This window comes from Bradyrhizobium erythrophlei, from assembly GCF_900129425.1.
Classification (GTDB): Bacteria; Pseudomonadota; Alphaproteobacteria; order Rhizobiales; family Xanthobacteraceae; genus Bradyrhizobium; species Bradyrhizobium erythrophlei_C.
Map to the genome: position 1 here is coordinate 230,018 of NZ_LT670817.1, position 225,746 is coordinate 455,763.

Sequence of the window (225,746 nt, forward strand, 5' to 3'; positions counted from 1 at the left end):
TCATCGGCGCCGCCGAGCACGCGGATCATCACGCCGCGGTTGTCGCGGCCCCAGATCGCGCGGTCCGGCGCCAGCGAATAGGAACGATAACGCTTGTAACCATTGATGGTCGGGGTCGTGAACACGGCCGCTGCGCGGGCATGTTTTAGCAGTCCGCCGAGATAGAAACGGCCGAACGGGCTCAGCACTTCGCCGGTGTCCTTGGCCATGAACGCGTTCTCGCCGCTGGCGCGCGAGACGATCGATTGATGCAGATGCCAGCCGGAGGCGACCACGTTCGGAAGCTTGGGGCGGCACATGAAGGTCGCGTGATAACCGTGGCGGCGGCAGATCTGCTTCACGGCGCTGCGCAGCAGGATCATGTTGTCGGCAGGCTCGAGCCCGACCGTCGGCTTGAAGGTGAACTCGCACTGGCTCGGGCCGTACTCGACTTCGATCGATCGCAGCGGCAAGCCGAGCACCACCAGGTCGCGCCTGACGATCTCCAGCACCGGCTCCATCTGGTCGTAGCGCTGTTCGGTCAGGTATTGATAGCCATGCGACAGCAGGCTGACATCAGGCGGCTGGCCCGGCTGGCCGGCATCCGCCGGCGACATCCTGGCGTCTTCGAGCTTGAAGATATGGCATTCGACCTCGAGCCCGGCGACGAAGTCGTAGCCGCGTTTTCCAAGGGTCGCGAGCACCGATTTATAAAGGTTGCGGGTCGCGAACGGCACCGGACGCCCGTCGGCGAAATGGACGTCGCATAATAGCCAGCCGGTGGCGGATGCCCATGGCAGCACGCGAAAGCTCAGGGGGTCCGGCACCATCAGCACATCGGCGGCGCCTTCCATCTCCCGCATCCCAAAACCGCCGCCGGAGGTGAACACCGGAAACACGGTCTTATGCGAGGTGTCCTTGGCGAACATCGTGGTGGTGATGGTGCATCCGCTTTCGAGCGAAGCCAGCGCCTCGCTCGCCACCAGCGTCTTGCCGCGCAAAATGCCATGCTGGTCGGGGAACGAGAATCTGATGACTTCGAGTTTTTGTTCCTCGACAATTTTCCGCAGCCGTGTCGCTGCTTCCTTCTGCTCGTTCGACCAAAGACCGTGACGCTCGACAAAACTCAACGCGTCACTCCCTCAGAGTCTAACTCAAAATGCGATTCGTATTGGTCGTCATTGCGAGGAGCGAAGCGACGAAGCAATCCACACTTTCCTTCGGCGGCTCGATGGATTGCTTCGCTCCGCTCGCAATGACGAAGAAAGGCCATCGCTAAACGACCTTCAGATGAGGAACCTTGTCGGCGATGTCAGCGGGCACCGGTGCGGCCCATGGCGCGCCGCGCCGCCGCTTGACGTCGGTCTCCATCCAGAAGGTTTCCCAGCCCCGCGTCGGTCCGATGCCGTCCATGGTGGCCGGGCCCTGAATGCTGCGCGCATGCGCGGCATCGAGGAACATGAAGGGCTTGACGCCGGACGCGGCCTTCTCGATTTCCTGCCGCAGCAGCCGGCGATACTGCACGATGGCCTTGTCGGCGGTGCCGAGATGTTCGCGGGTGCGGTCCTGGATCGGTCCCATCGATTCCACCGCCCACTGATCGTGCACGTTGATGTCGGCTCCCATGCCGGTGAAGGTCGCGGTCGCCTGCTCCCGCGGATCGAAGCCGTAATCGTTCGACTTGTTCTTGCGCGAGCGATAGTCGGGCAGCTCGTAGAGTTCGAGGCGCTGCTCACGCATCTTGTTCTTGTCGACCGGCGCCGCGTAGCTGGTGAAGATCGCGTACCAGTAGCAGTTCTCGTCATCGACCGGCACGTGCCACTGCGAGATCGTCATCTCGGTGCTCATGGGGATGACGAAGCCATGCGGGAACAGCTGGTTGGTGACGCGCACATGGGTGCGCTCCTCGTCGATCTCGCGCAGCGCGATCAGCCGCAAGCCGTATTCGGTATGCTCGACATTGATGATGGGCCGGTCATATTCGCGCAGTATTTTCGTCATCGGCATGTCGCTGCCGGCTGAGGCGCCGCGAAACTGCTTGCCGTAGGAAGCCGCGGGATCCTCGTCCTCGAAGAAGCGATGCAGGAACGAGGCGTGCGAGGGATCGATGCCGACTTCCAGCGCCTGCAGCCAGTTGCAGTTGATGTGACCCTTGAACGCGAACGTATAGGCGTCCGGCGCCACAAAGCAGTCGATCTCCGGAAATGCCGGCGGCTCACCCTCGCCTAAATAAGCCCAGAGAATGCCGCTCTTCTCGACCACGGGATACGCGCGTTGCGTGATGTTCCTGCACAGCACGGAATCCCTGGGCTCCGCCGGCGTCTCCAGGCACTGTCCTGACACGTCGAACAGCCAGCCATGGAACGCGCAGCGCAGGCCGCCGTTTTCCAGCCGGCCGAACGCAAGGTCGGCGCCGCGATGCGCGCAATGGCGCTCGATCAGGCCGTAGCGGCCCTCTTCGTCGCGAAACAGCACGAGGTTCTCGCCGAGTAGCTTGATGGCCTTGACCGGGCGCGGGCCCTGCATCTCGTCGACCAGCCCCGCCGGCTGCCAGTACATCCGCATCAGTTTCCCGCAGGCGTCTTTGGGACCGGTGCGGGTGATCAGGTCGTTCTGTTCCTGGCTCATCATGGCGGGGGTGTCCTACTGGAGCTGACAGCGCATCCACTCTAACCAAAGCCCATCGCCACGGCCAGCCATCGGTCTGCAGATGAGTTAATCACCCCCGCGCGAACATTTTCGCATCAGTCTGCAGCACCGGCGCCACCGCCTCGATCAACCGCGCGGCGGCCCCGTCGACGCTCAGCCCCGCGGTATCCACCACGGCGGAAGCCCGCGCATACAGCGGTTCGCGGCTCCGCAAAATGGTGCGCAATTCGGTCATCGCCGAGCGGTCGTCGGCCATCGGGCGCAGATCGCCTTGCCTGCGCACCCGCGCCATGTGTTCTTCCGGCTCGGCCTTCAGCCAGATCGTATAGAACGACGACAGGATCAGGTCGAAGGTCAACGGCTCGGAGACGATGCCGCCGCCGGTCGCCAGCACCATCAGCTCTTTTCGCGCCAGCAACTGCCCGAGGGCGGCCTGCTCCATGCGCCGAAAACCTTCCTGGCCGTAGAGCGCGATGATCTCGGCGACCGACAGGCCGTTCTGCGCCTCGATCTCCTTGTTGAGCTCGACGAAACTCCAGCCGATTTTCTTCGCCAGCAGTTTGCCGAGCGTGGATTTGCCGGCGCCGCGCAGGCCGATCAGCGCGATGCCGGCAAACGACATCCGCCGTTGCGCCGCGCCGCCGCCTTGGCCCGCGAGCACGTCCTTGGCCTGCGCGATCTGGTTCGGCGTCGCCTTGCGCAAGAGGTCGCGGATTACCGGCCAGTCCGGCGCGGGTTCGCCGGCGGGAATAAGATCTTCGAGATGCGCGCCCATCGCGTGCGACACCCGGCGCAGCAGCACGATCGAGACGTTGCCCTTGCCGCTTTCGAGCTGCGCGATATAGCGTTCGGAAATGCCGGAGACTTTGGCCAGCACCTTGCGCGACATGCCGCGCAGCGCGCGCATGGTGCGGACACGCTGGCCGAGTTGCTCGAGAAAGCCGGTTTCGGGATCGGAATTGTCGGTCATGTCCCCGGTTCGTTTCACTTCCCGGTCAGGCGAATTTCGCTGGCTTCCCACCGATTGAGATTCCCCGCCGCTTCCAGCCTCCCGGCTTTGACGAGTGCTTTAATCCGGTCGGCGATGAAGTCCACCTTGGTCCCGTTCATAACTCGGTCGACGTCACCGATGATGCGGATAACCTTTAAAAATTGCGGTTTGCAGGACGCCAGGATGGTTTGATCGACCAGTTCGGGGGACATCTTGCCACCAACGGTAAGAAGTGAGTGCATCGGAAACATAATGCCGTCGAGGATTGACAGCAAGCAGATGTAGTGCCTTTCTATGAATTATAATTCTTAAATACCTGGGAGGACGCGTCGTGACACGCTTGGCTGATTGGAGCGCGGCATGAGCGGGCCGTCCGGCTCCTACAATGCGGTGACCTGGCTGCTCGACCGCAATATCGACGAAGGGCGCGGCGCAAAGCTCGCCTTCACTGACACCGTTTCCGAACTGACTTATGGCGAATTGCAGCAGCAGAGCTGCCGGCTCGCCAATTTGCTGCGCCGGCTCGGCGTCCGCCGCGAAGAGCGGGTCGCCATGATCATGCTCGACACCGTCGATTTCCCCGCGGTGTTTTTGGGCGCGATCCGCGCCGGTATCGTGCCGGTGCCGCTCAACACGCTGCTGACATCAGAACAATACGCCTATGTGCTGGCGGATTGCCGGGCCCGGGTACTGTTCATTTCCGAAGCACTGCTGCCCGTGGTCAAGGACATTGTGGGGCGGATGTCCGATCTCGAGCACGTCGTCGTCGCCGGTAGCGATGCGCATGGTTACAAAAAATTATCGGATGAACTCGCCGGCGAAAGCGACGCCTTCGCGACCGCCGCCACCCATGCCGACGAGCCGGCGTTCTGGCTGTATTCGTCGGGCTCGACCGGCATGCCCAAGGGCGTGCGGCATCTGCATTCCAGTCTGGCGGCAACCGCGGACACCTACGCCAAACAGGTGCTCGGGATCCGCGAGGACGACGTCGGGCTGTCGGCTGCAAAACTGTTTTTCGCCTACGGCCTCGGCAACGCGATGACGTTTCCGATGTCGGTCGGCGCCACCACGGTGCTCAATTCGGAACGGCCGACGCCGGCGGCCATGTTCGCGCTGATGGGCAAATACCATCCGAGCATTTTCTTCGGGGTGCCGACGCTGTTTTCGGCGATGCTCAATGACGAGACGCTGAAGCACGAACGCGGCGGCTCGCGCCTGCGCGTCTGCACCTCCGCCGGCGAGGCGCTGCCGGAATCGGTCGGCAATGCCTGGAAGGCGCGCTTCGGCGTCGATATTCTCGACGGCGTCGGTTCGACCGAGCTTTTGCATATTTTTCTGTCGAATTCCCCCGGCGATATCAAATACGGCACGTCGGGCCGTCCGGTGCCGGGCTACAAGGTGCGGCTAGTCGATGAAGCCGGCGACGATGTGCCCGATGGCGAGCTCGGCGAACTCCTGGTCGATGCACCCTCGGCCGGAGAAGGCTACTGGAACCAGCGCAGCAAAAGCCGTCAGACCTTTGCCGGCCACTGGACCCGCACCGGCGACAAATACATCCGCGATGCCGACGGCCGCTATACATTTTGCGGCCGCAGCGACGACATGTTCAAGGTTTCCGGCATCTGGGTGTCGCCGTTCGAGGTCGAGAGCGCATTGATCACCCATCCCGCGGTGCTTGAAGCCGCGGTGGTGCCCGAAGCCGACCCGGAAGGATTGCTGAAGCCGAAAGCTTTCGTGGTGCTGCGCGCAGACGCCAAGACCGACGGCCTGCACGAGGCGCTGAAGGAACACGTCAAGCAGAAGATCGGGGTGTGGAAATATCCGCGCTGGATCGATGTCGTGGATAGCCTGCCGAAGACAGCAACCGGGAAGATTCAAAGGTTCAAGCTGCGGGACGGGGACAGCAAATGATGTTTCGTCATTCCGGGGCGCGCGTCAGCGCGAACCCGGAATCCCGAACGGCGAACAACCATCTCGGGATTCCGGATCAGTTCGCTTCGCGAACTGTCCGGAATGACGGCTCTTGGTTGACCGCAATTCGAGGTGTTACCACGACGCACGCTCTGCTCTCTCCCCGCTTGTGGCGAACAGCCCGCCCCCCGGCACCGGTCCGTTCCCTCCCCCCTTGTGGGAGGGGGGTAAGCCGCAAGCTCAGTGCCCGTGGCTACCCCCCTCTCCAACTCTCCCCCACAAGGGGGGAGAGGGCGCAGCGCGCGGTGTTGCGACGGGAGCGGTTACGATGACTGCTCTTACCCCCACCGGCACCTTGCGCATCGGCGCCTTCGATCTCGAATACCGCATGATCGGTCCGGCGCCTGAAGATGCGCCGACCATTGTCATGCTGCACGAAGGCCTGGGATCGGCCGGGCTGTGGGGGGATTTTCCTGAAAAACTTCAGGCCGCGACCGGGGCCGGCGTGTTCGCGTATTCGCGCGCCGGCTATGGCGCTTCGACGCCGGTGACATTGCCGCGCCCGCTCGATTACATGTCGATCGAAGCGCTCGATGTCTTGCCGAAAGTGCTCGACCGGATCGGCTTTCGCCGCGGCCTGCTGCTTGGGCATTCCGACGGCGCCTCGATCGCCGCGATCTATGCCGGCAGCGTTCAGGACCACCGCGTGCGCGCGGTTGCGATGATCGCGCCGCATTTTGTCGTGGAGGATATTTCGGTGCGGTCGATCGCCGCGATCAAGCAGGCCTACGAGACCTCGGACCTCCGCGCCAAACTCAAGCGCTGGCACCGCGATGTCGACAACGCCTTCTACGGCTGGAACGGCGCCTGGCTCGACCCGAAATTTCGCGGCTGGGACATCTCCGGCTGTCTCGCCTACATACGGGTCCCGATTGCCATCCTGCAGGGCGCCGACGACCAGTATGGGACTATTCGCCAGATAGAGATCGCCCGGGAAGAGTGCTATTGTCCGGTCGATGTGACGATCATTTCAGAGGCCGGACATTCGCCGCAGCGCGAAGCGCCGGCTGCGACGCTCGATACGATTTCAGAATTTGCGACGCGTATTTTGTATTTGCATGAAGGCTCGGAAGGCCGAGCCGCTTAAAACATTGGTCGTGGCGATGCCGAGATGAGCATCCCTCCCTCAACCGCCGTCAGCCTTCCGCTGCCGCGCTGGGCCTATGTCCCCGGCGAGACCGCGGACGCCGAGGCCGATCACGACACGCTATGGCAAGCCAAGGCGCTGGTGCCATCGCGGTTCCGCGGCTTTGTGCCGGCGCGGCATCCGGCGCTGCGCTACGGCATCGCGCTCAACGACAGCGGCTATTTCTGGGAATCGCAGGAGGTCCTGGAAGCGGTGTGGGCGGCGGCGCCGCAGGGCGGACGCGAGCGGATGTTGCTGCGGGCCTGCATCCAGATCGCCAACGCCAATCTCAGGCTGCGGATGCAGAAGCCGCGCGCCGCGGTACGGCTTCTGCGCGAGGCGCTGGGAGAACTCGCCGCTCTCGGCGCCCGCCAGACTTCCGCCGACGGGTTTGCCGATGGATTCCCGTCCGCCGCGCTGGCGGCGCTGCTTCGAGACAAACTGGCACTGCCGGCGTTGTCGATGTCGGATTGGGTGAAGATCGGCGTTGCTTGGCGAGCATGAAGAAAAATGCAGTTTTGACGCCTAAAAGCCCCTAGACCTCGCCCCAAACATGCATTATTGTGCATATGAAGCGTACGATCCGGAAAGTCGTACAATTCAATAATATTCCGGAAAAGCAGGTAAGGGTGGCCCATGGCCGGTGAAGATCGCGTCCTTGCGGGCGGCGCCAGACATATCGACTTCCAGACCGATCCGTCGCGATACCGGCATTGGAAGCTCGATGTCGAAGGCGATGTCGCGACCCTGACCATGGACGTCGATGAGAATGGCGGGCTGTTCGAGGGCTATCAGCTCAAGCTGAATTCCTACGATCTCGGCGTCGACATTGAGCTTGCCGATGCGGTGCAGCGGCTGCGCTTCGAGCATCCCGGCGTCAAAGTGGTGCTGCTGCGGTCGGCCAAGAACCGGGTGTTCTGCGCCGGCGCCAATATCCGCATGCTGGCGGGGGCGACCCACGCCCACAAGGTCAACTTCTGCAAATTCACCAACGAGACCCGCAACGGCCTCGAGGATTCCAGCGAGAATTCCGGCCAGCGCTTCGTCGCCGTCATCAACGGCACCGCGGCCGGCGGCGGCTATGAACTGGCGCTGGCGACCGACCACATCATGCTCGCCGACGATGGCGCCGCGGCGGTGGCGCTGCCTGAAGTGCCGCTGCTCGCGGTATTGCCGGGCACCGGCGGACTGACGCGCGTAGTTGACAAGCGCAAGGTGCGCCGCGATCACGCCGATTATTTCTGCACCATCGAGGAAGGCATCAAGGGCAAGCGCGCTGTCGCATGGCGTCTGGTCGACGAGATCGTGCCGAACAGCAAGCTGGAGGCCAGAGTCGCCGAGCGCGCACAGGAATTCGCCGCCGCCTCGAAGCGCAATGGCAATGGAAAGGGCATTTCACTTGCCCCCCTGACGCGCAGCATCGACGACAACGGCATTCGTTACGGCCTGGTCAGCGTCGATATCGACCGCGCCCGGCACATCGCGACCATTTCGATCGAGGCGCCCGAGGCCGCCCCACCGGCCGATATCGACGGCATGATCGCGCAGGGCGCGTCGTTCTGGCCGCTGCAGGTGGCGCGCGAACTCGACGACGCCATCCTGCATTTGCGCATCAACGAGTTGGAGACCGCGATGCTGGTGTTCAAGTCGCATGGCGAGCGCTCAGGCGTGCTCGCCTGCGACGCATTTCTGGAAGCGTATAAAGCGCACTGGCTGGTCAACGAAATCAGGCAATACTGGAAACGGGTGCTCAAGCGCATCGACGTCACCTCGCGCACGCTGGTGACGCTGGTCGAGCCCGGCTCCTGCTTCGTCGGCACGCTGGCCGAACTGGTGTTCGCCGCCGATCGCGCCTACATGCTGATCGGCCGGAAGCAGGGCGACAACCGCGCGCCGCCGACCATCGAACTCTCCGCGATGAATTTCGGCCCCTATCCGATGAGCCACGGACTGACGCGGCTGCAATCGCGCTTTCAGGCCGACCCAGGAGACCTTGAGCGCGCGCAAGGCAAAATCGGCGAGGCGATCGACGCCGAACAGGCCGAGCAGCTCGGGCTCGTGACCTTTGCGCTCGACGATATCGACTGGGATGACGAAATCAGGGTGTTCTTCGAGGAGCGCACCAGCTTCTCGCCCGACAGCCTGACCGGCATGGAAGCCAATTTGCGCTTCGTCGGGCCCGAAACCATGGAATCGAAAATCTTCTCGCGCCTGACGGCGTGGCAGAACTGGATCTTTCAGCGCCCCAACGCGGTCGGCGAAAACGGCGCGCTGCGGCGCTACGGCACCGGCCAAAAAGCGCAGTTCGATATGACGAGAGTATAGGGGCGAATAGCGAGTAGCGAATGGCGAGTAGTTATTCCTTTCCATTCGCTACTCGCCATTCGCCGCGCGACGAAGGAGCACGCCATGAACATCATGAACGTCGACTACTCGACCAAGATTCCCAACAACGTGAATCTCAGCGAAGACCGGCAGGTGCTCAAGGCGCTGGAAGGCTGGCATCCCGGCTATGTCGACTGGTGGAACGACATGGGGCCGGACGGCTTCCAGCAGTCGCTGGTTTACCTGCGCACCGCCTATTCGGTCGATCCGCGCGGCTGGGCCAAGTTCGATTATGTGAAGATGCCGGATTATCGCTGGGGCATTCTGCTGGCGCCCCAGGAAGAAAATCGCGTGATTCCGTTCGGCGAGAATTACGGCCAGCCGGCGTGGCAGGAAGTGCCGGGCGAGCACCGCGCCATGCTGCGCCGCCTGATCGTGATCCAGGGCGACACCGAGCCGGCCTCGGTCGAGCAGCAGCGCCATCTCGGCAAGACCGCGCCCTCGCTCTACGATTTGCGCAACCTGTTCCAGGTCAATGTCGAGGAAGGCCGCCATCTCTGGGCGATGGTTTATCTGCTGCAGAAATATTTCGGCCGCGACGGCCGCGAGGAGGCCGACGAATTGTTGCGCCGCCGCTCCGGCGACGCCGACAGCCCGCGCATGCTGGGCGCCTTCAACGAGGCGACGCCGGACTGGCTGTCGTTCTTCATGTTCACCTACTTCACCGACCGCGACGGCAAGATGCAGCTGCATAGCCTGGCGCAATCCGGGTTCGATCCCTTGTCGCGCACCTGCCGCTTCATGCTGACCGAGGAAGCGCACCACATGTTCGTCGGCGAGACCGGCATCAGCCGCGTGGTGCAGCGGACCTGCGAGGCGATGCGGGCCGCAGGGATCGGCGATCCCTCCGATGTCGCAAAAGTCCGCGCGCTCGGGGTGGTCAATCTGCCGACCATCCAGAAGAAGCTGAACCTGCACTACACGCTCTCGCTCGATTTGTTCGGCTCGGAGGTTTCGACCAACGCGGCGAACGCCTTCAATGCCGGCATCAAGGGCCGCTATCACGAGACCCAGATCAAGGACGATCACCGGCTGCAGAACGATACCTACCCGGTGCTCAAGCTGGTCAACGGACAGATCAAGCGCGTCGACGAGCCGGCGCTGACCGCGCTCAACATGCGGCTGCGCGACGACTACACGCAGGACTGCGCCAAGGGCCTGTTGCGCTGGAACAAGATCATTTCGCTTGCCGGCTACGACTTCAAGCTGACGCTGCCCAACGTCGCGTTCCATCGCCAGATCGGCGAGTTCAAGGATATCCACGCCACGCCGGACGGCGTGCTGATCGACGATGCGACCTGGAACAAGCGCAAGGGCGAATGGCTGCCTTCCTCAGATGACGGCGATTTCATCGGCTCGCTGATGATTCCGGTGACCGAGGCCGGCGGCTTCGCCTCGTGGATCTCGCCGCCCAAGGTCGGTATCGACAACAAGCCCGGCGATTTCGAGTATGTGAAGATCGAGACGTGATCTTTCTTACCTCGCCCCGCTTGCGGGGAGAGGTCGCCGCGCTCTTGCGCGGCGGGTGAGGGGGATTATCCGCGAGTCGAACTAGTTGAAGCAGCCCCTCACCCCAACCCTCTAAGAGCGAGCTTCGCTCGTCTCGACCCCGCAAGCGCGGGGAGAGGGAGATCACCTGCGAGTACGTGAAGATCGAGACGTGAGGGAAGAGAGCGAATGGTGAGTAGCGAATAGCGAATAGAAGTAAACTTCACTACTCGCCATTCGCCATTCGCTATTCGCTACTCCCTCTCAATCCCACCCATCGCCCTTGATGCCCGCATTGGCATAGACGATGCCGCCATCGACCGCGATGGTGGCACCGACCACGTAATCGCCGGCGCGGGAGGCGAGATAGATCGCGGCGCCCGCCATGTCCTCATCGGTGCCGATCCGGCCCGACGGCACCTGCTTTGCGACTTCGTCGGAATTATCGCGCGCGGCCTTGTTCATGTCGGACTTGAACGGCCCCGGCGCGATCGCCGACACCACGATGTGGTCCTGGATCAGTCTTACGGCCATCCGGCGGGTCAGATGGATCAGGCCCGACTTGCTCGCGGCGTAGGAATAGGTCTCCAGCGGGTTGACGAAGATGCCGTCGATCGAGGCGATGTTGATGACCTTGGCGGGCTTATCCGCGGTCGCCGCCGCTCGCAGCGGCCCCGCCAGCGCCTTGGTGAGAAAGAACGGCGTCTTGACATTGAGGTTCATCACCTTGTCCCAGCCGCTCTCGGGGAATTCGTCGAAATCCGCGCCCCAGGCGGCGCCGGCATTGTTGACCAGGATGTCCAGCTTCGGCTCGCGCTTCCTGATCTCGGCCGCCAGCATGTCGATTCCGGCCATGGTGGAAATATCGATCGGCAGCGCGATGCATTCGCCGCCATATTCGGCCGTCAATTGTTTCGCGGTCGCCTCGCAGGCAGCCGCCTTGCGCGCGGTGATGTAGACCTTCGCCGCACCGTGGCTGAGAAATCCCGCAGCGATCATCTTGCCGATGCCGCGCGATCCTCCGGTCACCAGTGCGACGCGGCCATCAAGCGAAAACAGATCCTTGAACATGTTGCCCTCCATCGGTTTTGCCAACGGTTCTGAGCGCGGCGATGGAGCGAGTCAAGGAAAGGGATGTCCAGCGGATGGATGGGAATCTTCCCCTCTCCCCTTGTGGGAGAGGGTGGCTGCGATGCGAAGCATCGCAGACGGGTGAGGGGTTCCGGTCCATCGATAGACCGTAACCCCTCATCCGGCGCTTCGCGCCACCTTCTCCCACAAGGGGAGAAACGGGTCCAGTCATGTCGCGCTATGTCCCGTCATAAAGCCCACTTAAACGATTGTATTTGCTTATCTTATTCCTATCAGCCTATATGCGGCTCCACGCCCAATTATTCCCATGTTGGGGACACTTTGAGGGACACCGCTAGAAGTCATGGCCCGCCGTACTCGTTCTGCATCACTTGAAAACCGCACCAATCGTCTGAAGCTCCCAATCCGCAAGAAGCCCTACACGGCGCTGATCGCCCCCGGCATCTTCCTCGCCTATCGCCGCAACGCTGGTCCCGGCACGTGGTCTGTGAAGTGCGGCTGGCTCCAGCGGTTCGGCCTTGCCGATGATCACGAGGACGCGAACGGCGAGAGCGTGATGTCGTATTGGCAAGCGCTGGAGAAGGCTAAAACCTTGGCGCGCGCTGACGAAGGCAATAGCGAAACGCCGATCAGCGTCAGCGACGCCGTGGACGCCTACGAAACCGATCTCGAAACGCGCGGAGGCCGCAAGTACAACGCGACCCAGCTCCGCCTGCATCTCACCGACGCCATAAAGAGCAAGGCGGTCGCGCTGCTCACCGAGCGCGAGCTGCGCGACTGGCGCGCTGGTCTGGTCAAGAAGGGACTGAAACCCTCCAGCGCCGACCGCATCGGACGCTCGTTCAAGGCGGCGCTGGCCTTGGCAGCGCGCAACGATAAACGCATCGCGAACAGCAGCGCGTGGAAGAACGGACTGCGGAAGCTGGCCGACAGCGAGGTCGCGCGCAACGTCATCCTGCCGGATCAAACGGTCGCCGCCTTGGTCGGCGGTTCATATGATGAAGATCAGGATTTCGGCGCGCTGATCGATGTTCTGGCCGAGACCGGCGCGCGCGAAAGCCAAGTGTTCAAGCTGACGCTGCACGATCTGCAGGACCATCATCCGACCGGGCCGCGCCTGATGATGCCGACGAGCAGGAAGGGCAAGAACCCCAAGATCGAATATCGACCCCTGCCGATTTCGCCGCGCTTGGCGAAGGTGCTGCGCCAGCAGGCCAAAGGTCGTCCTGCGCATGGGCCGCTGTTCGAGAAGATTTGGAACTTGGCGACGCACTTCCGGCCGGTGGTTGAACGTCTCGGCCTCGGGCCGGAGGTGACGCCCTATGCACTACGCCACAGCTCGATTGTCCGGCAACTATTGAAAGGTGTGCCGACCCGTGTGGTCGCTGCGCATCACGACACAAGCGTCGTGATGCTCGAAAAGCATTACAGCCGTTTCATCATTGGCGACCCGAGCGAGGCGCTTACGCGGGTGACGCTGCTTGATCTAGGGGCGTTGTCGGGCTCGGCAGAGGTCGTTCCGCTTGAGCGGCTGGCGTCGTGACGTTCAAGGCATTCACCGAGTCGCAACGCGGCTGGCGCTGCCACCAAATTAAATCCCGCTCCTAGGTGTGGCTCTGCAGGCGGTGCGGCGGGATCGGGCAGCGGAGCGCGTTGGGGCGGATGGTGGTGATCGATGCCGTCATCGCTCATCAACGATGATGTGGGCAACGATGGTTCGGCGTCCTATATGTTTTGCCGCCCGGGTTCGGTGCATACCGTCAAATAGCCGATATGGATAGCCGTGCAGCTTGGACGATTGCCGGATGACTGCCACTGGAGGGAATTCGTCCCCAGCCCGCATCATCGTCGCATATTCTCGCCATTTTGGCGTAGCGCAACGCCACGGTTGGATCAAACGTATTGGAATACGCACGCGCTTCGGTTGGTCGTGATGCTTTGTCATGATTGATGTCCGATTTGATCTCGCCGGGGTCGGCCTTGGACTGCTTACTGTCCCGCAGTCTCGCGCGCACGCCGCCACTCGGCAGCCGCCTCGATGGAGATCGTGACCTTGCGGAGCGTGCGCATCTCGCGCGGTCCAAGCCCGGCGGCGCGAAGTTTGTAATAGAAGGCTTCGCAGATGCTATGCGCCTCGCAGAATTCCCTGATGGTGAATACCATGCGCGGCACTTCCCGAGCCTTGCTGGTGCTGCTGGGTGTAGTGGTATGTTGCGGCATGGCCGTCGGAGTTTTGCGCTTCATCGGAAAGTCTGAAGCAGAACGCGCTGCGCCGCGCAATCCAGATACCAAACGAAAAGTGACGTGGTTTGTTACTGGTGTTGGATAACTTCGGCGCTACGATATCCAACACCAATTCCAAATAGCGTTTGGTATCCTTGTTCACAAAAGTACGAAACAGTCTATTTAGGACGGCACCCGACGCACGGGTGCACGACCAACGCGGTCGTGCCCACACTATGGGAGCACGACATGAAGAGCGCCAAATTCTTAGGATTTTCTGAGCTGCGCGGACGCGGCATTCCGCTCGGCCGCCGTCAGCTTGATCGGTTGGAAGCCGCAGGCAAATTCCCGCGTCGAGTGCATATCAGCGAGCGCCGTGTCGGCTGGGTGGCCGAGGAGATCGAAGCCCATGTCGCGGACAAGGTCGCCAATCGTTGCGCCCGCATCGGCTCGACCTGACACTCATCGCACGCGAAACCCGCCCCCGGTGCCGACCGGGAGCGGGCGAAGTCAGTGACCAACAAATCGAAAGGGCCGAAGGCCCAATGCGCAAATCACCAACACCATACTTCACGCCCCGCCGCAAGGCGGCTCGGTCATGAGCAGCAAGGCCAAGAGCAAGGGCAAGTTCGAGTTCATTCTGGCCGTGCTCGCCGACACCAGCTTGTCATCAACCGCCAAGTGCGTCGTCGTCGCGCTGCTGCTGAAGTGGCACAACAGCAGGACGGGTCAGTGCAATCCCGGTCTGACCGAGATCGCCAAGGCGGTTGGCCTCACCCGGCGCGCCGTAATCCCGGCCGTCGCAGCGCTGAAACGGTCCGGCTGGATCAACATCGACAGCACCAGCGGCGGATCACAGCGCAACACAAACCGTTATAAATTCGACCTTTCCCGGATCGCACCAGTGTCGTCCACTTCACCCCCAGCCGGTGAAGAGGACTGCACCGGTGAAGAAAACTTCACGGCAGGGGTGAAGCAAACGTCCGAAGGGGTGAAGTACACTGCCCACGAACCCTTTAAGAACCCCTCTCCCCTCTGGGGAGAGGGGGAGGGGGATGCCGCCGCGCGGCGCGCGCCTGACGGCGCGCCGCAGGAAGGGGAGGAACTTGCTTGGTCTGAATTCTCCCAGCGCTGGCAGCGCGGCCATGCCGACGATCCGGTGAAGGTCCGCAAGGCGTTCGACGGGGCAATCGCCGAGCATGGCGCGACGGCGATCTTGGAGAGCGCTCGGCGCTGGGCGGAGACAAAAGAGCCTCGCTTTCTGCCTGAGCCCGTGAAGTGGCTGGCCGGTGGATGGCGTACTGATCCTCCATCCGCGCGCTCTACTGGTGCTGGCGATGGCGGTGGGCACCGTGGGCGCGGCAAACCCAATCCAGTCGAGGAGATGTTGCGTGCCGGGGGGTTCGAAAAATCCGGGGGGCATTGGTCATGAGCGGTCAGCTTCCGCAAGATCAGCGTCGGCTGCCCGCGCCGCGATCCGGCAATGAGTGGCCTAATCAATTCGTCATCACAAAGGCCGCGAACAAGCTGGATCGGCTGGTCGCCGAGATGGCGCGCATGGTGCGGGCAATAAACTCGCTGGAAAAGCCAACTGCCCAACGCGTCGAGCTGGCGAAGGAGGCGGCAATAGACTGTGAGAGGCGCGTGCTGCCGTTGGTCGTCAGCAAGGACGATGAACGCAGCGAGGCCGATGAACTGTTGGATCGGTGCGAGCCGGACAACTGGCGCGATGAAAATGGCCGCCCGCTGAAATCGGAGATCGCGAAGATGCTGGCGATCCACATGGGGTCAATTCCGATGCCGTCGAACATCGGCGTTGCGGTGTTCACCCGCGTGCTGCTCGACGACGTGATGGCGCTGGAGCCGTCATTTTTTATATTGGAGAGCGCCTGTCGCGAGTTGCGGACCACCAAGGATTGGCACCCATCCATTGCCGAGGTCATCGCCGCAATCAAGAAGCAGCGTGGCGAATGGTGCGAGCGCCTCGACGCGGTGGAGTGCATTGAGGGGGTCTATGCCGAACTCGTCGAAGCGATTGCCGAGGCTGAAGCGCAACTCGCGACCGAGGAGGAACGGCGGATAAAGGCAGCCGCAGAACGCAGGAGGGCTGAGGAACGCAAGGCGGCCAAGTCACAGCCGCTCGTAGTCGGCGACCGTGTCCGTACTGTCGATCACGGCACCGGCACCGTTTTGGAGATTGTACCGATCCATCGCTTCTACGTCGAATACCTTGTGCGCTTCGATACCACAAGCCTCTGGCATCTTAGTGCGGCCTACTTCGAACGCCTGATCGCTGGCGACGAAGGCTATGAGCCTCCCGCCCTGCCCATGATCGAGCACAAGCCGTCCCTGCCGATGGAGCCAATCACACTGACGGATCACGAAACCTGTTGAAATCTCACAAACCAAAGGAAGGAAGACGCAACATGCCCTCCCACGTGAACACGGCGGCTGATCTCGAAAAATACTTCCTCGGCTTCGCTACGAAGCTGTTCCATGCGCCCGGCGCGCCCACCTTGGCGAACTGGCCGCCACGTCGAAGGCCATCCCAGCGCCATCGCTGGTCGATCTGACGGCCAAGCTGGCGCAGCTCGACCCGCGCGTCGTCGGCTGGGTCAAGAAATCGGCGGCCTAAGCATGCGCGCGCTCTCGCAAAAGGTTCTTCCCCACGGGGGGTGCTCCACGGGTAGCGTCCGCGGGCTGGGTATCCCTAGTCCCAGAATTTCATAAGGCCCACAACTGTTTTTTGAGGCAAACGATGCACGAATACACGATCAACAGGTGCGCTGAAATGCTCGAACGTGATCGGGCATCAGTTGCCCGCGCGCTGCGCAACGTGCCGCCCGATGCGGGAACGCCGAAGCGGCCGCTCTATCGGCTCGCAACGGTGACGAAGGCGCTGACGGCACATCACGCGAAGCCCGATGGTCGTCGTGGCAACGGTGATGAAGCCCGGCTCACTGCGGCCCGCGCCGAGCTGGCGCGCGAGCAGACGGTTGCGGTCGCGCTCAAGAATGCAGTCGCGCGCGGTGAATACGTCCGCCTCTCACTGATACAACGCAGCGCGGAGACGATCTTCGCTACGTTCAGGGAGCGGGTGTTGACGATCCCGGGCAAAACGGCCGCCCTTTGTGAGGGCCGGTCGCGCGCCGAGATCGAGGAGATCGTGCGCGGCGAGGTCTACGAGTGCCTCGACGAGCTTTCCGGTGTCAAAACCGTAGGCGAAAGTCCGGGCGATGACATCGGCGCGGCGGACGACGTTGCGGATGAGGCGGACTGATGGCCGATCCCGCCCGCATCACCGATCAGTCGCCGACGGCCGAGGCCGCCACCATCACCGATCAGTCGCCGATGGCTGATCCCGCCGCCAGCACCGATCAGTCGCTGCCGCCAGAGATCGCCGAGAAGATGACGGCCGCAGGGTTTTCGCCTCAGGTCGCGACGCTGGTTGAAATTATCGAAGATTTTGCGCGGGCGCAGGCTGAAGTCCGCGCAAAGGCCGCGCGAGTCGCCGAGCTGGAACGTGCGGCCGAGGAGATGTGGCCCCTGAAGCGGCTGTTGCCGCTCGGCGAGTCATACGAGTTAGCGCGCCGTGCGGCCGAACGCGGTGTGCTTGGAGCAACCCGCGTCGGTGGTCGTTGGTTCTGCACCAAGGCGGAGATGGAGCGCTGGGTTGCGGCAACCGGCCGCCGCTGATGCCTGCGGTGGATTTCGTAGTTTTAAAGCGCGAGACAATTGGCTCGCGATGCCTCATGCTTCATCCGTCTCCTCCAATGGCAGTAATCCTCCATGGCTCTTTTCCCGAAAGCATCCGATCCGCAGAAGAAAGCGCAGCGTGATCTCGACGCGGCGCGCGCAAGCCGCAACAGCCTGATCGAACGCCGCCAGATCGCTGAGACCAGCGCCGCCGAGCACCGTGACAAAGCGCGCAAGCTGGCGCGCGAAGGGGCCGATGACCAGACCCTTTCGGCCGCCGAACTTGACATGCGTCGCGAGCAGGACCGCACTGCGACGTTTACCGGCGCGATCAGCGATGTCGAGGCGACTATCGCCAGCCTTGAGGGCGAGATCGCGCAGATTATCGACCAGCGCTGCCGCAATGAGACGGCGACGGCCCTGACTACACTCGCGGACAAATTGGCGGCGGCGGCCACGGCCTTCGATGAACCTGTGGGGCAGCTTGCCGAGATGGCGCGCGAGAGCGCGCTGATCGTCCTCGACGGCCATCCCCTGCAAGTGTTCATGCATGCCGTCAGGGAGCAGGTGCCGCCTACAATCGCCGTGATCACCAACGGCCTGCGGGATCACGCCAAGGCGGTACTGGCTGGGACCCTTCCTCCGACGTTGCCGAAGCCAGCGGCGGAGCCCGTCAAACCTAAGGCTACCGAAATGCGCGAGGAGAAAGCGCCGCGTTCGCCGCATGCCGCTTTGGTCAACACCTCTGATCCGGTCATGGCAGCAGCAAACTTCCAGCCGCTTGATCGCGGACCCGCCCGCAAGCTGGAGATTGCGCCGTGAAAGCCGCACCTCCGGGCTGGGAGCCGCACAAGATCATGTCTCGCATTGATGGCTGGGTTGTCGATCCCGACGATGAGGATCGCATCCCGACCGTCGTCGCGGAGCTGATCGCCCGCGCAATGCCGCAGCTCGGCGACCACACCGTCGCCGATATTCGCGCGCGCATGTACGCCCGCCACAGAAAGGTGCTCGGTCATGACTGAAGGAATTCCGGCTGATGAGGTCCCCGAGCACCTTGCCGCCTCTCCGGCCGGAACGGTGACCGCTGCCTGCGTCGGAGTTGGCAACGCCGACAATGGCGGCGGTCACGAGGAGGCCGATGACTATGATGAATTGCTGGCCTCGCTCGGTCGCACGGAGGAGCACGACCAACGAGTGGCCGTCCATGAGCTGGGCCATGTTTTCGTTAATCGCTTGATCGGAAACTGCAGCATTTCTGAAGTTACGATCAATCCCGGCGACGGATTTGACGGGCTCTGTCGGGGCGCGGGGCGCGCGGCGTTTGGGTCTGGCGGGGCTATTGGTGTGGACGCGCGAGTCATTCGCGAGGTATTGCAGCCGCTGATGCCGCCCGAAGGCGAAGATCGCCGAGCCAAGGCCGATGTCTTCCAGTCCGTGCTCGATGCTGTCACCGAGTTGATGGCCGGTGAAGTTGCGGAGAAGATGCTACTGGACGGTGAGCCTACCTCTTCGGGCGATGATCGCCGTCAGGCGCGAGAGCTTGCGGCGTTGATCTGTAAGACAGGCCCGGCGACTGATCGCTTCATCTTGCTCTGCGAGCAGCAGGCTTACGATCTGCTCTCTCCATACGTGGGGGTGCTCATGTCGATGCAGATTGTGTTGCGAATTCACCGAGCCATGACTGGCGAGGAGATGGACCGGGCAATCGCTACCGTGGTTGCTGGTCAGGCGTTGGCGGTTGAGCGTCTTCGCCGCGCCGATTGGCGCAAGCGCGAGGTATCTGCCAACAGCTTTGAGGCAGCATGTGATCACGTTAATGGCGCATCAATGCCACATCTTGCGCCAGATCGGGTGCGGTAATCAGCGTTCCCAGATCGGAAGGCTCGGCGGATGTACCCGGCCCGATGATCTTGAAAGGCCCCGGCGTGCTCCATGACCGGGGCCTTTTTCTCGATAGCTGGCTCTCAGTTAGCGCTGATGGCCCAATCCAACGCCCAGCGTGCGAGCTTTCTGCCTCAACGAACCTTCGGACCTCTTCATCAGCTTTGTGAGTTTGGCGACAGGCGTGCGTGCTTTAGAATGTGCCTTGAGCAGCTTCACATCGTCCTTCGTATACTCTTTGCGCTTGCTCACCGTCTTCTTCGCCACTTCATGTTCTCCAGAATGGTTGTAAGGTCGCGTAGTAGCACGCCGAACTCGCCGGTCAAGCGAGCGGATGTGAATAAGATGTTCGGTGATGATCACTGCACGTGGTGGCGATCATCGAGGAGAACAAGCCAGTGGTGCTCGCGCTCGCGCGGGCCTTGATAGATCATCAGGAGCGCCCCCTCAACGCCGCCGAGATCGACGCGGTGATCTCGCAGACGTTGGCACGAGAAGCGCTGGCAGTCGAACAAGCCCGCCGCGCCGTATGGCGGCGCACCATCGAAAACAACGAAAACTTCGCCACGTCCTTGACAAAGCGAGCAGCGCCACGACTCTCATTTATTGGAACCTGAGCTGGGCAGGTAGGTCGCAGAGTCCCTCTGTCGTTGGAGGTACGGCAATGGCGATTTCCAAGTGGGTGCTTTTAATTCTCGTGGTGTCGATTGCAGCAGGCTTATCGGGCGTCGCTAACCGGTCCAGCGTATCTGCTGACGTTGCGGGAGCGCTGTTCGGCACACTCCTTATTATTTTCGTGGTCCTGCTTGTCTTGGGCTTTACAGTCTATCGACCGGAGTGACCCTTTAATTCCGGCACCTTCACGCTGTAGGCCGCCGCAGTCGCGGCCTCCTCGTTAACCTCATCCGTCCGAGGCTGGCTTGGTGGGTACCGGCGCGCAGGGTACCCTGCCAGCCGCTAAACGGTTCCGCCTGTTTTGGCGCGCGCCAGACGACCCCGCTCCACGGACCCCAAGGTACAGGGCGAGGTCGCTGGCGACGGTTGGAGGTTGAATGTCCGCCGCAGACAGCTAACGGACCCAAAGAAGCATCGTTGCAGTGGCCTAATCTGTACCACCGCATGCCGGACATCTAATCTCAGTCTGCTGCGTGGATGGCTTTTTCATCGTTGATCTCTTAGGCCGCCTCAGTTGGCGGCCTCATCGTACGAAAAGAATAGTTACAATTGCAGATTGTAGACTTTCCGTGCGCGATTGTCTGTATGATATGGAATATCACAAGTTGCGATGCGAGCCGGATTGATCCGTACATTGCGCCTCCCAGCTACACCGAAGTTCTGGTTGGTCTGTTCCCGTCGGCCTGTTGGTGCTGGCCTGTTTTAACCCCTTGTGGCCTAATTTGATTTTCGCCATGGCCTAATTTGAATTGTGGCCGGGAACCGAACGGCCCGCATCTGCATTTCAGGTTCGGAAGTGCAAACCCTACGGTTAGGACCCGTAAGCACGAGGTTATGTGTCATGAAGCGACTCCGACGTTTCAAAGAGATCACCCTTCGGGATCGGATTGTAGCTTGGGCTAAAAAAGTGCGAGCGCAAGCCGCAAGGCTTCCTCCCGGTCCAGATCGAGATGAGTTACTGAAGAAGGTTCGACGGGCCGAAACAGCGATGCACTTGGAGGACTGGGCCAATTCACCGGGATTGCAGCCGCCCAAGTAAGCTGCCTCAGTCGGCCACACGCGAGTACAAGATGAGCGGTGGCATCATGAACCGCGACACATTGCTCTACCGAGCTTCGCTGATCTGGCTGGCCGTCTTGACGGCCGGATTGGTCTACGTGCTGCTTACGTTGTAAGGCCGCCTCAGGTGGCGGCCTCTTTCATGACAGCCATGACGAGGGGCCGCGCGGCGCAGGGTCTTCCCCGCCCGTCAGATGATCTTCGATGTTATCGGCGATCTCGTCGCAGACCGATGCTAACGCAAGCAGTTCGGCTTTGACGAAAGGATCGTCGGCCTGCTCGACAAGTTTTCGATACTTGACCGCTTGATCCTGCAGATAGTTAAGCCAATCATGAATGCCGAACACAGTACCGTTGAGCTTGGAGTGGTGACACATAGTGGAGCTTTCACTAGAAGGCCGAATGCGTGAAGCTGATGTAGGTTCGCCATCTGCCGACACGGGCAGAGCCATCAGCGATTACCAAATCTCTCGCCCCGGCCTCATATGGCGACGCGGCTCCCAATCACTAATGGGAAATTTCGAAGGCAGTAATCGGAGCAGCCGATGGCACTGGCATCAGCCCAGAAAAGGACGCTGCTCCGATACCGATGACCATCTTTTAACTTGCCAGCAGGGATTTCTCGGCATTTTCTGCGCCGCATGGAAAAGCGAGATCGCCAAAAACCGACCTCTCCACGCTGCATAAAATGCGGCGAACAACCCCAGTTTACCGCGAGCATGCTTGACCCGCCGACCGGACGGACATTTCACATGTTCGAATGCAAGTGCGGCAATAGAACTTGGATTTCTGAGAAGATGTAAGGCCGCCCAGCCCGGCCTCTTTCATCTGCCTTGGCAACGGTGCACGCCTCCCAGCGTGGTCTTACCCCCCGCCCGTCAGATGATCTTCGATGTTATCGGCGATCTCGTCGCAGACCGACGCCAACTCAAGCGAGTTTTTTTTCAGGACAGGATCGTCCGTCTGCTCGGCAAGTTTCCGATATGTGGCCGCTTGGCCCCGTAGACATTCAAACCAATAATGCATTCCGAACACAGTATCGTTGGGCTTGGAGTGGGTGACAATCCGCTGTGGAGCTTTCACTAGAACGCCGAAGCGTGAAGCTGATGTAGGTTCGCAATCTGCCGACACCACTAAATTGAGTTTCAGAAGCCAACTGTTTTGAAATGGCGAGTGGGCTAATTCGGCCAGTACCGCGCGGTAAAGTACTGGCCCGTTTGACTCCTAGTGGCCTAATTTGAATTTCGCAGTGGCCTATTTGGATCTAGGGAGAAGTTTATCCCTGATGTAACGCGACGTCGGCGTCAGACGGATGCCGCGCGGTTTGCACCATGTCGCCTTATCGATTTCCTTTTTATCGCCGATTGTCAGGCGACCGGACGCTTTCAATGTCACAAAGATCGCGTCGCTCATTTTCCGGCCCGAACGACGGTTCTTGCCTTTAACTTCCCTCCAAAGCTTAACGCGTCCAAGTTTGAGTTTCGGAAGTTCTTCTTTGATCTCCCTGCGCAGGCAATCTTTATCGCTCTCCCGCGCGCGCTTGCGTCCTCCGGGAAACATCCAAAGCCCGTCGCGCTTTCGTCTTACGAGCAGCACCCGTCCGCGTTTCGCAGCCACGAGTTTCGAGGACTTCGCCATTTCCTAAAGCACCATATGCCTAATCACCTATAGTTTAAGCCGCGAGCCTAGGCCCGAAACCTTACAAATTTGCAACGTTGTTTCCAGAGTTGAAAACGAGGCCAACACCGCCGAGCGATCATATTCCGCTCAGTGTTGTGCTTTTGGTGCCCGCAATCGCGAAGACTGCCTCAGTTGGCGGCCTCCTGAATTATCGTGCCTATAGAAATGCGAGCGCCAGCACGACAAGCCATCCCACAATAACCAAGGGACACAGCTCCGGCTTGCTTAATGGCGAATTCGACTCAAAGGGCGCAGCTTGATCCAACGACGCATGGCGAAAGTTTAATTTAGTCGTGTGATATTTGAACATCGCACGTCTCTCACGCGGACGGTTACTGTCGTATATAACGCCTAAGGCAGGTCAACTCAAACGGACCAAGACAATGACCGATAACGTGACTTTAGTTCCCAATATCTTGCAGCCAACAGCTGCCTTGAAGGCCTTCGCGCCGATGGGCATCAAGTTCTGGGAGAACCAAGAAACCGCGCTCGCAGGCTTGAGGGAATTTGCGGACGGTTGGTTTGCCCGGCGTCACAAGAGCATGCAAGCGGCGCTTGAAGCGGCCAAACATATTGGCGATGCCCAGACGCCCTCCGATATACTCAGGGAATATCAAAACTGGCTCACACGAGAGGCGGAATTGATTGCTGAGGACGGGAAGGCTTATCAGCAAGAAGTGCTGGCGGCGGGAGCTCACCTGATCGCACGGTCGGAAGCGCAACAGACCGACTAGCTTGGACCGGCTAACACCCCTTTTCATAAAAGCGGACCGCCCCGCGCGGGCGGTCCCGGACCTCTGCCGATCTCAATATCCGCATCGTGCACATGCGCCAGCAGTTGGCCGAGGTCGTGCATGTCGAACCATTCTCCGCAGCCCGAGCAATTGCCGAAATGATCGGCCCTCGGTTTCAGCGATGCCGTCAACGTCAATGCCGGTGTTGCGGGCTAATCGCAATCATTCAATGACCTCATATCCAAAGACGACGCCTTCCGGGTCGTTCTCCTTGAACCACTCATCGGCGAGTTCTGGGTCTGCGAAAACCTTGAGATGATCGGGATGGCCGACATAGTGGTTGGTATCGACGTAAATCCAGACCATCTTCCTTGATCCGTCTGTCATCACAAATCCTCTCGGATGCCCTTGAAGAACGGGTGGCGCACTTTGCCTTCGGCCGATTTTGCCGACGCTGTTGTTCACTCGAACAGCTTTTCGGGTCGGACCGTAAGTCGGATGGCTACATAGGTTGAGCCATCGAAAACTTCGAGAACCTGATCACAGGATACGCAATGAAACTCACCCTTGCTGCCCTTTCGGGACACCAGCTCAATGCGGCGGTAACCGCTGTGGCATTTGAGACAGGTCACCTCAGACTCCCGCATTATCATTTGGTCTTCTCCTGCAATTCCATGGAGATCAAACGGTGACATTCATAGAACCAAGCCGATAGTCATCCCAAGGTGTTAGATGTTCGCTACGCCGCCCGATCTTCCTTGTCCGCCCCACGCGCGACGATCTTGAGTGCATCATCAGCCAACGGTCGCTGCAGTGCCCTCGCTTCATCCCACGGCGCGCGCATCCAGACATCGCGCTCTTCATCGGTCGTCAGGAACACCGGCATGGCCTTGGGATGGATCGGCTTCACGACGGCGTTGGGCGCTGTGGTCAGGAAGCCGTGGAGAGCGGATGGTGGGCTTCGACCGCGTTGCTACTCAAGCCGCCGCGCTGCCCTTACTGGTTCCGGCGCAGGAACCATCGTTGCCGTCACGCTTCTTCATCATGGGTTCATAACAGGGGGTCTAACATCCCGACTAGTCGCACTTGTCAAGAGGAATAACGACGCCCGTCGCAAGAGCACCACAGTCGCAGGTTCGCTAGGATGGGAGTTTCGCATGAACCAAGTACTAGAACCCTCCGATGAATGCCCGCATTGCCGTCTTCCGCTCGAAATCCTAAGCGTGAAAGTAGGGCTGAGAGGTACCGCGATGGTCTACGCTTGCACGAACTGTGCAATGACGCGGACACAGAACCCGAAACAGCCACCGCCTCGGCGTCTTTTAGGCGCGCTCAGCATGATCGGGGCAAAGTTCGGTCGGCATTCTTCCAGTGAAGTTTCCCACGAGCTAGCAATCGAGTGGGTGCACAAGAGAACGCGCATGATCGCTTCGAAGGACCCACAGGAACAATCGGGATCGTAGCTCAGGCCGAGGACGCCTAAATAAGAGCGCGGCGAAGATAGATCCGTTGAGAACGAGCCAACCGGTCAGTACGGCAGAGAGAACTGACATGGCAATTTCTCCTGTACGCGCCCCTACCGGCGTTCGTGCAGTTGGCTCAAGCGCTCATCGTGCCGGGTCAGCATCGTCGATCGCATCCTGCATTCGTTGACTTGAACTTCGGTAATGTTCTCCATTGCACACTGCTTGAGGATGCGTTCGGTATCGGGGGATTTGACGTTCCATGCCTCTTTAACGGCGACGCCTAGGATTAGAAAGCCGATCAGCGCAATAGTGGAACCTTTCATCGTTCCGCTCCCTTCTTTTTTCGCTTTGCCGGTTAACTCTCGGGGGCGCAAAGTGTTGCGCACGACAGGGGCGGATATCGGAAAATACGCCCGGCATCGGCGGCAGGCTACCAACGTACCGGTTGATCACGCGGAACAGCGCGATGATCGCGGCTTGGTTTGTGGTGACGCTGTAGAGATTGCACATGGTCAGGACAAATGCTGGCTTCCCGAATTCTCGCCATTTTTGCGCGTTTGTTCGAGATGCACGCGCAGACCCGCTTCGTAATTGAGAAACTTGCGGAAGAGGTTGCGAAGGTTTTGGGTAAGGTTTTCAAACTGAGATTTGAAATCGGGCTGGAGCGCCTTCCGCTTCGGGATGGCGGGGTGAGGTTGAACCTTCCGCGATGGCATGACGGTGATCCACATGGTGTGGGTTGCCGCATTTCTTTCTCCCGCCAAGGCCCCCAATTGACCGACGAGTGATGTGCCAAGCTGGCGCATGCCGTCATCCTCGGCGCGATCAAGGACGGCCAGCAACAAAGCAACAGTGATATCGCGTTGTGATTGATCGGACTTGAGTGCGAGAAACACGGATGTGGATTGGCCCCAGCTTGTGCCCGACAGCGTGTGAAAGATTTGCATAATCATCGACTGGCAGTCGTTCCAAGCCAGCGTGACGTGACCGAGCAGAGCGGCGTGCTCATTGTAAAAGCGATCTTCATCGTCCGTGTCGCCCATCATCTCTCTCCCGGCCACCACGTCGAGGGCGGATCACTCGCGCTGATCTTGGTCGCGCGCAGTGCTACCAGATGGCTCCGCGTGTAGGGGTAGCCTCTGACCTGCGAGCAGTCCTTGCACCGCATGTAGCGCTCCAACACGTGGACCGGCGTTGCCTTCGGTCGCCGCACGATGTCGAGGGCAACGGTCTGATGCGTGTTGCAGCCAAGGCATTTCACTTCGAGATAGCGGTATCCGGCGTTGAGCGCGTCGCCTAAGGCGGGTGACGGCTGTGCCGGTCCATTGAAGGCGAGCATGCGCCCGTTCCACGCCTCGACCGCGAGCTTGTCGGCTTCCTTGCGGGCCTCTGTCGCCCGCTCTGCCGCCGCCCGCACCGAAGCGCCGTAGATGGTCTCGCGTGATTTGCTCCCCATGGCGAGAGGATGCGCCGGGCCGCGCGGGACAGGCAAGCCGCTACAGATTGCGGTGGATGACGTGCCGGGCACAACGGAGGCGTCCGAGCACCTCCGCACCAGTTCACCCGCGCTATTGGTTGGCGACGGCGATGCCGAGCGGAAAGCGAAACGAGGACGGTCAAACGCTAAGGTTATCCCACGGGTGAGGCTTGCTTCTACGCTTTCTCAACGCGTCACTCATATCCTGAGGAACTTCTATGTCCAATTCCCCGAGGGCGCTTAGGAAGTCGCCAACAATCTCGCTATCGAGCTTGAACTTTAGGTAGCTGTCGACATCTTCGATGAAATTTGAAATCCCTGCAAACTCTTTTTCAAGCTCATTGCGCGTAAGCTGCATGAAGCCCGCCGCCTTAGCATGGGGGCCGTAGTAGCTCACCACACCGCACTCAACATTGCTTACAGGAGGGATCTTACATTTTTCGAAGATCTGATTGCTTTCGAGTTTGGCGGTATCGAGGCGGTTTTTAATACCTTTCTTTGCATCGCTATCATGCTTTCCAAGTCCGCGCTTCACCTCAAAAATTCTCAGAACCCTACCGTCGTAAAGTATGAGGTCAATCCGAAGTCCCTTTCGATATGATGCATTGGACAGTTCTACCTCATCCCATGCCTTCCAAGCAGGATCGGTATTGATGGCAATACCCAATGCCTTTTGAAGTATCGTCCCATGTCGCTTGTATATCGAGGATATCTTGCTTGTGGCGCTGGACGCGCTGCGTGTTACGAGGACATCGGCAGCGAACTTTCCGTTCTCAAGTGTCTTAACAGTCTGCCGAATTGCGGACGCCATTACGGCGCGTTCTTTATCGGTAATCAAGATGGGCATTTTGCTTTATCGTTAAACCATCGTCCGTCGCGCCGGAACGCTACTTAAGGAGATCGAGCCCTTTCGCTCTCCTGAAGTTGTTGATGTAAGTCTTGCACATTGCGAAAAGCCCTGTCGTCAAAACTTGTGAGGGCGGTAACGTCCAGCTATCCGGGTTCTGGGCGTAATAAGTCTCAACGAGCCGAACAAGCATCCCGCTATTCAACTTCGATTGCTGAGTACAAGAGCTGATGCCACGCATGTTCGCTTCGCTATAGAGATCGTTCTCTATCATCGTATTGAGCCCGAGGTCATATGCGCCCATCATATATCCCGACTTTTGTTCTGCACTGAGGTCTCGCCAATCCGCATAGCTGCCGATGTACCCGCCGAAGGCGGGTACGCTCAGGTCCACAATCAAAGCCACTGTCAGCGATGTCCGTCGCATTGCATGCCACTCCAGTTTATCTATCTCTTGGGCCGCGCCGAAGACCACCAAGCGCGGGCTTTAGGTCGCTCATAGAGCGATGTCCGGTGCCGGGGCATCTTTTTTGACGGTTATCCACTGGCAATGATTGGCAACGACCCCGCAGCCGGTCACACTTCTGGCCGCCCCGAAATCAGCGCGGACAATTATGACAGACCCATTGACGGCAGAAGCAATCTACCTGCGGGTCGGCAGCTTGATAGCCGACGCGCCCGACTTGAAGGCCGACCCGACACCCGAGACACACCGTTGGGTCGCACAGGTCTTGGCGCTGATAGAGGCGGGTGAGTTGGTGAATTCGGCGAGCATCGCTACGTTCAAAGTCGCGTCACAAAATATGGAAGGCCCGCTGCGAGATCTGAACGCGGGCACGATCTTGTCCATCGCGCATCAGGCCCTCGCGAAGGCGGAGCTTCACGCGCCCGCCGAGTTGCAGGGAGCGTTCATCGCTGCTGGACACGCCTTCGACGCATTCGCTGCGGTTGGCAAGGCGCTGGGCACGGCGACGGGCGACGTGTTCATCGTTGACCCGTATGCCGAGGCCAAGTTGCTGACCGACTATGCTGTGCTCGCGCCTGAGACTGTGTCGTTGCGGGTCTTGACCGAAGCAACGTATAGCAAGGCACTGAAGCCAGCGGCGGAGCACTGGCGGCAGCAGATGAAGCAAGCCCTTGAGGTGCGGCTCGGCGCACCGCGTACCCTGCATGATCGATTGATACTGATCGACGGCAAGACTGCCTTCGTGCTCGGGCAATCGTTCAAGGACTTGGCGACACGCGCCCACACGAGCCTCGTCCGCATGCCGCCAGACGCGGGGAAGCTCAAGATTGAAGCCTACGAACTGATGTGGTCGTCGGCGACATTGCTCTGACGCCCCGTCGCGCGCATCGGGATCGCGCAGGGGAAGGGACACTATTGGGACACCCCTTTTGATTTACCTCGATATTTCAATTAGTTACTTAGAGGCACCTTCTCCCACAAGGGGAGAAGGGAAGAGCCGTCTCCCAACATCACGCCGCATCGATGCGGCGAAAACCGTTCCACATCGCGGTGGCGGCGCCGGAGGTCAGCACCGGGAAAATCCGCGTGTCCTGATAATTGCCGTTGAGCGAGACCCGTGGCAGCGCGGTGAGGTGATCGGCGCTTTCGGGAAAGATCATGCCCGGCCGTGTCGTCACCGCGGTCTTGAATCCGGCGCTGCGGGCCAGCGCGAATTCGCGGGCGCCGGCCGCGATCTTGTCGCCGTAGGGATAGGCGAGATGGACGATCGGACGCTGCAACGCGTCCTCGATCCGCGCACGACTGACGGCCATCTCCTGGCCGGCGGTGGCCTCGGTCTGCCTGGCGAGATTGCAATGGGTAATGGTATGCGCGCCGATGCTGACCAGGGGATCTTCCGCGAACGGCTTCAACTCGTCCCAGGACATGCAGAGGTCGCTGCAAACCGAACTTTCATCGACACCGTGGCGCGCGCACAGCGCGGTGATCTCGCGCTGGATATCATGCTCGCCCGGCAAGCCGCGCAGCCAGTCATGCAGACGGTCGAACGCGGCCTGTTTGGCGGAAGGGGTCGAGGCATCGATGCGGGTCGATGCGCCGCCGATCATGGCTTCGATCGAAGCGGCCCTGGCGATCATCATTTCCAGCGCGATCCACCACAGCCTTCCCACTCCCTCCGCGAAATCGCTGGTGACGAAGACGGTGAAAGGCGCCTCGAATTCCCGCATTACCGGCAGCGCGAAATCCCGGTTGTCGCGATAACCATCGTCGAGGGTGAAGCAGGCAAAACGCCTCGAAAAGTTGCGTTCGACCAGCCGCTGATGCACTTCGTCCAGTGTGATGATATCGACATCGCGCGAACGCAGGTGCGACAACATGGCGCGCAGGAATTCCGGCTCGACCTCGAGGTGACGATTGGGCTGGAACTCGGCGTCACGGCGCGGGCGGACATGGTGCAGCATGAAAATCGCGCCGACGCCTGAGAAGATCGGCCGCAGCAGATAATGCGCCCCGCTGAAGTAAAGCGCTCCCAGTCCGGCCCGGATGACGTTATTGCGAAACTGCTTCATTCGGGAATGGCTGGCCGGTTGTGATGCGATTGCGAAACTAGCGGGAAACCGCTGAAGAAAAGGTTAGTCGGAGGGCTGCTCGCCGCCGGACTGTTCCGCGTTATTTCGGGTTTGACAGCCTCGCAAGGGTTTGTTTTCTCTCAGTTCCCAATGCCGCCGATTTGAAGTTCCTGCACGGCCTCCGCGGGTTCGCATCAGGAACGTCAAATCGAAAAGCGGCACTGGAATCATAGTATTATCAGTGCCCCCTTTGTTTCCGAAATTCGTGTCAGGGGATGCCGCGATCGCTCACGAATTTCGGAAACGGGGCACCGGGCCCCGCGGGACAGCGAATGCACGGACTTTTCAGGTGGAGCAGCAAATGGTGGCCGGGCGTGATTCCACTGGTCGTCTTTTGGGCTATCGCGGCCTGGATGAGCACCGCACCGCTGGAAGCCGATCTGGCCGCCCGCTCTACCTCGGCGCTGAAGGACACCGTGCTCGACAAGAGCAGGATCGCGGTCGCCGGCCGCGACGTCACCTTCGCCGCGGACGCATTCTCGGAAGATGGCCGTCGCAGCGCGCTGGCCGCCGTGGAAGCCGTGCCGGGCGTGCGGATCGTCAACGACGAAACCCGGCTTGTTCCCGAAGCCAGGCCGTTCGTATGGTCGGCTGAGCGGGACGTCGTCAGGGTGACGCTGGGCGGCAGTGCGCCGCTGCCGGCCAGCAAGGGAAAGTTGCTGGAGGCAGCCCGCGCCAGTCTCGGCGGCGTCGAGGTGGTCGATCAGATGAATTTGTCGCGCGGCGCGCCGCCGCAATTCGACAAAGCCGCATTGCTGCTGCTCGATCAGATCGCGAAATTGAAAGACGGCAAGATCACGATTTCCGATACCAAGGTCAGCCTCTCCGGCATGGCGCGCGATCTCGGCGGCCGGGAAGCGATCGCGGCGGCGCTGAAAAATCTCCCCGAGGGTTTTTCGGTCGCCAGCAATGAGGTCAAGGCGCCGCCTTATATCTTCCAGGCTTACAAGGATCCGGTGGCGGTGACGCTGACGCTGACGGGATATGTGCCCGACAACAATGTCCACGCCGCACTGGCAGCCGCGGCGGCGCGCAAGTTCTTCAGCGAAAAAGTAGTCGACAATCTCAAGGCGAGCGTCGGCGCGCCCTCCGGATTTGCAGCCGCCGTGGTGCCTGCGCTGGGCGCGCTGTCGAGGCTGTCGACCGGCACCCTGGTGGTGTCCGATCGGGAGGTGAAACTCTCGGGCGACGCCCTTTATGACGCGGCGGCGGCCCAGATTCGCGCCGGCCTGGCCAAGGATTTTCCCGCGGGCTGGCAGGTCAAGGCCGACATTTCGGTCAAGCCCGCGGCCGCGCCGGTCGATGCGACCGTGTGCCAGCAGCTGTTTTCGGATTTGCTGGCGAAGGGAAAAATCCGTTTCGATTCCAGGCGCACCACCATCGATCCGGATTCGGCCGGGTTGCTCGACCGGCTGATCGAAACCGCGCTGCGCTGTCCGACCGTCAATGTTGAAATCGCGGGGCACACCGACGGCGACGGCGAGGACGGCTTCAACCAGGCGCTGTCGGAAAAGCGCGCGCAGGCGGTGACCGATTATCTTGTCAAAGCCGGGTTGCCCGCCGATCGCTTCACGGCGACCGGCTACGGCAGCACCCAGCCGGTCGCTTCAAATGGCACCGACGAAGGCAAGGCGCAGAACCGGCGCATCGAGTTCGTGGTGAGGGAATAGCGATGGCCTATCTCGTGACATTTCATTGGGGCTGGCTGCTCGCCGCGCTGTTGCTGGGTCTGGCCATGGGCTGGATCGCGGTGGTTCATCGCGGCCAGGGCGTATCGAAGCGAACCACGCGGTGGCTCGCCGTGTTGGCGGCCGCGCTGGTCGCGGCGGCACTGGCGCGCGTGATCCCCGGCCGCCCGGGCTATTGGCTCGATCTCGGTCTGATCATGTTTGCCATGTATCTGGTCGGTTGCGCGGTGGGATCGTGGCTGCGCGACTGGGCGCTGTCGCGCCACGCGCCGGCGGCCTGAGGATTTCCAGGGGGGCGCGGGATGCAGCGGTTTACCGGCGAGGGCGACGCGCCGCTCGCGTGGTCGGCCACGTGCCGGAACTCGATCTCTTGATTTTTCAGCGGCTGTCGGCAAAACCCGCCGCCTGATATCATGAAAACTTGACCACTTGCCGCGCAGGGGTGCGGCCGGGACTTCGCTCTGCTGGCGCGAATGCAGCAAAACTGGGCATTTCGCAAGCATGAATTGCCCGTAATATGTTGAAGGAGCGCGTTTTATTCACGTTATGCGAATTCCACTCCGGCGCAAAACACGCTACCACATCGGGGCAGAGAACAAGCGTGGTGCCGGCAGCGGCGAAGTTCGCTCAGGTACCGGCGTCGCGGGATCGTAATTCGAGGTGGAGATGCTGGAAGCAATACGCAGGGCGGCCTCGTTTCTGCGCCAGAAGCAAATCCTGCATAAGCTAGGTGTTGCGGTCAGCGTCACGGTCATCGCGATCGCGTGCTACGTGCTTTACCATATGCTTCGCGGCATCGACGTCGACGAGGTCGTCGAGGCGCTCAAGCAGACCGAGCCCCGCCAGATTGCGCTGGCCGCGTTGTTCGTTGCCGCCGGCTATTTCACCCTGACCTTCTATGACCTGTTCGCGGTTCGCGCCATCGGCCGCGCCGATATTCCCTACCGCGTCAACGCGCTCGCGGCTTTCACCAGTTATTCGATCGGGCATAATGTCGGCGCCAGCGTGTTTACCGGCGGCGCGGTGCGCTATCGCATCTATTCCGCGTGGGGACTGAACGCGATCGACGTCGCCAAGATCTGCTTTCTGGCCGGCCTGACCTTCTGGCTCGGCAATGCCGCGGTGTTGGGGCTGGGTATCGCCTTTCATCCGGAAGCGGCGGCCGCGATCGATCAGCTGCCGATCTGGCTCAACCGTATCGTCGCGTTCGGGATCATCGTCGGGCTGGTCGCCTATGTGGTCTGGGTCTGGACCCAACCGAGAGCGGTCGGTCGCGGGCCCTGGACCGTGCAGTTGCCGGGCGGTCCGCTGACCCTGCTGCAGATCGTGATCGGCATTGTCGATCTCGGCTTTTGCGCGCTGGCGATGTACGTGCTGGTGCCGGACGAGCCCAACCTCGGCTTCGTGGTTGTCGCGGTTATCTTTGTCTCGGCGACGCTGCTCGGCTTTGCCAGCCATTCCCCCGGCGGGCTGGGCGTGTTCGACGCCGCCATGCTGGTCGGCCTGTGGCAGATGGACCGGGAAGACCTGCTCGCGGGGATGCTGCTGTTCCGCGTGCTCTATTATCTTGCGCCGTTCGTCATATCTGTAATCTTACTGACGTTTCGGGAGGTTATCCTCGGCGCGCGGCTGAAGCGCCTGCGTCGGGCGACGCCCGGCTCTGAGGCGGCGCCGAAACGCGAGGCCGTCTACGTAAGAGAGCGCGGGGACACCGGCGCCTGACGAGACGGACCCGAACGAAGAGAGCCGGTCCGATGGCACTACACGATACTTCCACTTCCTTCTTTTCGCCGTGGCCGGACCGGTTGCGGCATTCGGCCATCATTCTGCTTGCCGCCGGGCTGGCGCTGACCGTGCTGGTCGCGTTGGGCGAACTGCCGCTGGTCCGCGCCGCTGCGGTTTTCACCTGCATCGCCGCCGCCGCGCTGGTGCCGTGGCGATTGCACAATGCCACTGCCTCACGTGAGGATGTCCGCGGCGTCAACCCGGTCGAGACCGCGGCCGTCAGCGCCATCGTGTCCGGCATGCCGGATCCGGCGGTGCTGCTCGACCGCGCCGGCCGCGTCATTCACCTCAACGCCGCGGCGGCGCAGCTCGCGCCGGCGCTGCGCAAGAACGAACTGGCCCAGTTCGCGTTGCGCTCGCCCGAAATCATCACCGCGCTGCGCGAGGCCATCGCCACCACCGAAAGCCGGCGTGCGACCTATCTCGATCACGTGCCGGTCGATCGCTGGATGGAACTGATCGTCACGCCGGTGCCGGTGCCGACCCTGTTCGGCGGCACCGATAAATGCATGCTGATGACGTTCCACGACCAGACCCCGCTGCGCCGGGTCGAAGAGATGCGCGCCGACTTCGTCGCCAATGCCAGTCATGAATTGCGCACGCCGCTGGCGGCGCTGTCGGGCTTCATCGACACGCTGCAGGGGCCGGCCAAGGACGATGCCAAGGCGCGCGAGCGCTTTCTCGGCATCATGCACACCCAGGCGACGCGGATGGCGCGGCTGATCGACGACCTGCTGTCGCTGTCGCGGGTCGAACTGTCGGCCCATGTCCGCCCCGATACGCTGGTCGATATCGTCCCGATCATCCGCCAGGTCGCCGATGGGCTGGAGCCGCTGGCGCGGGAGCGCCAGGTCACGATCGATATCGACCTGCCCGAGGATCCAGTGGCGATCGCGGGCGATCGCGAGGAATTGCTGCGGCTGTTCGAGAACCTGATCGAGAACGCGCTGAAATACGGCGCCTCTGGCGGCAAGGTCATCGTCTCGCTGAGCCAGGCCATGTCGAACGAAGGCGTGCCGGAAGTTCGCGTCATGGTGCGCGATTTCGGTCCCGGCATCGCCCCGGAACATCTGCCGCGGCTCACCGAGCGGTTTTACCGGGTGGATGTCGGCGACAGCCGCGCGCAGGGCGGAACCGGACTCGGTTTATCGCTGGTGAAACATATCGTTAACCGGCATCGGGGCCGGCTTTTGATCGAAAGCGTGCCGAAAAACGGCGCCACCTTTACCGCCTGCTTTCCCCAGGCCAGGCCCGCGGTTTCGGCATAAAGACACGTAATATCAATTGCTTGTGTGCGTCATCCAGCTGTCATTAGACCGTCGTAAAAGCAGCATCGACCGCTCCTAAACGGACCGGCGTGAGCGCGATCGGGCGCATTCGGCGCTTCGCTCACCAGATGGAGACCAGCAATGCGTTTCATGAAAGCTATCGTCGCTGCCGGCCTGGTCGCCGCATCGACGTCAGCATATGCCGCCGACATCACAGGTGCCGGCTCGACCTTCATCTATCCGGTCCTTTCCAAATGGGCGGATGCCTACAAGAAGGAATCCGGCGACGGCGTGAACTACCAGTCGATCGGATCCGGCGCGGGGATCAAGCAGATCCAGGCCAAGACCGTGACGTTCGGCGCGACCGACATGCCGTTGAAGGTCGATCAGCTCGAGAAGGATGGCCTCGCCCAGTGGCCGATGATCATGGGCGCGATCGTCCCGGTGGTGAACATCGAGGGCGTGAAGGCCGGCGACATGACGCTGGACGGCGAAACCCTGGCCGGCATCTACAGCGGCAAAATCACCAAGTGGGATGATCCCGCGATCAAGAAGCTCAATCCGAAACTGAGCCTGCCGTCGACCGCGATCGCCGTCGTTCACCGCGCCGACGGTTCGGGTACCACCTTCAACTTCACCGACTACCTGTCGAAGGTCAGCGCGGACTGGAAGTCGAAGGTCGGCTCCGGCACGGCGGTCGAATGGCCGGTCGGCGTTGGCGCCAAGGGTAACGAAGGCGTCTCCGGCAACATCGGGCAGACCAAGGATTCGATCGGTTACGTCGAATACGCCTACGCCAAGCAGAACAAGCTGACCTACACCAAGCTGGTCAACAAGGCCGGCAAGACCGTGGATCCCACCATGGAGGCGTTCAAGGCCGCGGCCGCCAACGCCGACTGGACCCACGCCCCGGGCTATTACCTGATCCTCACCGACCAGCCGGGCGACAAGTCCTGGCCGATCGTGGCCTCGACCTTCGTGCTGATGCACAAGGAACCGGCCGACAAGGCTGCCTCCGCCGAAGCCGTCAAGTTCTTCAAATTCTCCTTCGAGAAGGGCACCAAGATGGCCGAGGAACTCGACTACATTCCGATGCCGGATTCGGTGATCAAGCTGATCGAGAAGACCTGGTCGGCCGACATCAAGAGCTGAGCTGAAAGTCTGGTGTCCCGGATGCGGTGCGGCGTCTCTTGCGCCGCTCCGCAGAGCCGGGACACAAACTCAGCTAAACAACATCGGTCCCGGATCGGCAGCGCACCGCTTTGCGCCGCATCGCATCCGGGACACGAGCGGATCGACTAAACAGGTTAGGGGATTGGCGTGGCAGACATGGCCGTTCAGAGCGATGTAATGGAAGCTGCCGGACCCTACGATCGCGCCAGGGCGCTCAACGCTTTCAAGCTCGGCGACGTTACTTTTTACTGGATCACCCGCGTCTGCGCGATTTCGGTGCTGCTTATTCTCGGCGGCATCATTTTGTCGCTGATCGCGGGCGCCTGGCCGGCGATGAGGGCCTTCGGATTTTCCTTCCTGTGGACGGCGCGGTGGGCGCCGTCGGCCGATCCGCCGGTGCTCGGCGCGCTCGGCCCGCTCTACGGCACGCTGGTGACCTCGGTGATCGCGATGATGATCGCGATTCCGGTCGGCCTCGGCATCGCGATCTTCCTCACCGAACTCTGTCCGCAATGGCTGCGGCGCCCGATCGGCATGGCCGTGGAATTGCTCGCAGGCATTCCCTCGATCATCTACGGCATGTGGGGCTTCTTCGTGCTGGGCCCGTTTCTGGCCAACTACTTTCAGCCTTTCCTGATCGATACCTTCGCGAATGTTCCGGTGCTCGGCACCATCTTCGCGGGGCCGCCGTCCTACCTGAGCCTGTTCAATGCCGCGCTGATCCTGGCCATCATGGTGCTGCCGTTCATCACCGCGATTTCGGTCGACGTCTTCAAGACCGTGCCGCCGGTGCTCAAGGAAGCGGCCTACGGGGTCGGCTGCACCACCTGGGAAGTGGTGCGCAACGTGGTGATCCCCTACACCCGGGTCGGCGTCATTGGCGGCATCATGCTGGCGCTGGGCCGTGCGCTCGGCGAAACCATGGCGGTCACCTTCATCATCGGCAACGCGTTCCGCATCTCGGGTTCGGTGTTCTCTCCGGGCACCACGATCTCGGCCGCGATCGCATCCGAATTCGCCGAAAGCGACGGCCTGCATCAGTCCGGCCTGATCCTGCTCGGCCTGTTGCTGTTCGTGCTGACCTTCTTCGTGCTGGCGACCGCCCGGTGGATGCTGATGCATCTGGAAAAGAAGGCGGGGAGCTGAAGACATGAACCCGATCTACATCCGCCGCCGCCGCCGCAATCTCATCGTCCGCGGGCTTTGCCTCGGCGCCGCGATCTTTGGCGTCACTTGGCTCGCCTTCATCCTGTTCACGTTGTTCTACAATGGCCTTGCCGGCATCAGCCTGCAGCTGTTCACCGAGAACACGCCGCCGCCGGGATCCACCGAGGGCGGCCTGCTCAACGCCATCGTCGGCTCGATCATCATGACCGTGATCGGCGTCGGCATCGGCGCGCCGCTCGGCCTGTTTGCCGGCACCTATCTCGCCGAATACGGCAGGAACGACCGCCTCACCTCGGTGATCCGCTTCATCAACGACATTCTCCTGAGCGCGCCGTCGATCATCATCGGCCTGTTCGTGTATGGCGCGGTGGTGGTGCCGATGGGCGGGTTCTCCGCTTTGGCGGGCGCGCTGGCGCTGGCCGTGATCGTCATTCCGGTCGTGGTCCGCACCACCGAGGATATGCTGCTGCTGGTGCCCAATCCGCTGCGCGAGGCGGCCTCCGCGCTCGGCCTGCCGCGCTCGCTCGTCATCAAGCGCATTGCCTACCGCGCGGCGCGCTCCGGCCTGATCACCGGCGTGCTGCTGGCGACCGCCCGGGTCGCCGGTGAAACCGCGCCGCTGCTGTTTACCGCGCTCAGCAACCAGTTCTTCAGCCTCGGTCTGACCAAGACGATGGCCAACCTGCCGGTCACCATCAACAACTTCGTGCAAAGCCCCTACGCCTACTGGAAGCAGCTGGCCTGGAGCGGGGCCTTGCTTATTACGCTGACCGTGCTTGCCCTGAATATTAGCGCGCGCATTCTCGGCGCCGAGAGGACCGCAAAATGAACGACCTTTCCGTTTCCGTGAGTGTTCCGGGCGCGCCGGCGCCGTCGGTGCCGCATCAGGCGGACGCGCCGGCCAAGGTGACCGCGCGAGGCCTGAATTTCTTTTACGGCGAGAACCACGCGCTGAAGAACATCAACCTGACGCTCGGCGCCAATCGCGTCACCGCCTTCATCGGGCCGTCCGGCTGCGGCAAATCGACCTTGCTGCGGATCTTCAACCGGATGTACGACCTCTATCCGGGGCAGCGCGCCACCGGCCAGCTGATGCTCGATTCCACCAACATCCTCGATCCCAAGCTCGATCTCAATCTGTTGCGCGCCCGGGTCGGCATGGTGTTCCAGAAGCCGACGCCGTTCCCGATGACGATCTACGAGAACATCGCGTTCGGGATCCGGCTGTATGAGAAAATCTCCAAGTCCGAGATGGATGGCCGTGTGGAAAAGGCGCTGCGCGGCGGCGCGCTGTGGAACGAAGTCAAGGACAAACTCGGCGCCAGTGGCTTGAGCCTGTCCGGCGGCCAGCAGCAGCGGCTCTGCATCGCGCGCACCGTGGCGGTGCGGCCCGAGGTGATCCTGTTCGACGAACCCTGTTCGGCGCTCGATCCGATTTCGACCGCCAAGATCGAGGAATTGATCCAGGAACTGGCGGAAGACTATACCATCGCCATCGTCACCCACAACATGCAGCAGGCCGCGCGCGTCTCGGACAAGACCGCCTTCATGTATCTCGGCGAGCTGATCGAATTCGACGAGACCGACAGGATATTCACCTCGCCGAGCGATCGACGGACCCAAGACTACATTACCGGCCGGTTCGGCTAAGGGAGAATTCAAGATGGCTTCAGAACACACCGCGAAAGCGTTCGACAGCGATCTGCAGGAACTGACCCGGCTGGTCGCGGAGATGGGCGGCCTTGCCGAACGCATGATCGTCGAAGCCGTCGACGCGCTGATCCGCAGGGATGTCGCGCTCGGCAAGCACGTGGTCGCCGCCGATGCCGAAATCGACGGCCTGCAGCGCATCATCGAGGAGCGCGCGGTACTCACCATCGCCAGGCGCCAGCCGATGGCGGTGGACCTGCGCGAAATCGTCGGCGCCATGCGGGTTGCCACCGACCTCGAGCGGATCGGCGATCTCGCCAAGAACATGGGCAAGCGGGTGTCGGCGCTGGAAAGCGATTTCCATCCGCTGAAGCTGATCCGCGGCCTCGAGCACATGACCGACCTCGTGCAGTCGCAGGTCAAATCCGTGCTCGATGCCTACGCGGCGCACGACCTGCCGGCGGCGATGACGGTGTGGAAAGGCGATGAGGAAGTCGACGCCATCTGCACCTCGCTGTTCCGCGAACTCCTGACCTACATGATGGAAGATCCGCGCAACATCTCGTTCTGCATCCATCTGATGTTCTGCGCCAAGAACATCGAACGGATCGGCGATCACGCCACCAACATCGCGGAAACCGTGTTCTACATGATCGAAGGCCAGCAAATCCTCGACAAGCGTCCGAAGGGCGACATGACGACGTTTGCGACCACGGTGCCTGGGAGCTGAGAAAGGGTTTTCGAGCGAAGTGGGGACCGGTTCGCGTGAGGAAAACGCGTCAACAAGAGAAGGCGTTTTCGAGCGAAGTGGAAGCCGGTTCGCATGAAGAAAAAACGTCAACAACAGAAGGCTAGCAGATGAGCGCACGGATATTGGTGGTGGAAGACGAGGAAGCGCTGACCACGCTGTTGCGCTACAACCTCGATGCAGAAGGCTACGACGTCGAAACCGTCGGCCGCGGCGATGACGCCGACACCCGGCTGAAGGAGCGCATTCCCGACCTGATCGTGCTGGACTGGATGCTGCCGGGACTGTCCGGGATCGAATTGTGCCGCCGCCTGCGGGCGCGGCCGGAGACGCGGTCGCTGCCGATCATCATGCTGACCGCGCGCGGCGAGGAAAGCGAACGGGTGCGGGGCCTTGCCACCGGCGCCGACGACTACATCGTCAAGCCGTTCTCGGTGCCGGAACTGCTGGCGCGGGTGAAGGGGCTGTTGCGCCGCGCCAGCCCCGAACGCCTCGCCATCGTGCTGGCTTACGGCGACATCGAACTCGACCGCGAGAAGCGCCGCGTCGCGCGCTCCGGCCGTCCGATCGACCTCGGGCCGACCGAATATCGGCTGCTGGAATTTTTCCTGGAACATCCGGGCCGGGTGTTCAGCCGCGAGCAACTGCTCGACAGCGTCTGGGGCCGCGACATCTATATCGACGAGCGTACCGTCGATGTGCACATCGGCCGCCTGCGCAAATTGCTCAACCCGGGCCGGGAGCAGGATCCGATCCGCACCGTCCGCGGCGCCGGCTACGCGCTGGATGACCGGTTCGCCAAGGTGGAGTAGGCGCCATTGACGTTCCCCGGACGCTGCGCAGCGCGTAAGCGGTGTGCAGCCGATCCGGGGTCCATCTTTTTTACAGCGCCGAACAGGTCCCCGGCTCTGCGGTGCATCGTGAAGGACGCTGCACCGCGTCCGGGACACGGGAGCCGGCGTTCGCCCGGACGACGTCAACTTGTGTAGCGTTCTCAGTGGATCGGTTGAAGCGATTGCTTCCACGCCGTCATTGCGAGCGTAGCGAAGCAATCCATGGTGCCGCGCATAGCAAAGCTGGATTGCTTCGTCGCTGACGCTCCTCGCAATGACGAGAAGTCTACCTTGTCTGCTTCGGCGGCTGGCGGCGGCGGTCGGAGGCCGGCTGATAGGCGATGCGCGAATGATGCGCGCAATAGGGCAGGCTGGTCAGCGCCTTGCCGCCGCAGAAGAAGAATTCCGAACTGGAGGGATCGCCGATCGGCCAGTGACAGGTGGCCTCGTTGAGTTCCAGCAGCGACAGCCGCTGGCTCATCGGCACCACGTTGTCGTAGGCGATCGGATCCGGCTCCATCTCGACATCGAAAGCATGCGCCAGCGCGGTGTTGCCGCGCGAGACCGGACGCGACACCCGCATCATCGGCTGGGCCGGGCGGGCCTTGCGCTGCCGCGGTGCGGCCGAGGAGGGGCTCTTGGCGCGGCCCGAAAGGCCTAGCCGGTGGACTTTGCCGATCACGGCATTTCGCGTCACATTTCCGAGTTCCGCGGCAATCTGGCTGGCCGAAAGCCCGGCCTCCCAGAATTTCTTCAATTGCTCGACGCGATCGTCAGACCAGGTCAATACAGTCATCGCACTCTTCCCTTCGCGTGGCGCCGGCCGATCAGGGACAGCGCAGCGATGCCAATTCTCTCAAAATCCCTGCGGGCAGAATCCCTTAGCCCTCGCCGGGCGCGGAAAGCGCGCCCGAACGTGTACGCCTGACACTGACGACTTAGAGGATCCGAACCGCCGCACGAGATGTCGTACCCGACGGCCCAGACGCTACAATATGGCGTGACTCTGGCGCAAGAGTCCGCGTGAGCGCGTCCACATGTTCCGTGAGTTAAGCACTGCAATTGGATTTTTCCACGGCTGCAAACCTGCAGGGAGCGCGCGCGGGGGCCCCCCGGGACCGGTTGACAGTTATGGCCGCGCGCATAGAATGCCTGCACGTGCCGCCCCGAAAAGGCGGCACGTTTGTTTTTCCGGGACTGGTTGCCGATGCGATCGCGCCAATGCGCGCATCGCGGCCGGGCCTAACCGTCAGTGATCGCCATGACCAACAGCGCGACGTCACATCTGCTTCCCGTATTCGCCAGGGTCGATCTCGGTTTCGAGCGCGGCGAAGGCGCATGGCTGATTGCGACCAACGGCGAACGCTATCTCGACTTCACTTCCGGCGTCGCGGTCAATGCGCTCGGCCATTGCCATCCGCATCTGGTCGCTGCATTGCAGGAGCAGGCCACAAAACTCTGGCACATGTCGAACCTGTTCAAGAGCCCGGACGGCGAGCGGCTGGCGGCGCGGCTGTGCGAACAAAGTTTTGCTGACTTCGTGTTCTTCGCCAATTCCGGCGCCGAGGCGATGGAATGCGCGATCAAGGTCACGCGCAAATACCACGCCGTCAAAGGTCATCCAGAACGCTATCGCATCATCACCTTCGACGGCGCGTTTCACGGACGAACGCTGGCGACGCTGGCGGCGACCGGCTCGGCCAAATATCTCGAAGGTTTCGGGCCGCCGATGGACGGCTTCGACCAGGTGCTGCTCGGCGATCTCGAAGCCGTCAGGAAGGCGATCGGCCCGCACACCGCGGGCATCCTGATCGAGCCGCTGCAGGGCGAAGGCGGCGTGCGCGCCGCACCGCACGCGTTCTTCAAGGCGTTGCGCCAGCTCTGCGACGACAACGGCCTGCTGCTGGTATTCGACGAGGTGCAGACCGGCATGGGCCGCACCGGCGACCTGTTCGCCTACCGGCGCCTCGGCGTGACGCCGGACGTGATGTCGCTGGCGAAAGCGCTCGGCGGCGGTTTTCCGATCGGCGCTTGTCTGGCGACGGCTGAAGCCGCCTCCGGCATGACGCCGGGCTCGCACGGTTCGACCTTCGGCGGCAATCCGCTCGCGGTCGCGGCCGCCAACGCGGTGCTGGACGTGATGCTGAAGCCCGGATTTTTCGAGCACGCGCAGAAGATGTCGCTGTTGCTGAAACAGAAGCTCGCCTCGGCGGTCGATCGCCATCCAAACGTGCTTGCGGAAGTGCGCGGCGAGGGACTGCTGATCGGCCTGAAGGCGGTGGTGCCGTCGGCCGATCTGGTGGCGGCGTTGCGCGAGCAAAAGCTGCTCACGGTCGGCGCCGGCGAAAACGTGGTGCGGTTTCTGCCGCCGTTGATCGTGAGCGAATCCGAGATCGAGGAATCTGTGGCGCGCCTCGAGCGCGCCTGCGTTGAGCTTTCCAGCGCACAGTTGAAACGGGCGGCGGGGCAATGAGTAAAGCCCTGCGCCATTTTCTCGACCTCAACGAGATTCCGACCAAGGAATTGCGCAACATTCTCGCAGCCAGCGTCGCCATGAAGGCGAAGCTGAAGGCGCAAAAGGAACAAGGTGCCAGGCTGGAAAGGCCGCTCGAGGGCAAGACGCTGGCGATGATCTTCGAAAAGCCCTCGACCCGCACAAGGGTGTCGTTCGACGTCGGCATGCGCCAGCTCGGCGGTGAATCGATCATGCTGACCGGGGCGGAAATGCAGCTCGGCCGCGGCGAGACCATCGCCGATACCGCGCGCGTGCTGTCGCGCTACGTCGACGCCATCATGATCCGTATTCTCAACCACGATGCGTTGCTGGAACTCGCCGCCCACGCCACCGTGCCCGTCATCAACGGGCTGACGCGGCGCTCGCATCCCTGCCAGGTGATGGCGGACCTGATGACGTTCGAGGAGCACCGCGGCCCGATCGAAGGCCGCACCGTCGCCTGGACCGGCGACGACAACAACGTGCTGGTGTCGTGGGCGCATGCCGCGGAGCGTTTTCAGTTCAATCTCCGCATCGCGACTCCACCGGAGCTGGCGCCGAACAAGTCGATGCGGGACTGGATCAAGGCGACGCAGGCGCCGATCGTGCTCGGCAACGATCCGGAGGCCGCCGTGCGCGGCGCCGATTGCGTGGTCACCGATACCTGGTTCTCGATGGGCGACAAGGACGGCGAGCATCGCCACAATCTGCTGAAACCGTATCAGGTCAACGCCAAGCTGATGGCGCTGGCGAAACCGGACGCGCTGTTCATGCACTGCCTTCCCGCCCATCGCGGCGACGAGGTCACCGACGAGGTGATCGACGGCCCGCAGTCGGTGGTGTTCGACGAAGCCGAAAATCGCCTGCACGCGCACAAGGGCATTCTGGCCTGGTGCTTCGAGGCGGTGGCGTGAAGGTCGCTTGAACAACTACATCGTTGTTCCGGCCAAGCGAAGCGCGAGTCGTCTCTTCCCCTTCTCCCCTTGTGGGAGAAGGTGATCCTCGCGAAGCGAGGATCGGATGAGGGGTCTCTCTCCGCGGATGCAGACCCCTCATCCGGCAGCCTTCGGCTGCCACCTTCTCCCACAAGGGGAGAAGGGAAGAAGGTCCCGACGTCCCGTGCGCAATTGCGGACCAGGCCGGGACGACTCGTGGGGAGATTTTCGCTCTTCACCGGCCCCCTTTCGATTTGCACCCGCCGACCCCAGATAAAGTGCCATGACATCACAATCCCCCGACATCAAAATTGCACTGGAAACCCCGATCCGCGCGCCGTCGGCGGTGCCGGTCGACGACGCGGTGCTGCCGTTCGAGGTCGCTTCGCTCGATCTGCGCGGACGGCTGACCCGGCTCGGCCCGGCGCTCGACGACGTTCTCACCAAGCACGATTATCCGGCACCGGTGGGCAAATTGCTCGGCGAGGCGATCGTGCTGACGACGCTGCTCGGCTCGTCCCTGAAATTCGAAGGCCGCTTCATCCTGCAGACCCAGACCGACGGCCCGGTATCGTTTCTGATCGTCGACTTCCAGGCGCCGGACCGCCTGCGTGCCTATGCGCGCTTCGATGCGAAGCGGCTCAGGGATGGCCAGGATTCCGGCGCGCTGCTGGGCAAAGGCCATCTCGCCATGACCATCGACCAGGGCCCGGATATGAGCCGCTACCAGGGACTGGTGGCGCTCGAAGGCGGCAGCCTCGAAGACGCCGCGCACGAATATTTTCTGCGTTCGGAACAGATTCCGACCAGGGTGCGGCTGGCGGTCGGCGAGGAATGGCGCGGCGGCGGCGAAGGCCCAAGACATCGCTGGCGCGCCGGCGGCATGCTGCTGCAGTTTTTGCCGAAGGCGCCGGAGCGGGCGCGGCAGCCCGATCTGCATCCCGGCGACGCGCCGGAAGGTGTCGTTGCGCATCTGATGGCGGAAGACGACGCCTGGGTGGAAGGCCAGTCGCTGATCTCGACCGTCGAAGACGTCGAGCTGATCGATCCGGATCTGTCGGGCGAGCGGCTATTGTATCGTTTGTTTCACGAGCGCGGCGTGCGGGTGTTTCCGCCGCTGCCGCTGCGCGCGCAATGTTCCTGCTCGCGCGACGCGGTGGCAGGCATGCTCGCGAGCTTCGCGCCGCGAGACCGCGCCGACATGGTCAAGGACGGCAAGGTGGTCGTGACCTGCGAGTTCTGCTCGTCGGTGTACGAGTTCACGCCGGACGAAACGGGCGTGGAGTAGGGCACACTCGACGTCATGCCCGGGCGGACGAGCCCGGCCGCTGCGTCACTTGAGCGTCGTTCCCGGGTTCATCATTTGCAATTGAGACTCCGTTATTCCGGGATGGTGCGTTAGCACCAGACCTCAGATGTGCCATTGCACATCGGGGAATCTCGAGATTCCGGGCTCGATGCTTCGCATCGCCCCGGAATGACGGCTTCATCGGGCGAAAAACTGGCCCCGACCTGTTTCTGATTTTCAGAAATTATTCTTGCCGCCCGACCCAAATCACTTCTATATTCACCGCCATCCAGTCCCACTCAGAGGGGCGTTGCGCAACGTCACCAGCGCGGGGCGGGGTGCGGTGGACGCGGATGGTGCTCCTGACGAGGGTGCTTGAGGCGGACGGCGAAGACGTGTGGTCCTGACACCCCGACGCTGGTGTCAAGTCGGTGGAGGCAACTCCGCCGGCGACGGTGGCAAGAAAGCCGATCACCGGGGAGAGCACGGTATAAGCCGTAAACCATTGCGCGGGGAATGCCGGGTGATTCCGGTGTGACCTGACTAACGCGTGTGCTTTCTACCACTACCCCTGCACGCGCGGCGGCGGGCGCATCGGGCGCCCGGCATTCCCTGCGCCCTCTGATTGCAGAGGGCGGAACGAGCAGGCCAAACCTCGCGCAACACATGCGGCGAGATCGCGGAGGTGTGTCGGAAAATGACGACGCTGTTTGCAAATTGAATTCGGTTCACCTCGCCCCGCTTGCGGGGAGAGGTCGGAGACGGAGCGCAGCGAAGTCTCCGGGTGAGGGGGACTCTCCGCGAGTCCGGGTCTGTCGAGAGTCCCCCTCACCCGCTCGCCACCGGACAGCGCAAGCGCGCTGCCGGGAGCTCGCGACCTCTCCCCCCGCAAGCGGGGCGAGGTAAGGAAGCGCCTAATTCAGCACCCGCTTCCCATCCGGGCTGTCGAGCGAGAACGTCGGCACGTCGATCTCGAAGCGTTCGCCGCTCTCGTTCACCATCTGGTAGCGGCCGGTCATGATGCCCGACGGGGTCGGCAGCGGCACGCCGCTGGTGTATTCGAAGCGCTCGCCCGGCGCGAGCACGGGCTGCTCGCCGATGACGCCCTTGCCACGGACTTCCTGCTTGCGGCCCGAGGCGTCGGTAATGATCCAGTGCCGGGTCTGCAACTGCACCGTCTCGTCGCCGGTATTGGTGATGACAATGGTGTAGGACCAGAAATATTCGGATTTTTCGACCGACGAGCGTCCCGGCATGAAGTTCGGCTCGACGGTGACTTCGATCTGGCGGGTGACGGCGCGGTACATGCGGGCGACTCTTTCCAATGGTGGAGGATCATATCGAAAAGATTCAGCGGAACCAACCGCCCTCGGCGGCATCCGTGCGCTCAACTCCCATCGTCGTTTCAACATAGTTCCGCTCTAAAGCGCGGCCGCGCAGCCCAACGTAACTTGCTTGCAAATCCGGGGCCGGTACTATCTGCCGGTGTTATGCTTTGTGCCGTGCGGATTCGTAAAGCAGAGCCGCTCAAACCCGGTGCCAGATGACGTCCATTGCCGATCGAATTGCCGGACCACCGCTTGCGGGCGCAGCGGATGCGATCGCGCAGGACGCGGCGCCCGTTGCCTCGGCACCGGCCATTTCGTTTCCCGCGGTCGGCGAGCGCGAACTGCGGCTCGATCTGTTCCGCGGACTGGCGCTGTGGCTGATCTTCATCGACCATCTGCCGCCCAATCTGTTGACCTGGTTCACGATCCGCAATTACGGTTTCAGCGACGCCACCGAAATCTTCATTTTCATCTCGGGCTACACCGCGGCGTTCGTTTACGGCCGCGCCATGCTGGAGTCCGGTTTCGTGATCGCGACCGCGCGCATCCTGCGCCGGGTCTGGCAGATTTATGTCGCGCACGTGTTCCTGTTCACGATCTTTCTGGCGGAGATTTCCTACGTCGCCACCAGCTTCGAGAACCCGCTATATTCGGAAGAAATGGGAATCATGGATTTCCTCAAGCAGCCCGACGTCACCATCGTCCAGGCGCTGCTCCTGAGATTTCGTCCCGTCAACATGGACGTGCTGCCGCTCTATATCGTGCTGATGCTGTTTCTGCCGCTGATCCTGTGGCTGATGAAATGGCGAGCCGACGTCACGCTGGCGCTGTCGGTCGTGCTCTATGCCCTCACCTGGCATTTCGATCTGTACCTGTCGGCCTATCCGAACGGCTACTGGGTCTTCAATCCGTTCGCCTGGCAACTGCTGTTCGTGTTCGGCGCCTGGTGCGCGCTGGGCGGCGCCCGGCGCATGTCGCGGATTCTTTCATCGCCGGTCACGCTGTGGATTTCGCTGGCCTACCTGTTCGCGGCGTTCTGCGTGACGCTGACCTGGTATCTCCCGCAATTGAGCCATCTGATGCCGCGCTGGCTCGAGCAGTGGATGTATCCGATCGACAAGACCGATCTCGACGTCCTCAGGTTCGCGCACTTCCTGGCGCTGGCGGCAATCACCGTCCGTTTCCTCCCGCGCGACTGGCCCGGCTTGAAGTCGCCGTGGCTGCGGCCGCTGATCCTGTGCGGGCAGCACTCGTTGGAAATTTTCTGCCTCGGCGTGTTCCTGGCGTTTGCCGGGCATTTCGTGCTGGCCGAGGTTTCCGGCGGGGCCGCGCTGCATTTCCTGGTCAGTATTTCCGGGATATTCATCATGTGCGCCGTGGCCTGGGTAATTTCGTGGTACAAGCATTCCGCCGACAAGAGCGCCTCGCAGAGAAAGGGCGCCATCGGCAATGCCGATATGGCGGGAGGGGGCTTATGACGTCCAACTCGGGAGCCATCCTGGGACTGCTCATGCTGACGGGCTTTTTTGCCGCAGTGCCCGCGCGCGCCGAGGATACTCCCCAGAGTTGCGAGGTGCCCGACTACCTGCTCAGCAGCGAAAGTGCGCTGCCCAAGGTCGCGGACGCGGTAAAAAATGGCCATCCACTGGATATTCTGGTGATCGGCAGCCGGTCGTCGACCCTCAACACGTCGGAAGGCGTGGCCTATCCCGGCCGGTTGCAGGCGATGCTGCGGGAGAAACTTCCATCGGTTCCCGTCAACGTTTCCGTGGAACTACAGACCAAGAAAACCGCCGAGGAAGTAGCCGCCGGAATGGTTAAGCTGATGGAAGGCAAAAAGCCTACTTTGGTGATCTGGCAGACCGGCACGGTCGATGCTGTGCGATCCGTCGATCCCGATGACTTTCGCACTGCCGTTGACGAGGGTGTTGCTGCGCTGCAAAATGCGGGAGCCGACGTGATCTTGATGAACTTGCAATACAGCCCGCGCACGGAAACGATGATTTCCGCGCCGCCCTATTTGGATAATATGCGCGTGGTGGCGCAGCAGCACGACGTTCCGCTGTTTGACCGCTTCGCCATCATGCGGCAATGGAACGACTCGGGAGACTTCGACCTGTTCAGCGCATTCCATGGCATCGAATTGGCAAAGCGTGTCCACGATTGTCTCGGCCGCGCGCTGTCGAAATTTGTGATCGACGCGGCGCACCTTGGCCCCGCTCAGCAAAACTGAGGATCTGGCGTTAATGAGTTTTCACCGCCCTTTTTACCGAAAAGCATCGCTGGCTGCGCCCGTGGTCGCCGCACTTGTGTTGCTGATGCCGCCGTCGGTCCCGGTCGCGCGCGCCCAGGCCGCCCAGCAGGCCGCGCTATCTGACAGCGCCAAATCCGACGCCCCCAAATCCGACGGTGCCAAACCGGCGGCCTCGCAGACCACCGGCGCCAGCGGTGCGGGCAATGTTGCCGCGGTCGACCAGGCCAATCCGCCGCAGCAAAAGAGCCTCACCACCAAGACGATCGAAAAGGTGAAGCAAGTCGCGAAATCGGCCGGCGACATTTTCAGCCGCGTTCCGTGCCTGCCGCCGAAGGGCGGCGCCAAGTCGATGGGGTCGCTGCCGCATGTGGCGAACAAGCTCGCCTCGGGCGAGCCGGTCGTCATCGTCGCGTTCGGATCGTCCTCGACCGCGGGATACGGCACGACGTCGCCCGAATTCACCTATCCCAATCGGCTGGCAGCGCAGCTGCGCCGGCATTATCCGGACGCCAACATCACCATCCTCAATCGCGGCCGGGGCGGCGAGGATGCGCCCGAAATGATGAAGCGGCTGCAGGCCGAAGTGATCGACGCCAAGCCGGATCTGGTGATCTGGCAGGTCGGCACCAACGCGGTGCTGCGCAACCTCGATCCCACCGAGACCGCAAAGCTGGTGGAGGAGGGCGTGGCCCGCATCCAGGCCGCCGGCGCCGATCTGGTGCTGGTCGATCCGCAATATTCTCCGAGGGTCACCGAGCGCGCCGAAAGCGCCAGCCTGATGGTGAAGCTGCTCGGCAAGGTCGCCCAACTGCGCCATGTCGGATTTTTCCCGCGCTTCGAGGTGATGCGCGAATGGCACGAGCAGCAGGCGCTGCCCATCGACAGCTTCGTGATAGCCGACGGCCTGCACATGAACGACTGGGGTTACGCCTGCTTCGCCCAGCTGCTCGGCGACGACATCATCAAGTCGGTCGGCCAGATCAAGCTCGGCGTCAACGTGCCGGGCAGCGTGCAGAAATATCGGCCGATGTGAGGTGAGGTGAGGCGAATGGGGAGTGGCGAATGGTGAAAGGCAATTCGCCATTCGCTACTCGCCACTCGCCCCTACCTCACGCCCTCTCCAGCGCCTGCTGCAGATCCTCGATCAGATCGTCGCGATGTTCGAGGCCGGCGGAAAATCTGATAAAACCTTCGCTGATGCCGAGTTCGGCGCGCGCGTCCGGGGTCAGGCGCTGATGCGTGGTGGTGGCGGGATGGGTGACGAGGCTCTTGGCGTCGCCGAGATTGTTCGAGATCCGCGAGATTTTCAGCGCGTTGAGACACCGGAACGCACCCGCCTTGCCGCCCTTGACCTCGAAGCCGACCAGCGTCGATCCGGCGTGCATCTGCTTCTTCACCAATGCGGCCTGTGGATGATCGGCGCGGCCGGGATAGATCAGCCGCGAGATTTTCTGATGCCGCGACAGCGCGTCGGCGACGGCGGCGGCGGTTTCGGTCTGCGCACGGACGCGGACGGCCAGCGTCTCCAGCCCCTTCAGCAGGATCCAGGCGTTGAACGGCGACATCGACGGGCCGGTCTGGCGCATGAAATTGTGGATGTGTTCGGCGATGAACGCTTCCGAGGACAGGATGATGCCGCCGAGACAGCGGCCCTGGCCGTCGATGTGCTTGGTCGCGGAATACACCACCACGTCGGCGCCCAGGGCGAGCGGGCTCTGCCAGATCGGCGTCGCGAACACATTGTCGACGATCAGCCGGGCGCCGCCCTGGTGCGCGATCTCGGCGATGGCGCCGATGTCGAGCACGTCGAGCGTCGGATTGGTCGGGCTCTCCAGGAAACAGCTTTTGGTGTTCGGCCGCATCGCCTTCTGCCACTGGTCGAGATCGAGGCCGTCGACCAGCGTGGACTGGATGCCGTAGCGCGGCAGCAGATCTTCCACGACGTAGCGGCACGAGCCGAACATCGCCTTAGAGGCGACCACGTGATCGCCGGCTTTCAGCGGCGCCAGAATCGCCGTGGTCACCGCGGCCATGCCTGTGGCGGTGGCGCGGGCGGCTTCGGCGCCTTCGAGCTCGATCATGCGGCGCTCGAACATCGCGATGTTCGGATTGGAAAAGCGCGAATAGAGAAAGCCGGGCTCCTCGCCCTTGAAGCGCGCCTCGCATTGTTCGGCGCTGTCATAGACAAAGCCCTGGGTCAGAAACAGCGCCTCGGATGTTTCGCCGAATTGCGAGCGCAAATTGCCCGAATGGACCAGCCGGGTCTCGGGACGGTAGCGGGCGGTGGGCGACGCGGGTGCGGTAGTATCAGACATGTGTCCTCCATCGTGACCATCTCGAAAAATGGTCACAAAAAAACCGGCCTGGAAAAATTCCACAGGCCGGGATCACACTGTCCCCGGCCTGTTTAGCGACTTATTTAACGTGGCTGCAAGCCGGCCGGCTCAAATCACCACGGGATAACTGATGCTGATATTCCCTCGCGCCCTTTCCGTCAAGGCGGTCATCGGATAACCGGTAAAAGTCCGTATTTTCAGCGTCTGGATGGGCTAACGAAGTCATCCCGAGGACCCCATTGTGTCGTTCACGCTTCAACCCGACGCCAACGGTATTTTGCCCGACCGCATGATCGCGGCGATGGCGGATGCCGGCCTGATTTTGCCCGCCTATCCCTTTGTCGAAAGCCAGATCCAGCCGGCCAGCCTCGATTTGCGTCTCGGCGATGTCGCCTATCGGGTGCGCGCGAGCTTTTTGCCGGGGCCGGGCGCGACGGTGGCGGAGCGGATCGATGAATTGAAGCTGCACGAAATCGATCTGACCGACGGCGCGGTGCTGGAGACCAACTGCGTCTACATCGTGCCGCTGCTGGAGAGTCTCGCATTGCCGCCGGAAATCGTCGCCGCCGCCAATCCGAAAAGCTCGACCGGACGGCTCGACGTGTTCACCCGTGTGATCGCGGACGGCACCCGGCGGTTCGACATGATCGGCGCGGGTTATCATGGCCCGCTCTATGCCGAGATCAGCCCGAAGACGTTCCCGGTGCTGCTGCGCGAGGGATCGCGACTGTCGCAGGTCCGCTTTCGCACCGGCGATGCCATCCTCAACGCCGACGAACTCGACGCGCTGCACGATCTGGAGCGGCTGGTCGATGCCGACGACGCCGATCTCGTCAACGGCGTGGCGCTCAGCGTCGATCTGTCCGGCGAGAATGCCAGTGGTTTCGTCGGCTACCGCGCCAAGCGCCATACCGGCGTGGTCGATATCGACCGCCGCGGCGGCTATGCCATCGGCGAATTCTGGGAACCGATATCGGCGCGGCCCGATGGCAGCCTCATTCTCGATCCCGGCGAGTTTTATATTCTCGCCTCGAAAGAGGCCGTTCAGGTGCCGCCGGACTACGCCGCCGAGATGGTGCCGTTCGATCCCCTGGTCGGCGAATTCCGCGTGCATTATGCCGGGTTCTTCGATCCAGGCTTCGGCTATGCCGGCGCCGGCGGGCAAGGCTCGCGCGCGGTGCTGGAGGTACGCTCGCGCGAAGTCCCGTTCATCCTGGAGCACGGCCAGATCGTCGGCCGGCTGGTGTACGAGAAAATGCTGGCGCGGCCCGACGCCATGTACGGCCAGCGCATCGGCTCCAACTATCAGGCGCAGGGCCTCAAGCTGAGCAAGCATTTTCGGGCGTAGCTTTGGCCCCTCATCCTGAGGAGCATCGCGAGGCGATGCGTCTCGAAGGATGGCGGCATCGGGACTGGATGGTTCGAGACGCGCCAACGGGTCCGCGCGAAGCGCAGCCCGATGATAAACTCCGACGCGCTCCTCACCATGAGGATCGAGTGCTCGCCTCGCCGCTTGCCGACGACGGCCTCCTGCGCCACGGTGACCAAAACAGAAACTGGGAGCGAGCATGACGACGGCGCAAAACGGCAGCGCGGACCAAGCAAAATGGCTGCGATGGCGCAGTGTCGCCGATCTCTATCATGCCTATTTTACAGGGCTCATCCTCACGGTGGTGACACGTCGCGGGACGCCGGATGCCGCGGAATTCGTGTTCCGGGTGTTCCGCCGTCAGCAGCAGGAACGCTTCCTGCCGGGCCTTGAGAAACTCGGCCTCAGCCACCTGCCGCCGGCGGTGGCGGCGGCGCAATATCATTATCTGTCTAACTGGATCGGCGGCGTGTCGGTCGAATACATGTACGAGTCCGATCGCAAGGCCTGGATCCGTTATCCGCCGCCGCGCTGGATATGGAAGGGTACCGCGATCTGCGGCGTGCCCGGCGAAGTGTCGCGCGCGATGCTGCGGGGATGGCACGCCAACAACGGCGTTTCGCTGGGCAATCCCAACCTCGGCTTCGTCTGTACCAAGCAGAGCGTCGACGGGCAGGACGGCCTTGAAGGCTACTATTGCGAATACGACCACGCGCTCGAGACCGATCAGCGCCTGGTGTTCGCGCGCCATCTCGAAGCCCCTATGTTCGATCCTGCAAATGCACCGGCTTTGCCGGTCGCGAGCTGGCCAAAGCCGCGGCTCGAAAAGGCCTATCGCAATTACGCGATGGAATATGTGCGGACCGCGGCACCGGTCCTGGTGCAATTGTTCGGCCCCGAAGATGCCGGCTACCTGCTGCACATGACCGGCAAGTTGATCGGCATGCAGTTCTTCGACGAGGTCGCGCGCGGCTTCGGCCTGGGCCACGGAACGGCCAAAGACTTCGCTGCATTCCTGCGCGCCTTGTTGCAGGCGCAGGACGACGACGTGGATGGCGACGATGACGATAGCGGCCACGAAATCAGGCAGACGACCTGGAGACTGATGGCCGATGTCGGGGATTGTCACCCGGCCTGCGCCAGGGTCCTGGAAGGACTGTTTGAAGGGCTCGCGGCCGGCTGCGGCCGCCACATCGCTGTGCGCATGACGCCCGCGTTGGGCGGTGCTCCGCCGTTCGTCTGGTCGATCGGGTAGCGGAAAACCCGGTTACCTTCATCTGCAATCCCGCACAGGGCCATTGCGCCCGATGCACGGGGAAGCGGACACGATCGTGCTAGGACACATTGCGGCGCGGCAATCAGATCGGGCCAAGGGAGAGAACCACGTTGCCCGATATCGCCGTCCCCGAAATACCTGTCGACGAACAGGAGCGTCCGCTTCCGACGCCTGACGCGCCGGCGAGAAACGCGCTGGTCGACGGTCCGATCCTGCGTACGCTGCTGTGGCTGGCGTGGCCGAACGTGATCGCGCTCAGCGCCGGCACCTGCGTGGTGATCGCCGAGACCTCCTATATCGGCCGGCTCGGTGTCGAGTCGCTGGCCGCGATGGCGCTGGTGTTTCCGTTCGTGATCCTGACCATGACGATGTCGGGCGGCGCGATGGGCGGCGGCGTGTCGTCGGCGATCGCGCGAGCGCTCGGCGCCGGCGACAGGGAGCGGGCCAGCGCGCTGGCGGTCCACGCGCTGATGATCGGTGGTTGCTTCGGGCTCACGATCACGCTGATCATGCTGGCCTTCGGCCAGGCGCTTCTGGAATTGCTCGGCAGCCGCGGCAACGTGCTGGCGCTCGCGACCGGCTACGCCCAGATTTTCTTCGGCGGCGCGGTGCTGCCATGGCTGATGAACACGCTTGGCGCCATCCTGCGCGGCACCGGCAACATGAAGCTGCCGTCGCTCATCATTCTCAACTCCGCCGTCTGTCAGATCGTGCTCGGCGGTATCCTCGGGCTGGGGCTCGGGCCGGTACCGCAATTCGGCATGCGCGGCGTGGCGGCGGGTCCGCTGACCGCTTATTCGATCGGCGGCGCGATCATGGCATGGTACATTTTTTCCGGCCGGGCGCGGGTCACGCCGGTGATCCGGGGACTTCGAATCCGGCGCGGCATGTTCTTCGACATTCTGAAAGTCGGTGCCGTGTCCTGTTTCTCGCCGCTGCAGTCGGTACTGACGATTACCATCCTCACCCACATGCTCGCGCAATTCGGAACCCAAGTCCTGGCCGGATACGGTATCGGCGCCCGGCTGGAATTCATGCTGACCTCGATCGCTTTCGCGGTCGGAATTGCGTCGGTGCCGATGGTCGGAATGGCGATCGGCGCGGAGCGCGTGGCGCGCGCGCGACGCATTGCGCTGATCGCAGGCTGCGTGTCGTTCGTCTCGGTCGGCCTCGTCGGCAGCGTGATTGCGATCTTCCCCGACCTCTGGGTGGATATTTTCACGCATGATCGCGGCGTGCGTGCCGCCAGCCGGCAGTATTTGTCGATCGCCGCGCCGATGTACGCGTTCCTGGGGCTGTCAATCTCGATGTATTTTTCCTCGCAAGGTGCTGCGAAAGTCCTGGGACCGGTGCTCGCGCAAACCGTTCGGCTGTTGTTCGTGGCTGGCGGCGGCTGGTGGCTGTCGATGAACGACGCGACCGCCGCGAAATTCTTCGCGCTGGCCGCAGCTTCGATGGCGGTGCTCGGCGTGTTGTCGGTCGCCAGCGTGGTTCTGACCCGCTGGGGACCGCGCCGCGGCGCCGTTGCGGAAGTCCGCCCAGCGTTGTCCTGACCGGGCGATCAGCGCCGCCGGCTGCTGATAGCGTTATGCGGCGTGACGCCCCAGCGCTTTCTGCATCGCCAGCGCCGCCTGCTCCATCTGGGCGTCGATATAGGCCGCGATTGCGTGGGGCAACACGTCGACGATCCAGATCAGCCGTGTGCGCCTGTCGCCATCGGCGGTCACCTGCACCGATGCGTTGTAATGTTTCACCCGCTCGCTGACCACGGCATACACCAGTCGCCGCCGAGGCTCGTCGCAATCGACCAGCAGTTCGCGCGCCACCGTGCCGTTGGCGAAGGTCACGATCCGCGCCTCACCGTCGATCCGCGCCTCGCGCACGAATCCCGGCGCCAGCCGTTGATGCACCGCGCCGAAATCGCGCACCGCGGCCCAGACGTCGTCGGGGTGGGCCTCGAGGAGGATGTCCTTGTGGATGGAAGCCATGATGATGATCTCTCTTGCTGGGCCGTCATTGCGAGGAGCGGTAGCGACGAAGCAATCCATTCCAGCCCGCGTCGGTGCACGTTGGATTGCTTCGCGGAGCCTGTCATCGGGCGCGCTTTCGCGCGACCCGTTGGCTCGCAATGATGGTGGTCAGAGCGGAGCGCTGGTACCTAAGTGCAAACCGCCTCGACATTGTTGCCGTCGGGATCGATCAGGAACGCGGCGAAATAGCTCGGGCTGTAGTCGGCGCGCGGGCCGGCGGCGCCGTTGTCGCGGCCTCCGGCCTCCAATCCGGCGCTGTGAAATTTCCGGATCGCGGCATGGTCGGGCGCGCGGAAGGCGATATGGGCACCGGCGCCGGCCGGCCCGTTGTGCAGATAAAGCCACAGCGCCGGCTCGCCCTTGGGGCCGAAACTCGCACCGGTCTCATCGCGCGAGTACAGGACGTATCCAAGTGGCGCCAATGCGGCCGTATAGAAACCTACGCTGGCGTCGAGATTCCTGACTTTCAATCCGATGTGGTCGTACATGGGTGATCTCCTGATCGAGGCGCGTGTGAGAGGCGCGGTACGGAGATGATCCTAGTCAGTGCAGGACGAGGCGTTCTTGGAAAATCTTGCGCATCCCGCGCGAGGCCTGTCGGAACCTGCGCGGCGAGACGCCGGCGGCGCGGCGGAAGGTGCGGACGAAGTTGGAGAGATCGGCGAAGCCGACATCATAGGCGACATCGGTGATGGACCGCTCCTCGTCGGCCAACAGCCGCGACGCATGGCGCAGCCGCGAGCGCACCAGGTATTGGTGCGGGGTGACGCCGAGCACGCCCGAGAACAGCCGCAGGAAATGGAACGGGCTGATGCCGGCTTGGCCGGCGGCGCGTTCCAGATCGATCTCGCCGCGCGAATGCGCATCGATCCACAGTGCGGTTTCCACCGCGCGGCGGCGATCCCGGCTGCTGGCCGGGGCGAGCCTCCTGGACCGCCCGGAAACCACCTCGACAAACCGGCCGGCGAACAACTGCCCGACCTCGTCTAGCCCGATATCGCTGCGGCCGTCGGCCGCGGCCTGCGCAAGCTCGCCGAGCACCATCAGTTCCGGCAGCGGCGGCGTGGCGCCGATCTGCCAGATGTCCGCAGCGTCGCCGAGCGCCTCCACCAGTTTCGGCCCCAAGAAAAACGATAGACACTCGTCGCCGCAGACATGGTCGTGGGTGCAGACATATTCGTCGCCGGGATGGCCGACCAGGACCGATCCCGCCACCAGGTCAAACGATCGCCCGCGGCTCTCGCAGCCGAAGCTGCCCTTGCGCACATAGGAGATTGAGTGGCAGCGATGCTGTTCGACGAACGGCGCGTCGCCCGGTTGGGCGCTGCAGCGAAAGTCGGACACGGTAATGGATTGGCGTTGCAGCAGGGTGGTAGCTGACATGCCGCGATTTTAGCCCTGCGGGCGCGGCGGAGCAACCGGAAGCAGTACGTCGAACAGGGTCTTGCTGCTGGTCGAACCCGCGACCTCGAGCGACAGCAGCCGGCGCTTGGAGATGGTGCCGCCGTTCGGGGAAATCCGGTCGGCATAGCTGCCGGCTTCGAGAACGCGATGGCAGGGAACGATGATCATGAAGGGATTGCGGGAAATTGCCTGCGCCACCGAGTGCGCGGCGCCGGAAGCCCTCAGGCTGGCGGCAACCTCGCCATAGGTCCGGGTCTCGCCGCGCGGAATCGTCCGGGTGAACGCGTAAACGCGCGCATTGAAGGCGTGGATGCCGCTCATATCGAGCGTGACGTCGGAGAGATCGGAAGGCTGACCGCGCAGCAGCGTGACAATGCCCTCGATCGCGATTTCGACATTGAGCGGCGGACGGAGTTCGCGGGCGTTGGGATACTGGCGCAGCATTCGGCCGCGGGTTTCGATCTCGCGGGCTTCAGGCAGTTGGACGCCCACAATACCGAAATCGCCCCATGCGATGCCGCATCGGCCGATCCCCGTGTCGAATATGGTGTATCCACGCCCCGCCATTACGCCAGCCACCCCAAAAGGATCATAGCACCGTCATAATCCGGCGCACCTGGAAAATTAAGGATTGGTTAAAGGCGGGGTGAGGGAGGGGGTACGTCGCCAACCCGCTTGGCGGGGCGCGCGGTCTCGGCTAATCAAGTGAGCCGAGCGATCGCGGGCGTAGTTCAATGGTAGAACGGCAGCTTCCCAAGATTAAAACGGTCTTTTAAGCACGTTTCAAGTTAGGCCCGAAAACACTGAGGAAGTCACTGCTATTCGGGCACTTCCTGCCATATTGTCCCCTCCGAAAACCAATGTTTCCGGGCATAACTTTTGCCCAAGTTGGCAGGGATTTGGCAGGGATCGACAGATGGCCACCATCACGCACAAACCTCGCGTTATCACCACGGAGCACATCGTCGCGTTGCGCGAGTTCGAAGAGCGCGGGCTCTTCCCGGATCGCACTGTCCAAGGGCTCTTCCTGCGGATCGGCGACAAGTCTACATCGTGGCTTTACAAGAAATGGCAGCGGACCAAAGGGCGCCGCAAATCGGTTGAGCGCACGCTCGGACACTGGCCGGTGATGCAGCCGCCAGCGGCCCGCGCGGAGGCCCTGAAGGCCGCTGGCGAGTTCGCCGATGGTGCGGCCATCGTCAGCAAGGCCGACGCGGTGATCTTCTCGGCGGCCTTCGCTCGATATGTGGAATACCTCAACGCCAAGGCCGCCAAAAAGGGGAAGCCCGCCCGCTGGGCCTACAACGTCGAGAAGCTGGGTAAGATCATGCTCCCGGAATGGGGCAGTTGGACGCTCGCCGATATGGCCAAGCGCCCCGACGCCGTCGCCGATTGGTATGACCGGCTGCACAAGACGACACCCGCCAGTGCTGGCCACTGTGGCAGGATCATTCGCGCGATCTATCGCCGTGAAGCCAAGAGGGACATCAATCTGCCCGCGCGGCTTCCGACATCGGCGATAGAATTTGATGGCTACAAGCCGTCGCAAGTCGCTCTAGACTTTGGCGACTATCCGGCATGGCGCGCGAAGTGGGATAAGATCGAAAGTCAGGTTGAACGCGGCTATCATCTGTTTTCGTTGCTCTCTGGAATGCGCCCGGGGGAAGTCGCGCGCATGACCGTCAACGATATCGATCTCTCCAAGAAAATGTTCGTGATCCGCAACTCGAAATCGGACCGCGATCTTCATATTCCAATCTCGCCGGAAATCGAGTACGCCATCAAGCTAGCAACCGGCGCCGAAGTGAAGCCGCACCATGAAGTCAAGGACAAGTCGCTTCTGTTTCCCGGATGCAAGCAAGTCAGTGCCCGCGCTGATCTGCCGATACGCGGCCAGAAGTTGCGGCACTCGTGGCGAGCGGTATGCGCCGATCTTGGCGTTGACGGGCTAATCAGCCATTTCCTTCTGGGCCATGCGCCGAAAGGGATCAGTCAAGAGTACATCCCAATCCTGATCCTCGCCAATGGGCCGGGCATGAAGACGGCTCAAGCCAAGATCAGCGCGCGGATATTCGAACTGCTAGGGCTCACACTCGGCAGCCATCACGACGCGCCGCTCGTGCCAGACGCACCGACAGCTAAGAAGAGCAAGGTCGCCGCTCCGGCCCGCATTGCTTGAGACGGGGCAGGCGAGGGGTTCCATTCCCCTAGGGAGCGCCGCCAGCTAGCGAAATCAATGGCTTATAAGACAGTTTAGCGGCATTAGCGGCAGTCCGGCCATCTTGTTGCGGTGAACGCCCCTCCACAAGTCATCGTGCAGAAGGGACTTCGCACCATCGCCGTTGATTGCGAGATATCTAGATCGGACTGTATCGCATTTCCGGTTGCCCCATCTGGTCTACTGCTTTGACGACTTGAGGCGGAGGTAGTGGCTAAGGGCTGCGTCCCGCAATTTCATTGACGGGTCTTTTGCACAGATCAGTGCAACCTCTGCCCAAATAGCTTCGGCATCCGCTTCATTCCCGACATCGTCACCCGCTTGGTCCATCGAAGACAGCCCAGACCAATATCCAAGTATCCAGATTTTCCCTTGGCTATCGTTACCTTTGGCTTGCCAGTGAGCGCAGCTACTCAAGCCGATGCCGAAGTACGCCGAATAAGCGGGCGCGCCACTCCAAAGAATTGTCGCCAGCAGACAGCCAACTAAGCGCAGCATCACGGCGATCATCGGACAGGTCCGGATGGTCCGGTCGGACCCGTCATGGACGATCCGGCAACAACTTGCGATGCCGGAAGCCCTCGCGGTCCATGGTTGGCAGGCTCGTCGCCGGATGGGATTGGGGGCGAAGCGCAAAGCTCGCGATCATTGCAAAGCCGCAGCCCATCTTCCGACTGCAACATCGGCATGATGCTAGCCACCGCAGCGAGTGTCTGGATCAATACTTTTTTCATATTCGTGTCCATCGAATTTGGTCACTCGATTGTATCGATCAAGGGCAAAGATTTCGTTTATTGATCCTTCGGCGCAAGCTGATGACGGCCCTTGGGGGCACGTTCGCGTTGTCTGGAACAGCGCGGGGTTTTCATGACAAACATTTTCGAATTTTGGCCGCGCATCAAGCGCGGACAGGGGACTTTGTTCGCCCTTGGCATTTAATCGGAGCGGTCACTTGCTCAAGTGCGCGCAGCGCCCCAATTCAATCAGATGCAGCGACCAAGCTCAGCCAATGCGCCGTCGAGAACTCCGGCCATTACGCGGTTCATCCGCGCAACGCGAGCCGCATTAGAGCCGGGAAGCGAGATGAGCTTCTTAGGACCGGGCGTATCGACGAGGGAGCCACCCATTCGAATGCAGTGCTCGGCATAACGCTCTAGGACGCCGTACGCCGTCATGATTTGCGCCACTGCATCGTGACCAAGTAATCCTAGCTTTGGCAACATCTCGGGCAGGATACGGATCGAGCTTATCATGTCTGGCATCTGAAAGTCGTTTTCAACTCCTCGCTCCAAATCATCAGCGTTTTCGATCAGGGTTTTTCTCGCGCCGGTTAGTTCCGCCTTCAATGCTATTGCGAGAGTTTGTGCCTCGATGCGCCTCAGACGGTCGTCCCTCCAACGGTTGAGAAACGCGTTGAACAATGCGCCAATGATTATCGCGAGCAAGCCAAACGCCGCGCCCGTCAGCGAGCCGACGAAGCTCGAACTGCTTGCCGGAAGACCGCCAAGCCAAGTCCAAAATTCTACCCACACACGAACCCCCTACATGGTTGTGATGCTCCCCGCTGGCAATCGTAGCGGAGCCTGTCAGCCGCGCAAGCGGCTCATGCAGGAAAGCCGCTAGTGTACGGAACGTAGACGGTCTATCGTCTTTCCCGGGCCGCTTAATGGGGATGAGCATGAGCGCGGACATTCTGGAAGCATCTTCGGATCAAGGCATAACGCGCGGACGCATTGCCTTCTTAGTCGTCTTCGTCATGGTTGTCTTGGTTGGGGGGTATTTCACCAACGAAATTTACGGCAACTCTCCAGACGGAATTGCCCACCTTTTTGGCGAACTTATCGGCTCATGGTTCATCTTGGGCGCGATAACGTGGAAATGGCGTCGGGCAGGCTACACCGCTGCAATTGTGCTGGCTGTCGCGGCAATCAGTGTGGGCCTCCGCAATGCGGGAAAGCTCCAAGAAGTTTGGGATGCTAAAGTCGCCTTGCATGCGATGGCCGATCCAACCCACTTGGGTGAGGCGGTTAGCTAAAACCCCGAGAACAAGCTGTTAAAACTGTTCGCCATGGCGAACAACTTAGGGGAGGAAACGGCTGCCGCCACAACAAAACTGTCAAATGAAATCGAGCCCGCCGCGCTGAGCAAAGACACTAATTATGCGACGGCGAGCCGCAGCGATCTTGAGGCACTTCTTCGCGATTTGAAAACGGCTGAAACTAACGCAACGGCTTTTAGCCCACGTCAGTTGGCTCTTGTCACGGCTGAGCGCGAAAAGATCGTAGCTTTTGCATCCTCTTTGAATTTGGACAAGGGGACCGTCAGCAGTTTTCTAGTTGGCTTCGATAACTCACGCGCAAAGAATGCGGCCTTCAACTCGAAAATGATGGTCGCGCGCTCTGAGTTTTATCGCGCCTATGAAAATCTTGTCGCTTTTCTGATTGGAGAATTTGGTAGCTACAAGGTAGCGGCAAATGGTCAATTGACGTTTCCGAAACAGCCTACAGCGGACCGTTACAATGTGGCCGCCAATGCAATGACGGCTGCCGCGCAACGCGTGAACGACTTAGACGTTGAACGAAAACAGCTAGAGGCTAGAGGCAAATGACTGCTTAGTGGCCAAAAAGCCACCGCCGGGTTGAGACATCGGCGACCGCTTTCCAGAAAGGCGGGCGTGATACGCAACCCGTGCACCAATGTCGCCGCATCCGGTGAAGAAAGCGTTAGGGACCCGCCAGCGCCGCCTAGCCTTTACTCCCGGTTGTACGAACCCTAATCTCCCCCTCCCGGCTGGGGGAGGGGTCGATGATGCCTGAGAATAAGATACCGTTCGAACCTGCGCGCTCTTACGTCTACAGAGCCGCCCGCTATGAACGCCGCTTATGAACAAACGCGAAGTCCTCTGTAGCTCTTGCAGCGCAATCAATCGGCTCCCGGCGTATTCCATCACTCGCAAACCGAAGTGCGGGAAGTGCGGAGCGGCACTGCCCGAGAGCGTGGCGATTAGAGTTGCGCGGGGACTTTTTCGGTTTCGCTCTTTAGCGCCCCTCGTGCTGCTCGCTGTCTTCGTATTTGCGTTTCCGACGATCCTTCGCTTGGTTGATGGTCCGAGTAAGGCGGAGCGCCTTGCTAACTTTTCGTGCCCCTCCGTCGCACCTCCGACGAATGGTCCCATAACGAAGTGGGGTTCAAACGAGCCGCGAGTTGCAAGCATGTCCATCCGAGCGGATGCGGGGATGAACTACGTTTTGATAGCGGAAGATGCCGACACACATTTGCAGTTGGTCAAGCTGTTTGTGAGCGGCGGCTCAGAGTTTCGAACCGAAATGCCCACTGGTCGGTTCATCCTGAAAATTGCGAGTGGAATTAATTGGTGCGGAAGAAGGGAGATGTTCGGACCCGATACCATCACTGGCTGTCTTACGCACAAGTCCGACGCAAGCGGGACATGCTCAGTTTACCCGTTCGAGCCCAACGGGACGTGGGAAATCGATTTGCATCCGCAGGTCGGCGGAAACCTTGTGACCTCGAATATCCCCCGTGAGAACTTCTAAAACTTATCCAGAGGCGGTTGAAATGGCGGCGAGTTCGGAAGCGAAATACGAAGTTTGCGAAATGAAGATCGGACCGGGATGCTTTATTCGCATCACTGTGTCCGGCGCTGTTCCAAAGCACGTCTACAGCTTTGCTGACGAGCCGGAAGCGCGAGCATGGATCAAACAGCAAGATCGGGACGCGCGCAATTCGACGAGGTAAGAAAACGAAAGCCGCCCGCCCGCCCCGCTACCTACCCCGCCCGGAACACTAGAGCGTTAAAAAAGTGGCCCAGCAGGCTATTTGCGCATCCGTTGTTTTTCGCGATTTACATCAGGCTTGCTTCGGCCTTTTCAGCGGCACGGAGGAAGGCTTTGCGGATCAGAATGGCGAGCATTTCCCGTGCTTCGCTTTGCGACACCGGAATTTCCGGTGGTGAATGTTTGCCGCCCCGCCTGTGGCGGTATGAATTGGCCGTCCGCTTTAATCGCTTTAGGTCGTCCTTCTCTATCCAATTCAGATCACGCAATCCCGCCTCCCCGCCCCCGACCCAATCCTCAAGGCACTCGACCGCCTTATAGATATCGAACCATTCAGCGCGAGCGAAATAGACCAAGGCATCTGCCAACGGCTCATGGGTTTCCGCCAAAGCTATCCAGTCTTGTGCGTTACTCGACTTGGGAGGAGGGGGCGGGATTATCGTTCCGTCCGCCCTAGTCACGACTGCTTCAGCGCTCACCCTAGCCCTCGCCTCGATTTTTCCGGTCGCGACCATCATCGTTGTGTTACGCGTTCCGTCGGGCTTGAAGTTGATAATGCCCTCAAATCTAACAGCCCGAGTTCCTCGATTTATCCACATCGCGCCGTTTAGCTGATCAACGACGAATGCCGCATGTTCTTGCACTTCGGACGCTGTCTCTAGATCGTCAAAGCCGGTCCATCGGAGCACAAACGCATCGTTGCTCCGCATCACCCATGGGTCGAATGGCTGCTGCAAGACTTCAGCCCAATCCGCTAGGTCAAAATCGTGCCCGATAAGTTGAACGCCCCAATTTGGCATTTTAATACAACCCGTCCTTTCCGCGTTAGCAGCCTCGCAAACCTCGGTGCAGGCATCCGCAAGTGCGTGTCGGGGGAGTTTCCTGCAATACATCGTAATGTAGATCCGCAATACGCCGTAATACGCCGTAATGCACACCGGCATGCCACGCTCGGAAATCTGTTCTGTCACCCTGTGAGACCGTGCAGGCGTCTGCACGGGAGCCATAATAGCTTTTCGCCAAGCACCGCGTACATCAGCTCAATCAGTGAGTAGCTATCCAGCAGGATATTTCGGGAATACTTTCCGGGCGTTCTCGTGCAAAATCACGGAATCAAAATGCTGCTCAGCCAACGGAATATCCGTTCCAATGCCGCAAAAAAGAACTGTGATGAAGTGATCGTGCGCCAAGAGCGTTTTTCGCACGCGGCGCTTGTCCCGATAGCAAGCCGCTCGCGGACGATAAGCCTCCGCTTGCCCAATCGACAGGCCCTCACCATCACGCTTCATTTCGATGTGCACGGCCAGTGTCTTCAGCTCGGCGTTCCGTAAAAAGAATATCGCGTCAATCTCCATGGAGACCGAGTCATCGATGCGACAATCGCAGTTCTGGCAAGGCTCATACCAATAGTTTGACCAGAAGGGGCACTTCATGGATTTTTTTGAATCCCGTTTCTTCCATTGCTCGATCCAAACCGGCTCGGCGCCTGCGTAGGCTTGCGCATATTCAGTTTTCTTCAATAGAAATGTACGTGCCGCTGCCCTGTCTCTTATCCCACGTGCAATTGCATCGAGATAGGGTTGGGCAGCCGGTTGATAGTCGCAGGTGCTTTGATCGTAGAACTCTGGCATCTGAGATCCCCCTCTATTCCTAACTAGTAACAGCGATGGGCTCCAAGCCGTGGAGCTATATTGTCGGTTCGTCGTACTCGGTCCGGTCCGCAATCTTTGACGCGGCCGAAGTCTAAATCAGAAAAAATAGATTTGCAGGAAGGCCGGATTGGTGGCTTGTTACGTTCAATGCAACCGACGTAGCAAACAATGTTTCGGAGGGGCACGGTGAACTCAAATCGCTATATCGCGTATTCCCGGATCAGCGCCTCGCCCTCGCGCCGCTTTTCCGCCGACCGCTCGGCGAAGATGCGCGTCATCGCCCGCGACTTCGAAAGCTCTTTCGTGAGGGCTTTGCGGTCGCCGCCGGACAAGCGCGTGTGATGGAATTTTGGAGACATGCCGCGCGACCCCCTCCGCGCGGTGCGCAGCGTATTCCAGCGGAGCGGTGACGCAAGCCACAAACTAATGGGGGATAAACGAAAGCCGCCGCGACGGGTTGAGATCGGCGCGACGGCTTTAGGCTGATACGCTGCCCGGGCGCAGTGTCGGCGCATCAGGTGAAGAAAAAGTTAGCGGGACGCTTCGATGGCCTGCGCGAGCGCGCGGGCTGTCTGATGACTAGGGGCGTCTTCGAAGTTCCCCCATGCTGTAGCCAAATCGCTCCAAAGTTCGTCTTGGGTCTTCATGTGTTTTGGTCCTTCAGTTTGTCGGTCCGGCGGACCGACGAACTATTGGGCGCTGGCACCGTTAAAAATTCCCTTGCGGCTTGACGATATCGCTTTGGCGGTTCGGCCGTCGCCGTGATATCGGCGGCCCATGCAAGCCATCATCTCACGCGACGCGGCCCGGGCTTTTTGGTTTCATCGCATCAAACCGTCCGCAACCATCTCCGCATGCGTGCGAGCGCGGCCCTTGCTCGCCTTGACGTGCTCACGCCATGCATAGTGCGGCAAGCCAGCGTAACCGCACGGGCATTTGACAAAGCCGCTCGGCTTGTCGGCGGCCTCGCACGTCCAAGCGCGAAAGCCATTGAGGCCGCAGGGCATGTCAACGGTATGCCGTACATGGTTGTGACAGAGTACGCGGCCCGGGCCGACAGACTTCGGCACGGCGAACACTCTAACGTATCGAGTAGTCGCGCGGAACGTGGCTTGCGCGCTCGCTTCCAATTGGAAGGCGTCGCGCTTGGGATCGGTCAACAGCTTGCGGGGCACCTGCATTGCGGCGCCAGCGATGGGGACGGCTTTGTCTACCGCGCCCGCGTGCGTAGCACGGCGCGCGGCGGCTTGCAGATTTTTGGACGGGTATTGTGACATGCTAGTCTCCTTGATGTGGTGTGGACCTCTGGCGTTATTGATAGTCAGGCCGCGATGCAGTAGCGGCTTTTGTTCATCGCGTTGCGAACTTGATCTTCCGACAACGTGCTGTGTTCGATCAGCGCCGCCGCGACCGCTTCAATCTCTTTCCAATTATTTTCGATGCAGGCGGTGGCGAGGACCTCGATATATTTGTAATGCGCGCGGGTCACCGGGCTGGCGTCGCATTGATGGATATCGCGGATGATCTCGCTAGCCGCGCCGATGTCGCCTCTGGCGTAGCCAAACCAATGAGCGTGCGGGTGCAGCTTCTTATGCGCTGCCGGTCCCGCCAAGATCATGATCAATCGACGATGCCAAAAATCCAGAGACGCGGGACTGTCTTTGAAACCGCCGTAATTATACCTCGCCGGGACTGGCTTGAGTTTGACGTGGCCATCGTACGGCCCACCGCTCGCATCGGCGGCGGTGGGTACAATGGTGACGTGCTTCAACGGGATATCATGCAGGATGGCTGCAACCGCGTGTCCGGCCTCATGAATGGCCACGGTGCGCTTTGTTCTTCGACGTGACATGACAAATCAACCTCCAATGCCATCTCTGGCGTTGGGGTTGCTCGATCACCGAAGCTTCCCAGATGATGTGGCCAGTTCTGCGGCTCCCATACCGCGATTGCTCGCGGCTGCCGGGTGACAACTAACTCCACGCCGCTTGATATGAGCACGCGCTCGGCAGGATCAATCAAGTTGCGAGCGACGATTGCTTCGTGGTGAACAGTCGGTTAACGGCTTCACCTAAATTTAGGGGTCGAGGGGTTTCCCGAACTTCTTCGGCTCATATAATTTTTCGGCAACTGCACTTCAAAACGAGGGACAGTGTATGACTTGAGGCACATAGCGTTTTATGGTTAATGACCCAAAATGGGACCTACCCCGTATGTCGCGGGGCCCCTACCAGTAGGCCTAGGACCCGCAGGAACTCCCGTTCGCTGTTCGATCTCGTTAAGGTTGCGTTAAGCACAAATACGCTCGAAAATTGCGCAACCTAAGCGAGTATGGTTAAACGGGTTCGCTTAACTCACATTATGGAATAAAAATTGTGCCCGGCAAGCCTCGTGCCAGCACGTTTGCTGTGCAATGGCATAGCTCGCCGAGATCAGCGCGAGCCATGTGCCCAGCGCATTAAGGGCTCCTTAACCATAGCCCTAGGCCGGGCTGCCCACCATGGTTAACGGCCTCGGGGCCTTTTCAGGCTATTAAGGTTAATAAGTAAGGTTAACGCGCCCCGATCTCGCCGATTGTGACAGCAATCTGCGCAAAAATCACCGGAATTTAGAGTTAATCGCCCCTCCCGCAACCATTAGCCGGGAGGCCTACGTGCCGGGTGTGACGGCCAGTTTCGGACCAGTCCCTAAAATAAAAGCCTCAAATAATTTGCAGCATATAGGGAAATAAGCCGTCACATGCGGCACACGCTCCGGCCCTTCAATCCGTGATCTACCGGACAAGGTCAATACAGGTCGCCGAGATCACGGCGAAGCTTCCGATTGTGATACTTGAGCCGCACGCATTCCACGCAACGGCGGCCCGCGCGTTCCAGCCCGTCGGGTGCTCATCGTGTTTTCGCCCTAGGCGTCAAAAGAACGAGCGTCAGCGCCGAGCGCGATTGGAAACCCGGCCGCATCATGGTGCAAGCTTTCATATTCGCCCGGTTCGAAGAGGCCGCCAAGACGCGGGTCTAGCTTGTAGACCACGGCCGCGCGCTCGTCCGATAGCCGCACGCCGCGATAGCAGGGGATTTGCCGCGAGCGTTGCCCGTCAATGCCCGGCCCGGTGCCGCGCTTTGACGGCGACACGGTCGGGAATAGCTCCGCGAGCTTTTCCGAAAAATCGGCCAGCGGCATGCAATGGGCGCCAACCTCTTCGCAGTATTCGGCGAAGTCGTCATACAGTACCGCCTTGTCAACCGCATAGGTCGCGCCGAGCGCGCAACGCTCGTCAACGAAGCCATGAACCGGCGATGAGCGATAAATCAGCCGCACCTTGGCAACCTTTGACGCGGCGGGCTCGCTGAAATCGCCCGCCTGTTGCAAGTCTTCCAACCCGTCAAGGGTCCAATTGAGTATACCGGCGAGCGCGGCCGGGTCTTTGAACTTGTCCGTTAGACTGCGGTCTTCCCGGTCGGCGAACGAAACATCGAACGGCACGATCAGAAGCCGCGTTGCAATCGCCATGGTATGGCTTCCGAAGTTCGGGAGCATGTTGGCGGCCATCAAAAACCGCGCGCCGAGATAGCCAGACCAAAAATCTTTGTTTTTCCTATTGATGCTCTGCATATCCTCGCCGGAAATGCCGTTGATGATTGACGCGGCGGCGCCGAGCTTGGATTTTTCGCCGCAATCCATATCGGTCACGGTCGCCAACGATTTGCCAATCAGGTCTTGGCGGCCGAATTCGCTGCCGAGCTGTGCAATCGTCGGCGAGGCCGTGTTGATCTTGCCGATTAGCTCCGTGACAATCCGCATAATCGTCCCCTTGCCGCTTCGCGGACGGCCGGAAAGGAAAAACACGCGTTGCAAGTTCGTTTCGCCGCTGATCAGATATCCCATCATCTCACGTAGCAAATCGACAAGCTCCGGCCGCTCTATGCCATCGGCTGACGAGGTGACTTCGGCGAGGAACGAAAGCCATCGCTCCGGCGCTTGCGCGGTCGCATCATAATCAAAAGGCAAAGCGTTGCGCGTGAAAAACTTCGCCGTTTGCGGATACAGTTTGCGCGTCGGATAGTGCAACAGCCCGTTGCGGCAAGAAATAATTTCCGCTGGCCTGAGCTTCGCGAGCCTCTTCGGCGTGCCGGGCAACCAAGCGGGCGGCGCGACTTCGTTCAGGGGCAGATGGCAGATATCCGCTAATGCGCCGACGACTTCGGACTTATCAACGTGCTTCGGCTTGAACTGGATCACGAACGAGCCAGCGCCCGCCGTCTCCTTTCGATACACTTGCGCGCCGAGCCATGCGGACACGCGGCTTTCAACGGTCGCGGCTTCAATGGGTTGATAGCTTGAACCATCCCACGCGAGCCATTGATCTTGGCTGTTAATCAGCGTCGGCATTTCGTCGGCGCGGAATTGTTCGGCGCTTAGGCGCTTGTCGGCGGGGACGAATTCACGGGGCAGGCTCACGTCATCGATATCGGTCATGATCAGGTCACCTTTTCCCAAATCTCTTTTCTCTCGCCCGCGATCTTCTTAAATCCGGTGCGCACGTATTTCACGCCATCAACATCAACGCATGTCGGCGCGTCGCGGAGCGAAAGGAAATATTGCCGACGCGCGAATTCGTGACGGCCTTCGGCGGCCTCTTCAGCCGCTTCGGCTTCCAGATATTCGCGTTGCGTATAGAACGGCAGCCCGGCGGAATTGAGCGACGCCAGCTTGCGCCGAGCGCGGTCCATCTCTTTCCGAAGCCGATCAAGTCGCGCTCTACTGGGGCGGCGGTTAAACGTCGCACCGTGCAACTCTTCAAGCTCGACTAGCCATGGCTGGCGCAGCGCGTCGAAATACTCGCGCTTGGCTGCGATGAGCCGTTCAACGATAGGCCCGGCGTAATCTATGGCAACGTTGGCCGCGTCTTCCGCGTCGTCAACAGCGGTCGCAAGTTCGTTTAGGTCAGCCATGTGCGGCCCTCCGGAGTTTTGCTCTTACCGGGGACACGATAGCGGCAGGTTTAGATTTCAGTTTGAGTTCAGCTCTTCGCTCGCGGCGCCTAGCGTTGATGGCGGCGATCTTCGTTTGCGGAACGCTCTCGCCTTCGGCCGCGCGCTCGCGAGCGCGCAAGACTTTGCGGTCCGCGATCATGAGCAATCGCAGAATTATTTCGTCCGTGGTCGTTGATTTCTCGGAAGGTCGGAGGTACATCACGATCACTCACAGTCGGTTCCCGTTGGGCGGGTATCGACATCGCGAACAATCCCTTGCCGGGGACGGTCGCAACGTCACGAAAACCGAGCCGTTGACCCTCCCGGGTTGGCGGCTCTTTTTCGTTTCTACGGTAGAATTTTCCTTTACCGCGCGTGCGGGGGATGGCTTAGGTTGATCATGTCGGCGAGGCGAAACTAACTTCCGGCCTAGGCCCACATGGTCTCGGCTGCCAATGGCGGCCGGAGTTCGCTTTTTAGCACGCCTGTTTGGCGGAACAACTGGCAACTACCGCAAGGCAAGCCAAGCTCCTGAACGTAGCGCGGTACACTTCCCGAATTCCAATTCCTACCATGGCTCTGACGCGTCCGCCAAAACGATATCGTACCGCCCTTCTAGGCCTCGCTGGTGCGTCCAAGTCCCGGCCCGCTGATCGGGCCATCCGAACGGTCCTAGCTCACGGGCGGGGCGGGCTGCGTCATGTACCACAGCGCCGCTTGCGCCCTTGCGTCGGCATTGGCCTTGAAGGCCATCACTTCGGCCACGGTCGGATCAACCGGCCAATTCATAATGCGCCTCCAGCGTTCGGCCTCTGTGACCTGCCCGGCGGACCTTTGACCCACGGCGTTGAGCGAAGTATCAAATCCCTCTTCGCCGGTCGCCTCATCGATCATCGTAAACATTACAAGCCCGCTTCCCGGGTAGTCCCGCGCGGCCTCTCGGAAGCACCGTTCTGCGATCAACAATTCCCGATCAGGCAATGGCTCGCCAACCATAAACGCGGGTCCGGGCGGCGGCTTCCCGTCGTCATCACGATCTAAATTTAGATCTTCGATCATTCGTCACGCCTTTCGATTGAGGGCGCTTGGCAGCCGCGACAGCAAGTCACGCTCCAAGTCAGACAACGGTCGGCGGCCATCGCGCGGCTGGATCAGCGGGTTAGGTCCTGCGACATATTCCGGCGGCGGCGCTGTCTGGATCATGATCGGCCCGGGCTCGGGCGCCGCAACCATCTCGGGCTCGGGTTCGGGCTCATCAACGGGATCATCACCGTTCCCGCCGTCGATATCGTCGGGCTCATCGCCGAGCAATTCCGCGAGCGCGACCGCGTCATCCGGATCGGGCAGGATTTCGAGTTGCGGCGGGGGAACGGGGGCAGGCGGAATTGCGGGCGGCCCTGTCATGGCTTTCACGACTTGCACGCCGACAATCCCCGAAACATTTTGCGTTACGTTGGTTTTTGTTTTTGGCGTGTACTCATCAAACGCGACTTCCAACACGCGAAGCACGGCGGCCACGGGCGGTTCGTGGTGTTCGGTCAGAGGAATGCAAGCGCCGTTCGCGTCACGGATAAGCCCGTCGCGTTCGAAGCCAAGCAACTCGCGCGTGTCCGGATCGAGGCCAACGGCGCGAGGCTCTTCCTGCCAGCAGACACGGCCGCCGAACGTCACGATCTGATCATGGCCCAGATAGCTCCGGCGTTCGAACCGCGAACGGGCTTCATGAAGCATAATTCTTCGCGCGGCCGTGACCGCTTTATAAAAAGGAACGCCGTCTTCGCCGAGAAACGGAATTATAAGGTCCTCGTCGCCTCGCTGCGAATTCTTGATCCATAGCCACATGGTGCGAGGCGCGACGCCAGCGGCAACCGCTGCGCCGCTGTACGACAAACCGGCCGCGAGATTATCGCATATCGCAAGCATCGTTTCGGGGGACTTTTTCATTGGAAGGCCTTCGGAATTTTGGTGCCGTAGCGAGCGGCCCGAGCGTGCCAGTTCGCTCGGACCGTCTCGAACATCGCAGCCATCTCCGCCGCTTCGCGTGCGTGCACCTTGGCCAGACGCTTGGCTCTCGCACGTTTAGCCTGCGTTGCGCGGCGTTCGCGGTCACGATCACAAGCCAAGCAATAGAGTTTGCGAGCGTTGCGCGGCGAAACATGGCCCTTCGCGCGGCACGGCACGCCCGGATCAAAAGTCTCGGCGTTCGCGGCGATTGCCGCAAGTCGAGCTGGATGGGTTCTGAGGGACATGATGGGCCTAACGTTTGACCGTCGCATTTCCGAAATACTGCGGGGCCCGTTTCGCTTTGACGGCGCGCGCGGCTTCAATGGGCCAAACGTGACCGGGCTTCGGCTCCGGCGGCGGAATGATCGTTCCGTTCGCAATCCCAACTCGCTCCGCGTCACCGCGCGCGATGTAGGCCCGCGTTACGCTTTCCGGCGTGATCGGCGCTTGGCATTTCATCCAGCGCCCGATGGCTTCCCCGCGAGCCCGCGACAACGTCTTGAATTCTGCCGTGGCGTTCTGGAGCGCGTCCCGGACCGTCGTCAATTCTTGCAGCGCCGTTACCAGTGCCGTCTTTATTTTCGGATTGATCGGACGGGGCTTTTTCGGCGCAGGATAGTGATCGGGATCATTGGCGGCGAGCGTCGCCAGCAACGCGGCCTGATGCGTTACTTTCGGCTGCGCCGCGTCGTGCGCTAGCACGGCGCGATCATAGGCGTGCATCGATTTATTGACGGCGATGCGCAATTCCGAAATTTTGGCTTCGCAGTCTTCCGCGTCGCGGCATGCGGTCAGCGTCGTCATGAGAATGGCGCGCTGATCATCGGGGAGCGCTTCCACGTCCGCCGGATTTATCGCGCGGGAGACGTGGCCATACTGATCAAAAATTGAAAGGGACATTTTGGACAATCCTTATGTTTACGGCGGGCCTGCGGCCCTGCCGGGAAGGGGCGGCGCTCGGCCGCATGATAAGCCGAGCGCCGCGCGTATCGGCCACGTGGCAGTCACGCTCGCGGCCAATCGGGCTGTTACTTTTTCCCGCGATCTATGGTGTGACCAATCTTGCCACCCTCCCCGGAGCGATTGCGCATCGATGGGTGGGTCGGCACCTTCTGCTCAGAAGTGACGGCCCTCGTTTGCCAGTCAGGCGTCGGCGAAACCCGTACAACGCCGCTCGCTGCTCGGATCGACTTGCTGATCGGCGAGCGTTTGATTGAAGCGAGCTTGTCGATGGGCAGGCTCGACGGCGTCTGATCTGCTTGGTCTCCGTACCCGATATGTGCGATCAAGTGGCTCGCAATTATTTCATCAGCCATGGTGGTCCCCTTTCAAAGGTTTGGTTAGATCAAGCTGAGCCGAGCGGTCCGCCCGTCGCGATGTAGGCGGGACCGTTTGCCCCGAGCGCGCTGTACGGGTCACACGTGGCCCTGGGTTTTCGTCGCAAGTCGAGCATCGTCCTGCGGGTCATGGGCTTGCGTGCGCGAAATGCCTGCAACCATCGTCCCCTTGTGCGAATGCATCATCCCGGAATGCACGGGAACGCCATGGCCCGCGCTCGCGTCCGGATGATGGCCGCGATGGCCGCCGATAACGCCCTTCGCGATATCGCTCGCGTGCACGCCATGATCACGGTTGGCGATTTGAAAATTTTTCGGCTTGCCATCCCGGGCGAGGCCCTTCGGTGCGCTGTTCGGGCGCGAGCCCGGAACTGCGATCTGGCCGTTTTGCATCGTCGCGCCGCCCTTTAGTTTGATCTTCATAGCGTTTTCGCCTTTCAATAATCTGGATCGTGTGCCCGTTGACGCGATTGAGCCCTTCGGCTTTTTATGCTTGCTCATTTTCGGCGGGGCTACGCCCTGCCGGGGATTGGCGTGCCGTCAATCCGACAGCCAGCGACCTTCGCGAGATTGGCCGCAAGCCGGGCATTGCTCTTGAGTAGCCCGATGATACGTTCCTGACGCTTGGCGGGATCGCCGCCGAGGGCATATGGATTGTTGCCCGGGCTGCGGTCGGCGGCTGCGGGCGCCGTGCCCGGCTTCACGCCAGCGCGCAAACTGTCATCGCAGCCATACTGTTCTTTGACGGCGTGATAATGGGCCTCGCCATATTTTTTGATGAAATCGCCAGCGTCGCGCAACGTGCGCTTTTTCCCGTCGCCGAGAAAAGTCACGTCGGCGTCATCGACGACATGCTCTTCATAGAGGTAGTGGGGTTTGTCTTTCAGAAGTTGGTCGTCATATTGAATGACAGTCTGCGCCGGTCGGCCATCAACCTTGAAAACCGGCACGCCCTCAATGTGAACCCACTTGCGGGCGATGATATCTTGCGAAACCTGTTGGCAGGCTTCGGCAACGGCGCTTGCCTTCACGCCACGTCGTGCAAGATCGTCGCCAACTGCTAGGACCGGATCAATATATTCAACCATGGGGAACACCTTTCATCTTTTTCGTGTAGCGAGGCCACGTGAGAAACCACTCTTGCAATCCGCCTTCGCCGAAAACTGCGATGCGGCGGCGCGGGCCGAGTGATCTGCAAACCAAGTCGCCATTTTCAAGCGCGGCCTGAATATGCTCGCTGCGAATTCCGAGCGCGCGGGCGCTGGCGCTGATTGAAAGCGCCAACGCGATTTCCGGTTTTGTAGAATTCCTTGGCACCGTCGTTTCTCCTAATGCATTGTGCGGCGAGATTGCCGCATCACGTCGGCGGCAATAATTGCGCGTTCGGTCACGTCGCGGGGATCAGTGCTCACGGCGAAAAGATACCCGTAGGCAACGGCCGCCATTTGATCGTCACTGCCGACAACGCGGTCGAGCATCGCGGCGTAATTTTCTTCGTCGGTCACGTCCTGCATGTCGGTCACGCATTGCGCCATCACGCGCCGAACGTCGGGGCTCGCTATGATGCGCTTGTCAACGTCGCTAAAATCGCGAATGCGTTCTGCGCCGCTCATCATCAACTCGAATTTTTAGAGGGGGAGCTTTTGATTTCTCGGCGGGGATCACCCCGGCGCAATGGCCCACGGCCCGCGCATGCTTTGAAAATCACCACAAGCATACGGCTGTCCGTCGTGACGAACAACTGGGATTTACTGCAACCCAAAATCACCCGGAACAAAACCAAAAAGTCCGGGCCCGGTAGCCCTACGGGCCGCCTAGGCACTAGAGCGAGATCGCCGGGCCAGCTCGGCGTCAACAGCCTCCAGAAGTGTTTGCATGTGCGCCAGCACCACTAATGTGGCCTTGGCGCGGACAAGCGCCTCATGATCCGGTCCCATGAGCGGCTAGCCGACGCGGATGACTGACGGACGCTTGCGGCGGCGGCGGCGGCGGTGGTATGCCCGCTGGCTTGCCGCATGGCGCTGGAGCGGTCTATAACGATGACCCCCGGGCTCGGAACGGTGCAAAGTTGGCAGGGATTTGGCAGGGGTCGAAAACCGATTTGAGATGAAAAAGTGAATTAGATCAAAATCTTGCGGGCGTAGTTCAATGGCAGAACGGCAGCTTCCCAAGCTGCATACGAGGGTTCGATTCCCTTCGCCCGCTCCAAGACTCAGTGTGTCCGGCCCGGACAGATAGGTAACACCGCGTACCTAAGACACGGGTGACAACCGCGTGCCGAACGGGTTGTCGAGGGGTTGCAGGGTTTCCTGCTCCAGGTCGAAGTATCCGAGATCATAGTGCATGAAGCTTGCGAGCCAAATGCCATCGTCGACTTCCTTGATGCCGAGTTTCTGGCCGGCGAGCACGGTCGAGACGTTGATGCGCTTGCGGTGCAGGCAGAGCCGTCCACAGGCGGTGACGAGAAGTTCGCGATCGTGGAATGGATAGCTCAGCTCGGGCAGGCCGGCGTAAGGGCGTGGTGAGGCCGCATAGAGTTCGGCGGGGCATTTCATCTCAAGCGCCTCACGCGGCCGTTCGACATTGAACTCACGCACGAAGGCATCGAAGCGTTCCTGCTGCTGCAGGCTGTTGGAGCCCGGCGGTCGGGTTGTTTCCTTTTTGAGGGTAAGGTGCATGCGCTCATGACGTCCGTTCTGCTGCGGGTGACCCGGCTTGATGCGTTCAATGGCGATACCGAGTCTCAGCCACCAGACCGAGAGTTTTGAGAGATTGAACAGGGCATTGGGACTGGCAAAGGGCACTCCATTGTCGGAGCGGATGGCGAACGGCAAGCCGCGCTCGCGAAACACCCGTTCAAAGGCCGTGCAAGCGGTGTCTTCGCGGGTCGACTCCAGCGCTTCGCACAACAGCAGGAAGCGCGAAGCGTGGTCGGTGACGGTCAGCGGGTAACAGTACCGCCCATTGCCGAGCTTGAACTCGCCCTTGAAGTCGGCGCACCACAGATCATTGGGCCCGGCGCCCGCGGATAGCGGCGTGCCGCGCACTCGAAATACTCGTTCCGCTGTCCGACGGCTTGACACTCGCCGCGAATGTTCTCATTATGTTCTCATTGCGAGGGCCTACTCAAAACGTCACAGGTGATCGGTCGGGATGGCAACGACAGCCACCATCCTCCACGCAGACTTGGATGCCTTCTATGCCTCGGTCGAGCAACTGCTCGACCCTTCGTTGCGCGGTAAACCCATCGCCGTCGGTGGTGGGGTTGTGCTTGCCGCGTCTTACGAAGCCAAGGTCTTCGGGGTCCGCGGCGGCATGCCGGGACGGCAGGCGCGCGAACTGTGTCCGCAACTCACCTTTGTTAGCGGCCATTTCAAGGACTACCAACGGCTCGGCGATGCCGCCATCAAGGTGATCGGCGATTTCACGCCCCTCGTCGAGCGGATTTCAATCGACGAGGCCTTTGCCGATGTTGCGGGCTGCACCCATCTCTTCGGTCCGCCTGCTGAAATTGCAACGGCAATCCGCGAACGTGTGCGGGCGGAGCTAGGTCTTCCGATCTCGGTTGGCGTAGCGCGCACCAAGCATCTGGCAAAAATTGCTTCACAAGTGGCCAAGCCCGACGGGCTGGTGGTTGTCGATCCTGAAACCGAGCTGGAATTCCTTCACCACCTGCCTGTCGAGCTGATGTGGGGAGTGGGCCCGGTCACGAAGGCGCGGCTGGCCGAGATCGGCGTGGTAACTATCGGACAGCTGGCAAAGACACCGGGATGGTCGCTCGAGCGGCTGCTTGGTCCCGCGGCAGGGGAGAAACTCGCGGCCCTGGCGTGGAATCGCGATCCACGAGAAATCAAGTCTCACCGGCGCGCCCGATCGGCAGGAGCGCAGTCTGCAATTGGCAGGAAGCCTGCCGAAGAGCGAGTTTTTCGACCCACCCTGCTTTACCTTGCGGACCGAGTCGGCACTCGGCTCCGGGCCAAATCCAGGCCTGGCCGAACCGTGACGGTCCGCGTTCGCTTCGCCAACCTGAACTCAGCCACTCGCTCGGTAACGCTCGACTCGCCAATCTCCGCGACCGTGATCCTCGCCGAGGTTGCCGAGGAGCTGGCGGGCGCGGTCCTCGCAGATCACCCAGACGAGAAGACCATCTCGCTCCTGGCGATCTCCGTGTCGCATCTTGAGGAGCATTGGGATCTGGAGCTGGAGCTCCCGCTTGGACTTGAAGATGAACCGCGCCGGCCCGGCACCAAACTGGGCATGGCACGTTGGTCGGCTGACTGTGCCGTCGATCGGATCCGCGATCGCTTCGGATGGGATGCTATCGGATACGGTTCGGTCGCGCTCGGAATTTCTCGTTCTGTTCCCGATGAGTTTCGCAAACTCGCCGAAAAAGACCTGTGACCGTCACCGGTCACGGGTTAAGCAACGGCGCACAAGGCAATGGTTGGCCGCGGCTCCCTACAACACAGGTCTTCTGACCGAGTGATCCTGAACGTTGTCCGAGTCGATTATTAACGCGCACTGGTGAAGGACAGCTTTCTGGCGCATAGCGGACGTTCGGCACGATGCCAGTCCGCGATACTTGTAAACCATCCAGCGCAATACTCCTCGTCACGCAATTGCGGGCATCCTACCGAATACGCAATCCAGCGCCGCGCGCAAGACTTCTAGAGGATTCGAAGCGCCTGAACGGCTGCGCCACGCGACATGGCCGTCCGGTCGAACCAGTACCGCGCCATCTGTGTCGACGCCGTAAGCTTCGTGCCAGGTGCCGTCGGGGTCGCCGAGATCCCCGTCCTTTCCGACCGTAAAGACAAAGAGTGGAGGCCACGACGGGCCGATCGCTTGCGCGGCCCGTCGCCATGCGTCGCCGTCGGAGCCGGCCAGCAGCACAAAGTGCGGGCCGAACAGGTCGATAGTCGAGATTTGCAAGTTGCCACGCTTGAGCCAGACATGGGGCGCGCGGCTTCCGGGCCGGGCGGAGGGCACATATTCGGTGACGGGATCGTCGATCGCGACGGCCGGCGTGCCGTCAGGCACGATCGCCATCGATCGATAGCAAGCCCCGAAGATCAAACCCTGTTCGTTGAGGAATTCCCGTCGCGGCAGCACATTGCTCCGCCGTGCGGTGCGTCCCATCGACAGCGCGTTGGCCAATGAGTTCTGGGTGATAATCTGGCCCAAAGGCTGGCGCTCGGCGTGGTAGCTGTCGAGCAGCGACGGGTCTGCTTTCCCGCGCAGCACGGCGGCGATCTTCCATGTCAGATTGTGAACGTCCTGCACCCCGGTGTTGAGGCCAAAGCCGCCGGTCGGCGGCATCTCGTGGGCCGCATCGCCGGCTAGGAAAACGTCGCCGACACCATAGCGGTCGGCAACGATGGCAGACGCCTCCCACGGGCTGATGGCAAGCACCGATACGTCAAGGTCGGCCACGCCGACGGCTTTGCGGATTAGCTCCGCGCAAAATTCCGGCACAAAATCCTGCGGCTGCCAGCCGTATTGTTTGGGACCGTGAATCAGGAAGCCCCAGCGATCGGTGCCGTTGATCGTAAGGAACGTGGCACGGAGGTCTTCTTGCTCGACAAAATAGAGCGCGGCAGGCCGATGCTGGACCCACTGGGTGAGGTCGGCGTGGAACAGAATATTGACGCTGTCGTAGACTTTCTCTGCTCCGACCATGTTCACAGCCAGTTGGCGGCGCACGCGGCTTTGCGCGCCCTCGGCGGCGATCAAATAGCGCGCGGTGAAAGGCGTCTCTTCCCCCGTCGTACGATCGGTCAATGTGCCGGTAACGGCACCGGCCTTTTGGCTGAACGAGGTCAGCTCGGTATTGAAGCGCAGCATTCCCGGTCCCGCCGATTCCGCAAATCGACGGATCACCGGTTCAAGGTCGTCCTGAGCGCAAAGACAATTCTTGACAGGCGTCGCCGCCATGCTCTTCGCGGTCGCGCGACCGGGCACGCGGCGCTCGATCTCCTTGCCGGCAAGGGTTTCGGTCCAGACGATCAGCCCTGTCCCGCCTTCCGCCAGTCCTGCGTCCCTGATCGCGGCGTCGATGCCGTACTGCCGGAAGACTTCCATGGTACGGGCATTGATGCCGCGCGCTTTTGGCGTGAGCGCGGTGCCCGGGTGACGCTCGACCAGCAGCGAGCGCACCCCGTGCCGGGAGAGCAGTAACGAGGCGGTAAGGCCGACCGGACCGCCGCCGGAAATAAGAACGGGGACGTCGAGCATCTTTTTTCCTTTTGATCCCGTGTGCCTAAATTATCCAATATCCATCGGCTTACCGTGGGGCTCCCGGCGATAGGCGAAGATCGCGATCAGCGCCGCAAATTCGCAAGTGGCCAGGAACAGGAAAGCGGGTGCGATCGCATCGGCGGTCGCTTTCGGCGAAACCACATCGTTGCTTCCTGCGATCAGCGCCAGACAAACGGGTCCCAGAATCTTGCCGACTCCGTTGGCGGCCTGGGCCAATCCAAACGCCCGGCCGCCGAGCGAGACTGGAAACACTTCAACAACATATGGCGACATGTTGGAGAACGAGCCGCTGTAAAACGCCGCGCCAAAGATCACGAGCAGCGCAAATACCGACCAGCCCGCGATGAACTCGTGATGGAAAGCGACAATCGCCAGCATGACCAGGACGGAGACGGACGTTCCGACCAGCGCTGCGCCGCGGCGTCCGATATAGAGCGGCAGGACCGAAAACAGCAGGCGGCCTAGAAAAGAGGCGATGCTCGCGTACACGAAGTAGTGCGCGGCCTCGTGCGCGGAAATCTTCAGAAGCTGGGACAGAATAGTAGGTCCCCACAGGATCACGCCATAGGTGCCGGTCGAAATTCCGGTCCAGATGACGACGACCCACCAGAAGCGCTTCTGGTCCTGGAATAGCTCGGACAACGACCCCGGCTTCCTGGTCGGCTCGATTGCTTTCGGCAATGTGACGCAGTTCTCGGGAACGCCGAGCAGCTTTGCGGCCTCGCGTCGCGCGTCGGCACTGCGGCCGCGTGACAGCAGCCAGCGCACCGATTCCGGAGCAATCCATGCGATCAACAGCGAAGTAACGATCGGTATCGCACCGGTGGCGGCGACGCCGCGCCAACCGATCACCGGCAGCAGGCTCGCCGAAATCATCGCGGCAAACATCGTGCCGAGCGCGACCGGCGCCACCATCATACTGGAAACGAATGTACGGTATCGGGTCGGGGTCATTTCGACGATCAGCGGATTCTGGGCGCTCACCGCGGCAATCGATCCAAAGCCTACGACGAAACGTAATATTGAAAACAGGATCCAGGCGCCGTCCGGTATCAGTGCGCATCCGGCGGCGCCAAGCGAAAAGATCAGGCCACCGCCCCAAACCATCATTTTGCGGCCGAAGGCGTCGGCGAGCATGCCACCGACGAGTGAGCCGACAATGGCGCCGACGCCGGATGATAGCAGCATCATCGCGCTCTGACCGTAAGTGAGGTGCCAACTTGGTGCGAGCACCGAGACCAGATATCCGACCAGGAAGAAATCGTAGAATTCGAACATCTCCTGCAGGACGAATAGCCCGATCGTCAGATAGTAGCGCGGCGTGAGATTGGACTTCTCGATTCCGCTAAGCCAGTCCTGTGCGTCACCCTTGGAATGGCCCGGAGCCGCCGTCTGCATTCCCCCTGCAACGCCGCCCTGAACGGCGCCTTGAGCGTCGAGCGAAATATCGGCCATTTCTCTCCCCGGACGCCGGACTGCCGCCGTCATGCGCAGCGGTTCAAGATGCCAAGTCGATCCTTGATAAAATTAGCACTCACACTTGAAAACACAATCGTGGATCGTGGGAGTTGCCTGCCGCACTGCACTCACAGTAACGGCTCTGATCACGGCAATGACGTCGACGACTTCGCTTCTGCGAGCGCCGGGGAGCCGATGACGCCGGAAACTGCGGCGCGTGCGGCCAACGTCTGAAACAGGTGGCGACGGTTCACCCCTTGTGCCTGTCGTAAATTAAATCCGGGCATATTGGTGATGCAGTCCGCCCAGGGTTGGGCGATGTGCCCGGCGCGATCGACGGCACGCGAGACCGGCGCATCTTTCGCCAGGGTAGATGCGTGCGGGCCCCATTGTAATATTCCATGTACGACAGCAATAGGTGATGGAGGTGGCGCTCGCTGAACACAACAACGTGGTCCACCGCCAGTACGATCTGAACCTGGCGCGGTGCCATTTAATCACGGTCTCCGGCTTCACGATCGCCAAGGCGCCGAGTACCTTCGGAGCCAAACGATACAAGCCGGCGAATATCAGACGGTCCAGCATCCCGAACGTCGGCCGTTTCGGCGATTGCCGCCGCAACACGTTAAGCCGATGACGCAAAATCGTGGCTTCAGCCTCAAGTGAGACCCGCGGCCGGAACGCTCCGACCAATGCCAACCAAATTAGGCTACAAACCTCTGGCATAAGGCAGGAGCATCGCCCGATTCGATATCAGTTGCCAGCAAGATTGAGTTTCCGACAGGGACACCATGTCCGGTTCGGGTCAAAAGCGCCGTTTTGACCCTCTGCCGCTGACTTCCGGCCTTACCAGATAAGCAGACGTTGTTAGGGTCCGTCCCAACCATAAGCAGCAGCCGCTTCGCTCGACCACACGACCGGCAGAGCTACGCGACCGTAGCGCGATAGAATACCTTGCTGCGGGAGAAACTTTTCCTTTAGATCGATGTTATCATTCCAGCAACGGAACCGGGCCGACTAGGCAGTTGCTCGAAAAGCCGCTCGGCGTAATGCCCGGGCGGCTTTTTCTTTTAATGCGGGAGGGTGACGTGCCGAATGATAAGCCCCTCAAGCCTGACGACTTTCCTGTTGAGGCTGAGGGTGAGGAATTAGTAACTGCAGACGGCAAGCCAATAGCCAAGGCGAAAACGCCAGCTATCGCAGAGGATATTGCGGACCGTCTCAACGAGGACGATTGCCGCAAAGAGCAGGACAGATGGTCGGCTTGATGTAGCTCGTGGTCGCGGCGAGGCAGTGCGTCCTACCGCTTTTGGTTTTGGCACCGGAAGGAAAATGCCATTGGCGTTCCTGGCCACGTCATTGCTACGCTTAAAACTCGTCCGAAGTTGCTGAAGGTTGCCAAACGATTCAAAAACGGGAGGCGAACGCCATGGAAGATGTAGAAAAGCATGTAATCGGAAAAGTGATGCGGCGGCTAATACCGTTCCTGATCCTATGCTACTTCGTTGCCTATCTCGATCGCGTTAATGTCAGCTTCGCAAAGCTTCATATGGATCAGGCGCTTGGTTTCAGCGAGGCAGCCTTTGGACTGGGCGCCGGCCTTTTCTTCATTGCGTATTTTCTGTTTGAGGTGCCCTCCAATATCTTTCTCGAGCGGGTTGGCGCGCGGCTTTGGATCGCCCGCATCATGATCTCATGGGGGATCGTCTCAGGTGCGTTCGCCTTTATTCCATCGATCGCCGGAGCAACTGGAGTTTCGAATGAAGGGGTTTTCTATACCCTTCGTTTATTGCTCGGCGCATGCGAGGCCGGTTTCTTCCCCGGTATCATCTTCTATCTAACCTTGTGGTTTCCCGCGGTGTACCGCGCTCGGGTAATCAGCTTCTTTATGCTGGCGATCCCAATTTCATCCATCGTTGGGGCACCGATCTCCGGGATGCTGCTGAACGTGTCTGGCCTGGGGCTGGAAGGTTGGCAATGGCTTTTCATTCTCGAGGCGTTGCCATCGGTTCTGGTGGGAATTTGCGTGTTGTTCTATCTGACCGATTTTCCGCACCAAGCCCGCTGGCTGCAGACAAACGAAATTGCGTGGCTGGAAAACGTGCAAGCAACCGAGAAGAGAAACAAGGAAAACGTCGAACATCTTTCTCTGTTTCAGGCACTCACGGATACCCGCATTCTGCTTTGCGCTCTTGTGTATTTCTGTCTGAATGCGGCGAGTTACGGAGTTGCCTTTTTCTTGCCAACAATCATCAAAAACTTTGGCGTGAGCGATACCCAGACCGGATTGCTGGCCGCTTTGCCCTTTATCTTCGGGGCGATAGGCATGGTGTTGCTCGGTCGGCACTCCGACCGCACAATGGAGCGAAAAGGCCACGTCGCCGTTGCGCTGCTGATGGCCGCGATTGGGATCGGCTTGTCCGGGCTCATTTCCAATCCCATCATCGTGATGGCGTTACTCTGCTTTGCGCAGATCGGCGTCTCCTCAGTACCAGCGATGTTCTGGCCACTGCCGGCAAGCTTCTTGACCGGAGCATCGGCCGCGGCCGGGATCGCGGCGATCAACTCGCTGGGCAATCTGTCCGGTTTCGCCGGTCCATTTGCGATGGGTTATCTAAAAGATGCGAGTGGCACCTTTACGGTGGGGCTGCTCCTGCTGGCCGGGTGCGCTGTGCTTGGCGCCGTCGTTGTCGTGAGCCTGCGCATTGATGCGAAGCGAGAGCAGTCATCGGGAGAAGTCGCGCTGGCGCATTAGGTCTCGCGACATCGCGCGAACGCAGGCCGACTGTCGTGACGAGATTAGCGACCATTGACTGCTTGGCCGGATACGGTGCTGGCAACTGAGCAGGAATGCCGGCGCTCGACGTCGCGCCGAACTGGTGCCGGATATCGGTGCCAACTGCGATGCTCTTGAACTGAGAGGCCTCAACCCGGCTGCGCATCTTCTGGCGATAATGACAAGGCAGAAACTGCACGTACCTCGCCGCATATCTGGCCAAGGACGGCGCCAAGACGCTGGAGCACGAAGAGCTCGATCGAGGGCAACACTTGGTCGTCGGCTTCGCCGCGGGAAAGACGCGAAACGGCCATCATCAGCGCATCGCGTCCGATCAGATCGGAGACGGAGGAGGTCGATCTACTCCTGAGGCAATCAAAAACCTCTCTGACGCTGTGCCTAGTTGCACTCGCGCCGCAGCCATCCCTCCTATTGCTCGCAAAGGTATTTTGATCCGCGAGGCGTCGAAAAGTAAGATTCGAGTTCCGCCAACGCGAGCCGCTCCCATTCCTTGGCCTGCTCGAGTAAGGAGAAACGCTGCGGTGGCCGGAACGCCGCTGTTTGCCGATACAACGAGGCTATCGCGCGATATCTGCGCACGTTTTCAAGCACCGCTTTGCCGCTCATGATCATTCTCCCAGTCTGGTCCCGGAGCCGATTGTGGCGGGCGGCGATTTTCTAATTCGTTAGCGGGCCTTCCCTCGAGATGTCGAATGGTTTCCGAATTGTTGAGCCTCTCCGTCACGCGCGGCTCAAGCCCAGCAACCACGGTTCGCGTCCACAGGCATGCGATCGTTTCGGCCACTTCGACAGCAAAAAGGGACAGCATGAGGCCTACCATCGGCACTGCGGGAATCAGATATCGCCAGACGTCGAGAGTGTGGGCGCCGGCGGCGGTTACGATCGAAGCCGCCCACATCACGATCACGATAAGTGCGCGCATCGAGAACCTGGGGCGCCGACGCCGCACAGCAGTCACCGTCCAAAATATGACGGCGATAACGAAGGCGGTGGACAATGTCCTGAACAGATAGGCGGAGATGCGTGGAAGATCGGATAATGGGCCGATCCGAACTGGTCCGCTTTGCAGATCGATCGGCTGAGCCGCCCGGCCGTGCCGCGTCATGATGTCAGACACGTGCGGCACGTCGTCGGTCGACACCGGTATCGCAGGGTCGAGTCCGTAGGGCGGCCATGCGACCGAGGCCCCATAGGCCATCTGACGGACGAACTTGCCCGCGTAGGCCAGCGGCCGATCACGTACGGCGACCAGGAAGATGCGCCGATAGGCTGAGGCCGCGCCGCCGGTAGTCCCGTTATCGTCGGCCACGTCTCGGTCCAGTGCGGTGTCGAAGAGGCACGCGTCGCCGAAGAACCCGAGCATGGGCCAGCGACCCGGCTCCGCGGCGAAGTCGGCGGCAAGCCGCGCCATCGTGGCGTCGGCGTGGTCGCCGGCCGCCGACACGATCTCGCGTCGCGCTGCATCGCTTGCAAGCACGATGTTCAGGTGATTGCAGAACAGCGTCTTGGGAACGAACACGGCCGAGGCCTGGTCGGAATTGGAAGCCCCGAACCGGGAACCGGCGGCGAGAAGCGCCAGCGCCGCTGCGACGGACACGGCAATCACGGTAAGACGCGCGGACGTGCATGGCCAGGCGAGGCGGGCGCCCACCAGGACGGTGGCGATTGGGACCAGGACGCCCTGCAATCTGAAGCACGCCGCGAGCGCCGCGCACAGGACGGAGGCAGCGACCGCGTAGCACCGCGCCGCTTTGCCGACGCAGGTGGCAACGAGTAATCCAGCCGTTGCCAGATTGAGGAAGACCGCAAAGAGAAGCTCTGCGGTGAGGACGTTCCTGAACAACAGCAGGCCCGGATACGTCGCTACGAGGATGATCGGCACGAGCCCACCGGCGTTGCGCGTCGTTGCCTGGGCGGTTGCTGCAAGCGCCAGCATCAGGACGGCCCACGCCGCCTGCTGCAGGCGCACCACCATCCGGAGGTCGCCTCCGAACGCGAACGTCACGGCCAGGAACGCCGGGTAGCCCGGATCGCGCCCACCCACCACGGTCGGCTTTCCGGCTTCGAGCGTGCGAAGCGCAGATTCCACGAAGGACGGCGTGTCGCCCCAGATGACCGGGACCGCCGGCCTGAACGACACGACGATCGCCACCAGCAGCGCGGCCCACGCCAGCACGGCCCATGGCCACGGGGACCCGACGCCGCCCAGGGAGGCGGCTCGGCTCATTGTATGCGCTGGAGCCTCGCGGTTGGACCGCACGATCGCCGTCCACACAGGATGAAGTTCAAATGTCGCCCCAGCTTCATGCTAGACCAAAACGCTCTACAAGACTATCGGAGGGCACGGCGTGCTCCCGACTCCCGGGTGAATGAAGGCTCATTCTGTCGAACGAGGCGATCGAATGAAGCGGCTGGGTCGCCGGTAGTGGAGCGTACGCAGCATATGGCGCCTTAGGTCAACACGGTCGTTGGCGGCCGTCGCTTTGCGCCGACAGCTGATTCCAGCGAACGACCACTTTTGGCGCGAGGCGGACATTCGAAAGAGCGGTGAGGTCGAAAAGCGCCAATAACACCCCAATGCTATTCACTCGCCTCGCCAGCTTGCGCGACGGCCGGGACGGGCGAGAGGTGGTCTACACGAAGAACCTGCCGTAACTCGCCGGCAAGCTGATTGGGGGGAATTGCGGATGATAGGACGGCGGATGAGGCAAAATAAACAATGCCTATCCCTCGCGCCGGTCCTATTGCAGGAGAAGCGGCAGATTGAGTGGACCGCGGAAACCGAATCCGTGCCAGCGCACGCTCGCGGGATCAAGCAAGGCCATGTTGGGGAAGCGCTCGAAAAGCATTGGCAGCAGGATGGCGCCAACGGTTCGCCGCGACAGGTGCGCGCCCGCGCAATGATGCGGGCCGTTGCCAAAGGCCTGGTGAGGGTTGGGCTCGCGCAGCCCGTTGTAGTTCTCGCTGTCTTCGAAGACCTCCTCGTCCCGGTTGGCCGACGCCTGGATCGTCATCACGGTGTCGCCCTTCGGGATCAAGCAGCCGCGAATCTCCGTGTCCTCCATAACGAGCCGTGAACTCGCCTGGATCGGCGCCACCCACCGCACCCCTTCCTCGAACGCGGAGCGCCATTTGCCCCCTGCGCGCACGGCGTCAAGCTGATCTGGATTGGTCAACAGGCCGTAGAGGATCGTCAGCAGGGCGTCGCGCGGCTCGTTGATGCCGCCGCCGATCGCGATCTTCACATTGGCGATCATCTGGCTTTCTGGAATCGGATTCTTTGCGTTCACCATGAAGGAGAGCGCTGAGGAATCCGGTTCGGCCCGCACGCGTTCGGCGTTGACGCGGATACATTTGTCCATCTCCGCATTGGCGATGTCGGTCGCATCGAAAGGCCCCGGTGTCCAGCCAAAATTGCCGGCACCGTCGATCAGCGTCTGCGACCATCGCTGCATGTACTCATCGCTCGCGTCCGGAACGCCCATCGCATGCGCCAGAATCCGCGCGGCAAGCGGTCCTGCGAGAGCGGGAAAGAGATCGACCACCTCACCGCGCGGCAGCCGGTCGAGATACGTTGCGGCCAGTTTCGCATACAGCGGCGCCCAAACGGATTCGATCGTCTTCGGCATCAGGGCCGGCATCATCGCCATGCGTTCGGTCCGGTGCTCGTCGTGGTCCTTGCGCATCAGCGTATGAGCGAGAAAGGCGCGCTTCATGGGCGTGTTCGGGTCGTCGGAGCTGAATAACGCCGCATTCTCCTTCACGTATTTGGTGTCGGCCGCCTTGGTGAGGAAGGTGCGGCCCACCGATTTGACCCGTAATACGGGCGCTTCGCGTCTGAGGCGCCTGTAGATCGGATAGGGATCGCGGGTGAGCTCCGCGATCGTGATGGTCTCGTCCAGGGGGGCCAAGCTCGCGGTCAGCATGGGATGATCCTATTGGATGCGGGCCAGCGTGTGCCGGGCCCGAGGATAGTGGCAGGCGCCAAACAGCGCAATCCTGGCGGCCGCTGCACTGGCAGTGGGCGAAGGCGGCACGCTCCTGCTCCGCGCCGGTACCGAATGCGAGAACGACAGGGACAATCGCGCCGGCGCCGGTTCAACGATCTGAGATCCACTTGTGCTTTCCCCGCTAAAGCTACTCCTCTAGTGTGAATCCAACTCGCAAAGTGACCTGATAATGTCGGACAGAGCCTTTTTCGACATGGCCTCTCGTTTGCACGACTTCGAACCATTTCATTTCGCGAATGGTCTTTGATGCGCGGGTGATGGCATTTTGAATGGCATCCTCGATACTTTTTTCGGAAGATCCTACGAGTTCTAGGATCTTATAAACGTGATCCTTCATTTCGGTGACTGGCATGGCGAACCTCCGCTGGTGAGCCAGGTCTATTCTGAACGAGTTCTGCCCTCTCGAGTTCCGCTGCTTCTGCGAGGGAAGCTGGGGGCGGACCGCAGGGATGGCGACAATGAAAAACCGGCCAAAGAGCCGGTTCCATGCCGGGAGGCGAGCCATGTTCGTGACCAGAGTACTTGCACGGTAGACTATATTTGCCGGCTTGGTGGCGCTGCCAGGTGCAATCCCCACCGAGCTTATGCGCAGCAGGCCGTGGCGATTCGGCGCCACCGACATCGGCGGCACGGTTGTCGGCGCGGCGGGCCCTGAAGCTGGGGTCTGGGTGATCGCCGAGACCACCGAGCTGCCGACGAAGTTCGCGCGCATCGTCGTCACCGACGATCAGGGCCGCTACCTCATCCCCCACCTGCCGGCCGCGAATTACAGCGTCTGGGTGCGAGGTTATGGCTCGGTGGATTCGGCCAAGCTCACCGCAAAGCCGGGCCAGCTTCTTAATCATACGGCGGCGCCGGCACCGAACGAAGCGGCAGCGGCGCATTATTACCCGGCGATCTACTGGTATGCGATGATGAAAATTCCGCCTGCCGGCGATTTCGGCGGCAAGAGCGATATTCCCGGAAAGCTGACGCAGACTGACTGGCTGAAGCAGATGAAGAACATCGGCTGCATCGGGTGCCATCAGCTCGGCCAGGAAGCCACTCGCACGATACCGCCTGCTTTCGGCAAGTTCGCTTCCGGCGCGGCGGCCTGGATACGGCGCGTTCAATCGGGGCAGTCCGGTGAGCAGACGACCCACCAGCTTGCCGGAAATTTCGGCGGCGTCCCCTTCAAATATCTCGGAGACTGGACCGACCGCGTCGCCAAGGGCGAACTGCCCAAGAGCAAGCCGCCGCGTCCACAAGGTGTCGAACGCAATATCGTGATCACTTCATGGGAGTGGTCGACGCCCGACAAATACCTGCACGATCTGATTTCGTCCGACCGGCGCAATCCGCAATTCGCAAGGCGCTCGGCCCCGATCGTGAACTCCTGAGGACGGCGTCCGGGCGTGTTATCCGGCCCCTACAAGCGAGGGCTGCATGAGCGCATTAATCTGCCAGCGCCCATCTTCCAAAGACCGACGCGATAAGCGTTTGGGCAATGGCCAAGCCCGCTCGCGTCGGCATCGGATCAAGCGCGCCGTAGGTCCAATTCGGCCCCATTGCTTTAGGGTACATGCGAAATATCTCGACGCGCTTAATGCCTCGCGTGTGCGGATCCATCGCCAGAGGCCGAAGGCACTCGGCCTCAAGTTCGGCTGCGGATTTACGCGGCATCTCTTCCATCAAGGTTCTCCGGCTTCGGGATGCGGTGCTGTTACCGCGGAAGCTCAAGCCGGGACCAGCTCATTCGATCCACCACGTTGGCGCGGGCGAGTGATCGAATGAGACGGAGGTTGCCGCCCAGTGCTCGGCCATCAGTGATGTCGTCAGCCATTTTTCGAGACAGGCTCTAAGGCGACTGTGCGTCCATTTTCAACCAATGAACGAGCACCGCGAGGACGGACCGACACCATGAATGAGGTCGCCTGCTGAAAGGACGCTTAATTGACCTTCGTCGTCAACGACAGCTGTATTCGCTGCAAAATCATGGACTGCGTCGACGTGTGCCCCGTGGACTGCTTCTACGAGGGCGAGAATATGCTCGTCATCCGCCCGGACGAATGCATCGATTGCGGGGTCTGCGTGCCGGAATGCCCGGTCGACGCGATCAAGCCTGACACCGAGCCGGGGCTTGAGAAATGGCTGTCGCTGAATGCGGAATACGCGAAAATCTGGCCAAATATTACGGTCAAAAAAGCGCCCCCGCCTGACTCCAAGGAGTGGGAGGGGAAGTCGGACAAACTCCAATACTGCTCACCAGATCCCGGCGCGGGTGATTGAGGCGGACGAGGTCAACGTCCGCCCGGTTTGCGACGTGCTATTGGTAGCAAGCCAAAGCCTCTCATTGAGAACCCGGTGAAAGATCATGAGTTTCTTCGAGCGTCTAAAAACAGCAGCATCCGCCGAGTGGCGGGCCTACACCGAGCATCCCTTCACGAACGGGTTGGCAGACGGGTCGCTCGCCGAAGCGGCGTTTCGTCACTACCTCGTTCAGGACTACCTGTTCCTCATCGAATTTGCTCGCGCTTACGCGCTCTCCGTCTACAAGTCGCCCAAGCTCGCTGACATGCGCGAAGCGGCGGCCGGCCTCTCGGCCATTCTCGACGTCGAGATGAACCTGCATGTGAAGCTGTGTGCCGGCTGGGGCCTGTCGCTCAACGATCTTGAACAAACACCTCCGACGGTCGAGATGCTGGCCTATACACGCTACGTGCTCGACGCGGGAATGCGCGGTGATCTCCTGGCACTCAAGGTGGCGCTTGCCCCCTGCGTGGTCGGCTACGCAGAGATCGCGACGCGGCTCGCCTCGCGACCCGATGCGCACGCTGCAACGAACCCATATCGCGTTTGGATCGCCGAGTATGCCGGTGCACCATACCAGGAGGTCGCGGCGAAAGCGCGGGCGCACCTGGAGGGTCTCGCCGATCTCTACGCCACGCCGGCCCGTGAGGCAGAGCTAATCGTGATCTTCAAGGAAGCCACCCGGCTCGAGGCCGACTTCTGGGAAATGGGCTGGCGTGCGGGCCAGCGTGTTGAATAGTCACTGACTGCGTACCGTGTCGGAAGGGTTACAGCATCACTATCAATCGCAAAGGCGAAAGCCTCGAAACGGAGTACAGTGTTGTACCTTCACCGGCACAACCGACACCCGCGGACATAATTCAGCAGTTCAAAGAGAAGCCAATCAATCTTGAAGCTCTCTTCACTAGCGATAATCCGTTTGATGAAACCGAGCCAGTCACGCACAACTGCGATGCAGAGGTCAATCCTGACGACCTGCCGTTCTAATCTGCCATTGCTCTTTTTTTAAGGGGGGCAGCGATTAGATGAGAAGATGACCTAGGAGGGAACATGAAAAAACCTCTGATAATGCCTGAGGAGACGCAGCCCCGGAATATCACCCGCGCCGACCTTGTCCTGACCGAGGGATTTGGCCTTGAAGTAGACGGCCGGATGAAGACGGTGTTCCCCACGCTTCAAGCCGCTGAGAAGAAAGCTCTTGCCCTGAAAGCCGAATTTCCGATGCTCCAAATCAAGGTCTATGACGCGGCGGAGAAGACTAGGACGCTCGTCGAGTTGTCACCGGCTAAAGCTATCCCCATCGAAAAAGGAAACTAGGACAGGAGAAATAGGAGACCGCGATGGTTATCCTCGGCGAGGTCTTAGTAGTCGGAGGGAGCGCGCTGGTAGTGTGCAGCGCAATTTTCTGGACCTGGTCCGGCATCAAACAGAAGCTCTTGCGGGGACCGGATGAGGCTTTGGACAAACCGCCGGAAGCCCCGTGATGATGAAAAGCCTGGGCATGGTTCTGATCGGCGCGGCAGCTATCGCATTCCTGGTGCCCCGCTTTGCATGAGGAGGTTGGCCTTCCGACCCCGGAACACGAAGAGATGGCCCGAGAAGGGATCCTGCCGCTGCACGCCCTGGACCAGCATCGCGAGCCCATCGATGCCCTTGCGCATGTCGATATAGCCGAAGGCCAGGTGCACCCTCACGCCTGGAGGAAGCAGCGTCATGGCGCACGCTCCTCGTTGCTCAGCGCCGCATCATCTGCACCGCAACGAACACCGGCGCGGCCGACGGCGTCACTTCCAACGGAATAGAACACGCGCCGCTATCCCGCGCGCCACCTCCGAGAGGTTCGGACCCGCCTGCACAGCCTCCTCAAGGATCTGGGGTTTGTCCGCCTCGTTGAACCTCCGCCGATGACCTTCGCGTGCCGCCGGGGCTCGGGCATAACCGTTGGCGAGCATGCGGGCCCGCATGCCGTCGGTAGAGGTGGCGAGCGCGGCTTTCAGCTTGTCGCCCCAGGTCGCGGCGATGGCGCTGATCAAGACCTTCCGCTCCAATCCGCCGCCGCTGCCGATCGAAGAGGTCGCCGAAGCCTACCAGTTCCTGCAATCGCTGTGCGCCGACAACTCGCGATCCCATGGCGCCGAGCTGCCTCGGAGAAGCGCGAATCCGGCCGCATCGCCTCCGAAGTATCGGCCGTTTTTCTGCTTCGCCAAACCTCTGACGACGACCTCGCGCGCGGGTGGGGATTGCATCACCAGTATGTCCGGACTTGATTTACAACAGGCACGGGCCAGCGAGATCGTCTCGCTGGCCCTTTGTCTTTCAAGCCCTTATTTCTCCGAGGGCAGCGGCGGCGTGCTCTCCGGCGAGCGGCGGAAATGCGTCGCCTGCTCGAACGAATAGGCCAGCGACAGCAGCTTCGCCTCGCTCCATGGCTTGCCGAGAATGTCCATGCCGACCGGGACGCCAAGCGGGGCGGTATCGGTCGGCGAGGAGAACCCGGCAGGGACCGTAATCGCCGGGAATCCGGTCACCGATGCCAGTATGCCGTTGCGGTCGGCTTGGTTGAGTTCGGTGAGAGGTACCACGAGCCGCTTTTGCAAGGGATAGACGACGGCATCAAGGTGGTTGTCGTCCATCACCTTCTCAAGAAGGGCGCGGGTCTTGACGTCGCGGTCGAGCCGGACCTGGTAGTCCGCCTCGGACAGGCCGTCCTTGAAGGAGACGGCGGATTTCAGGAAACCCTCGAGGGTCGGGTGGTTGTAGCGTCCGCCCGCATAGATGGCATCCACTGTCTTGGCCGGCGCGTTCGGGATGGTGGCGAGATAGCGGTCCATCACCGCCTTGAACTCGTACTTCTGCACGTCGTTCTGGGCGATGAGCTGGTCCGCGTCCAGCTCCGGCGCATCAATGACGATGAGCTCGGCGCCAGCCTGTTTCATCGCCGAGACGGCCTGCTGCATCACCTCGTTGACTTCGCGGTGCTCGGGCTTCGATCCGAACATCACGCGCAGCACCCCGATCCGTTGGCCCTTGAGCGCGTTGGCGTCGAGCGCGGCGGTGTAGTCCGGGTGGGGGTGGTCCGCGGTCTGCGGATCGGCCGGATCGGCTGCCGCCATCGCCTGCAACATGGCGGCGGCGTCGGCGACGTGGCGGGCAAGCGGCCCGATGGCGTCCTGCGTGCTGGAGACCGGCATGATGCCGTTGAGGCTGAGCAGCCCGTGGGTTGGCCGCACACCGACCAGCGCGTTGGCCGAGGAGGGCGAGCGGATGGAGTTGACGGTGTCGGAGCCGGTCCCGGCCATCGCCAGGTTGCTGGCCACAGCCACGCCGGTGCCGCCGCTCGAGCCGCCGGGGGTACGCGTCAGGTCGTAGGGGTTCAGGGTCTGGCCGCCGAGCGAACTCACCGTGGTGCCCGAAAGGGCAAACTCGTGCATGTTGGTCTTGGCCAGGACGATGGCGCCCGCCGCGCGCAGCCGCGCGACGACGAAGGCGTCCTTGTCAGGCTGCGCGCCCTCGAGCGACAGCGAGCCGCCGGTGGTCGGCAGGTCCGCGGTATTGTAGTTGTCCTTGAGAACGACCGGCACGCAGTGCAACGGGCCGACCGCTCCGCCTTGGGCGAAGGCGGCATCGAGGTGGTCGGCCGCGGCCAGCGCACTTCCATTCATGGTCAGGACGGCATTGAGCTTCGGTCCTTGCTTGTTGTAGGCCGCGATCCGGTCGAGGTAGGTTTGGACGAGTTGGTGGCAGGTCAGGCGGTGATCGCGGAACGCCCGCTCGATCTCCGGAATCGTCGCCTCCTCAACCTTGAAGTCGGTAGCGAGGACGGGCGTAGCCACGGCTGCGAGGCAAGCGGCCAAGGCAAGAATGTGCTTGTTCATCATGTGTCTTTCGCAGGAAGCGTAACGGCACGACCGGAAAGGGGGTCCGGTGCCACCCGGAGGCGTCTGGATGACGAGTCGTCATATGCAATCGGCGCGTGAACTGCAACAGTTGGATAATTGGTCCGTCAACCCAGAAATCCGGATAGCCTACGTTTCTAAGGGATCCTCGCGCTTTACCGGTTCTGTGTGGCTTGGCGCATCTTTGCGACGACGGGGCTCAAGTGCCACGACAAAGCTCGGCACCTTCATGGATGACGCTGAAGCCGGCGTGCTCGCCTTCATGAGCGCGGGATCGAAGTTTGTCGGACATGTCGTCGTCCTCACTTTTAAATTTGTGCTGAGAACAGATCGCGTCCGAACATCAAAGAAACAAGTGTGTGAGAAATGGACGAATGGACGCTTACTCAGAATTCCTGAATTCCCCTGATACCTGCAAAAAATTCCCGGCTCTTTGAAATATTTTCCCTGTTAATTTGCGTAGGGAATTGCGCGAAAAATGACTGCGGCGCAGCGGTTTCTTGCTACGAAATCGGTCTAGGGAGTCCCGAAATCGCAAAATTCCGTGTAAAATTCCCTGTTAGCAGGGAATTTGCGTGGAGACGGTGCGATCAGCACTGCGCCGCCAGCCAGCCAGTCACTCAACTGAAGATAGTTTCGGTATAAACCTCAGATATGCCCGCCAATGGCGGGTTTTTGCAGATCCGGGCTTGGTGTCTAGTCTCCAGATTTGCACAATCTCAGGCCGAAATCGCCGATAGTCTCTGCTGAACAATTGAAATACTCCCGTTTTTGAGAGACGCGGGCTGGAGACCGGGCGCGATCGTCACTGCGTGGTGTGGGACGCAGTCTTACTTAACGTCTTTTTAGATACTTGCGTGGCGGTCCTGACTAGAAGCGCCAGTGAATGTCTGCTTTCGGCGGCGCAGCAGAAACGCCATGAACGAGCCGCGTTGTCGCCGAATGACTCGAGCGGAAATCGGGTTGTTGTAATGTCGCCGGGTCGCAGAGCTGTTCGCCGTCCAAATCCGGCCTAAGGAAACAATATCCTTATCGAGCCGCTGGCAGATGCTCCACACGGGTCAGGCGCCTTCGGAAAAAAGCGGTTGCACACGCCTCGGTGGCATGTTGTAGGCGGTCAGGATATGGAGGACATTGTTGCTGAACCCGTCGGAGTCAGACGTCAGCCAGTGGCCCGGCATCTGAAGAATCTTAAATTGAAGGAAGAGTCATGGCTTCTTGTCGTCCCGGTCTGGGTGGGCCAGCCGATCAACCTGAGAGAGATGCAAATCCAGGTTCGGCCTATTACCCTGATACGACGTGGCAGCACAGGACGCCTTCAGAATCGGACGTCAGTCCGGACCTCCTGCAGGAAGCGATCGATTTCGCGGTCGCCGGGGAGACGAAGGCACCCCGCGATCTGGTGATGAACCACTATCAAACCTTCGGCCGCGAACCGTTCGGCTACGCGATCGGGCCTATCAAGGAACGCGGTGATCCAACTGGAATCATCATTCACAAGGGCTACATCGTAACTGAATGGGGAGATCCGCTGAGGGTAGATATGACTCACAGCGTAACCAAGAGCTTCCTTTCCAGCGTCGTCGGACTTGCCGTCGAGCGGGGCATGATAAAGAGCGTCGATGACGCCGTGAGGGATTATGTCGCGCCGATACAGCTCTACGCTCCGCCCTCGACCACCAATAAATCGGATCGACTCAACACGCCCGATCTGCTGTTGCCGTTTGAATCGCCGCACAACCGCACGGTCACCTGGGATAATCTGTTGCGGCAGACCAGTGACTGGGATGGCACGCTGTGGGGCAAGCCCGATTGGGTCGACCGGCCCGACGAGAATCCGGCGGAATGGACCACGCGGCCGCGAAGCAAACCGGGCACCGTGTATAAATACAATGACACCCGCACCAATGTTTTGGCGCTCGCAACCCTTAATGTCTGGCGACGCCCGCTGCCGCAGGTCCTGAAGGAAAACATCATGGACCCGATCGGCGCCTCCAACACCTGGCGCTGGTTCGGCTACGAGAATTCCTGGGTGGTGCTGGATGGCAGCTTGATGCAGTCGGTGACCGGCGGTGGGCACTGGGGCGGCGGCATGTATATCAATGCCTACGACATGGCCCGCTTCGGTTACCTCACGCTGCGTCACGGCAAGTGGAAAGATCGTCAACTGCTCTCGGAGAAATGGATCGATCAGGCACGCACGCCGACCAAGCCCGAGCCGATCTACGGCTACATGAACTGGTTCCTCAACACCGACGGCAAGCGCTGGCCGAGTGCTCCGGCCACCGCTTTCGCCCATAGCGGCAACGGCACCAATATGGTCTATGTCGATCCGGAGCACGATCTCGTGGCCGTGGTTCGCTGGATCGATCCTGAGGCCATCGACGGTTTCCTGAAACGATTGCTCGCGGCCATCGATCACGGATAGATGGGCGCGTCACCGTTTCGGTAAAGACCGCCGGGCGCGGCAGCGCCCGCAGCCATGCGATGGCATGCGGGTTGCTTCTATTCCCGGTGCCGTATGTTCCCGGCGTCGTCTGTTCCTGACGTCATCTGCGTTACTAAATTTGAAGGACCAAACAAATGCAAACGGATACCTGGCGCCGCGGCGCACTCTTGGCCGCCTGCATGACCCTGGCAATGGCGGCCCCGGCGCTTGCGCAAAAATCGGCTGACACCCTGCGCATCACCTGGCGCGATGCCATTCCCGATGTCGACCCGTACTATAATTCCCAACGCACCAGCATGGTCGTGGCCTTTCATGCTTTCGATTGTCTGGTGTATCGCGATCCCGCAACCATGGAGATAAAGCCTGCTTTGGCCACATCGTGGAAGCAGGTCGATGCCACCACGATCGACTTCACCTTGCGCGAGGGCGTGACGTTCCAGAACGGCGATCCGTTTACCGCCGATGACGTGGTGTACACGATCAACGACATCATCCACGACAAACAGGTGGCCATCCCCGCCTATTACACGTCCTTCGCCGGCGCGGAGAAGATCGACGACTTTCACGTCCGCATCAGGCTGACCGGTGTGTCTCCGGCCGTGATGGAATACCTCGCGATGGTCACGCCGATCTGGCCGAAGGCCTATCGCGAGAAAATCGGTGCCGATGCCTACGCCCATGCCCCGATCGGCACCGGCCCCTACAAGATCACCAAGGTCGACGGTACCACCGAGATCGATATGGAGCGGTATGACGGCTACTATGCCGGCAGCCCCAAGGGCCGGCCCGCCATCCGGTACATCAAGATCCACGAAGTGCCCGACGCTACAACCGAACTGACCGAGCTGCTCGGCGGACGAGCCGATTGGATCTGGGGCTATAATGCCGATCAGTTCGCGAATATCGCCCGGATGCCAAATCTGGAATCGGTGCGGTTCGGCACCATGCGGGTCCATTTCATGACCGTCGACGGCGCTGGCCGTTCAGGCGCCGACAATCCGCTGACCAAGCTGAAGGTGCGGCAGGCGATTATCTCGGCAATCGACCGCGCCACGATGGCTAAGCAGCTGATCCAGGGCGATTCGCAGGTCATCGACACGCCGTGTTTCCCGAGCCAGTTCGGCTGTGACGTATCGGCGGCCGTGAAATATCCATATGACCCCGCCAAGGCCAAGCAGCTTCTGACTGAGGCTGGTTATCCCAACGGCTTCGATACCGAGCTCGTGTCTTATGCGACACCGCAGGTCGGCGCCGCCGTGCAGAACTATCTCAAGGCCGTCGGCATCAACCTGCGCATCCAGCAGCTGCAGATCGGCGCCGCCATCCAGTTGGCGGAAGCAGGCAAGGCGCCGTTGTATTCGGGAAGTTGGGGCAGCAATTCCGTCAACGATGCCTCGGCGTTCATGCCCTATTGGCTCGGCGGGGGATTGAACGACTACGCGCGCGATGCCGACGTGCAAGACCTGTTGAAACAGGCCGGGGGGAGCATCGATCCGGAGCTGCGTCGCAAGGCCTTTAGCGAGGCAATCCACCTGGCCACGGAACGTGTTGATTTCGTACCGCTGTTCAGCGACGTCCGCTATGTCGCATTTTCAAAGCAATTGAATTTCCAGGGCTTCCCGGACGATGTGCCGCGCTTCTATTTGTCGAGCTGGAAGTAGGTATTGGCACGATCTCAACAGCCGGGCGCAACCACATCAAATCTGGATGAGGTGGCGCCCGCTCTATGCCGGAATCGCCAGCAGACACTCGACCAGCCGGCCATCCTTGCGAATATTGTCGGGCATCGTTGCCGCGCATTTCGCGAAGGCGCTCGGACAACGCGGGTGGAAACGACAGCCCGGTGGGATATTGGTGGGATCCGGGTAGGCGTCGCCCAGACCGACATCGGGAATGCCTAGCGCCGGATCCGGTGTCAGCACGGAGGCCAGAAGCGCCTGTGTGTAGGGGTGCGTGGGTGTGCGGAAAAGGTCCTGCACCGGCGCCTGCTCGACGATGCGGCCGAGGTACATCACCGCCACTTCCGTGGCGATGTGTTCCACCACCGCCAGGTTGTGACTGATGAAGAGATAAGTCAGTCCAAGCTCTCGCCGCAATTCCGCCAGCAGATTGAGAATCTGCGCCTGCACGGACATATCCAGCGCGCTGGTGGGTTCGTCGCACACCACAATGCGCGGGTGCAGCACAAGCGCACGCGCGATGGCCACTCGCTGCCGCTGTCCGCCGGAAAGCTGGCCAGGCATGCGCTCGGCCATCTCGCTGGAAATTCCGACGCGCGCCAGCATCGCCATGACGCGATCGACCTGCCGCGCCCTCGGCAGGTCGCCCTGGGCGGCCAGCGGCAGGCCGACGATGTCGCGAATGCGCTGGCGCGGGTTGAGCGAAGAGAACGGGTCCTGAAACACGGGCTGGATCAGTCGGGCGCGTTCGCGTCGGTCTAACCCGGCCAGGCTGCGTCCATCTACCAGTACCTCACCCGAGGTTGGTGGCAGCAGGCCCATGATGAGACGGGCGAGCGTTGACTTGCCGCAACCGGACTCGCCGACCACACCGAGCACATCGCCCGCCGGGAGCGAGAATGTCACCCCATCCACCGCGCGCACCGGGCGACGGGCGCCCGCCGTACCGGCGCGCTGGTGAAACTCCCGGTATACGTTCCGAACTTCGATCGCATGGGTCATGCCGCCACAGCTCGCTTCCAATCCGGCGGCAGCCGGCAGAGATAGCAATGATCGCGGCCGGCATTGCGCAGCGGCACGGTCTGGGCACATTCCGGCATGGCCAAAGTGCAGCGGTCGCGAAATCCACAACCCGCGAAGCCCGGCGGCATGCGCGGCACCACGCCCGGAATGCTGCCAAGGGGCTCGCCAGTCTGCGTCTTGCCGGGCACGGGGATGCAGTCCAGCAGCCCGCGCGTGTAGGGGTGCGTGGGCGCGGCGAACACCTCGGCCACCGTGCCGGTTTCGACCACCTCGCCCGCATACATCACCGAGACATGCTGCGCCATGCGCGCCACCACACCGAGATCATGCGTGATCAACAGCAATGCCAGCCCCAGCTCCTGCTGCAGCTTCTTCAGCAGCCGCAGGATCTGCGCCTGCACCGTCACATCGAGGGCCGTTGTGGGTTCGTCGGCGATCAGCAATTCCGGATCGCACATCAGCGCCATGGCGATCATCATCCGCTGTCGCAGGCCGCCGGAGAGTTGATGGGGATACTGGCCCAGGCGCATCCCCGGCGCGGTGATGCCCACGCGCGCCAGCAGTTCGGCGGCTCTGTCCATGGCCTGCCGCCGCGTGACCCGACGATGGCGTTCGAACACCTCGGACATTTGCGACCCGATGGTGTAGGCAGGGTTCAGGCTCGTCATCGGTTCCTGGAAGATCATCGCAATCTTGTCGCCGCGCAGCCGTGCAATCTGGCGCTCCGACAGGTCCAGCATATCCTGCCCGTGAAAGCGGATGTGATCGGCGGTGCGGGTGGCCCCACGCGGCAACAGGTTCATCACCGACAGCGCCGAAATGGATTTGCCGCAGCCGGACTCCCCGACCACGCAATGCGTTTCACCGCGCGCCACCGCCAGTGATACGCCCCGCACCGCTTCGGTTCGCCCGCCGAAGGACACGCGCAGATTGGCGACGCTGAGGACCGGGTCTTGAACCAAGGGTGTCATTGCCGCAGATCCGCGCCCAGCATGTCGCGCAGCCCATCACCCAGCAGGTTGATTCCGAGCACCAGGACGAACAGCGCGACCCCCGGGGTCATGATCACCCACGGACTGAAGAACATGTATTCCTTAGCCTCGGCGATCATCAACCCCCAACTCGGCAATGGCGGCGGCACGCCCAGGCCGAGAAATGACAAGGCCGCTTCAAGCAGGATCGCCAGTGCCATTTCCAGCGTTGCCACCACCACCAGGTGATTGGCAATATTGGGAAGCACCTCGCGTACCAAAAGATGCACGCGCGAGGCACCGGCGGCCTGGGCGGCGGCGATGTAATCGAGGTTGCGCACCTGCATCGTGGTGGTACGCGCCACCACGGCGAAGCGGTCCCACAGCAACAGCCCGAGCGTGAGAATCACCACGGCAAGCGAACTGCCAACCAGCGCCACCACCGTCAACGCCACCAGGATCAGCGGGATCGACAGCCGGCAGGTGATCAGGAACATCACAATGTCGTCGGTCCGGCCGCCATAGAATCCGCCGATGATTCCCAGCGTAACGCCGATGACGCCCGATGTGATGACGGTCAGCACGCCGATCAACATGGAAATGCGCGTGCCGTAGATCAGGCGCGACAGGTAATCCCGCCCGATCTGATCCGTGCCCAACAGATGCGCCGGTTGGCTGCCATCCATCCACACCGGGGGGATGAGGCGCAGGTTGAGATCCTGAGCGAACGGATCATGCGGCGTCAGATAGGGCGCGAAAATAGCGACCAGCAACGCGGCCCCGACGATCGCCGCTCCCAGCAGCGTGGCGAGGTGACGAAAGGCAGGTAACCGCCGACGCGCCGGCAGCTGTTGTTTAATCACGTCTTGTGCAATGACACTGTCACTCATCCCCGCAACCTTGGATCGAGCAGCGCATTCATCATGTCCGCCAGCAATGTCAGTGCGATGTAGATGACGGCCAGGAACAGCACGACGGCCTGTACCACCGGAAAATCATTTTTGGTGATCGATTCCCAGGCCAGATAGCCAACGCCCGGCAGTGCGAATACCGACTCGATCACCACGGACCCTCCCAACATAAAGCCAAGCTGCACGGCCGCGATGGAGACCACTGGCATCGCCGCATTGCGCAAGGCGTGCTTGAGGATAATTTTCGCGCGGCTCAATCCCTTTGCGCGCGCGGTGCGAATGTAATCCGCCGCCAATGCGTCGATCATTCCCGACCGCGTCAGGCGCATCAGTGCCGGGATTGCCGAAAAGGCCAGCACGATCCCCGGCATGATGTAGCCCTGCCATGTGTCCACGCCCGAAATTGGCAACCATTGCAGGCGCAGGCCAAGCAGGACGATCATGACCAGACCAAACCAAAAGCCCGGCATCGCCTGCCCCAGCAGTGCCACCATCATGATGCCTCGATCCATCGCCGAGCCCTCCCGCACCGCCGCCAGAATGCCCAGCGGCACGGCGACCAACAGCGCGATCGCAAGGCCGGTTAGCCCAAGTGTCAGGGTGACCGGTAACCGGTCGCGGATCAGTCCCCAGACCGGGACATGGTAGAGAAAGGATCGGCCGAGATCGCCCTCGGCAGCATGGCCGGCCCATTCGAGAAACTGCACAACCAACGGCCGGTCGAGGCCGTAATTCTTCGTAATGATGGCGATATCGGCTGCGCTGGCGTTGGGGCCCGCGATCGACGCGGCCAGGTCGCCGGAAAGGCGTGTCAAGATGAAGCTGACGACCAGAACGGTCAGGCACACCAGGGCGGCCAGCAACAGTCTGCGGAATATAAACAGTCGCATTGTCGGAAAACTACGATAGCGAGCGGGTCACTGCAAGTTGAAGATCTAGAACAATTGGATTGGCGACATCGGAATCTGCCTGTCTTTTCTGCATATGCTCACAACATGCTCGCCCTTATGCCCAAGCTGCACTCGCGACAGCGGCTTTCATTTCGGCATCCGGACCTATCCCTCTGTGCAGGAAGCTTTCGACGGAATTGACCCTCCAAAGTTCAAAATCGGTTTCGTCGTTCAACTATGAAGCGGCGGCGGCCTGACTATATTTAGCGACGCTGCATCCGCCAGAAGCATTTCAACTGCCGCAAGGCGCGCAGAAACCCTGAGGCTGGTCAAAATCGGCCTCATAAAGTCTTGTCTTCTAACGTCGATTCAGAATAGGTCTCGGCGCTGTTGAGTGCCGGATTGTTCGTACTGCGGGCAAAGCGAAAAATTCCATAACATTCGATCGACGCTCTCTAGGTTCGTTGCGTGTGAGAGCGAAGGTTTGGCTCACGTTTGACTCTTCCCGCCGTCACTTTCGGCTGAAGCTGCGAGACGTCTTTCGGAGCCAAACTAAGTTGTTTCAAGCGCCGCCAATACCTTTGGCGGTGACATCGGCAGACTGTAGAGGCGTTTACCGAGCGCGTTGTGGACGGCGTTGGCGACTGCGGCCATCACCGGTACGAGCGGGACTTCGCCGACGCCCTTCACGCCTTGCGGATGCTTCGGGTTCGGCACTTCGACCATTACTGTGTCGAGCATCGGCAGGTCCGAGCATACGGGCATGCGATAGTCGAGGAAGCCCGCGTTGTCGACCTTGCCTTCCCTATTGTAAATGTACTCCTCGTTCAGCGCCCAACCGATCCCCTGCGCAACGCCGCCCTGCATCTGGCCCTCTACATAGCTCGGATGCACCGCCCGGCCGACGTCCTGCACGGCGGTGTAGCGGATGACGCGTACAATCCCTAGATCGACATCCACCTCCACGTCGCAGATGTGCGTGCCGAAGCCGCCCTCTGCGCCTTCCGTGTTGAGTTGCACGCCGGCACCGATCGGCCCGCCCATCCGCGGGGCCTTGGCTGCCAGTTCGGCAAGGGTCAGCGGTTCAAACTGGCCGGCGTTGGGGCTGACCGGGTGCGCCGCGCCATTTTCCCATTTGACCGCGTCCGGGTCGATCTCCCAAATCTTCGCCGCTCGTTCGCGCAGCGTGGTGATGATCTTGTCCGTCGATTGCGTCACCACCATCGCTGACGCAAACAGCACGCGGCTGCCTCCGGTCAGGTTCGAGAAGCCGATCGTCGCGGTGTCGCCGATCAGGACCGACACGCGCCGGTAGTCGATACCGAGAAGCTCGGCGCAGATGTTGGCGATCGCCGCGCGCGAGCCGCCGATATCCGGATGGCCGGTTGTGACAACGACGTTGCCGTCCTCGGTGATGTTGACCTGCGCACTCGATTCGCCGCCGGCGTTGAACCAGAAGCCAGAGGCGACGCCGCGGCCTTGCAGCTTACCGAGCGGTGCCTTGTAGTGCGGATGTGCCATCGCCGCTTCAAGCGTCTCGATGTAACCGATGCGCGGGAAAACCGGACCGTGCGCTGCTTTGGTCCCTTGCTTAGCGGCATTCTTCAACCGCAGTTCCAACGGATCCATCTTTAGTTCGGAGGCCAGTTCATCAAGCACGCACTCCACCGCATACGCGCCGATCGGCGCGCCTGGCGCACGATAGGCCGCAACCTTCGAGCGGTTGGAGAGGACGTCGAACCCCACCGAAAGAACGTTCGGAATATCGTAAGGCGAAAAGCTGCACCCGACCGCACCACGAATCGGGGAGCCCGGGAGAGCACCCGCCTGCAGATAGAAGGTGCCTTGCGCGGCGACGATTCTGCCGTCCCTGGTCGCGCCGATCTTGACCGTGCTTTTCGAGCCTGAGGTCGGCCCTGTCGCACGCATCACCTCTTCGCGGGTCATCACCATCTTCACCGGACGGCCGGATTTCTTTGCGAGCAGGGTCGCGAGCGGCTCGAGATAGACGATAGTCTTGCCGCCGAAGCCGCCGCCGATCTCCGCCGGAATGGCACGGATGTCGCTCTGCGGAATCCCCGTCAGGTGCGCGGTCATGGCGCGCACCATGAACTGGCCCTGGCTTGAACTCCAGATCGTCGTCTTGTTGTCGGCACCGACGCTGACGAGGCAGGCGTGAGGCTCGATATAGCCCTGATGCACCGGACGAGTCGTGAAGGTGCGCTCGATGACGACCTCTGCCGCGGCGAACCCTTGCCCGATGTCACCCTTCTTGACCTCGATTCTACCGCCAATATTGGACGGCTTGTCCTCGAACTTCATGAAGTCGTGGAGTATCGGCGCGTCGGGCTTGATTGCATCCTCGATCTCGATCGACCATGGCAGGACCTCGTAGTTCACTTCGATCAGCGTACAGGCTTGTGCCGCGATCGCCTCGGTCGTGGCGGCGACGGCCGCGACGGGGTGGCCTGGAAACAGCGCCTTCTCGCGCGCCATCACGTTGCGGCACATCCAGCGCATGTCCTGGATGCCCAGTATGACCGACTTGTCGACGGGGAAATCGACGATGTCGCGCGCGGTGACCACCGCCTTGACCCCCGGTAGCGCCTTGGCCTTCGAGGTGTCGATCGACTTGATGCGGGCGTGCGGATGTGGGCTGCGCAATACCTTGCCCCAGATCATGCCGGGCATCGCGGTGTCGGCGGCAAAGGCCGCGCGGCCGGTGACCTTGTCGACCCCGTCGGGGCGAATGGTGCGCTGGCCGATCCACTTGTTGTTGGTGATGACGTTCACTGCACTGCCTCCCGCATATCAGCGGCGGTCTCAAGAACCGCGCGAACAATCTTGTCGTAACCGGTGCACCGGCAGAGATTGCCGGCAAGCCAGAAGCGAACCTCTTCCTCGCTCGGCCGCGGATTCTTCTGCAGCAGGGCTTCCGAGGCGACCAACATGCCCGATGTGCAGATGCCGCACTGCAGCGCCGCCATTTCGAGAAACTTCTGCTGCAGCGGATGCAGCCTGTCGCCCTGGGCCATGCCTTCGATGGTGCGGACCTGACGGCCTTCGGCTTCGGCGGCAAGCATCAGGCAGGAGCAGACAAGGCGATCATCCAGGGTGATGCTGCACGCGCCACAATCGCCCGACGCGCAGCCTTCCTTCGATCCGGTCAGGCCGAGTGGCCCGCGTAACGCATCGAGCATGGTTTCGTACGGCTCGCACAGAAACTCCGCCGGTTCACCATTGATCGTGGTGGAAACATGCAGTTTGGCCATTGCCTCAATTCCCTACAGCGCGCTTGGCGGCGATAGCAACCGTGCGCTTCAGCAGCACGCCGGCTACCTTGGTGCGGTAAGCAATAGTGCCGCGCTTGTCGTCGATCGGACGGCAGGCGGCGCGACAGGCATCCGCTGCGGCATCTAAGGACGCAGTATCGAGACGGGTGCCCGTTAGTCTTTTGGCAGCTGCCTCGACCAGCAGCACGGTCGGCGCCACCGCACCGAGACCGACCCTGGCGGCGGTGCACATTCCGTCATGGAGCGTGAGGCTGACCCCGCACCCGACAACGGCGATATCCATTTCGGTGCGTGGAATCATGCGGAGATAGGCATCGCCAGAACCAGGTGGCCGCGGTGGAAAGGTGAAGCTGACGAGAATCTCTCCGGGCGCCAGACGAGTTTGTCCGGGTCCTGCCGGCACCTCTTCGACCGCCATCTGTCGGCGCCCGTTCGGTCCCTGCACCGTCGCGATGGCACCCGCTGCAATCATTGCAGGTACGCTGTCCCCTGCCGGAGAGCCGTTGCACAGATTGCCGCCCGCCGAGGCGCGCCCCTGCACCTGGGTGGAACCAATCAGGTTGATCGCTTCAAGTACGCCGGGCCAGACCTTGCCGAAGCGCACGTGCTCGGCCAAAACCGCGCCCGGGACGGCGCCGCCGACCCGGAAGCCGCCATCAGCCGTTTCCTCGATGCTTGCAATCTCGGCAATTTTCTTGATGTCGATGATAAGACCCGGCCGGACGGCGCCAGAGCGCATTTGGACCAGGAGATCGGTGCCGCCTGCCATGATGCGCGCAGCGCTTCCGGCCGCAGCAAATGCGCCAATCGCTTCATCGAGCGTGCGCGGGGCAAAGTATCGGGTGTTCGTCATGCTCTTGCCATCGTTTCCCTTGTCTCCTCGCCCCTTGCTGTGGTGGCTCACCTTTATGAGGCCTTCAGACTTGGAAGCCTACACGGGCGAAAGCGATTGGAATAGCCTCTGCGCTCCCGTGCAAGTGATGGGCACCGATGCGCCGAGAGAGCTTGCGTTGCGGAGCGGCCCTCAGACGATCGTTTGCAGAACCGCGTCGAAGCCGAGAACTTCTGCGTATGTACTAGCCCGCGGATGGCCGCCCGGTGCTGTTGCCTGTTGGACCGTTTCAGCCATTGCTCGGTTTGATCGGAGCTTTTGGGCGGCTGACGCTGCTGAAAGGAGCTTCTGAACCCTAGGAGGCCGCTCGGACCCCATAGACTACTCTTGGCTACGTGGAGAAGGTTCGATCCCAGTCCTGGGCGGACTTTACCACCACTACGCCCGAGCTTAAGTTTCGGTACACACAGGCACCGCCGGCGACATATTCTGTGGTTTGGCGTCACAGCGCATCCAACCGCAGAATGGATCGCAAACCAAGTCACGGAAGCATGCGGTTGGGAACAGGCTCCCCGCTATCTCATTCGTGACCGGGACGGCGCCTATGGTGAGGTCTTTATCCGTAGACTTCGATCGATGGGCATTCGCGACCGACCAACATCGCCGCGTTCCCCTTGGCAAAATGGATATGCTGAAAGGTTGATCGGTTCGATCCGAAGGGAATGCCTTGACCAGGTTATTGTATTCAGCGAGCGCCACCTCCGTCACCTACTGCTCTCGTACATGAGATATTATAACGAGATGCGAACGCATCTATCCATGGAGAAGGATGCGCCGGTACCGCGCGCTGTTGAGAGGGCAGGGCACATCGATTGTCGACCTGTACTGGGCGGGCTGCATCATCAATATGTCCGGATTTGATTTACGACAGGCACATGGATATCCATTACTTCGATCCGGCCTGATCTGTGTATCGGCTGGTCTCTCTGAGGACCGACAAAAGGAGCGGCGGTGAGATTCTCGTTTCGGCACTGCGTCTGAATGGAGCAGACGCGATGATTGGCATGCCCGGCGCAAGTGCATGCCCATCTTCGACGCTCTGCGGCGAGAATCGGACGGTCCGGTTTGTCGCCTATTGAAAGGCGCGAGGATTTTCCGCACGCGTTGGAGCGGGCGGCAGCGGCCAATCGACCGGCGACCATCGAGTTTCGATCAGCAGCAGGCAGCTGACGCGAGACCGCAGCCCGGAAGCGGTACGCTGAAGCGCTCGGCCTGCGGGGACCAAGACGCGCGTCCTCACCCTCTAGTTGAAATATCAGTGTCCGAGTGTGCGCGTGAGCGCATAGATTAAGTGCATTCAGCGTTGATAAAATGGGCTTGCTTGATAATTCCAGCCTCTGTAACTGAAATATCAGAGACGAAAAGGAGATGCGTATGAGTTCTCTAAGATGGTCCCGACGCACGTTCGTTCGCGCCTTTGGAGTTGCAACGGTCCTGTCGCCGGCCATTCTGCGATCCGAGCAAGCTTGGGCCCAGATAAACAAGTCGGGCGCGGGTGGCCTTGCCCCGCCATCGAACGGCTCGTTTCTGGTGCCGATAATCCGCAAGCTTGAACTCGACAAAAAGAACGGTCTCGATTTCGACATCAACCTCTACAGCGACCCGAGCACGCTATATTCCGATCTCGCGGCCAGCCGAACCAGTCACATCTTTGGCGCGATCTATAACTGCGCCAATTTCTACGTGCGCGGCGTGCCGTTGCAGTTGCTGTTCACGATCTCAACCGCCAATCACGCGTTCGTCTCGAAGAACCCGGATATCAAAGCCGCCGGCGATCTCAAGGACAAGACCATCGCCGCGACCACGAGTTCGGGATTCTATGGAATGGCGGTGCTGTTCCTCAAGCAGAATGGGCTCGACCCACGCAAGAACCTTAACATCATCAACGCGCCGCCGTCTTCGGTACAGACGCAATTGCTGGCAGAGAAGGTCGATGCGGGACTGCTGTTCGATCCGGCTTTGTCGAGTATGCTTTCGCAGGGCTATCACCTTGTTGGCGATATGAATGCCGGGATCCGCGCGGCATTGAAGATGCAAGCCGACGCCAATGTCTGGTATCTTGGCTGTTACGGGCACAAGGACTGGGTCGCCAGCGATCCGAAGCGGGTCGCTGCGACCCTGAAGATGTGGCAGGACGCCGCGGCATTCTACAATGAAAACGCCGCGGAGGCTGACAAACTGATTTCAGAGTTCGCCAAGGTCTCCGTGGATGCCCTGGTACTCAGCCGCAAGCTCAGCATCACCCAGTTCAAGGTTGCGCCGGCGATCGAAGAAAAGGGCAATCTGGACGCCTTGTTCGGTGGCTTCAAAGAGGTCGGCTTCCTGACCGACGTGCCGGACGCCGCCATCTATTATCCCTGGACAAAAAAAACGTGAGCGGCGTTGCCGCGCAAGACGGCCCGGCCGAGCCCGACGCGATCCGCCCACCGGGCGATGCAGTCGCCATGGCCGCCATTAGCGGCATTCCTTATGATGCCCTTACCGCAAGGCCGCTGCGCGGGCGCAGCCTGCTGTTGCGAACATTCAGGGCGATCCTGCCGTTTCTGGTGATCGCCGCAGTGTGGCAGACGGCGTCGCTGTTCACCAAGCCCTATTTGTTTCCGGGGCTTGGCAGTATCGCGAAAAGCTTCTGGACCATTCTGACCACCTGGGACCTGCTGTCGCAAGGTCTCGTGACGTGGCTGCGATTGATCGTCGCCGTCAGCGCGTCGCTCGTCATCGGCATTCCGATTGGACTGGCGATGGGGCTTTCGGCGACCTGTGACGAGCTTCTTCGTCCGGTCGTGAAGTTCATCATGGGTGTTCCGGCGCTGAACTGGGTGATCATCGTCATCATCTGGCTTTCAACGACCGAGCTTCGGATCGGCTTCGTGTTGATCGTTCTGTGCACGCCGGTCACGGTGTTCTGCGTCTATGACGGCGTGCGTTCGATCGATCGAAAACTGACCGACATGGTGCTGGCATTCGGCGCCAATCCGTTTCAGCACATCCGTCTCTTGCTGTGGCCCTATGTGCAGGCATCCGCCTTCACGGCGGCCAAGCTCAATGTTGGCAACGCGGTGCGAACCGTGATCGTTGCCGAACTGGTCGGCGCTCCGCTTGGTATCGGAAAGGAACTCGATCTCGCCAAGAACGTGTTCGATATGCCGACGGTGCTGGCATGGACCATCTTCCTTGTCATGATGGCGCTGATCATGACCCAGGGCATCGAATACGCCGAGCAGAGAATGCTGCGCTGGCGCGGAGTGAGCCATGGGAGAATTTGACATGGACACGAATGCCGCGAGCGTACCGGCAAGGTCGTCGAAGCTCCTCGTCGAGCACGCTCGCAAGAGCTTTCGTCAGGACAGTGGCGCCGAGATTTCGGCGATCGCCGATCTCAGTTTTTCGGTCAAAAGCGGCGAATACGTCGCGATCGTCGGCCCGACCGGGGCGGGCAAGTCCGTTCTGCTCGATTGTCTCTTGGGGCTGAAATTTCTCGACGCGGGTCAAATACGCGTCGATGGACTTCCCGTTGAAAATTTCGTCCGGGAAAAGAAGGGCCACATCACCCGGATATTCCAGGAAGACAGATTGCTGCCCTGGCTGTCGGCCACTGACAACGCCGCGTTTGGCCTGCAGATCCAGGGCGTCTCGCAAGCCGATCGGCGCAAGCAGGCCGTGCGCTGGCTGGACGCGGTTGGACTTTCGGCCTTCAAGGACGCCTTGCCGAGGGAACTGTCGGGCGGCATGCGACAACGCGTGAACATCGCGCGCGCTTTCGCGCCGAACCCAGAGCTGGTCCTGCTGGATGAGGCTTTCAGCGCGCTTGACGACGTCACCGCGTCCCGGCTGCGCCAGGATTTCAAGGCGCTGGCTCAGTCGCAGCAGACCACGTTTCTGATCGTTACCCACAGCATCGACGAAGCGATCTTTCTGGCCAACAGGATTCTGGTATTCGGCGCCCCGGCGCGATTGATGGCGGAAATCGCCGTTCCTCCGTTGGCGTGGGAGGATCGCGTGGCATCCGATCGCATCAAGGATGAAGTTCGCTCCCTGATCGTCGCGGGCGCGCGGCCCGGTTGACGGCAACCACTATATATTCAGGCAAGAGAAAAAATATGATCGAAGATCGTGTGTTGATTGCGGGGGCAGGACCCGTGGGTCTGGTTGCCGCGGCTCAGCTGGTGCGCCAGGGAATTCCCGTCACGGTGTTCGAGGCTGGCAACGACCTCAGTGGTGAATCCAGAGCATCGACATTCCATCCGCCGACCCTCGACATGCTCGATGAGCTTGGCGTTGCACGTCAGCTCATCGATGAAGGCCTGAAGGCTCCCAAGCTTCAATATCGCTCAAAGAAGGATGGCGTGATCGCGCAGTTCGATTTCGGCGAAATCTCGGACCGGACCAAGCATCCCTATCGGGTGCAAAGCGAGCAATTCAAACTGACGCGAATATTGCTGGCGCATCTGCGCAACGACAGTCATTTCCGAATCGAGTTCGGGGCGCGGCTTAGGAGTGTTCAGCAGGACGATGATGGCGTACAGGTGTCGGTGCGGGTCGACGACAGGGAGGCGATCCGGACCGGCCGCTGGCTGATCGGCGCCGATGGCGCGAGGAGCGAAGTGCGTCGTTCGCTCGGCGTCGAATTCGAAGGCTTCACCTGGCCGGAACGCTTTTTGGTGTTGAGCACGCCGTTCGATTTCGATGCGGTCATTCCCGACCTGGTTTCGGTCAATTATGTCGCCGATCCGGAGTGCTGGCAGTTTTTGCTGCGGATACCCGGCATGTGGCGGGTCATGTTTCCGGTACCGCAGAACGTCGGCGACGAGGCGGCATTGAGCCCTGAATTCGGGCAATCACTGCTGGCGCGCGTCGTGGCCGGCGTCAAGCCTTTCGATATCCTGCATACAACCCTCTATCGGGTGCATCAGCGCGTCGCCAAGCAGTTCAGGGTAGGTCGCGCCTTCCTGGCCGGCGACGCCGCGCACATCAACAATCCGCTCGGCGGCATGGGGATGAACGGCGGCATCCACGATGCCGTGAACCTCACATCGCGGCTGGCTGCGGTCTACAGCGGACAGGCCACGGACCACGACCTCGACCGTTACGACGCGCAGCGCCGACTGGTGACGCTGGAGAGCGTTCAGACCCAGACGATTCAGAACAAACGTGATCTCGAGGCAAAGGACGAAGAAAGCCAGGTCGAATTTCGTGATCGCCTTAGGGGGATCGCGGCAGATCCCGATGCACGCAAAATCTACCTAGAACGCGTTTCAATGATAGCGAGCTTGCGGCGTGCCGGCGAACTCGGCTGAAGAATCGATCCAATGAAAACCGCAGGAAATATCATGCCTACTCATTCCCTCTCCCTTTCTTTCGCCAGCCGCAACGCGGAAGAGGGCGTTGTCGCTGCGATCGGGGTGTGTGTCATCGCCGGTTGGACCGGTCGCGATGCGGTTGCGCTCGAAAAGCATATCGTCGAACTGGAGGCGCTCGGTGTGAAAAGGCCGGCCTCGACACCGATTTTCTATCGGGCAAGCAAGCAGCGGCTGCTGATCACCGATCAGATCGAGGCTGTCGGCAACGCGTCGAGCGGCGAGGTCGAATACGTCGTGCTGCAATATCGCGGCAAGCTCTGGGTCGGCGTCGGGTCGGATCATACCGATCGCGAGGTGGAAACCTACGGTGTCACCGTATCGAAGCAGATGTGCGACAAGCCGATCGCGCCGGTGTTCTGGGCGTTCGAAGACGTTGAAGATCACTGGGACAAGCTGATTCTCCGCTCTTTCATCACCGCCGGCGGCAACAGGCAGCTCTACCAGGAAGGCACGCTGGACAAGATGTTGGCGCCAAAGGACCTGATTCGCCGGTATACCGGCGGTGACCATCTGGCGGAGGGGACGATGTTGTTCGGTGGAACGTTCAGTGCCATCGGTGGAATCCGGCCGGCCCCGCGTTTTGATTTCGAGATCGTCGATGATGTCATTGGCCGGAAGATCAGCCATGGCTATGATATCGTGTCGCTGCCGATCGCGGGCTGAGGGCGACAGATGAACCAGATCACGCGGCCGCGCAAGGACCGTGCGGTCGAACCGGTTCTGGCGGGATCCTTGAAGGACCAGGCCTATGAGGCGATCAAGCATCGCATCATCACCTGTGTATTCAAGCCGGGTCAGGAATTAAGCGAAAACGCGGTCGCCCGCCTGCTCAAGATCGGGAGGACGCCCGTTCACCAGGCCTTCGACCGGCTGAATACGGAAGGTCTTGTCGACGTTCAGCCGCGCAAGGGCGTCGTGGTTCGGCCTATCAATCTCAACGAAGTCATCGAAATCATCGAGATCCGGCTTCGCAACGAAACATTTGCGGTTCGTCTCGCTGCGGAGCGGGCCAGCTCCGCCGAGATCGTGGCGATACACGACGTCTTGGCGAAGGCAGGCGGCGCAGTTGCGGCCGGCAAGGTCGAGACCATGATGTTGCTGGATCGGGAGTTCCATCGGTTAATCGCGCGCGCCGCGCACAACACGGTGCTTGCGGATATTCTCTTGAAGCTTCACGAACGCTCGTTGCGATTGTGGATCATTTCGCTGGCGGCGCCAGATCATCAGGGCAGTGTCAACGATCAGCACCACAAGATTTTTCAGGCGATCAGCCACCGCGACGTGGAGGCTGCCGAGAACGCGATGCGCGCCCACATCGATTCATTCCGGCGCAATGTCTTGCGCAACCTGTAGGGCGCAAGGGGGCGCCTGGCCGGTAAATAATGGCGGGACGAAAAGCGGCGAGGGCCGACCGCTCAAGTCGGCTCTGCACGATGACCCGGCGCTCGTCCTCCCTGGTGGGGCCTCCGGCTGCGGCCACCGAGGGGACTTGGGGCTGCGTATGGCCTCTGGCGCATCGTCAATTGACAACTACAGTCCAGATCGGATTACCTTCAGGAAATGACGTCCCACAACGCGCTAGGGGGTGCTCATGCCCAATGCTTCGGCCTATGTCCCCCGTGGGGTTATTCCGGCGGTGTTGCTGCCATTCGACAACGACCTCACCATTGACGAAACAAGCTTTCGCAAGCACCTGCGCGACATCAGCGCTACCCCAGGCATTTCTGCCATCACTGTCAACGCGCATTCGACCGAGGTGGCCTCCTGCACCTCTGACGAACAACGCCGCGTACTCGACATTGCAGGGGACGAAGTTGGCGAGCGCATACCGATCGTCAACGGCATATGGGCCGATGGCAGTCTGGAAGCTGCGCGTATCGCTCGCATGGCTGGGCAAAGCGGGGCGTCGGCGCTGCTGGTGTTTCCTCCCGCCCCCTTCGCGCTTGGCCAATCTCCGGAAATGGCGCTGGCGCACTTCAGGCGCATCGCGGACGCTACCGACCTGCCGCTGATCGTGTTTCAATATCCGCTGGCGACCGGACAAGGCTATCCGAAGGACACGCTGCTGCGCCTGTGTCACGAGGTGCCATCGATATGCGCCATCAAGGACTGGATCGGCAATGTGCCTCACCATGAATGGCATATCCGCACACTGCAGAACCTGCCGCGGCCCGTGCACGTATTGACGACGCACAGTTCGTGGCTGTTTTCATCGCTGGTGCTCGGCTGCAACGGATTGCTATCCGGCAGCGGCAGCGTCATCCCGGATCTGCAAGCGCAATTGTTCAAGGCCGTCCAGACCGATAATCTTGCGGAAGCTAGGCGCCTGAACGATCGCATCGAACCGCTGGCCCGCTGTTTCTACGCGGAGCCGTGGGCCAACATGCATAACCGCATGAAGGAAGCACTGATGCTGCTTGGGAGGCTACCGCGCGCCGTCGTGCGACCGCCGCTCGTCAAGCTTGGCAGCGCCGAAGTCGCGCGGGTGCGACAGGCACTGGTGGAATCCGGTCTGATCGACAAGATGACCAACAGCACTGCCGCTTAGGTGGTGCCATTTCGTGTAAGGGATGTGTATTTGGGAGTGAAGCTAAAAACGCCCAAAACGGGCTCGCACGGGGAGGAGTGACAATGTTTAATCGAGAAAGCTCGCTTGGGGGCGCGCTGGAGTCGTTTTGGCTATTGGTTTCAATGCTGGGCGTTGCGATCGTTCCCGCCCAGGCACAGAACGCTCCGTCACCCGCTACGACAATAAAGCTTGGCATCGTCAGCTTCCTGACCGGACCGGCCGCCGCGCCGTTCGGCATCCCCGGACGCAACGGCGCCGAGGTCATGATCGAGGCCATGAACGCCGGAAAGGTGCCGGCGCCCTTCGACAAGGTCGGGTTCGGCGGCAGTAACGTCGAAGCAAAGTATATCGATGAAACGGGTTCCGCGGCCAACGTCGTCACTGAATTCCGTAACCTCGTGCAACGCGACCAAGTGGATGCCGTAATCGGCTATGTCTCCTCGGGCAACTGCCTTGCGGTCACGCCGGTCGCCGAGGAGCTAAAAGCGATCACCGTGTTCTACGATTGCGGGACGCCTCGCATCTTCGAGGAAAAGCCGCGCGCCTACGTATTCCGCGTCAGCCCGCAATCGACCATGGATAACGTCGCCGCCGCCCGCTACTTGCTGGCCAAAAAGCCGGATATCATCAGCTATTCCGGCATCAACCAGAACTACGCTTGGGGCCAGGATTCCTGGCGGGACTTCTCCAGCGCGATGCAAGTGCTTGCGCAAAAAGTGACCGTGGACAAATCGCTTTTTCCAAAACTATTTGCGGGCGAATACGGCGCGGAGATTTCGACGCTCCTGACGTCAAAATCGCAGGTGCTGCACACGAGCTTCTATGATGGCGATCTCGAAGCGTTTCTCTATCAGGAGCAGGCGCGCGCGCTGGACAAGCGCATGACGATCCTCGCTACGACCGGCGAAGCCGCAATGTGGCGCCTGCGCGACAAGATGCCCGACGGCACTCTCATCGGCGCCCGCGGCCCGCACGGTCCGCTCGCGCCCGACACCGAATTGAACCGCTGGTTCAAGAAGATCTATTCCGACCGCTACAGCATTCCGCCGACCTATCCCTCATATCAAATGGCAATGTCGCTGCTCGGCCTGAAACTGGCCTACGAAAAGGCCAAGAAGGGCGACGCGAAGCCGACCTCCGACGAAGTGGCGGCTGCGTTCAAGGGCATCGAGTTCGAAGGCCCCTCAGGCCTGGTCAAGCTCGCCATCGGCGACGGGCACCAAGGCATCTCGGAGACGGCTTACGGCACCTATCGCTTCAACAAGGAGAAGAACGAGCCCGAAATCGTCGACGTCATGCGCTTTCCCGCCGAGTGCGTGAACCCTCCGGCCGGCGTCAATGCCGATGACTGGATCAAGGACGGCATGAAAGGTGCGAAGTGCTGAGGAGCGTCCGGTCAGCTTGTCGTCGCGTGACGAACTACGTCCCCGCGACGACCGATTCTCCGATCAGGAAATTTCGGTGCTGACCGCTTTCGCTATTCTGATCGACGGGTTGGTCTACGCGGCCTACCTGTTCATTGTTGCTATCGGGTTGACGCTGATCTTCGGCGTGATGAAGATACTGAATGTCGCGCATGGCTCGTTTTACACATTCGGCGCCTACGGCGCGGCGACCGCCATCGGCATCTATTTTGATCGTGGCTTGCCTGACGCCGGCGGATTTCTGCTGATGGCTGTTTTTGCCATGGTCCTTGGGCTCGCGCTTGGGCTCATTCTTGAGCGCTGCGTCATGCGATTGGTATATGGCAGGGACGAAGTGGTGATGGTGCTGGTGACCTACGCCGCTTTTCTGATCCTCGAAGACGTCGTCATCTTGGTTTGGGGTCCGGGTTCCTACGCGACATATCAGCCGCTGCTCGCAGCCGGCAATACGGAAGTAGGTGAACTCATATTGTCGAATTACGATCTCGGTCTGATCGCGGTCGCGGGATTGCTCGCCGCGGCATCCTACTGGGCGCTGAAATTCACCCGCTACGGACGACTGCTGACCGTCGTGATTTTCGATCGCGAAACCGCTGCAGCGTTCGGCATCAATGTCACGACCGTTTATACCGTGACATTCGTGATCGGCGCGATGCTCGGTGCGCTCGGAGGGGCGATTATGGCGCCGAAGATCGCGGTGACGCTCGGCATCGGTGTCGAAGTGATCGTGCTCGCCTTCGCCGTGGTGGCCATTGGCGGCATGGGATCGATCGAAGGCGCGCTCGTCGGGGCATTGATCGTCGGGATATGCCGCGCTGCCGCAGTGCATCTGGTGCCGCAAGTCGAATTGTTCGTTATTTATGGCGTCATGGCACTCGTGCTCATGATCCGGCCTTACGGCCTATTCGTGCGCGCTCAACCGAGAAAAATATGAGATGGCTCAGCACGGCCTGATCGCAGCAAGTTTGGCCTTGCTGGCGGCAGCCGCCGCAGCATTCGTGCTGCCGGACTGGATTATCTCGCTCGCCACTATCGCTTTTGCCAATGGTTTGGTCGTATTGGGCTTGATCGTGTTGTGGAGGGCCGGCCTCGTCTCATTCGGACAAGCGCTGTATTACTGCATCGGCGCCTATGCCGTGGCGCTCGTCGGCCGCGGGACCGGCGTGACCGATGCCTTGATACTGGTGTTGATTGGCGGCGCCTCAGCCGGGCTGGTCTCCTTCGTGGTGGGCTTCCTGATGGCGCGCTACCGCGAAATCTTCTTCGCGATGCTCAGCCTGGCGCTGTCCATGATCCTTTACGGGGTGCTTGTAAAATCCGAGTCGTTCGGCTCGACCGACGGCTTCAGCGTGGTCGCGCCGACCTTTTTCGGCTATGCGCCGCACCAGGACAATCTCCTGGTGGCGCTCTACTTGCTGGTGCTCGCCGTCTGCGCAATCGCGGCTTTCCTGGTCGATGCTTACTTCCGCTCACTGTCCGGCGCACTGGCGATTCCTGTGCGTGACAACGAAATTCGCGTCGAATTTCTTGGCATGTCGGTGTCGCGGCTGATTCATACCAAGCTTGTGATCGGCGGCTTGCTGGGTGGCATGGGTGGCGCGCTCGCCGCGCTCGCGGTCGGCCATGTCGATCCGAACATGTCCTATTGGACGACCTCCGGCGAATTCGTATTTATTACCATCCTTTCCGGCGCTGGATCGGTCGTCCCGGCGTTCGTCGGATCGCTGGCGTTCGAGTCGTTGCGCTCGTTCGCATTCGCCGTGCTTCCGCAGCTTTGGCAGATGCTGCTCGGCTCGGCGCTGCTGCTCACCATTCTGTTCCTGCCCCAGGGACTGGGCTCATTGATCATGCGGCTGCGCTGGCGCCGCAAAGCGAAGGCGCCATGAACACGCCCATCCTCTCCGTCCGCGACCTGGGCAAGCGCTTCGGCTCGATGGTCGCCGCGCGCGATATCACCGTCAGCGTGCCAGCGCACCAAACGGTCGGCGTGATTGGTTCCAACGGCGCCGGAAAAACCACTTTCATCAATATGATAACCGGTCATCTACGGCCGACCAAGGGAACGATTCACTTCGAGGAGCGCGACATAACTGGGCTGCCTTCCCGCAGGATTACGGCCATGGGCATCTCGCGCTCATTTCAGATGGCGCAAATATTCCCCTCGCTCACGGTATTCGATAACATGTGCGCCGCGGCTGCGGTCGGCCGCGCTCCCAAAAATTTCATGGGCCATTTATACACGCCGCTGCGTTCGCAGGAGTCCGTCGCCGAGGCGGAAACACTGCTGGAGTTGTTCGAGATCGCGCGTTACCGCCATACGCTCGCTGCCACATTGCCGCAGGGCGTGCGCAAGCTGCTTGACATCGGCATGGCGGTCGCGGGCTCGCCGCGCTTGCTGCTGCTCGACGAGCCGACCAGCGGTATCTCGATCGAAGAGAAATTCAACCTGATGCAAGTCGTGATGTCGGCATTGCGCAACCGCAAGATCACTGTGCTTTTCGTGGAGCACGACATGGAGATCGTCGAGCGTTTCGCCGAGCGTGTACTGGCATTTTACGATGGCACCGTGATCGCCGACGGGACGCCGACCGCAACGCTGGCCGATGCCCGCATTCAGGCGCTGATCAGCGGCCCGAGGGTGAGGGGCGCGGCGGGTGCCGCCCATGTTTAGAGTATCCAACCTCAACGTGTCGATCGGGCCCATCCCGGTCATCCGCGACGCCTCACTCGCGCTCGAAGAAGGCGAAATCTGCGGGCTGATCGGCCGCAACGGTGCAGGAAAAACCACATTGTTCCGGGCCATCATGGGCGCCATTCCGGCCAGCGGCTTGATCGAACTCGGTCCGACTAACTTGTTGACTTCGCCATCGCATCTGCGCGTCGCGCACGGCATTGGCTACATGCCGGAAGATCGCCGGCTGGTGCCCGAATTTACGGTCGAGGAAAATGTCCGCCTGCCCGCCTTATCGCTCAAAATGAGGGGCGCCGACCAGCGTCTCAACTGGATTTTTGGGCTTGTGCCCGAGGTCGCCCAATTCCGTGCCCGATCCTCGCTTGAATTGTCTGGTGGACAGCAAAAACTGGTCGCACTGGCACGAGCCCTCATGGCGGGAACCCGCATGCTGCTGCTCGACGAGCCATTCGAGGGTCTGGCTCCCGCGCTGGCGCGGCAGCTGAGTGAAGTGCTGGCCAACCTTAAGACGGAGGGGATTTCCATTCTCATCGCGGAATCCAATGAGGTGCATGTCGTCGATTTGCTGTCGCGCGCCTTTCGAATCGAGCGGGGATCCGTGAGTCCGGCCTAACAGCCTGAGTGAGTGGTGTTCGCCTGGTCTACGCTGACGCTTTATCGGCAATACCACGGAACTCATCAGCGTCGCGGTCTTGGCGCCCCCCCGCCAAGGTCATGGCCGCAGTTCGTGCTCGAATGCCCCGGCCGCGAAACCAGCGGTGAGTATCCCTCATTTCTGATATCATCAAGGCATGACGATAGGAATCGCCGGACCCGCGCAGAACGCACCAAGGCGAAGCGCCTTGCTCGGATTGATCGTTGTAGCCATCGTCGCCGGGATTGGCCTGATTGTGCTCGGGCTCGCGAGCGACTTCCTGGTCGATTGGCTGTGGTTTTCCTCGATCGGTTATCTACCGGTGTTTTTGACCAGCATCGGCGCCAAAGCCTTGGTGTTTTTCACCGTCTGGACGGCAACCGCCGTCATACTTTGGCTGAACGGATTGCTTGCTGTGCGTTTTGCCCGGCAGCAGCCGACACGAGCGGTCGCCGCCTCCGCGTGGAACCCGACGGGCAGTACTTCGTCGCCTCATCTGTTTGTGCTCATGCGCGATCGACTACCGTGGTCCCAGGTTGTTGGAGGCGGTGCAGGTTTGCTCGCTCTGCTAGTCGCCGCGTCAGAAGCCGGCAACTGGGGCATCTTCCTGAAGTTTCTCTATCACGTGCCATATGGCGTAGACGATCCGCTCTACAACAAGGACATCGGCTTCTATCTCTTCTCACTGCCAGCCTATATCCTCATCAAGAACTGGATGCTGCTCACCCTCGTACTGAGCGGTCTTTTCGCCGGAACGATCTACTGGGTGCACGGCGAAATCGAATACGACGTTCACCACCGATCGATGTCGCCGACAGTGATCGCTCACGGCTCAGCGCTGGTCGGTCTTCTCTTCGCGGTGAAGGCGTGGTCCTATGGTCTCGACCGCTATCTGCTGCTCTACGGCGACAACGGCGTAGTCGTCGGCGCAAGCTACACCGATGTACATGTGGGGCTACCGGGTCTGTGGCTGATGATCGGGCTTTCGATCATCGCAGCGTTCGCCGCGTGGGCAAACCTCTGGGTGCGCACTTACCGGCTTCCTGGCGCGGCGTTCATACTCGTTGGCATCGGATCTTTTGTGCTGTCCGGCGCGATCCCGGTTCTGTTCCGGCAGTTTTTCGTCAAACCAACCGAATTGCAGCTGGAAAAGCCCTACATCGAGCGCAACATCGCACTCACCAGGCAGGCCTACAATCTCGATCAGATCGCAGCCAAGCCGTTTGCTGCCGAACAGAAGCTTACCTTCAAGACGCTAGAGGCCAACAAGGCGACAATCGAAAATATCAGGCTGTGGGACTGGCTTCCCTTGTCGGATACCTACGCACAGCTGCAAGAGATCCGAACCTACTACAAATTCCATGATCTTGACGTTGATCGCTACTGGCTCGACGGTTCCTACCAAAGCGTGATGCTCTCGGCTCGCGAACTGCGGCCCTCCTTGCTGCCGCCGAACGCCCAGACCTGGGTCAACCGCCACCTGCTGTTCACTCACGGCAATGGCGCGGTGATGAGCCCGGTCACCCGCAAGAGCATTGAAGGACTTCCGGTCTTCTATTTGCGGGATATTCCTCCTGTTGCAGACGGAGGCCCCAAAATCGACGAGCCGCGCATCTACTTTGGTGAAGAGAGCGACGACTACGTCATCGTCAAGGGGAGCACACCGGAGTTCGATTATCCGAAGGGGAAAGACAACGTCTATGCGGCCTATGACGGCGCCGGTGGCGTTCCGATCGGGGCGATGGTGTGGAGAACGCTGTTCGCTTACTACTTTAACGACCCGAACCTGCTTCTCTCAAGCTACATCACTATCGACAGCCGGATCATGATCCGGCGCAATATCCAGGAACGGGTGCGCGCGATCGCTCCATTCCTCAGGCTCGATCATGAGCCCTATCTGGTTATCAGCAATGGGCGGATGTTCTGGATGCAGGACGCCTACACGACGAGTCCCTATTTTCCCTCTGCACAGCCTGCGCAAGATCTCGACCTCAACTACATTCGCAATTCTGTGAAGGTTATCGTCGATGCCTATAACGGGACCGTCGACTTCTATCTGATTGACCCCGGCGACCCGATTGCGACGACCTACCAGCGCATCTTTCCAACGTTGTTCAAACCGTTCACGGCCATGCCTCCGGACTTGCAGAAGCACATTCGGTATCCAGAGGATCTATTCCTGATTCAGGCGCGGCTTTATCAAACCTATCACATGGAGACAGCCGACGTTTTCTACAACCGCGAGGATCTCTGGCAGTTCCCGCGTCAGCCGGGCGGCGACGGCATCTCACCGATGATCCCTTATTATATTATCATGCGGCTGCCCGGCGAGCCGCAGGCCGAATTCTTCCTCATGCTTCCCATGGTACCGAGCCGTCGCGACAACATGATTGCCTGGCTCGCTGCGCGCTGCGACGCGCCCGACTACGGCAAACTGATCGTCTACGAGTTCCCCAAGGACAAGCTCGTCTACGGGCCGTTCCAGATCGAGGCGCGGATCAATCAGAATACGGAGATTTCGCAACAACTCACGCTGTGGGACCAAATGGGCTCGCGGGTGATTCGCGGGAATCTGCTTGTGATCCCGATCGAGAACTCGATCCTTTACGTATCGCCGCTCTATTTGCGAGCGCAGCAGGGGCACCTGCCGGAACTGAAGCGCGTGATCGCGGCCTATGGTGAACATGTCGTGATGAAGGAGACACTCGCCGAGGCCTTGGCGGCGCTATTTGTAGAACCCGGCGCAGCGCCGGCCGTCTCAAGCACGACAGAAGAGATGCCCCTCACAAGCCCGGCGGCAAGTCTGGCGCAGGAAACGCTCGATCGCTACAATCAAGCGATAGAGCGATTGAAGGCCGGAGATTGGAAGGGATTCGGCAAGCAGTTTGATGCAATGCGCGAGCTCTTGGAGAAAATGAGCCGAGAGCCCACCCGACGCTAATACCCGGATATGCATTCTCGCAACACCCCTGACTCAGAGGGGCGTGGAAATTGCGGACACGGCGCCATGAAAATTATATGTCGATCTCGACCGTATAAGAGTCGCAGTTTTGTTCTGGGTGGCGCGCCAAATTTCTAAGAAAATCTGGTTCTTACGAGATAGCCGCCGCAACGCGCTTCCTCTTTGTGGCTGTGGTGTCCGCTGCTGCGAAAGTGGGGCACCATGTTTGATGGAGCCCCAACATTGATGGTCAGCTCCCTTCCTTCTCCTAAATGGTGATGCACTAATGATTGCATGGCAGCGCCGTCTGCGCTTGATCTGGCGCAAAGGAATTACGACCTCCGTCGAGGTATGCTTGCCGGCGTCCCGTTTTTTGCGGCCAAGACCTGGAAGAGGGCTCTTGCAAACCTGCCGCCTCAGGATGCAGACTGTACGAGCTTGATGGACGTCTACGGTTCTGCTGCCCGGCTGGAATTCGGTCGTGCAGAATAAGGGAGCATGGCGCCATGCGAGAAATTGAAATTCATGACTACGCGCGCCAGTTGCTGGAAGCGCACGGCGCGAAGGCCATTGCCGAAGCCGCCCAGAATGCGGTTGACCTTGAAGCTAGGGGCGAGGTGGAATTGGCCAGAACCTGGAGGCATGTCGAAGCCGCCATGAAAATCATGCGCGGCCCGCACCAAAGCTGAAGCTGACGGATCGCGCGTGACAAAGGCGTGCGTGCTGCATGCGAGCGCCGCCAACGGCGGCGCCGAGAGTGGGATATGGCCAAATGCGTCCCAGGCAGCTTGGCTGCGGCGCGCGCCTCTCGGATACAGGAGCGAAGCCATGGTTCCGAATTGTGCGACAGCCGAAGATCTGCTCAAGGCGATCAAGGACGAGAAGGTCGAGATGATCGATCTGCGGTTCACCGACTTGCCGGGGGTCTGGCAGCATTTTTCCGTCCCGCCGAGTGCAGCTAATATCGACGCTCTCGATGAAGGCATCGGGTTCGACGGCTCATCCATCCGCGGATTCCAGGAGATCCAGGAAAGCGACATGCTGGTCGTTCCGGACCCGACGACGGCGTTCCTCGACCCGTTTTCCCCCGCAACGACGCTGGTCCTGACCTGCAACATCAGGGACCCGATGACCGGTCAATCCTATAGCCGCGACCCTCGCTACATCGCCCAGAAGGCCGAGACTTATCTGAAGGGTACCGGCCGCGCCGATACGAGCTACTTCGGCCCGGAGGCGGAGTTCTTCGTATTCAACGACGTGCGCTACGGACAGGGCATCAACTACGCCTTCCACGAAATCGATTCCACCGAGGGCAGTTGGAACACCGGTAAGAAGGAAGCGCCGAATTTGGGCCATAAGCCGCGCCCGAAAGAGGGATACTTTCCGGTTCCACCGATCGACAGCATGCAGGCTCTCCGCACCGAAATGGTGTTGACGATGGAGTCGTTGGGGATTGCGATCGAAGCCCATCACCATGAAGTCGCGACCGGCGGCCAGAACGAAATAGACATGCGCTTCACCACGCTCACCCGGATGGCCGACAACCTGATGATCTACAAATACGTGGTCAAAAACACCGCCCGCCAGCACGGAATGACCGCGACGTTCATGCCGAAACCGCTGTTCGAGGACAACGCCTCGGGAATGCATGTTCATCAGAGTCTGTGGAAGGGCGAGACTAATCTGTTCTACGACAAGGCGGACTACGCCGAGCTGAGCGAGCTTGGCCGCTACTACATCGGCGGGCTGCTGACCCACGCCTGGGCGTTATGCGGGCTTTGCGCCCCGACCACGAACTCCTATCGGCGTCTGGTGCCGGGTTACGAAGCGCCGATCAACCTGGTCTATTCCCAGCGCAATCGCTCGGCCTGCTGTCGGATTCCGATGTATTCGCCGAACCCGCGGGCAAAGCGCGTCGAGTTCCGTTCGCCGGATCCCTCCTGCAATCCGTACCTCGCCTTCTCCGCTATGCTGATGGCCGGCCTCGACGGCATCAACAACCGCATCGACCCGGGCAGGCCGATCGACAAGAATCTTTATGACCTCCCGCCCGCCGAGGCGAAGGATGTGAAATCGACGCCGGGATCGTTGGACCAAGCGCTTGACGCGCTCGAACGCGATCACGCGTTCCTGCTGCGCGGCGATGTGTTCACGCGCGACGTGATCGAAACGTGGCTCGACTACAAGCGAAAAAAGGAGGTCGATGCCATCCGGCTGCGTCCGCACCCCCACGAGTTTCATCTCTATTACGACATCTAGATGCATTTTCCACCTAGCATGCAGCATATCCGGAGTTGCGGAAGTAGTTGGCGCATTCATCTGGTTGGAAGGCATCGAGAAGACATGCGATGCGGTTCCAGAGACCTTCCACGGAGCGTTCGGCGGCCTTTCGTAGCAACGCTTTGAGTTTTGCGAAGAGCTGCTCGATCAGATTGAAGTCCGGCGAATAGGGAGGCAGGTAAAGCAGTTTTGCGCCTGCAGCTTCGATCGCCTCACGTATCCCCGGCACCTTGTGGGCGCTGAGATTGTCCAGCACGACGACATCGCCTGGCTTGAGGGGTTGGCACGAGAACTTGTTCGACATAGGCGAGGAAGGCATTGCCGGGTTCTGAACCAAGCAGAATAACTGCCGTTTCGCAGCATGCGCCACCTAAAGTCGTGTGCGGATATTCGTAATATAATAGCATCCATAAGTTGCCGGATGGTTGTGGGCTTTGCTTTATCAAGCCACCAAACGGCTGCCATCCTTGGCTGGCGGTCCGCGTCGTTTGACCAGTACGAACCTTCTTGCGCAACCACGCGCCGGACACTGCCGCCGTGGACTTATTCGTTGTTCCAACTATCGGTTTCGACCTGCTCTATGCCGTTCGTCATTGTCCGGCTCGACCGCAGAGACCTCGTCTGGATCAACGTCACAGCAAGCCCGACGGCGGAATGACCTAACGAAAATCCACGCAACTGCCGCCAAATCGAATTTACTAAACACCACAGAATCGTTGGCGTCGCTCAATTCTGGCAGCATGCCTGTCCATTTGCGGTTGCACTGCAGCAACAACTTTGCCTAGCGAAAAAAGTCTCGGCATTCATTGACTCGAAATATGTTTAGTGAAAGTCTGCCACTTAACAATAACACTAAACACCATTCCCGCGGCCTTCATGGGCCGGATTTGAATCTGCGTGCAACTCCGCCGAAGGGCGAAGCGTAATTAGCAGGGCAAGCAGGCAATCGCCTGCAGCAACAGGGAGGTTGTAATGATCCAAACGATGCGTGCATTGGGCGCGGCTGCGGTTGTTGTCGCCTCGTGTCTCGGTGGTCAGGCGAATGCCCAGACCAAGCAATTGACGTTGTGTTGGGCGGCGTGGGATCCGGCCAACGCGTTGGTCGAGCTTTCGAAGGACTTCACCACCAAAACCGGAATTCAGATGAAATACGAGTTCGTCCCGTGGACGAGCTACGCTGATCGCTTCCTCAACGAGCTCAATTCAAAGGGCAAGCTCTGCGACGTCATTATCGGCGACAGCCAATGGATCGGCGGCGCCGCCGAGAACGGCCACTACGTCAAGCTCAACGATTTCTTCGCCAAAGAAAAAATTTCGATGGACGATTTCATGCCGGCCACCGTGGTCGGCTACTCCGAATGGCCCAAGAATACCCCCAACTATTGGGCGCTGCCGGCCATGGGCGATGCGATCGGCTGGACCTATCGCAAGGACTGGTTCGCCCGGCCGGAAATCCAGGCTGAGTTCAAGAAGAAGTACGGCCGCGATCTCGCCGCGCCCGAAACCTATGATCAACTCAAGGAGATCGCCGAGTTCTTTCAGGGCAGGGAGATCGACGGCAAGAAGGTCTACGGGGCCTATATCTATACCGAGCGCGGCTCCGAAGGCATCACGATGGGCGTAACCAACGTGCTCTACGATTGGGGATTCCAGTACGAGAATCCGAACAAGCCGTACCAGATGGAGGGCTTTGTCAATTCGCCCGAGGCGGTGAAGGGGCTGGAGTTCTACAAGTCGCTCTACAAGTGCTGCACCGCGCCCGGCATGAGCAACGCCTACATGTCGGAGGGCCTCGACGCCTTCAAGTCCGGACAGGTCGCGATGCAGATGAACTTCTTTGCGTTCTTCCCAGGGCTCTACAAGGACCCCAATGTCGGTGGCGACAAGATCGGTTTCTTCGTCAATCCGAAGCAAAAGTATCACTTTACCCAGCTCGGAGGGCAAGGGATCTCGGTTGTCTCCTACTCCGAGCACAGGGACGACGCGCTCGCCTACATCAAATGGTTCGCGCAGCCCGACGTTCAGAAAAAGTGGTGGGCGCTTGGCGGTTATTCCTGCCACAAGGCGGTGCTCAATGATCCGGGTTTCCCGAAGAGCGCACCGTTTGCCGCCGATTTCCTGAAGTCCATGGATATCGTCAAGGACTTCTGGGCGGAGCCCTCCTATGCGGAGCTCCTGCTCGATATGCAGAAGCGAGTCCATGACTACGTCGTGGCCGACAAGGGAACTGCGCAGGAAGCGCTCGATCTTCTGGTGAAGGATTGGCAAAAGGTGTTCAAGGAAGACGGCAAGATCTAGCTTGATAGACAGCGAACGTCTCCCGGTCCTTTTGGATCGGGAGACCGCCTCCTTGAGTGTGTCCCGACCGTGAACGACAGGGTTCAAATGAGCGCTCTCGCCGAGCAGTCCGTTGCCCGGACGCCACGCCGACTGGCGGTGCGATTCCGCGGGATGTCCGACAGAGCCATTGCCTGGCTGTTCATTGCGCCGACGGTGCTGCTTCTGTTGGCGATCAACATCTTCCCGCTGCTGTGGACCATCCAGCTCTCATTTACCAACTATCGCGCCAATCGCCCCAGCGCACCAATCAGGTATCTCGGTCTCGACAATTACCGCGATGTCCTGACCGACCCCGAGGTGTGGCACGCCATGCAGGCCACTGCGCATTTCGTGCTGTGGTCGATCGCACTTGAACTGGTGCTCGGCTTCGGCCTGGCGCTCCTTGTCAACCGTCGATTTCGTGGTCACAGTTTCTGGACCACCATCATTCTGCTGCCGATGATGCTTTCACCGGCGGTGGTCGGCAACTTCTGGACCTTTCTGCTGCAACCGCAGATCGGTTTGTTCAACAGCGCGATCGCACTCCTGACCGGCGTGGACCCGAGCTCGTTTCAAATGATCGGCGACGTGCGGCTGGCCCCCTGGTCTATCATCATGGTCGATACCTGGATGTGGACGCCCTATGTCATGCTGATCTGTCTCGCGGGGCTGCGTTCGATTCCCGATTACATCTATGAGGCGGCCGAGGTCGATCGCGCGTCGCCCTGGCGGCAATTCTGGTCGATCACGCTACCGATGGTGATGCCGTTTCTGATGCTCGCGATCCTGTTTCGCGCCATCGAAAACTTCAAGATGTTCGACATGGTCAATCTGCTCACCTCGGGTGGCCCAGGGTCGACCACGGAGGTTGCCTCGATCACCTTGAAGCGCGAGGCGTTCGAGAAATGGCGCACCGGCTATTCGTCGGCGCTGGCGATCATTCTCTTCGTCACTGTCTTTGGTGTCGCCAATATCTATGTAAAAGCCCTCAACCGGGTGAAACAGCGATGAGCATGCCCTCCAGCGCGCACTCCGTGGCCGAGCCGTCGCAATGGTCGAAGCGGATCGCGTCGTTGATTGTCGCCACCTACGCGATCGTGACCATTCTGCCGTTACTCTGGATATTTCTCACGGGATTCAAGACACCCCCTGATTCGATCGCCTATCCGCCGAAGATTCTGTTCGAGCCTTCGGTCGAGGGATACGTCAACCTGTTCACGACGCGCTCGCGGCAGACGCCGGAATTTCTGGCCAGCCTGCCCCCGCCGCAGACCTGGTACGAGCGTCTCGTGCGTTCCCGCAATATGGTGATCGGAGGACCCTCGAAGGTGGTGCCGCGCTTTGTGAACTCGATGGTGATCGGCTTCGGCTCGACCTTTCTTGCCGTGTGCTTCGGCACCATCGCCGCCTACGCGTTCTCGCGCTTCCGCGTGCCGCTCGCCGACGATCTGTTGTTCTTCATCCTGTCGACACGGATGATGCCCCCGATCGCGGTTGCGATCCCGATCTATCTGATGTTCCGGAACCTCGGGCTCACCGACACCAAGCTCGGGATGATCCTGCTCTACACCGCGGTGAATGTCTCTCTGGCGGTATGGCTGTTGAAGGGATTCATGGATGAGATTCCGCGCGAATACGAAGAGGCCGCGATGGTCGACGGCTACACGCGCCTGCAGGCATTTTTCAAGGTGGTGCTTCCGCAGGCGACAACCGGCATCGCGGCGACCGCGATCTTCTGTCTGATCTTCGCCTGGAACGAATATGCCTTCGCGGTTCTGCTCACCAGCGGCGACGCGCAAACGATGCCGCCTTTCATTCCCTTCATCATCGGCGAGGGTGGACAGGACTGGCCCGCGGTCGCCGCCGCGACCACGCTGTTTTTCATCCCGATCCTGTGCTTCACCATTCTCTTGCGCCGCCATCTCTTGCGCGGCATCACCTTCGGGGCGGTGCGCAAATGACGGAAAAAATCGCGCGCCCCGTACCGGGATGGCCGCGTTGGCTCCGCCGCGGCCCCTGCGAAACGATAGCGATGGCACTGATCGGCCTTGGAGTCGTGATGCTGATGCAGCCGCTCTCGCTGATCCTCTACAGCTACTCCTTCGTCACGATCCTGGCCGGGACGCTGGGGTTTGTGATCGTCAGTCATTTTCCGGATTGAGCGGCTATGGCACAGATCAAGGTCGAGAGCGTCGCCAAGACATTCGGAACGTTTGCCGCCGTCAAAGGCGTCAACTTCACGGTCGATCACGGCTCGTTCCTCGTCATTCTCGGACCCTCTGGCTGCGGCAAGACGACGACATTGCGCATGATCGCGGGACTGGAACTGCCGAGCTCCGGCCGCATTCTGCTCGATGGCGAGGACGTCACCGCCTTGCCGGCTTCGGCGCGGGACATTTCATTCGTGTTTCAGTTATTCGCACTCTATCCGCACATGAATGTGCGCCAGAATATCGGCTTTCCCCTGCGATGTCAGAATTATGCGCGCGCCGAAATCAGGCGAAGCGTTGAGGAAACGGCGAAACTGCTCCGGATCGATCATCTGCTGGAGCGCCGGATCGGCGGGCTCTCCGGCGGCGACCGGCAGCGCGTTGCGCTTGGCCGCGCCATCGTGCGCCGGCCCAAGGCGTTTCTCATGGACGAGCCGCTCGGCGCACTCGACTCGGAGTTTCGCAGGTTGATGTGCGGCGAGCTGCGCGAGCTGCATGACCGCATCGACGCGACCACCATCTACATCACCCACGACCAGCTTGAGGCGATGGCGATGGCGGACCGTATCGTCATCATGAATCAGGGCCGGGTCGAGCAGATCGGCACGCCTCAGGAGATCTACGATCGGCCCAACACGATGTTCGTGGCCGACTTTATCGGTGCGCCGCCGATGAGCTTTCTCGGCGTCCAGACCTCGCTGCGGCGTGGCGATCGCAGCATCAGGATCGACGCCGCCGCCGTCGAAATGCCGGAGTTGTTCGAAAATCGTGCCGAGGGCAAGTTCGCGCTTGGGGTGCGGCCCGAGAATGTGTCGTTCGCAGATAGCTCGCCGCTGCGAGGCCGCGTGATTGGCGCCGAATATCTCGGCACCACGCAAATCGTCACCGTGGACACGGCCCACGGCCGGGTGAAGGCGCGATTGCCGTCAGGCCAGGCGGTTCGGGTCGGCGAGCAGGTGGGTCTCGCGTTGCGGCCGGACAGGCTCTCTTTGTTCGACGCCATCAGCGGGCAGGCGCTGTCTTCCGCGCTTCACACGGGAGGCGTCCGTGGCTGAGGTCGCGCTCGTGGATGTCAGCAAGAGCTTCGGCGCCGTCGAGGCGGTCCGTGGTCTTTCGCTCTCCATCGCGGACGGCGAATTTGTCGTGCTGCTTGGTCCGACGGGTGCGGGAAAGACCACGACGCTGCGCTTGATCGCCGGTCTGGAGCGCCCCGACCGGGGCAATGTGGTGATCCAGCGGCGCGACGTCACGGACGAAATGCCGGCCGAACGCGATGTGGCGTTTGTGTTTCAGCAATATTCACTTTATCCCCATCTGACGGTCTACGACAATCTGGCCTTTCCATTGCGTTCTCCGGCGCGGCGCATGAGCGTGCAAGCCATTCGCCGCCGGATCCAGCAGGTGGCGGAACTGCTTCACATCGAAGGCAAGCTTGATAATCGGGCTACCGCTCTTTCTGGCGGCGAGATGCAGCGGGTTGCCATCGGCCGCGCGCTGGTTCGCGAGCCCGCGGTTTATTTGATGGACGAGCCGCTGTCCTCGCTGGATGCCAAGCTTCGCGCGGAATTGCGCCTCGAGCTCAAGCGCATCCAGCGCGAGCTGGGAACGACGATCATCTATGTGACGCACGACCAGATCGAGGCCATGACGATGGCGGACCGGATCGGCGTGATGAACGAGGGGGAGATGATCCAGCTTGGCACCCCGCGGGAGATCTACGAGCAGCCCAACAGCGCCTATGTGGCGAGTCGGCTCGGCACCCCCATCATCAACCTCATTCCAGCCGAGCTTTTGGGCGGCGATACGGTGCCACCGAACGCGCGAACCGTGGGCTTGCGGACCGAGCATATCAGGATCTCCTCGGCGGATCGTCACGGCCCCCACGCCCGCGTCCACTGGGTGGAACACCTCGGCGATCAGAACCACGTTCATCTCAAGCTCGCCGACCATTCGCTGGTAACGCTGGCCGACCCGGCCCAGCCGCTCAAGGCAGGCGACGAAGTTTCGCTCGAATTTTCCGAACCGCTTTATTTCGACCAGGCCGGCAACCGGGTCGGCGCCGACGGATTGCGGGGGCATGCATGATGATCGACCGCCAGGCTCGCAAGCTTCTATTTGAGACTGTGGCGCAGCGCGTCATCGCGAGCGCCGATGAACTTACCGATCTCGACCGCGCCATCGGCGACGGCGATCACGGGACCAACATGCGCCGTGGCTTCGAAGCCGTGCTGGCTGCGGTCGATGAACTCTCCGCCAAGAATCTTGGCGAGTCTCTGAGGGGCGTGGGCACGACCCTAGTCATGAAGGTCGGCGGCGCGTCCGGCCCGCTTTACGGGACATTATTCATGTCGCTCGGCAAGTCGCTGAACGATGAAGTGAGCCGCAAGCAGGCGGCCGACGCCTTCGCTGCCGCGGTCGACGCGGTCAAGGCGCGGGGAAAGTCCGATGTCGGTCAAAAGACTATGCTCGACGTTCTGTTTCCCGTGCTCGAAGTCCTGCGCGAAGGTGGAGACGGGTTGCCGCTACGCCTGAAGGAGACAGCAAGGGCAGCGGCGGAAAAAACCATCCCGATGCGGGCGATCCGCGGGCGCGCGTCGTTTCTGGGCGAGCGCAGCGTCGGTCACATGGATCCCGGCGCACGATCGTCCGCGTTGATCGTCGACGCGGTCGCAGACGTCATGGAAGGGATAGAATGAGCGAAAATGTTGGAATCGTCATTGTCTCTCACTCAGCCGACGTCGCCCGCGGCACCGCGCTCATGGTTGAGCAGATGGTCGGCCGCGAAGTCCCGCTCGGCTGGTGCGGCGGAGACCCGGGTGGCGGATTGGGCACCAGCGTCGAAGCGATCATGAAAGCGATTAATCAGGCGTGGTCGGAGCGCGGCGTTGCCATTTTGGTCGACCTTGGCGGCGCGGAAACCAACAGCGAGATGGCGATAGAAATGTTGCCCGAGGAGCGCCGCGGCCGCGTCGTCGTTTGCAACGCCCCTGTTGTCGAAGGGGCCGTGATGGCCGCGACCGAAGCAGCGTCCGGCGCAACGCTTGAGGCTGTGCGTCGCACCGCCGAAGAATTGACGCCGGTCTGATGCGGGGCGAACGCGATGAATAAGCATCAAGCATCAGTGCTAATGCGACATGAGGTGGGCTTGCATGCCCGGCCCTCGGTCAAGCTGACCAAGCTTGCGAAAGCCTTTGAATCCCGAATCGATCTTGGTTTGTCGCCCGATGGCCCTTGGGTCGACGCCAAGAGCATTGTCAAGGTCATGGCGACAAAAGCGCCGAAGGATTCGACGATTTATTTTCGGGCTGAGGGAGCCGATGCGAAGGTGGCGCTGGAAGCGCTGGTGACGCTGGTCGACGGAGATTTTCAGGATGGACGATAAGTCGCATCGCGCGGTGCGTCGCGTCCAGGGGCGGTCCGCTGCCCCCGGGATTGCGTTGGGTCCGCTCCTGCGCCTGGCTCCGGCGAAACACGATGCCCGCCAGCATCGATCCGTGGCCGAGGAACACCAGGCCCTTGTCGACGCGCTTGCAGCGTCGCAAGAGGCGCTCGGCTTGCTCGCGGGCGACGCAGGAGATGCTGACGCGGAAGCCATTCTCGCTTTTCAGATGGCCCTGCTCGAGGACGACAATCTAACGGCGCCAGCATTCACGTTGATCGCGCAGGGCGAGGTCGCTAGTCGGGCATGGAGCGCCGCGATTGATCCAGAGATCGCCTCCTATGAGGAGGCCAGCGATTCTTATTTCCGCGCGCGGGCTTCCGACTTGCGCGACCTTCGCGATCGCGTGCTGCGGTATCTGGCGGGTGAATGCGAACAGATCGTGCCATCAGGGGTGATCGTTGCGGCAGACGACATGCCGCCGTCGACGTTCCTGGCCACCGATTGGCGGGACGGCGGGGTGGTATTGCGCCGGGGCAGTCCCTCGAGCCACGTCGCCATTCTCGCGAGGTCGCGGGGCGTACCAATGATCGTGGGGGTGGATGTCGATCATCTAGGGGATGGCAGCGACGTGCTGCTCGATGGCGACGCGGGGACTCTCATTATTGATCCCGACGCCGAGATGCGGGCGATCTTTTATCAGCGCCGTGCCGAACAGTCCGCGGTTCGGCAGGCCGGTACTTCGTTGCGGGGCCCTGCATTTACCGCGAGCGGCGAACGGGTTCGGGTCATGATCAATGTCACCGGCCTTGCCGAACTCAGCAGGCTCAATCCTGCAGAGGTCGACGGGATTGGCCTGATGCGAACCGAGTTTCTGTTTCAGGGCCGTGAAAATCTTCCGACCGAGGAAGAGCAATATCAGATCTACAGGCGCATGCTCGAATGGGCCGCCGGCAAGCCGGTGACCATGCGCACGCTTGACGCCGGCGGCGACAAGCCGATCAAGGGGTTGACGCAAGCCGGCGGCATCAACCCATTCCTCGGCGTGCGTGGCGTGCGGTTGTCATTGCGGAATCTAGACGTATTCCGTGCGCAGTTGCGGGCGCTGGCCCGTGCTGCGGTAGCCGGAAATCTCAAGGTGATGATTCCGATGGTCACGGTGCCGGAGGAGCTTGACCGCTGCCGAGCGCTGCTCGAAGAGGCCCGTGAGGAGCTGCGGCGCGAGGGGCAAGTCGCGCAGATGCCGCCGCTGGGTATGATGGTCGAGGTGCCGGCGGCGGCACTCGCCATCGAGGATTTCAATGCAGATTTCTTCTCCATCGGCAGCAACGATCTGATCCAGTATGTTGCGGCCGCGAGTCGGGACGAACCGCAACTCGCCGATCTTGCCCGTCCCTCCCGTGCGGTGTTCAACCTGATCGGGCATGTCGTGAAATATGCCGATAGCTCGGGGCGCGAAACCAGCCTGTGCGGCGATCTCGCGGGCGATCCCGAACAGGTCGCAGCGCTTCTCGACCAGGGCCTGCGCACCTTTTCGGTGGTGCCCGGCGCGCTCGGGCCGGTGAGGGCTGCAATCGCCCGTTATTCCGGCGTCACCGCATGAGCACGCAAGCAACGCCGGAAAACGCTCAAGGCTTGATCGCGGCCTACAAGGCCATCCTTCGCGATGTGCTGGATCGGCGTCCCTCCGGCATGCGCCAGCGCCTGGCCGAAGCGCTCGGCAAGAACCGCAGTTTCATCACGCAGATTGCCAACCCGGCCTATCAGACGCCGATCCCGGCCCAGCACGTTCACGCCATCACTCAGGTCTGTCATTTCTCGGTGCAGGAGCGGGACAAGTTTCTCGACGCCTATCACCGCGCGCATCCGCGCCGGCTGCTTCTGCTCAAGGAGCGGGAGCGGAGTCGGCGACTGCTGCTGATGCTGCCTGATCTTGGCTCGGAACAAAAGAACCACAAGCTGGACTCGCTTCTCAGTGAGTTCGCGGAGAAAGTTGCAAGGCTGATCGAGGAAAACTGACGCCGAAGCAACGAGACACGAGGAGAGCGCCATGAAGAAACTGATCAACGCCGTCGAGGACGTGGTGAGCGAAAGTCTTGCCGGATTCTGCGCAGCGCATTCCGACATCGTGCGCATGGGGGATTCTGCGCCATTCGTGCAACGCCGGCATTCCAAGCCCGGCAAGGTGGCCCTTGTGTCGGGCGGTGGCTCCGGACACGAGCCGCTTCACGCGGGCTTCGTCGGGCACGGTATGCTGGATGCCGCCTGTCCCGGTCAGGTTTTTACGTCACCGACGCCCGATCTCATTCTCGCCGCCGCCGAGGCCGCCGACACCGGCGGTGGTGTGTTGTTCATTGTCAAGAATTACGAGGGCGACGTCATGAACTTCGACATGGCGCGCGAGATGACGGGAAAATCAGTGGCGACCGTGATTACCGATGACGACGTGGCGGTGGAAAAATCGACCTTTTCGACCGGGCGGCGCGGCGTTGCCGGCACGCTGATCGTGGAGAAAATTTTAGGTGCGGCTGCCGAAGAGGGACGCAACCTCGCCGTCCTGAGGGCTCTGGGCGATCGCGTCAACGCGGCGACGCGCTCGATCGGAATCGCATTGACGAGCTGCACGGTTCCCGCGGCCGGCAAACCGACCTTCGACCTCGCCGAGGACGAGATGGAGGTCGGTGTTGGCATCCATGGAGAGCCGGGACGCCGCCGCGTCAAACTCAGGCCGGCTGCCGAGATCGCGGCAGAAATGGTCAACGCCATCACCGCCGATCTGGGCGCGCGAGCGCGCGGTGAAGTTATTCTATTGGTCAACGGCTTCGGGGCAACGCCGCTTTCGGAGCTTTATCTGATGTACGATGCTGTACGCAGGCTGTTCGAATTGGCCGGCAGCGTTGTTGCCCGGTCCCTCGTAGGCAATTTTGTTACGTCGCTCGATATGGCAGGTTGCTCAGTGACGGTAACGGTCCTTGACGAGGAGATGAAACGTCTCTGGGACGCGCCCGTTTGCACATCGGCTTTGCGCTGGGGAATGTAGACTCGAACGGCAGGTCGGCGCCGGCCCGTTTTAGAGTCGCCGACTTCCTCGGTGTCTGTACCGAAAACCTTATTCGAGTTGATGACGTGATGCGTCACCGCTGCGCGCTCTTTCTCGCGCGAGATGATTGACGGGCCGGCGCGTCGCTCATGGTGTCGGCGCCGTGATCGCCGACGTCGCGAACCGATAAATTAATGTTCAACATTAAACGCGATTTTAGGCGACGCGAGCCGCTGCTTGCCTGATGTTATGAGGTGCTCGATCTGTTTCGAAGCCGGCAACGCGGTGCAGGCTTCGACGCCTGCGTGTCGTCCGCAGCCAGTTGGCTAGCACGCGGGCTCGCAGCGATTGCACCTCACTCATCAGCATCCAAACAGGAGAAACCCTATGCTCGATCGTCAGTCCTCCTCACCCAACGCCAGTACGGAAGCCGGCTCCGAGGTTCCTCACCTGGGAGACGGCGACGCATTGACCGGCCGCTCGCCGACGCCCGGCAAGATCGGTTTTGTGGGGTTGGGTCACATGGGCATCGCGATGGCCGCAAATCTCGCGGCTGCGGGCTGTCATGTGATCGGATATGTCCGTCGCCGGGAACTGATGGATAAGGTCGAGGGGCTCGGTGTTGCCCCGACAATGGACATGACAGAGCTGTTCGACTGCGAGATCGTGATCACCATGCTGTCGGACGACGACGCGGTGCGAGGTATCGTGTTCGGAGACGAAAATAATGCCGACGGACTGGCTGCCCGCCTGGCTCCCGGCGCCATCCATCTGTCGATGAGTACGATCAGCACCGCCGCCGCGGAGGAGTTTGCAAACGAGCATGCGCGGCGCGGCCAGGGCTACGTCGCCGCGCCCGTGTTCGGAAATCCGGACGCCGCAAAAGCGCGCCAGCTATTTGTCGTGGCCGCCGGCACCCCTATCGTTGTCGAGCGCTGCCGCATGCTGACAGACGCTCTCGGGCAGACCTTCGTCGTCGGTGACGATCCGGCGCAGGCCAACCTGATCAAGCTTCTCGGCAATATGATGACGGCGACGGCGCTGGAGGTGCTCGGCGAAATCGTCGCCGTGCTCCGAAAGCGCGACCTCGATCCGCAGCCCTTCGTCAACATCCTGACCTCAACGATGTTCGGCGGCCGCGTCCACCGAATCTATGGCAGCAAGATCGTCGATGAGAACTACCTCCCGGGACTGGCGATGCCGCTGGCGCTCAAGGATGTGCGGCTTGCGCTCGCCGAAGCCGAGAAGGCAGGCGTGCCGATGCCGTCGGTGAGCGTGGTTCGGGATCGATTGATCACGGGAATCGCGCGGGGACATGCGGGACTGGACTGGACCGCTCTTGGCCTGGTCGCTGCGGAGGAATCGGGAATCGAAGCGCGCGTGCCCTGAACGGGCCAGTCCGACTACGGGATCTGCCTGAGGCTCGCGAGCGCGGCCCGAGGCTGCTTGCAAGGCTGGCCATGATCCCTGCCGATCAGGGAACGTTTGATTTCTCGATCGGTTGGCCCTGGAAGCGCGCGTATTTAGCCAGGCGCCGGGCTGGCGCGGTTTCGACGCCGCGGCCGGGTTCGCCACCGGCGTTTTGATCCGGACTGGCTATCTCGATCACGCAGCCGGGACCTGGATGGATGGTCAAACGAAAGCCGTGAAGCTTGACGATCGCGGCGACGAGATTGAGGCCAATGCCGAAACCGGGTGCGCTTCTTAGTTTATCCGATCGATAGAACCGCCCCAGCACGGCATCCCGTTCGATCTCGCTGATTCCCGACCCGGTATCCTTGACGCGTACGATACTTTCAGCGTTGCAGCGCAACAGCGAGATTTCCACGCGGCCGCCCTGCGGCGTGAACTTGATCGCGTTATCGACGACGTTGACGATCGCCTCCATCAGCAAGTCGCGGTCGCCGTTCACGATCGCGGCGTGCGCGAGGTCGGTGTGCAAGGTGACGCCCCTGTCATCCGCGATCGGCTCGTAGAGCTCGCCGACCTCCCGCACCAGTTCCATCAGCGCAACCTTGCCGAATCCGGCCGACCGGCGGCTGTTTTCGATTTCGGCAAGCCGCAACAGGGCCGTGGTAATTGCCAGCGATTGATCGATACCGCTGATTGCTTTGTCTGCGACAAGTTGAAGCTGCGGCAGCGTCCCGGCATTGGTACGCCCGCGTTCGAGCATCAGGCGCACGCGCGCAAGCGGTGTGCGCAGGTCGTGAGCGATGTCGTTGCCAATTCCTGCAACGGCATGAAGCAGGGTCTCGATTTCGTCGAGCATGCCGTTGACGATGGCTGCAAGCTTGGAGAACGGATCATTTGTTGCCAGGCGGGGCAGGCGTTCGCGCAGATTCCCTGCGACGATGCGTTGAACCCGCTGGTTGACCTCTGCGATCCGCCGCTCGGCGCGCACGCTCAGCAGCGCCCCCACCGCGAGGCAAAGCACGAGAGCCGGAACGAGACCCAGCGCCAGCGCCACGCTGACGACCTTGGACAGCTCGATGGCTTCATCGACTTCGCGGCCGATGACGAGCACTTGCCCGCCGGGCAGATGTTTTCCGATCGCGCGAACGACCAGCGTCTCAATGCCCTTTGGGCCGCTTCTTTGCACCGCGACGCTCTGAACGGAATCATCGAGTTTAAGACCGGATGGCGGGCCATCGAGATTGCCTGCCAGCCGGCTCCCGTCCGGACCAAACAGCCCTACGAATTGGACGCCACGTGGATCCTCACTCAACTGGTATTCGATCACATCCCTTTTGCGATCAAGTGGCAACGCCGACATCGCGTGCAATTGCGAGGTGATGACGTGATCGGAGCGCGCTACCAGATAATGGTCGGTCGTCCAGTAGATGAAGCCGAACAGCACAAGCACAAAAACGGCGAAAGCACCGGCGGCGACTGCGGCCCAGCGAAAAGTGGTTGTACGCACAAACTCGGGAAAGTTCATGGTGTAGCTGGCTATATCAAGCGCGTTCCCCCCGACGCCAGCTTAGCTGGTTTTGGCACCCCCAGCGAATCTCGGACGGTTGCAACGGCGGTTTCGACTCCACCGATAGTGGCTCCGCGAGACGGAGTCCCGGTCTCGCGGCCGCGCTACAGCAATAGCGGCTACCTATGCGTGAAGCCTCGCCCGGACACGTCGTTCATTGACGGATTTTTTGGCGGCGATCTGTACCTTCTCGAAAGCCCGCACCTCAATCTGTCGAACGCGCTCCCGAGACACTTTGAATTCGACCGCGAGGTCTTCCAGTGTCTTCGGTTCATCGACGAGATGGCGCGCCTCGAAGATGCGCCGTTCGCGATCGTTGAGGATGCCAATCGCCCGGACCAGCGCCTCCTGCCGGTGAGTCATTTCGTCATGCCCGGCGAGGACGGCTTCCGGCGAGGGGCTTTCATCGACGAGGTAATCCTGCCATTCGCCGGAGTTCCCTTCGTCGTGGACTGCGGCGTTGAGCGATGCGTCTCCGCTCAGGCGCCGGTTCATGTCCACGACATCCTGATCCTTGACGCCGAGGCTGGTGGCAAGCAGCCTGACCTGGTCCGGCCGCAATTCGGCATTTTCAAGGGCCGCGATCTTGGCCTTGGCCGAGCGAAGCTTGAAGAACAGCTTTTTCTGGCTGGCGGTGGTGCCGATCTTCACCAGCGACCACGATCGTAAAATGTAGTCCTGGATCGACGCCCTGATCCACCAGATCGCATAGGTGGCGAAGCGGAAGCCTCTCTCGGGTTCGAAGCGATTGATCGCCTGCATCAGGCCGACATTGCCTTCGGATATGATCTCCGAAATCGGCAGGCCGTATCCGCGGTAGTTCATCGCGATCTTGGCAGCGAGACGGAGATGGCTGGTGACGATCTGGTCCGCCGCCTTGCGATCGCCGTCCTCCCGCCAGCGCTTGGCGAGCCTGTACTCCAGTTCCTTCTCGAGGATCGAGAAACGCCTGATATCACCCAGATAGCCTGAACCGGGGCTCCTCGCAGCGGCCGCGGACCGGCCACGGGTCGGTAACGGTTTGCGGGTTGTCAGTCCGGTATGATTGGTATGGGTCCCATCGACGTTCATCTCAGCCGCTCCGGTTGTGGAAACGTGGGTGCCTTTGCCGCTCGGTTAGGATGGTCGATGCGCCGCGGGCGATAACCACAAACATAACGGCAGACGGTCTGGCAGCCATTAAATTAGGCTTTAGGGAGACTAAATTCGCGTTGAGAGAGCGGGGTGCGGGAGCTCAGGCAGGCGACCGCTGTCACCGCGTTGCGCGGCGTCGGCCGGTCTGGCTGCAAAGCCGTTAGCTGCGGCCCAGAGCTTCGTTGCTGGAAGAAAAGAATCGAGCGGGCGCCGGCGTCAATGGGCCGGAACAGGACAGGCGATTTCAGCAACGCAGCCCGCGCCGGTGTTCAGCGTCAACCGGAACCCGTGCAACTTGACGATTGCCGAGACCAGACAGAGACCGAGGCCCGATCCGCGCGTGTTGCGGCTCTTGTCGGATCTGTAGAACCGCCTCATGACCGCGTTGCGTTCGTCTTCGCCTATTCCACCCCCTGTGTCCGAGACCCGGATGATGTTTTCGTTTTCGCCGCGGACCAGGGAAATATCGACGCTGCCGCCGGCGGGGGTAAATTTGACCGCGTTGTCGACTAGGTTCGCGACCGCTTCGAAGAAAAGGTCGCGGTCGCAATAGGCAGTCGCGTTACTCGCGGGGATGATCCGCAACGTGACCTGCTTGTCTTCCGCGATCGGGTCGTACAGATCTCCGACTTCCCGCACGAGGTCGGCCAGCGCGACTTCATTGAAATTGGCTTTGCCTCGGCTGTTCTCGATCTCGGTGATCCGCAGCAGCGCCGTAATGATGGTGAGCGACTGGTCGAGCGCGCCGATCGCCCGGTCGGTGACGGCTTGCAGTTCCGCAAGGGTGGTGGCGTTGGCGCGGCCACGTTCAAGACCGATTCGCACCCGGGTCAGCGGCGTGCGCAGATCGTGCGCTATCTCATTGCCCACCCCGGCCATCTCGGTGACGAGGACCTCGATTTCGTCCAGCATGCCATTGGCGATAACGGCAAGCTTGTCGAACGGGTGATCGAGCCCGGAGGCCGGGATGCGCGTGCTCAAATTGCCCGACATGATGCGCCTGACCAGGGCCTGCAGGTCCGCGACGCGCCGCTGCACGCGCAGACTGAGGATTGCGCCGATCATCAGGCTCAGACCGAAGGCGACCGGAAGGGCCAGCAGCAGCGCGCGCGCCACCACCTCGGCCAGTTGCCTGAGCTCGCCGTCGTGACGGCCGATCACCAGCACGTCGCCGTTCGGCAGGGCGCGAGCGATCGCCCGAACGGTCATCGCTTCGTGACCGCGCTGGTCGACCCTGATGACCTTAGCGGTTTGGACAGTCGCGTTGACGCCGAGACCCGCCGGCAAGCTCTCCAGGTTGCCGGCGATCCGTTGTCCGTTCGCGCTAAACAGACCGACGAGCTTGATGCGGCGCGGATCCTCGCTGAGCCGGTCTTCGATCGCATTCAAGCGGCGGTCCGGCGGGTCGCTCGCGATGACAAGACTGTCCTCGGCGATGACGCCGTCCATCCGCGCCAGCATATAGGTCGCGGCCTCCCAGTAGACGAAGGCCGAGAACAGCAGAATGCAAACCACGAACGCAATGGAAATCCATCGGAAGGTGGTGGTGCGGACGAAATCAGGAAGTTTCACGACCAGTAAATCCAGCGCCCCGGACATTGTTAATCATCTGCAGTGTCACCGGGTCCGTCCGCGCTGTGCCGTCGTCGGCCCATGCGGACATCATCCGGATTGTTTGCGGCCACGCAGTTGGAGTCGAGCTTTCCGAAGAACATTCGACGTTCACTCCCCATGGGCCGGATCAGGCGCGCCATTCCCGTTCGGGATCAGGTGCGTGTCCACGGCGGCGGATGCCGCGGCCAACGTTGCAACGATGCCTCGCCGGGTGCCGCTACAGAGATTTATGGCACCGGGCCCGGGGTCACCACTAAATAGCATTTCATAATCGAGGCCCGGGAGTTCGCTGCTTCAGCCGGCGAGGGGACGAGCCCGTTCAGGAGCCGGGCCCTTGCCCCGCGGGGCGCAATGTTTCCCGCGAAAATCCACAGCATGACGGCCTATCTTTCGCCGCCAATCGCGCGTAGGGTCCTGATGTCGCAAGACGATGGCGCTGAAACTTAGAGCGGACTGCGGGCAGACCCGGGGGCAGTACCCGGCGCCTCCACCTTAGCAGCTTGAGCTTAAAGGTCTCATCCCGGTGAGATCGATTCTGCCGCAAGGCAGAATCCCTGGGCTGCTAAGGCGGGGGCGAAACAGGATCGATGGTCGCGAAGAAGCTCTGAATTGTGCCCGGCATGATACCGCCGTTATCGGGTCAAAAACCTAAATGCAAACGATAACGTTGCATTGAACGAAGTGCGCCTCGCGGCGTAACCTGTTCGGGGTTGGTCCACCTGGCAACAGAACGGCCATCGCCGCGTCAACCCTCGGGTTGGCGCGGCTTTATTTTTGGCCTCGAATGGACCGGCGTGCGTTTCAGTTCCTTTCTCCGACGTGCCAATGATAGGTGTGCGGCGAAAGGGGTGAGCGCTGACCGGGGCGATCGCAGCCAACGTTGACTGCCCCGGAGCGCCGGGGGAGCCGCATTCCCTGGGGTCAGGCGCCTGACGGGATCTGGTCGAGAAATCCGGTGATGCTCGCGATGCGCCCATCCCTGACGACGACGAAATCCGTCCCCTTGATCGGGCTGTCGACGCCATCGGGGCCCAGGCCCCAGGAAAAACGGACATTGTCGCCGTATCCATTGGGCTCGCCAAGCACCCGAAATCGGAAATCCGGAAAGCGCTGCTGCACGCCTGCTATCAGCGAGTCGACGCCGTCATGGCCATCGCCGCTCATCAGGGGATCGATGTATTTCGCATCGCTGGCCCAGTTCGCAGCCAGCATCTCGCGCCGGCGGCCTGGGGCTCTCTCGTTCCACAGATCGATATAGCCGCGAGCGATCGTGTTGAAGTCGGTCATGTCTTGCTCCTTCTGATGTCGCCGGCTGAACCGGCCGGGCGACTATCGAAGGTTCGGGCGGGCCAATCGATTACCTCGGAGGTCATCGATTTCGACTGGCCGATCACGCGTTCGCGCGAAAACCGCCCCGCAGCATCCGATGCGAGGTGGATTTCGTTTGGCGTAAAAATGCGTCAATGCGAAGAGCAAGCGTTCGCAGTCTTCACCGCGCTGCGGTCACCATGATCTCGACATTGTAGGGCGGCGCCGCAAGCTTGGCCTCGACGGTGGCGCGCGCCGGCGTATTCCCGGCCGATACCCAGCCGTCCCACACCGCGTTCATCTCGGCGAAGGTCTTCATGTCGGTCAGATAGATCGTCGCCGTCAGTAGCTTCGACTTGTCGCTGCCCGCCTTCGCCAGATGGCCATCGATGATCGAGAGCACCTCCTGCGTCTGCTTGGTCACGCTATCGCCGGCCGCCTTGTTGGCGACGACGCCGGCGAGATAGATCGTATCGCCGTGGACCACGACCTGGCTCATGCGCGGGCCGGTATCGAAACGCTGGATGGTCATGCTGTTCTCCGGATTTGGGTGGCCGGTTACTTAGCGCAGGGAGACGGCCTGCGCCACAGCGTTCGCTGGTTCGAACCAGGAAAGCTTTGCAGGTTCCCAAACATGACGGCAGCAGCCTCTCAGCCCACCGCCTTCGCCGCCGCCCGCCCGGCGTTGCGGCCCGAAAACAGGCAGCCGCCGAGAAAAGTGCCTTCCAGGGAACGATAGCCGTGCATGCCGCCACCGCCGAAACCGGCGGCTTCGCCGGCGGCGTAAAGCCCCGGCATGATCGCGCCGTCGCTGCCGAACACCCGCGACTCGAGATCGGTCTCGAACCCGCCCAGCGTCTTGCGAGTCAGGATATTGAGTTTGACCGCGATCAGCGGGCCGTGGGCGGGATCCAGAATCCGGTGTGGTTTGGCGGTGCGGATCAGGCGGTCGCCGATGTAGCGGCGGGCGTTGTGGATGTTCATCACCTGGGTATCCTTGACGTAAGGATTTTCGATCTCGCGGTCGCGCGCCTCGATCTGGGCTTTCAAATAGTCGGCTTTCAAAAGGTTGTCGCCGCTGAGCGCATTCATGGCGCTGACGAGATCGGCCAGATTGTCGCGCACGATGAAATCCGCGCCTTTGCTCTTGAAGGCTTCGACGGGCGCGGGCGCGCCCTTGTTGGTGGCGCGCCGCGCGGTCATCAGCCAGCTCTTGCCGGTGAGATCGGGATTCTGCTCCGAGCCCGACAGCGCGAATTCCTTCTTGATGATGCTTTGGGTCAGCACGAACCACGAATAATCGTAGCCGGTGGACATGATGTAGTGCAGCTGGCCGAGCGTGTCGGAACCGGGAAACAGCGGCGACGGCAGCCGCGTGCCCGTGGCGTCGAACCACATCGACGACGGTCCGGGCAGGATGCGGATGCCGTGGCGCGGCCAGATCGGCGACCAGTTCCGGATGCCCTCGACATAATGCCACATCCGGTCGCGGTTGATCAGCCGCGCGCCCGCGGCCTCGGTGATGCCGATCATGCGCCCATCGACATGTTCGGGCACGCCGGAGATCATGTTTGCCGGCGCCTCGCCAAGACGCTTCGGCCAGTTCTGCCGGACCAGATCGTGATTGCCGCCGATGCCGCCGGAGGCGACGATCACGGCCTGCGCGCGCAGGCTGAAGTTGCCGGTGACGTTGCGCGAACTGCTCTGGCCGCGCGCGACATCTGTCGGCTCCAGGATCGAACCGGTGACGCCATCGACGGTGCCGTTGGTGATCGAGAGCGCATCGACGCGGTGGCGGAATTTGAAGGTCAGCCGGCTGCTCGCTTGCGCTTCGCGCGCACGCCGCTCGAACGGTTCGACGACGCCGGGACCGGTGCCCCAGGTGACATGAAAGCGCGGCACCGAATTGCCGTGGCCCATGGCGTCGTAGCCGCCGCGTTCGGCCCAGCCGACCACGGGAAAAATGCGGTGGCCCATGGCGCGGAGCCATCCGCGTTTTTCGCCGGCTGCGAACGCCACGTAGGCCTCCGCCCAGCGCCGCGGCCAGAGATCCTCGTCACGATCGAAACCCGCCGAGCCGATCCAGTCCTGCAGTGCGAGGTCGAAACTGTCCTTGATGCCGAGCCGGCGCTGTTCGGGGCTGTCGACCAGAAACAAACCGCCGAACGACCAGAACGCCTGGCCGCCGAGTGACTGTTCGCCCTCCTGATCGACCACGATGACGCGCTTGCCGGCGTCGGCGATTTCGGTGGCGGCGACCAGCCCCGCCAGTCCGCCGCCGACCACAATTACGTCCGCATCGCCTGCCATCAATCCGTCCTCCCGGCGTTTCACGGGACTGGAGCCCGCGCTGAGCTTTCTTGCGGCAAGTGGAATCCACATTGCAGGCAAATTGCACGCGGAAAGATTAAATTAATATGTTCCAGTTTGGGACCTTTAGACGAGGAGGTGCAGCCCGCAGGCAACACTCAATTTGAATTTGATTTGAGCTGCCTGCCGCATCTGGACAAAATGACGATCTCGCAACACGCTGGCCATTATCTTGCATCACTCAAAGATCATCAGATTCGGGTTCGACAGGCTGAACTGAGGCTGGACATGAAATTCGTGACGGGGTTGCTGGCGGCGGTTCTCCTTCTGGCGGGCGTGGGGGCAAGCCACGCGGTGGTTCGGATCGGCGAGGACCGTGGCGGCCGGATCGGCACCTACGTCGACAGATATCAGGGCCTGCGCAGTTCCGGCGAGACGGTCATCATCGACGGCCTGTGTGCCTCGGCCTGCACCATCGTTCTCGGCGCGGTTCCCCATGACAAGATCTGCGTGACGTCTCATGCCAATCTGGGTTTCCACGCGGCCTGGGATTTCGGCGCCAACGGCCGGGCGATCACCAACCCCGAAGCAACGCAGATGCTGTATTCGATGTATCCGTCGGCGGTGCGCCACTGGATCGCGCAGCGCGGCGGCTTGACCCCACACATGATTTTCCTGCGCGGTAAGCAATTGATGAGCATGTACCGCCCCTGTTATCTTGACGCCCAGGCCGCCGTACCGCGATCATCATCGTCGCGCCGCAATTCGGTTCAGCATGACGTGATTGCCCCGGATCCCAGCGTGCTTGCCCGGCAGCCCGACTAGCCCTATCAAAACCCGTCAGACAGGTGAGCGGCAGCAATGCCGGTCGCCGATGTCTGTTCGTCGGCGCGTATTCCGCAAAACTGGGTTCCCATTTTGCGACCGGAATACGCGCAGTTGACGGGTTCGCGCATGGCTCAACCCATTTCCTCCCAGCAACGGCAATTGTCCGGCCTATCGTCGTCGGCACGGGGGGGCGGGTCGGCGATGGTGGTAATCGGTGCTGGCCTCGGCGCCGCCATCCTGCTCGGCACGTTGGTGCTCTGGTTCCATTACGGCACCGCGGTGTTCTTCGAGACGATTGCCTCCGGCATCGCCACCTGTTTCTGACCCCAAGAAAAAGGAACTCATGATGGATCGGACCACCCGCCCGCTGGTCATCGTCGGGGCATTCGCCGGTAGTCTGGTGGTCGGCCTGGTGCTGATGCTGTGGGCGCTGGGCGGGCTGCGAAACGTCGCGGCTCCCGCCGCGATCGGCGGGCCGTTTCAACTGACCGACCAGACCGGCCAGACCGTGACCGAAAAGAATCTGCAGGGCCACCCGACGCTGATCTTCTTCGGCTTCACCCATTGCCCCGATGTATGCCCGACGTCGCTGTTCGAGATTTCCGAGGTCTTAAGGGCGATGGGCAAGGACGCCGATCGCGTCAACGCCTATTTCATCTCGGTCGATCCGGAGCGCGACACGGCGGCGGCGATGAAGGATTACCTGTCGAGCTTCGATCCGCATCTCAAGGGCCTGACCGGCAGTCCGGATGCGGTCGCCAAGGTGATTTCCGATTACCGGGTCTACGCCAAGAAAGTCCCGCTGAAGGATGGCGATTACACCATGGATCACACCGCGCTGATCTATCTGATGGATCGCAACGGCAAGTTCGTCGCCCCCTTCAACCTCAAGCGGACGCCCGAGCAGGCCGCCGAAGACCTGAAGCATTACCTCTGATCCCCAGCTGCCCCGCAACGCACGCAACATTCGCGTTATCGGCCGGATGGTCTATAAGGCCCTCGACTTGTTGGAAAATTGTCGGCAATGCAACCCCAGATAGCCTTGATTCCAAACGAGATCCTGCGAAGAACAACCCGCGCGGTCTTGGCGTTCGCGGCATTATCCGTGCTGCTGGCCCCGGCCCTGTCCGGCGGCCCCGCGCACGCGCAAAGCGTCGCCAAGCCGGGCCCGCAGGCGGCGCCGCAGGCCGTTCCCGGCTTCTGGGATCCGAGGCGGCGCCCGGACCGGCCCGATCTGTCCCGGCTCACGGTGATCCGGTTTCTGACCGAGACGGACTATCCGCCGTTCAATTTCACCGGCCCCGACGGCAATCCGGCCGGTTTCAATGTCGACCTCGCGCGGCAGCTTTGCGAAGAGATCAAAGTCACCTGCACCATCCAGATGCGGCGGTTCGAGACGCTGCTCGATGCCATCGCCAGCAACCGCGGCGACGCCATCATCGCCTCGCTCGCGGTGACGCCGGAGCTGCGCGCCCGGGTCGATTTCACCGATCCCTATTACCGGGCGCCGGCGCGGTTCGTGTCGCGGCGCGACGCCGTGATGGCGGAAATCCGCCCGGAATATCTCGAAGGCAAGAAGGTCGGCGTCATCGCCGGCTCCGCGCACGAGGCCTATCTCAAGGCGATGTTCACCGACGCCGAACTGCACTCCTATCCCAACGACGAGGCGCTGCGGTCGGCGCTGCGCCGCGGCGAGGTCGACTTCATTTTCGGCGATGGGATCTCGCTGGCGTTCTGGGTCAACGGCACCGATTCGGCCGATTGCTGCGCGTTCTCGGGCGGGCCATTTGTCGAGAGCCGTTATTTCGGCGAGGGCATCGGCATCGCCGTGCGCAAGGGCAACGACCTGTTGCGGCAGGCGCTGAACTGGGCGCTGTTCCGGGTCTGGGAAAAAGGCCGCTATACCGATTTGTGGCTACGCTATTTTTCGGTCAGCCCGTTCTAGGAAGCCCCTGACTGGGTCATTCCGGGATGGTGCGTTAGCAACAGACCTCAGATGTGCAATTGCACATCGGGGAATCTCGAGATTCCGGGTTCGATGCTTCGCATCGCCCCGGAACGACGGTACTCAAGCCAATTTTGCATTTCGATGCGGAAACGCTAGTTTCCGCGGCCCGGAGGCCCCTTTGATGTCCACGAATGATCTTCCCAGTCCGAGCGATCTGCGCGCGCTCGCCGAACAATCCAACGCCTGGCCGTTCGAGCAGGCGAAGGCGATTGTGGCGCGGCTGAAGAAACAGCCAAAGGACGAGGTGCTGTTCGAGACCGGCTACGGTCCGTCGGGCCTGCCGCATATCGGCACCTTCGGCGAGGTCGCGCGCACCACCATGGTGCGTCATGCCTTTCTCGTGCTGACAGAAGACAAGATCAAGACGAGGTTGATCGCGTTCTCCGACGACATGGACGGCCTGCGCAAGGTGCCGGACAACGTGCCGAACAAGGAGATGCTTTCAGAGCATCTCGGCATGCCATTGACAAAGGTGCCCGATCCGTTCGGCACCCATTCGAGTTTCGGCGCGCACAACAATGCGCGGCTGCGTGCGTTCCTCGACACCTTCGGGTTCGACTACGAATTCGCCAGTTCGACCGATTATTACACGTCCGGCAAATTCGACGCGACGCTGTTGCGGGTGCTCGAGCGCGTCGATCAGGTGATGGCGGTGATGCTGCCGTCGTTGCGCGAGGAGCGCGCGGCGAGCTATTCGCCTTTCCTGCCCATTTGCCCGCGCACCGGCGTGGTGCTGTATGTGCCGATCGTGGCGCATGACGTGAAGGCCGGAACGATCTCCTATGACGATCCGCAGACCCAGGAGCGCGTCACGCTTCCGGTCACCGGTGGCCATTGCAAGCTGCAATGGAAGCCCGACTGGGCGATGCGATGGGTCGCGCTCGGCATCGACTATGAAATGGCCGGCAAGGACCTGATCGATTCCGTCAAGCTGTCGGGCAAGATCTGCGCCGCGCTGGGCGGCCTGCCGCCCGAAGGCTTCAACTACGAACTGTTCCTCGACGACAAGGGCCAGAAGATTTCGAAGTCGAAGGGCAACGGCCTGACCATCGATGAGTGGCTGCGCTATGCCTCGCCGGAATCGCTGTCGCTGTTCATGTATCGCGAGCCGAAGTCGGCCAAGCGGCTGCATTTCGACGTGATCCCGCGCAACGTCGACGATTACCAGCAATTCCTTGAAGGCTTTCCGCGCCAGGATCCCAAGCAGCAATTGGCCAATCCGGTCTGGCACATCCATGCCGGGCATCCGCCGGCCGCCGACATGCCCGTCACCTTCCAGCTGCTGCTGACGCTGGTGTCGTCGTCGAACGCGGAGAACGCCGCGACCCTGTGGGGTTTTATCGGCCGCTATCGCCCCGGGGTCACGCCGCAGACCCATCCCAAGCTCGACGCGATGGTCGGCTACGCCATCAACTACTACCGCGACTTCGTGGCGCCGACCAAAAAATTCCGCGAGCCGACCGACACCGAACGCGCCGCGCTGCAGGATCTGCGTGATGCGCTGTCGCAACTGGCGCCGGCCTCGACGGCGGAAGAGATCCAGAACGTGGTCTACGAGATCGGCCGCCGCGAGCCGTTCCTGGACGCGGTGAAGAAGGGCAAGGACGGCCGGCCCGGCGTCTCGCTCGACTGGTTCAACATGCTCTACCAGGTGCTGCTCGGCCAGGAAAAAGGCCCGCGCTTCGGCTCATTCGTCGCGGTGTATGGCTTGCCGAATGCGGTCGCGATGATCGACGGCGCGCTGGCGCGGTCGGGTTGAACTTTCTTCCTTCTCCCCTTGTGGGAGAAGGTGGCGCGCTTTGGAGCGCACTTGCGCTCCTGAGCGCGCCGGATGAGGGGTCTCTATCCGCGGAGACAGACCCCTCACCCGTCTCGCATCTGACGATGCGAGCCACCCTCTCCCACAAGCGGAGAGGGGAAGAGGGTCCCAAATTGGGGATGGGAGGTCCGCTGCAATTTCAGCCGACGCCATCCCCGGATTGCGCTACACTGCCAATCTACAAGCCAGCCAAGCCTCCGATGAGGGGCAGCCAACAGCAGGGAGGACACCATGCAGTTCAGGGTTTCGCCGCAAACGCTTGGGGACAGCAGCGCCGAGCAATGGCAGGCGCGGGTCGATCTGGCGGCTGCGCACCGGCTGGCCTTCATGCACGGTTTCAGCGAGGGCATTTTCAACCATCTGACCCTGGTGGTGCCGGGCCGCAGCGACCGCTACTACCAGATCCCGTTCGGGACCCATTGGTCCGAGGTAACGGCCTCTACCTTCATGGAAGTCGGCATCGACGACGGTGAGGTCAAGCGTGGCGAGGGTGTGGTGGAGCGTTCCTGCTACTGCATCCACGCGCCGATCCACAAGGCGCTGCCGCAAGCCAAGGCAGTGTTCCACACCCACATGCCCTATGCCAGTGCGCTCACCCGTCTCGAAGATCCCCGCATCAAGGAGATCGGCCAGACCGAGGTCGGGATGTCCGGGGAGATCGCTTATGACGACGAGTACACTGGGCCAGCGCTCGATCCTGCCGAAGGCGCGCGCCTCGCCGGGGTCATTGGCGACAAGACGGTGTTGTTCATGGCCAATCACGGCATCAGCACGGTCGGCGAGACCGTCGCCGACGCCTATGATCGGCTCTACTATATCGAGCGCGCCGCGCAGGTTCAGATTTACGCCATGTGGACCGGGCAACCCCTGAAGCAGCTTCCTGCCGCCGTGGTCGAGAAGACCAAGCGGGATATCGGCGGCACTAACTTCTACCAGGGACCAACCCCGGCGCAGCGGCACTTCGATGCGCTGAAGCGCGTTCTCGACCGCAAGGAGCCGGACTACGCGTCGTAGTTCGGCGCCAGACTCGGCTCGTCATGCGCGGGCTTGACCCGCGCATCGATCCAGCTTCGTAAAGCTTTCTCTGCGCGATGGATTGCCGGGTCAAGCCCGGCAATGACGGTCGAGCGTCACTGACTCGCCCACACAATCCTTGCGATCCACTCGACATCGCCGGCCGCCAGGGTGCGGTCGCCATGGTTCGGATTGAGCGGCTGCAATTCCAGCGTCTTTGCGGTCCGGCGTTTCATTTCCCGGACCATGACTTCGCCGGCCCTGGTTTTTACCACCACGCGGTCGCCCCGCCGGATCGGCGTGCCCGGCGACACCACGATGACGTCGCCGTCGCGGTAGGCGGGCTTCATCTGGTCGCCTGAAATTTCCAGGGCGTAAGTGTGCTCGTCACTGACCGAAGGCAACGCCACCTCGTCCCAGCCCTTGCCGGTCGGATAACCGCCGTCGTCGAAATAGCCACTGGCCGCGACCTGTGCGAAGCCGAGCAGCGGCACCGACCGGCCGGTCCGCGCGGCATCGCCGATCAACTGCACGAAGGTGTCGAGGGAACTGTTGGTGGCGGCGAGCGCCTTGGCTACCGATTCGGTGGAAGGCCATCGCTCGCGGCCTTCGGGGGTAATGCGTTTGGATTTGTTGAATGTGGTTGGATCGAGACCGGAGCGTTTGGCGAGCGCCGAGGGCGATATCCCGGCGCGCTCGGCCAACCGGTCGAGCGCGGTCCAGATCTGCTCATGGGTCAGCGGCGGCGCTTTCGCATGTTTGGCCATGGCGGGCCTCATCCCGAAATTAGGAATGATTACCTCAATAAACCGGCTTTTTCGGTCCGGTGCAAGCGCCCCAAGGCGACCCTTGAAGTGCACAGGTGGCGTCGATACGGTCGCTCCAGGTGCCGGAGATTCCGGGGCAAATCCCAGCAGACTCAAAGTGGCAAGCAGGAATCCGGAAAACAGGTGCGCAGGATTTATAAAATATGCTCTGCCTCGGCCTGGCGCGAGGCCGAGCGGCAAGGCGTGTACCGCGGCAGTGCCGACGACACGCGCGACGGCTTCATTCACTTTTCCACGGCCTTGCAGGTGGCGGAGACGGCCCGGAAGCATTTCTTCGGGCAGACCGGACTGTTCCTGGTCGAAGTCGATGCCGACGCGCTCGGTGACGCCTTGCGCTGGGAACCGTCGCGCAACGACGAACTGTTTCCGCACCTCTACGGCGACCTCGACCTCGGCGTGGTCACCGCCGTGCGCGACATGCATGCACGGTCCGACGGATATCACGACATCCCGGAGTTAACGCCGTGATCCGCGCCTTCGATGCCTTTTCGCTGCCGCTGTTGCGCTGGTTCGATCCGGAAGACGCGCATCGTCTGGCGATCCAGGGCTTGAAGATTCTGCCGCCAGTACGGCCGCGGCCGGACGATCCGAAACTGGCGGTGCGGGCCTTCGGCCTGAATTTTCCCAATCCGATCGGCATGGCCGCCGGCTTCGACAAGAGCGCGGAGGCGCCGGACTCGTTGTTGCGGCTGGGTTTCGGCTTTGTCGAAGTCGGGACGGTGACGCCGAAGCCGCAGGCCGGCAATCCCCGCCCACGGTTGTTCCGGTTGGAACGCGACGAAGCCGTCGTCAACCGCATGGGGTTCAACAATGACGGCGCCGAAGCGGTGCTGCGGCGACTGGCGGCGCGCGCCCATCTCGGCGGCATCCTCGGCGTCAATGTCGGCGCCAACAAGGATTCGTCCGATCGCATCGCCGACTATGTCAAGCTGATCGAAACCTTCGCGCCGGTGGCGAGCTATTTCACCGTCAACGTCTCGTCGCCGAATACCCCGGGGCTGCGCAACCTGCAGCAGGCGGCAGCCCTCGACGATCTCCTGGCACGGGTGATCGATGCCCGCGAACGGGTGCGGCAGAACGCCGGCGACTCGCCGGTGCTGCTCAAGATCGCGCCCGATCTCAGTCTCGCCGAACTCGACGACGTCGTCCACATCGCCCGCTCGCGCCGCGTCGACGGCATGATCGTGGCCAATACCACCGTGGCACGGCCATCGAGCTTGCGTGAAGCGGCCCGCGCCGGGGAGCAGGGGGGATTGTCGGGACGGCCGCTGTTCCGGCTGTCGACCCGGATGGTGGCCGAGACCTATGTGCGCGCCGAGGGCGCGTTTCCGCTGGTGGGCGTCGGCGGCATCGATTCCGGCGGCGCGGCTTTGACAAAGATCCGTGCCGGCGCCAGCCTGATCCAGCTTTATTCGTCGCTGATCTACAAGGGCCTTGGCCTGGTCGACGACATCAAGAACGATCTGGCCTCGACGCTATTGCGCACCGGGCGCGACTCGCTGTCGGAAATCGTCGGCGCCGATGCCGCGACGATCACGGCCGAGGACTGGCCGGTCAGTTAGGGCGTATTCTCTCCGTCGTGCCCGGGCTTGTCCCGGGCATCCACGTCTTATCGCGGCAGGAAGAAAGACGTGGATGGCCGGGACGAGCCCGGCCATGACGGATTCAGAGTTCGACGACCATGCCATCGCTGGCAGCAGTGTAATCCAGCGTCTCGAGCCGTCCCAGCATGTCGTCGCTCATATGGGTCAGGATCAGCCGCTTCGGGTTGATCTCGGGCAGATGCGCCTCGAGCGTTTTCAGGCTGAGGTGGTTCTTCACTACCTTGTCGTAATAATAGGCCTCGGCGATGAACAGGTCGGCGTCGCGGCCTGCCGGGATCAGGGTCTGCGTCCATTCGGTGTCGGCGCTATAGGTGATGACGCGGCCCTCGGCCTCGATCCGGTAGGCCAGAAACGGGCCGCCGGACTCGCCATGCACCACCGGAAACGGCGTGACATCGACCGCGCCGAAGGTTCGCGTTTCCCCAGGGTTGAGCGCGACGACGGAGAGATCGAAGTGTTGCTTTGTTTTCGAAGAATTCTCGAACAGCGCCTCCATCACCTGCATCAGGCGCGTCTCGATGCCTTGCGGCCCGGCGATGACCAGCGGACGGGTCCGGCGTGTGAACTGCGCGTCCAGCAGCAGGAATGGCAGCCCCGCGAAATGATCGCCGTGAAAATGCGTAATCAAAATCAAATCGATATTTTCGCGCGCGACACCTAGCCGCTTCAACGCCGGCAGCGACGAGGCGCCGCAATCGACCAGGACATTGACGCGCGCGCCGGTGACATGGAAGCAGGTGTTGAACCGGCCGCCGGAACCGAGCGCGTCGCCGCAGCCGACAAATTGCACTTGCATCGTCGGAGCCTCCAGGCTCAGCCGGGGAGCGGCGGTTTCGGGAATGACGCGCGCAGCATCGCCGGATAGCGCAGCGCCTGCAACCCGCCGCGCGCGGCATAATGCACCAGCAGCGCGGCCCACAGCCCGGCATTGCCGAACGGCCGCAGCACGAGCCAGGCGGCGAGAAAGACCAGCAGCGAAAGCACCATCAGGTTGCGCATGTCGCGCGCCCAAGTGGCGCCGATGTAGATTCCGTCATAGCCGAAGGCGAACACGCCGAGCAGCGGCGCCAGCACCACGAAGCCCAGATAGTCCCGCGCATGTTGCCGGACATCGGCGCTCGCGGTCATGACGTCGATCAGCCCCGGGCCGAACAGCGCAAAAACGGCGGCGACCGCCAGCGCAAAGCCTGCGCCCCACCGGATCACCAGCCGCACCGCGCTGGAAAAGGCGATCCGGTCGCGGGCGCCATAGGCGCGGCCGCACAGCTGCTCGGCGGCGTTGGCGAGGCCGTCGAGGAAGAAGGCGCTGATCAGCAAAAAGTTGTTGAGGACCGCGTTGGCCGCCAGCGTCACATCGCCGGCACGCGCGCCTTGCGCCGTGAAGAACAGGAACACCGATATCAGCGAAGCCGTGCGGATCATGATATCGCGATTGACGGCGAGCATGCGCACGAGCTTGGCGCGGTCGAACAGCGTCGCGCGCGGCACGCCCGGTTGTCCCCTGGTGAGATGCCGGGCGATCAGAACGCCGAGCACGAGGCCGGCCGCCTCCGCAATCGCGGCGGCGATCGCCGCGCCGGCGATCCCGGCGTGCAGCACCAGCACCAGCAAGACCGTCGCCGCCATATTCATGGTGTTAATCGCGATCTGCATGCCGAGCGCAAGTCTTGCCCGTGCTTGGCCGATCAGCCAGCCCAGCACGACATAATTGGCGAGCGCCAGCGGCGCGGACCAGATCCGGATGCTGAAGTAGATCTTCGCCGCGTGCGTCACGCCCTCGCTGCCGCCCATCGCTGCCAGCAAAACCGTGGCAAGCGGGATTTGCAGCGCGATCAGGCAGGCGCCGATCAGGGCCGCGACGGCGAAACCCCGCACCAGCAAGGCGCGCAGTTCCAGCGTCTCGCCGGCCCCGAGCGCCTGCGCCGTGAAGGCCACCGTGCTCATGCGCAGGAACGCGAACAGCCAGAACAGGCAGTCGAAAATCACCGACGCGATCGCCACGCCGCCAAGCAGCGTCGCATCGCCGAGCCGTCCGATCGCAATCGTCGAGACGATGCCGATCAGAGGTGTCGTCAGGTTCGCGACCATCGCGGGACCGGCGATGGCGAAGACCTGCGCGGTCGTAACCTTGGCGTGGAAAGTCAACGAATCAGGCCGGCGTGCGATCTATCGTCCGCGCGGCGCCCCGAACATCCGCGACAGCAGCCAGACCGGGATCACGATCACGGCGCCGAGCAGGAAGTAGCGCCACAGCCAGTTCACGGCATCGAAGCCGAGATCCCACAGCCGCCGGAACAACAGCCGGATGCTGTTGAGGATATTCCAGGGATCGAAGCCGATGGCCGCGAGCACCACGCCTACCAGAACCGACAGCAGGATCAGCCGAAACGCCACCGCCAGTGGCGAGCCTCCGAGAAAGCGGTAGAGGCCGTCATTGGCTGAGGGCAATTCCCTGGTCTCGTTGGCCATTCATGGTCTCCCGCGCGCGATGCCGCGTCGCATTGTAGTCGTTACAGGGCAGATGGGGAACCCGCCTGCCGGGGTCAATGGCCGCCTGCCTCGATGGCCTGGACGGCTATGTCGGCTTTCAGCATCCGCTCCAGCGTTTCCAGCCGATCGGCCTCGCGCGGCGGCTTGTCCCAGCGCAGGCGGCTGATGCGCGGAAACCGCATCGCGACGCCGGATTTGTGGCGCGGCGACCGCGCCAGGCCCTCGAAGGCGACTTCCAGCACCAGTCCCTGATCCGGCTCATGCACGACGTGCCGGACGGGGCCGAATTTCTCGGTGGTGTTGCGGCGCACGAAGCGATCGATCTGCAGCAATTCCTCGTCGGTAAAGCCGAAATAGGCCTTGCCGACCGGCACCAGCTGCTCGCCATCTTCGCCCGACGTCCAGACCCCGAAGGTGTAGTCGGAATAATACGACGAACGCTTGCCGTGGCCGCGCTGCGCATACATCAAGACGGCATCGATGATGTGCGGGTCGCGCTTCCATTTCCACCATTGACCCTTCGGGCGGCCCGGCAAGTAAGGCGCGTCGCGGCGCTTCAGCATCACGCCCTCGACCGCCTCGGCGTCCTCGCCGGCGCCGGCACCGGCGGGATCGCGTCGCGCCGATGTCAGGGCGTCCCAACTGTCGAAGGGAATCGTCGGCGACAGGTCGATGCGGGGATCGTCAAGCCTGGCCACGAAGGCCTCAAGCTGCTTGCGGCGTTCGGCAAACGGCAGCGCGCGCAGATCGATGTCGCCCTCACCGAGCAGGTCGTAGGCGCGCAGATGAATGGGATAATCCTTGATCAGTTTCGGTGAGACGACTTTGCGATTCAACCGCTGTTGCAGGACGTTGAAGGATTGCACCCGCCCGTCGCGAAGCACCAATAGCTCGCCGTCGATGGCGCCCGGCAGATGCAGTGACGGAAGCAAATCCGGGAAGCTCTTGGTGATGTCTTCGCCGGTCCGTGAATAGAGTCGCGCGATAACATGACCGCGCTCGTCGCGGCCACTGACCGCCTGGACGCGGATGCCGTCCCACTTCCATTCCGCGATGAAATCGCCAGCGTCGAGATGGGCGAAATCCGTATCCTCGATCGCATGCGCCAGCATCACCGGGCGGAACGGGACCGGATCGAGATTGACCGGCTTCTCGCTGCGGCCCTCGAGCCACGCAAACAGCTCGAGGTAGGGCGGCGTGAGCCCGGGCCACATCAGTTCGATATCGTGCGGGTCCTTGCCGCCCAACTCGGCTGCGGCGGTTTTCGCTAGCCGCGCCGAAATCCCGATCCGCATCGCGCCGGTGACGAGCTTCAACAGCGCCCAGCGGCCGGTTTCGTCGAGTTCGTCGAGCCAGCGCGTGAGTTGTTTCGGCAGTTCGGTCTTGCCGAGCGTGCGCAGCGTGGTGACGACTTCGGTCAGCGTGGGAGGCGGAGGGTTGTTGTGGCCGGGCACGATGCGCCCCCCTCCCTCCACGCGCATCGCGCGTGGTGGGGAGGGGTCGGGGGTGGGGGGCCGCTCAGCAAACTCGCTGCCAGCATCGCGCGCGGAGAGACCCCCCACCCCCAACCCCGGATCAAGTCCGGGGCAGGCTCCCTCCCCACCGCTGCGCGGGGGGAGGGGAGCAGAAAGGGTCGGTGGGGCTGCATTCGAACTCGTTGTGCGAGCTGGCCGCGCAGAATGCTGATCGGCTCCCTCCCCCCTTGTGGGGGAGGGTTGGGGAGAGGGGCGGCCGAGCAAAGACTCGCCGCGGTCGCTCACAGACTTCGGCCACATCAGCGCCACTGTCTCCGAGAGATCGCCGACATAATCATAGGACAACGCAAACAGTACCGGATCGGTGCGCGCCGCGATCAGGTCGCGAATCAGTCCCGGCTTGGCGTGCTTGAACGACAATGCACCCGTCAGCGCCGCGAGCGCGTAGCCGCGATCGGGATCTTCGACCTCGCGAAAATATTTGGTGATCAGCCGCAGCTTGTTGTTGCGGCCGGGCTCATAGGCGAGGCGATCGAGCAGTTCGGCAAAGCGGTTCATGCCTCGGCGCCCTCAGCCGCAGGCACCGTATCGCCTTCGTCCTCATCGCCGTAGCCGACCAGATCGAGCGGCCGCGCGGCAAGACCCCTGGTCGTGCACCAATGCACCAGCGCATCTTCCTGGCCGTGGGTGACCCAGACTTCGCCGGCGCCGGTGGCGTCGATGGTCGCGGTCAGTCCGTCCCAGTCGGCATGATCCGAAATCACCAGCGGCAGTTCGACCCCGCGTTGGCGGGCGCGGGCGCGCACCCGCATCCAGCCCGATGCAAACGCGGTGACCGGATCGGGGAAACGTCTCGTCCAGATATCCGACGTGGCCGAGGGCGGCGCCAGCGTGATGGTGCCGGCGAGATCGGCCTTCTTCATGCCCTTGACCAGGCGCAGCTCGCCGAGCGCAACGCGGCGGCTCTCGTAATAGCGCGTGATCTTTTCCATCGCGCCGTGCAGGTAGATCGGCGCGTCGTATCCGGCCAAACGAAGCAGCGCGATCACGCGCTGCGCCTTGCCGAGCGAGTAGGCGCCGACCAGATGCGCGCGTTCCGGAAACAGCGCCACTGAGGCTAACAGCTTCCTGATTTCATCCGCGGCGTTGCCATGCCGAAACACCGGCAAACCAAAAGTCGCCTCGGTGATGAAGACGTCGCAGGGAACCAGTTCGAATGGTGCGCAGGTCGGATCCGACGCGTCCTTGTAGTCGCCGGAGGCGACGATGCAGGTGTCCTTGCAGGAAACCGCGATCTGCGCCGAGCCCAGCACGTGCCCCGCGGGATGAAATTTTATCGTGACGTCGCCGAGCTTTATCTTTTCGCCATAGGCGATCGCCTGCGTAGAGCCGGCAAAATGGTCGCCGTAGCGCAGCCGCATCATGTCGAGGGTTTCCCGGGTCGCCAGCACCGCGCCGTGGCCCGGCCGGGCATGGTCGGAATGGCCGTGCGTGATCACGGCCCGCTCGACCGGCCGTACCGGATCGATATGGAAGCCGCCGGGCTTGCAGCACAGGCCGGCGGCGACGGGCATCAGGATGTCTTGCGGACGCATCCGGGTTATATAGGCGGTGTTGCGGCGATTTTTACCTCTCCCCGACGGGTAGAGGTCGCCGTGCCGAAGCGCAGCGAAGGCGTGGCGGGTGAGGGTTCTTGTTTCATCGACAGAGCGCAGTTCCCCTCACCCGGTGAGACGCTTCGCGTCCCACCGACCTCTCCCAAGGCGGAAAGGTGAACCCACGTCGTATATAGAGAACCCATGCCCGCGCGCCTGTTCCTGTCCTCCGGCGATCTGATGGCCGACCGCCGATTCGATTTTGCGCGCGATCTGCAGCTGAAGGGCGATCTGGTCGCCGCCGCCGATCTGCTGTTGCAGGCCACGGAACTTGCGCCCGGCTTTGCCTCGGCCTGGTTCACATTGGGCGAAATTCGCGGACAGCTCGGCGAGCCCGATGCGGCGATCGCAGCGTTCCGGAAAGCGCAAGTCGCCGACCCCGACGATCGGCACGGCGCGGGCCTGCGGCTGATGCTGTTGGGCGCCGAGGAATTGTCGGCGATGCCGCCGGCCTATGTGCGGGCGCTGTTCGATCAATACGCGCCGAGATTCGAGACCGCCTTGGTGGATGATCTCGGCTATCGCGGTCCCGCGCTTCTGTTCAAGGCGGTGCTGTCGGCGCGCGCTGCTGTCCGCAGGCCCGCCTTCTTCAGGCGCGCCATCGATCTCGGCTGCGGCACCGGGCTCGCGGCCACCGCGTTTGCGGCCCATGTCGATGAATTCATCGGCATCGATCTGTCGCCGCGCATGATCGGGCGCGCGCGCGCGACAGGGTTATATGCGCAGCTTGAAGTCGCCGAGATGGTGGAAGGCTTGCGCGGCAGGCCTGACGCCAGCGCCGATCTCGTTCTTGCCGCCGACGCCATGGTCTATCTCGCCGATCTCACCGCCGTGCTGGGTGAGGTGAAGCGCGTGCTGGTCGCCGGCGGCGTGTTGGCGTTCACCGTGGAAACCCACCGCGGCGATGGCGTCATTCTCGGCGAGGGGCTGCGCTACGCCCATGGCACCGGCTATGTGCGCGCTTCGATCGAAGCCGCCGGCCTTGCACTGTCGCGGCTGGAAGATTTATCGGCCCGCCACGAGGACAATGCGCCGGTTCCGGGTCTGGTGGGAGTGGCCGCAAAATCCTGAATCAGCGCACTTGGCGCCGCAAAGCCCCGAGGCAATTGAAATTGTTTTGGTTTCCGGGCACTCGACCGGCCCGGTCAGACCGGCTTAACCTGTCGCGGTGAACATCGCCGAACCAGACATTCCTGCGGCCGCCCCGTTGCCCGAAACGTTTCTGCGCTGGTTCGCGGGCCGCGGCTGGTCGCCGCGCGAGCATCAACTGGCGCTGCTCGCAAAGGCCCGCGACGACCGCTCGGCGCTATTGATTGCGCCAACCGGTGCCGGCAAGACGCTCGCCGGATTCCTCCCGACGCTGGTGGAACTGAGCGCGATCTCGTGGCAAATGCGTTCTTCTTCTCCCCTCCCCCCGCGCAGCGGTGGGGAGGGGTCGGGGGTGGGGGGTCTCTCCGCGCACGACGCTGCAGGCGAATTTGCTGAACCGCCCCCCACCCCCGACCCCTCCCCACCACGCGCTATGCGCGCGGGGGGAGGGGAGCAGAGGACACTGTCAGCGCAATCACAGTCGAGCGGCGGCCTCATCTCCACCGGGCGCGGCGTGCAGCGATCGCGCGGGCTCCATACGCTCTACATCTCGCCGCTGAAGGCGCTCGCGGTGGATATCGCACGCAATCTGGAAGCGCCGGTGACCGAGATGGGTCTGCCGATCCGGATCGAGACCCGTACCGGTGACACGCCGGTGTCGCGGCGGCAGCGCCAGCGGCGCTATCCGCCGGATATCCTGCTCACCACGCCCGAGCAACTGGCGCTGCTGTTGTCGTCCGCCGATGCGCCGTTTCTGTTTTCGTCGCTCAAGCGCATCGTGCTCGACGAACTGCATGCGCTGGTGACTTCGAAGCGCGGCGATCTGTTGTCGCTCGGGCTGGCGCGGCTGTGGCGGCTGGCCCCACAGATGCGCGCGATCGGGCTTTCAGCGACCGTGGCGGAGCCGCAATCGCTGGCGCGGTTTCTGGTGCCGCAGCGCGATGGTGCCAGTGAAGCCGCCGACATCGTCGTCGCCGGAGGCGCCGCGGCGCCCATCGTCGAAATGCTCGATACCCGCGAAAGGTTGCCCTGGGCCGGCCACAGCGCGCGCCACGCGCTCGGCGAAATCTACGATCTCATCAAGGCCAACAGGACCACGCTGGTGTTCGTCAACACCCGCAGCCAGGCCGAGATGCTGTTCCAGGACCTGTGGCGGATGAACGACGATGGCCTTGCGATCGCGCTGCATCATGGCTCGCTCGACGTCGCGCAGCGCCGCAAGGTCGAGGACGCGATGGCGGCGGGCAAACTCCGCGGCGTGGTCTGTACGTCCTCGCTCGACCTCGGCGTCGACTGGGGCGACGTCGATCTCGTCATCAATATCGGCGCGCCCAAGGGGGCCTCGCGGCTGATGCAAAGAATCGGCCGCGCCAACCACCGCATCGACGAGGCCTCGCGCGCGGTGCTGGTGCCGGCCAACCGCTTCGAGGTGCTGGAATGCGCCGTGGCGATCGATGCTATAGCGGAAAATGCCCAGGACACCCCGCCGCTGCGCACCGGCGCGCTCGACGTGCTGGCGCAGCACGTGCTCGGCCGCGCCTGCGGCGAACCGTTTCTTTCCGAAGAGCTTTACGCCGAGGTGCTGACCGCGGCGCCCTATTCGAAGTTGACGCGAACCGATTTCGACGACGTGGTCGATTTCGTCGCCACCGGCGGCTATGCGCTGAAAACCTATGAACGCTTCGCTCGCATCAAGCAGGACCAAGACGGCCGCTGGCGGGTCGCCAATCCCCGGGTTCGGCAGAGCTATCGGCTGAACGTCGGCACCATCGTCGAAGACACCATGCTGAAAGTGCGGCTGGTGCGCTCGCGCGGCGCAAAGGGAAACACGGGTTCTACCGGGGCGCTCGGGCGGGGCGGGCGCATGCTCGGGGAGATCGAGGAAGCCTTCATCGAGGGGCTGGTGATCGGCGACACGTTTGTGTTCGGCGGCGAGGTGGTGCGTTACGAAGCGTTGGCGGAAGACCAGGTCTACGTCTCGCGCGCCAATGATAGGGATGCCAAGGTGCCGTCCTACATGGGCGGCAAGTTTCCGCTCTCGACCTACCTCGCCGAGCGCGTCCGCAAGCTGCTCGACAACAAGCGCGCCTGGAACGCGCTGCCGGACCAGGTCCGCGACTGGCTGTCGCTGCAGCGGGATGTCTCGCGCGTGCCCGGCGTGCGCGAACTGCTGGTGGAAACCTTTCCGCGCGCCAACAAGCATTACCTGGTTTGCTATCCCTTCGAGGGACGGCTGGCGCACCAGACGCTGGGCATGCTGCTGACGCGCCGGATGGAACGCGCACGGGTGCGGCCGCTCGGCTTCGTCGCCAATGAATATGCGCTGGCGGTGTGGGGGCTCGGCGACATCTCGTTCATGATCCGGCAAGGCCGCCTCGACCTCAACGCGCTGTTCGATCCGGACATGCTGGGCGACGATCTTGAAGCCTGGCTTGCGGAATCCGCGCTGATGAAACGCACCTTCCGCACCTGCGCCGTCATTTCCGGATTGATCGCGCGGCGCTTCACCGGCGAGGAAAAAACCCGGCGCCAGGTGCTGTTCTCGACCGACCTGATTTACGATGTGCTGCGCAAGCATCAGCCGGATCACGTGCTGTTGCGCGCCGCCCGCTCCGACGCCGCCACCGGCCTGCTCGATCTCCGCCGGCTCGGTGATATGCTGCTGCGAATCCAGGGGCGAATCACCCACCGGGAACTCGATCACGTTTCGCCGTTGGCGGTCCCCGTGATGCTGGAAATCGGACGCGAGTCAGTCTATGGCGAAGCCTCCGACGAGTTGCTGGCGGAAGCCGCCGATGAACTGGTCAAAGAAGCGATGTCGTAGAACAATAATGGATATGTTGCGCTCCAACCCATCAACATCGTCATGCCCGGCCTTGTGCCGGGCATCCACGTCTTCCTTTGTGAAGCAAAAACGTGGATGGCCGGGCGTAGGCGAGCGGAAGCGACGCCGTCCTTCGTACGGCTATGCCTGGCCATGACGGAGAGTGCCGTCAGCATCGCGAGTCATTCCGCGGTCATCGTCGCCGGCGTCGATTTCGTCGCCGATCTCTCCGGCGCATTGTTCTGGGAAGACGAGCGCCTGCTCGTCGTCTCCGACCTGCATCTGGAAAAAGGCTCCAGCTTTGCGATGCGCGGCGTGCTGCTGCCGCCCTATGATACGATCGCGACGCTCGGCCGCCTCGGCGCGGTGCTCGCGCGCCATGATCCGCGCATGGTGATCGCGCTCGGCGACAGCTTTCATGACCGCGATGCCCATGGCCGGCTGTCCGCGCCCGACCGCGACACCATCGCCGCATTCCAACTGCGCCGCGACTGGATCTGGATTTCCGGCAATCACGATCCCGCGCTGCCGTCCGATCTCGGCGGCGTGGTCGCAACCGAAGTCGCGATCGGGCCGATCGCTTTTCGTCATGAGCCGACCGGTGCATCCGGCGAGATCGCCGGCCATCTGCATCCGAAGGCGCGGGTGAGCACCCGTGGCCGATCGATGGAGCGGCGATGTTTTGCCTGCGACGGCGAGCGCGCGGTAATGCCGGCGTTCGGTGCCTTTGCCGGCGGCCTCAACATTCGCGACGCGGCGTTTGCAAAAATATTCCAGACCCTGGGTTTCATGGCGCATGTGCTCGGCGACAACAGGCTGCACAGCATCGCAGCGTCGCGCTGCTATTGAGCCATCACTGGATTAGCGGCGAGGTGTTTTCATCTCTCGGCCGTCGCAAAGTAAGCAGAAGAAGATGCGCATGCTGCACCACTCGGATCATGACGAGCGAGTGATGCGCAAATTTCGCGGCAAAAGAGGCCTTGACTTCATACTGCTCAAGATTAACGTTCACGAAATGTCCTGCGGGTGAGAGGGGAAATCCATTCTCGCGGAGGTCCATCATGACGGGCAATGAATGTCCCATCCACGTAGCTGATGGCGTGCTTGGCAAACAGTGTCACATCTGCGCTTTTTTCAATGGCTTCGACGAGCAGCACAGGGTGCTGCGCTCGTTCATCAAAGAGGGGTTCGAGCGGGGCGACAAAGCTTTTCATATCGTGGATCCCAAGCTGCGGGAGGATCATCTGAAGCGACTCGCTGAAGCCGGCATAGACGTCGAGCAGGCGATGGCAACCGGACAGCTGGAGCTGCGGCGCTGGCAGGACGCTTACCTGCGCGACGATCGCTTTGATCAGGATGGGATGCTTGCCTTGCTCGAAGAGGTGCTCGGATCAGGGGCGGCAGCCGGTAATCCCCTCATCAGATTTGTGTCGCGCGTGGAACCGTCCCTGGTGGACAAGGCCGGCGAAGATCAGTGGTTGGAATACGAGACGCGCGTCAACTACACGGTCTCCAAATACAACGATCCGGTAATCTGCACCTACGATCTGACGAACTTCAGTGCCAGCCTGGTGATGGACATGTTGCGGGTTCACCCCTTCGTGATTGTCGGAGGGGTGCTCCAGGAGAATCCGTTTTTTGTTCCTCCAGACCAGTTCCTCCTTGAACTCCGAGAGAGAAAATCGGCTCGGCGTAGCGCGATCCAAACACACTGATAGTGATGGCTGACGAGAATCTCCGGCTGCGAGCAGCGCTTCGGGATCTAGTCGCACTTTCGACCATCCCGGCGGGGTGGATTGGGATCGCACCGCGCACGATTGCGGCCGGACTGGCCGACATCCTGGCGGGGTCGTTGGGTTTTGATTTTGCGTTCGTACGCTTGCTCGATCCCGCCGGGGGGGCAACGATCGACGTCGCGAGTGGATGCGCCACCAGGGAATTCCTGGATTGGCTGCAGGCCCAATTTTATACGTTCGATGGGTCTTTGCAGAGGCAGATCATTCCTAATGTTGTTGGCTTTGATGACAGACTGAAATCGCTCCGCGGTATTACTATTCCTATTGGGTTCAACGCGTACGCCGGTCTTGTAGCCGTCGGCTGTGAGCGTAGCGACTTCCCGACCGAAACTGACAGGATGCTGCTCACAGTGGCTGTGAATCATGCGGCGACAGCCTTCCGCAGCACGAACTTGATTCATGAACGGCGCCGGGCTGAGGAGGAAGTTCGCCAAGCCCGCGACGAACTTGAGATGAAGGTGATGGAAAGGACGGCTGAACTGCAGCGGACAATGGCTGAGCTGACACACATGAATCGCCTGGCGACAGCGGGGGTTCTTTTAGCGTCCATCGCTCATGAGATCAATCAGCCGCTAACCGGGATTGTAATGCAAGCCAGTGCCGCCCGACGATGGCTTGCATTGAGAGAGCCAGCCATGGAAGAGGCGCGAGACGCGCTGGATCAAATCGAAAATGCCGGTCACCGTGCAGGTGAAATCATCACAAGCCTTCGCGGAATGTTCAAGAAAGAAACGCAGGCGAGAAACCCAATCGACATTAACAAGCTGATCTTCAGGGTTCTTGCCATTGTGCACCACGAGTTGCAGCAGCGTGAAGTGGAGCTGCGCACGGAACTCGATGAATCACTCCCGGTCCTGGAAGGCGACAGAGTTCAATTGCAGCAAGTCGTTTTAAACCTGGTCATGAACGCCATTGAGGCGATGCCGGTAGCGCCGCGAATATTGAGCATACGATCCTGCGCTGGCAAACCAAATTTTGTTCACGTGGCCGTCGAGGATACCGGCACGGGTATCGATCCATCCAACCACGATCATATTTTCAACCCGATGTTCACGACCAAAGAGCGTGGTATGGGAATTGGCCTTTCCATCTGCCATTCCATTATCGAAAGCCATAACGGCCGTATTTGGGTGACGCGGGGAATCGACAAAGGCTCTATTTTCCAATTCGAGTTGCCGACGAGCGTGGACCAGGATGATCAAGCTCGCCAACATCAGGCCTGAATGACGACACGCGCTCCATAACGTGCGGCGGGCGTGACGGACGGCAACGGGCGCGTCCCGGCCAGGGCCTGAACTCATCAATGGTGGACGTCCGCTTTGGTGCGCATTCCAGCACTCAATTCGGATATCGCGTGCGGTCCGAAAAGTGTCACAAGCAGATTCATGCAGTGCAGCAATACGCTCTGTTATTCGATTACTTTGTCGGCGCTGGGGGTGCCGAAATGAGGAGCTGGATGGCCAAAAACGGGAATTAGACTCTCACCGGTACTCCGCTTAACCTGCGCCATCGCTCACGTAGCAACTGAGACAAGTCATTCGCGCGAGTTTTCGAGGAATCGCGCACCAAGTCAGCTGACCTCTCTATGGAGGAAGTGCCATTTCCAACGCTCGCACTCTTAAAAACTTAAAGAATATTTCGGGATCGATGATCAAGCGATCAATCAGACGGCGGATCGTTGCCATTGCTGTCGGGTTGGTCGTCCTGATGGTGGCGACGTCTGTCTTGTCGATGGTGATGGTTGGGCGGGTAGGCCATCTGCTCGATGAACTGACGGAAAGGTACGTTCCGGCAAACGTGCATTTAACGAGAGCCAATATCCTGTCGCTTGAACGGGCTCTCGCGCTTCGCCGTATGGTGATCGCAAAAATGCAGGAGCCGCCCGATGAGGCCGGATACAAGTTTCAAAAGCAGCTCTACGATGCGAAGGATGCCGAAGTCGACAGCGAGGCGCAAGCTGCGCGCAAGCTCATCAATGCGATCATCGACGACACCAGTACGCCCTCGGATAATGCGGCGCTGGCGCGCATCGACAGCCGGATCGACAGCTTGATGAGCGAATCCCGCCAGCATCTGGACCAGGAGTCCGAAGATCTGCTTTCAGAACTTGATGCGCGAGAATTCCCGGCAGTGAGACGCAGCCTTGCGCGGATCGACTCGCTCCGCGACCAGCTTAGCGAAAAAATCGACGCCGTTCGAACTGAGATGCTCAAGGTGAGCTATCGCGCCATCGCAACGATTAGATCGGAGCAGACTCAGGCGGTCTCGATCTCAGCGATCGTGACGCTGCTGGCCGCGATTGTCGGATTGATTTTCGCCAACCTCGTCAGCGGCGGCATCATTCGCTCCGTCCGGCAATTGTTGGAGGGTACGCGGGCAGTCGAGGCGGGCCAGCTCGACCAATCCATCGAGGTGACGACAGGCGATGAAATTGGACAATTGGCTGCCGCGTTCAACCGGATGGTCGTGCAATTGCGTGACAACCAGCGCGTCAGGGAGACTTTTGGCAAATATATCGATCCGCGTGTCGTGGAAGGGCTGATCGACCGCCCGACCTTAACCGCAGCCGAAGGTCAGCGCCGGGTCATGACGGTGCTGTTCTGCGACCTCAAAGGATTTACCAGCTTGAGCGAAGGCATGACGCCGCAGGGTCTGGTCAAGGTCATGAACCGTTATCTTTCAATCATGTCCGAGCCGATCCGGACCAACCGGGGGATCATCGACAAATATATCGGCGACGGCATTATGGCCTATTGGGGGCCGCCATTCGTTGACGAGGCTGATCATGCCCGCTTTGCCTGTCTCGCCGCCATGGAAATGATCGAGCGCATCGCGACGTTGCGTCAGGAAATTCCCGAATTGCTCGGTGTGCGCGGCACTCCCATGGAGAAATGTGACCTGAGGATCGGCGTTGCGACCGGCGAAGCGCTGGTCGGCAGCATCGGCTCTGATGTCATGATGAGCTATACCGTGATGGGCGACGTGGTGAATCTTGCCTCACGCCTGGAGGGCGTGAACAAGACCTATGGCACCCGCAATCTCGTCTCCGAGAGAACGATCGCCGCGGCGGGCGCAGCACTTGAGGTTCGAGAGATCGATCGGGTCGTCGTGGCGGGGCATACCCATTCGGAAATCATTTTTGAGATTCTTGGACGCAAGGGTGAGCTCGCGGCACAACAATTGCTGTCACGGGATAAATACCAGGACGGGCTGGCGGCCTACCGCGAGCAGCGATGGGACGAGGCGCTTCGTGCGCTTAACGAGTCACTTGGGGCGATACCTGACGACGGGCCGTCAATGGCTCTCCTCAAGCGCGTCGAAAGCGTTAAAGCAAATCCACCATCCCGAGATTGGGACGGGGCGTGGCACATCGACAAATAGTTGCCGAGGCGGCCCTCTATGACCAGGCAGGGCATTGCCGAATAGGTCGCCGCGTGCTGCATCAACGCGAGCCGGTGCGCGGCATGGCGCTGAAGCCGCCAAAGCGGTGTCTGATGCGCCTGCCGAACGCCATCCCGGGTTTCTCGACCGCCAGATAGGTTGTCGCAGACACGCTGGCCAGCGCCAGCGCGGATAGCACGCCCACCGCCCAGTATTCAAACACTCCCTGCAGCGCGAAGATCTTGATCGACGGCACGGCGAACGCGGCGGTCAACACAATGCCTTGCATTAGATAGACGCTATAGCTGACGTTGCCGAGCCGGCGCGCGGCGGGTGTCGTCAGCAAGCCGAACAGCGTGCCGCCTTTGCAGACGGCATAGAAGAACAGCGCCATCAAGGCGATCTGCACGGAGCCCAGCGCCGTATCGAAGCCGACGAAAATTGTGCCCAGGCATCCGAGTGCGATCGGCGATAACCAACCCGCAGGCATGCATTCGCGCATGCTGGTGCGGCGCAATGACGCGACCAACATACCCGACAGGAAGAAAGCCAGCAGATCGGCGACAATGCCCATCACGAGCCCCGCCGTCATGGGAGTCGCCAACCCGGCCGTCAGCGTCGGCTCGCAGGCGGATGTCAGCAGGCACGCCCCCAAGCCAATGCCGACAAACAGCGCATGCCGGCGCGAGCGGGCAATTATCGCGAGCAGCGGCAAGACCGCATAGAAGGCCCACTCGCAGAATATGGTCCATGTCACGCCGGCGAGAATCAGTCCCGTCGCCTGATAGCCGTTGACCTCAGGCTGCTGCGGGAAAACGCCCAGCGCAAGCCACTCGGACACGGAGATGCAAACCGTTGCAAGGGGTTCCCTAAGTTGGAAACCGGTTCGGTATGCCACCACGAACAGCATCAGCACGACCACCAGTACGTACATCGGTCCGATTCGGAAGACCCGTCCGAGATACAGCGTCCACCAGTCGGGGCGGCCGCGCGCATCAAGCAATTTTCCCCAGAACAGGAAACCGGTAATCATGAAGAAGCCACCGAATCCAACCTGTCCCAGCAACGTATAGAAAGCCGACGGCGGATAATCCCAGATGCCGCTTTGCAGGTAGCGATGCGTGATGACGAAGTGATGGACGAACACGCTCAACGCGAGAAAGCCGCGCAAACCGTCGAGCGTTTCGGTCCGCATGCCGGCGGCCGCGCGTGCGTCGTCGACAAGCTTGAATGGCGGCAACCGGCCGCATGCGATGGAAACGACGAACACCAGAAGAAAGTACGGCCAGACAGCAAAGAGAGTCATACCGGCTCCACATCAAATTGATTTGTTCGCGCGATGATGCTGCCGCTCGCCCCGGCAAAACCGCCGTCGCCTCCCGTTCCGCCATCCGCCGATGCCGGGAGCGCAGCGCCGGTCACCAGCGCGCTGCATATGACCGCCGTTGCGAACGCGGATTGGCAGAGCGACGAGGTTCGAATGGTGCGTGATAATTTTCGGCGGGAAATAGCCGTCTCTGTGAGAATTCGCACGTGAGTCTGACTGGACTTTCCAATACTCATCGTGCCATTCGCGGCTCGAGATTCCCGGTAAGCATTCTGGCAAAGACCGAAACGAAAGTCTCATCCTCCGCGGGTTCCATTGGCGATTTCCAATGCCTGTGGCGTAAAAGCTACGTCTGGATTCCAAAGACCACAGCGCGTCCGGCGCTAACGAATCTTGAGGGCTCCTCGATGAGACAAAAATAGCCGCGGTCTGTTTGCGGCTTGAGTTGCTTGCGCAGTTGCCGATTGCAGCACGGGTCCGGAAAATACGCCGCGGTCGTCCGCTTTGGTGCGCATTCCGGACTCAATTCGGACATCGCGAGGTCCGAAAGGTGCCAAAACCCGAAATCAGCCCAACGCTAAGCCGCTAGACGCGCGCGCTGTGCGTTTTCCGAGCCGCGGGGAGGATACGCTTTGTCGCGCCGTAGACGCGCAGGTGGTCGATCGTAAACCTAAGTATCCCCGTCTCACACACATGTAAGGGACTGATAAACGTCCGTGCAATGGTCCGGTCCGTCTCTCTGTGATTAGTTGTACTTTGACAGCGTTATTCAGTCCAACCGGGATTGCGGAGGCGAAATGCTGAGCAAGGAATATTTGGAGACGGCACGGACCATACTCCGGGCTGCCCAAACAATGACGGACCAACGCGTAGCGAGTCAGCTTAGGGCACTTGCTGAGGACTATGAGCGGCGAGCTGAGAAAGCCGCCCACGCTGATGCGGCCAAGGCGTTGGCTCGGTCGGCTGCTCGCGAATCTAAGCGCAGAGTGGAAGAATGGGATCGCGAAATGGAGGTGTAGCGTCATGAACGTCAACATCCAAAAGCTTAACGGCTTGTGGCATCTCATCGTCGGGTCGTGTCAGATCCGGACTCCGTTCCTGGAGGCACAGGACCGGGCGCTAGTCGTTGCATACGCCCGCCGGGTCTACCCGGGCGCCAGGATCTTCGAACGCGACTGACCGTTAAGCGGGGAATCAGGCGGTACGGGTTGTGTGTCAGGAGCATCGCCAGGCGACCACGCCGTCGGACAGAGTCGCTCTTATCAGCGTCGTTGGCGCTCCTGTATCGGCAGCAATCTGCGCGAGCCCACTCGCCGTTCGAAACAGGTAAGCGCCGGGCAACATCGACACGACCGATGCGAACCCGACGGCGGCGAGCGGCATTCGCCAATGGTTGGACACGGGTGTCAGGATCAGACCGACCGTTAGGCATGCCACGAACGCCCCGCCTGCCGGACCGAAACCAAGTTCCGCAATCACAAACCACCTGAGCGCATGGGCCAGCGCGCCTACTGCCACGGGCCAGGGGAGCATCCTGAGAGGGGTCGAAAAGAAGACGCCGTAGGCCGCGGCCGCGACGGCGGCGGCAATCACGTCTTGCCATAGTGGCACGCGTCGTTCGGCGGGTTCGAGTGGTAAGTTTACGCCGAGAAGCGCCAAGCCACAAAGAAGTCCGATTGCGATCGCGAGCACTACGAGGAGGGCGAAGAGGATCCGGGACGCGCCGAGATGGATGCGGCTGCGGATCAGATCGAGGCCGCCGTTCAGGATATGGGGTCCTGGCAAGAGGATCATGCAGGGGCAGACTGCCACGAGCCGCAACGACGAACTGAGCTGGGAACGGACCGCCAGCGCACCGACGACTCCGGCGAGAAGGGCCGCGCAGAAGGGATGCAGGAAGACGTTCTCACTAACGCGCGCCAAGACACGGCGCAGCAGGCGCCCATGCCGGCACTCCCGGCGATCACGGCCGCCGCAGGGAAATTATCGACTCCGAAGATCACGCTCAACGCCGTGGCACCGGCCGCCGCCGCGATAGCGAACAGCCAGGTCGGGGCGGGGCGCGCGTGCGAGGCCGTCTCGATTTCGGCCCGTGCCTCCTCGGGTTTGAGATCGCCGGCGGCAAGCTCGTCGATGACCCGCATCACTGAAGCGACGCGATCCATTTCCACACCGGTTGGTTCAGCCGCTTCGAGCCGGAGCAGCGCGCCGTTGGCGCTATCGACTTGAAGCGCCAGCTCGTCCCAGCGCACCGACAATTTGGCACGCAGACCGAGAACGTCGGCGAGCCTTGCAGCCGCCGTCACCGTCTGTTCTGTCGATTCGCCATTGACGAACAGGCCCTTGGCGGCGGTTAGGACAAACCTGGAGCGCTCTTCGATGTCCATATCGGTTCTCCGCCCACAGAGAGACCGGCGCGCTGCATTCCGATGTGCAACTTGCGTTTACGCTTTGCAACGGCGCCGGCTATCGGGCAGACGATCTCTGCATCCAGTGCTTAACTCCGAGAAGTGAATGGAATTCCGACAGGCTATGCGCGTCGCTTTCCGGCATGAATTCGCGCATGAACCGGGCGAGCGCGTTGCCGGGGCCGAGTTCAACAACCTTGGTGACACCTGCCGCACGGCAAGACTCCATGCAGGCAGCCCAATCCACCGTTTGTTGAATCTGACGTGCCAGTTTGTCCGCGCCCGCATGCACATCGAACACCGCGGCTCCGTCTATTCCACTCAGTAGGCGGACACTGGGCGGCACTGCAGCGGACAGGTGCGCTTTTTTCAGCGCTTGGCGGAACCGGTCGCTGGCACCTGCTAGTAGCGGCGTGTGCGACGCGACCGCGACAGGCAATCTCGTCATGCGCCTGGCACCCGCGGCCTGGGCATCATGAATCACGGCTTCGAGTGCCCTCCTGGTGCCCCCGACCAACATTTGATCTTCACCGTTGACGATCGCGATATAAGCGCCGTGCGCTCTACAGATTGGATCCAACGCCGCTCGCCGAAGACCGTGGATGGCGACGAGCCCGGATGGCTCTTTCGTCGCTTTGTCCATCGCGGTCGCGCGCCGGGCCGCGAGATCGAAAACGCTCTCATAATCAATTAAGCCCGCGACACCCCAGGCTGCGAGCTCCCCTACGCTGTAGCCTGCGACCAAAAGCGGGCGCGGCACCTTCGCGCTCAACACCGCCCAGGCTGCCATCGCTTGTGTGCAACACAGAATTTGCCCGAGCTTGTCCGCGTGCAGATCGTCGTTGCTAGCCTCGCGCACCAGTTGCCGCGGATCTTGGCCGTCCAAAACCGATTTTGCGGCTTCAAACACTTGGTCCGCTTCCGGTGCATCGGCCAGCAGATCAAACATGCCTGCGCCCTGATAGCCCTGGCCGGAGCAAAGGATGGCTATGGCACTCACGAATGGGCCTCCAGGCTGTCGAGGAAAAGGGTGATCGCCAGTAAGTCCGCGCAGCCGCCAGGGCTGAGGTGGCGTGCGACAAAGGTTCGATGCACCGCCTCGGCTCGCTCGCGCCACTCTGCCTGCCCGACACCGCCCTGTTCGAGAAAGCCGGCCGCCGCATCCTGGGCGTAACGCAGGCCAACGAAACCGCCACGGTGCAGCAGATTGGTGTCGTCCATCGAGGCCAGGATTGCAAAGAAGCTGTGAACGCGTGCGGCCTCAGCATCCTCGGGTGCCAGCCTGTGGCCGAACCGCAGTGCAGGCAGCCCCACCTCGATCGCGTGCGGAAAACCAGCGGCGGCTTGCGCCCGCGCGCCGCCCGCGCCAAATTTGCGCAGAGCATTCGTTCCATGGCTGTGTAGTGGGATGGGGCCACGCATTATTGCCTGCCCCCATCGTTGGCGAACGGTGGCGCCCAGCATATTGGCGCTCCAATGGCACTCAGCACGCGCCGTCTCAGACCAGGTAGCACCAGCGGCCGCGCACAGCAGGCCCAGGCTGAAGATGGCACCCCGGTGCGTGTTGACGCCGCCTGTCGCGGCCAGCATCGCACGCTCCGCCTCCAATCCAATCTCGCGGAGCTTGTTCATGCTGGATCCGGCGGCGCCGGCGACAGTCAGATAGCCGTAAAACGGTGTAATTGCCCTAGTGCTGGCTTTGAACGTGCCGGCATCCATGTCGTTGTGGCTGCCCGAATCCACGTGACTGACGAGTCCCGGCTTGGGCCAGGTCTCTAGCTCTGCTAGCAACGCGGCCCCTGCAGCAGCGGCCACATGGTCCGCGACGCGGTCGGGCATGCAGCGCGTTGCTTGCTGGGGGGCGGTCGTCACGACAGCGACACCGGCGTGCGGAACAGCGCGGCCCTGGTTCGGATCTCAACGCCATCCATTGTCTTGACCAGCAGTTCGTCACGGAGGTTGGCACCACTACGGGCCAGCTCGCGCCAATTCACCGCCGCGCCGTCGGGCAACTCCAGTTCACCGTCGAGGCGAACCGAGGCGTCCGCGTCCAGCCGAAACAATCGTTCCACGAGCGAGGCGACGCTTCGCTCTTCCGAAATCGACCAGAGCAGATCGATGTCGGATCGCTGGGTCAGGTAGGACAGGCCGGTTACATGCTGCCAAAGCAGCGAACCGAATACACGCGGCGTTATCCCCTCTGCCTTGCCGACGTTGAGCAACGCGGCGACGATCGGATGCCAGGCAGAAGGTGCCGTCGACGCCGCATCGCGAAGCAGCACCGGCGGCAACACCGTCACAACTGCGCCCGAAGCAAAGCTGAAGGCGAGACGTCGCTTGCCGTAATCGGGCGGCAGCGGCAACGCCGCCGGTACGCCGTCGGCGTAATCTCCGGCCATGCGCCGCCGCACGATCACTGGCCGATTGAGCCGCGCCCAGTCTGCCACAAGCGGCAAATCCGCGAGATGAGGATTGCATCGAAGCATGGCGTCCCATGCACCGGGCTCCACCCGCAGCAGATCATGTCGATGCAACATTCTTGTCTCCGCCCGTCGCCTCTGCAATTACCCGCTTCGCGACCACCGCCGCCATGGCCCGACCCTTGCGTTGCGCTCCCAGCTCATCGCGGCTATCAGCCGGCGAGGTATTGCGCAGCGCCTCCTCGAGCTGATCATCAAGCGGCTTGTCGGGGTCCCAGATTTCTGCGACGGCGCCCATCTGCAACAAATGGTCAAGGCCTGGCGCGAAGACCGGCGTCTGCTTCGCGAGCTTTTTCAAAGTATTCAGGGGCAGCTTCGTGACCCGCGCCACTGACGGCAGATCCATCACCGTAGGTTCGGCGCCCGGCAGGCCAATGAGGCGGTCAGTCGCCAAAGCGGTTGCCAGGAACGCGCCCGCGGCCGCTTTGCCGTATTCCAGCCCGATGGTCCGATGTCCTTGCTGGCTGGCCAGCAGCAGGCACTTGGCCAGATGCGCGAGGTATTCGTTCAGACCGCGCATCTCGTCGCGCCGGGCCATGAGCTGACCCTGCGTGTCCACCAACACCAGAATCGGCGTTTTGCCCCCTTTAGCGACCACGCGCAGCACCTCCTCCGCAAGTGGCAGCACGCCCGCCGTCCCTAGAGCTTCACCGTTCGCAACGCCGATTACCGCGATGGCGTCACCATTCTTGCGCTTGCCAGTCCCGGTAATGATGCCGGCAGCGTTCGTCTTCACTTCGTGACCTGACGGGAATAGGCCTCTGAGAATCTCATCGAGCGTCATGGTTGGCTTCCTTGATGCTGTTCGCGAGTGCAATAAATTTCTTGGCGTCCATATCCCGGATCGTCTCCGGCTCCTGGATGCCCAGGATCCGCCACATGGAAACGGCGTCATCGCACGCGCAGAGCCGCTTTTGACGCGCCGCCAGCCGTTCCTGCTCCGCCTGCATCGTTTTGAGATCGAACGCCGGGACCTTCGACATGAGGGCCTTGGTCGCGGCGCGGAATCCTTCCATGGAATCCTCGGCAAAAGCATCGGCCCCACCGAGCAGCCGACGGTTCTTGCCGCCGTCGGTACTCCACACCAGCGCCTTGTCCTCGGAATCGAATTCCTCGACGCCCTTGTTCGTCTCGATCACCTCCGGACCGGAGACGCCGGTGCGCCCTTGCCCTGATATGACGATGCGGGAACAGGTCGCCGTCGTCAGGCCCGCTCCGCCGAATGCGCCGGCCTTGCCGCCGACCAGAGCGATCACTGCAACGCCCGCGCAGCGGGCCTCGACGATGGCGCGCATCAACTCGGCGACCGCCAGTTCGCCTGCGTTCGCCTCCTGCAAACGTACCCCTCCGCTATCCATAAGCAGCAGAACGGTCTGGGGCAGGCTCTTATGATCGCGTGCGGCGCGCACGAGACCCACCAATTTGGCGCCGCTGACTTCGGCGAAGGTGCCGCCCATGAATTGGCCCTCCTGGGCTGCGACGAGCACGTCCTTTCCGCCCAACTTGCCGCGACCGATGACGACTCCGTCGTCGAATGCCGAAGGCACGTCGAACAGATGAAGGTGCGGACTCTGAATGCGCTCGGATGGCCCCAAGAACTCTGTGAAGCTGTCCGGGTCCAACAGGCCCGCCACACGTTGGCGTGCAGTCGCCTGAAACCAACTGGCTTGGGCGCTTGTTGCTGCGTCTTCCATCATTCGGCCTCCATCAGCGCGCTTCCCTGCATCAGGCGCAGGTAAACAGTGTCAGGCCGCGCGCCCCCGTCATTGATCGAGATGCGCAAACCTCCAGGCGAAGTCCGCTCGACGAATTCGGCGACCACCGCCTTCCAGGTCTCGTCATAGCCGTTGAGCGGTGTGGCGATGTCCACCTCGCACGCAGTTTCTGGAAGCACGCGCTCCAGCAGCACTTCCAGATTTCCTGACGCGACCACGCCGATGATCGCTTGGTCCTTCTTGCCGGACAGGCGACGCTTGGCCTTGTGCCTAAAGCTCAGTGTCTGCATGATCCGCGCCTCCTACCAGTTGCGAAATTTGTTGGGTGGGTCGTACAGATTGCCGGACCACTGCATCAGATCCTCGATCGATCGGGCGGCAAGCATGCTGCGATGCGCATCCAGCGGGTTAATCCCAAGATCCTCTGGCCGGCGGATAATCTTCCGCTTGCGGAGCTTATCGACCATCTTGCGGTCGCGTCGACGGCCCACGTCGGTGAAGCCCGCGATGCCGCGGATAGCTTGCTCGCGCTCCTCGGTGGTGCGGCAGAGAAGCAGATTCGCGATGCCTTCCTCGCTGACGATGTGGGTCACGTCGTCGCCATAGATCATGACGGGTGCCAGATCGAGCTTGAATTTCTCGGCGAGCTCGAGGCTATCCAGCTTCTCGACAAAGACCGGCACCATCTTCTCGCTGAAGGTCTCGACCAGCTGGACCACCAGTTTGCGGCCACGCATAACCTGCGGATGTCCGTCGACGGCCTCACGTCCGGCCTTGAGCCAGGGCTCGCTCGGGTGGCGGCGGCCATGGGCGTCCGAACCCATGTTGGGTGCGCCGCCAAAGCCGGCGATGCGGTCCGCCGTCACAGTTGAGCTGTTGCCATCGAGATCGATCTGCAACGTGGACCCAATGAACAGATCGGCCGCGTAGAGCCCTGCAAGCTGGCAGTACGTCCGACTGGAGGCCATTGAGCCGTCCCGCCCGGTGAAGTAGATGTCTGACCGTGCGCGCATATAGGCATCCATGCCAACCTCCGAACCGAAGCTGTGGATCTGTTTGACCCAGCCCGACTCGATCGCGGGAATGAGTGTCGGATGCGGGTTAAGGGCCCAATGCGTGGCGATCTTGCCCTTGAGCCCGAGCTTTTCCGCGTAGGTAGGGAGCAGCAGCTCGATCGCGGCGGTGTTGAAACCAATGCCATGGTTCAACCGCTTGATCCCGTATTCTGCGTAGATGCCCTTGATGGCCATCATTGCTGCCAGGATTTGTGTTTCGGTGATGCTGGCCGGGTCACGAGTGAAGAGTGGCTCGACGTAGAAAGGCTTCGGCGCCGCCACCAAAAAATCCACGCGGTCGCCCGGAATGTCTACGCGCGGCAGCTTGTCCACGATCTCATTGACCTGGGCGATGACGATGCCTCCCTTGAAGGCAGTCGCTTCGATGACGGAAGGAGAGTCCTCCGTATTCGGACCCATGTACAAATTGCCCTGGCGGTCGGCGCTGCGGGCTACGCTCAGCGCAACGTGAGGCGTAAGGTCGACGAAGTAGCGGGCGAATAACTCGATGTAGGTGTGGATCGCGCCGAGCTCGATCTTTCCAGACTTCAGGGCACGTGGCACTGCGTGGCTTTGCGGCCCGGAAAAGGAATAATCGAGCTTCTTTGCAATGCCTTTCTCGAAGAGGTCGATGTGCTCGGGCAGCACGATACCGGACTGCACGACGTGCAAATCGTGCAGCACTTTCGGATCGGCTTTGGCCAGACAGGCAGCCAGAAAGTCCGCTTGCTTCTGGTTGTCACCTTCGAGGCAGATTCGATCTTTGGGCCGGATCACCGCTTCGAGCAGTGCGGTCGCGTTGTCTGGTGCGACGATCTTTCCATCTGCGAATTTTCTCCCCGCCGCGAGACGTTCTTCGCGGACTCGCTGCTCGCTTTGCCAATCAGCCATGTCGTTCAGCTCCCGTAGATGTTGACCTGCAGGCTAGCCAAGGGATAGCCACTCGAGGCTGGTGACTGTGAGGGTGGCGGCCGGGATGCTGTTCCCGCTGCTCTCGGCCATTCCGCCAGATCGGGTCGTCCACGACGCTGCAGTCCGTGAGCAGAATGGGCGCGACAACGGAGCGCAGAAACGCAGTACCAATGATGCCGAGCGTACAGACTGCGATTGTTGATTGGGACGATAAACTAAACACGCGCGGAATGGAGAACCATTAAATTGAAATTTAGAAACTTCACCTCGAATGAGGTGCGAAGAATCCAAGAGCAACTCGCGGCGGTCGCCGTTATCAAGGCATGCGTCGTTGCGTACGTCCCGGGTCTACCCGGGCGCCAAGATCATCGAACCCGACTGACCGTTAAGTAGTAAGTCGGGAATCCGCGCAGGGCGGATCATGATCCGCCGTTATGAATCGACAAGATGGCGGGTTACGCCTTCGGCTCCAACCCGCCCCACGCTCTGGGATCAACGACAAATAGCTGCCGCAATCCAGTCATTGGCGGCGCCAATCTTGATGGTGTTGTACGGCGCCATGTAATCGGCGTCACGAACGCTACCAAGTTTCGCGAGCGCATTTAGGGTGGGCAAGTCCGCCGCGCCTATGTCTAGTTCTCAACAGGCAAGGCCGTTGAGCCGCCAAACTTGGACGGATCGTTGTAGCTAGGTGTGTCGTGGTAGTGATCCGCAGGCGGAGGCGCTGCGTCGTAGGCCCAGCCCGGAACGGCGTAGCCCGGGAACCTTTGGCTGGGACGAACGATGACGTGATGTCGCCGGATCGTGTGATGCACAGGCGCAGCGCTTGCGGAAGCACCTGAGATCATCAACAGGCTCAAGGCCAAAAAGGCACGCATCGCATTTGCTCCAATCAACTTGTCAGGTGGCGAATGGTCCGGCCTGCGCGCGGCGGCTGGGACGCGGCCGATCAAATGCGTTCGGGCGGCCGTCTCCTAAAGGGGGCACCGGCCTCACCTTCGTTCAAATCGGCAAGATCATGCGCGCATGTCCACCGCGCCTGCGATATCCGCTACGGGTTGTGTGTCACGAGCATCGCCAGGCGCGAATCCGGCAGGCCGGGACTCACCAAACACGAAATACCGTTCGCGTTCCGCTTTGTTGCTGGAGCGCGCGGGCAAGCTGGTCTCCGGCAGCCGTGAGCTGACCACTGGCGTCGAGCCAGCCACGATCGGTTGCGAGGCGTGACACCTCATCCACGTTGCCGCCGTCGGACAGCATCTGCGTAAACCCCAAAACGACACTCAAGTCATCTGGAGCGGCTACATTCTTATGATCGAAAGGCTCTTGCATGATTTTCCTCATTCACCCGAGATCCGCGACGTCCGCCGCTTCAGAGCGGGCCATTCCTGTTAGCGGAACAAGCTATAAAGTTGTGGCCATCGCCACTGGTGACATCATGACTGCTAGATCGTTTCGCGAACGCAGACGGCAATGCCATTGCCGTAATTTCATGATTGTCTCGTTTGTTCTGCGGGCATTGTTTGGATAAGAGACAACCGCACCGTCGCCATTAAAATTTTCTTTAAGCGCGATGGAAGGCACCAGGCGGTGCGGCGGTTTGGCATTGACAGCGCGCTGATCGGCATCGTTCTTTTCTGCACTGATGCCACAGCAATCGGCTGCTTCGGACCAGGTTTCAAAAGTCCTGGCCGCTGCGGCCACAAACTCCTCTTAAAGCCAAGTTTGCCTTCTCTCATTTGATATGGGACACCCGTTTGCCGAGCAGGTGCCAGTGAGCTCGCATGTCGGCGATCAGGTTTTAACGTGACCTGGTGTCGGATAGTGTGCGCACCATCAACAGGGGAGTGACATGAGCTTGTCCGGTATTTTTGCTCAAATAGTCGCGCTGATCGGCGCCGCCGCGCTGCGGTGGCGCCGGCTGCAGGGCGTCGCGCCTGAGCCCGCGTGGGGCAACGCACCGGTGGTCCCGGCGGCGAAGCCGCAAGGAAGCATCCCGACACTCAAGATGCCGACGGCCAGGGGGTGGAGCGACGGGCAGAAGCCAGTGGCGGCGCCGGGCCTCAAGGTCAATGCGTTTGCGACCGGTCTGAAACATCCGCGCTGGATCGACGTGCTGCCCAATGGCGACGTCCTCGTTGCCGAGTCGAACCAGGTCGCCGGACCGACCCGGAGTGTGTTCAGCTACGCGATGCAGGCGACGATGCGACGTGCCGCCGCCCTGGGCGAAAGCGCAAACCGCATCACCTTGCTCCGCGACGCCAATGGCGACGGCGTCGCCGAACAGCGCAAAATTTTCATGGAAGGACTGAACCAGCCGTTCGGCATGGCGCTGTTGGGCGACACGTTCTATGTCGGCAATACCGACGGCGTGGTGGCCTTCCCTTATGTATCGGGCGCGGACCGCATCAACGCCCCGGGGCGGAAGCTCACCACCTTCAAGCCCGGCGGGCACTGGACGCGGAGCCTGCTGGCGAGCGCCGATGGCCGGAAACTCTTTGCCGGGGTCGGTTCGTCCAGCAATATTGCCGAGAACGGCATGGCCGAAGAGGACGGCCGGGCTGCGATCTACGAGATCGATCTGGTTGATGGCGGCAGCCGCATCTTTGCGAGCGGCCTGCGCAACGCGGTGGGCATGGCATGGGAGCCACGGACCGGCGTGCTCTGGACGGTGGTCAACGAGCGCGACGGTCTGGGCGACGAGACACCTCCCGACTATCTGACCTCGGTCCGCGACGGGGGGTTCTACGGCTGGCCCTATTGTTACTGGGGGCAGACGGTGGACGATCGGGTACCGCAGGATCCGGCCGCGGTCGCAAGAGCCATTACGCCGGACTACGCGCTGGGCGGGCACACGGCGTCGCTGGGTCTATGCTGGCTGCCGGCAGGAACGCTTCCGGGCTTTCCCGACGGCATGGCGATCGGGCAGCACGGCTCCTGGAATCGCAGCACGCTGAGCGGCTACAAGGTCGTCTTCGTGCCGTTCGCTAACGGCCGCCCGGCCGGACCGCCACGGGATATTCTGTCCGGGTTCCTCGCACCGGACGAACGGGAGTCTTATGGACGGCCGGTTGGAGTAACACTCGGTCCCGACGGCTCCGTTCTGGTGGCGGACGATGTTGGCGATGTGATCTGGCGCGTAACGGGCGAGCGGCCGGGCTGAGCTAGCCCGAGCCTCCGGCAACGTATATCCGCGGCGTACGCATATGCTTGTTAATCCCATCTCCCCCAACGCTTGAGGCACGTGCGTGGATCTGTCTGTCTTGGGTGAGATGGAATTTACCCACAGTTCAGACTGAAGCCGGTGTCCTTGCAGACCGCCTTAATAAATGAGCTTCATGAAACAGCGTCTTTAGCGACCTTCAGCGCTGACGCCTTGACCGACTTGCTGGCGGGCTTGGCGGCGAATTCCATAGGCTCTTTCGTGAAAGGATTTACCCCGCTGCGGGCTTCGGTCGCAGGCTTGTTCACGATCGACATCTTGACGAAGCCGGGAATGACGAACTCGCCGGATTCGTTCAGCTCCTTATAGCCTACAGTCGCCATCTGCTCGACGACGGCCTTTACGTCTCCCTTCGACAGCTGCGTTCCCTCTGCAATAGCATCGATCAACTGGTTCTTGGTCATCCTAGCCATGATGGATTCCTTTGTGGACGGAACGATTTAAAGCGCATGAGCTACGCGGGTGCGTCACTCCGTTTGAACGCGGCAAAGCCACGCAACTCGCTTCTCGTTCATGCCTATGGTCATGAAGTCACCGGGCTTAAAACCCATCGAAGCCCAAAACGCAAGGACCAGTTCGACGTGTGTTCCATCACTGGCTGTTATTCATGATCGAGCCCGATCAGGCTTTCGCTTCGCCCAGGTCGATGGCTGTTGACAATCCTGTTCGCGGTTCACCGGTGCCCGTACTCCGTGAAAACGTAATCTTTCGCCTGCACTGTCGTGTGGCAGGCGAACCCACACTTGGCATCGTTCGCCTGTGGCGGCTTATCACTTAAAGTGCCGGGCCTGAACGTATCGGATGCGGCGTCGTACTCGAACTCAGCATATCCCCACCCGCCGCTGTCGGCGAACCTCTTGCTGTCCTTCACCATGAAATCAACGTCATGCTGAATCCCTGGCACCATTGGCTGACCGGGGTACGTCTCCTGTTTTTTCGGGATCCAATGGATTTTCGCCATCCTGGCCCCGTCCGGGAAAGGCTTGCCGTTGCCGGGCACGCCCTCCTTGTAGGCGTCGATCATTGCGGGATTCCCCATGATCACAGCGATCTTGCCTCCGTTCTCACTGACGGCAATGACTGGCCAACCTTCGTAACCTCTGAAGTCAGCGAACGCGAGCCCGCCCGGGACTTGCAGAGTGTACTTGTCCTGCGCGGAAATGGCCCTGCCGCCCAGGACGGCGACCACCGCTGCAATGATTGAAATCGCTGAGAAAGCAGTTCTCTTCATGACTCTCTCCCGTGCTTGGTGTTTATCGGTCGGGTCCCTTCAACCGGTGCCGGTCAGTGCGTGTGCGATATAGTTTAAAGTTGGTTCGTACTTGAAAGGCCGGACATCACCCGCCGGCCGCGACGCCAGGCTATTATTTCACGCGAAATTCTCACAATCCATGGGGCTCGGCTAAAAATTAAGCGAGGCTCCACTGACCGAACATAGCGCTCGCCCATCTCCCGTGAACAGAGATCGGCAGCATCGGTCGCCATGTCTCAAAAGTGCCAAAGCGCGACGTCGACCTGATCATGATTTGACCGGTTGAGCGACTGGGATCGTAAACTGAAACAGAGCACCTTGGGGTTCTATCCGGCTCGCCCACAGCCGTCCTCCGTGGTCCTCGATGATCGACCGGCAGATCGACAGGCCCATGCCCATGCCGTTGGGCTTGGTCGTGTAAAAAGGTGCAAACAGACGCTCCAGGCTCTCTGCGGAGAACCCCGGACCGCTGTCCCGCACCGCGACGCCAACACCTTCCGATGCGATCAGCTCTGTGGTGACATCCAGTTTGCGCTCGCCCCCGGCCAAATCGCTCATCGCCTGTATGGAGTTGATCATCAAGTTGAGGATCACTTGTTGGAGTTGGACTCGATCTCCTCGAATGTGTGGCAGGCACTCTGCCAACTCCATCCGCGCGGTGACGCCATTCTTCATCACCTCGCTCCGGATCAGGCCAACAACCTCAAGGATCGCGCCGTTGATATCCAGCTTTTCCATCCGCGGCGCGTGCTTCTTTACGAGGCCATGAATCCGGTCGATCACGTCGGAGGCTCGCATGACATCCTCGATCACGTGCTCAACGGATCGTTTTGCTTCGTCAATTTCAGGCGGGCTTCTCATGAGCCAACCCAAGCTGGCACTTCCGTACGTCGCCGCTGCGCTCAACGGCTGCTTGAGTTCATGGGCAATCGAGGCTGTGAGCTGTCCCATGGTCGCTACGCGGTTCGCGTGTGCCAGCTCGTTCTGGACCTCTCGATATTCCCGCTCGCGGCGGGTAATCTGTAAGGCAATGGCAGCTTCTGCAGCGAAGTCCGTGACTAATTCAATCTGCTTGTCCGTGAACGGCTGTACGCGCGTCCGGCCCACAACAAACACGCCGATTACCTTCTCGTCCTTGACCATCGGGATGAACAGGACCGTCCGAAAGCCCCACACGTTGACCGTGGTCAGAAGGTAAGGGTCGTCGCCCCGTCGATAGAGTTCATGTGCTGTCTGGTCGGGGATGTGGACTGGCGACCGGCTTGCAGCTAACTGACCTACAAAACTGCTATGTTCCAAAAGCTCAGGCCACGGCCAATTACCTGTTGCCGCAACCAGACGAAGGCCTGCTTGCTCGCTGAGGCGTAAACTGCCCACTTCGGCTTGGCAGAGGCACCTGGCGCTCTCGAGAATCGTGTCGAATATGGGCTGCAAATCGTGCGGGGAGTTGGCTATGGCGCGTAGAACTTCAGAGATGGCTGCCCGATGCCGAGTGACCTCAGTCAGCTCATCTTGCAGCTTTGAGCGGGCCGACGCAGGGAGTCGAGGGCGCTTTCGGCGGGTTTTCTGGTTCAGGCGGGGCTGCTTCATTTTTGGCATTGCCAAGCCGTCTCAAGCAAACCCTCTCAGCATAGCTATTCTGAGCACCCAAACAAGGGAATGGATAGGCGAAGTCTGCTCGGGGTCAATCGCGTCGTTTTTAGTCTCTGCCAGCCACTTCCGGTCTAACCCATCAACGGAGATCATCAGGCCGTTGCTGTTAGCGCGGTTGGCGCAAGAAGCGAAAGATCGCGAGAAATGCAAAGGCAACATAGCCAAGTGGCAAAAGCACCTTCTGCCTCGCAACGACGACGGAAAATAGCGCGTGGAGCGGATCATGATCCGCGTTACGAATCGACAAGATGCCGGGTTACGCCTTCGCTCATTTTTGATCGAGGGCCGTTTTCGCAGAATTGCAGGAGCTTCGAAATGGAGATGGTGACAGGTTTCGAGCCTGTACGGAGCTTCGCCTCAGTAGATTTACCTAATTTGCGCTTATAGGGTGTGCGGCAACACGCTTGATAAAAACGTGATGGCAGCTTGGGCACTGGAATAAGTGTGTTTCGAAGCACTCGTCTTTCGGCGAAACAAGCGCGAGCTTCGTGCGACTCCCGCAGCGCTTGCACGCGGGCCGTTCTATCGCTTTTGCAATCGGGAGAGATGCCAAGACAGTCCCCGAAGGGACCGGGATAGAGCCCCAAGTCCCCGCTGTATGACCGCCCCCATGCCGTCACAGAGCCTAAACGGGAGGTGCTCTAGTGTCTGTTCGGTTTCTGACTCAAGTACGCGAAAATTCTTGGTTGCGAGAGCAAACCGACTCGTCCGATCGTGATTTTTATTCTCAGCGGAAGCGCGAAATTCTCAATCGGAAGAATTCGACATTAGCGACATCGTAACGATGCGTGAGTTCAGACGTATCATCGTCACGTGACAGGTCGTGCAGCCGATGCGCAAAGGGGTCAGGTCGTGGTCACGATTGCGTCCTAAAATCGCCCAACACCTCAATCAAATGTTCTTATGCAAGAACAACTCAGGCCTTTGGGGGGACTGATTTCATGCCGCTCTATTTTTTTGACTTCATCGATGGCGAACTTGTTGGTCGAGACCAATACGGGACGAAGTTGCCGGACGTTGAGACGGCAGCCCGGGAGGCGGTCGCTGCTCTGGCGAATATTTCGAAGGATGTGCGCAAACGGCATCGCGACCGCGTCTTAGGCCTGAATGTGAGAGGTCAGAGCGGTGAGACGGTTCTCAATGTGAGCCTCACGCTGGAAGTGAAGTGGTTTCCTGACGAACAAATTGAATGCGACCAGGAGCTTGCCGGGCCGATGAACCCGGCAGTGCTGTCAGAGCAGACCCGTTCACGCACGTCGCTTGCGCCAGAGAACTGATCGTCACAGTACCCAGACCCGACTTCCCTGCCTCATAAACACGACGGAAATTTGCCTGCCGAGGCCAATCACCAAAACCTGTCCAGCCCTTTCGACAAAAATATTCCGCTTAACGCGTCGGGCAAATCATCTCTACAAGTTCGCCCCGTCCCACCCGGATGAGGGGCGGATCGCGAGTCGTCACGAACGCGCGGTGGGATGCGATGGACGCGACAGCGTCGGGCGCGCAGGGGGTCGCAGGGCGGGTCTTGCCGTGAGCGGTCGGACGGCGCGCGGACGAACGACGCTGCCAACCGTCTTGCCAGAACTCGCCGCGTGCACGAGGCGCGGCAGGATCTTTGGCGTGAACGGGCGCGGACGGCGAAGTCGTGTGGTCCTGACACCCTAAGCCTTGCGCGTCAGGCTTACTGTCCGGCGGCTTCGAAGATCAACCGCGTGATTTCCTCCGGCTGCGAGATCAGCGAGAGATGGCTAGCCTTCACCTCGATTGTCTTGGCGCCCATCCGCTTGGCCATGAAGCGCTCGAGGTCCGGATTGATGGTGCGGTCTTCCGTGGAAACGGCGTAGTAGCTGGGCTTCGATCGCCATGCCGCATGCGTGGTCTTGCCGGTGAGCAGAGCCTTGTGGAACGGCTCCTGGACGGCATAGAGCACCTTCGCTTTTGCTTCTGGCAGATCGCCGGCGAAATCACGCAGGAATGCAGCCTCGCTGAGACGTCCTTCATCGCCATCGAAAACTATGCCGGCCGTCGCCGGCGGCGTCGGATACGTCTTGGCCAAGGCGGTGTAATCCTCGCCCGCATCGGGCGCCCGCGCTGCGACATAGACAAGCGCCGAGACATTAGGGTGCACGCCAGCCTCGGTGACGATCATGCCGGAAAAGGAATGGCCAACCAGAACCGTCGGACCATCTTGCCGTTCCAGTACCCGCTGCGCTGAGGCGACCGCCTCAGGCAAAGTCGTCAGAGGGTTTTGCACGGACGTGCAATTGAACCCCGCCGTCTGCAATCGCGCGATCACCTCGGACCAGCAGGAACCGTCGGCGAACAGCCCATGTACAAGTACGACGTTACGCGCCTTTTTCGGCGTTGCATTTGCGGCCATGCCGCGAGTGGAGATCAGCGAGGACGCTGCGCCGGTAAGCAGAGCAGTCGAAAAAGTGCGTCTGTTCATCATCATGATTCTCCTCCTTCATCGTAAGGGTTGAGTTGGGAGTTTCTCGTTACACGGCGCCGGCACCGAGGTATGGTGCCGGACGCCGGGATGTTTGATCTCGTGTCATCATTCACCGCCTTTCTGGCGCTCCTTCGCTCCGTAAGCGCGACGACTGCCTGCTCGGCCATGCGCGGTGGATGATGATTCGGTCATCTGACTGGTCCACGGCAATGAGGGCTGATTCCTGAAAGAGCGGTTGCGGATGCGTCTTCTGAAAATAACCGGAGCCGATTTCAGCGGACTTGTAATGTGCGCAGCAATTGCGAGCACGGCCTCTCGCGAGCCACCTCGACGGCTCGTCCGTCCCGCTCGTGCCGGGCGCTTACGCCCGTTGGGCGGTCGAAACGCGTCTCAGCTTTGCCAGTTCCAATGCACGAGCAAATTATTTTTCGAGGGGCCACGGGTCAAAACTGCCGGTTTAAGTCTCTGCCAGCCACTTCCGGTCTGCCCCCATCAACGGACATCATCAGACGTTGCGATTGGTCCGGTTGGTGCAAGAAGCGAAAGATCGCGAGAACCGCAAACGCAACGTCGCTGAGCGGCAAAGCAGCTTCCGTGCCTTGCAAACTGCCCGGAAAAGTGCCTGCCGGGCAAATCAGTGCATTTGTTGTCCAGCCCCTCGCGCAAAAATATTCTGGTTTTCCGAAGGCCCAAATCACCTTTATAACCGGCGCCATCCCGTCCCACACAGAGGGGCGTTTCGCGATCGTCACGGACGTTGGAGCGGGATGCGATGGACGCGACAGCGTCGGGCGCGCAGGGGGTCGCAGGGCGGGTCTTCCCGTGAGCGATCGGACGGCGCGCGGACGAACGACGCTGCCAACCGTCTTTGCCAGAACTCGCCGCGTGCACGAGGCGCGGCAGGATCTTTGGCGTGGACGGGCGCGGACGGCGAAGTCGTGTGGTCCTGGCGCCCCGATGCTGGCGTCAAGTCTGGCGGAGATGCATCTGGCCCAACCGGGTTCGGGATGTATCGTCAATCCGAAAGGCGACGGTGGCAAACAAGCCGGTCACCGGGGAGAGCGCGAAGTAAGCCGTAAACCATTCGCGCAGGGAAAGCCGGCGTACTCCGGTTGACCTGTGGTCCACTCGTGCGCTTTTTGTGCGCACGACCGCGGGTGCAATCGGCGCCCGGCTTTCCCTGCGCCCTCTCTTCCGAGCGAGGGTGAAGTTGATGCAAACCTCGGACGCATCGCGCCGCGAGAACGCGAACGCATGCTTTTGCGCTGTTTGAAATTTGAATCCGGTGGTTCAGTGCGAAGAGCGGGACTGCTTTGCTTGCTAGTCTAGCAGCGGGCACTCTTCACCTCTCCCCTTGTGGGAGAGGTCGGATCGCATCGACAGATGCGATCGGGGTCAGGGGTTACGCTCCATCGATAGACCTGAACCCATCACCCCATCCCTCTCGCACAGGGGGAGAGGGCGCTCACCGTCATTGCCGAGCCATCGAACTAATCATGTGATCTGGACGACCTCTACGCCGCCTTCGCCTGCACGGTATCGCAAAACTCCGCGAGGCGATCGGCCAGCCGCAATGTCGCGGGACTGGCGTCGGGAGACGCTAGGAGTGCCAGTTCTGTCTTGTCGATCGGTGCGAAGCCGTCTTTGGCCGTCAGCACGCGATGGTCGGCCTGCACCGCCATCTCGGAGAGAATGCTCAAGCCAAGGCCGGCGGCGACCGCGGCCTGAATCCCGGCGAGGCTTGAACTGGTATAGGCCATGTGCCAGGCGCGTCCGGCGCTTTCCAACGCATGGATCGCGCCCGCCCGATAGAGGCATCCGGCGGGAAAACCGATCAGCGGCACCGAAGCAACCGTTGAATCGATCGGGTGGGTCTTGCTGGTGACCCAGTGCACCCGCTCGGGCCACACCGCGATGCCGCCTTTTTCGCCGGCGCCGCGCTTGAGCAGCGCCAGATCGAGTTCGCCGCGTTCGAGATCGCGCCTCAGATAGGCGCTCTGATCGGCCCGCACGTCGAGCCGCAGGCTCGGGCGCGCGCGGGAAAATGTCGCCAATAACTTCGTCAGGCGATAGGCGGCGAAATCCTCGGGGATGCCCAATCGCACCGCGCCTTCACTGGCCGGCCGCGCCAGCACGTCGCGGGCTTCTTCGGCCAGCGACAACAGCCGCCGCGCGTAGGACAACAGCCGCTCGCCGGCCTCGGTCGGCGTCACCTCCTTGCCGTTGCGGTTCAACAGCGGCTGGCCGACATCGTCTTCAAGCCGCCTGATCTGCTGGCTGACGGTAGACTGGGTGCGGTGGACCCGCTCGCCGGCGCGCGTAAAACCGCCGCAATCGACCACCGACACGAAGCTGCGCAACAGTTCGAGATCGAGCATGGGATTAGCCCCCATTTATATTTTCACTGCACGTCAGTCTATCATTTAATTTCCGAATATCAAGGCGCGGGCCTACATCGGCCGCATAAGGAGACCTTCCATGTCGCTCGCGCCTTCCGTTACGGTTCCTCGGAACACCTTCAATCCGCTGCCGATCTATATCGGCCTGTTCTGCCTGCTGTGGAGTTTTGCCTTCGTCGCCGGAAAGATCGGGGTGACCGATTGCCCGCCGCTGATCCTGCTCACCGCGCGGTTTTCGCTGGCGGGAATTCTGATCCTCGGCATCACCGCAGTGCGCGGCGACGAGTGGTCGCTGTCATGGCGCGACGTCGCGGTGTTCGCCACCATCGGCGTCGCCAACAACGCGCTCTATCTCGGCCTCGGCTATACCGGGCTGCAGACGGTGTCCGCCGGCCTCGGCGGCCTGATCGTCAGCGCCAATCCGGTGTTCACCGCAGGGCTCGCAGCACTCTTTCTCGGCGAGGAGCTGACCTGGCGCAAGGCTACGGGACTGCTGCTCGGCATCGCCGGCGTGGCCTTCATTGTCTGGCACCGGATGTCGGTCGGCACCGACAGCCTGCACGGAATCCTGTTCACGCTGGCGTCGCTGGCCTCGATCGTGCTTGGTACGATCCTGTTCAAGCTGCTGGCGCCGAAGGGCAGCCTCTGGATCGGCAACGGTGTGCAGAATCTCGCGGCCGGTATCGTCCTGCTCCCGTTCGTGTTCAGCTTTGCCAGCGTCAGCGATATCGTGCCGAGCGGACGTCTGCTGGGCGCCTTCGCGTTCCTGGTGCTGGGCGGGTCGATCCTGGCCTATCGGCTGTGGTTTCACCTGCTGCGGGTGTGCGGCGCGACTGCGGCGAGCGCCTATCATTTCCTGATGCCGCCGCTCGGCATGCTGTTTGCCTGGATCGTGCTCGGCGAGCATGTCGAGGCGAGGGATTTGATGGGGATCGTTCCGGTGGCGCTCGGCATTTATCTGGTGACGCGCCCGGCGGCGGCTGCGCGGCCGTAAAGCAGCGAGGTCACTCCTTGCGGAACACGATCGATGCCATCCAGCCGGTCATCAGCGCCATGAATGCGGTGACCAACCCATAGACGAAACCGTCCTGGCGGGCGCTGGTGGCGACGAACTGCTCGAAGCCGACCTTGACGATTTCGAACGCGGTTTCGGTCCGCGTCACCAGCGCGCCATCCGAAAAAAGTCTGATCTCGACGTCGTAGGTTCCGATCGGCACTTCGGCCGGCAGCGGAATGCCGGTACGAAACAGCGTCGGCGTCAAAAACGTCACCGCGGAAGTATCCTCGCGATACAGGCCGTGTTCGGAGCGCAGCCGCACGAAGGCGCTGCGGAACGCATCGTTCGGCACCACGTCGGCGTAATCGGTTCCGACACGCTGGGTGAGCAGCACATTGTTGAGGCCGAGTTGCTGGCGCCGCTGGACTTCCGGCGAAGCGATGGCGTCGAATGGCCGGTTGGCAAACACCGCCAGATAGGTCGGCACGTTCAGAAATTGCCGGTAGTCGGTATTGATCCAGATACCGAATTTGCGTTCCTTGCGTCGCGTCACCATGTCCGCGCGTGGTCCGCTGACGGTGACAACGAGATCGTAGCGGGTGCGGGTCGCCGGCGTGGACGCGTCCTTTTCGACCGAGCCGAACAGCACGAGTTCTTCGCCGGAATAGTTCGGCGTCACCGTCACCCGGTGGTTCGAGACCGATACGATCAGCCGTTCCGCGCGGGCAGGCGCTGCCGCGACGGCCACGCCCAGCGCCAGCGCAACGCCCACCGCGGCGTATGGGTACGACGTGGTCATCCGGCTCCCCCGCTTTCCCGGATTGTGAAGAGATCGTCGGGGCGGATGACGAGTTCGATCGCGAAGCGGATTCCGACCGCGAGAATCAGAAGTCCAAGCAAAAGGCGCAGATGCTCGCCACGAATCTTCTGGGCGGCGCGGGCGCCGAATTGCGCGCCGGTGACGCCGCCGACCATCAGGATCAGCGCCAGCACGGCATCGACCAGATGGTTGGTGACCGCATGCAGCATGGTGGCGAACACCATGGTGACCAGCGTCAGCACCATCGAGGTGCCGATCACGGTCGCGGTCGGCACCCGCAAGATATAGATCATGATCGGAATCAGGATGAAGCCGCCGCCGATGCCCATGACAGCGCCGATGAAGCCGATGATCACGCCGACGACGACGACCGGGATCACCGACAAATAGATCTTGGAACGCTTGAAGCGCATCTTCAGCGGCAGTCCGTGAATCCAGCCATGGCTGCCGGAGCGGCGCATCGGCACCGCCTTGCCGTGGCGCGCGCGCCAGATCGCCCGCAAGCCCTCCCAGAACATCGCTGCGCCGACCGCGGTCAGCAGCACGACGTAGGACAGCGCGATCATGAGGTCGAGCTGGCCGAGCGAGCGCAGCAGCGTGAAGGTCCAGACCCCGAGCGCGGTACCGACGATGCCGCCGCTCAATAAAACCGCCGCCAGCGCCGGATCGATGGCGCGGCGGCGCCAATATGAGATCGCGCCGGAAAACGACGAAGCCGCGATGTGGCTGGCGACCGAGGCGACCGCGACCGCGGGCGCGATGCCGATGAAGATCAACAGCGGCGTCATCAGGAATCCGCCGCCGATGCCGAACATGCCGGACACGAAACCAACGGCCGCGCCCATCGCAAGGATGAGAAAAATATTGACCGGGATGTCGGCGATCGGAAGGTAAAGCTGCACGCGCGCTCCCTTTTGGGAGTTGGCCCTGAGCCAAGCCGAAACCGCTCACGGCACGGTATCTCGATGCGCGGCGTCGATCATCTGCCGCAACCCTGCATAACCGAAATCGCCGATCGGAGGGACTAAAGAATCCCGTCACGGGCTGCTTTTCTGACGCCGCCCGCCGCGCAACCTCCGACGTGGTGAATAATTCAGATTAACGGCCGGCGTATCTGGTCGAAACCGGCGGCCTCAAGGCCTCGCGACGGGATCGGTGACGAGGTTCATCGCGACGGCTTCCCCGGCGCCGAGCCAGCGCACATTGGTGGTCGCGGACATTGCTTCCACCACGGAGGAGGATACGCCCATCCTCGTCATGTAGTTCAAGACCATCCCCGCCGTCCGCTGGGTTTCGGCGACGGGGTCTTGCGCGGGCGCGAGGGTCACGAACCGATGCACACCCAGCATCGATCCTCCGATCCCGATACGAATCCTGCCGCCGGCATAGACCAGCACACAGGCGCTGGCGCAATAAGACGGCCTTATATGGCCCGAAGGGTCGGTGACCCCGACCGCCGTCACCAACCCGCGCGATCGAATGATTTCGCCCATGATGAGGGCCTGATTCAGGTCTCCGCCGGGGGAGGAAAGCAATACGGCGTCACCGGCCACGAGATGGGCTTCGCCGAGCCGGTCGCGGAACCAGCTCGCGGTTGCGGCGCCTATCGCGCCTCTGATCGCCAATGCCGGCCTTGTGTGGCCTGAGCCATCGGGGTCGGCCTCGGCGATCAGCGACGACGTCATGCCGGGCGAAAAATACAGATCCTTCCAGTAGGCCCAGGCCTCCGGTCGCGAAAGGTCCTTGTAGGCGCGGGCGCCGACGACGAGCAGGATCAGGACAAAGAAGGCGGACGAAGACAATCGCCTCCATTTGTGGCCGGAAACATCAGCGGCTCGCGGCGGCGGCTGGTCGGGTGGCTCGGGCGCCGGCGCTCCCCACGGTCCAGCCTGCGGTCGTGAATCGGCCCGCTCGGCAGGAGGATCCCTAAGCGACAATCTGATCTCCTCGCCGATCTCCTCGCGGAACCCGCCCGTCCGACACATCGAACCGTGGGCAGTACTTCCGACGCCTTGTCCTGGCAGGCTTATTTATACGGTTTCTCGATGAGGGTACATGCCGGCAATGCCGGCGATCATCTCATCCGCGCGCGGCGGCGCGTTTGGTCAAAACCGGCTTTGCCGTGGGCTTTGCGCTTGTTGCCTGCGCCGGTGCCGAATCCCATCCGCCGGCCGGGCTTGCGACGTTGACGGCGTCGTCGGGCTGGGGTTCCGGCGTAAAGGTCTGAATCGCGAGCTTTGCCGCAGCTAACGACTGGGCGTCGAGCCGCTTGGCGATATCGTCGCGCTTGCGCGCCGAATCCGCATCGCCCTGCGCCGCGGCCAGACTGAACCACTTGAAGGATTCGGCGAGGTTCTGTTCGACGCCGATGCCGCGGGCATAAAGGATGCCGAGGTTGAACTGGCTGTCCGCGACGCCGCGGTCGGCCGCCTTGCGGAACCATTGCGCCGCGCTCGTGTAGTTGGCGCCCTTGCCGCCGCCGTCGGCATCGAGCACCGCCAGATTATGCATCGCCTTGGCGTTGCCGCGCTCGGCGGCCTGCATGTAATAGCGCCGCGCGATATCGACGTCCCTGTTCACGCTGAGACCCTTTTCGTAGAGGGTCCCCAACCGGAACACCGCCGGAATCACGCCGGCCTGCGCCGCGCGGTCATACCATTTCGCGGCCTCGTCATAATTCGCCGTAACGCCTTTGCCTTCGGCGAAGCGCACGCCGACCTCGTAGGCCGCGGTCGGATCGCCCCTCAGCGCGGCCGCGCGCAGTACCGGTCCGCCGATCGCGTCCGGCAGTCTTTCGGTCGGCGGGACCTGGACCATCGCGAGTTTGCGATTGGCCGGCGCCGTAGCCAGGGTCGGAATCGCGCCGGTGACATCGCCGGCTACCGGCGAGACAGCCGGCACGGCCTGGGGTGGCGAAATCGCGACCGACGCGGTGCTGTCGGCGGCGTTCAGTGCGGGGGTATTGAGCGATTGCCGGCCAATCGGGGTCGGCGAGGTCATCGAAGGCGCAGCCGGATCTGGCATCGCCGGCCTGGCGGCGTCATTCGCGGGCGGTTGCGCCGAAGGTTGAGGCTCGCTCGAATTCGCCGTCGCCGGCGGTTGCGGCGCGCTGCCGATGTCGAGCAGCGTCATCGCCATCTTGAAGGAGCCGAGCACGATCACGACCACGCTCGCGCCGACCAGCAGCGACCGAATCTTGGAGGTGATGGTCGATGGCTCCTTGGCGTTGTCGCCTGCGGGGGCCTTGAGCGATTTGCGGCCGGCCTTGTCGTTGGGCGGTGCGGCAGCGGCGGCCTGGGCGGCACGGCGCGCGGCGGCAATGAAGCTCGATGTGCTGGCCGGCTCACGTGCACTCGCCGGAATTTCGCTGATCGCGCTTTCGGAAGCCGCGATGCGTTCCGATGGCGAAGCCAGCCGCGCGCTCGGCCGTGTTCCCGGTTCGAGCGGGTGATCGGGCGGCAACTCCGGCGCGATCGCGACCCGCGGCGGTGCTGTACGCGGCTCCAGAATCTCGCTGATGGCTTTCGGCGCTATCGCGGCGATCGCAGGCATGGGGGCTTGCACCGCCTGGAATTCGCGCGGAGCAGTGGCGAAATGCATCTCGGCCGCGGCGGGATTGGGCAATTCGGGCTTCGGCTGTGGCGGCATCGCGCCGCGAGGCGCGATGGCCTGCGAGACGACTGGCTCAGGCGCCGGCGGCGTTTCGGGCTGCGCGGCAGCCGGCTGGATCCGAACCGTGCGCAGATCGCCTTCGATCATCGCCAGCCGGTCGACCACATGGCCGAGGGTGTTGTGAACAGCCTCGAGCGAATCCTGGGTGTGGCGGTCGGTTTCTGTCTGGCTGAAGCGGATGTCGGACAATTCGCGCTTGACGATGTCGATCAGGCCGCTGTCCGACGGTTGAGGGGCGCTCCGGCCGCTCTCGGCCAGCGCGGCAAAGCTCGCGTGCTGGGTTTCGAGATGGCGCAGAATGTCCTGCAGCCCGTCCTCGACCCGTCCGAGATGGCCGGCGCGGTGATCGCTGGAGGCCTCCAGGCGTTCGAGCAAATAGGATACGCGCTGCTCGAGATGGGCGAATGCGGACGCGTTGTCGTTGCCGACCGGCATGCGGTCGAGACGGTCGGACAATGCCCGCACTGCGCTTTCGAGATGCTCGGTGTTTTCACTTGCGGCCGGCCGCTCGCGGCTTTCCAGCGTCGCGGTCAAAGCGGCGATGCGCTGTTCGAGTACCGCGAACGAATCGCTGTTGCCCTCGGAGCGGGCAAGCTGGTCGACCTTGGACGACAGCGTGTGCACGTCGTCGGAAAGCCGCGCCAGGGCGTCATTGGAGGCGACATTGGAGACGATGGCGCGAAGCGCGGCGATGGCGCCTTCGAGTTGCTGGACCGTTTTGGGATCGTCGCTGGCGCGCAGGATCAGGTCGAGCTTGGCGCCGAGATTGCGGATCGCCTCGTCATAGCCTGCCAGTTGTTCGGCTGGCGTTAGCGAGCGCAACACTTCGCGGATTTCGGCCAACGCGCGTTCGATGCCGGCCAGCGCCTGGGCGTCGGTGCCGCTCTGGCGGGTCTCGTCGATGCGGCGGGAAAGCGAGCGGATTTCGTTTTCGATCGATTCGATCGCCCGGCGCGGCATCGCCTCGGTGATGGCCTGGCGAATTTCGGCCAGTTCGCCGCGGAACGCGGCGATCGACTGCTCGATCCCGTCGGGACGCTGCAGCGCTTCGATCTGGCTGGTGATCTTGACGAGGTGACGCTCCAGCGAGGAAAAATCCGGGCCCGCCGGCGTTGCCGGCGCCATTGCGGGTGCGATCGGCGGCGCGCTGCGCGGCGGCATCGGCCGTGGCGCGGCACTGTCGAGTTCGTTCTGGCGCGCAGCGATTTCTGCGATTGCAAAATCGAGCGACGCCGGGCTGACCGGCGGCGAGGGACGATAGACCTGGGCGGCCGCGCGCTCGACCATGTCGGTCTGGCGCTGCTTGTCCTGCAGCTGGGCTTGTCTGGCCGGCGCCGGGTTCGAGATCTGCGACAACCGCGCATCGAGGCGCGCGATGGCGTCGTTCAGCTGGCGGGCGACGCCCTGCGGTTCGCTGCGCGCGGCCTCGGGGCGGGGGGCGTCGTTGCGCGGCGCGGGGCGCGAGATCTGCTCGATCTGGCGGGTGATCGAATCCAGCCGCTGGTGGATGTCGGCGACATCAGGGGTTTCCCGGTTCGGCGGTATTGGCCGTTGATCGGGGGCGGCGCGAAAGTTGGGAGGAGCGGAATCGCCGATGGTGGAATTGAGCCAGTCGCTCAGCGACATGCCGGCACGGCGCGCGGCGGCCTCGGCCCTCTCCCGCACGGATGGATCGATGCCTTCAACACTCCACGATACGCGCGAATTCATGCTCTGGTCCGGTTCCGACTCCGGCGCGCTACCTGCGCCTTCAGCCTCCCCGCGCGTCCCCTTAAGGTAGAGACAATCGAATTCCGCGCAGGTCGTCTGCCTCGTGCATCGACTTTTTCGTGTTACGGTAAATAACCGGTTAAGGATTCGGACTATCGGCCCTGAAAGTTGCCTTGCCGGGCGAAATTCAACCGATTTGGCCGGGCGGCAGCCAGGAGTTGTGCCCGGTCATGTTGTCGCAACGACCGGCTTGACAGCTGCCTTGGGTCAGCGGAACCGTCTAACGTCTTTTTCGAACCGGATTATTGCTGCGCTGCAAAATCCGCCCTAAACGAGGCCCCTCAGCAGGCCGAGAGGACACCCATGCCGATCTACAAAGCCCCCCTTGAAGACGTCCATTTCCTGCTCAACGACGTCTTCCAGATCGACCGCTACGACAATCTCCCCGGCTTCAGCGACGCGTCGGCCGATGTGCGGGAAGCGATTTTGAATGAGGCTGCCAAACTCAGCGAACAAGTGCTGCAGCCGCTCAATCGCGTCGGCGATCTCGAGGGCTGTACCCGCCATGACGATGGCAGCGTGACGACCCCCAAGGGCTTCAAGGAAGCCTACAGGCAGGTGACCGAAGGCGGCTGGTTCGGCCTCTCCGCGCCGGCGGAATATGGCGGGCAGGGGCTGCCGATCACGCTGACCCAGGCCGTCAATGAATTCCAGTGTTCGGCGAACATGGCGTTCGCGATGTATGGCGGCCTGACCATGGGCGCGACGGCGGCGCTGATGGTGCATGGCAGGCCCGAACAAAAGACGATGTTCGTGCCGAAGATGGTGGCGGGGCAATGGACCGGCACCATGAACCTCACCGAGCCGCAATGCGGCACCGATCTCGGGTTGCTGCGCACCAAGGCCGTCAAGCAGCCCGACGGCAGCTACAAAGTCACGGGGACCAAGATTTTCATCTCCGCCGGCGAGCACGACCTGGCGGAAAACATCATCCATCTGGTGCTGGCCCGGATCGAGGGCGCGCCGGCCGGCATCAAGGGCGTATCGCTGTTCGTGGTGCCGAAGATCCTGGTCAATGCCGACGGGTCGCTCGGGGCGCGCAACGGCGTCAGCTGCGGCTCGATCGAACACAAGATGGGGATTCACGGCAATTCCACCTGCGTGATGAACTACGACGGCGCCACCGGCTGGCTGATCGGCGAGGAAAACAGGGGCATGCAGGGCATGTTCGTGATGATGAACGAGGCACGGCTCGGCGTCGCGGTGCAGGGGCTGGCGCAGTCCGAAGTCGCCTATCAGAACGCGGTCGCCTATGCGCGGGACCGCCTGCAGGGCCGCTCGCTGTCGGGGCCGAAAGCGCCGGACAAGCCGGCCGATCCGATCATCGTGCATCCCGACGTGCGCCGCACGCTGCTCACCATTCGCGCCTTCAACGAGGCGGCGCGCGCGATGGTGGTGTGGACCTCGCTGAAGAGCGATGTCGCCCACCGCTCCAGCGATCCCAAGGACCGCCAGGAGGCGGACGATCACATGGGGCTGATGACGCCGGTCATGAAAGGCGTCCTGACCGATGTCGGATTTTCCAATGCGGTGCTGGCGCAGCAGATGTACGGCGGCCATGGCTACATCGCCGAAAACGGCATGGAGCAGTTCGTGCGCGACGCGCGCATCGCCATGATCTATGAGGGCGCCAACGGCATTCAGGCGCTCGATCTGGTCGGGCGCAAATTGCCGCGCGACGGCGGCCGCGCTGTCATGTCGTTCTTCAACGAGGTGGCCACTTTCGCCAAGGACCACGGCGCGGACGAGGCCATGAAGCCCTATGTTCCCCCGCTGAGCACGGCGCTGGGCCATCTGCAGCAGGCCACCACCTGGCTGATGCAGAACGCGATGGCGAAGCCCGACAATGCCGGCGCCGCCGCCACCGATTACATGCAGCTGTTCGGCCTCGTCACCTTCGCCTATATGTGGGCGCGCATGGCGAAAGTCGCACAAGACAAGATTGCGGGCGGCGGCGCGACGCCTTATCTGACCACCAAGCTGGTGACCGGCCGCTTCTTCATGGAACGGATGCTGCCGGAAACATCGCTGCATCTTGCGCGGATCCAGACCGGATGCGCGACCACCATGGAATTGGCGGCGGAAGCGTTCTGATCGGAGAAATCTTGCGGTCCCCGCGATTCGATCCGCGACATCTTCCAAATCGCCTATATATTATGATCCTCATACCAGGAGGGCGTCATGCCTGAGGCATATATCTACGATCACGTTCGCACGCCGCGCGGCCGCGGCAAGGCTGATGGCGCGCTGCACGAGGTGACCGCGCTGGCGCTGGCGACGGCGCCGCTGAGAGCGCTGAAAGAGCGCAACAACCTCGGGGAAGACGTCGTCGACGACGTTGTGCTCGGCGTGGTCGATCCGGTCGGCGAAGCCGGCTCCGACATCGCACGGTTCGCCGCGCTCAAGGCCGGTCTCGGCGAAGCCGTCCCCGGGGTCCAGATCAGCCGTTTCTGCGCCTCCGGCCTCGACGCCGTGAATTTCGCCGCCGCCCAGATCATGAGCGGCCAGCATGAACTCACCATCGGCGGCGGCGCCGAGTCCATGAGCCGCGTCGGCATCGGCGCCTCCGGCGGCGCCTGGCCGATGGACCCCTCGATCGCGGTGCCGGCCTATTTCATGCCGCAGGGCGTGTCGGCCGATCTGATCGCGACCAAATACGGGTTTTCGCGCGACGACGTCGATGCCTATGCGGTGCAGAGCCAGCAGCGCGCGGCGAAAGCGTGGGACGAGGGCCGCTTCAAGAACTCGGTGGTCCCGGTGAAGGACGTCAACGGCCTCACCCTTCTCGCCAAGGACGAGCATATGCGGCCGACCACGACGATGCAGTCGCTCGGCCAGCTGCAGCCGTCGTTCGTGGCGATGGGACAGATGGGCGGCTTCGACGCGGTGGCGATCCAGTCGCATCCGGAAATCGAGCGCATCAACTACGTGCATCACGCCGGCAATTCGTCGGGAATCGTCGACGGCGCCGGCGCGGTTTTGCTCGGCAGCAAGGAGGCCGGCGCAAAACACGGCCTGAAGGCGCGTGCGAAAATCCGGGCCTTCACCAATATCGGCTCCGAACCGGCGATGATGCTGACCGGCCCGGTCGACGTTACCAAAAAGCTGTTCGAACGCTCCGGCATGAAGAAGTCGGATATCGACCTGTTCGAATTGAACGAGGCGTTCGCCTCGGTGGTGCTGCGCTACATCCAGGCCTTCGACATCGACAATGCCAAGATCAACGTCAACGGCGGCGCGATCGCGCTCGGCCACCCGCTCGGCGCCACCGGCGCGATGATCCTGGGCACCGTGCTCGACGAACTCGAGCGCACCAACAAGTCGACCGCGCTGGTGACGCTGTGCATCGGCGGCGGCATGGGCACCGCGACCATCATCGAGCGGGTTTAAGGCGTATAGCCGTGGGGTGGGTTAGCCGAAGGCGTAACCCACCGATATCGCGGCGTTGGGAATGGTGGGTTACGCTTCGCTGACCCACCCTACGATCAGAGACAACCGCCGCGCCTCCTGGCTGTCGGCATCGAGGGAGCGACAAACATGGCCTTCAAGAATTTCAAGGTAGAAACCGACGCCGACGGCATCGCGCTCGTCACATGGGACATTCCGGGCCGTTCGATGAACGTGCTGGACGAGACCACGATCACCGAACTCGAAGCGATCGTGAAGCAGACTTCCGCCGACGCTGCGATCAAGGGCGTCGTCGTCACCTCGGGCAAGGAGGCGTTCTCCGGCGGCGCCGACCTGTCGATGCTTGAAGGCATGAACCGCCGCTATACCGACCTCCTCAAGGAAAAGGGCGAGGTCGCCGCCAACCAGATGCTGTTCGACGAGAGCCGCAAATCCTCGCTGGTGTTTCGGGCCATCGAAACCTCAGGCAAGCCGTGGGCGGCCGCGATCAATGGGCTGGCGCTCGGCGGTGCGTTCGAACTGACGCTGTCGTGCCACTACCGCGTCGCCGCGGAAAATCCGAAAACCCGCCTCGGTCTGCCGGAAGTCAAGGTCGGCTTGTTTCCAGGCGCCGGCGGCACCCAGCGGGTGCCGCGGATCGTGCCGCCGCAGGACGCCATGCAGTTGCTGCTGAAGGGCGAGGCGATCAATCTCGACAAGGCAAAGGCGCTGAAGCTGATCGACGCTGTTGTTCCCGCCGGCGATCTGATCAAATCTGCGAAGGACTGGATCAAGGGCGGCGGCAAGGCGGTCGCGCCCTGGGATGAGAAGGGTTTCAAGCTGCCCGGCGGCCTGGTCTATTCCAAGGCCGGCATGATGATGTTCCCGGCGGGTAACGCGATCTTCCGCCGCGAGACCTACGATAATTATCCGGCGGCGCGCGCGATCATGCAGTGCGTCTACGAGGGATTGCAGCTGCCGATCGACGCGGCGTTGCGGGTCGAATCGCGCTACTTCGCGCAGATCCTGCGCAGCAAGGAGGCCGCGGCGATGATCCGCAGCCTGTTCCTGTCGATGCAGGAATTGAACAAGGGCGCACGCCGGCCGCAGAACGTGCCGCCGACCAAAGTGAAAAAACTCGCCGTCATCGGCGCCGGCTTCATGGGCGCCAGCGTCGGCTACGTCTCGGCGCGCGCCGGCATCGACGTGATTTTGATCGACCGCGACCAGGAGAGCGCCGACAAGGGCAAGGGCCATGCGAAATCCGTCATCGACGATTTGATCAAGAAGGGCCGCGCCAAGGAAAGCGATCGCGAGGCGATCATGTCGCGCATCAGCGCCACCGCGGATTATAGTGTGCTGAAGGATTGCGACCTCGTCATCGAGGCTGTTTTCGAGGACCGCAAGGTCAAGGCGGAAACCTATGCGAAGGCGCAGCCGCTTTTGAAACCCGATGCGATCTTCGCCTCCAACACCTCGACGCTGCCGATCAATTCGTTGGCGGAGGAATTCAAGGACCAGAGCAAATTCATCGGCATTCATTTCTTCTCGCCGGTCGAGAAGATGATGCTGGTGGAGATCATCGTCGGCAAGAACACCGGCGACGTCGCGCTCGCCACCGCGCTGGATTACGTGCGCACCATCGGCAAGACGCCGATCGTGGTCAATGACAGCAGAGGCTTCTTCGCCAACCGCTGCGTGCTGCGCTTCACCGCCGAAGGCCTGGAAATGCTGATGGAAGGCGTGCCGCCGGCGATGATCGAGAACACCGCGAAGATGGCGGGCATGCCGGTCGGACCGCTGTCGCTGTCCGACGAGGTGGCGCTCGATCTGGTGCTCAAGATCATGAAGGCGACCGAAGCCGATCTCGGCGCCAATGCGATCGACCAGACCCAGAAGAAGCTCCTGGTCGAGATGGTCGAGAAGCAGGGCCGCTTCGGCCGCAAGAACGGCAAGGGATTCTACGATTATCCGGAAAAGGGCAAGGGCCAGAAGAGCCTGTGGTCGGAATTGAGCGGCTTGCAGCCGAAGCACCTCGACCCCGACAGCCTCGATGTCGAGGAATTGAAGCAGCGTTTTCTGGTGGTGCAGGCGGTGGAAGCCGCGCGCACCGTGGAGGATCACGTCATCACCGATATGCGCGAGGCCGACGTCGGCTCGATTCTAGGCTTCGGCTTTGCGCCGTTCACCGGCGGCACGCTGTCCTATATCGACTTCATGGGCACCAAAAACTTCGTAGCACTTTGCCACAAGCTCGAGGCCAAATACGGCTCGCGCTTCACGCCGCCGAAACTCCTGATCGAGATGGCGGAAAAAGGCGAGACCTTCTACGGCCGCTTTCCGCCGAAGAAACTGGCGGCGGCGTAAATCCCGTCGTCCCGGCCTCCGAGCCGGGACCCATACCGCGTGATTTCACGATAGAACGCTGTGGCTGACGCCTTCTCGCACCACGTACACCTGTGGTCGGGTCCCGGCTCGGAGGCCGGGACGACGTTGAGAGAGTTTCGCCGGGACGACGCAAAAAGGGCCGGATCGTCGATCCGGCCCTTTGCTTTATGCGATCAGAAATAACCTCACGCCGCCTTCATCAGGCCTTCCTTGATCAGCGCTTCCTGCACTTTCGGGCGCGCGCCGACGCGGGCCTTGTAGGCCGTCAGGGTCGGCAAGCCCGAGAGATCGAATTTCATTCGGTCGGCCCAGGACAGCATCGTGAACAGGTAGCCGTCGGCAACCGTGAACTGCTTGCCCATCAGATAATCGTGACCGGCCAGCGCGCCGTCGAGATATTTGAACTTGCCCATCACCCGATCCTTGAAGAAGGCCTTGGCGTCGTCGGCCAGTATCGGGCTGAACATCGGGCCAAAGTTCTTGTGCAATTCGGTGGTGATGAAGTTCAGCCACTCCTGCAGCTTGTAGCGCTCGGCGCTGTCGCGGGCGGGCGCGAGGTTTTTGGCCGAAGCCTTGTCGGCGATCATCTGGACGATGACCGGGCCTTCGGTGACCAGTTCGCCGTTGTCGAGGCCAAGCGCGGGCACTTGGCCCTTCGGATTCACCTTCAGGAAGTCGTCGCCATTTTCCAGTTTCTTGGCCTTCAGATCGACCTTGACCAGATCGTACGGCAGACCGGCCTCCAGAAGCGCGATGTGGGGCGAAAGCGAACAGGCACCGGGCGAATAATACAGTTTCATCGGAATTTCCTTCCTGTGAATTATTGGTTATATCGGTCGAATGACTAAATGCATCTGCATGAAAGAGTCAAGATTGATGCAGCTGCATTTAGTGCGATACACTGGTCCGTCACATTGATAGGCCAGGCCATGAAACGCAAACCATCGACCGAGGCGACCGCCGCCTGGATCCGCCTGATGCGGATCCAGAGCCGGGTACTCGACGCCGTCGAGCTGGATTTGAAGAAGGCCGGCTTTCCGCCGCTGGCCTGGTATGAGGCGCTGCTCGAACTGTCGCGCGCGCCTTCAGGCGAAATGCGTCCGGTCGAACTGGAAAAGCACATGCTGATCCCGCAATACTCGACCTCGCGGCTGATCGACCGGCTGGTCGACGAGGGGCTGGCGGCGCGGCGCGAGTGCAAGATCGACAAGCGCGGTCAGTTCGTCGAGATCACCGAGAACGGGCGCGAGCTGCAGAAAAAAATGTGGAGCGCGTATTCCGCCGCGATCGAAAAGCATGTCGGCTCGAAATTGTCCGATGCGGACGCGTCAAGGCTGTGCGGACTGCTCGACCGGCTGGGCTGCTCGTGCGATGAGGCGCAGCTGTCCGTCGCCAGAGACGGCGCGCCCGCACGATGATATCGTTTTCACCTCTCGCATCCCCGGACTGGTCGGTTCGCGGATGCCCCCGACACCGCGCGCGTTCGGTCGAAGCGCCTTTCATCCGGAATCCTTATGGCGCGTGATCAGATCGATATGACGCCGCTGCAATCGCGCGACGAGCTGGTTGCGTGGCTGGCAGCGGGCGTGAAGCCGCCGTCCGAATTCCGGATCGGCACCGAGCATGAAAAAACGCCGTTCACGCTGGTCGGCCATCATCCCGTTCCCTACGAAGGCGCGCGGGGCATCGGCGCGCTGCTCGAAGGCATGAAGCTCCTGCTCGGCTGGGAGCCGATCATGGAGCGCGGCAACATCATCGGATTGTACGACGTTACCGGCGGCGGCGCGATTTCGCTGGAGCCCGGCGGACAATTCGAACTGTCGGGCGCGCCGGTCGAGACCGTGCACCAGACCCAGTCCGAACTGATGGCGCATCTGGCGCAGGTGCGCGAGGTCGCCGCCCCGCTCGGCATCGGGTTTCTCGGCCTCGGCATGACGCCGTCATGGTCGCGGGAGCAGATCCCGATGATGCCCAAGGGCCGCTACCGGATCATGACCGACTACATGCCGAAGGTCGGCCGCTATGGCCTCGACATGATGTACCGCACCTGCACGGTGCAGACCAATCTCGACTTCTCGTCCGAAGCCGACATGGTCAGGAAACTGCGGGTTTCGGTGGCGCTGCAGCCGGTCGCCACCGCGCTGTTCGCCAATTCGCCGTTCACCGAAGGCAGGCCCAACGGGTTCCTGTCGTTCCGCTCCGAGATCTGGCGCGATACCGACAATGCGCGCTCCGGGATGATTCCATGGGCGTTCGAGGACGGCATGGGGTTCGAACGCTGGGTCGATTACGCGCTCGACGTTCCCATGTATTTCGTCAAGCGCGGCGATGCCTATATCGACGTCGCCGGATCCTCGTTCCGCGATTTCTTCGAAGGCAAGAATCCGGCATTTCCCGGCGAGCGTCCGACGCTGTCTGACTGGGCCAACCATCTGTCGACGATTTTCCCGGAAGTGCGGTTGAAGCGCTATCTGGAAATGCGCGGCGCCGACGGCGTGCCGTGGGGACGGCTGCCGGCGCTGCCGGCGTTCTGGGTCGGACTGCTCTACGACGATACCAGCCTGGACGCCGCCTGGGACCTCGTGAAGGACTGGAACGCCGCCGAGCGTCAGGCGTTGCGCGACGACGTGCCGCGCTTCGGCTTCAAGGCCCGGATCAGGGATCGCTATCTGTTCGAAATCGCCAAGCAGTGCCTGACGCTGGCGCATTCCGGCTTGCGGCGGCGCGCCCGCCTCGACCACGCCGGCCGTGACGAGACCCGTCATCTCGAGCCGCTGCAGCGGATCATCGATGCCGGACGCGTCCCGGCGGAAGAGATGCTGGACAAGTTCAACGGTCCCTGGCGCGGCTCGGTGGAACCGGCCTATGAGGAATACGCGTTCTAGATCAGCCCGTTGACGGGCTTTTGTTGCCGGGCTTCCGCGCTGTTCATCCGCGGTACAGGTTCATGGCGATCAAATGGCAGTTAGCGAAATGCTGCGCGTCCAATCAATCGAAAGCAATTGCATATGGGGAGAGGCGGCCTGTTCAGGGCGTGTTTGGTGACGCTTGCTTTCCTGGCGGCCGTCGCAGCCACGCGGCCTGCGCAGGCGCAGGCCAATTTCGACCGCCCGGGCGGCGACTATCAGAACTCGCCGGTGTCTTCAGGCGATCCGGCGGATTGCGCCTTGATGTGCGAGCGCGACCGGCGCTGCCGGGCGTGGAGCTTCAACTACCCGACCGATATCGCCGGCGGCGCGGTGTGCTGGCTGAAGAGCAATGTGCCGGCGCGGATCGAGGATAATTGCTGCGTCTCGGGCGTTCGCGGTGCTGGCGTAGTCGAGCCGCGCAACGGCACGATCGAAACCTCGATCGACCGGTTCGGCGGTGACTACCGCAATTTCGTCCTCAAAAGCAGCGAGGGCGACGAAGCCTGCAAGACAGCCTGCACCGAGGACAATAAATGCCGGGCCTGGACCTATGCGCGGCCGGGCTATGTCGGCAAGGAGGCGCACTGCTTCCTGAAAAAGGAAATCAAGCCGCCGCGGCGCAAGGCCGGGTTCATCTCGGGCGTGGTGCGGTAGCCCCTCCTCGCCGTCATTCCGGGATGCGCGAAGCGCAGACCCGGAATCTCGAGATTCCGGGTTCGATGCTTCGCATCGCCCCGGAATGACGGCGGTGCTTGCAAACGGTTTGCGCCGCACCCCGAGGCGGTCCACGCCAGCGAGGCGGAATAACCCGTCGGCAATGATTTCATTGCCCGGGAAAAGCCCGGGCATGACGAATTTTGAATGGCTAGTTCTCTCTCAATGCACCGCGGTAAAAAACCGTGCGGGACGGAAGCCGGACAGCCAGGTCCATATCGGGTGACTGCGAATGCCGAGGTCCCACGATCCGACCACGGCATCGGCGCGGCCGACCAGATTGTCGATCGGCAACATCCCGACCCCGCCATCGCGGACGGGAACGCGGCTGTCGGCCGAGTTGTCGCGGTTGTCGCCCATCACGAACAGATGGCCCGCGGGCACCGTCACTTCAGGGGTGTTGTCGAGCCGGCCATTGTCGCGCAGCTTGAAAATCGCGTGGCTGACGCCATTGGGCAACGTTTCGATGTAGCGATACGCCGGCTCGCCTCCGCCATTGTCGTCTTCGGCTTCGCCGATCCCGTCGGCCTTCAGCGTGGCCGCATGGTCGTTGATGAAGAGCTGGCCCTCGCGCATCTGGATGCGGTCGCCGGGCAGGCCGACCACGCGCTTGACCCAGGCTTGCGAGCGGTCGCCCGGCCAGCGGAACACCACGACGTCACCGAGCTTCGGGGTTTCGCCGAACACGCGTCCGGTCTCGGGCAGGTTGATCTGGATCGGCAGCGAGGCGGTGCCGTAGCCGTAAGGATATTTCGACGCCAGCAGCGCATCGCCAATCAGCAGCGTCGGCTCCATCGAGCCCGACGGCACGTAGAACGGCTCGGCGATCGCGCCCTTGGCGAGGAAAACCGCCAGCACGATCGCCACGAGCTGGAGGAATTGCGCGCCCCAGCCATGTGCCTTCTTCGAGGCTACCATTTGCTTCTCGACGCTCATGAGCCGGTTCCTCCGACAGTAATGCGTTCCATCCGCAGCGTCGGCTGGCCGACGCCGACCGGCACACCCTGGCCGTTCTTGCCGCAGGTACCGATGCCGGAATCGAGCGCGAGATCGTTGCCGACCATGGTGATCCGATGCAGGTCGGTCGGCCCGTTGCCGATCAGCATCGCGCCCTTCAGCGGCGGGCCGAGCTTGCCGTTTTCGATCTTGTAGGCCTCCGTGCACTGGAACACGTATTTGCCCGAGGTGATATCGACTTGGCCGCCGCCGAAATTGGCGGCATAAACGCCGTTCTTGACCGAGGCGAGAATTTCAGCCGGATCGCGCTCCCCCGCCAGCATGTAGGTGTTGGTCATGCGCGGCATCGGCACGTGGGCATAGCCCTGACGGCGGCCGTTGCCGGTCGGCTTCATGTTCATCAGCCGGGCGTTCTGGCGGTCCTGCATGTAGCCGACCAGGATGCCGTCCTCGATCAGCACGGTGCGGTTGGTCGGCGTGCCCTCGTCGTCGATCGACAATGACCCGCGACGCGAGGCAATGGTGCCGTCGTCGACCACGGTGACGCCCTTGGCCGCGACCTGCTGGCCCATCAGGCCGGCAAAGGCGGACGTCTGCTTGCGATTGAAGTCGCCCTCGAGCCCGTGGCCGACGGCTTCATGCAGCATCACGCCGGGCCAGCCGGCCCCCAGCACCACGTCCATTTCGCCGGCCGGAGCCGGGACCGATTCGAGATTGACCAGCGCCTCGCGGATCGCGCCGTCGGCGGCTTCGCGCCAGGCCTTGGTTTCGATGAAGCGCGCGTAACCTTCGCGGCCGCCATAGCCTTTGCTGCCGCTTTCCTGCCGGTCGCCTTGCCCTGCGACCACGGAAATATTGACCCGCACCAGCGGACGGATGTCGCGATAGTTCTCGCCGTCGGGCCGGAGGATTTCCACCACCTGCCAGGTCGCGCCCAGACTCACGGTGACTTGCCGCACCCGCGGGTCCTTGTCGCGGACATAGGCATCGATCTCGGCCAGCAGTTTGACCTTGCTTTCGAAGCCCGGCGCATCCAGCGGATTTTCGTCGCCATAGAGCCGCACATTGGAATGCGGCGGCGCCGCCGCGAAATTCCCGCTATAGCCGCCGCGGACCGCATGCACCGCGTCGGCGGCGCGAATCAGCGCCGGCAAAGAGACGTCGGAGGAATGCGCATAGCCGACCGCGTCGTCCTTGACGGCGCGCAGCCCGAATCCCTGCGAGGTGTCGTAGGTGGCTTGCTTGAGCCGGCCATTGTCGAACATCAGCGCTTCGGTCTGACCGTATTCCAGGAACAACTCGCCGTCGTCGGCGCCCTCCAGCCCGCGCGCGACCTGATGGCGCACGGAATCGCGGTCGAGGTTGGCGCGGTCGAGCAGGGAGGTGGTGGGGGTCATGGGCCTATTCCGTTGAGTGTAACGATGGCTGCAAGATAGTCTTTCGCGGCCGCCGTTGCGAGGGGGGGCGGCGCAGGCCCGATTGCCGCATCGAGGACAGGGCGTAGCAGATATTATTGAAGCCGATAAATTATGTCCTGTTTGTAATCAGCCGGGCCGCGCCCAGCGGCCGTCGCGTGGCCGAACCTCCGATGGTCGAAATGCCCGGCGAACCCATGCTGCACCAAGCCCAGAATGATGCTAGGTTTTTGCCATGAACTACCAGCACATCATTTCCATCGAGCCGGGCAAGCGTGGCGGCCGTCCTTGCATTCGTCACGTGCGGATTGCGGTCGCGGACGTGCTCGGTTGGCTCGCCGCCGGCCAGACCTATCAGCAGATCCTCGACGACTTTCCCGAATTGACCGAGGACGACATCCGGGCCTGCCTGGCCTATGCCGCCGACCGTGAAAGGCGCCTTATCACCGCCGCGACATGAAGCTCTTGCTTCGACCAGAATCTCGGCTTCAGGCTCTGCCGGAATAATTGCTGATCTTTTCCCGGAATCGAATCACGTTCGGCTTTGGGCTTATCGGAAGTTGGCGATCGGATTCTTTGGGACTACGCAAAGGCAAACGGATTTACGATCGTATCCCAGGATGTCGATTTCGCCGAAATGGCGGTCCTGTCGGGCTCGCCGCCCAAGATGATCTGGTTGCGCGCCGGAAACCAATCAACGGCGGCCGCTTCAACGTTGATCCGGTGACATGCCGATCTTATCGTGGCGTTCGGCCACGACGATGACACGGCGTGTCTGGAGATCTACTAAAGCGTGATGAGATGAGGTTAGATTGAGCTAGGACGCAGCGGAAACTTTACCTCTCCCGCGGGGAGAGGTCGGCGCGTAGCGCCGGGTGAGGGGTTACGGTCTATCGTTGGTGCAGCACCCCCTCACCCGATTTGCTGCGCAAATCGACCTCTCCCCGCTGGGGAGAGGTGAAGGGCACACCGATTCAAATTAAAACCATCTTGCTCTAGTCTGCCGCCTCACGGCAGCTGGTCATAGCCCTCGCCGAGTCCGTTCAGGCTCAGCGGAAACCCGATCCCCTCTTCCGGGGTCTCGAAGATGATAAACGTCGCGGTCTTGGCGGTGCGCAGCTGGCCAAGGAGCTTGTCGTCCATCACAACTTCGGCAACGCAGCCATTGGGCAAGCACCTGACAAAACCGGCGCGGCCGACGTCGACATTGTCGAGCTTCAAGCCGAGTCCGGAGGGCAGCAGCACGCCGAGCGGTGCCACCACCCGCATCAGCTTGCTCTTCTGATCGGCGGTTTTCAGCACGATGACGGTCAGGCCGGCATTGGAGCGGTCTTCCGCGACCACGCTCTGGATCAGCGCGCATTGCTCCGCTTGCGCCCCGGGCGGGGTGTCGCAGCGGATCTGCCAGTCGCCATGGACCGACCGCACCGCGCCTTGCGCATGGGCAGAAGCGGTCAGGCCGAGCAGCAAAGCGGTGGCGAGAACGCCGCCCAACAGGCGGCTGAAACGGACGGCAAATCGATGGCCGCGGCGTGCAGCGCGTCTCGCCTGGTCTTTCGAAAGCCCCATCCGGGTCGATCCCCTGATATTTTCCTCGAGATGATGTCGGTCCGAAATGTGGACTGATACCGCAATGACGGCGCCTTGAAGGCGAGACTGCGCCGGGATGGGCCGCTCCCGAGTTTGCGAATCACGCCCCTCGGAAACACCCCGCCTGTGCCTACAACGGGCAATCCGCCTGTCAAGCGGCGCAGGGGTGCAAAAATAGCGCTTCGGCCTGATTTCACGGGAAAATGTGGCAGCCGGCGAATAGCCGCTGGCGCATCGCTCCACCGCTTACTACTGCATTGCGAGAGGCTAAGAATTATGGTTTGAGAGGCTGGATTTCGACGCGTTCTAACGATCCGGCCCGAATACATCCCAGGCCGTTTGTCAGGGGGCGGATCGTGCAGCATGTCCCGCCATCCGGCGGAATGCTTTGGGTTCTATCAAGGGAGCGCGAACGGCATGAAGATGTCGAAGGGCCAGACGGGCCGGCGGTTGTTGGGTTTGGCGGTGGCCGGCGTTGCGCTGCTGGCCGGCGGGGCAGCTGTTGCCCAAGAAGTGGGGCAGCCGGGACCGTGGAAATTCAACCTTCAGGCTTCGGCCACGCCGGTGATGGAGGACATCGCCTGGTTCCACAACTGGCTGCTCATTATCATCACGGTGATCACGCTGTTCGTTCTCGCGCTGCTGGTCACGGTGGTCGTGAAGTTCAACGCCAGATCCAACCCGGTCCCCTCGCGGACCACCCACAACACCCTGATCGAAGTGGCCTGGACCCTGATTCCGGTGCTGATCCTGGTCGGCATCGCGGTGCCGTCGTTCCGGCTCTTGTTTCAGGAGCTCGACATTCCCAAGGCCGATCTGACGGTGAAGGCGACCGGCAAGCAGTGGTACTGGAGCTACGCCTATCCGGACAACGGCAAATTCGAATTCGATTCGCTGCTGGCCCAGGACAAGCAGCCGCGGCTGCTCGGCGTCGACAACGAACTGGTAGTGCCGGTGAACAAGGTTGTGCGGGTGCAGGTCACCGGCGCCGACGTCATCCATTCCTTCGCGGTACCGGCGTTCGGCGTCAAGATCGACGCGATTCCCGGCCGACTCAACGAAACCTGGTTCAAGGCCACCAAGACCGGCGTGTTCTACGGCCAGTGCTCGGAACTGTGCGGCAGGGATCACGCCTTCATGCCGATCGCGGTGCGGGTGGTGAGCGATCAGGAGTTCACGGCCTGGGTTGAGACCGCGAAGAAGAAATTTGCTTCCGCCCCGGCGAATTCCTACGCCTCGGCGGCCGAAGCGGCGCAGTAGGCCAAAAGCCTCCAGCGCTTCGATCAAGGGACAAGGGCGACGGGACCGCGAGGTCCACAAGGGACTGCAAGGCAGGATTTGAAAATGGCAACAGCGACACCGGCTCATACCGATCATGGCCACGACCACGCGCATGACGATCACGCACACGCCCACCCGACCGGCTGGCGGCGTTACGTCTATTCGACCAACCACAAGGACATCGGCACGATGTACCTGGTGTTTGCGATCATCGCGGGGCTCATCGGCGGCTTGATGTCGATGGCGATCCGGGCGGAACTGATGTTTCCCGGCGTGCAGATTTTCCACCAGACTCACGAATACAACGTGTTTGTGACCGCGCACGGCCTGATCATGATCTTCTTCATGGTGATGCCGGCGATGATCGGCGGGTTCGGCAACTGGATGGTGCCGCTGATGATCGGCGCGCCAGACATGGCGTTCCCGCGCATGAACAACATCTCGTTCTGGCTGCTGCCGGTCGCGTTCGCCCTGCTGATCATTTCGACCTTCGTCGAGGGCGAGCCGGGCTCCAGCGGCGCCGGAACGGGCTGGACGCTTTATGCGCCGCTGTCGACGTCCGGTCATCCCGGACCGGCGGTCGATTTCGTCATCCTGGCGCTGCATCTGGCCGGCGCCTCGTCGATTCTGGGCGCCATCAATTTCATCACCACGATCTTCAACATGCGCGCGCCTGGCATGACCCTGCACAAGATGCCGCTGTTCGTATGGTCGATCCTGGTCACGGTGTTCCTGCTGCTGCTGGCGCTGCCGGTGCTCGCCGGCGCCCTCACCATGCTGCTCACCGACCGCAATTTCGGCACCACGTTCTTCTCCGCCGACGGCGGCGGCGACCCCGTGCTGTTCCAGCATCTGTTCTGGTTCTTCGGCCACCCCGAAGTCTACATCCTGATCCTGCCGGGTTTCGGCATGATCAGCCAGATCATCTCGACGTTCTCGAAGAAGCCGGTGTTCGGCTATCTCGGCATGGCCTACGCGATGGTGGCGATCGGCGGCATCGGCTTCGTGGTGTGGGCGCACCACATGTACACCGTCGGCATGTCGTCGGCGACGCAGGCCTATTTCGTCGCCGCCACGATGGTGATCGCGGTGCCTACGGGGGTGAAGATATTCTCCTGGATCGCCACGATGTGGGGCGGCTCGATCGAGTTCAAGACCCCGATGCTGTGGGCGGTCGGCTTCATCTTCCTGTTCACCGTGGGCGGCGTCACCGGCGTGGTGCTGGCCAACGCGGGCGTCGATCGCGTGCTTCAGGAAACCTACTACGTCATCGCGCACTTCCATTATGTGATGGGCGTCGCCGCGGTGTTCGCGATCTTCGCCGGCTGGTACTACTGGTTCCCGAAAATGTCCGGCTACATGTACAACGAGACCATCGGCAAGCTGCACTTCTGGGTGATGTTCATCGGGGTCAACATCCTGTTTTTCCCGCAGCATTTTCTGGGGCTGCAAGGCATGATGCGGCGCTCGGTCGACTATCCCGATGCGTTCGCCGGCTGGAACGTGGTGTCGTCGGTCGGGGCATACGTCTCCGGGTTTGGCGTCCTGATCTTCATCTACGGCGTGATCGATGCGTTCATGCGCAAGCAGCAGGCCGCCGACAATCCGTGGGGCGTCGGCGCCACCACGCTGGAATGGACGCTGCCGTCGCCGCCGCCGTTCCATCAGTTCGAAGTGCTGCCGCGCGTGCAGTAATGCGAATGCGCGGCGCGCCAAACGCGCCGCGCGCCTAACAAAGCGAGAGCTGTCTTGTCGGTTATCGATCACAACGCCATCGAGCTGTCGCCCCGGATTTCCGAGGCCGCTCCTGCCGACTACATCGCGCTGCTGAAACCGCGGGTGATGTCGCTGGTGATCTTCACCGCGCTGGTCGGCCTCGTGATCGCGCCGGGACACGTCCATCCGGTGATGGCGTTCACCTCGATCCTGTGCATCGCGGTCGGCGCCGGCGCCTCAGGCGCGCTCAACATGTGGTACGAGAGCGACATCGACGCGTTGATGTCGCGCACCGCCAACCGGCCGATCCCGCGCGGACGTATCACCCGGCCGGAAGCGCTGACGTTCGGCATGACGCTGGCATTTTTCTCGGTGATGACGCTCGGTGTCCTGGTCAACTGGTTCGCCGGCGGCCTGCTCGCCTTTACGATCTTCTTCTACGTCGTGATCTACACCATCGCGCTGAAGCGCTGGACCGCGCAGAACATCGTGATCGGAGGCGCCGCCGGCGCGCTGCCCCCTGTCGTGGCGTGGGCGGCGGCGACCGGTTCGCTGTCGGTCGAACCGCTGCTGCTGTTCCTGATCATCTTCTTCTGGACCCCGCCGCATTTCTGGGCGCTGGCGCTGTTCCGCAGCGACGACTATGCCCGCGCCGGGGTGCCGATGCTGCCCGTGGTTGCCGGTCCCGACGCCACCCGGCTGCAGATCCTGCTTTATACGGTGGTGCTGGTCGCGGTTGCGTTTGCGCCGTGGCCGCTGGGCTATTTCGACGCGGTCTATGGCGTGACCTCGCTGGTGCTCGGCGCCGGCATGCTGGCGCTCGCGATCAACGTGTACCGGCGCCGCCGGGGCAGTGCAGCCCTGCGCGCGACGCGAAAGCTGTTCGCGTTCTCGATCTTCTATCTGTTCGCGCTGTTCGCGACCTTGCTGCTCGAGGTCGTCGCCCATGCCGCCGCCCCCTCGATCTGGTAGGAGGCGCATGGCGAGGCGATGAACAACAAGCAAGTGCCGAATGGAATCATCCTCACCGAGGCGCAGAAGAAAAGCCGCCGCCAGCGTTCGATCGCGATCGCGCTGGCGCTCGGCGTCCTGGTCGTGCTGTTTTTCGCCGTCACCATCGTCAGGGGACCGGCCGTGCTAGTGCGGCCAATGTGATGATCGATATGGAGAACACGCTCGCGATACCGCAACCGCCGAGCCCAGGCCGCAAGCCGGCCGCTCGCCGCGGCCTTGGCCGTGATGCGACGGTGGCTGCGATCTGCGGCCTGGTGGTGGCGCTGATGGTTGGCGCGGCCTATGCGGCGGTACCGTTCTACAACTGGTTCTGCCGCGCCACCGGCTTCAACGGCACCACCCAGGTCGCGGTTTCGGCGCCGTCCTCGGCGCCGCTGGCGCGGAAGATCGCGGTCCGCTTCGATTCCAATGTCGCTCCCGGGCTGCCGTGGAAGTTCGAGCCGGAGCAGACCGAAATCGAGACCAGGATCGGCGAGGTCGTCACCGTGTACTACACCGTGACCAACCTGGCGGCACGGACCACGACCGGGCAGGCGGCCTATAATGTGGCGCCGCTGACGATCGGCAAGTATTTCGAGAAGATCAACTGCTTCTGCTTCACCGAACAGACCATGGCGCCGGGCGAAAAGCGCCAGATGCCGGTGGTGTTCTACGTTGATCCGTCGGTCGTCAAGGACAGCGACAATGACGGACTGAATACCATCACCCTGTCATATACTTTCTATCCCGTGCGCGATCCGGCGCCGCAGCCGCTGGCGGCGGGCGAGCCGGACAAACAAGGGAAGCCTCTGACCACCGACCTCGGTCGCAGGATTTGATTTTTGAGACGAGACGTGCCGAAACCCACCGGCACCGCTAACGGAGAGACCGCAATGGCTACGGCGCAAGTCAAGCACCACGACTACCACCTCGTCGATCCGAGCCCGTGGCCGATCGTCGGGTCCGTTTCGGCGTTCATCATGGCGGTCGGTGCCATTACCTGGATGCATCATCTGTACGCCTGGGCGCCGGTCGTTTTCGGCATCGGCGTCATCGGCGTGCTCTACACCATGGCGGGCTGGTGGACCGATGTGATCCGCGAGGCGCAGTACAAGGGCGATCACACCCGCGTGGTGCAGATCAGCCACCGCTACGGCATGATCCTCTTCATCGCTTCCGAAGTGATGTTCTTCGTCGCCTGGTTCTGGGCCTTCTTCAACTCGTCGCTGTTCCCCGGCGATCCCGTCCATGTCACCCGCGACGCGCTGTTCGGCGGCGTCTGGCCGCCCAAGGGCATCGAGACCTTCGATCCCTGGCATCTACCGCTGTTGAATACGCTGTTGCTGCTGACCTCGGGCACCACGGTGACCTGGGCGCATCACGCGCTGCTGGAGAACGATCGCAAGGGCCTGAAATATGGTTTGATCCTGACCATCGTGCTCGGCGCCACCTTCACCTGCGTGCAGGCCTTTGAATACAGCCACGCCGCGTTCTCTTTCGCCGGCAACATCTACGGCGCGACTTTCTTCATGGCGACCGGCTTCCACGGCTTCCATGTGCTGGTCGGCACCATCTTCCTGATCGTGTGCCTGATCCGCGCCTATGCCGGACATTTCACCCCGACCCAGCATCTCGGCTTCGAATTCGCCGCCTGGTACTGGCATTTCGTCGACGTGGTGTGGCTGTTCCTATTCATCTGCATCTATGTCTGGGGCCACGGCGCGGAAACCATGGCCCACGGCGCGCATTGATCCCGATCCACTGTGCTACAAGGGGGCGGCCGTGAGGGCCGCCCTTTTCGTTTTTCCCTCTCCTAGAAGAAGGGGAGAGGGGAAGGATGGAATATGCCGGACCAGACGCCACTCACACTGACCGAGAGCGCGTTGCGCGGGCTTGCCTGCAGATGCCCGCGCTGCGGCAGGGGCAAGCTTTATGCGGGCTTCCTCGACCTGCGGCCGACATGCGAAGCCTGCGGGCTCGACTATGCCTTCATCGATTCCGGTGATGGTCCTGCGATCTTCATCATCATGATCGCCGGGGCCATCGTGGTCGCCTGCGCGCTGATCGTCGAGGTGAAATACCAGCCGCCGTTCTGGCTGCACGCGGTGCTGTGGCTGCCGCTGATTCTCGTCACCACGCTTTTGCCGCTGCGTTCGATGAAGTCGCTGCTGATCGCGCTGCAGTACCATCACAAGGCGGCACCCGGCCGCCTGATCGACCGCGAGCCGAAATGACCGCGATGTCGAAACGACGGCGCGGCGTCGCCGGCTTTGGCGTTTTCACGCTGGCGATGCTGGCGCTGTTCATAGGCCTCGGCGTCTGGCAGTTGCAGCGCCGGGTCGAGAAGCACGCCTTGATCGCGGCCCTGACCGAGCGCCTTGCGGTCGCGCCCGGAGCGTTGCCGTCGCCCGCGCAATGGAGCGCGCTGACGCCGGCGCGCGACGAATTCCGCCGCGTCAGTTTTACCGCGACCTATCAGCACCTTCCAGACGCCATGGTCTACAGTTCGGGCTCCGCCGTGCGCGAGGATATTTCGGGCCCCGGCACCTGGGCGTTTTTGCCCGCGCGGCTGGCGAGTGGAGAGACCGTCGTGGTCAATGCGGGGTTCGTGCAGAACCTGATGCAGGAGCGCAGCCAGCAGGATCGTGCGGTGGCGCCGCTGATCACGGGCCAGCCGGTCATGCTGACCGGCTACCTCCGCTTTCCGGAAAAAGCCGGGGTGCTGACGCCGGCGGAAAATCTCGCCAGGCGGCTATGGTTCACCCGGGATCATCTCGCCATGGCGCATACGCTCGGCTGGGGTGAGGTCGCGCCGTTCTACATCGATCTGGAGCAGCCGGTTCCGGTGAGCGGAATCCCAAAACCGGGTCCGCTCGAGGTCCATCTCAAGGACGATCACATGCAATACGCCATCACCTGGTTCGCGCTGGCGGGAGCGGTGTTGATCGCGTTCGGGGCGTGGCTGCGGGCGCAGCGGCGGGCTTAGGCGTTCCGCGAGCAAAATTCCTGACCGAGGCGTGAGCCATGAACCTGCGGCGTCGGCGGACGTCCGCTTTGGAGCGGTGAGGGCCTTGCACCCGGCCCGTGAGTTGGGAGCGCGAATCGCCCGGTGTCGCGGGTTAATTGATCGTTAATGCATCGCTGCAAAGATCGCGGGGGCCACGGGTATTTGTGCATGTCAGAAATTCACCGCCGCTTTTTACGAGTTCGGCCGAGCTCACACAGCTCCAAGGTCGCCAAGATCGTTTGCGGTCCGCGCGACCCGATTATCGATTGCACCGTCATCGACTACGCCCCCGGGGGCGCATGTCTGGAAGTTTCCTTCGGGACCATCCTGCCGAACCGGTTCGAGTTGGTCTGGGCGGGCACAAAGAAAAAGTGCCGGGTGGTCTGGAGTAAAGGAAGGCGAACCGGTGTTGCGTTTTAGGGCACTTTCCAGTTCGGTGGCATCATCCTTCGAGACGTATCGCTTCGCGATGCTCCTCAGGATGGGGTCTGAGACCCGCATGGTGAGGAGCGCGGCAACGCCGCGCGTCTCGAACCATCAGGCCCGTTGGGTGCCTGATGGTGGTTCGGTACAACTGGAAAATGCGTTAGGGAATCGCCGACACGGATGAAGCGGTAGCCGGCATCAACATGGAAGCGGCGGCGCCGGCCAAGTCAGAATTCGAACGTGGGAATCTTGAAACGACAGCTGCAGAGAGAATAGTGCCGAATGCCAGACGCCGGGCGCTTGCATGGCTTGTGCCGGGTTCACCATTCAGGAAATGGGGTGCCACGTGGCCTATGGGGACCGCAAGAGCGAGCGCATCGAGTTCGAGCGCGGCATTGATGTATATATAATGGGCATCGATGGGACGTGGCGTCGCGATGGCAAGCTGAATGACGTCTCGCGAACCGGCGCGCGACTGACGGTGAATGGTTCAATCCAGGGGCTCGATCTCAAGGAGTTCTTTTTGCTTTTGTCCTCCACGGGGCTTGCCTATCGCCGTTGCCGGATGGTTCGACTCGCCGGCAATCAAATCGGCGTCGAGTTTTTGAAACCGACAACGGAAAAATCAAGGAAAGCAGCGATTGAGAAGTATCACCAAAAGCTTGAACACCGATGACCGCCAAATACGGGTGTGAAGCCGTCTGAATTGAACTCAGAAGAAATCCCATTTTCCGCCGATCGCGAATGTCGCGCATGGACGACAAGGCGCCGATCGGGCCGAACGACGTCGATGCATCAGAGGTGCGAACTGGGCGCGAGCTCGTTGAGTTGCTCTCGTCGTGAAGCACCAGCGGACGCCGCGCCGTCGGCGGCGAGCACAAACTGAAAGACGGCGCCCTCGGGTTTGTTCGGGGCAACCCACAAACGGCCGTCATGGGCCTCAATGATCGAACGGCAGATCGACAGACCCATTCCCATACCGCCTGATTTTGTAGTGAACAGGGGATTGAATATCCGCTCGAGCTCTTGCGGGCCGATTCCTGTTCCGGTGTCCGCCACCGATACAATGACGCTCCCGCCGTCGTCGACCTCGGACCTCACGCGAAGCACCCGCGCCCCATCCTTGGCCGCCATCGAATCGATCGCATTCGTGATCAGGTTCAGGAGCACCTGCTGCACCTGGACACGGTCCCCCTTCACCCGCGGCAGCTGATCATCCGGCTCGGCCTGGACCGATACGCGGTGCTTCCTTAGTTCGTCGCCCGCAAGTGCGAGGGCCTCCCTGATGAGTTCGTTGATGTCGAGCGAAGTTCTGTTCCGGGCGTCCTTCTTGAACATTGCCCGAATGCCGTCGATCACCGCTCCGGCACGATGGCCGGCATGGACGATCTGTTTGAACGCCGCCTTCGCTTCATCGAGATCGGGCGTCGTGCGATCAAGCCAGCGCAAGCCCGCATCGGCATTCGTTATCATTGCGGACAATGGCTGCTTGATCTCGTGAGCGATCGAAGCCGACACCGCGTCGCCGGTCATCAGCCGCGCCTCGCGCTCGCGACGCTGCGCAAGGACCGCGCGGAGCACCTGCGCGTAAAGGATCGTAATCTCGTACAGCAGGACAAACAGCAGGAGACTGCCCGACAGGAGCCCGAAGACCCGGCCGGCATACCAGCCGAAGCTGAAGCGGGCCGGGACCGGAAACGCGATCATACAGATCTCGATTACATAGGCGCTCATCACCACCATCAGCCATAGATCGAGCACGGAACGCCGCCCAATCCAGAGCACAATGACCGCAACGACGCTCAACAGGGCCAGACAGCTGGCGATATAAAGCCACAGCGTGGAAAAATGGACCCGATCGAGATTGATGCGGGGCAACAGGGCATCTCCTGCGGTGACAATAAATGTTGCCGCACAGACGACGGCTGCGGTCAGCGCAACGCTCGAAAGGATGCCCGCAGCCGCGGAACGCCGCCACAACCGCCTGGCCGGATCGGTATCCCTCAACAGGGCATAGGCGATGACGAACATGGCAAAACCGCCGTGCCACAGAGTATAGAGCCAGCTTGTGCTCTGTAGCCCGGCGCCAAGCAGGCCATCTGGCCTGAAGATGCCCGGAAAGGTCAGCGCCCATGGAATGACGATGAGTGCAGTGAAGAGATATCCACTTGCAATCGCGAGCAGGGCACGCGAACGCAGGATGGAGAACTGGGCAAACAGCAGAACAGCGGTGATCGAATCGTTCACTAACATCGCCGTGGCATAAGCCGGGATGAAAGCGTCGATCCGCCCCAACTGGATGGTCGAGAGCGTTCCGTCCGTGATCAGAAAGGCCACCAGCAGGGCGAGCACGACGGCAACGGCAAGCCGTTTCTGCGCCCGGCTGGGCGACAGGCTCGAGAGGATGAAATGCTGTTCGCCTGGAATAACGGCCGGCCTCATCATCGGAGCGCCTCGTCGCGGCGGCTGGAACGCGCGGCGCGAAGCTCATAAGGATTCGCCACTCTCGTCGCCTGCTGTCTCCGTTCGCCGCCATTTCCGCCCATCGGGTGGGCTGACAACGCGCAAGGAAGCGCTGCAGCCTCTGAAAAGACTGGACTGGCAAGGCTTCCTGTGGCGGCGCACGTGGTCGCCTCAGCGACCGGCCTTAGAACACTTTTTCGGTCCATCGTTCCGGCTCTCCCCGGTCCCGATTGAACACCCAGCGTGACCTCAGTGTATCTCGTTTGGTTCTGGAGATCGATGTCTGCTTGGGGGGCAATCGCGTTTCCGACCGGCCGCCGGCTACTTCCGATCTTCGCCCGCGGGCGGACATTTTCAGGGTTCGCCTAGGGTGGGGCGGTGATTGCGTTCGGAGGCGTGGCTGCGCGCGCAGCGGCGGCCTCAGGCATTCCGCGAGCAAAATTTCCGATCCCCGCGCAAGCCATGAACCGTATTGGCGGACTTCCGCGCCTGGAGCGCGTGATGCCTTGTGGCGAACGTCCCGGCGACCAATCGCTGCGGCATTGTTGGGATGCGGCAAATGCCAAGAGAAAGCCGCCACGGTGGCAAACTTCCGACACATGATAACGGCGAAAAGGACGATCCGACATGACGCATGCGCGTCGGCAGATCCCGATTTGGTTCTGCCTTCCTGCACATATTTAATTTAAAGGGGCCTTCGTGTCGCACAAACTCTTGCCGTCGGTCCTGCTCGCCTGCGCCTTGTTCGCCTTTCCCGCCTTTGGTCAGACCGGCGCTGCGCCCAAAGCCGCCGCCTCGGCCACGAACAAATCCAATGTCCTGACCCCCGATCAGGCGAAACGGGCGCTCGATACGCTTCAGGACGACACCAAGCGCGCGCAGATGATCGATACGCTGCGAGCTATCGCAAACGCCTCGCCGCAGGCGCAGGTCGCGCCGCCCGCGCCCCAAGCTGAGGCCGCGATTCCGCTCACGGCGGACAGCCTCGGCGCCCAGCTGCTGCTGACCGTGTCCGAGCAGGTCGGCGAGTTCTCGCACGACGTCGCCGATTTCGCGCGGACACTGACGCACTTTCCGGCCTTCTATTACTGGATCGTGCGGACGGCCAACGATCCGACCGCCTATGACCTGTTGCTCGATATCGCGTGGAAACTGGCGCTGGTGTTCGGCTCCGCCTTCGCGGCCGAATGGCTGATCTTCCGTGGCATCAAGCGGCCGGTAGCGTTCCTGGAGGCGCGCCTTCCGCAAACGGTGCCCGTCCCCGCGCAGACGCTGGCGATGGCCGATCCGCCCTCCTCCTCGGCGGATATCGCCGCGGAACCGGAACTGCGTCGGCGACGTCTCAATCTGGCGCGCGCCTGGCAATCGCTGGTCAGGCTGCCCTTCGTGTTGGGGCGTCTCGCGCTTGAACTGCTCCCGGTACTGGTCTTTGTCGGTATCGCCACGATGTTGCTGGGCACCGAAATCGGCGATCTCCGAACGGCCCGGCTTGTGATCCTCGCGGTCGTGAACGCCTACGCCCTGTCGCGCGTGCTGATCTGTGCAGTACGGGCGCTGGCCGGGCCTTTCGGCCTGCTCCGCGTTCGCGCCGAGACCGCGGCCTATATCGAGGTCTGGGCGCGGCGCATCCTCGCCGTCGGCGTGTCAGGCATCGCCTTTGCGAACGTGGCGCTGCTGCTGGGCCTGCATCGTGCAGGCTACGCGGCGTTGCTGCGGCTGGTGATGCTGGTCGTGCATCTCTTTATCGTCGTCATCATCCTGCAGTGCCGCCGGCAGATCGCCGAAGCCATTCGTGCGCCGGCGGGTCGCCAGGGCGCCGCGGCCAGGGTGCGCAACCGGATCGCCGGCCTGTGGCACTATCTTGCGATCGCGCTGGACCTCGCGCTGTGGGCGGTGTGGGCGCTGAATATCCGCAACGGCTACTCGCTGCTGCTGCAGTATTTTGTCGGCACCATCGCGGTCACGCTGATCACCCGTCTTGCCACCATGGTGGTGCTGGGCCTGATCGATCGCGGCTTCCGTATTAGTCCGGATATCTTGCGGCGCTTCCCCGGCCTCGAGACCCGCGCCAATCGCTATCTGCCGCTGATGCGCAAGATCGTCGCGGCTGTCATCGCCTTCATCGGCTTCGTTGCCCTGCTCGAGGTGTGGGGCGTGGACGCCATCGTCTGGTTCTACGGCGGCCAGATCGGCAGCCGCTTGTTGTCGGCGGTGGTGACGATCGGCATCGCCGCGCTTGTCGCAGCGGTGATCTGGGAGACGAGCAACGCGCTCCTGGACCGTCAGGTCAGTGCGCTGTCGCGCGACGGTCACTTCGCGCGCGCCGCGAGATTGCGCACCTTTCAGCCGATGTTGCGGACGGCGCTGTTGTGCCTGATTGTCACAGTGGTCGGCTTGACGGCGCTGAGCGAAATCGGCGTCAACGTCGCGCCGTTGCTGGCCGGCGCCGGGATCGTCGGCATCGCCATCGGCTTCGGTTCGCAAAAGCTGGTGCAGGACGTCATCACCGGGTTGTTTCTGCTGCTGGAAAATACCGTCCAGGTCGGCGACAACGTCAGTGTGTCCGGCCTGTCGGGTGCGGTCGAGAATGTTTCGATCCGCACCATTCGGCTGCGGGCCGCCGACGGTTCGGTGCACATCGTTCCCTTCAGCGCCGTGACCACGATCACCAATTCAAGCCGCGGCGCCGGCAATGCGGCCGTCAGCGTCAACGTTTCCTACAGGGAAGACACCGACCGCGCCGGCCAGATCCTCAAGGACATCGTCGCTGAGATGCGTCGCGAGCCCGAATACCGGCATGCGATCCGCGGCGATCTCGAACTGTGGGGCGTCGACAAGGTGGACGGCTCGATGGCCTCGATCGTCGGCCAGATTCGCTGCACCGACAGCGGTCGCTGGCCGGTGCAGCGCGAATTCAACCGGCGCATGAAGCGGCGATTCCAGGAGTGCCGAATCGAAATCGCGTCCGCAGGTCAAACCATTTTGCTGCAGATTCCCGGGCCGGCGGAGGTCGCCCCGGATTCGGTGCCTCGACGGGCGGCGGGCTAGCTAGAGCAAGATGGTTTTAATTTGAATCGGTATGCCCCTCACCTCTCCCCAGCGGGGAGAGGTCGATTTGCGCAGCAAATCGGGTGAGGGGGCGTTGCGCCAACGACGGACCGTAACCCCTCACCCGGCGCTACGCGCCGACCTCTCCCTATGGGAGAGGTGAAATTTCCTGTACCCGTCCATACGCTGGACATTCCGCTGCGTCGCAGCTCAATCTAACCTCATTCTCATGACGCTTTAGTCGCACACCGTCACGCGATCATCTCGCCGGCGCTGAAACCTTGGCCTCCGCGGCGACGGTGCGATTTTTTGGTCCGGACAGGTCAGCTGGTGCTCAACTGATTTGCCCGTCAGGCGGTTTGCGGAAGCGGCTGTCCAGCCCCTTTTGAAAAAATATTCTGATTTTCAGAAGACCCAAATCAGTTGTATGTCTCTTGCCGTCCCGTCCCACTCAGAGGGGCGGCTCGCGACGTCACGGACGCGGGGCGGGATGCGGTGGACGCGGCGGCGCGCTTGACGGGCGTTGCTTGCAGCGGACGGCGAAGACGTGTGGTCCTGACACCCCGACGCTGGTGTCAAGTTTGCGGGTAACCGCTAACGACGGTGGCAAGAAAGCCGATCACCGGGGAGAGCACGGTATAAGCCGTAAACCATTGCGTGCGGGAATGTCGGGTGTTTTCCGGTGGCTCGCTGTGAATACTCGTGTGCATACTTGCTACCAATATGCGCACACGAGGCTGCGGGTGCATCGGGCGCCCGGCATTCCCCACGCCCTCTGTTTTCAGGGCGGAAGTTTTTGGCAAACCTCGGGCGTATCGCGCCGCGAGATCGCGAAGGTGTGTCATTCCGTCATTGCGAGCGAAGCGAAGCAATCCATGGAGCAGAAAGAAAGCTGGATTGCTTCGCTTCGCTCGCAATGACGGCTAAGATATTTCGGCGTGGCTGTTTGAAAATTGAATCGGTAGTTGCACGCGGACATGATCTGCGTGGATTGAGTGCAGGTTGGTTCGGCATCGGCGCTGCGCTCCCTCGCCCCGTTCTTCACGGGGTCGAGACGAGCGAAGCTCGCTCTTGGAGGGTTGGGGCTTGCCCCGGCGAAGCCACTTGGCGAAGCCGGGTGAGGGGCTCGCTCAACGAGTGCGACTCGCGGAGGGTCCCCCTCACCCGGCGCTTCGCGCCGACCTCTCCCCGCGAGCGGGGCGAGGTGGAGTGTGTCTCTGTTTTCGAGGGTGGCTATTTCCTGCAAAAGCCCGGGCGAAACCGCGCCGCGGGATCGCGGAGCCGCGCCTGAAATGGCGCATCCGGGAACGGTTGAGTCCGCGCTGGAAGCCCCGGATATCTGCGCCATTGTGGCATTTCCCATTGTCCCGAAAACGCTTTATGGTGCGGCCCGGCTTTACCACCGGCAAAGCTGGATCATCGATCAATATCAAAGGCTTGGCGGAAGCTCGCGCCTTTGGAGGGCGGTTTGACGCGGTATATTTCGACGCGGGGGGAGGCCCCCGCCTTAGGTTTTTGCGACGTCATGCTTGCCGGGCTTGCCCGCGACGGCGGCCTCTACGTGCCCGAGATATGGCCGCAGCTTTCGGCCGAAACCATCGCCGGGTTTTTTGGCCGGCCGTACTGGGAAGTCGCGGTCGACGTCATCCGCCCGTTCGTCGGTGGCGAAATCGCCGACGCCGATCTCGGCCGCATGGCAAATGAGGCCTATGCCACGTTCCGCCATCCCGCCGTGGTTCCGCTCGACCAGATCGGCCCCAATCAATTCCTGCTGGAGCTGTTTCACGGCCCGACGCTGGCGTTCAAGGACGTGGCGATGCAGCTGATCTCGCGGCTGATGGATCACGTGCTGGCGAAGCGCGCCCAGCGCACCACCATCGTGGTCGCGACCTCGGGCGATACCGGGGGTGCCGCGGTCGATGCGTTCGCGGGTCTCGACAATGTCGATCTGATCGTGCTGTTCCCGCACGGTCGCATCTCCGACGTGCAGCGGCGGATGATGACGACGTCGGGCGCGGCCAACGTGCACGCACTCGCCATCGAAGGCCATTTCGACGATTGCCAGGCGATCGTGAAGGGGCTGTTCAATCATCACGGCTTTCGCGATGCGGTCTCCCTGTCGGGCGTGAATTCCATCAACTGGGCGCGGATCGTGGCCCAGGTGGTTTATTATTTTACGTCGGCCGTCGCGCTCGGTGCGCCGGCACGAACCGTGGATTTCACCGTGCCGACCGGGAATTTCGGCGACATCTTCGCGGGCTACGTCGCCAAGCGGATGGGCCTGCCCGTGCGGTGGTTGCGGATTGCGGCCAACATCAACGATATCCTGCCGCGGACACTCAAGACCGGCATCTATGAAGTGCGCGAGGTTCACGCCTCGGCCTCGCCCTCGATGGATATTCAGGTCTCCTCGAATTTCGAGCGGCTGTTGTTCGAGGCCGGTGGTCGCGATGGGGGTACCGTTCGCAGGCTGATGGCACAGCTCAAGCAGTCCGGGCGCTTCGTGCTGCCCGACGCGACGCTGGCGGCGATCCGCGAGGAGTTCGATGCCGGGCGTGCCGACGAGACCGAGACCAGTGCCGCGATCCGCGCCGCCTGGCGCGAGGCCGGCGATCTCGTCGATCCGCATACCGCGGTGGCGCTGGCGGTGGCCGATCGCGACACCTCGGATTCGAAAATTCCCAACATCGTGCTGTCGACCGCGCATGCCGCGAAATTTCCCGACGCGGTGGAAGCCGCCTGCGGCGTGCGGCCGGAATTGCCGGCCTGGCTCGAGGGTCTGATGACCAGGCCAGAACACATCAAGGTCATGAAGAACGACCAGGTTGAAGTCGAACGGTTCGTGCGCTCCGTCAGCCGCGCCGCGAAACAAGGAGTTGCCGGATGAGCGTCGATGTCACCAAGCTTCCCTCCGGCCTTACCGTGATCACCGATAGCATGCCGCATCTGGAAACCGCGGCGCTCGGGGTCTGGGCCGGCGTCGGTGGCCGCGACGAAAAGCCGAACGAGCACGGCATCTCGCATCTGCTCGAGCACATGGCGTTCAAGGGCACCGCGCGGCGTTCGTCGCGCGAAATCGTCGAGGAAATCGAGGCGGTCGGCGGCGATCTCAACGCCGGCACCTCGACCGAGACCACGGCCTATTATGCGCGGGTGCTGAAGGCCGACGTGCCGCTGGCGCTCGACGTGCTCTCCGACATTCTCGCCAATCCCACCTTCGTGCCCGACGAACTGGAGCGCGAGAAAAGCGTGATCGTGCAGGAGATCGGCGCCGCGCAGGATACGCCCGATGACGTGGTGTTCGAGCATCTCAACGAGCTGTGCTATCCGGATCAGCCGATGGGGCGCTCCTTGCTGGGCACGGCAAAGACCCTGAAGGGTTTTAGCCGCGATACCTTGCGCGGCTACCTGTCGACGCATTATCGCGGGCCGGACATGGTGGTGGCGGCGGCCGGCGCGGTCGATCACAAGCGGGTGGTCGAGGACGTGACGCAGCGCTTTGCAAGCTTCGACGGCGCGCCCGCGCCAAAGCCGCAAGCTGCTGTCTTCGGCAAGGGCGGCTCCCGCGTGGTGCACCGCGAGCTCGAGCAGGCGCATCTGACGCTGGCGCTGGAGGGCGTGCCGCAAACCGACCCGTCGCTGTTCTCCCTGCAGGTCTTCACCAATACGCTGGGCGGCGGAATGTCGTCGCGGCTGTTCCAGGAAGTGCGCGAAAAGCGCGGGCTGTGCTATTCGATCTACACCTTCCATGCGCCCTATACCGACACCGGCTTTTTCGGCCTCTATACCGGTACCGACCCCGGCGATGCGCCCGAAATGATGGAGGTGATCGTCGACGTCATCAATGATGCCGTGGAGACCCTGACCGAAGCCGAGGTCGCGCGCGCCAAGGCCCAGATGAAGGCGGGGCTGCTGATGGCGCTGGAAAGCTGCAGTTCGCGCGCCGAACAGCTGGCGCGCCACATGCTCGCCTATGGGCGTCCTTTGACGGTCGAAGAGCTGATCGCGCGGATCGATGCCGTCAGCGTGGAATCGACGCGGGACGCCGCGCGGGGGCTATTGTCGCGCAGCCGGCCCGCGGTGGTCGCCCTTGGCAGCGGAAGGGGTCTGGACACGGCGGTGGCTTTTGCGGAAGGATTGACCCAATCGAAGGCCAAGGCTCGTTTACATTAAGGGGCTCGTTTACACTCAAAGGCGCGCCTACATTGAAGGGTCGCGGCGCACTGAGTAGGATTCGGGCACGGAGAGTATCAGACATGGCGCTGTTTCGCCTTCCATCCAGCGGACCGGCCGCGCTCGCCCCGCGCGGTCACGGCCTGCTGCTGCGCGCGCCGCAAATGTCCGATTTTCTGCAATGGGCGCATTTGCGCGAGTACAGCCGGGAATACCTGACGCCGTGGGAGCCGATCTGGCCATCGGACGATCTGACCCGCTCCGGTTTCCGGCGGCGTCTGCGCCGCTATGCCGAGGATATCG

General features: G+C 61.7%; 221 protein-coding genes, 1 tRNA gene, 1 other RNA gene, 6 pseudogenes and 1 riboswitch (2 of these 230 running past the window's edge). Of the genes and pseudogenes, 127 read left to right on the plus strand and 102 right to left on the minus strand.

Going from position 1 to position 225,746, the window contains the following annotated elements:
- From B5527_RS01020 to B5527_RS01035, 4 genes are all read right to left on the minus strand, one after another.
- A protein-coding gene (locus tag B5527_RS01020; protein ID WP_079599635.1) for a glutamine synthetase family protein crosses the window boundary here: on the minus strand, nucleotides 1-1,109 show its 5' portion. It extends 328 nt beyond the left edge of the window; the window shows 1,109 of its 1,437 coding nt (coding positions 1-1,109); the start codon lies at nucleotides 1,107-1,109; the stop codon falls past the left edge of the window.
- A 145-nt stretch (nucleotides 1,110-1,254) separates the two neighbouring features.
- Nucleotides 1,255-2,610 carry an aromatic ring-hydroxylating dioxygenase subunit alpha gene (locus B5527_RS01025; protein WP_079599636.1) on the minus strand — a complete coding sequence of 452 codons (1,356 nt, stop codon included), beginning with the start codon at nucleotides 2,608-2,610 and terminating at the stop codon, nucleotides 1,255-1,257.
- An 88-nt stretch (nucleotides 2,611-2,698) separates the two neighbouring features.
- A complete protein-coding gene (locus B5527_RS01030; protein ID WP_079599637.1) occupies nucleotides 2,699-3,598 on the minus strand; it encodes a helix-turn-helix transcriptional regulator in 900 nt (299 codons plus the stop codon).
- Between the two features lie 14 nt (nucleotides 3,599-3,612).
- Nucleotides 3,613-3,831, minus strand: coding sequence for a DUF3658 domain-containing protein (locus B5527_RS01035; RefSeq protein ID WP_172842443.1), 219 nt, complete (start codon nucleotides 3,829-3,831; stop codon nucleotides 3,613-3,615).
- Nucleotides 3,832-3,979: 148 nt separating this feature from the next.
- Here B5527_RS01035 and B5527_RS01040 point away from each other — a divergent pair, with 148 nt between their 5' ends.
- The 5 genes from B5527_RS01040 (at nucleotide 3,980) to boxB (ending at nucleotide 10,571) form a co-directional block, all read left to right on the plus strand.
- Nucleotides 3,980-5,530: a benzoate-CoA ligase family protein gene (locus B5527_RS01040; RefSeq protein WP_079599639.1), complete on the plus strand. Its 1,551-nt coding sequence runs from the start codon at nucleotides 3,980-3,982 to the stop codon at nucleotides 5,528-5,530.
- A 328-nt stretch (nucleotides 5,531-5,858) separates the two neighbouring features.
- On the plus strand, nucleotides 5,859-6,677 hold the full coding sequence (locus tag B5527_RS01045) for an alpha/beta fold hydrolase (RefSeq protein ID WP_079599640.1): 819 nt from the start codon (nucleotides 5,859-5,861) through the stop codon (nucleotides 6,675-6,677).
- Nucleotides 6,678-6,701: 24 nt separating this feature from the next.
- A complete protein-coding gene (locus tag B5527_RS01050; RefSeq protein WP_079599641.1) occupies nucleotides 6,702-7,220 on the plus strand; it encodes a DUF309 domain-containing protein in 519 nt (172 codons plus the stop codon).
- A gap of 132 nt (nucleotides 7,221-7,352) precedes the next feature.
- Nucleotides 7,353-9,041 carry a 2,3-epoxybenzoyl-CoA dihydrolase gene (boxC, locus tag B5527_RS01055; RefSeq protein ID WP_079599642.1) on the plus strand — a complete coding sequence of 563 codons (1,689 nt, stop codon included), beginning with the start codon at nucleotides 7,353-7,355 and terminating at the stop codon, nucleotides 9,039-9,041.
- A gap of 93 nt (nucleotides 9,042-9,134) precedes the next feature.
- Complete coding sequence (gene boxB / locus B5527_RS01060) at nucleotides 9,135-10,571, plus strand: benzoyl-CoA 2,3-epoxidase subunit BoxB (RefSeq protein WP_079606969.1); 1,437 nt, start codon at nucleotides 9,135-9,137, stop codon at nucleotides 10,569-10,571.
- A 282-nt stretch (nucleotides 10,572-10,853) separates the two neighbouring features.
- Here boxB and B5527_RS01065 read toward each other — a convergent pair whose 3' ends face one another.
- Nucleotides 10,854-11,660, minus strand: coding sequence for an SDR family oxidoreductase (locus tag B5527_RS01065; RefSeq protein WP_079606970.1), 807 nt, complete (start codon nucleotides 11,658-11,660; stop codon nucleotides 10,854-10,856).
- Between the two features lie 364 nt (nucleotides 11,661-12,024).
- On the opposite strand from B5527_RS01065, the gene B5527_RS01070 reads away from it, so the two are divergent.
- The gene (locus B5527_RS01070; protein ID WP_079599643.1) at nucleotides 12,025-13,224 is read left to right on the plus strand and encodes a tyrosine-type recombinase/integrase; all 1,200 of its coding nucleotides are present in this window, start codon (nucleotides 12,025-12,027) and stop codon (nucleotides 13,222-13,224) included.
- A gap of 446 nt (nucleotides 13,225-13,670) precedes the next feature.
- On the opposite strand, the gene B5527_RS01075 is transcribed toward B5527_RS01070, so the two are convergent.
- Complete coding sequence (locus tag B5527_RS01075; RefSeq protein ID WP_079599644.1) at nucleotides 13,671-13,925, minus strand: hypothetical protein; 255 nt, start codon at nucleotides 13,923-13,925, stop codon at nucleotides 13,671-13,673.
- Between the two features lie 228 nt (nucleotides 13,926-14,153).
- Here B5527_RS01075 and B5527_RS01080 point away from each other — a divergent pair, with 228 nt between their 5' ends.
- The 9 genes from B5527_RS01080 (at nucleotide 14,154) to B5527_RS45135 (ending at nucleotide 19,463) form a co-directional block, all read left to right on the plus strand.
- Entirely contained in the window at nucleotides 14,154-14,363 is a 210-nt protein-coding gene (locus B5527_RS01080; RefSeq protein WP_079599645.1) for a helix-turn-helix transcriptional regulator, read from the plus strand.
- A gap of 139 nt (nucleotides 14,364-14,502) precedes the next feature.
- Nucleotides 14,503-15,336, plus strand: coding sequence for a helix-turn-helix domain-containing protein (locus B5527_RS01085; RefSeq protein WP_079599646.1), 834 nt, complete (start codon nucleotides 14,503-14,505; stop codon nucleotides 15,334-15,336).
- A 116-nt stretch (nucleotides 15,337-15,452) separates the two neighbouring features.
- Nucleotides 15,453-16,298 (plus strand): hypothetical protein, encoded by an 846-nt coding sequence (locus tag B5527_RS01090; protein WP_154071920.1) that lies wholly within the window; start codon nucleotides 15,453-15,455, stop codon nucleotides 16,296-16,298.
- Nucleotides 16,299-16,330: 32 nt separating this feature from the next.
- Nucleotides 16,331-16,477: a hypothetical protein gene (locus tag B5527_RS43215; protein WP_154071921.1), complete on the plus strand. Its 147-nt coding sequence runs from the start codon at nucleotides 16,331-16,333 to the stop codon at nucleotides 16,475-16,477.
- A gap of 185 nt (nucleotides 16,478-16,662) precedes the next feature.
- A complete protein-coding gene (locus B5527_RS01095) occupies nucleotides 16,663-17,184 on the plus strand; it encodes a hypothetical protein (protein WP_079599648.1) in 522 nt (173 codons plus the stop codon).
- Nucleotides 17,184-17,600, plus strand: a complete 417-nt coding sequence (locus B5527_RS01100; RefSeq protein ID WP_079599649.1) for a hypothetical protein — start codon at nucleotides 17,184-17,186, stop codon at nucleotides 17,598-17,600. Before B5527_RS01095 ends, B5527_RS01100 begins: the two co-directional genes overlap by 1 nt.
- A 93-nt stretch (nucleotides 17,601-17,693) precedes the next feature.
- Nucleotides 17,694-18,422, plus strand: a complete 729-nt coding sequence (locus B5527_RS01105) for a hypothetical protein (RefSeq protein WP_079599650.1) — start codon at nucleotides 17,694-17,696, stop codon at nucleotides 18,420-18,422.
- Nucleotides 18,419-18,625 carry a hypothetical protein gene (locus B5527_RS01110; protein WP_079599651.1) on the plus strand — a complete coding sequence of 69 codons (207 nt, stop codon included), beginning with the start codon at nucleotides 18,419-18,421 and terminating at the stop codon, nucleotides 18,623-18,625. The genes B5527_RS01105 and B5527_RS01110 overlap by 4 nt, the downstream gene beginning before the upstream one ends.
- Nucleotides 18,618-19,463, plus strand: a complete 846-nt coding sequence (locus B5527_RS45135; protein WP_079599652.1) for a hypothetical protein — start codon at nucleotides 18,618-18,620, stop codon at nucleotides 19,461-19,463. The genes B5527_RS01110 and B5527_RS45135 overlap by 8 nt, the downstream gene beginning before the upstream one ends.
- A gap of 108 nt (nucleotides 19,464-19,571) precedes the next feature.
- On the opposite strand, the gene B5527_RS01120 is transcribed toward B5527_RS45135, so the two are convergent.
- On the minus strand, nucleotides 19,572-19,751 hold the full coding sequence (locus B5527_RS01120; RefSeq protein ID WP_079599653.1) for a hypothetical protein: 180 nt from the start codon (nucleotides 19,749-19,751) through the stop codon (nucleotides 19,572-19,574).
- A 101-nt stretch (nucleotides 19,752-19,852) separates the two neighbouring features.
- Here B5527_RS01120 and B5527_RS01125 point away from each other — a divergent pair, with 101 nt between their 5' ends.
- Nucleotides 19,853-20,101 (plus strand): hypothetical protein, encoded by a 249-nt coding sequence (locus B5527_RS01125; RefSeq protein WP_079599654.1) that lies wholly within the window; start codon nucleotides 19,853-19,855, stop codon nucleotides 20,099-20,101.
- Between the two features lie 47 nt (nucleotides 20,102-20,148).
- Nucleotides 20,149-20,325: a DUF1328 domain-containing protein gene (locus tag B5527_RS01130; protein WP_079599655.1), complete on the plus strand. Its 177-nt coding sequence runs from the start codon at nucleotides 20,149-20,151 to the stop codon at nucleotides 20,323-20,325.
- Between the two features lie 1,033 nt (nucleotides 20,326-21,358).
- Here B5527_RS01130 and B5527_RS01140 read toward each other — a convergent pair.
- Both B5527_RS01140 and B5527_RS01145 read right to left on the minus strand, forming a co-directional pair.
- Entirely contained in the window at nucleotides 21,359-21,670 is a 312-nt protein-coding gene (locus B5527_RS01140; protein WP_154071922.1) for a hypothetical protein, read from the minus strand.
- Between the two features lie 802 nt (nucleotides 21,671-22,472).
- Complete coding sequence (locus B5527_RS01145; RefSeq protein ID WP_079599658.1) at nucleotides 22,473-22,856, minus strand: NUDIX hydrolase; 384 nt, start codon at nucleotides 22,854-22,856, stop codon at nucleotides 22,473-22,475.
- Nucleotides 22,857-23,281: 425 nt separating this feature from the next.
- Between B5527_RS01145 and B5527_RS01150 the strand changes: the two genes are divergently transcribed.
- Nucleotides 23,282-23,632 (plus strand): hypothetical protein, encoded by a 351-nt coding sequence (locus tag B5527_RS01150; protein ID WP_079599659.1) that lies wholly within the window; start codon nucleotides 23,282-23,284, stop codon nucleotides 23,630-23,632.
- Between the two features lie 222 nt (nucleotides 23,633-23,854).
- Here B5527_RS01150 and B5527_RS43225 read toward each other — a convergent pair whose 3' ends face one another.
- From B5527_RS43225 to B5527_RS01180, 8 genes and pseudogenes are all read right to left on the minus strand, one after another.
- Nucleotides 23,855-24,019, minus strand: coding sequence for a hypothetical protein (locus B5527_RS43225; RefSeq protein ID WP_154071923.1), 165 nt, complete (start codon nucleotides 24,017-24,019; stop codon nucleotides 23,855-23,857).
- A gap of 352 nt (nucleotides 24,020-24,371) precedes the next feature.
- Nucleotides 24,372-24,587, minus strand: a pseudogene (locus B5527_RS43230) (SOS response-associated peptidase); the annotation flags it as partial.
- A 621-nt stretch (nucleotides 24,588-25,208) separates the two neighbouring features.
- Nucleotides 25,209-25,421, minus strand: coding sequence for a hypothetical protein (locus tag B5527_RS45140; protein WP_172842444.1), 213 nt, complete (start codon nucleotides 25,419-25,421; stop codon nucleotides 25,209-25,211).
- Between the two features lie 33 nt (nucleotides 25,422-25,454).
- A pseudogene (locus B5527_RS45960) lies at nucleotides 25,455-25,608 on the minus strand (SOS response-associated peptidase); the annotation flags it as partial.
- Between the two features lie 2 nt (nucleotides 25,609-25,610).
- Nucleotides 25,611-26,141, minus strand: coding sequence for a hypothetical protein (locus B5527_RS01165; protein ID WP_079599660.1), 531 nt, complete (start codon nucleotides 26,139-26,141; stop codon nucleotides 25,611-25,613).
- A complete protein-coding gene (locus B5527_RS01170; protein ID WP_079599661.1) occupies nucleotides 26,141-26,554 on the minus strand; it encodes a hypothetical protein in 414 nt (137 codons plus the stop codon). The genes B5527_RS01165 and B5527_RS01170 overlap by 1 nt, the downstream gene beginning before the upstream one ends.
- A gap of 160 nt (nucleotides 26,555-26,714) precedes the next feature.
- Complete coding sequence (locus tag B5527_RS01175; protein ID WP_079599662.1) at nucleotides 26,715-27,422, minus strand: hypothetical protein; 708 nt, start codon at nucleotides 27,420-27,422, stop codon at nucleotides 26,715-26,717.
- A gap of 40 nt (nucleotides 27,423-27,462) precedes the next feature.
- Nucleotides 27,463-27,900 carry a hypothetical protein gene (locus tag B5527_RS01180; protein ID WP_079599663.1) on the minus strand — a complete coding sequence of 146 codons (438 nt, stop codon included), beginning with the start codon at nucleotides 27,898-27,900 and terminating at the stop codon, nucleotides 27,463-27,465.
- A gap of 148 nt (nucleotides 27,901-28,048) precedes the next feature.
- On the opposite strand from B5527_RS01180, the gene B5527_RS01185 reads away from it, so the two are divergent.
- Nucleotides 28,049-28,759 (plus strand): phosphatidylserine/phosphatidylglycerophosphate/cardiolipin synthase family protein, encoded by a 711-nt coding sequence (locus tag B5527_RS01185; RefSeq protein ID WP_154071924.1) that lies wholly within the window; start codon nucleotides 28,049-28,051, stop codon nucleotides 28,757-28,759.
- A gap of 139 nt (nucleotides 28,760-28,898) precedes the next feature.
- Here B5527_RS01185 and B5527_RS01190 read toward each other — a convergent pair whose 3' ends face one another.
- Nucleotides 28,899-29,957, minus strand: a complete 1,059-nt coding sequence (locus tag B5527_RS01190) for a polysaccharide deacetylase family protein (protein WP_079599665.1) — start codon at nucleotides 29,955-29,957, stop codon at nucleotides 28,899-28,901.
- 332 nt (nucleotides 29,958-30,289) lie between these two features.
- On the opposite strand from B5527_RS01190, the gene B5527_RS01195 reads away from it, so the two are divergent.
- The 10 genes from B5527_RS01195 (at nucleotide 30,290) to phoB (ending at nucleotide 40,308) form a co-directional block, all read left to right on the plus strand.
- Complete coding sequence (locus B5527_RS01195) at nucleotides 30,290-31,687, plus strand: OmpA family protein (protein ID WP_079599666.1); 1,398 nt, start codon at nucleotides 30,290-30,292, stop codon at nucleotides 31,685-31,687.
- A gap of 2 nt (nucleotides 31,688-31,689) precedes the next feature.
- Entirely contained in the window at nucleotides 31,690-31,986 is a 297-nt protein-coding gene (locus tag B5527_RS01200) for a hypothetical protein (protein WP_079599667.1), read from the plus strand.
- Nucleotides 31,987-32,371: 385 nt separating this feature from the next.
- The gene (locus tag B5527_RS01205; protein WP_079599668.1) at nucleotides 32,372-33,427 is read left to right on the plus strand and encodes a lysylphosphatidylglycerol synthase domain-containing protein; all 1,056 of its coding nucleotides are present in this window, start codon (nucleotides 32,372-32,374) and stop codon (nucleotides 33,425-33,427) included.
- A gap of 32 nt (nucleotides 33,428-33,459) precedes the next feature.
- Nucleotides 33,460-34,758 (plus strand): ATP-binding protein, encoded by a 1,299-nt coding sequence (locus tag B5527_RS01210; protein ID WP_079599669.1) that lies wholly within the window; start codon nucleotides 33,460-33,462, stop codon nucleotides 34,756-34,758.
- A gap of 141 nt (nucleotides 34,759-34,899) precedes the next feature.
- Entirely contained in the window at nucleotides 34,900-35,910 is a 1,011-nt protein-coding gene (pstS, locus tag B5527_RS01215; protein WP_079599670.1) for a phosphate ABC transporter substrate-binding protein PstS, read from the plus strand.
- A 177-nt stretch (nucleotides 35,911-36,087) separates the two neighbouring features.
- On the plus strand, nucleotides 36,088-37,077 hold the full coding sequence (gene pstC / locus B5527_RS01220; protein ID WP_079599671.1) for a phosphate ABC transporter permease subunit PstC: 990 nt from the start codon (nucleotides 36,088-36,090) through the stop codon (nucleotides 37,075-37,077).
- Between the two features lie 4 nt (nucleotides 37,078-37,081).
- Nucleotides 37,082-37,927 carry a phosphate ABC transporter permease PstA gene (gene pstA / locus B5527_RS01225; protein ID WP_079599672.1) on the plus strand — a complete coding sequence of 282 codons (846 nt, stop codon included), beginning with the start codon at nucleotides 37,082-37,084 and terminating at the stop codon, nucleotides 37,925-37,927.
- Nucleotides 37,924-38,748 (plus strand): phosphate ABC transporter ATP-binding protein PstB, encoded by an 825-nt coding sequence (pstB, locus tag B5527_RS01230; protein WP_079599673.1) that lies wholly within the window; start codon nucleotides 37,924-37,926, stop codon nucleotides 38,746-38,748. Before pstA ends, pstB begins: the two co-directional genes overlap by 4 nt.
- 13 nt (nucleotides 38,749-38,761) lie before the next feature.
- Nucleotides 38,762-39,478: a phosphate signaling complex protein PhoU gene (phoU, locus tag B5527_RS01235; RefSeq protein WP_079599674.1), complete on the plus strand. Its 717-nt coding sequence runs from the start codon at nucleotides 38,762-38,764 to the stop codon at nucleotides 39,476-39,478.
- Nucleotides 39,479-39,606: 128 nt separating this feature from the next.
- A complete protein-coding gene (gene phoB / locus B5527_RS01240) occupies nucleotides 39,607-40,308 on the plus strand; it encodes a phosphate regulon transcriptional regulator PhoB (protein ID WP_079599675.1) in 702 nt (233 codons plus the stop codon).
- Between the two features lie 307 nt (nucleotides 40,309-40,615).
- On the opposite strand, the gene B5527_RS01245 is transcribed toward phoB, so the two are convergent.
- On the minus strand, nucleotides 40,616-41,125 hold the full coding sequence (locus tag B5527_RS01245; protein WP_079599676.1) for a GcrA family cell cycle regulator: 510 nt from the start codon (nucleotides 41,123-41,125) through the stop codon (nucleotides 40,616-40,618).
- Between the two features lie 465 nt (nucleotides 41,126-41,590).
- On the opposite strand from B5527_RS01245, the gene B5527_RS01250 reads away from it, so the two are divergent.
- The 3 genes from B5527_RS01250 (at nucleotide 41,591) to B5527_RS01260 (ending at nucleotide 45,046) form a co-directional block, all read left to right on the plus strand.
- The gene (locus B5527_RS01250; protein WP_079599677.1) at nucleotides 41,591-42,802 is read left to right on the plus strand and encodes an aspartate aminotransferase family protein; all 1,212 of its coding nucleotides are present in this window, start codon (nucleotides 41,591-41,593) and stop codon (nucleotides 42,800-42,802) included.
- Nucleotides 42,799-43,737, plus strand: a complete 939-nt coding sequence (gene argF, locus B5527_RS01255; protein ID WP_079599678.1) for an ornithine carbamoyltransferase — start codon at nucleotides 42,799-42,801, stop codon at nucleotides 43,735-43,737. Before B5527_RS01250 ends, argF begins: the two co-directional genes overlap by 4 nt.
- A gap of 304 nt (nucleotides 43,738-44,041) precedes the next feature.
- Nucleotides 44,042-45,046: an Hsp33 family molecular chaperone gene (locus tag B5527_RS01260; RefSeq protein ID WP_079599679.1), complete on the plus strand. Its 1,005-nt coding sequence runs from the start codon at nucleotides 44,042-44,044 to the stop codon at nucleotides 45,044-45,046.
- A gap of 914 nt (nucleotides 45,047-45,960) precedes the next feature.
- On the opposite strand, the gene apaG is transcribed toward B5527_RS01260, so the two are convergent.
- On the minus strand, nucleotides 45,961-46,353 hold the full coding sequence (gene apaG / locus B5527_RS01265) for a Co2+/Mg2+ efflux protein ApaG (RefSeq protein WP_079599680.1): 393 nt from the start codon (nucleotides 46,351-46,353) through the stop codon (nucleotides 45,961-45,963).
- A gap of 236 nt (nucleotides 46,354-46,589) precedes the next feature.
- Here apaG and B5527_RS01270 point away from each other — a divergent pair, with 236 nt between their 5' ends.
- From B5527_RS01270 to B5527_RS01280, 3 genes are read left to right on the plus strand one after another with little or no spacing between them, the layout of a single operon-like run.
- Entirely contained in the window at nucleotides 46,590-47,852 is a 1,263-nt protein-coding gene (locus B5527_RS01270; RefSeq protein ID WP_079599681.1) for an OpgC domain-containing protein, read from the plus strand.
- Nucleotides 47,849-48,607 carry an SGNH/GDSL hydrolase family protein gene (locus tag B5527_RS01275; RefSeq protein ID WP_079599682.1) on the plus strand — a complete coding sequence of 253 codons (759 nt, stop codon included), beginning with the start codon at nucleotides 47,849-47,851 and terminating at the stop codon, nucleotides 48,605-48,607. The genes B5527_RS01270 and B5527_RS01275 overlap by 4 nt, the downstream gene beginning before the upstream one ends.
- A gap of 13 nt (nucleotides 48,608-48,620) precedes the next feature.
- Nucleotides 48,621-49,661 (plus strand): SGNH/GDSL hydrolase family protein, encoded by a 1,041-nt coding sequence (locus B5527_RS01280; protein ID WP_079599683.1) that lies wholly within the window; start codon nucleotides 48,621-48,623, stop codon nucleotides 49,659-49,661.
- A gap of 76 nt (nucleotides 49,662-49,737) precedes the next feature.
- Here B5527_RS01280 and B5527_RS01285 read toward each other — a convergent pair whose 3' ends face one another.
- The gene (locus tag B5527_RS01285; RefSeq protein WP_079599684.1) at nucleotides 49,738-50,943 is read right to left on the minus strand and encodes an O-succinylhomoserine sulfhydrylase; all 1,206 of its coding nucleotides are present in this window, start codon (nucleotides 50,941-50,943) and stop codon (nucleotides 49,738-49,740) included.
- Between the two features lie 71 nt (nucleotides 50,944-51,014).
- Nucleotides 51,015-51,094: riboswitch (SAM riboswitch) on the minus strand.
- Between the two features lie 111 nt (nucleotides 51,095-51,205).
- Here B5527_RS01285 and B5527_RS01290 point away from each other — a divergent pair.
- The 3 genes from B5527_RS01290 (at nucleotide 51,206) to B5527_RS01300 (ending at nucleotide 55,162) form a co-directional block, all read left to right on the plus strand.
- On the plus strand, nucleotides 51,206-52,312 hold the full coding sequence (locus B5527_RS01290; RefSeq protein ID WP_079599685.1) for a 2'-deoxycytidine 5'-triphosphate deaminase: 1,107 nt from the start codon (nucleotides 51,206-51,208) through the stop codon (nucleotides 52,310-52,312).
- Nucleotides 52,313-52,532: 220 nt separating this feature from the next.
- Complete coding sequence (locus B5527_RS01295; RefSeq protein ID WP_079599686.1) at nucleotides 52,533-53,588, plus strand: hypothetical protein; 1,056 nt, start codon at nucleotides 52,533-52,535, stop codon at nucleotides 53,586-53,588.
- Between the two features lie 131 nt (nucleotides 53,589-53,719).
- Nucleotides 53,720-55,162: an MATE family efflux transporter gene (locus B5527_RS01300; protein WP_079599687.1), complete on the plus strand. Its 1,443-nt coding sequence runs from the start codon at nucleotides 53,720-53,722 to the stop codon at nucleotides 55,160-55,162.
- 33 nt (nucleotides 55,163-55,195) lie between these two features.
- Here B5527_RS01300 and B5527_RS01305 read toward each other — a convergent pair whose 3' ends face one another.
- The 4 genes from B5527_RS01305 to B5527_RS01320 all read right to left on the minus strand — a co-directional run bounded on the left by B5527_RS01305 (nucleotide 55,196) and on the right by B5527_RS01320 (nucleotide 57,610).
- Complete coding sequence (locus B5527_RS01305; protein ID WP_079599688.1) at nucleotides 55,196-55,597, minus strand: SRPBCC family protein; 402 nt, start codon at nucleotides 55,595-55,597, stop codon at nucleotides 55,196-55,198.
- Between the two features lie 170 nt (nucleotides 55,598-55,767).
- Nucleotides 55,768-56,127 carry a VOC family protein gene (locus B5527_RS01310; protein ID WP_079599689.1) on the minus strand — a complete coding sequence of 120 codons (360 nt, stop codon included), beginning with the start codon at nucleotides 56,125-56,127 and terminating at the stop codon, nucleotides 55,768-55,770.
- A gap of 55 nt (nucleotides 56,128-56,182) precedes the next feature.
- Nucleotides 56,183-57,022: a helix-turn-helix transcriptional regulator gene (locus B5527_RS01315; RefSeq protein ID WP_079599690.1), complete on the minus strand. Its 840-nt coding sequence runs from the start codon at nucleotides 57,020-57,022 to the stop codon at nucleotides 56,183-56,185.
- 9 nt (nucleotides 57,023-57,031) lie between these two features.
- The gene (locus B5527_RS01320) at nucleotides 57,032-57,610 is read right to left on the minus strand and encodes a methylated-DNA--[protein]-cysteine S-methyltransferase (RefSeq protein WP_079599691.1); all 579 of its coding nucleotides are present in this window, start codon (nucleotides 57,608-57,610) and stop codon (nucleotides 57,032-57,034) included.
- 349 nt (nucleotides 57,611-57,959) lie between these two features.
- Here B5527_RS01320 and B5527_RS01325 point away from each other — a divergent pair, with 349 nt between their 5' ends.
- Nucleotides 57,960-59,222 (plus strand): tyrosine-type recombinase/integrase, encoded by a 1,263-nt coding sequence (locus B5527_RS01325; protein WP_079599692.1) that lies wholly within the window; start codon nucleotides 57,960-57,962, stop codon nucleotides 59,220-59,222.
- A gap of 219 nt (nucleotides 59,223-59,441) precedes the next feature.
- Here B5527_RS01325 and B5527_RS01330 read toward each other — a convergent pair whose 3' ends face one another.
- The gene (locus tag B5527_RS01330) at nucleotides 59,442-59,771 is read right to left on the minus strand and encodes a hypothetical protein (protein ID WP_079599693.1); all 330 of its coding nucleotides are present in this window, start codon (nucleotides 59,769-59,771) and stop codon (nucleotides 59,442-59,444) included.
- A 33-nt stretch (nucleotides 59,772-59,804) separates the two neighbouring features.
- On the opposite strand from B5527_RS01330, the gene B5527_RS43235 reads away from it, so the two are divergent.
- The gene (locus B5527_RS43235) at nucleotides 59,805-60,059 is read left to right on the plus strand and encodes a hypothetical protein (protein WP_154071926.1); all 255 of its coding nucleotides are present in this window, start codon (nucleotides 59,805-59,807) and stop codon (nucleotides 60,057-60,059) included.
- 185 nt (nucleotides 60,060-60,244) lie between these two features.
- On the opposite strand, the gene B5527_RS01335 is transcribed toward B5527_RS43235, so the two are convergent.
- On the minus strand, nucleotides 60,245-60,793 hold the full coding sequence (locus B5527_RS01335; RefSeq protein ID WP_079599694.1) for a hypothetical protein: 549 nt from the start codon (nucleotides 60,791-60,793) through the stop codon (nucleotides 60,245-60,247).
- Between the two features lie 146 nt (nucleotides 60,794-60,939).
- On the opposite strand from B5527_RS01335, the gene B5527_RS01340 reads away from it, so the two are divergent.
- From B5527_RS01340 to B5527_RS01350, 4 genes and pseudogenes are all read left to right on the plus strand, one after another.
- Nucleotides 60,940-61,296 carry a hypothetical protein gene (locus B5527_RS01340; protein ID WP_154071927.1) on the plus strand — a complete coding sequence of 119 codons (357 nt, stop codon included), beginning with the start codon at nucleotides 60,940-60,942 and terminating at the stop codon, nucleotides 61,294-61,296.
- A gap of 33 nt (nucleotides 61,297-61,329) precedes the next feature.
- Nucleotides 61,330-61,869 (plus strand): hypothetical protein, encoded by a 540-nt coding sequence (locus B5527_RS01345; RefSeq protein WP_079599696.1) that lies wholly within the window; start codon nucleotides 61,330-61,332, stop codon nucleotides 61,867-61,869.
- A gap of 274 nt (nucleotides 61,870-62,143) precedes the next feature.
- Nucleotides 62,144-62,230 (plus strand): annotated as a pseudogene (locus B5527_RS47480) (hypothetical protein); the annotation flags it as partial.
- Nucleotides 62,231-62,497: 267 nt separating this feature from the next.
- Nucleotides 62,498-62,815 (plus strand): hypothetical protein, encoded by a 318-nt coding sequence (locus B5527_RS01350; RefSeq protein WP_154071928.1) that lies wholly within the window; start codon nucleotides 62,498-62,500, stop codon nucleotides 62,813-62,815.
- Nucleotides 62,816-63,123: 308 nt separating this feature from the next.
- Here the strand turns inward: B5527_RS01350 and B5527_RS01360 are convergent, their stop codons facing one another.
- From B5527_RS01360 to B5527_RS01435, 16 genes are all read right to left on the minus strand, one after another.
- Entirely contained in the window at nucleotides 63,124-64,026 is a 903-nt protein-coding gene (locus tag B5527_RS01360) for a hypothetical protein (RefSeq protein ID WP_154071929.1), read from the minus strand.
- Nucleotides 64,027-64,110: 84 nt separating this feature from the next.
- Complete coding sequence (locus tag B5527_RS01365; protein ID WP_079599700.1) at nucleotides 64,111-64,686, minus strand: hypothetical protein; 576 nt, start codon at nucleotides 64,684-64,686, stop codon at nucleotides 64,111-64,113.
- 221 nt (nucleotides 64,687-64,907) lie between these two features.
- Nucleotides 64,908-65,066, minus strand: coding sequence for a hypothetical protein (locus B5527_RS43240; protein WP_154071930.1), 159 nt, complete (start codon nucleotides 65,064-65,066; stop codon nucleotides 64,908-64,910).
- A gap of 462 nt (nucleotides 65,067-65,528) precedes the next feature.
- Nucleotides 65,529-65,984, minus strand: a complete 456-nt coding sequence (locus B5527_RS01370; protein ID WP_079599701.1) for a hypothetical protein — start codon at nucleotides 65,982-65,984, stop codon at nucleotides 65,529-65,531.
- 44 nt (nucleotides 65,985-66,028) lie between these two features.
- A complete protein-coding gene (locus B5527_RS01375; RefSeq protein ID WP_079599702.1) occupies nucleotides 66,029-66,532 on the minus strand; it encodes a hypothetical protein in 504 nt (167 codons plus the stop codon).
- Nucleotides 66,533-67,611: 1,079 nt separating this feature from the next.
- Nucleotides 67,612-69,183, minus strand: coding sequence for a DNA primase family protein (locus B5527_RS01380; protein ID WP_079599703.1), 1,572 nt, complete (start codon nucleotides 69,181-69,183; stop codon nucleotides 67,612-67,614).
- A gap of 2 nt (nucleotides 69,184-69,185) precedes the next feature.
- The gene (locus B5527_RS01385) at nucleotides 69,186-69,659 is read right to left on the minus strand and encodes a hypothetical protein (protein ID WP_079599704.1); all 474 of its coding nucleotides are present in this window, start codon (nucleotides 69,657-69,659) and stop codon (nucleotides 69,186-69,188) included.
- 693 nt (nucleotides 69,660-70,352) lie between these two features.
- Nucleotides 70,353-70,583, minus strand: a complete 231-nt coding sequence (locus tag B5527_RS43245) for a hypothetical protein (RefSeq protein ID WP_154071932.1) — start codon at nucleotides 70,581-70,583, stop codon at nucleotides 70,353-70,355.
- 159 nt (nucleotides 70,584-70,742) lie between these two features.
- On the minus strand, nucleotides 70,743-71,351 hold the full coding sequence (locus B5527_RS01400) for a hypothetical protein (RefSeq protein WP_154071933.1): 609 nt from the start codon (nucleotides 71,349-71,351) through the stop codon (nucleotides 70,743-70,745).
- A 269-nt stretch (nucleotides 71,352-71,620) separates the two neighbouring features.
- On the minus strand, nucleotides 71,621-71,929 hold the full coding sequence (locus B5527_RS01405; protein ID WP_079599708.1) for a hypothetical protein: 309 nt from the start codon (nucleotides 71,927-71,929) through the stop codon (nucleotides 71,621-71,623).
- Between the two features lie 7 nt (nucleotides 71,930-71,936).
- The gene (locus tag B5527_RS01410) at nucleotides 71,937-72,584 is read right to left on the minus strand and encodes a hypothetical protein (RefSeq protein ID WP_079599709.1); all 648 of its coding nucleotides are present in this window, start codon (nucleotides 72,582-72,584) and stop codon (nucleotides 71,937-71,939) included.
- Nucleotides 72,585-72,712: 128 nt separating this feature from the next.
- Nucleotides 72,713-73,000, minus strand: a complete 288-nt coding sequence (locus B5527_RS01415) for a hypothetical protein (protein WP_079599710.1) — start codon at nucleotides 72,998-73,000, stop codon at nucleotides 72,713-72,715.
- Nucleotides 73,001-73,099: 99 nt separating this feature from the next.
- On the minus strand, nucleotides 73,100-73,444 hold the full coding sequence (locus B5527_RS01420; protein WP_079599711.1) for a hypothetical protein: 345 nt from the start codon (nucleotides 73,442-73,444) through the stop codon (nucleotides 73,100-73,102).
- Between the two features lie 89 nt (nucleotides 73,445-73,533).
- Complete coding sequence (locus B5527_RS01425; RefSeq protein ID WP_079599712.1) at nucleotides 73,534-74,109, minus strand: hypothetical protein; 576 nt, start codon at nucleotides 74,107-74,109, stop codon at nucleotides 73,534-73,536.
- The gene (locus tag B5527_RS01430; protein ID WP_079599713.1) at nucleotides 74,102-74,305 is read right to left on the minus strand and encodes a hypothetical protein; all 204 of its coding nucleotides are present in this window, start codon (nucleotides 74,303-74,305) and stop codon (nucleotides 74,102-74,104) included. The genes B5527_RS01425 and B5527_RS01430 overlap by 8 nt, the downstream gene beginning before the upstream one ends.
- Nucleotides 74,306-74,349: 44 nt before the next feature.
- Nucleotides 74,350-74,634 carry a hypothetical protein gene (locus B5527_RS01435; protein ID WP_154071934.1) on the minus strand — a complete coding sequence of 95 codons (285 nt, stop codon included), beginning with the start codon at nucleotides 74,632-74,634 and terminating at the stop codon, nucleotides 74,350-74,352.
- Nucleotides 74,635-75,155: 521 nt separating this feature from the next.
- Between B5527_RS01435 and B5527_RS01440 the strand changes: the two genes are divergently transcribed.
- Nucleotides 75,156-75,229: transfer RNA gene (locus B5527_RS01440), tRNA-Gly, on the plus strand.
- 44 nt (nucleotides 75,230-75,273) lie between these two features.
- Here the strand turns inward: B5527_RS01440 and B5527_RS01445 are convergent.
- Nucleotides 75,274-76,071: pseudogene (locus B5527_RS01445) on the minus strand (DDE-type integrase/transposase/recombinase); the annotation flags it as partial.
- Between the two features lie 103 nt (nucleotides 76,072-76,174).
- Here B5527_RS01445 and dinB point away from each other — a divergent pair.
- Complete coding sequence (gene dinB / locus B5527_RS01450; protein WP_079599715.1) at nucleotides 76,175-77,422, plus strand: DNA polymerase IV; 1,248 nt, start codon at nucleotides 76,175-76,177, stop codon at nucleotides 77,420-77,422.
- Between the two features lie 210 nt (nucleotides 77,423-77,632).
- On the opposite strand, the gene B5527_RS01455 is transcribed toward dinB, so the two are convergent.
- Both B5527_RS01455 and B5527_RS01460 read right to left on the minus strand, forming a co-directional pair.
- On the minus strand, nucleotides 77,633-79,255 hold the full coding sequence (locus B5527_RS01455) for an FAD-dependent monooxygenase (protein WP_079599716.1): 1,623 nt from the start codon (nucleotides 79,253-79,255) through the stop codon (nucleotides 77,633-77,635).
- 30 nt (nucleotides 79,256-79,285) lie between these two features.
- Nucleotides 79,286-80,734 carry an MFS transporter gene (locus B5527_RS01460; RefSeq protein WP_172842445.1) on the minus strand — a complete coding sequence of 483 codons (1,449 nt, stop codon included), beginning with the start codon at nucleotides 80,732-80,734 and terminating at the stop codon, nucleotides 79,286-79,288.
- A gap of 430 nt (nucleotides 80,735-81,164) precedes the next feature.
- On the opposite strand from B5527_RS01460, the gene B5527_RS01465 reads away from it, so the two are divergent.
- The 3 genes from B5527_RS01465 to B5527_RS01475 all read left to right on the plus strand — a co-directional run bounded on the left by B5527_RS01465 (nucleotide 81,165) and on the right by B5527_RS01475 (nucleotide 83,492).
- A complete protein-coding gene (locus tag B5527_RS01465; protein WP_154071935.1) occupies nucleotides 81,165-81,374 on the plus strand; it encodes a hypothetical protein in 210 nt (69 codons plus the stop codon).
- A gap of 451 nt (nucleotides 81,375-81,825) precedes the next feature.
- A complete protein-coding gene (locus tag B5527_RS01470) occupies nucleotides 81,826-82,005 on the plus strand; it encodes a hypothetical protein (protein WP_425305054.1) in 180 nt (59 codons plus the stop codon).
- 161 nt (nucleotides 82,006-82,166) lie between these two features.
- Complete coding sequence (locus tag B5527_RS01475; protein ID WP_079599719.1) at nucleotides 82,167-83,492, plus strand: MFS transporter; 1,326 nt, start codon at nucleotides 82,167-82,169, stop codon at nucleotides 83,490-83,492.
- A 170-nt stretch (nucleotides 83,493-83,662) separates the two neighbouring features.
- Here the strand turns inward: B5527_RS01475 and B5527_RS43250 are convergent, their stop codons facing one another.
- The 5 genes from B5527_RS43250 to B5527_RS01495 all read right to left on the minus strand — a co-directional run bounded on the left by B5527_RS43250 (nucleotide 83,663) and on the right by B5527_RS01495 (nucleotide 87,896).
- The gene (locus tag B5527_RS43250; protein ID WP_154071936.1) at nucleotides 83,663-83,830 is read right to left on the minus strand and encodes a hypothetical protein; all 168 of its coding nucleotides are present in this window, start codon (nucleotides 83,828-83,830) and stop codon (nucleotides 83,663-83,665) included.
- Nucleotides 83,831-83,942: 112 nt separating this feature from the next.
- A complete protein-coding gene (locus B5527_RS01480; protein WP_172842446.1) occupies nucleotides 83,943-84,140 on the minus strand; it encodes a hypothetical protein in 198 nt (65 codons plus the stop codon).
- Nucleotides 84,118-85,761 (minus strand): hypothetical protein, encoded by a 1,644-nt coding sequence (locus tag B5527_RS01485; protein WP_079599721.1) that lies wholly within the window; start codon nucleotides 85,759-85,761, stop codon nucleotides 84,118-84,120. Before B5527_RS01485 ends, B5527_RS01480 begins: the two co-directional genes overlap by 23 nt.
- 514 nt (nucleotides 85,762-86,275) lie before the next feature.
- Nucleotides 86,276-87,460 carry a cytochrome P450 gene (locus B5527_RS01490; RefSeq protein WP_079599722.1) on the minus strand — a complete coding sequence of 395 codons (1,185 nt, stop codon included), beginning with the start codon at nucleotides 87,458-87,460 and terminating at the stop codon, nucleotides 86,276-86,278.
- 211 nt (nucleotides 87,461-87,671) lie between these two features.
- Nucleotides 87,672-87,896, minus strand: coding sequence for a dodecin (locus B5527_RS01495; RefSeq protein ID WP_079606973.1), 225 nt, complete (start codon nucleotides 87,894-87,896; stop codon nucleotides 87,672-87,674).
- Between the two features lie 232 nt (nucleotides 87,897-88,128).
- Between B5527_RS01495 and B5527_RS01500 the strand changes: the two genes are divergently transcribed.
- Entirely contained in the window at nucleotides 88,129-88,923 is a 795-nt protein-coding gene (locus B5527_RS01500; protein WP_079599723.1) for a carboxypeptidase-like regulatory domain-containing protein, read from the plus strand.
- 55 nt (nucleotides 88,924-88,978) lie between these two features.
- Here B5527_RS01500 and B5527_RS01505 read toward each other — a convergent pair whose 3' ends face one another.
- Nucleotides 88,979-89,215 (minus strand): hypothetical protein, encoded by a 237-nt coding sequence (locus B5527_RS01505; RefSeq protein ID WP_079599724.1) that lies wholly within the window; start codon nucleotides 89,213-89,215, stop codon nucleotides 88,979-88,981.
- A gap of 261 nt (nucleotides 89,216-89,476) precedes the next feature.
- On the opposite strand from B5527_RS01505, the gene fdxA reads away from it, so the two are divergent.
- The 3 genes from fdxA (at nucleotide 89,477) to B5527_RS01520 (ending at nucleotide 91,150) form a co-directional block, all read left to right on the plus strand.
- Entirely contained in the window at nucleotides 89,477-89,812 is a 336-nt protein-coding gene (gene fdxA / locus B5527_RS01510) for a ferredoxin FdxA (protein ID WP_079599725.1), read from the plus strand.
- Between the two features lie 85 nt (nucleotides 89,813-89,897).
- Entirely contained in the window at nucleotides 89,898-90,572 is a 675-nt protein-coding gene (tenA, locus tag B5527_RS01515) for a thiaminase II (protein ID WP_079599726.1), read from the plus strand.
- 311 nt (nucleotides 90,573-90,883) lie between these two features.
- Nucleotides 90,884-91,150: a hypothetical protein gene (locus tag B5527_RS01520; protein WP_079599727.1), complete on the plus strand. Its 267-nt coding sequence runs from the start codon at nucleotides 90,884-90,886 to the stop codon at nucleotides 91,148-91,150.
- Between the two features lie 206 nt (nucleotides 91,151-91,356).
- Here the strand turns inward: B5527_RS01520 and tnpB are convergent, their stop codons facing one another.
- Nucleotides 91,357-91,548 (minus strand): IS66 family insertion sequence element accessory protein TnpB, encoded by a 192-nt coding sequence (gene tnpB / locus B5527_RS01525; protein WP_154071937.1) that lies wholly within the window; start codon nucleotides 91,546-91,548, stop codon nucleotides 91,357-91,359.
- Nucleotides 91,549-91,617: 69 nt separating this feature from the next.
- Complete coding sequence (locus B5527_RS01530; protein ID WP_079599728.1) at nucleotides 91,618-91,866, minus strand: transposase; 249 nt, start codon at nucleotides 91,864-91,866, stop codon at nucleotides 91,618-91,620.
- On the opposite strand from B5527_RS01530, the gene B5527_RS01535 reads away from it, so the two are divergent.
- Nucleotides 91,853-92,230: a hypothetical protein gene (locus tag B5527_RS01535; protein WP_079599729.1), complete on the plus strand. Its 378-nt coding sequence runs from the start codon at nucleotides 91,853-91,855 to the stop codon at nucleotides 92,228-92,230. The genes B5527_RS01530 and B5527_RS01535 overlap by 14 nt on opposite strands.
- Here B5527_RS01535 and B5527_RS01540 read toward each other — a convergent pair.
- Nucleotides 92,158-93,711, minus strand: coding sequence for an amidase family protein (locus B5527_RS01540; protein WP_197689259.1), 1,554 nt, complete (start codon nucleotides 93,709-93,711; stop codon nucleotides 92,158-92,160). The two genes, B5527_RS01535 and B5527_RS01540, sit on opposite strands and share 73 nt — an antisense overlap.
- A 67-nt stretch (nucleotides 93,712-93,778) precedes the next feature.
- Between B5527_RS01540 and B5527_RS43255 the strand changes: the two genes are divergently transcribed.
- The 3 genes from B5527_RS43255 (at nucleotide 93,779) to B5527_RS01550 (ending at nucleotide 97,839) form a co-directional block, all read left to right on the plus strand.
- Nucleotides 93,779-94,138, plus strand: a complete 360-nt coding sequence (locus B5527_RS43255) for a hypothetical protein (RefSeq protein ID WP_154071938.1) — start codon at nucleotides 93,779-93,781, stop codon at nucleotides 94,136-94,138.
- Nucleotides 94,139-94,939: 801 nt separating this feature from the next.
- Nucleotides 94,940-96,157 (plus strand): serine hydrolase domain-containing protein, encoded by a 1,218-nt coding sequence (locus tag B5527_RS01545; RefSeq protein WP_079599730.1) that lies wholly within the window; start codon nucleotides 94,940-94,942, stop codon nucleotides 96,155-96,157.
- A 155-nt stretch (nucleotides 96,158-96,312) separates the two neighbouring features.
- Nucleotides 96,313-97,839 (plus strand): ABC transporter substrate-binding protein, encoded by a 1,527-nt coding sequence (locus B5527_RS01550; RefSeq protein ID WP_079599731.1) that lies wholly within the window; start codon nucleotides 96,313-96,315, stop codon nucleotides 97,837-97,839.
- Nucleotides 97,840-97,902: 63 nt separating this feature from the next.
- Here the strand turns inward: B5527_RS01550 and B5527_RS01555 are convergent, their stop codons facing one another.
- The 7 genes from B5527_RS01555 to B5527_RS01585 form a co-directional block, all read right to left on the minus strand.
- Nucleotides 97,903-98,859, minus strand: coding sequence for an ABC transporter ATP-binding protein (locus tag B5527_RS01555; protein WP_079599732.1), 957 nt, complete (start codon nucleotides 98,857-98,859; stop codon nucleotides 97,903-97,905).
- Entirely contained in the window at nucleotides 98,856-99,851 is a 996-nt protein-coding gene (locus tag B5527_RS01560) for an ABC transporter ATP-binding protein (protein WP_079599733.1), read from the minus strand. Before B5527_RS01560 ends, B5527_RS01555 begins: the two co-directional genes overlap by 4 nt.
- Nucleotides 99,848-100,741 (minus strand): ABC transporter permease, encoded by an 894-nt coding sequence (locus B5527_RS01565; RefSeq protein WP_079599734.1) that lies wholly within the window; start codon nucleotides 100,739-100,741, stop codon nucleotides 99,848-99,850. Before B5527_RS01565 ends, B5527_RS01560 begins: the two co-directional genes overlap by 4 nt.
- Entirely contained in the window at nucleotides 100,738-101,652 is a 915-nt protein-coding gene (locus B5527_RS01570; RefSeq protein ID WP_079599735.1) for an ABC transporter permease, read from the minus strand. Before B5527_RS01570 ends, B5527_RS01565 begins: the two co-directional genes overlap by 4 nt.
- Before the next feature lie 552 nt (nucleotides 101,653-102,204).
- Entirely contained in the window at nucleotides 102,205-104,445 is a 2,241-nt protein-coding gene (locus B5527_RS01575; RefSeq protein ID WP_079599736.1) for a xanthine dehydrogenase family protein molybdopterin-binding subunit, read from the minus strand.
- The gene (locus B5527_RS01580; protein WP_079599737.1) at nucleotides 104,442-104,924 is read right to left on the minus strand and encodes a (2Fe-2S)-binding protein; all 483 of its coding nucleotides are present in this window, start codon (nucleotides 104,922-104,924) and stop codon (nucleotides 104,442-104,444) included. The genes B5527_RS01575 and B5527_RS01580 overlap by 4 nt, the downstream gene beginning before the upstream one ends.
- Nucleotides 104,925-104,928: 4 nt before the next feature.
- The gene (locus B5527_RS01585) at nucleotides 104,929-105,798 is read right to left on the minus strand and encodes an FAD binding domain-containing protein (RefSeq protein ID WP_079599738.1); all 870 of its coding nucleotides are present in this window, start codon (nucleotides 105,796-105,798) and stop codon (nucleotides 104,929-104,931) included.
- Nucleotides 105,799-106,413: 615 nt separating this feature from the next.
- Here B5527_RS01585 and B5527_RS45965 point away from each other — a divergent pair.
- From B5527_RS45965 to glnA, 16 genes are all read left to right on the plus strand, one after another.
- The gene (locus tag B5527_RS45965; protein ID WP_245332462.1) at nucleotides 106,414-106,698 is read left to right on the plus strand and encodes a transposase; all 285 of its coding nucleotides are present in this window, start codon (nucleotides 106,414-106,416) and stop codon (nucleotides 106,696-106,698) included.
- Between the two features lie 513 nt (nucleotides 106,699-107,211).
- Nucleotides 107,212-108,213, plus strand: a complete 1,002-nt coding sequence (locus B5527_RS01595) for an ABC transporter substrate-binding protein (protein ID WP_172842447.1) — start codon at nucleotides 107,212-107,214, stop codon at nucleotides 108,211-108,213.
- A complete protein-coding gene (locus B5527_RS01600) occupies nucleotides 108,210-109,103 on the plus strand; it encodes an ABC transporter permease (protein ID WP_079599741.1) in 894 nt (297 codons plus the stop codon). Before B5527_RS01595 ends, B5527_RS01600 begins: the two co-directional genes overlap by 4 nt.
- A 1-nt stretch (nucleotide 109,104) precedes the next feature.
- A complete protein-coding gene (locus tag B5527_RS01605) occupies nucleotides 109,105-109,902 on the plus strand; it encodes an ABC transporter ATP-binding protein (protein ID WP_172842448.1) in 798 nt (265 codons plus the stop codon).
- Nucleotides 109,903-109,937: 35 nt separating this feature from the next.
- Entirely contained in the window at nucleotides 109,938-111,134 is a 1,197-nt protein-coding gene (locus tag B5527_RS01610) for an FAD-dependent oxidoreductase (protein ID WP_079599743.1), read from the plus strand.
- Nucleotides 111,135-111,167: 33 nt separating this feature from the next.
- Nucleotides 111,168-111,860, plus strand: a complete 693-nt coding sequence (locus B5527_RS01615; RefSeq protein WP_079606975.1) for a DUF2848 domain-containing protein — start codon at nucleotides 111,168-111,170, stop codon at nucleotides 111,858-111,860.
- 9 nt (nucleotides 111,861-111,869) lie between these two features.
- Complete coding sequence (locus B5527_RS01620) at nucleotides 111,870-112,550, plus strand: GntR family transcriptional regulator (protein WP_079599744.1); 681 nt, start codon at nucleotides 111,870-111,872, stop codon at nucleotides 112,548-112,550.
- 238 nt (nucleotides 112,551-112,788) lie between these two features.
- Nucleotides 112,789-113,745: a dihydrodipicolinate synthase family protein gene (locus B5527_RS01625; RefSeq protein ID WP_079599745.1), complete on the plus strand. Its 957-nt coding sequence runs from the start codon at nucleotides 112,789-112,791 to the stop codon at nucleotides 113,743-113,745.
- An 83-nt stretch (nucleotides 113,746-113,828) separates the two neighbouring features.
- A complete protein-coding gene (locus B5527_RS01630; RefSeq protein WP_197689260.1) occupies nucleotides 113,829-115,151 on the plus strand; it encodes an ABC transporter substrate-binding protein in 1,323 nt (440 codons plus the stop codon).
- 76 nt (nucleotides 115,152-115,227) lie between these two features.
- Nucleotides 115,228-116,124 (plus strand): branched-chain amino acid ABC transporter permease, encoded by an 897-nt coding sequence (locus tag B5527_RS01635; protein ID WP_079599747.1) that lies wholly within the window; start codon nucleotides 115,228-115,230, stop codon nucleotides 116,122-116,124.
- 1 nt (nucleotide 116,125) lies between these two features.
- The gene (locus B5527_RS01640; protein WP_079599748.1) at nucleotides 116,126-117,076 is read left to right on the plus strand and encodes a branched-chain amino acid ABC transporter permease; all 951 of its coding nucleotides are present in this window, start codon (nucleotides 116,126-116,128) and stop codon (nucleotides 117,074-117,076) included.
- Entirely contained in the window at nucleotides 117,073-117,861 is a 789-nt protein-coding gene (locus tag B5527_RS01645; protein ID WP_079599749.1) for an ABC transporter ATP-binding protein, read from the plus strand. The genes B5527_RS01640 and B5527_RS01645 overlap by 4 nt, the downstream gene beginning before the upstream one ends.
- Nucleotides 117,854-118,495, plus strand: a complete 642-nt coding sequence (locus B5527_RS01650; RefSeq protein WP_079606976.1) for an ABC transporter ATP-binding protein — start codon at nucleotides 117,854-117,856, stop codon at nucleotides 118,493-118,495. The genes B5527_RS01645 and B5527_RS01650 overlap by 8 nt, the downstream gene beginning before the upstream one ends.
- Nucleotides 118,496-118,673: 178 nt before the next feature.
- A complete protein-coding gene (locus B5527_RS01655) occupies nucleotides 118,674-121,457 on the plus strand; it encodes a UPF0182 family protein (protein ID WP_079599750.1) in 2,784 nt (927 codons plus the stop codon).
- Between the two features lie 506 nt (nucleotides 121,458-121,963).
- On the plus strand, nucleotides 121,964-122,146 hold the full coding sequence (locus B5527_RS01665; protein ID WP_079599752.1) for a hypothetical protein: 183 nt from the start codon (nucleotides 121,964-121,966) through the stop codon (nucleotides 122,144-122,146).
- A 139-nt stretch (nucleotides 122,147-122,285) separates the two neighbouring features.
- Nucleotides 122,286-123,716 (plus strand): type I glutamate--ammonia ligase, encoded by a 1,431-nt coding sequence (glnA, locus tag B5527_RS01670; protein WP_079606977.1) that lies wholly within the window; start codon nucleotides 122,286-122,288, stop codon nucleotides 123,714-123,716.
- Between the two features lie 13 nt (nucleotides 123,717-123,729).
- Here the strand turns inward: glnA and B5527_RS01675 are convergent.
- Nucleotides 123,730-124,054, minus strand: a pseudogene (locus tag B5527_RS01675) (transposase); the annotation flags it as partial.
- A 655-nt stretch (nucleotides 124,055-124,709) separates the two neighbouring features.
- On the opposite strand from B5527_RS01675, the gene B5527_RS01680 reads away from it, so the two are divergent.
- From B5527_RS01680 to B5527_RS01740, 13 genes are all read left to right on the plus strand, one after another.
- The gene (locus tag B5527_RS01680; RefSeq protein WP_079599754.1) at nucleotides 124,710-126,035 is read left to right on the plus strand and encodes an ABC transporter substrate-binding protein; all 1,326 of its coding nucleotides are present in this window, start codon (nucleotides 124,710-124,712) and stop codon (nucleotides 126,033-126,035) included.
- An 87-nt stretch (nucleotides 126,036-126,122) separates the two neighbouring features.
- On the plus strand, nucleotides 126,123-127,067 hold the full coding sequence (locus B5527_RS01685; RefSeq protein WP_079599755.1) for a carbohydrate ABC transporter permease: 945 nt from the start codon (nucleotides 126,123-126,125) through the stop codon (nucleotides 127,065-127,067).
- Nucleotides 127,064-128,017 (plus strand): carbohydrate ABC transporter permease, encoded by a 954-nt coding sequence (locus B5527_RS01690; protein WP_079599756.1) that lies wholly within the window; start codon nucleotides 127,064-127,066, stop codon nucleotides 128,015-128,017. The genes B5527_RS01685 and B5527_RS01690 overlap by 4 nt, the downstream gene beginning before the upstream one ends.
- The gene (locus tag B5527_RS01695) at nucleotides 128,014-128,217 is read left to right on the plus strand and encodes a hypothetical protein (RefSeq protein ID WP_079599757.1); all 204 of its coding nucleotides are present in this window, start codon (nucleotides 128,014-128,016) and stop codon (nucleotides 128,215-128,217) included. Before B5527_RS01690 ends, B5527_RS01695 begins: the two co-directional genes overlap by 4 nt.
- A 6-nt stretch (nucleotides 128,218-128,223) precedes the next feature.
- On the plus strand, nucleotides 128,224-129,321 hold the full coding sequence (locus B5527_RS01700) for an ABC transporter ATP-binding protein (RefSeq protein ID WP_079599758.1): 1,098 nt from the start codon (nucleotides 128,224-128,226) through the stop codon (nucleotides 129,319-129,321).
- Nucleotides 129,314-130,351: an ABC transporter ATP-binding protein gene (locus B5527_RS01705; protein ID WP_079599759.1), complete on the plus strand. Its 1,038-nt coding sequence runs from the start codon at nucleotides 129,314-129,316 to the stop codon at nucleotides 130,349-130,351. The genes B5527_RS01700 and B5527_RS01705 overlap by 8 nt, the downstream gene beginning before the upstream one ends.
- Complete coding sequence (dhaL, locus tag B5527_RS01710; protein ID WP_172842449.1) at nucleotides 130,348-130,962, plus strand: dihydroxyacetone kinase subunit DhaL; 615 nt, start codon at nucleotides 130,348-130,350, stop codon at nucleotides 130,960-130,962. The genes B5527_RS01705 and dhaL overlap by 4 nt, the downstream gene beginning before the upstream one ends.
- The gene (dhaM, locus tag B5527_RS01715; protein ID WP_079599760.1) at nucleotides 130,959-131,351 is read left to right on the plus strand and encodes a dihydroxyacetone kinase phosphoryl donor subunit DhaM; all 393 of its coding nucleotides are present in this window, start codon (nucleotides 130,959-130,961) and stop codon (nucleotides 131,349-131,351) included. The genes dhaL and dhaM overlap by 4 nt, the downstream gene beginning before the upstream one ends.
- Nucleotides 131,352-131,366: 15 nt before the next feature.
- Nucleotides 131,367-131,648 carry an HPr family phosphocarrier protein gene (locus tag B5527_RS01720; RefSeq protein WP_079599761.1) on the plus strand — a complete coding sequence of 94 codons (282 nt, stop codon included), beginning with the start codon at nucleotides 131,367-131,369 and terminating at the stop codon, nucleotides 131,646-131,648.
- Nucleotides 131,638-133,248, plus strand: coding sequence for a phosphoenolpyruvate--protein phosphotransferase (gene ptsP, locus B5527_RS01725; RefSeq protein WP_079599762.1), 1,611 nt, complete (start codon nucleotides 131,638-131,640; stop codon nucleotides 133,246-133,248). Before B5527_RS01720 ends, ptsP begins: the two co-directional genes overlap by 11 nt.
- A gap of 32 nt (nucleotides 133,249-133,280) precedes the next feature.
- Entirely contained in the window at nucleotides 133,281-133,664 is a 384-nt protein-coding gene (locus B5527_RS01730) for a hypothetical protein (protein WP_338065084.1), read from the plus strand.
- Between the two features lie 31 nt (nucleotides 133,665-133,695).
- Nucleotides 133,696-134,685 carry a dihydroxyacetone kinase subunit DhaK gene (gene dhaK, locus B5527_RS01735; RefSeq protein ID WP_079599764.1) on the plus strand — a complete coding sequence of 330 codons (990 nt, stop codon included), beginning with the start codon at nucleotides 133,696-133,698 and terminating at the stop codon, nucleotides 134,683-134,685.
- A gap of 387 nt (nucleotides 134,686-135,072) precedes the next feature.
- A complete protein-coding gene (locus tag B5527_RS01740) occupies nucleotides 135,073-136,074 on the plus strand; it encodes an NAD(P)-dependent oxidoreductase (protein ID WP_079599765.1) in 1,002 nt (333 codons plus the stop codon).
- Between the two features lie 85 nt (nucleotides 136,075-136,159).
- On the opposite strand, the gene B5527_RS01745 is transcribed toward B5527_RS01740, so the two are convergent.
- The 3 genes from B5527_RS01745 to B5527_RS01755 all read right to left on the minus strand — a co-directional run bounded on the left by B5527_RS01745 (nucleotide 136,160) and on the right by B5527_RS01755 (nucleotide 140,371).
- Nucleotides 136,160-137,623, minus strand: coding sequence for a sensor histidine kinase (locus B5527_RS01745; RefSeq protein ID WP_079599766.1), 1,464 nt, complete (start codon nucleotides 137,621-137,623; stop codon nucleotides 136,160-136,162).
- A gap of 165 nt (nucleotides 137,624-137,788) precedes the next feature.
- Complete coding sequence (gene rpoH / locus B5527_RS01750) at nucleotides 137,789-138,736, minus strand: RNA polymerase sigma factor RpoH (RefSeq protein ID WP_079599767.1); 948 nt, start codon at nucleotides 138,734-138,736, stop codon at nucleotides 137,789-137,791.
- A gap of 279 nt (nucleotides 138,737-139,015) precedes the next feature.
- A complete protein-coding gene (locus B5527_RS01755; RefSeq protein WP_172842450.1) occupies nucleotides 139,016-140,371 on the minus strand; it encodes a sensor histidine kinase in 1,356 nt (451 codons plus the stop codon).
- A gap of 422 nt (nucleotides 140,372-140,793) precedes the next feature.
- On the opposite strand from B5527_RS01755, the gene ssrA reads away from it, so the two are divergent.
- Nucleotides 140,794-141,155: a transfer-messenger RNA gene (gene ssrA, locus B5527_RS01760) on the plus strand.
- A 179-nt stretch (nucleotides 141,156-141,334) separates the two neighbouring features.
- Here the strand turns inward: ssrA and B5527_RS01765 are convergent.
- From B5527_RS01765 to B5527_RS01780, 3 genes are all read right to left on the minus strand, one after another.
- Nucleotides 141,335-141,700, minus strand: a complete 366-nt coding sequence (locus B5527_RS01765) for a nuclear transport factor 2 family protein (RefSeq protein ID WP_079599769.1) — start codon at nucleotides 141,698-141,700, stop codon at nucleotides 141,335-141,337.
- A gap of 202 nt (nucleotides 141,701-141,902) precedes the next feature.
- Nucleotides 141,903-142,253, minus strand: coding sequence for a RidA family protein (locus B5527_RS01775; protein ID WP_079599771.1), 351 nt, complete (start codon nucleotides 142,251-142,253; stop codon nucleotides 141,903-141,905).
- Between the two features lie 119 nt (nucleotides 142,254-142,372).
- Nucleotides 142,373-144,031 carry an FAD-binding dehydrogenase gene (locus B5527_RS01780; protein ID WP_079606979.1) on the minus strand — a complete coding sequence of 553 codons (1,659 nt, stop codon included), beginning with the start codon at nucleotides 144,029-144,031 and terminating at the stop codon, nucleotides 142,373-142,375.
- Between the two features lie 288 nt (nucleotides 144,032-144,319).
- On the opposite strand from B5527_RS01780, the gene B5527_RS01785 reads away from it, so the two are divergent.
- The 6 genes from B5527_RS01785 to B5527_RS01805 all read left to right on the plus strand — a co-directional run bounded on the left by B5527_RS01785 (nucleotide 144,320) and on the right by B5527_RS01805 (nucleotide 149,700).
- A complete protein-coding gene (locus B5527_RS01785; RefSeq protein ID WP_079606980.1) occupies nucleotides 144,320-144,856 on the plus strand; it encodes a hypothetical protein in 537 nt (178 codons plus the stop codon).
- 36 nt (nucleotides 144,857-144,892) lie between these two features.
- The gene (locus B5527_RS43265; RefSeq protein WP_154071939.1) at nucleotides 144,893-145,183 is read left to right on the plus strand and encodes a hypothetical protein; all 291 of its coding nucleotides are present in this window, start codon (nucleotides 144,893-144,895) and stop codon (nucleotides 145,181-145,183) included.
- 19 nt (nucleotides 145,184-145,202) lie between these two features.
- Complete coding sequence (locus B5527_RS01790) at nucleotides 145,203-145,796, plus strand: SCO family protein (protein WP_079599772.1); 594 nt, start codon at nucleotides 145,203-145,205, stop codon at nucleotides 145,794-145,796.
- A gap of 87 nt (nucleotides 145,797-145,883) precedes the next feature.
- A complete protein-coding gene (locus B5527_RS01795; protein ID WP_079599773.1) occupies nucleotides 145,884-146,804 on the plus strand; it encodes a transporter substrate-binding domain-containing protein in 921 nt (306 codons plus the stop codon).
- 184 nt (nucleotides 146,805-146,988) lie between these two features.
- Nucleotides 146,989-148,626: a lysine--tRNA ligase gene (locus B5527_RS01800; RefSeq protein WP_079599774.1), complete on the plus strand. Its 1,638-nt coding sequence runs from the start codon at nucleotides 146,989-146,991 to the stop codon at nucleotides 148,624-148,626.
- A gap of 291 nt (nucleotides 148,627-148,917) precedes the next feature.
- Nucleotides 148,918-149,700 carry a class II aldolase/adducin family protein gene (locus B5527_RS01805; protein WP_079599775.1) on the plus strand — a complete coding sequence of 261 codons (783 nt, stop codon included), beginning with the start codon at nucleotides 148,918-148,920 and terminating at the stop codon, nucleotides 149,698-149,700.
- Nucleotides 149,701-149,816: 116 nt separating this feature from the next.
- On the opposite strand, the gene B5527_RS01810 is transcribed toward B5527_RS01805, so the two are convergent.
- Complete coding sequence (locus B5527_RS01810) at nucleotides 149,817-150,467, minus strand: S24 family peptidase (RefSeq protein ID WP_079599776.1); 651 nt, start codon at nucleotides 150,465-150,467, stop codon at nucleotides 149,817-149,819.
- Nucleotides 150,468-150,650: 183 nt separating this feature from the next.
- On the opposite strand from B5527_RS01810, the gene B5527_RS01815 reads away from it, so the two are divergent.
- Nucleotides 150,651-150,995, plus strand: a complete 345-nt coding sequence (locus tag B5527_RS01815) for a DUF952 domain-containing protein (RefSeq protein WP_079599777.1) — start codon at nucleotides 150,651-150,653, stop codon at nucleotides 150,993-150,995.
- Nucleotides 150,992-152,089 (plus strand): quinone-dependent dihydroorotate dehydrogenase, encoded by a 1,098-nt coding sequence (locus B5527_RS01820; protein WP_079599778.1) that lies wholly within the window; start codon nucleotides 150,992-150,994, stop codon nucleotides 152,087-152,089. The genes B5527_RS01815 and B5527_RS01820 overlap by 4 nt, the downstream gene beginning before the upstream one ends.
- A 103-nt stretch (nucleotides 152,090-152,192) precedes the next feature.
- Here B5527_RS01820 and B5527_RS01825 read toward each other — a convergent pair whose 3' ends face one another.
- The 5 genes from B5527_RS01825 to B5527_RS01845 form a co-directional block, all read right to left on the minus strand.
- Nucleotides 152,193-152,927: an MBL fold metallo-hydrolase gene (locus B5527_RS01825; protein ID WP_079599779.1), complete on the minus strand. Its 735-nt coding sequence runs from the start codon at nucleotides 152,925-152,927 to the stop codon at nucleotides 152,193-152,195.
- A 17-nt stretch (nucleotides 152,928-152,944) separates the two neighbouring features.
- Nucleotides 152,945-154,219, minus strand: a complete 1,275-nt coding sequence (locus tag B5527_RS01830; protein WP_079606981.1) for an MATE family efflux transporter — start codon at nucleotides 154,217-154,219, stop codon at nucleotides 152,945-152,947.
- Between the two features lie 78 nt (nucleotides 154,220-154,297).
- A complete protein-coding gene (locus B5527_RS01835; RefSeq protein ID WP_079599780.1) occupies nucleotides 154,298-154,600 on the minus strand; it encodes a DUF6460 domain-containing protein in 303 nt (100 codons plus the stop codon).
- A gap of 74 nt (nucleotides 154,601-154,674) precedes the next feature.
- Nucleotides 154,675-156,654 carry an ATP-dependent DNA ligase gene (locus tag B5527_RS01840; protein ID WP_079599781.1) on the minus strand — a complete coding sequence of 660 codons (1,980 nt, stop codon included), beginning with the start codon at nucleotides 156,652-156,654 and terminating at the stop codon, nucleotides 154,675-154,677.
- On the minus strand, nucleotides 156,651-157,691 hold the full coding sequence (locus tag B5527_RS01845; RefSeq protein ID WP_079599782.1) for a ligase-associated DNA damage response exonuclease: 1,041 nt from the start codon (nucleotides 157,689-157,691) through the stop codon (nucleotides 156,651-156,653). The genes B5527_RS01840 and B5527_RS01845 overlap by 4 nt, the downstream gene beginning before the upstream one ends.
- Before the next feature lie 204 nt (nucleotides 157,692-157,895).
- Between B5527_RS01845 and B5527_RS01850 the strand changes: the two genes are divergently transcribed.
- The 5 genes from B5527_RS01850 to B5527_RS01875 all read left to right on the plus strand — a co-directional run bounded on the left by B5527_RS01850 (nucleotide 157,896) and on the right by B5527_RS01875 (nucleotide 164,683).
- Nucleotides 157,896-158,822, plus strand: coding sequence for a class I SAM-dependent DNA methyltransferase (locus B5527_RS01850; RefSeq protein WP_079599783.1), 927 nt, complete (start codon nucleotides 157,896-157,898; stop codon nucleotides 158,820-158,822).
- Nucleotides 158,823-158,919: 97 nt separating this feature from the next.
- The gene (locus B5527_RS01855; RefSeq protein ID WP_154071941.1) at nucleotides 158,920-161,664 is read left to right on the plus strand and encodes a ligase-associated DNA damage response DEXH box helicase; all 2,745 of its coding nucleotides are present in this window, start codon (nucleotides 158,920-158,922) and stop codon (nucleotides 161,662-161,664) included.
- A 153-nt stretch (nucleotides 161,665-161,817) separates the two neighbouring features.
- Entirely contained in the window at nucleotides 161,818-162,513 is a 696-nt protein-coding gene (gene pdeM, locus B5527_RS01860; protein ID WP_079599784.1) for a ligase-associated DNA damage response endonuclease PdeM, read from the plus strand.
- A gap of 212 nt (nucleotides 162,514-162,725) precedes the next feature.
- Nucleotides 162,726-163,379 carry an MEDS domain-containing protein gene (locus B5527_RS01870; RefSeq protein WP_079599786.1) on the plus strand — a complete coding sequence of 218 codons (654 nt, stop codon included), beginning with the start codon at nucleotides 162,726-162,728 and terminating at the stop codon, nucleotides 163,377-163,379.
- A gap of 5 nt (nucleotides 163,380-163,384) precedes the next feature.
- On the plus strand, nucleotides 163,385-164,683 hold the full coding sequence (locus B5527_RS01875) for a sensor histidine kinase (protein WP_079599787.1): 1,299 nt from the start codon (nucleotides 163,385-163,387) through the stop codon (nucleotides 164,681-164,683).
- Nucleotides 164,684-165,263: 580 nt separating this feature from the next.
- On the opposite strand, the gene B5527_RS47275 is transcribed toward B5527_RS01875, so the two are convergent.
- The gene (locus tag B5527_RS47275) at nucleotides 165,264-165,533 is read right to left on the minus strand and encodes a hypothetical protein (protein ID WP_338065085.1); all 270 of its coding nucleotides are present in this window, start codon (nucleotides 165,531-165,533) and stop codon (nucleotides 165,264-165,266) included.
- A 207-nt stretch (nucleotides 165,534-165,740) separates the two neighbouring features.
- Here B5527_RS47275 and B5527_RS47280 point away from each other — a divergent pair, with 207 nt between their 5' ends.
- Nucleotides 165,741-166,841: an adenylate/guanylate cyclase domain-containing protein gene (locus tag B5527_RS47280; protein ID WP_338065086.1), complete on the plus strand. Its 1,101-nt coding sequence runs from the start codon at nucleotides 165,741-165,743 to the stop codon at nucleotides 166,839-166,841.
- Nucleotides 166,842-166,902: 61 nt separating this feature from the next.
- Here the strand turns inward: B5527_RS47280 and B5527_RS01885 are convergent, their stop codons facing one another.
- Nucleotides 166,903-167,988, minus strand: coding sequence for an acyltransferase family protein (locus B5527_RS01885; RefSeq protein WP_245332682.1), 1,086 nt, complete (start codon nucleotides 167,986-167,988; stop codon nucleotides 166,903-166,905).
- Here B5527_RS01885 and B5527_RS45145 point away from each other — a divergent pair.
- Both B5527_RS45145 and B5527_RS45150 read left to right on the plus strand, forming a co-directional pair.
- The gene (locus tag B5527_RS45145; RefSeq protein WP_172842452.1) at nucleotides 167,977-168,168 is read left to right on the plus strand and encodes a hypothetical protein; all 192 of its coding nucleotides are present in this window, start codon (nucleotides 167,977-167,979) and stop codon (nucleotides 168,166-168,168) included. The two genes, B5527_RS01885 and B5527_RS45145, sit on opposite strands and share 12 nt — an antisense overlap.
- 1,023 nt (nucleotides 168,169-169,191) lie before the next feature.
- The gene (locus tag B5527_RS45150) at nucleotides 169,192-169,347 is read left to right on the plus strand and encodes a hypothetical protein (RefSeq protein WP_172842453.1); all 156 of its coding nucleotides are present in this window, start codon (nucleotides 169,192-169,194) and stop codon (nucleotides 169,345-169,347) included.
- Between the two features lie 36 nt (nucleotides 169,348-169,383).
- On the opposite strand, the gene B5527_RS01905 is transcribed toward B5527_RS45150, so the two are convergent.
- The 11 genes and pseudogenes from B5527_RS01905 to B5527_RS43270 form a co-directional block, all read right to left on the minus strand.
- Nucleotides 169,384-169,860, minus strand: a complete 477-nt coding sequence (locus B5527_RS01905) for a threonine/serine exporter family protein (protein WP_338065119.1) — start codon at nucleotides 169,858-169,860, stop codon at nucleotides 169,384-169,386.
- Nucleotides 169,861-169,878: 18 nt separating this feature from the next.
- Nucleotides 169,879-170,555 (minus strand): annotated as a pseudogene (locus B5527_RS45970) (threonine/serine exporter family protein); the annotation flags it as partial.
- Nucleotides 170,556-170,634: 79 nt separating this feature from the next.
- The gene (mdcH, locus tag B5527_RS01915) at nucleotides 170,635-171,576 is read right to left on the minus strand and encodes a malonate decarboxylase subunit epsilon (protein WP_276329307.1); all 942 of its coding nucleotides are present in this window, start codon (nucleotides 171,574-171,576) and stop codon (nucleotides 170,635-170,637) included.
- The gene (gene mdcB, locus B5527_RS01920; RefSeq protein ID WP_079599795.1) at nucleotides 171,573-172,415 is read right to left on the minus strand and encodes a triphosphoribosyl-dephospho-CoA synthase MdcB; all 843 of its coding nucleotides are present in this window, start codon (nucleotides 172,413-172,415) and stop codon (nucleotides 171,573-171,575) included. Before mdcB ends, mdcH begins: the two co-directional genes overlap by 4 nt.
- 29 nt (nucleotides 172,416-172,444) lie before the next feature.
- Nucleotides 172,445-173,113 carry a malonate decarboxylase holo-[acyl-carrier-protein] synthase gene (gene mdcG, locus B5527_RS01925; RefSeq protein ID WP_079599796.1) on the minus strand — a complete coding sequence of 223 codons (669 nt, stop codon included), beginning with the start codon at nucleotides 173,111-173,113 and terminating at the stop codon, nucleotides 172,445-172,447.
- Nucleotides 173,097-173,840, minus strand: coding sequence for a biotin-independent malonate decarboxylase subunit gamma (locus tag B5527_RS01930; protein ID WP_079599797.1), 744 nt, complete (start codon nucleotides 173,838-173,840; stop codon nucleotides 173,097-173,099). Before B5527_RS01930 ends, mdcG begins: the two co-directional genes overlap by 17 nt.
- Entirely contained in the window at nucleotides 173,827-174,753 is a 927-nt protein-coding gene (locus B5527_RS01935) for a biotin-independent malonate decarboxylase subunit beta (RefSeq protein WP_079599798.1), read from the minus strand. Before B5527_RS01935 ends, B5527_RS01930 begins: the two co-directional genes overlap by 14 nt.
- The gene (gene mdcC / locus B5527_RS01940; RefSeq protein ID WP_079599799.1) at nucleotides 174,750-175,061 is read right to left on the minus strand and encodes a malonate decarboxylase acyl carrier protein; all 312 of its coding nucleotides are present in this window, start codon (nucleotides 175,059-175,061) and stop codon (nucleotides 174,750-174,752) included. The genes B5527_RS01935 and mdcC overlap by 4 nt, the downstream gene beginning before the upstream one ends.
- Before the next feature lie 12 nt (nucleotides 175,062-175,073).
- Entirely contained in the window at nucleotides 175,074-176,717 is a 1,644-nt protein-coding gene (gene mdcA, locus B5527_RS01945; protein ID WP_079599800.1) for a malonate decarboxylase subunit alpha, read from the minus strand.
- 1,125 nt (nucleotides 176,718-177,842) lie between these two features.
- Nucleotides 177,843-178,082, minus strand: coding sequence for a hypothetical protein (locus B5527_RS01950; protein ID WP_079599801.1), 240 nt, complete (start codon nucleotides 178,080-178,082; stop codon nucleotides 177,843-177,845).
- 60 nt (nucleotides 178,083-178,142) lie between these two features.
- On the minus strand, nucleotides 178,143-178,442 hold the full coding sequence (locus tag B5527_RS43270; protein ID WP_154071943.1) for a hypothetical protein: 300 nt from the start codon (nucleotides 178,440-178,442) through the stop codon (nucleotides 178,143-178,145).
- Nucleotides 178,443-178,590: 148 nt separating this feature from the next.
- Between B5527_RS43270 and B5527_RS01955 the strand changes: the two genes are divergently transcribed.
- A complete protein-coding gene (locus B5527_RS01955) occupies nucleotides 178,591-179,901 on the plus strand; it encodes a PQQ-dependent sugar dehydrogenase (protein ID WP_079599802.1) in 1,311 nt (436 codons plus the stop codon).
- A 173-nt stretch (nucleotides 179,902-180,074) separates the two neighbouring features.
- On the opposite strand, the gene B5527_RS01960 is transcribed toward B5527_RS01955, so the two are convergent.
- The 3 genes from B5527_RS01960 to B5527_RS01970 all read right to left on the minus strand — a co-directional run bounded on the left by B5527_RS01960 (nucleotide 180,075) and on the right by B5527_RS01970 (nucleotide 182,812).
- Entirely contained in the window at nucleotides 180,075-180,374 is a 300-nt protein-coding gene (locus B5527_RS01960) for an HU family DNA-binding protein (protein WP_079599803.1), read from the minus strand.
- Nucleotides 180,375-180,634: 260 nt separating this feature from the next.
- Nucleotides 180,635-181,192 (minus strand): cytochrome P460 family protein, encoded by a 558-nt coding sequence (locus tag B5527_RS01965; protein WP_079599804.1) that lies wholly within the window; start codon nucleotides 181,190-181,192, stop codon nucleotides 180,635-180,637.
- A gap of 288 nt (nucleotides 181,193-181,480) precedes the next feature.
- Nucleotides 181,481-182,812: a sensor histidine kinase gene (locus tag B5527_RS01970; protein ID WP_079599805.1), complete on the minus strand. Its 1,332-nt coding sequence runs from the start codon at nucleotides 182,810-182,812 to the stop codon at nucleotides 181,481-181,483.
- Between the two features lie 995 nt (nucleotides 182,813-183,807).
- On the opposite strand from B5527_RS01970, the gene B5527_RS01975 reads away from it, so the two are divergent.
- Complete coding sequence (locus tag B5527_RS01975; RefSeq protein ID WP_079599806.1) at nucleotides 183,808-184,143, plus strand: DUF6894 family protein; 336 nt, start codon at nucleotides 183,808-183,810, stop codon at nucleotides 184,141-184,143.
- A 404-nt stretch (nucleotides 184,144-184,547) separates the two neighbouring features.
- Here the strand turns inward: B5527_RS01975 and B5527_RS01980 are convergent, their stop codons facing one another.
- Nucleotides 184,548-185,321, minus strand: a complete 774-nt coding sequence (locus B5527_RS01980) for an alpha/beta fold hydrolase (protein WP_079599807.1) — start codon at nucleotides 185,319-185,321, stop codon at nucleotides 184,548-184,550.
- 1,511 nt (nucleotides 185,322-186,832) lie between these two features.
- Nucleotides 186,833-187,696, minus strand: a complete 864-nt coding sequence (locus B5527_RS01990) for a LysR substrate-binding domain-containing protein (protein WP_079599809.1) — start codon at nucleotides 187,694-187,696, stop codon at nucleotides 186,833-186,835.
- Between the two features lie 100 nt (nucleotides 187,697-187,796).
- On the opposite strand from B5527_RS01990, the gene B5527_RS01995 reads away from it, so the two are divergent.
- Nucleotides 187,797-188,711 carry a DMT family transporter gene (locus B5527_RS01995; protein WP_079599810.1) on the plus strand — a complete coding sequence of 305 codons (915 nt, stop codon included), beginning with the start codon at nucleotides 187,797-187,799 and terminating at the stop codon, nucleotides 188,709-188,711.
- Between the two features lie 10 nt (nucleotides 188,712-188,721).
- Here the strand turns inward: B5527_RS01995 and B5527_RS02000 are convergent, their stop codons facing one another.
- From B5527_RS02000 to B5527_RS02015, 4 genes are all read right to left on the minus strand, one after another.
- Complete coding sequence (locus B5527_RS02000; protein ID WP_079599811.1) at nucleotides 188,722-189,513, minus strand: TIGR02186 family protein; 792 nt, start codon at nucleotides 189,511-189,513, stop codon at nucleotides 188,722-188,724.
- Entirely contained in the window at nucleotides 189,510-190,436 is a 927-nt protein-coding gene (locus B5527_RS02005; RefSeq protein WP_079599812.1) for a sulfite exporter TauE/SafE family protein, read from the minus strand. Before B5527_RS02005 ends, B5527_RS02000 begins: the two co-directional genes overlap by 4 nt.
- Nucleotides 190,437-190,667: 231 nt before the next feature.
- Complete coding sequence (locus B5527_RS02010) at nucleotides 190,668-191,336, minus strand: hypothetical protein (protein WP_154071944.1); 669 nt, start codon at nucleotides 191,334-191,336, stop codon at nucleotides 190,668-190,670.
- A gap of 277 nt (nucleotides 191,337-191,613) precedes the next feature.
- On the minus strand, nucleotides 191,614-194,916 hold the full coding sequence (locus tag B5527_RS02015; RefSeq protein ID WP_079599813.1) for a tetratricopeptide repeat protein: 3,303 nt from the start codon (nucleotides 194,914-194,916) through the stop codon (nucleotides 191,614-191,616).
- Nucleotides 194,917-195,279: 363 nt separating this feature from the next.
- Between B5527_RS02015 and B5527_RS02020 the strand changes: the two genes are divergently transcribed.
- From B5527_RS02020 to B5527_RS02030, 3 genes are all read left to right on the plus strand, one after another.
- On the plus strand, nucleotides 195,280-197,070 hold the full coding sequence (locus B5527_RS02020) for an acyl-CoA dehydrogenase C-terminal domain-containing protein (RefSeq protein WP_079599814.1): 1,791 nt from the start codon (nucleotides 195,280-195,282) through the stop codon (nucleotides 197,068-197,070).
- Nucleotides 197,071-197,157: 87 nt separating this feature from the next.
- Nucleotides 197,158-198,366: an acetyl-CoA C-acetyltransferase gene (locus B5527_RS02025; RefSeq protein ID WP_079599815.1), complete on the plus strand. Its 1,209-nt coding sequence runs from the start codon at nucleotides 197,158-197,160 to the stop codon at nucleotides 198,364-198,366.
- Between the two features lie 147 nt (nucleotides 198,367-198,513).
- Complete coding sequence (locus B5527_RS02030; protein ID WP_079599816.1) at nucleotides 198,514-200,730, plus strand: 3-hydroxyacyl-CoA dehydrogenase NAD-binding domain-containing protein; 2,217 nt, start codon at nucleotides 198,514-198,516, stop codon at nucleotides 200,728-200,730.
- Nucleotides 200,731-200,936: 206 nt separating this feature from the next.
- Here B5527_RS02030 and gstA read toward each other — a convergent pair whose 3' ends face one another.
- Nucleotides 200,937-201,551 (minus strand): glutathione transferase GstA, encoded by a 615-nt coding sequence (gene gstA, locus B5527_RS02035; protein ID WP_079599817.1) that lies wholly within the window; start codon nucleotides 201,549-201,551, stop codon nucleotides 200,937-200,939.
- A gap of 129 nt (nucleotides 201,552-201,680) precedes the next feature.
- Between gstA and B5527_RS02040 the strand changes: the two genes are divergently transcribed.
- The 3 genes from B5527_RS02040 (at nucleotide 201,681) to B5527_RS02050 (ending at nucleotide 204,314) form a co-directional block, all read left to right on the plus strand.
- Complete coding sequence (locus B5527_RS02040; RefSeq protein ID WP_079599818.1) at nucleotides 201,681-202,169, plus strand: MarR family winged helix-turn-helix transcriptional regulator; 489 nt, start codon at nucleotides 201,681-201,683, stop codon at nucleotides 202,167-202,169.
- Nucleotides 202,170-202,265: 96 nt separating this feature from the next.
- Nucleotides 202,266-203,636, plus strand: coding sequence for a glutamate--cysteine ligase (locus B5527_RS02045; RefSeq protein ID WP_079599819.1), 1,371 nt, complete (start codon nucleotides 202,266-202,268; stop codon nucleotides 203,634-203,636).
- 123 nt (nucleotides 203,637-203,759) lie between these two features.
- Nucleotides 203,760-204,314 carry a PAN domain-containing protein gene (locus B5527_RS02050; protein ID WP_079599820.1) on the plus strand — a complete coding sequence of 185 codons (555 nt, stop codon included), beginning with the start codon at nucleotides 203,760-203,762 and terminating at the stop codon, nucleotides 204,312-204,314.
- A 222-nt stretch (nucleotides 204,315-204,536) separates the two neighbouring features.
- Here B5527_RS02050 and lepB read toward each other — a convergent pair whose 3' ends face one another.
- Nucleotides 204,537-205,310, minus strand: a complete 774-nt coding sequence (lepB, locus tag B5527_RS02055; RefSeq protein ID WP_079599821.1) for a signal peptidase I — start codon at nucleotides 205,308-205,310, stop codon at nucleotides 204,537-204,539.
- Complete coding sequence (gene tldD / locus B5527_RS02060; protein WP_079599822.1) at nucleotides 205,307-206,728, minus strand: metalloprotease TldD; 1,422 nt, start codon at nucleotides 206,726-206,728, stop codon at nucleotides 205,307-205,309. Before tldD ends, lepB begins: the two co-directional genes overlap by 4 nt.
- 253 nt (nucleotides 206,729-206,981) lie before the next feature.
- Here tldD and B5527_RS02065 point away from each other — a divergent pair, with 253 nt between their 5' ends.
- Together B5527_RS02065 and B5527_RS47485 are read left to right on the plus strand one after the other, a co-directional pair.
- A complete protein-coding gene (locus B5527_RS02065) occupies nucleotides 206,982-207,206 on the plus strand; it encodes a DUF433 domain-containing protein (protein ID WP_079599823.1) in 225 nt (74 codons plus the stop codon).
- Nucleotides 207,207-207,272: 66 nt separating this feature from the next.
- Nucleotides 207,273-207,473 carry a DUF5615 family PIN-like protein gene (locus tag B5527_RS47485; RefSeq protein WP_425305086.1) on the plus strand — a complete coding sequence of 67 codons (201 nt, stop codon included), beginning with the start codon at nucleotides 207,273-207,275 and terminating at the stop codon, nucleotides 207,471-207,473.
- A 281-nt stretch (nucleotides 207,474-207,754) separates the two neighbouring features.
- Here the strand turns inward: B5527_RS47485 and B5527_RS02075 are convergent, their stop codons facing one another.
- Complete coding sequence (locus B5527_RS02075; RefSeq protein WP_079599825.1) at nucleotides 207,755-208,315, minus strand: invasion associated locus B family protein; 561 nt, start codon at nucleotides 208,313-208,315, stop codon at nucleotides 207,755-207,757.
- Between the two features lie 438 nt (nucleotides 208,316-208,753).
- Between B5527_RS02075 and coxB the strand changes: the two genes are divergently transcribed.
- The 9 genes from coxB to B5527_RS02125 all read left to right on the plus strand — a co-directional run bounded on the left by coxB (nucleotide 208,754) and on the right by B5527_RS02125 (nucleotide 216,435).
- A complete protein-coding gene (coxB, locus tag B5527_RS02080) occupies nucleotides 208,754-209,596 on the plus strand; it encodes a cytochrome c oxidase subunit II (protein WP_079606985.1) in 843 nt (280 codons plus the stop codon).
- A gap of 84 nt (nucleotides 209,597-209,680) precedes the next feature.
- Nucleotides 209,681-211,312 (plus strand): cytochrome c oxidase subunit I, encoded by a 1,632-nt coding sequence (ctaD, locus tag B5527_RS02085; protein ID WP_079599826.1) that lies wholly within the window; start codon nucleotides 209,681-209,683, stop codon nucleotides 211,310-211,312.
- Between the two features lie 54 nt (nucleotides 211,313-211,366).
- Nucleotides 211,367-212,305, plus strand: coding sequence for a heme o synthase (locus B5527_RS02090; protein ID WP_079599827.1), 939 nt, complete (start codon nucleotides 211,367-211,369; stop codon nucleotides 212,303-212,305).
- Between the two features lie 18 nt (nucleotides 212,306-212,323).
- Nucleotides 212,324-212,488, plus strand: a complete 165-nt coding sequence (locus tag B5527_RS02095; RefSeq protein ID WP_079599828.1) for a CoxF protein — start codon at nucleotides 212,324-212,326, stop codon at nucleotides 212,486-212,488.
- Nucleotides 212,489-212,496: 8 nt separating this feature from the next.
- Nucleotides 212,497-213,165, plus strand: a complete 669-nt coding sequence (locus tag B5527_RS02100; protein WP_154072820.1) for a cytochrome c oxidase assembly protein — start codon at nucleotides 212,497-212,499, stop codon at nucleotides 213,163-213,165.
- A 54-nt stretch (nucleotides 213,166-213,219) separates the two neighbouring features.
- A complete protein-coding gene (locus B5527_RS02105) occupies nucleotides 213,220-214,077 on the plus strand; it encodes a cytochrome c oxidase subunit 3 (RefSeq protein ID WP_079599829.1) in 858 nt (285 codons plus the stop codon).
- Nucleotides 214,078-214,170: 93 nt separating this feature from the next.
- Entirely contained in the window at nucleotides 214,171-214,560 is a 390-nt protein-coding gene (locus B5527_RS02110) for a DUF983 domain-containing protein (RefSeq protein WP_079599830.1), read from the plus strand.
- Entirely contained in the window at nucleotides 214,557-215,312 is a 756-nt protein-coding gene (locus B5527_RS02115; RefSeq protein WP_079599831.1) for an SURF1 family protein, read from the plus strand. The genes B5527_RS02110 and B5527_RS02115 overlap by 4 nt, the downstream gene beginning before the upstream one ends.
- 793 nt (nucleotides 215,313-216,105) lie before the next feature.
- On the plus strand, nucleotides 216,106-216,435 hold the full coding sequence (locus tag B5527_RS02125) for a PilZ domain-containing protein (RefSeq protein WP_276329308.1): 330 nt from the start codon (nucleotides 216,106-216,108) through the stop codon (nucleotides 216,433-216,435).
- 119 nt (nucleotides 216,436-216,554) lie between these two features.
- On the opposite strand, the gene B5527_RS02130 is transcribed toward B5527_RS02125, so the two are convergent.
- Nucleotides 216,555-218,204 carry a sensor histidine kinase gene (locus B5527_RS02130; RefSeq protein WP_245332465.1) on the minus strand — a complete coding sequence of 550 codons (1,650 nt, stop codon included), beginning with the start codon at nucleotides 218,202-218,204 and terminating at the stop codon, nucleotides 216,555-216,557.
- 717 nt (nucleotides 218,205-218,921) lie between these two features.
- Between B5527_RS02130 and B5527_RS02135 the strand changes: the two genes are divergently transcribed.
- The 4 genes from B5527_RS02135 to B5527_RS02160 all read left to right on the plus strand — a co-directional run.
- Nucleotides 218,922-221,270: a mechanosensitive ion channel domain-containing protein gene (locus B5527_RS02135; protein WP_079599833.1), complete on the plus strand. Its 2,349-nt coding sequence runs from the start codon at nucleotides 218,922-218,924 to the stop codon at nucleotides 221,268-221,270.
- Nucleotides 221,271-222,738: 1,468 nt separating this feature from the next.
- Entirely contained in the window at nucleotides 222,739-224,157 is a 1,419-nt protein-coding gene (thrC, locus tag B5527_RS02150; protein WP_079606989.1) for a threonine synthase, read from the plus strand.
- Complete coding sequence (locus B5527_RS02155) at nucleotides 224,154-225,443, plus strand: M16 family metallopeptidase (RefSeq protein ID WP_079599836.1); 1,290 nt, start codon at nucleotides 224,154-224,156, stop codon at nucleotides 225,441-225,443. The genes thrC and B5527_RS02155 overlap by 4 nt, the downstream gene beginning before the upstream one ends.
- Nucleotides 225,444-225,526: 83 nt before the next feature.
- Nucleotides 225,527-225,746 carry the beginning of a GNAT family N-acetyltransferase gene (locus tag B5527_RS02160; RefSeq protein ID WP_079599837.1) on the plus strand. Its footprint extends 368 nt past the window's final position, so the window shows 220 of its 588 coding nt (coding positions 1-220); it begins with the start codon at nucleotides 225,527-225,529; its stop codon lies off the right edge, out of view.

Excerpts from the sequence above, each read along its gene's own strand:
- B5527_RS01025 (WP_079599636.1), bottom strand. The coding sequence starts at position 2,610 with ATGATGAGCCAGGAACAGAACGACCTGATCACCCGCACCGGTCCCAAA.
- B5527_RS01030 (WP_079599637.1), bottom strand. The coding sequence starts at position 3,598 with ATGACCGACAATTCCGATCCCGAAACCGGCTTTCTCGAGCAACTCGGC.
- B5527_RS01035 (WP_172842443.1), bottom strand. The coding sequence starts at position 3,831 with ATGTCCCCCGAACTGGTCGATCAAACCATCCTGGCGTCCTGCAAACCG.
- B5527_RS01040 (WP_079599639.1), top strand. The coding sequence starts at position 3,980 with ATGAGCGGGCCGTCCGGCTCCTACAATGCGGTGACCTGGCTGCTCGAC.
- B5527_RS01045 (WP_079599640.1), top strand. The coding sequence starts at position 5,859 with ATGACTGCTCTTACCCCCACCGGCACCTTGCGCATCGGCGCCTTCGAT.
- B5527_RS01050 (WP_079599641.1), top strand. The coding sequence starts at position 6,702 with ATGAGCATCCCTCCCTCAACCGCCGTCAGCCTTCCGCTGCCGCGCTGG.
- boxC (WP_079599642.1), top strand. The coding sequence starts at position 7,353 with ATGGCCGGTGAAGATCGCGTCCTTGCGGGCGGCGCCAGACATATCGAC.
- boxB (WP_079606969.1), top strand. The coding sequence starts at position 9,135 with ATGAACGTCGACTACTCGACCAAGATTCCCAACAACGTGAATCTCAGC.
- B5527_RS01065 (WP_079606970.1), bottom strand. The coding sequence starts at position 11,660 with ATGTTCAAGGATCTGTTTTCGCTTGATGGCCGCGTCGCACTGGTGACC.
- B5527_RS01070 (WP_079599643.1), top strand. The coding sequence starts at position 12,025 with ATGGCCCGCCGTACTCGTTCTGCATCACTTGAAAACCGCACCAATCGT.
- B5527_RS01075 (WP_079599644.1), bottom strand. The coding sequence starts at position 13,925 with ATGAAGCGCAAAACTCCGACGGCCATGCCGCAACATACCACTACACCC.
- B5527_RS01080 (WP_079599645.1), top strand. The coding sequence starts at position 14,154 with ATGAAGAGCGCCAAATTCTTAGGATTTTCTGAGCTGCGCGGACGCGGC.
- B5527_RS01085 (WP_079599646.1), top strand. The coding sequence starts at position 14,503 with ATGAGCAGCAAGGCCAAGAGCAAGGGCAAGTTCGAGTTCATTCTGGCC.
- B5527_RS01090 (WP_154071920.1), top strand. The coding sequence starts at position 15,453 with ATGGCGCGCATGGTGCGGGCAATAAACTCGCTGGAAAAGCCAACTGCC.
- B5527_RS43215 (WP_154071921.1), top strand. The coding sequence starts at position 16,331 with ATGCCCTCCCACGTGAACACGGCGGCTGATCTCGAAAAATACTTCCTC.
- B5527_RS01095 (WP_079599648.1), top strand. The coding sequence starts at position 16,663 with ATGCACGAATACACGATCAACAGGTGCGCTGAAATGCTCGAACGTGAT.
- B5527_RS01100 (WP_079599649.1), top strand. The coding sequence starts at position 17,184 with ATGGCCGATCCCGCCCGCATCACCGATCAGTCGCCGACGGCCGAGGCC.
- B5527_RS01105 (WP_079599650.1), top strand. The coding sequence starts at position 17,694 with ATGGCTCTTTTCCCGAAAGCATCCGATCCGCAGAAGAAAGCGCAGCGT.
- B5527_RS45135 (WP_079599652.1), top strand. The coding sequence starts at position 18,618 with ATGACTGAAGGAATTCCGGCTGATGAGGTCCCCGAGCACCTTGCCGCC.
- B5527_RS01130 (WP_079599655.1), top strand. The coding sequence starts at position 20,149 with ATGGCGATTTCCAAGTGGGTGCTTTTAATTCTCGTGGTGTCGATTGCA.
- B5527_RS01140 (WP_154071922.1), bottom strand. The coding sequence starts at position 21,670 with ATGGCTCTGCCCGTGTCGGCAGATGGCGAACCTACATCAGCTTCACGC.
- B5527_RS01145 (WP_079599658.1), bottom strand. The coding sequence starts at position 22,856 with ATGGCGAAGTCCTCGAAACTCGTGGCTGCGAAACGCGGACGGGTGCTG.
- B5527_RS01150 (WP_079599659.1), top strand. The coding sequence starts at position 23,282 with ATGACCGATAACGTGACTTTAGTTCCCAATATCTTGCAGCCAACAGCT.
- B5527_RS43225 (WP_154071923.1), bottom strand. The coding sequence starts at position 24,019 with ATGACAGACGGATCAAGGAAGATGGTCTGGATTTACGTCGATACCAAC.
- B5527_RS45140 (WP_172842444.1), bottom strand. The coding sequence starts at position 25,421 with ATGAAAGGTTCCACTATTGCGCTGATCGGCTTTCTAATCCTAGGCGTC.
- B5527_RS01165 (WP_079599660.1), bottom strand. The coding sequence starts at position 26,141 with ATGGGCGACACGGACGATGAAGATCGCTTTTACAATGAGCACGCCGCT.
- B5527_RS01170 (WP_079599661.1), bottom strand. The coding sequence starts at position 26,554 with ATGGGGAGCAAATCACGCGAGACCATCTACGGCGCTTCGGTGCGGGCG.
- B5527_RS01175 (WP_079599662.1), bottom strand. The coding sequence starts at position 27,422 with ATGCCCATCTTGATTACCGATAAAGAACGCGCCGTAATGGCGTCCGCA.
- B5527_RS01190 (WP_079599665.1), bottom strand. The coding sequence starts at position 29,957 with ATGAAGCAGTTTCGCAATAACGTCATCCGGGCCGGACTGGGAGCGCTT.
- B5527_RS01195 (WP_079599666.1), top strand. The coding sequence starts at position 30,290 with ATGCACGGACTTTTCAGGTGGAGCAGCAAATGGTGGCCGGGCGTGATT.
- B5527_RS01200 (WP_079599667.1), top strand. The coding sequence starts at position 31,690 with ATGGCCTATCTCGTGACATTTCATTGGGGCTGGCTGCTCGCCGCGCTG.
- B5527_RS01205 (WP_079599668.1), top strand. The coding sequence starts at position 32,372 with ATGCTGGAAGCAATACGCAGGGCGGCCTCGTTTCTGCGCCAGAAGCAA.
- B5527_RS01210 (WP_079599669.1), top strand. The coding sequence starts at position 33,460 with ATGGCACTACACGATACTTCCACTTCCTTCTTTTCGCCGTGGCCGGAC.
- pstS (WP_079599670.1), top strand. The coding sequence starts at position 34,900 with ATGCGTTTCATGAAAGCTATCGTCGCTGCCGGCCTGGTCGCCGCATCG.
- pstC (WP_079599671.1), top strand. The coding sequence starts at position 36,088 with ATGGCCGTTCAGAGCGATGTAATGGAAGCTGCCGGACCCTACGATCGC.
- pstA (WP_079599672.1), top strand. The coding sequence starts at position 37,082 with ATGAACCCGATCTACATCCGCCGCCGCCGCCGCAATCTCATCGTCCGC.
- pstB (WP_079599673.1), top strand. The coding sequence starts at position 37,924 with ATGAACGACCTTTCCGTTTCCGTGAGTGTTCCGGGCGCGCCGGCGCCG.
- phoU (WP_079599674.1), top strand. The coding sequence starts at position 38,762 with ATGGCTTCAGAACACACCGCGAAAGCGTTCGACAGCGATCTGCAGGAA.
- phoB (WP_079599675.1), top strand. The coding sequence starts at position 39,607 with ATGAGCGCACGGATATTGGTGGTGGAAGACGAGGAAGCGCTGACCACG.
- B5527_RS01245 (WP_079599676.1), bottom strand. The coding sequence starts at position 41,125 with ATGACTGTATTGACCTGGTCTGACGATCGCGTCGAGCAATTGAAGAAA.
- B5527_RS01250 (WP_079599677.1), top strand. The coding sequence starts at position 41,591 with ATGACCAACAGCGCGACGTCACATCTGCTTCCCGTATTCGCCAGGGTC.
- argF (WP_079599678.1), top strand. The coding sequence starts at position 42,799 with ATGAGTAAAGCCCTGCGCCATTTTCTCGACCTCAACGAGATTCCGACC.
- B5527_RS01260 (WP_079599679.1), top strand. The coding sequence starts at position 44,042 with ATGACATCACAATCCCCCGACATCAAAATTGCACTGGAAACCCCGATC.
- apaG (WP_079599680.1), bottom strand. The coding sequence starts at position 46,353 with ATGTACCGCGCCGTCACCCGCCAGATCGAAGTCACCGTCGAGCCGAAC.
- B5527_RS01270 (WP_079599681.1), top strand. The coding sequence starts at position 46,590 with ATGACGTCCATTGCCGATCGAATTGCCGGACCACCGCTTGCGGGCGCA.
- B5527_RS01275 (WP_079599682.1), top strand. The coding sequence starts at position 47,849 with ATGACGTCCAACTCGGGAGCCATCCTGGGACTGCTCATGCTGACGGGC.
- B5527_RS01280 (WP_079599683.1), top strand. The coding sequence starts at position 48,621 with ATGAGTTTTCACCGCCCTTTTTACCGAAAAGCATCGCTGGCTGCGCCC.
- B5527_RS01285 (WP_079599684.1), bottom strand. The coding sequence starts at position 50,943 with ATGTCTGATACTACCGCACCCGCGTCGCCCACCGCCCGCTACCGTCCC.
- B5527_RS01295 (WP_079599686.1), top strand. The coding sequence starts at position 52,533 with ATGACGACGGCGCAAAACGGCAGCGCGGACCAAGCAAAATGGCTGCGA.
- B5527_RS01305 (WP_079599688.1), bottom strand. The coding sequence starts at position 55,597 with ATGGCTTCCATCCACAAGGACATCCTCCTCGAGGCCCACCCCGACGAC.
- B5527_RS01310 (WP_079599689.1), bottom strand. The coding sequence starts at position 56,127 with ATGTACGACCACATCGGATTGAAAGTCAGGAATCTCGACGCCAGCGTA.
- B5527_RS01315 (WP_079599690.1), bottom strand. The coding sequence starts at position 57,022 with ATGTCAGCTACCACCCTGCTGCAACGCCAATCCATTACCGTGTCCGAC.
- B5527_RS01320 (WP_079599691.1), bottom strand. The coding sequence starts at position 57,610 with ATGGCGGGGCGTGGATACACCATATTCGACACGGGGATCGGCCGATGC.
- B5527_RS01325 (WP_079599692.1), top strand. The coding sequence starts at position 57,960 with ATGGCCACCATCACGCACAAACCTCGCGTTATCACCACGGAGCACATC.
- B5527_RS01330 (WP_079599693.1), bottom strand. The coding sequence starts at position 59,771 with ATGATCGCCGTGATGCTGCGCTTAGTTGGCTGTCTGCTGGCGACAATT.
- B5527_RS43235 (WP_154071926.1), top strand. The coding sequence starts at position 59,805 with ATGGACGATCCGGCAACAACTTGCGATGCCGGAAGCCCTCGCGGTCCA.
- B5527_RS01340 (WP_154071927.1), top strand. The coding sequence starts at position 60,940 with ATGAGCGCGGACATTCTGGAAGCATCTTCGGATCAAGGCATAACGCGC.
- B5527_RS01345 (WP_079599696.1), top strand. The coding sequence starts at position 61,330 with ATGGCGAACAACTTAGGGGAGGAAACGGCTGCCGCCACAACAAAACTG.
- B5527_RS01350 (WP_154071928.1), top strand. The coding sequence starts at position 62,498 with ATGAACTACGTTTTGATAGCGGAAGATGCCGACACACATTTGCAGTTG.
- B5527_RS01365 (WP_079599700.1), bottom strand. The coding sequence starts at position 64,686 with ATGCCAGAGTTCTACGATCAAAGCACCTGCGACTATCAACCGGCTGCC.
- B5527_RS43240 (WP_154071930.1), bottom strand. The coding sequence starts at position 65,066 with ATGTCTCCAAAATTCCATCACACGCGCTTGTCCGGCGGCGACCGCAAA.
- B5527_RS01370 (WP_079599701.1), bottom strand. The coding sequence starts at position 65,984 with ATGTCACAATACCCGTCCAAAAATCTGCAAGCCGCCGCGCGCCGTGCT.
- B5527_RS01380 (WP_079599703.1), bottom strand. The coding sequence starts at position 69,183 with ATGACCGATATCGATGACGTGAGCCTGCCCCGTGAATTCGTCCCCGCC.
- B5527_RS01385 (WP_079599704.1), bottom strand. The coding sequence starts at position 69,659 with ATGGCTGACCTAAACGAACTTGCGACCGCTGTTGACGACGCGGAAGAC.
- B5527_RS43245 (WP_154071932.1), bottom strand. The coding sequence starts at position 70,583 with ATGTTTACGATGATCGATGAGGCGACCGGCGAAGAGGGATTTGATACT.
- B5527_RS01405 (WP_079599708.1), bottom strand. The coding sequence starts at position 71,929 with ATGTCCCTCAGAACCCATCCAGCTCGACTTGCGGCAATCGCCGCGAAC.
- B5527_RS01410 (WP_079599709.1), bottom strand. The coding sequence starts at position 72,584 with ATGTCCCTTTCAATTTTTGATCAGTATGGCCACGTCTCCCGCGCGATA.
- B5527_RS01415 (WP_079599710.1), bottom strand. The coding sequence starts at position 73,000 with ATGGCTGATGAAATAATTGCGAGCCACTTGATCGCACATATCGGGTAC.
- B5527_RS01420 (WP_079599711.1), bottom strand. The coding sequence starts at position 73,444 with ATGAAGATCAAACTAAAGGGCGGCGCGACGATGCAAAACGGCCAGATC.
- B5527_RS01425 (WP_079599712.1), bottom strand. The coding sequence starts at position 74,109 with ATGGTTGAATATATTGATCCGGTCCTAGCAGTTGGCGACGATCTTGCA.
- B5527_RS01435 (WP_154071934.1), bottom strand. The coding sequence starts at position 74,634 with ATGAGCGGCGCAGAACGCATTCGCGATTTTAGCGACGTTGACAAGCGC.
- dinB (WP_079599715.1), top strand. The coding sequence starts at position 76,175 with ATGGCAACGACAGCCACCATCCTCCACGCAGACTTGGATGCCTTCTAT.
- B5527_RS01455 (WP_079599716.1), bottom strand. The coding sequence starts at position 79,255 with ATGCTCGACGTCCCCGTTCTTATTTCCGGCGGCGGTCCGGTCGGCCTT.
- B5527_RS01460 (WP_172842445.1), bottom strand. The coding sequence starts at position 80,734 with ATGGCCGATATTTCGCTCGACGCTCAAGGCGCCGTTCAGGGCGGCGTT.
- B5527_RS01475 (WP_079599719.1), top strand. The coding sequence starts at position 82,167 with ATGGAAGATGTAGAAAAGCATGTAATCGGAAAAGTGATGCGGCGGCTA.
- B5527_RS43250 (WP_154071936.1), bottom strand. The coding sequence starts at position 83,830 with ATGATGGCCGTTTCGCGTCTTTCCCGCGGCGAAGCCGACGACCAAGTG.
- B5527_RS01480 (WP_172842446.1), bottom strand. The coding sequence starts at position 84,140 with ATGAGCGGCAAAGCGGTGCTTGAAAACGTGCGCAGATATCGCGCGATA.
- B5527_RS01485 (WP_079599721.1), bottom strand. The coding sequence starts at position 85,761 with ATGAGCCGAGCCGCCTCCCTGGGCGGCGTCGGGTCCCCGTGGCCATGG.
- B5527_RS01490 (WP_079599722.1), bottom strand. The coding sequence starts at position 87,460 with ATGCTGACCGCGAGCTTGGCCCCCCTGGACGAGACCATCACGATCGCG.
- B5527_RS01495 (WP_079606973.1), bottom strand. The coding sequence starts at position 87,896 with ATGCCAGTCACCGAAATGAAGGATCACGTTTATAAGATCCTAGAACTC.
- B5527_RS01500 (WP_079599723.1), top strand. The coding sequence starts at position 88,129 with ATGCGCAGCAGGCCGTGGCGATTCGGCGCCACCGACATCGGCGGCACG.
- B5527_RS01505 (WP_079599724.1), bottom strand. The coding sequence starts at position 89,215 with ATGGAAGAGATGCCGCGTAAATCCGCAGCCGAACTTGAGGCCGAGTGC.
- tenA (WP_079599726.1), top strand. The coding sequence starts at position 89,898 with ATGAGTTTCTTCGAGCGTCTAAAAACAGCAGCATCCGCCGAGTGGCGG.
- B5527_RS01520 (WP_079599727.1), top strand. The coding sequence starts at position 90,884 with ATGAAAAAACCTCTGATAATGCCTGAGGAGACGCAGCCCCGGAATATC.
- tnpB (WP_154071937.1), bottom strand. The coding sequence starts at position 91,548 with ATGACGCTGCTTCCTCCAGGCGTGAGGGTGCACCTGGCCTTCGGCTAT.
- B5527_RS01535 (WP_079599729.1), top strand. The coding sequence starts at position 91,853 with ATGGCGCTGATCAAGACCTTCCGCTCCAATCCGCCGCCGCTGCCGATC.
- B5527_RS01540 (WP_197689259.1), bottom strand. The coding sequence starts at position 93,711 with ATGATGAACAAGCACATTCTTGCCTTGGCCGCTTGCCTCGCAGCCGTG.
- B5527_RS43255 (WP_154071938.1), top strand. The coding sequence starts at position 93,779 with ATGACGAGTCGTCATATGCAATCGGCGCGTGAACTGCAACAGTTGGAT.
- B5527_RS01545 (WP_079599730.1), top strand. The coding sequence starts at position 94,940 with ATGGCTTCTTGTCGTCCCGGTCTGGGTGGGCCAGCCGATCAACCTGAG.
- B5527_RS01550 (WP_079599731.1), top strand. The coding sequence starts at position 96,313 with ATGCAAACGGATACCTGGCGCCGCGGCGCACTCTTGGCCGCCTGCATG.
- B5527_RS01555 (WP_079599732.1), bottom strand. The coding sequence starts at position 98,859 with ATGACCCATGCGATCGAAGTTCGGAACGTATACCGGGAGTTTCACCAG.
- B5527_RS01560 (WP_079599733.1), bottom strand. The coding sequence starts at position 99,851 with ATGACACCCTTGGTTCAAGACCCGGTCCTCAGCGTCGCCAATCTGCGC.
- B5527_RS01565 (WP_079599734.1), bottom strand. The coding sequence starts at position 100,741 with ATGAGTGACAGTGTCATTGCACAAGACGTGATTAAACAACAGCTGCCG.
- B5527_RS01570 (WP_079599735.1), bottom strand. The coding sequence starts at position 101,652 with ATGCGACTGTTTATATTCCGCAGACTGTTGCTGGCCGCCCTGGTGTGC.
- B5527_RS01580 (WP_079599737.1), bottom strand. The coding sequence starts at position 104,924 with ATGGCCAAACTGCATGTTTCCACCACGATCAATGGTGAACCGGCGGAG.
- B5527_RS01585 (WP_079599738.1), bottom strand. The coding sequence starts at position 105,798 with ATGACGAACACCCGATACTTTGCCCCGCGCACGCTCGATGAAGCGATT.
- B5527_RS45965 (WP_245332462.1), top strand. The coding sequence starts at position 106,414 with ATGGGCATTCGCGACCGACCAACATCGCCGCGTTCCCCTTGGCAAAAT.
- B5527_RS01595 (WP_172842447.1), top strand. The coding sequence starts at position 107,212 with ATGAGTTCTCTAAGATGGTCCCGACGCACGTTCGTTCGCGCCTTTGGA.
- B5527_RS01605 (WP_172842448.1), top strand. The coding sequence starts at position 109,105 with ATGGACACGAATGCCGCGAGCGTACCGGCAAGGTCGTCGAAGCTCCTC.
- B5527_RS01610 (WP_079599743.1), top strand. The coding sequence starts at position 109,938 with ATGATCGAAGATCGTGTGTTGATTGCGGGGGCAGGACCCGTGGGTCTG.
- B5527_RS01615 (WP_079606975.1), top strand. The coding sequence starts at position 111,168 with ATGCCTACTCATTCCCTCTCCCTTTCTTTCGCCAGCCGCAACGCGGAA.
- B5527_RS01620 (WP_079599744.1), top strand. The coding sequence starts at position 111,870 with ATGAACCAGATCACGCGGCCGCGCAAGGACCGTGCGGTCGAACCGGTT.
- B5527_RS01625 (WP_079599745.1), top strand. The coding sequence starts at position 112,789 with ATGCCCAATGCTTCGGCCTATGTCCCCCGTGGGGTTATTCCGGCGGTG.
- B5527_RS01630 (WP_197689260.1), top strand. The coding sequence starts at position 113,829 with ATGTTTAATCGAGAAAGCTCGCTTGGGGGCGCGCTGGAGTCGTTTTGG.
- B5527_RS01640 (WP_079599748.1), top strand. The coding sequence starts at position 116,126 with ATGGCTCAGCACGGCCTGATCGCAGCAAGTTTGGCCTTGCTGGCGGCA.
- B5527_RS01645 (WP_079599749.1), top strand. The coding sequence starts at position 117,073 with ATGAACACGCCCATCCTCTCCGTCCGCGACCTGGGCAAGCGCTTCGGC.
- B5527_RS01650 (WP_079606976.1), top strand. The coding sequence starts at position 117,854 with ATGTTTAGAGTATCCAACCTCAACGTGTCGATCGGGCCCATCCCGGTC.
- B5527_RS01655 (WP_079599750.1), top strand. The coding sequence starts at position 118,674 with ATGACGATAGGAATCGCCGGACCCGCGCAGAACGCACCAAGGCGAAGC.
- B5527_RS01665 (WP_079599752.1), top strand. The coding sequence starts at position 121,964 with ATGCGAGAAATTGAAATTCATGACTACGCGCGCCAGTTGCTGGAAGCG.
- glnA (WP_079606977.1), top strand. The coding sequence starts at position 122,286 with ATGGTTCCGAATTGTGCGACAGCCGAAGATCTGCTCAAGGCGATCAAG.
- B5527_RS01680 (WP_079599754.1), top strand. The coding sequence starts at position 124,710 with ATGATCCAAACGATGCGTGCATTGGGCGCGGCTGCGGTTGTTGTCGCC.
- B5527_RS01685 (WP_079599755.1), top strand. The coding sequence starts at position 126,123 with ATGAGCGCTCTCGCCGAGCAGTCCGTTGCCCGGACGCCACGCCGACTG.
- B5527_RS01690 (WP_079599756.1), top strand. The coding sequence starts at position 127,064 with ATGAGCATGCCCTCCAGCGCGCACTCCGTGGCCGAGCCGTCGCAATGG.
- B5527_RS01695 (WP_079599757.1), top strand. The coding sequence starts at position 128,014 with ATGACGGAAAAAATCGCGCGCCCCGTACCGGGATGGCCGCGTTGGCTC.
- B5527_RS01700 (WP_079599758.1), top strand. The coding sequence starts at position 128,224 with ATGGCACAGATCAAGGTCGAGAGCGTCGCCAAGACATTCGGAACGTTT.
- dhaL (WP_172842449.1), top strand. The coding sequence starts at position 130,348 with ATGATGATCGACCGCCAGGCTCGCAAGCTTCTATTTGAGACTGTGGCG.
- dhaM (WP_079599760.1), top strand. The coding sequence starts at position 130,959 with ATGAGCGAAAATGTTGGAATCGTCATTGTCTCTCACTCAGCCGACGTC.
- B5527_RS01720 (WP_079599761.1), top strand. The coding sequence starts at position 131,367 with ATGAATAAGCATCAAGCATCAGTGCTAATGCGACATGAGGTGGGCTTG.
- ptsP (WP_079599762.1), top strand. The coding sequence starts at position 131,638 with ATGGACGATAAGTCGCATCGCGCGGTGCGTCGCGTCCAGGGGCGGTCC.
- dhaK (WP_079599764.1), top strand. The coding sequence starts at position 133,696 with ATGAAGAAACTGATCAACGCCGTCGAGGACGTGGTGAGCGAAAGTCTT.
- B5527_RS01740 (WP_079599765.1), top strand. The coding sequence starts at position 135,073 with ATGCTCGATCGTCAGTCCTCCTCACCCAACGCCAGTACGGAAGCCGGC.
- B5527_RS01745 (WP_079599766.1), bottom strand. The coding sequence starts at position 137,623 with ATGAACTTTCCCGAGTTTGTGCGTACAACCACTTTTCGCTGGGCCGCA.
- rpoH (WP_079599767.1), bottom strand. The coding sequence starts at position 138,736 with ATGAACGTCGATGGGACCCATACCAATCATACCGGACTGACAACCCGC.
- B5527_RS01765 (WP_079599769.1), bottom strand. The coding sequence starts at position 141,700 with ATGACCGACTTCAACACGATCGCTCGCGGCTATATCGATCTGTGGAAC.
- B5527_RS01775 (WP_079599771.1), bottom strand. The coding sequence starts at position 142,253 with ATGACCATCCAGCGTTTCGATACCGGCCCGCGCATGAGCCAGGTCGTG.
- B5527_RS01780 (WP_079606979.1), bottom strand. The coding sequence starts at position 144,031 with ATGGCAGGCGATGCGGACGTAATTGTGGTCGGCGGCGGACTGGCGGGG.
- B5527_RS01785 (WP_079606980.1), top strand. The coding sequence starts at position 144,320 with ATGAAATTCGTGACGGGGTTGCTGGCGGCGGTTCTCCTTCTGGCGGGC.
- B5527_RS43265 (WP_154071939.1), top strand. The coding sequence starts at position 144,893 with ATGCCGGTCGCCGATGTCTGTTCGTCGGCGCGTATTCCGCAAAACTGG.
- B5527_RS01790 (WP_079599772.1), top strand. The coding sequence starts at position 145,203 with ATGATGGATCGGACCACCCGCCCGCTGGTCATCGTCGGGGCATTCGCC.
- B5527_RS01795 (WP_079599773.1), top strand. The coding sequence starts at position 145,884 with ATGCAACCCCAGATAGCCTTGATTCCAAACGAGATCCTGCGAAGAACA.
- B5527_RS01800 (WP_079599774.1), top strand. The coding sequence starts at position 146,989 with ATGTCCACGAATGATCTTCCCAGTCCGAGCGATCTGCGCGCGCTCGCC.
- B5527_RS01805 (WP_079599775.1), top strand. The coding sequence starts at position 148,918 with ATGCAGTTCAGGGTTTCGCCGCAAACGCTTGGGGACAGCAGCGCCGAG.
- B5527_RS01810 (WP_079599776.1), bottom strand. The coding sequence starts at position 150,467 with ATGGCCAAACATGCGAAAGCGCCGCCGCTGACCCATGAGCAGATCTGG.
- B5527_RS01825 (WP_079599779.1), bottom strand. The coding sequence starts at position 152,927 with ATGCAAGTGCAATTTGTCGGCTGCGGCGACGCGCTCGGTTCCGGCGGC.
- B5527_RS01830 (WP_079606981.1), bottom strand. The coding sequence starts at position 154,219 with ATGGTCGCGAACCTGACGACACCTCTGATCGGCATCGTCTCGACGATT.
- B5527_RS01835 (WP_079599780.1), bottom strand. The coding sequence starts at position 154,600 with ATGGCCAACGAGACCAGGGAATTGCCCTCAGCCAATGACGGCCTCTAC.
- B5527_RS01840 (WP_079599781.1), bottom strand. The coding sequence starts at position 156,654 with ATGAACCGCTTTGCCGAACTGCTCGATCGCCTCGCCTATGAGCCCGGC.
- B5527_RS01845 (WP_079599782.1), bottom strand. The coding sequence starts at position 157,691 with ATGCGTCCGCAAGACATCCTGATGCCCGTCGCCGCCGGCCTGTGCTGC.
- B5527_RS01850 (WP_079599783.1), top strand. The coding sequence starts at position 157,896 with ATGCCCGCGCGCCTGTTCCTGTCCTCCGGCGATCTGATGGCCGACCGC.
- pdeM (WP_079599784.1), top strand. The coding sequence starts at position 161,818 with ATGACGGAGAGTGCCGTCAGCATCGCGAGTCATTCCGCGGTCATCGTC.
- B5527_RS01870 (WP_079599786.1), top strand. The coding sequence starts at position 162,726 with ATGACGGGCAATGAATGTCCCATCCACGTAGCTGATGGCGTGCTTGGC.
- B5527_RS01875 (WP_079599787.1), top strand. The coding sequence starts at position 163,385 with ATGGCTGACGAGAATCTCCGGCTGCGAGCAGCGCTTCGGGATCTAGTC.
- B5527_RS47275 (WP_338065085.1), bottom strand. The coding sequence starts at position 165,533 with ATGCTGGCGGGATTCGCTCATCAAGCTGTCGATCCGGCTGTCGATGCG.
- B5527_RS45145 (WP_172842452.1), top strand. The coding sequence starts at position 167,977 with ATGGACGAACACGCTCAACGCGAGAAAGCCGCGCAAACCGTCGAGCGT.
- B5527_RS45150 (WP_172842453.1), top strand. The coding sequence starts at position 169,192 with ATGAACGTCAACATCCAAAAGCTTAACGGCTTGTGGCATCTCATCGTC.
- mdcB (WP_079599795.1), bottom strand. The coding sequence starts at position 172,415 with ATGCCCGACCGCGTCGCGGACCATGTGGCCGCTGCTGCAGGGGCCGCG.
- mdcG (WP_079599796.1), bottom strand. The coding sequence starts at position 173,113 with ATGTTGCATCGACATGATCTGCTGCGGGTGGAGCCCGGTGCATGGGAC.
- B5527_RS01930 (WP_079599797.1), bottom strand. The coding sequence starts at position 173,840 with ATGACGCTCGATGAGATTCTCAGAGGCCTATTCCCGTCAGGTCACGAA.
- B5527_RS01935 (WP_079599798.1), bottom strand. The coding sequence starts at position 174,753 with ATGATGGAAGACGCAGCAACAAGCGCCCAAGCCAGTTGGTTTCAGGCG.
- mdcC (WP_079599799.1), bottom strand. The coding sequence starts at position 175,061 with ATGCAGACACTGAGCTTTAGGCACAAGGCCAAGCGTCGCCTGTCCGGC.
- mdcA (WP_079599800.1), bottom strand. The coding sequence starts at position 176,717 with ATGGCTGATTGGCAAAGCGAGCAGCGAGTCCGCGAAGAACGTCTCGCG.
- B5527_RS01950 (WP_079599801.1), bottom strand. The coding sequence starts at position 178,082 with ATGAGGAAAATCATGCAAGAGCCTTTCGATCATAAGAATGTAGCCGCT.
- B5527_RS01955 (WP_079599802.1), top strand. The coding sequence starts at position 178,591 with ATGAGCTTGTCCGGTATTTTTGCTCAAATAGTCGCGCTGATCGGCGCC.
- B5527_RS01960 (WP_079599803.1), bottom strand. The coding sequence starts at position 180,374 with ATGGCTAGGATGACCAAGAACCAGTTGATCGATGCTATTGCAGAGGGA.
- B5527_RS01965 (WP_079599804.1), bottom strand. The coding sequence starts at position 181,192 with ATGAAGAGAACTGCTTTCTCAGCGATTTCAATCATTGCAGCGGTGGTC.
- B5527_RS01970 (WP_079599805.1), bottom strand. The coding sequence starts at position 182,812 with ATGCCAAAAATGAAGCAGCCCCGCCTGAACCAGAAAACCCGCCGAAAG.
- B5527_RS01975 (WP_079599806.1), top strand. The coding sequence starts at position 183,808 with ATGCCGCTCTATTTTTTTGACTTCATCGATGGCGAACTTGTTGGTCGA.
- B5527_RS01980 (WP_079599807.1), bottom strand. The coding sequence starts at position 185,321 with ATGATGATGAACAGACGCACTTTTTCGACTGCTCTGCTTACCGGCGCA.
- B5527_RS01990 (WP_079599809.1), bottom strand. The coding sequence starts at position 187,696 with ATGCTCGATCTCGAACTGTTGCGCAGCTTCGTGTCGGTGGTCGATTGC.
- B5527_RS01995 (WP_079599810.1), top strand. The coding sequence starts at position 187,797 with ATGTCGCTCGCGCCTTCCGTTACGGTTCCTCGGAACACCTTCAATCCG.
- B5527_RS02000 (WP_079599811.1), bottom strand. The coding sequence starts at position 189,513 with ATGACCACGTCGTACCCATACGCCGCGGTGGGCGTTGCGCTGGCGCTG.
- B5527_RS02015 (WP_079599813.1), bottom strand. The coding sequence starts at position 194,916 with ATGAATTCGCGCGTATCGTGGAGTGTTGAAGGCATCGATCCATCCGTG.
- B5527_RS02020 (WP_079599814.1), top strand. The coding sequence starts at position 195,280 with ATGCCGATCTACAAAGCCCCCCTTGAAGACGTCCATTTCCTGCTCAAC.
- B5527_RS02025 (WP_079599815.1), top strand. The coding sequence starts at position 197,158 with ATGCCTGAGGCATATATCTACGATCACGTTCGCACGCCGCGCGGCCGC.
- B5527_RS02030 (WP_079599816.1), top strand. The coding sequence starts at position 198,514 with ATGGCCTTCAAGAATTTCAAGGTAGAAACCGACGCCGACGGCATCGCG.
- gstA (WP_079599817.1), bottom strand. The coding sequence starts at position 201,551 with ATGAAACTGTATTATTCGCCCGGTGCCTGTTCGCTTTCGCCCCACATC.
- B5527_RS02040 (WP_079599818.1), top strand. The coding sequence starts at position 201,681 with ATGAAACGCAAACCATCGACCGAGGCGACCGCCGCCTGGATCCGCCTG.
- B5527_RS02045 (WP_079599819.1), top strand. The coding sequence starts at position 202,266 with ATGGCGCGTGATCAGATCGATATGACGCCGCTGCAATCGCGCGACGAG.
- B5527_RS02050 (WP_079599820.1), top strand. The coding sequence starts at position 203,760 with ATGGGGAGAGGCGGCCTGTTCAGGGCGTGTTTGGTGACGCTTGCTTTC.
- lepB (WP_079599821.1), bottom strand. The coding sequence starts at position 205,310 with ATGAGCGTCGAGAAGCAAATGGTAGCCTCGAAGAAGGCACATGGCTGG.
- tldD (WP_079599822.1), bottom strand. The coding sequence starts at position 206,728 with ATGACCCCCACCACCTCCCTGCTCGACCGCGCCAACCTCGACCGCGAT.
- B5527_RS02065 (WP_079599823.1), top strand. The coding sequence starts at position 206,982 with ATGAACTACCAGCACATCATTTCCATCGAGCCGGGCAAGCGTGGCGGC.
- B5527_RS02075 (WP_079599825.1), bottom strand. The coding sequence starts at position 208,315 with ATGGGGCTTTCGAAAGACCAGGCGAGACGCGCTGCACGCCGCGGCCAT.
- coxB (WP_079606985.1), top strand. The coding sequence starts at position 208,754 with ATGAAGATGTCGAAGGGCCAGACGGGCCGGCGGTTGTTGGGTTTGGCG.
- ctaD (WP_079599826.1), top strand. The coding sequence starts at position 209,681 with ATGGCAACAGCGACACCGGCTCATACCGATCATGGCCACGACCACGCG.
- B5527_RS02095 (WP_079599828.1), top strand. The coding sequence starts at position 212,324 with ATGAACAACAAGCAAGTGCCGAATGGAATCATCCTCACCGAGGCGCAG.
- B5527_RS02100 (WP_154072820.1), top strand. The coding sequence starts at position 212,497 with ATGGAGAACACGCTCGCGATACCGCAACCGCCGAGCCCAGGCCGCAAG.
- B5527_RS02105 (WP_079599829.1), top strand. The coding sequence starts at position 213,220 with ATGGCTACGGCGCAAGTCAAGCACCACGACTACCACCTCGTCGATCCG.
- B5527_RS02110 (WP_079599830.1), top strand. The coding sequence starts at position 214,171 with ATGCCGGACCAGACGCCACTCACACTGACCGAGAGCGCGTTGCGCGGG.
- B5527_RS02115 (WP_079599831.1), top strand. The coding sequence starts at position 214,557 with ATGACCGCGATGTCGAAACGACGGCGCGGCGTCGCCGGCTTTGGCGTT.
- B5527_RS02130 (WP_245332465.1), bottom strand. The coding sequence starts at position 218,204 with ATGATGAGGCCGGCCGTTATTCCAGGCGAACAGCATTTCATCCTCTCG.
- B5527_RS02155 (WP_079599836.1), top strand. The coding sequence starts at position 224,154 with ATGAGCGTCGATGTCACCAAGCTTCCCTCCGGCCTTACCGTGATCACC.